Annotated in this window: 211 protein-coding genes, 4 tRNA genes, 1 rRNA gene, 2 pseudogenes and 1 riboswitch (1 of these 219 only partly in view); of the genes and pseudogenes, 107 read left to right on the plus strand and 111 right to left on the minus strand. The window is 72.7% G+C overall.

The window, feature by feature from the left end; translation table 11 throughout:
* Positions 1 to 131: 131 nt before the first annotated feature.
* The 3 genes from rrf to GD748_RS13390 all read left to right on the plus strand — a co-directional run bounded on the left by rrf (position 132) and on the right by GD748_RS13390 (position 3074).
* Positions 132 to 248, plus strand: a 5S ribosomal RNA gene (gene rrf / locus GD748_RS13380).
* Between the two features lie 331 nt (positions 249 to 579).
* Positions 580 to 2289, plus strand: a complete 1710-nt coding sequence (gene ilvD, locus GD748_RS13385) for a dihydroxy-acid dehydratase (protein ID WP_152195739.1) — start codon at positions 580 to 582, stop codon at positions 2287 to 2289.
* Between the two features lie 110 nt (positions 2290 to 2399).
* Positions 2400 to 3074 (plus strand): 4a-hydroxytetrahydrobiopterin dehydratase, encoded by a 675-nt coding sequence (locus GD748_RS13390; RefSeq protein ID WP_152195740.1) that lies wholly within the window; start codon positions 2400 to 2402, stop codon positions 3072 to 3074.
* 28 nt (positions 3075 to 3102) lie between these two features.
* Here GD748_RS13390 and GD748_RS20145 read toward each other — a convergent pair whose 3' ends face one another.
* Positions 3103 to 3231: a hypothetical protein gene (locus GD748_RS20145; protein ID WP_264372482.1), complete on the minus strand. Its 129-nt coding sequence runs from the start codon at positions 3229 to 3231 to the stop codon at positions 3103 to 3105.
* Between the two features lie 258 nt (positions 3232 to 3489).
* Between GD748_RS20145 and GD748_RS13395 the strand changes: the two genes are divergently transcribed.
* From GD748_RS13395 to GD748_RS13425, 7 genes are all read left to right on the plus strand, one after another.
* On the plus strand, positions 3490 to 5346 hold the full coding sequence (locus tag GD748_RS13395) for an acetolactate synthase large subunit (protein ID WP_152196195.1): 1857 nt from the start codon (positions 3490 to 3492) through the stop codon (positions 5344 to 5346).
* Between the two features lie 13 nt (positions 5347 to 5359).
* The gene (gene ilvN, locus GD748_RS13400) at positions 5360 to 5887 is read left to right on the plus strand and encodes an acetolactate synthase small subunit (protein WP_152195741.1); all 528 of its coding nucleotides are present in this window, start codon (positions 5360 to 5362) and stop codon (positions 5885 to 5887) included.
* Positions 5888 to 5949: 62 nt separating this feature from the next.
* Positions 5950 to 6978: a ketol-acid reductoisomerase gene (gene ilvC, locus GD748_RS13405; protein WP_152195742.1), complete on the plus strand. Its 1029-nt coding sequence runs from the start codon at positions 5950 to 5952 to the stop codon at positions 6976 to 6978.
* A 341-nt stretch (positions 6979 to 7319) separates the two neighbouring features.
* The gene (locus GD748_RS13410) at positions 7320 to 8363 is read left to right on the plus strand and encodes a 3-isopropylmalate dehydrogenase (protein WP_152195743.1); all 1044 of its coding nucleotides are present in this window, start codon (positions 7320 to 7322) and stop codon (positions 8361 to 8363) included.
* Between the two features lie 372 nt (positions 8364 to 8735).
* Positions 8736 to 9893, plus strand: a complete 1158-nt coding sequence (locus GD748_RS13415; RefSeq protein ID WP_152195744.1) for a branched-chain amino acid aminotransferase — start codon at positions 8736 to 8738, stop codon at positions 9891 to 9893.
* Between the two features lie 423 nt (positions 9894 to 10316).
* On the plus strand, positions 10317 to 11966 hold the full coding sequence (gene cimA / locus GD748_RS13420; RefSeq protein WP_152195745.1) for a citramalate synthase: 1650 nt from the start codon (positions 10317 to 10319) through the stop codon (positions 11964 to 11966).
* A 226-nt stretch (positions 11967 to 12192) separates the two neighbouring features.
* Positions 12193 to 13242 (plus strand): lipoyl protein ligase domain-containing protein, encoded by a 1050-nt coding sequence (locus GD748_RS13425; protein ID WP_152195746.1) that lies wholly within the window; start codon positions 12193 to 12195, stop codon positions 13240 to 13242.
* Positions 13243 to 13386: 144 nt separating this feature from the next.
* Here GD748_RS13425 and GD748_RS13430 read toward each other — a convergent pair whose 3' ends face one another.
* Both GD748_RS13430 and GD748_RS13435 read right to left on the minus strand, forming a co-directional pair.
* Positions 13387 to 14235 carry a YggS family pyridoxal phosphate enzyme gene (locus GD748_RS13430; RefSeq protein ID WP_152195747.1) on the minus strand — a complete coding sequence of 283 codons (849 nt, stop codon included), beginning with the start codon at positions 14233 to 14235 and terminating at the stop codon, positions 13387 to 13389.
* 30 nt (positions 14236 to 14265) lie between these two features.
* Entirely contained in the window at positions 14266 to 15054 is a 789-nt protein-coding gene (locus GD748_RS13435; RefSeq protein ID WP_152195748.1) for an endonuclease/exonuclease/phosphatase family protein, read from the minus strand.
* Between the two features lie 57 nt (positions 15055 to 15111).
* On the opposite strand from GD748_RS13435, the gene GD748_RS13440 reads away from it, so the two are divergent.
* Positions 15112 to 15750 carry a hypothetical protein gene (locus GD748_RS13440; RefSeq protein ID WP_152195749.1) on the plus strand — a complete coding sequence of 213 codons (639 nt, stop codon included), beginning with the start codon at positions 15112 to 15114 and terminating at the stop codon, positions 15748 to 15750.
* Between the two features lie 18 nt (positions 15751 to 15768).
* Positions 15769 to 16350, plus strand: a complete 582-nt coding sequence (locus tag GD748_RS13445; RefSeq protein ID WP_152195750.1) for an HhH-GPD-type base excision DNA repair protein — start codon at positions 15769 to 15771, stop codon at positions 16348 to 16350.
* A 69-nt stretch (positions 16351 to 16419) separates the two neighbouring features.
* On the opposite strand, the gene GD748_RS13450 is transcribed toward GD748_RS13445, so the two are convergent.
* Genes GD748_RS13450 through GD748_RS13460 form a run of 3 tightly spaced genes read right to left on the minus strand, consistent with a single transcriptional unit; the run spans position 16420 to position 20209 of the window.
* A complete protein-coding gene (locus GD748_RS13450; protein WP_152195751.1) occupies positions 16420 to 17079 on the minus strand; it encodes a pentapeptide repeat-containing protein in 660 nt (219 codons plus the stop codon).
* Positions 17076 to 17570: a Cys-tRNA(Pro) deacylase gene (ybaK, locus tag GD748_RS13455; RefSeq protein ID WP_152195752.1), complete on the minus strand. Its 495-nt coding sequence runs from the start codon at positions 17568 to 17570 to the stop codon at positions 17076 to 17078. The genes GD748_RS13450 and ybaK overlap by 4 nt, the downstream gene beginning before the upstream one ends.
* Complete coding sequence (locus tag GD748_RS13460) at positions 17570 to 20209, minus strand: DEAD/DEAH box helicase (protein ID WP_152195753.1); 2640 nt, start codon at positions 20207 to 20209, stop codon at positions 17570 to 17572. Before GD748_RS13460 ends, ybaK begins: the two co-directional genes overlap by 1 nt.
* A gap of 104 nt (positions 20210 to 20313) precedes the next feature.
* Between GD748_RS13460 and GD748_RS13465 the strand changes: the two genes are divergently transcribed.
* Complete coding sequence (locus GD748_RS13465; RefSeq protein WP_226921361.1) at positions 20314 to 21711, plus strand: APC family permease; 1398 nt, start codon at positions 20314 to 20316, stop codon at positions 21709 to 21711.
* Between the two features lie 62 nt (positions 21712 to 21773).
* On the opposite strand, the gene GD748_RS13470 is transcribed toward GD748_RS13465, so the two are convergent.
* From GD748_RS13470 to GD748_RS13505, 8 genes are read right to left on the minus strand one after another with little or no spacing between them, the layout of a single operon-like run.
* Positions 21774 to 23018: a heparan-alpha-glucosaminide N-acetyltransferase domain-containing protein gene (locus tag GD748_RS13470; RefSeq protein ID WP_152195754.1), complete on the minus strand. Its 1245-nt coding sequence runs from the start codon at positions 23016 to 23018 to the stop codon at positions 21774 to 21776.
* The gene (locus GD748_RS13475) at positions 23015 to 24301 is read right to left on the minus strand and encodes an APC family permease (protein WP_152195755.1); all 1287 of its coding nucleotides are present in this window, start codon (positions 24299 to 24301) and stop codon (positions 23015 to 23017) included. Before GD748_RS13475 ends, GD748_RS13470 begins: the two co-directional genes overlap by 4 nt.
* 40 nt (positions 24302 to 24341) lie before the next feature.
* Positions 24342 to 25379 carry a 3-methyladenine DNA glycosylase gene (locus GD748_RS13480; protein WP_152195756.1) on the minus strand — a complete coding sequence of 346 codons (1038 nt, stop codon included), beginning with the start codon at positions 25377 to 25379 and terminating at the stop codon, positions 24342 to 24344.
* Between the two features lie 52 nt (positions 25380 to 25431).
* A complete protein-coding gene (locus GD748_RS13485) occupies positions 25432 to 27585 on the minus strand; it encodes an FAD/NAD(P)-binding protein (RefSeq protein ID WP_226921363.1) in 2154 nt (717 codons plus the stop codon).
* Positions 27582 to 28418 (minus strand): ABC transporter ATP-binding protein, encoded by an 837-nt coding sequence (locus GD748_RS13490; protein ID WP_152195757.1) that lies wholly within the window; start codon positions 28416 to 28418, stop codon positions 27582 to 27584. Before GD748_RS13490 ends, GD748_RS13485 begins: the two co-directional genes overlap by 4 nt.
* Complete coding sequence (locus tag GD748_RS13495) at positions 28415 to 29650, minus strand: FecCD family ABC transporter permease (protein WP_226921365.1); 1236 nt, start codon at positions 29648 to 29650, stop codon at positions 28415 to 28417. The genes GD748_RS13490 and GD748_RS13495 overlap by 4 nt, the downstream gene beginning before the upstream one ends.
* The gene (locus GD748_RS13500; RefSeq protein ID WP_152195758.1) at positions 29647 to 30729 is read right to left on the minus strand and encodes an ABC transporter substrate-binding protein; all 1083 of its coding nucleotides are present in this window, start codon (positions 30727 to 30729) and stop codon (positions 29647 to 29649) included. Before GD748_RS13500 ends, GD748_RS13495 begins: the two co-directional genes overlap by 4 nt.
* The gene (locus GD748_RS13505; protein ID WP_152195759.1) at positions 30726 to 31955 is read right to left on the minus strand and encodes a peroxidase-related enzyme; all 1230 of its coding nucleotides are present in this window, start codon (positions 31953 to 31955) and stop codon (positions 30726 to 30728) included. Before GD748_RS13505 ends, GD748_RS13500 begins: the two co-directional genes overlap by 4 nt.
* An 820-nt stretch (positions 31956 to 32775) precedes the next feature.
* On the opposite strand from GD748_RS13505, the gene GD748_RS13510 reads away from it, so the two are divergent.
* The gene (locus GD748_RS13510) at positions 32776 to 33549 is read left to right on the plus strand and encodes a fumarylacetoacetate hydrolase family protein (protein ID WP_152195760.1); all 774 of its coding nucleotides are present in this window, start codon (positions 32776 to 32778) and stop codon (positions 33547 to 33549) included.
* 162 nt (positions 33550 to 33711) lie between these two features.
* On the opposite strand, the gene GD748_RS13515 is transcribed toward GD748_RS13510, so the two are convergent.
* Complete coding sequence (locus GD748_RS13515) at positions 33712 to 34890, minus strand: MalY/PatB family protein (protein ID WP_226921367.1); 1179 nt, start codon at positions 34888 to 34890, stop codon at positions 33712 to 33714.
* Between the two features lie 108 nt (positions 34891 to 34998).
* Here GD748_RS13515 and gltX point away from each other — a divergent pair, with 108 nt between their 5' ends.
* The gene (gene gltX, locus GD748_RS13520) at positions 34999 to 36531 is read left to right on the plus strand and encodes a glutamate--tRNA ligase (protein ID WP_152195761.1); all 1533 of its coding nucleotides are present in this window, start codon (positions 34999 to 35001) and stop codon (positions 36529 to 36531) included.
* Between the two features lie 74 nt (positions 36532 to 36605).
* On the opposite strand, the gene GD748_RS13525 is transcribed toward gltX, so the two are convergent.
* Complete coding sequence (locus GD748_RS13525; protein ID WP_152195762.1) at positions 36606 to 37211, minus strand: DinB family protein; 606 nt, start codon at positions 37209 to 37211, stop codon at positions 36606 to 36608.
* 114 nt (positions 37212 to 37325) lie between these two features.
* On the minus strand, positions 37326 to 37976 hold the full coding sequence (locus tag GD748_RS13530) for a hypothetical protein (RefSeq protein ID WP_152195763.1): 651 nt from the start codon (positions 37974 to 37976) through the stop codon (positions 37326 to 37328).
* A 230-nt stretch (positions 37977 to 38206) separates the two neighbouring features.
* Between GD748_RS13530 and GD748_RS13535 the strand changes: the two genes are divergently transcribed.
* The 3 genes from GD748_RS13535 (at position 38207) to GD748_RS13545 (ending at position 38715) form a co-directional block, all read left to right on the plus strand.
* Positions 38207 to 38278, plus strand: a tRNA-Gln gene (locus GD748_RS13535).
* A gap of 47 nt (positions 38279 to 38325) precedes the next feature.
* A tRNA-Glu gene (locus tag GD748_RS13540) sits at positions 38326 to 38398 on the plus strand.
* A 244-nt stretch (positions 38399 to 38642) separates the two neighbouring features.
* Positions 38643 to 38715, plus strand: a tRNA-Glu gene (locus GD748_RS13545).
* Positions 38716 to 38971: 256 nt separating this feature from the next.
* Here GD748_RS13545 and GD748_RS13550 read toward each other — a convergent pair.
* Positions 38972 to 39694 (minus strand): IclR family transcriptional regulator, encoded by a 723-nt coding sequence (locus GD748_RS13550; RefSeq protein WP_152195764.1) that lies wholly within the window; start codon positions 39692 to 39694, stop codon positions 38972 to 38974.
* A gap of 90 nt (positions 39695 to 39784) precedes the next feature.
* Between GD748_RS13550 and leuC the strand changes: the two genes are divergently transcribed.
* The 11 genes from leuC (at position 39785) to GD748_RS13605 (ending at position 50624) form a co-directional block, all read left to right on the plus strand.
* Positions 39785 to 41218, plus strand: a complete 1434-nt coding sequence (gene leuC / locus GD748_RS13555) for a 3-isopropylmalate dehydratase large subunit (protein ID WP_152195765.1) — start codon at positions 39785 to 39787, stop codon at positions 41216 to 41218.
* Between the two features lie 17 nt (positions 41219 to 41235).
* On the plus strand, positions 41236 to 41919 hold the full coding sequence (leuD, locus tag GD748_RS13560) for a 3-isopropylmalate dehydratase small subunit (RefSeq protein ID WP_152195766.1): 684 nt from the start codon (positions 41236 to 41238) through the stop codon (positions 41917 to 41919).
* A gap of 394 nt (positions 41920 to 42313) precedes the next feature.
* Complete coding sequence (gene murA, locus GD748_RS13565) at positions 42314 to 43633, plus strand: UDP-N-acetylglucosamine 1-carboxyvinyltransferase (protein ID WP_152195767.1); 1320 nt, start codon at positions 42314 to 42316, stop codon at positions 43631 to 43633.
* 104 nt (positions 43634 to 43737) lie between these two features.
* On the plus strand, positions 43738 to 44244 hold the full coding sequence (locus tag GD748_RS13570) for a mycothiol transferase (RefSeq protein WP_152195768.1): 507 nt from the start codon (positions 43738 to 43740) through the stop codon (positions 44242 to 44244).
* Between the two features lie 133 nt (positions 44245 to 44377).
* Positions 44378 to 45334, plus strand: coding sequence for an ABC transporter ATP-binding protein (locus GD748_RS13575; RefSeq protein ID WP_152195769.1), 957 nt, complete (start codon positions 44378 to 44380; stop codon positions 45332 to 45334).
* A gap of 41 nt (positions 45335 to 45375) precedes the next feature.
* On the plus strand, positions 45376 to 46209 hold the full coding sequence (locus GD748_RS13580; protein WP_152195770.1) for an ABC transporter permease: 834 nt from the start codon (positions 45376 to 45378) through the stop codon (positions 46207 to 46209).
* A 50-nt stretch (positions 46210 to 46259) separates the two neighbouring features.
* On the plus strand, positions 46260 to 47522 hold the full coding sequence (locus GD748_RS13585) for a sensor histidine kinase (protein WP_226921369.1): 1263 nt from the start codon (positions 46260 to 46262) through the stop codon (positions 47520 to 47522).
* A complete protein-coding gene (locus tag GD748_RS13590) occupies positions 47519 to 48124 on the plus strand; it encodes a response regulator transcription factor (RefSeq protein WP_152195771.1) in 606 nt (201 codons plus the stop codon). The genes GD748_RS13585 and GD748_RS13590 overlap by 4 nt, the downstream gene beginning before the upstream one ends.
* 178 nt (positions 48125 to 48302) lie before the next feature.
* A complete protein-coding gene (locus GD748_RS13595) occupies positions 48303 to 49190 on the plus strand; it encodes a lysophospholipid acyltransferase family protein (protein ID WP_226921371.1) in 888 nt (295 codons plus the stop codon).
* On the plus strand, positions 49187 to 50212 hold the full coding sequence (locus GD748_RS13600; protein WP_264372483.1) for an NAD(P)H-dependent glycerol-3-phosphate dehydrogenase: 1026 nt from the start codon (positions 49187 to 49189) through the stop codon (positions 50210 to 50212). Before GD748_RS13595 ends, GD748_RS13600 begins: the two co-directional genes overlap by 4 nt.
* 202 nt (positions 50213 to 50414) lie before the next feature.
* Positions 50415 to 50624, plus strand: coding sequence for a dodecin (locus tag GD748_RS13605; RefSeq protein ID WP_152195772.1), 210 nt, complete (start codon positions 50415 to 50417; stop codon positions 50622 to 50624).
* Between the two features lie 170 nt (positions 50625 to 50794).
* Here the strand turns inward: GD748_RS13605 and GD748_RS13610 are convergent, their stop codons facing one another.
* The 6 genes from GD748_RS13610 to GD748_RS13635 all read right to left on the minus strand — a co-directional run bounded on the left by GD748_RS13610 (position 50795) and on the right by GD748_RS13635 (position 57144).
* Positions 50795 to 51463: an AMIN-like domain-containing (lipo)protein gene (locus GD748_RS13610; RefSeq protein ID WP_152195773.1), complete on the minus strand. Its 669-nt coding sequence runs from the start codon at positions 51461 to 51463 to the stop codon at positions 50795 to 50797.
* A 101-nt stretch (positions 51464 to 51564) separates the two neighbouring features.
* Positions 51565 to 52308 carry a hypothetical protein gene (locus GD748_RS13615; protein ID WP_152195774.1) on the minus strand — a complete coding sequence of 248 codons (744 nt, stop codon included), beginning with the start codon at positions 52306 to 52308 and terminating at the stop codon, positions 51565 to 51567.
* A gap of 189 nt (positions 52309 to 52497) precedes the next feature.
* Complete coding sequence (locus GD748_RS13620; RefSeq protein ID WP_152195775.1) at positions 52498 to 53670, minus strand: trans-sulfuration enzyme family protein; 1173 nt, start codon at positions 53668 to 53670, stop codon at positions 52498 to 52500.
* A gap of 166 nt (positions 53671 to 53836) precedes the next feature.
* Entirely contained in the window at positions 53837 to 55498 is a 1662-nt protein-coding gene (locus GD748_RS13625) for an ABC transporter permease (protein ID WP_226921373.1), read from the minus strand.
* On the minus strand, positions 55495 to 56412 hold the full coding sequence (locus GD748_RS13630; RefSeq protein WP_152195776.1) for an ABC transporter ATP-binding protein: 918 nt from the start codon (positions 56410 to 56412) through the stop codon (positions 55495 to 55497). Before GD748_RS13630 ends, GD748_RS13625 begins: the two co-directional genes overlap by 4 nt.
* A gap of 24 nt (positions 56413 to 56436) precedes the next feature.
* Entirely contained in the window at positions 56437 to 57144 is a 708-nt protein-coding gene (locus tag GD748_RS13635; RefSeq protein ID WP_152195777.1) for a TetR/AcrR family transcriptional regulator, read from the minus strand.
* 113 nt (positions 57145 to 57257) lie between these two features.
* Here GD748_RS13635 and GD748_RS13640 point away from each other — a divergent pair, with 113 nt between their 5' ends.
* Positions 57258 to 58418, plus strand: coding sequence for a D-alanine--D-alanine ligase family protein (locus tag GD748_RS13640; RefSeq protein WP_152195778.1), 1161 nt, complete (start codon positions 57258 to 57260; stop codon positions 58416 to 58418).
* 98 nt (positions 58419 to 58516) lie between these two features.
* Here the strand turns inward: GD748_RS13640 and GD748_RS13645 are convergent, their stop codons facing one another.
* Positions 58517 to 59923, minus strand: coding sequence for an alkaline phosphatase (locus GD748_RS13645; RefSeq protein ID WP_226921375.1), 1407 nt, complete (start codon positions 59921 to 59923; stop codon positions 58517 to 58519).
* A 149-nt stretch (positions 59924 to 60072) separates the two neighbouring features.
* Positions 60073 to 60669 carry a DUF3515 family protein gene (locus GD748_RS13650; RefSeq protein ID WP_226921377.1) on the minus strand — a complete coding sequence of 199 codons (597 nt, stop codon included), beginning with the start codon at positions 60667 to 60669 and terminating at the stop codon, positions 60073 to 60075.
* 23 nt (positions 60670 to 60692) lie between these two features.
* On the opposite strand from GD748_RS13650, the gene GD748_RS13655 reads away from it, so the two are divergent.
* The gene (locus GD748_RS13655) at positions 60693 to 61685 is read left to right on the plus strand and encodes a thiamine-phosphate kinase (protein WP_152195779.1); all 993 of its coding nucleotides are present in this window, start codon (positions 60693 to 60695) and stop codon (positions 61683 to 61685) included.
* Positions 61686 to 61764: 79 nt separating this feature from the next.
* On the opposite strand, the gene rpmB is transcribed toward GD748_RS13655, so the two are convergent.
* A complete protein-coding gene (rpmB, locus tag GD748_RS13660) occupies positions 61765 to 61956 on the minus strand; it encodes a 50S ribosomal protein L28 (RefSeq protein WP_098484684.1) in 192 nt (63 codons plus the stop codon).
* Between the two features lie 295 nt (positions 61957 to 62251).
* Here rpmB and GD748_RS13665 point away from each other — a divergent pair, with 295 nt between their 5' ends.
* Positions 62252 to 62620 carry a VOC family protein gene (locus GD748_RS13665; protein ID WP_152195780.1) on the plus strand — a complete coding sequence of 123 codons (369 nt, stop codon included), beginning with the start codon at positions 62252 to 62254 and terminating at the stop codon, positions 62618 to 62620.
* A 46-nt stretch (positions 62621 to 62666) separates the two neighbouring features.
* Here the strand turns inward: GD748_RS13665 and GD748_RS13670 are convergent, their stop codons facing one another.
* The 4 genes from GD748_RS13670 to GD748_RS13685 form a co-directional block, all read right to left on the minus strand.
* Positions 62667 to 63011: a hypothetical protein gene (locus GD748_RS13670; RefSeq protein WP_152195781.1), complete on the minus strand. Its 345-nt coding sequence runs from the start codon at positions 63009 to 63011 to the stop codon at positions 62667 to 62669.
* On the minus strand, positions 63008 to 63592 hold the full coding sequence (locus GD748_RS13675; RefSeq protein WP_152195782.1) for a signal peptidase I: 585 nt from the start codon (positions 63590 to 63592) through the stop codon (positions 63008 to 63010). Before GD748_RS13675 ends, GD748_RS13670 begins: the two co-directional genes overlap by 4 nt.
* On the minus strand, positions 63589 to 65397 hold the full coding sequence (locus GD748_RS13680) for a hypothetical protein (RefSeq protein ID WP_152195783.1): 1809 nt from the start codon (positions 65395 to 65397) through the stop codon (positions 63589 to 63591). The genes GD748_RS13675 and GD748_RS13680 overlap by 4 nt, the downstream gene beginning before the upstream one ends.
* A 90-nt stretch (positions 65398 to 65487) precedes the next feature.
* Positions 65488 to 66069 carry an alternate-type signal peptide domain-containing protein gene (locus GD748_RS13685; RefSeq protein ID WP_152195784.1) on the minus strand — a complete coding sequence of 194 codons (582 nt, stop codon included), beginning with the start codon at positions 66067 to 66069 and terminating at the stop codon, positions 65488 to 65490.
* A gap of 261 nt (positions 66070 to 66330) precedes the next feature.
* On the opposite strand from GD748_RS13685, the gene GD748_RS13690 reads away from it, so the two are divergent.
* The gene (locus tag GD748_RS13690; protein WP_152195785.1) at positions 66331 to 67926 is read left to right on the plus strand and encodes a DAK2 domain-containing protein; all 1596 of its coding nucleotides are present in this window, start codon (positions 66331 to 66333) and stop codon (positions 67924 to 67926) included.
* Complete coding sequence (locus GD748_RS13695) at positions 67923 to 70205, plus strand: ATP-dependent DNA helicase RecG (RefSeq protein ID WP_152195786.1); 2283 nt, start codon at positions 67923 to 67925, stop codon at positions 70203 to 70205. Before GD748_RS13690 ends, GD748_RS13695 begins: the two co-directional genes overlap by 4 nt.
* Positions 70206 to 70733: 528 nt before the next feature.
* Here GD748_RS13695 and thpD read toward each other — a convergent pair.
* The 4 genes from thpD to ectA form a co-directional block, all read right to left on the minus strand.
* Positions 70734 to 71639: an ectoine hydroxylase gene (thpD, locus tag GD748_RS13700; RefSeq protein WP_226921379.1), complete on the minus strand. Its 906-nt coding sequence runs from the start codon at positions 71637 to 71639 to the stop codon at positions 70734 to 70736.
* Positions 71640 to 72020: 381 nt separating this feature from the next.
* A complete protein-coding gene (locus GD748_RS13710) occupies positions 72021 to 72413 on the minus strand; it encodes an ectoine synthase (RefSeq protein ID WP_152195788.1) in 393 nt (130 codons plus the stop codon).
* A 109-nt stretch (positions 72414 to 72522) separates the two neighbouring features.
* Positions 72523 to 73779, minus strand: a complete 1257-nt coding sequence (gene ectB, locus GD748_RS13715; protein ID WP_152195789.1) for a diaminobutyrate--2-oxoglutarate transaminase — start codon at positions 73777 to 73779, stop codon at positions 72523 to 72525.
* A 126-nt stretch (positions 73780 to 73905) separates the two neighbouring features.
* On the minus strand, positions 73906 to 74448 hold the full coding sequence (gene ectA / locus GD748_RS13720; RefSeq protein ID WP_152195790.1) for a diaminobutyrate acetyltransferase: 543 nt from the start codon (positions 74446 to 74448) through the stop codon (positions 73906 to 73908).
* Positions 74449 to 74859: 411 nt separating this feature from the next.
* On the opposite strand from ectA, the gene GD748_RS13725 reads away from it, so the two are divergent.
* Together GD748_RS13725 and GD748_RS13730 are read left to right on the plus strand one after the other, a co-directional pair.
* Complete coding sequence (locus GD748_RS13725; protein ID WP_152195791.1) at positions 74860 to 75579, plus strand: ABC transporter ATP-binding protein; 720 nt, start codon at positions 74860 to 74862, stop codon at positions 75577 to 75579.
* Positions 75576 to 77195 carry a DUF6297 family protein gene (locus tag GD748_RS13730; RefSeq protein WP_152195792.1) on the plus strand — a complete coding sequence of 540 codons (1620 nt, stop codon included), beginning with the start codon at positions 75576 to 75578 and terminating at the stop codon, positions 77193 to 77195. The genes GD748_RS13725 and GD748_RS13730 overlap by 4 nt, the downstream gene beginning before the upstream one ends.
* On the opposite strand, the gene GD748_RS13735 is transcribed toward GD748_RS13730, so the two are convergent.
* Positions 77156 to 78139, minus strand: coding sequence for an LLM class flavin-dependent oxidoreductase (locus tag GD748_RS13735; RefSeq protein ID WP_152195793.1), 984 nt, complete (start codon positions 78137 to 78139; stop codon positions 77156 to 77158). The two genes, GD748_RS13730 and GD748_RS13735, sit on opposite strands and share 40 nt — an antisense overlap.
* Before the next feature lie 237 nt (positions 78140 to 78376).
* On the opposite strand from GD748_RS13735, the gene GD748_RS13740 reads away from it, so the two are divergent.
* The 8 genes from GD748_RS13740 to GD748_RS13775 all read left to right on the plus strand — a co-directional run bounded on the left by GD748_RS13740 (position 78377) and on the right by GD748_RS13775 (position 84332).
* The gene (locus GD748_RS13740; RefSeq protein ID WP_152195794.1) at positions 78377 to 78811 is read left to right on the plus strand and encodes a transferase; all 435 of its coding nucleotides are present in this window, start codon (positions 78377 to 78379) and stop codon (positions 78809 to 78811) included.
* Between the two features lie 68 nt (positions 78812 to 78879).
* Positions 78880 to 79491: a 16S rRNA (guanine(966)-N(2))-methyltransferase RsmD gene (gene rsmD / locus GD748_RS13745; RefSeq protein WP_152195795.1), complete on the plus strand. Its 612-nt coding sequence runs from the start codon at positions 78880 to 78882 to the stop codon at positions 79489 to 79491.
* Between the two features lie 63 nt (positions 79492 to 79554).
* Positions 79555 to 80052, plus strand: a complete 498-nt coding sequence (gene coaD, locus GD748_RS13750) for a pantetheine-phosphate adenylyltransferase (RefSeq protein WP_152195796.1) — start codon at positions 79555 to 79557, stop codon at positions 80050 to 80052.
* Positions 80049 to 80567, plus strand: a complete 519-nt coding sequence (locus tag GD748_RS13755; RefSeq protein WP_152195797.1) for a hypothetical protein — start codon at positions 80049 to 80051, stop codon at positions 80565 to 80567. Before coaD ends, GD748_RS13755 begins: the two co-directional genes overlap by 4 nt.
* A gap of 466 nt (positions 80568 to 81033) precedes the next feature.
* Positions 81034 to 81663, plus strand: coding sequence for a YceD family protein (locus GD748_RS13760; protein WP_152195798.1), 630 nt, complete (start codon positions 81034 to 81036; stop codon positions 81661 to 81663).
* A 7-nt stretch (positions 81664 to 81670) separates the two neighbouring features.
* Positions 81671 to 82522, plus strand: coding sequence for a ribonuclease III (rnc, locus tag GD748_RS13765; RefSeq protein WP_152195799.1), 852 nt, complete (start codon positions 81671 to 81673; stop codon positions 82520 to 82522).
* Positions 82523 to 82525: 3 nt separating this feature from the next.
* Positions 82526 to 83560, plus strand: coding sequence for a bifunctional DNA-formamidopyrimidine glycosylase/DNA-(apurinic or apyrimidinic site) lyase (gene mutM / locus GD748_RS13770; protein WP_152195800.1), 1035 nt, complete (start codon positions 82526 to 82528; stop codon positions 83558 to 83560).
* 157 nt (positions 83561 to 83717) lie between these two features.
* Positions 83718 to 84332 (plus strand): response regulator, encoded by a 615-nt coding sequence (locus GD748_RS13775; RefSeq protein WP_152196207.1) that lies wholly within the window; start codon positions 83718 to 83720, stop codon positions 84330 to 84332.
* 214 nt (positions 84333 to 84546) lie between these two features.
* On the opposite strand, the gene GD748_RS13780 is transcribed toward GD748_RS13775, so the two are convergent.
* The 3 genes from GD748_RS13780 to GD748_RS13790 all read right to left on the minus strand — a co-directional run bounded on the left by GD748_RS13780 (position 84547) and on the right by GD748_RS13790 (position 88507).
* The gene (locus tag GD748_RS13780) at positions 84547 to 85374 is read right to left on the minus strand and encodes an ABC transporter permease (protein WP_152195801.1); all 828 of its coding nucleotides are present in this window, start codon (positions 85372 to 85374) and stop codon (positions 84547 to 84549) included.
* Positions 85371 to 86378 (minus strand): ATP-binding cassette domain-containing protein, encoded by a 1008-nt coding sequence (locus GD748_RS13785; RefSeq protein WP_319593318.1) that lies wholly within the window; start codon positions 86376 to 86378, stop codon positions 85371 to 85373. Before GD748_RS13785 ends, GD748_RS13780 begins: the two co-directional genes overlap by 4 nt.
* A gap of 257 nt (positions 86379 to 86635) precedes the next feature.
* Entirely contained in the window at positions 86636 to 88507 is a 1872-nt protein-coding gene (locus GD748_RS13790; protein WP_152195802.1) for a GAF domain-containing sensor histidine kinase, read from the minus strand.
* Between the two features lie 621 nt (positions 88508 to 89128).
* Here GD748_RS13790 and GD748_RS13795 point away from each other — a divergent pair.
* The 3 genes from GD748_RS13795 (at position 89129) to GD748_RS13805 (ending at position 94254) form a co-directional block, all read left to right on the plus strand.
* On the plus strand, positions 89129 to 92674 hold the full coding sequence (locus tag GD748_RS13795) for an Rne/Rng family ribonuclease (RefSeq protein WP_152195803.1): 3546 nt from the start codon (positions 89129 to 89131) through the stop codon (positions 92672 to 92674).
* Positions 92675 to 92801: 127 nt separating this feature from the next.
* Positions 92802 to 93422 carry a DUF6318 family protein gene (locus tag GD748_RS13800; protein ID WP_152195804.1) on the plus strand — a complete coding sequence of 207 codons (621 nt, stop codon included), beginning with the start codon at positions 92802 to 92804 and terminating at the stop codon, positions 93420 to 93422.
* Positions 93415 to 94254 (plus strand): hypothetical protein, encoded by an 840-nt coding sequence (locus GD748_RS13805; protein WP_152195805.1) that lies wholly within the window; start codon positions 93415 to 93417, stop codon positions 94252 to 94254. The genes GD748_RS13800 and GD748_RS13805 overlap by 8 nt, the downstream gene beginning before the upstream one ends.
* A gap of 13 nt (positions 94255 to 94267) precedes the next feature.
* Here the strand turns inward: GD748_RS13805 and GD748_RS13810 are convergent, their stop codons facing one another.
* Positions 94268 to 95656, minus strand: coding sequence for an FAD-binding oxidoreductase (locus GD748_RS13810; protein WP_152195806.1), 1389 nt, complete (start codon positions 95654 to 95656; stop codon positions 94268 to 94270).
* 226 nt (positions 95657 to 95882) lie between these two features.
* Between GD748_RS13810 and GD748_RS13815 the strand changes: the two genes are divergently transcribed.
* On the plus strand, positions 95883 to 98843 hold the full coding sequence (locus tag GD748_RS13815) for an ATP-binding protein (RefSeq protein WP_152195807.1): 2961 nt from the start codon (positions 95883 to 95885) through the stop codon (positions 98841 to 98843).
* Positions 98844 to 98883: 40 nt separating this feature from the next.
* Here GD748_RS13815 and GD748_RS13820 read toward each other — a convergent pair whose 3' ends face one another.
* Positions 98884 to 99300 carry a hypothetical protein gene (locus GD748_RS13820; protein WP_152195808.1) on the minus strand — a complete coding sequence of 139 codons (417 nt, stop codon included), beginning with the start codon at positions 99298 to 99300 and terminating at the stop codon, positions 98884 to 98886.
* Positions 99301 to 99656: 356 nt separating this feature from the next.
* Between GD748_RS13820 and GD748_RS13825 the strand changes: the two genes are divergently transcribed.
* The 4 genes from GD748_RS13825 to GD748_RS13840 all read left to right on the plus strand — a co-directional run bounded on the left by GD748_RS13825 (position 99657) and on the right by GD748_RS13840 (position 103767).
* On the plus strand, positions 99657 to 101045 hold the full coding sequence (locus tag GD748_RS13825) for an extracellular solute-binding protein (protein ID WP_152195809.1): 1389 nt from the start codon (positions 99657 to 99659) through the stop codon (positions 101043 to 101045).
* Positions 101017 to 102096: a carbohydrate ABC transporter permease gene (locus GD748_RS13830; protein WP_152195810.1), complete on the plus strand. Its 1080-nt coding sequence runs from the start codon at positions 101017 to 101019 to the stop codon at positions 102094 to 102096. The genes GD748_RS13825 and GD748_RS13830 overlap by 29 nt, the downstream gene beginning before the upstream one ends.
* Positions 102093 to 102911 carry a carbohydrate ABC transporter permease gene (locus tag GD748_RS13835; protein WP_152195811.1) on the plus strand — a complete coding sequence of 273 codons (819 nt, stop codon included), beginning with the start codon at positions 102093 to 102095 and terminating at the stop codon, positions 102909 to 102911. Before GD748_RS13830 ends, GD748_RS13835 begins: the two co-directional genes overlap by 4 nt.
* A gap of 199 nt (positions 102912 to 103110) precedes the next feature.
* Entirely contained in the window at positions 103111 to 103767 is a 657-nt protein-coding gene (locus GD748_RS13840) for an SDR family oxidoreductase (protein ID WP_152195812.1), read from the plus strand.
* Here the strand turns inward: GD748_RS13840 and GD748_RS13845 are convergent.
* Both GD748_RS13845 and GD748_RS13850 read right to left on the minus strand, forming a co-directional pair.
* Complete coding sequence (locus GD748_RS13845) at positions 103757 to 104221, minus strand: hypothetical protein (RefSeq protein WP_152195813.1); 465 nt, start codon at positions 104219 to 104221, stop codon at positions 103757 to 103759. The genes GD748_RS13840 and GD748_RS13845 overlap by 11 nt on opposite strands.
* 79 nt (positions 104222 to 104300) lie before the next feature.
* Complete coding sequence (locus tag GD748_RS13850; RefSeq protein WP_152195814.1) at positions 104301 to 105038, minus strand: Type 1 glutamine amidotransferase-like domain-containing protein; 738 nt, start codon at positions 105036 to 105038, stop codon at positions 104301 to 104303.
* A gap of 226 nt (positions 105039 to 105264) precedes the next feature.
* Between GD748_RS13850 and rplU the strand changes: the two genes are divergently transcribed.
* The 3 genes from rplU (at position 105265) to obgE (ending at position 107541) form a co-directional block, all read left to right on the plus strand.
* Positions 105265 to 105585 carry a 50S ribosomal protein L21 gene (gene rplU, locus GD748_RS13855; RefSeq protein ID WP_152195815.1) on the plus strand — a complete coding sequence of 107 codons (321 nt, stop codon included), beginning with the start codon at positions 105265 to 105267 and terminating at the stop codon, positions 105583 to 105585.
* 61 nt (positions 105586 to 105646) lie between these two features.
* Positions 105647 to 105904 carry a 50S ribosomal protein L27 gene (rpmA, locus tag GD748_RS13860; protein WP_043497418.1) on the plus strand — a complete coding sequence of 86 codons (258 nt, stop codon included), beginning with the start codon at positions 105647 to 105649 and terminating at the stop codon, positions 105902 to 105904.
* A gap of 92 nt (positions 105905 to 105996) precedes the next feature.
* Positions 105997 to 107541, plus strand: coding sequence for a GTPase ObgE (obgE, locus tag GD748_RS13865; protein WP_152195816.1), 1545 nt, complete (start codon positions 105997 to 105999; stop codon positions 107539 to 107541).
* A gap of 62 nt (positions 107542 to 107603) precedes the next feature.
* Here obgE and GD748_RS13870 read toward each other — a convergent pair whose 3' ends face one another.
* Positions 107604 to 109004 carry an FAD-binding oxidoreductase gene (locus GD748_RS13870; protein ID WP_152195817.1) on the minus strand — a complete coding sequence of 467 codons (1401 nt, stop codon included), beginning with the start codon at positions 109002 to 109004 and terminating at the stop codon, positions 107604 to 107606.
* Positions 109005 to 109448: 444 nt separating this feature from the next.
* Between GD748_RS13870 and GD748_RS13875 the strand changes: the two genes are divergently transcribed.
* The 5 genes from GD748_RS13875 to GD748_RS13900 all read left to right on the plus strand — a co-directional run bounded on the left by GD748_RS13875 (position 109449) and on the right by GD748_RS13900 (position 114942).
* Complete coding sequence (locus tag GD748_RS13875) at positions 109449 to 110753, plus strand: hypothetical protein (protein WP_152195818.1); 1305 nt, start codon at positions 109449 to 109451, stop codon at positions 110751 to 110753.
* Positions 110754 to 110801: 48 nt separating this feature from the next.
* Complete coding sequence (locus tag GD748_RS19560; protein ID WP_193312951.1) at positions 110802 to 111035, plus strand: hypothetical protein; 234 nt, start codon at positions 110802 to 110804, stop codon at positions 111033 to 111035.
* A gap of 134 nt (positions 111036 to 111169) precedes the next feature.
* Entirely contained in the window at positions 111170 to 112327 is a 1158-nt protein-coding gene (gene proB, locus GD748_RS13885; protein WP_152195820.1) for a glutamate 5-kinase, read from the plus strand.
* A 203-nt stretch (positions 112328 to 112530) separates the two neighbouring features.
* Positions 112531 to 112654: riboswitch (SAM riboswitch) on the plus strand.
* Between the two features lie 289 nt (positions 112655 to 112943).
* The gene (locus tag GD748_RS19565; protein ID WP_193312952.1) at positions 112944 to 113984 is read left to right on the plus strand and encodes a hypothetical protein; all 1041 of its coding nucleotides are present in this window, start codon (positions 112944 to 112946) and stop codon (positions 113982 to 113984) included.
* A 214-nt stretch (positions 113985 to 114198) separates the two neighbouring features.
* Entirely contained in the window at positions 114199 to 114942 is a 744-nt protein-coding gene (locus GD748_RS13900) for an alpha/beta fold hydrolase (RefSeq protein WP_226921383.1), read from the plus strand.
* Positions 114943 to 115066: 124 nt separating this feature from the next.
* Here the strand turns inward: GD748_RS13900 and GD748_RS13905 are convergent, their stop codons facing one another.
* On the minus strand, positions 115067 to 117076 hold the full coding sequence (locus GD748_RS13905; RefSeq protein WP_152195824.1) for an ABC1 kinase family protein: 2010 nt from the start codon (positions 117074 to 117076) through the stop codon (positions 115067 to 115069).
* Between the two features lie 74 nt (positions 117077 to 117150).
* Here GD748_RS13905 and GD748_RS13910 point away from each other — a divergent pair, with 74 nt between their 5' ends.
* Complete coding sequence (locus tag GD748_RS13910; protein WP_152195825.1) at positions 117151 to 118140, plus strand: TIGR03557 family F420-dependent LLM class oxidoreductase; 990 nt, start codon at positions 117151 to 117153, stop codon at positions 118138 to 118140.
* Between the two features lie 168 nt (positions 118141 to 118308).
* Here GD748_RS13910 and ku read toward each other — a convergent pair whose 3' ends face one another.
* Positions 118309 to 119412, minus strand: coding sequence for a non-homologous end joining protein Ku (gene ku, locus GD748_RS13915; RefSeq protein WP_152195826.1), 1104 nt, complete (start codon positions 119410 to 119412; stop codon positions 118309 to 118311).
* Between the two features lie 71 nt (positions 119413 to 119483).
* Complete coding sequence (locus GD748_RS13920; protein ID WP_152195827.1) at positions 119484 to 120212, minus strand: helix-turn-helix transcriptional regulator; 729 nt, start codon at positions 120210 to 120212, stop codon at positions 119484 to 119486.
* A 393-nt stretch (positions 120213 to 120605) separates the two neighbouring features.
* Between GD748_RS13920 and folE the strand changes: the two genes are divergently transcribed.
* From folE to GD748_RS13940, 4 genes are all read left to right on the plus strand, one after another.
* The gene (gene folE, locus GD748_RS13925; RefSeq protein WP_193312984.1) at positions 120606 to 121262 is read left to right on the plus strand and encodes a GTP cyclohydrolase I FolE; all 657 of its coding nucleotides are present in this window, start codon (positions 120606 to 120608) and stop codon (positions 121260 to 121262) included.
* A gap of 51 nt (positions 121263 to 121313) precedes the next feature.
* The gene (locus GD748_RS13930) at positions 121314 to 122567 is read left to right on the plus strand and encodes an NAD(P)/FAD-dependent oxidoreductase (protein WP_152195829.1); all 1254 of its coding nucleotides are present in this window, start codon (positions 121314 to 121316) and stop codon (positions 122565 to 122567) included.
* 146 nt (positions 122568 to 122713) lie between these two features.
* The gene (gene folP / locus GD748_RS13935; RefSeq protein WP_319593319.1) at positions 122714 to 123787 is read left to right on the plus strand and encodes a dihydropteroate synthase; all 1074 of its coding nucleotides are present in this window, start codon (positions 122714 to 122716) and stop codon (positions 123785 to 123787) included.
* 8 nt (positions 123788 to 123795) lie between these two features.
* The gene (locus tag GD748_RS13940; protein WP_152195830.1) at positions 123796 to 124503 is read left to right on the plus strand and encodes a pyrimidine reductase family protein; all 708 of its coding nucleotides are present in this window, start codon (positions 123796 to 123798) and stop codon (positions 124501 to 124503) included.
* A gap of 115 nt (positions 124504 to 124618) precedes the next feature.
* On the opposite strand, the gene GD748_RS13945 is transcribed toward GD748_RS13940, so the two are convergent.
* The 5 genes and pseudogenes from GD748_RS13945 to GD748_RS13965 form a co-directional block, all read right to left on the minus strand.
* Positions 124619 to 125347 carry an alpha/beta fold hydrolase gene (locus GD748_RS13945; RefSeq protein WP_152195831.1) on the minus strand — a complete coding sequence of 243 codons (729 nt, stop codon included), beginning with the start codon at positions 125345 to 125347 and terminating at the stop codon, positions 124619 to 124621.
* A complete protein-coding gene (locus GD748_RS13950; protein ID WP_152196210.1) occupies positions 125347 to 125730 on the minus strand; it encodes a VOC family protein in 384 nt (127 codons plus the stop codon). The genes GD748_RS13945 and GD748_RS13950 overlap by 1 nt, the downstream gene beginning before the upstream one ends.
* A gap of 75 nt (positions 125731 to 125805) precedes the next feature.
* Positions 125806 to 126792 (minus strand): maleylpyruvate isomerase family mycothiol-dependent enzyme, encoded by a 987-nt coding sequence (locus GD748_RS13955; RefSeq protein WP_152195832.1) that lies wholly within the window; start codon positions 126790 to 126792, stop codon positions 125806 to 125808.
* A 16-nt stretch (positions 126793 to 126808) separates the two neighbouring features.
* Positions 126809 to 127633: an alpha/beta fold hydrolase gene (locus GD748_RS13960; RefSeq protein ID WP_152195833.1), complete on the minus strand. Its 825-nt coding sequence runs from the start codon at positions 127631 to 127633 to the stop codon at positions 126809 to 126811.
* Between the two features lie 317 nt (positions 127634 to 127950).
* Positions 127951 to 129453 (minus strand): annotated as a pseudogene (locus GD748_RS13965) (MFS transporter); the annotation flags it as partial.
* 194 nt (positions 129454 to 129647) lie between these two features.
* Between GD748_RS13965 and GD748_RS13970 the strand changes: the two are divergent.
* Complete coding sequence (locus GD748_RS13970) at positions 129648 to 130400, plus strand: winged helix-turn-helix transcriptional regulator (RefSeq protein WP_152195835.1); 753 nt, start codon at positions 129648 to 129650, stop codon at positions 130398 to 130400.
* Between the two features lies 1 nt (position 130401).
* Here GD748_RS13970 and GD748_RS13975 read toward each other — a convergent pair whose 3' ends face one another.
* A complete protein-coding gene (locus tag GD748_RS13975) occupies positions 130402 to 130899 on the minus strand; it encodes a MarR family winged helix-turn-helix transcriptional regulator (protein ID WP_152195836.1) in 498 nt (165 codons plus the stop codon).
* Between the two features lie 292 nt (positions 130900 to 131191).
* Between GD748_RS13975 and GD748_RS13980 the strand changes: the two genes are divergently transcribed.
* Positions 131192 to 131824: an NADPH-dependent F420 reductase gene (locus GD748_RS13980; protein ID WP_152195837.1), complete on the plus strand. Its 633-nt coding sequence runs from the start codon at positions 131192 to 131194 to the stop codon at positions 131822 to 131824.
* Positions 131825 to 132085: 261 nt separating this feature from the next.
* The gene (locus GD748_RS13985) at positions 132086 to 132961 is read left to right on the plus strand and encodes an SDR family oxidoreductase (RefSeq protein ID WP_152195838.1); all 876 of its coding nucleotides are present in this window, start codon (positions 132086 to 132088) and stop codon (positions 132959 to 132961) included.
* A gap of 423 nt (positions 132962 to 133384) precedes the next feature.
* Here GD748_RS13985 and GD748_RS13990 read toward each other — a convergent pair whose 3' ends face one another.
* From GD748_RS13990 to GD748_RS19980, 6 genes are all read right to left on the minus strand, one after another.
* A complete protein-coding gene (locus GD748_RS13990) occupies positions 133385 to 134548 on the minus strand; it encodes a BtrH N-terminal domain-containing protein (protein WP_152195839.1) in 1164 nt (387 codons plus the stop codon).
* Positions 134549 to 134761: 213 nt separating this feature from the next.
* Positions 134762 to 136738, minus strand: a complete 1977-nt coding sequence (locus GD748_RS13995; protein ID WP_152195840.1) for a dipeptide ABC transporter ATP-binding protein — start codon at positions 136736 to 136738, stop codon at positions 134762 to 134764.
* Positions 136735 to 137829 carry an ABC transporter permease gene (locus GD748_RS14000; RefSeq protein ID WP_226921387.1) on the minus strand — a complete coding sequence of 365 codons (1095 nt, stop codon included), beginning with the start codon at positions 137827 to 137829 and terminating at the stop codon, positions 136735 to 136737. The genes GD748_RS13995 and GD748_RS14000 overlap by 4 nt, the downstream gene beginning before the upstream one ends.
* A gap of 1 nt (position 137830) precedes the next feature.
* Entirely contained in the window at positions 137831 to 138907 is a 1077-nt protein-coding gene (locus tag GD748_RS14005) for an ABC transporter permease (RefSeq protein ID WP_405002688.1), read from the minus strand.
* 209 nt (positions 138908 to 139116) lie between these two features.
* A complete protein-coding gene (locus GD748_RS14010; RefSeq protein WP_152195841.1) occupies positions 139117 to 140766 on the minus strand; it encodes an ABC transporter substrate-binding protein in 1650 nt (549 codons plus the stop codon).
* A gap of 221 nt (positions 140767 to 140987) precedes the next feature.
* Entirely contained in the window at positions 140988 to 141140 is a 153-nt protein-coding gene (locus GD748_RS19980) for a hypothetical protein (protein ID WP_226921389.1), read from the minus strand.
* A gap of 148 nt (positions 141141 to 141288) precedes the next feature.
* Here GD748_RS19980 and GD748_RS14015 point away from each other — a divergent pair, with 148 nt between their 5' ends.
* A complete protein-coding gene (locus GD748_RS14015; RefSeq protein WP_152196213.1) occupies positions 141289 to 141936 on the plus strand; it encodes an HAD-IA family hydrolase in 648 nt (215 codons plus the stop codon).
* Between the two features lie 183 nt (positions 141937 to 142119).
* Here the strand turns inward: GD748_RS14015 and GD748_RS14020 are convergent, their stop codons facing one another.
* Complete coding sequence (locus tag GD748_RS14020; RefSeq protein WP_152195842.1) at positions 142120 to 143232, minus strand: LacI family DNA-binding transcriptional regulator; 1113 nt, start codon at positions 143230 to 143232, stop codon at positions 142120 to 142122.
* Between GD748_RS14020 and GD748_RS14025 the strand changes: the two genes are divergently transcribed.
* Entirely contained in the window at positions 143219 to 144520 is a 1302-nt protein-coding gene (locus tag GD748_RS14025; RefSeq protein WP_152195843.1) for an MFS transporter, read from the plus strand. The genes GD748_RS14020 and GD748_RS14025 overlap by 14 nt on opposite strands.
* Before the next feature lie 143 nt (positions 144521 to 144663).
* Complete coding sequence (locus tag GD748_RS14030; RefSeq protein WP_152195844.1) at positions 144664 to 147372, plus strand: ATP-dependent DNA ligase; 2709 nt, start codon at positions 144664 to 144666, stop codon at positions 147370 to 147372.
* 66 nt (positions 147373 to 147438) lie between these two features.
* Here GD748_RS14030 and GD748_RS14035 read toward each other — a convergent pair whose 3' ends face one another.
* The 9 genes and pseudogenes from GD748_RS14035 to GD748_RS14075 all read right to left on the minus strand — a co-directional run bounded on the left by GD748_RS14035 (position 147439) and on the right by GD748_RS14075 (position 154213).
* A complete protein-coding gene (locus GD748_RS14035) occupies positions 147439 to 147816 on the minus strand; it encodes a cupin domain-containing protein (RefSeq protein WP_152195845.1) in 378 nt (125 codons plus the stop codon).
* Between the two features lie 90 nt (positions 147817 to 147906).
* Positions 147907 to 148635, minus strand: a complete 729-nt coding sequence (locus GD748_RS14040; RefSeq protein ID WP_152195846.1) for a hypothetical protein — start codon at positions 148633 to 148635, stop codon at positions 147907 to 147909.
* On the minus strand, positions 148620 to 149231 hold the full coding sequence (locus GD748_RS14045; RefSeq protein WP_152195847.1) for a hypothetical protein: 612 nt from the start codon (positions 149229 to 149231) through the stop codon (positions 148620 to 148622). Before GD748_RS14045 ends, GD748_RS14040 begins: the two co-directional genes overlap by 16 nt.
* Positions 149232 to 149238: 7 nt before the next feature.
* Positions 149239 to 149919: a hypothetical protein gene (locus GD748_RS14050; RefSeq protein WP_152195848.1), complete on the minus strand. Its 681-nt coding sequence runs from the start codon at positions 149917 to 149919 to the stop codon at positions 149239 to 149241.
* A 788-nt stretch (positions 149920 to 150707) separates the two neighbouring features.
* Positions 150708 to 151262 (minus strand): annotated as a pseudogene (locus tag GD748_RS20270) (putative T7SS-secreted protein); the annotation flags it as partial.
* Positions 151259 to 151585: a hypothetical protein gene (locus GD748_RS14060; protein WP_152195850.1), complete on the minus strand. Its 327-nt coding sequence runs from the start codon at positions 151583 to 151585 to the stop codon at positions 151259 to 151261. The pseudogene GD748_RS20270 and the gene GD748_RS14060, both read right to left, overlap by 4 nt.
* Positions 151586 to 151864: 279 nt before the next feature.
* Positions 151865 to 152320 (minus strand): SRPBCC domain-containing protein, encoded by a 456-nt coding sequence (locus GD748_RS14065; RefSeq protein WP_152195851.1) that lies wholly within the window; start codon positions 152318 to 152320, stop codon positions 151865 to 151867.
* A 134-nt stretch (positions 152321 to 152454) separates the two neighbouring features.
* Positions 152455 to 153276, minus strand: a complete 822-nt coding sequence (locus GD748_RS14070; protein ID WP_152195852.1) for an NAD(P)H-dependent oxidoreductase — start codon at positions 153274 to 153276, stop codon at positions 152455 to 152457.
* A 214-nt stretch (positions 153277 to 153490) separates the two neighbouring features.
* Positions 153491 to 154213, minus strand: a complete 723-nt coding sequence (locus tag GD748_RS14075) for a GIN domain-containing protein (protein WP_152195853.1) — start codon at positions 154211 to 154213, stop codon at positions 153491 to 153493.
* A 196-nt stretch (positions 154214 to 154409) separates the two neighbouring features.
* Between GD748_RS14075 and GD748_RS14080 the strand changes: the two genes are divergently transcribed.
* On the plus strand, positions 154410 to 155015 hold the full coding sequence (locus GD748_RS14080) for a class I SAM-dependent methyltransferase (protein WP_152195854.1): 606 nt from the start codon (positions 154410 to 154412) through the stop codon (positions 155013 to 155015).
* 263 nt (positions 155016 to 155278) lie between these two features.
* On the opposite strand, the gene GD748_RS14085 is transcribed toward GD748_RS14080, so the two are convergent.
* The 3 genes from GD748_RS14085 to GD748_RS14095 all read right to left on the minus strand — a co-directional run bounded on the left by GD748_RS14085 (position 155279) and on the right by GD748_RS14095 (position 159829).
* Positions 155279 to 157816, minus strand: coding sequence for a bifunctional anthranilate synthase component I family protein/aminotransferase class IV (locus GD748_RS14085; RefSeq protein WP_152195855.1), 2538 nt, complete (start codon positions 157814 to 157816; stop codon positions 155279 to 155281).
* Between the two features lie 87 nt (positions 157817 to 157903).
* Positions 157904 to 158128 carry a hypothetical protein gene (locus tag GD748_RS14090; RefSeq protein ID WP_152195856.1) on the minus strand — a complete coding sequence of 75 codons (225 nt, stop codon included), beginning with the start codon at positions 158126 to 158128 and terminating at the stop codon, positions 157904 to 157906.
* A 480-nt stretch (positions 158129 to 158608) separates the two neighbouring features.
* Positions 158609 to 159829, minus strand: a complete 1221-nt coding sequence (locus GD748_RS14095; protein WP_226921391.1) for an MFS transporter — start codon at positions 159827 to 159829, stop codon at positions 158609 to 158611.
* Positions 159830 to 159918: 89 nt separating this feature from the next.
* Between GD748_RS14095 and GD748_RS14100 the strand changes: the two genes are divergently transcribed.
* Positions 159919 to 160470, plus strand: a complete 552-nt coding sequence (locus GD748_RS14100; RefSeq protein ID WP_152195858.1) for a CGNR zinc finger domain-containing protein — start codon at positions 159919 to 159921, stop codon at positions 160468 to 160470.
* A 183-nt stretch (positions 160471 to 160653) separates the two neighbouring features.
* Positions 160654 to 161016, plus strand: a complete 363-nt coding sequence (locus tag GD748_RS14105) for a cupin domain-containing protein (RefSeq protein WP_152195859.1) — start codon at positions 160654 to 160656, stop codon at positions 161014 to 161016.
* Positions 161017 to 161454: 438 nt separating this feature from the next.
* Here the strand turns inward: GD748_RS14105 and trxA are convergent, their stop codons facing one another.
* Positions 161455 to 161829, minus strand: coding sequence for a thioredoxin (gene trxA / locus GD748_RS14110; RefSeq protein WP_152195860.1), 375 nt, complete (start codon positions 161827 to 161829; stop codon positions 161455 to 161457).
* 151 nt (positions 161830 to 161980) lie between these two features.
* Between trxA and GD748_RS14115 the strand changes: the two genes are divergently transcribed.
* Complete coding sequence (locus tag GD748_RS14115; protein WP_152195861.1) at positions 161981 to 163453, plus strand: glutamate-5-semialdehyde dehydrogenase; 1473 nt, start codon at positions 161981 to 161983, stop codon at positions 163451 to 163453.
* A gap of 63 nt (positions 163454 to 163516) precedes the next feature.
* Here the strand turns inward: GD748_RS14115 and GD748_RS14120 are convergent, their stop codons facing one another.
* A complete protein-coding gene (locus GD748_RS14120) occupies positions 163517 to 164620 on the minus strand; it encodes an FUSC family protein (protein WP_152195862.1) in 1104 nt (367 codons plus the stop codon).
* A 167-nt stretch (positions 164621 to 164787) separates the two neighbouring features.
* On the opposite strand from GD748_RS14120, the gene GD748_RS14125 reads away from it, so the two are divergent.
* Positions 164788 to 165021, plus strand: a complete 234-nt coding sequence (locus GD748_RS14125; RefSeq protein WP_152195863.1) for a hypothetical protein — start codon at positions 164788 to 164790, stop codon at positions 165019 to 165021.
* Between the two features lie 69 nt (positions 165022 to 165090).
* Here GD748_RS14125 and GD748_RS14130 read toward each other — a convergent pair whose 3' ends face one another.
* Positions 165091 to 165909: a maleylpyruvate isomerase family mycothiol-dependent enzyme gene (locus tag GD748_RS14130; RefSeq protein WP_152195864.1), complete on the minus strand. Its 819-nt coding sequence runs from the start codon at positions 165907 to 165909 to the stop codon at positions 165091 to 165093.
* Positions 165900 to 166556, minus strand: coding sequence for a pyridoxine/pyridoxamine 5'-phosphate oxidase (locus GD748_RS14135; protein WP_152195865.1), 657 nt, complete (start codon positions 166554 to 166556; stop codon positions 165900 to 165902). The genes GD748_RS14130 and GD748_RS14135 overlap by 10 nt, the downstream gene beginning before the upstream one ends.
* 239 nt (positions 166557 to 166795) lie before the next feature.
* On the opposite strand from GD748_RS14135, the gene GD748_RS14140 reads away from it, so the two are divergent.
* A complete protein-coding gene (locus tag GD748_RS14140; protein ID WP_152195866.1) occupies positions 166796 to 167113 on the plus strand; it encodes a UBP-type zinc finger domain-containing protein in 318 nt (105 codons plus the stop codon).
* Between the two features lie 20 nt (positions 167114 to 167133).
* Here the strand turns inward: GD748_RS14140 and GD748_RS14145 are convergent, their stop codons facing one another.
* From GD748_RS14145 to GD748_RS14185, 9 genes are all read right to left on the minus strand, one after another.
* Positions 167134 to 167544, minus strand: coding sequence for a methyltransferase domain-containing protein (locus GD748_RS14145; RefSeq protein WP_226921456.1), 411 nt, complete (start codon positions 167542 to 167544; stop codon positions 167134 to 167136).
* A gap of 42 nt (positions 167545 to 167586) precedes the next feature.
* Positions 167587 to 168186 (minus strand): hypothetical protein, encoded by a 600-nt coding sequence (locus GD748_RS14150; RefSeq protein WP_152195868.1) that lies wholly within the window; start codon positions 168184 to 168186, stop codon positions 167587 to 167589.
* Positions 168187 to 168317: 131 nt separating this feature from the next.
* Positions 168318 to 168521 (minus strand): hypothetical protein, encoded by a 204-nt coding sequence (locus GD748_RS14155; protein WP_152195869.1) that lies wholly within the window; start codon positions 168519 to 168521, stop codon positions 168318 to 168320.
* Complete coding sequence (locus GD748_RS14160) at positions 168518 to 169189, minus strand: DsbA family oxidoreductase (protein WP_152195870.1); 672 nt, start codon at positions 169187 to 169189, stop codon at positions 168518 to 168520. The genes GD748_RS14155 and GD748_RS14160 overlap by 4 nt, the downstream gene beginning before the upstream one ends.
* 293 nt (positions 169190 to 169482) lie before the next feature.
* Entirely contained in the window at positions 169483 to 171459 is a 1977-nt protein-coding gene (locus tag GD748_RS14165; protein ID WP_193312955.1) for an HNH endonuclease signature motif containing protein, read from the minus strand.
* Between the two features lie 685 nt (positions 171460 to 172144).
* Positions 172145 to 172540, minus strand: coding sequence for a VOC family protein (locus GD748_RS14170; protein ID WP_152195872.1), 396 nt, complete (start codon positions 172538 to 172540; stop codon positions 172145 to 172147).
* Positions 172540 to 173865, minus strand: coding sequence for an MFS transporter (locus tag GD748_RS14175; RefSeq protein ID WP_152195873.1), 1326 nt, complete (start codon positions 173863 to 173865; stop codon positions 172540 to 172542). The genes GD748_RS14170 and GD748_RS14175 overlap by 1 nt, the downstream gene beginning before the upstream one ends.
* Before the next feature lie 257 nt (positions 173866 to 174122).
* Entirely contained in the window at positions 174123 to 176027 is a 1905-nt protein-coding gene (locus GD748_RS14180; RefSeq protein ID WP_152196214.1) for an ABC transporter ATP-binding protein, read from the minus strand.
* An 85-nt stretch (positions 176028 to 176112) separates the two neighbouring features.
* A complete protein-coding gene (locus GD748_RS14185) occupies positions 176113 to 176343 on the minus strand; it encodes a helix-turn-helix domain-containing protein (protein ID WP_152195874.1) in 231 nt (76 codons plus the stop codon).
* A 368-nt stretch (positions 176344 to 176711) separates the two neighbouring features.
* Between GD748_RS14185 and GD748_RS14190 the strand changes: the two genes are divergently transcribed.
* The 6 genes from GD748_RS14190 to GD748_RS14215 all read left to right on the plus strand — a co-directional run bounded on the left by GD748_RS14190 (position 176712) and on the right by GD748_RS14215 (position 180722).
* Complete coding sequence (locus GD748_RS14190) at positions 176712 to 177047, plus strand: DUF3140 domain-containing protein (protein ID WP_152195875.1); 336 nt, start codon at positions 176712 to 176714, stop codon at positions 177045 to 177047.
* Between the two features lie 30 nt (positions 177048 to 177077).
* Positions 177078 to 177356 carry a hypothetical protein gene (locus GD748_RS14195; RefSeq protein WP_152195876.1) on the plus strand — a complete coding sequence of 93 codons (279 nt, stop codon included), beginning with the start codon at positions 177078 to 177080 and terminating at the stop codon, positions 177354 to 177356.
* Positions 177353 to 178186, plus strand: coding sequence for an SDR family oxidoreductase (locus GD748_RS14200; RefSeq protein ID WP_152195877.1), 834 nt, complete (start codon positions 177353 to 177355; stop codon positions 178184 to 178186). Before GD748_RS14195 ends, GD748_RS14200 begins: the two co-directional genes overlap by 4 nt.
* Before the next feature lie 42 nt (positions 178187 to 178228).
* Entirely contained in the window at positions 178229 to 179536 is a 1308-nt protein-coding gene (locus GD748_RS14205; protein ID WP_152195878.1) for an alpha-amylase family glycosyl hydrolase, read from the plus strand.
* Positions 179537 to 179736: 200 nt separating this feature from the next.
* Entirely contained in the window at positions 179737 to 180291 is a 555-nt protein-coding gene (locus GD748_RS14210) for a UDP-N-acetylmuramate dehydrogenase (RefSeq protein WP_152195879.1), read from the plus strand.
* A complete protein-coding gene (locus GD748_RS14215; protein WP_152195880.1) occupies positions 180288 to 180722 on the plus strand; it encodes an SRPBCC family protein in 435 nt (144 codons plus the stop codon). Before GD748_RS14210 ends, GD748_RS14215 begins: the two co-directional genes overlap by 4 nt.
* A gap of 43 nt (positions 180723 to 180765) precedes the next feature.
* Here the strand turns inward: GD748_RS14215 and GD748_RS14220 are convergent, their stop codons facing one another.
* The gene (locus GD748_RS14220) at positions 180766 to 181377 is read right to left on the minus strand and encodes a class I SAM-dependent methyltransferase (protein WP_152195881.1); all 612 of its coding nucleotides are present in this window, start codon (positions 181375 to 181377) and stop codon (positions 180766 to 180768) included.
* Between the two features lie 149 nt (positions 181378 to 181526).
* Between GD748_RS14220 and GD748_RS19570 the strand changes: the two genes are divergently transcribed.
* The 5 genes from GD748_RS19570 to GD748_RS14240 are packed head-to-tail and all read left to right on the plus strand — an operon-like array spanning position 181527 to position 185172.
* The gene (locus GD748_RS19570) at positions 181527 to 181682 is read left to right on the plus strand and encodes a hypothetical protein (RefSeq protein ID WP_193312956.1); all 156 of its coding nucleotides are present in this window, start codon (positions 181527 to 181529) and stop codon (positions 181680 to 181682) included.
* An 11-nt stretch (positions 181683 to 181693) separates the two neighbouring features.
* Positions 181694 to 182398 carry a nicotinate-nucleotide adenylyltransferase gene (nadD, locus tag GD748_RS14225; RefSeq protein ID WP_152195882.1) on the plus strand — a complete coding sequence of 235 codons (705 nt, stop codon included), beginning with the start codon at positions 181694 to 181696 and terminating at the stop codon, positions 182396 to 182398.
* On the plus strand, positions 182395 to 184122 hold the full coding sequence (locus tag GD748_RS14230) for a hypothetical protein (RefSeq protein WP_152195883.1): 1728 nt from the start codon (positions 182395 to 182397) through the stop codon (positions 184120 to 184122). Before nadD ends, GD748_RS14230 begins: the two co-directional genes overlap by 4 nt.
* Positions 184123 to 184159: 37 nt before the next feature.
* Positions 184160 to 184558: a ribosome silencing factor gene (gene rsfS / locus GD748_RS14235; protein ID WP_152195884.1), complete on the plus strand. Its 399-nt coding sequence runs from the start codon at positions 184160 to 184162 to the stop codon at positions 184556 to 184558.
* On the plus strand, positions 184555 to 185172 hold the full coding sequence (locus GD748_RS14240) for a histidine phosphatase family protein (RefSeq protein WP_152195885.1): 618 nt from the start codon (positions 184555 to 184557) through the stop codon (positions 185170 to 185172). Before rsfS ends, GD748_RS14240 begins: the two co-directional genes overlap by 4 nt.
* A 177-nt stretch (positions 185173 to 185349) precedes the next feature.
* Here the strand turns inward: GD748_RS14240 and GD748_RS14245 are convergent, their stop codons facing one another.
* On the minus strand, positions 185350 to 187098 hold the full coding sequence (locus GD748_RS14245; protein WP_226921395.1) for an MDR family MFS transporter: 1749 nt from the start codon (positions 187096 to 187098) through the stop codon (positions 185350 to 185352).
* 210 nt (positions 187099 to 187308) lie between these two features.
* The gene (locus tag GD748_RS14250; RefSeq protein WP_152195886.1) at positions 187309 to 187716 is read right to left on the minus strand and encodes an ankyrin repeat domain-containing protein; all 408 of its coding nucleotides are present in this window, start codon (positions 187714 to 187716) and stop codon (positions 187309 to 187311) included.
* A gap of 309 nt (positions 187717 to 188025) precedes the next feature.
* Between GD748_RS14250 and GD748_RS14255 the strand changes: the two genes are divergently transcribed.
* The 4 genes from GD748_RS14255 to GD748_RS14270 all read left to right on the plus strand — a co-directional run bounded on the left by GD748_RS14255 (position 188026) and on the right by GD748_RS14270 (position 191296).
* Positions 188026 to 188101 (plus strand) — tRNA-Ala (locus GD748_RS14255).
* Between the two features lie 204 nt (positions 188102 to 188305).
* Entirely contained in the window at positions 188306 to 189106 is an 801-nt protein-coding gene (gene thiD / locus GD748_RS14260) for a bifunctional hydroxymethylpyrimidine kinase/phosphomethylpyrimidine kinase (protein WP_152195887.1), read from the plus strand.
* A 112-nt stretch (positions 189107 to 189218) separates the two neighbouring features.
* Positions 189219 to 190031 carry an SDR family NAD(P)-dependent oxidoreductase gene (locus tag GD748_RS14265; protein WP_152195888.1) on the plus strand — a complete coding sequence of 271 codons (813 nt, stop codon included), beginning with the start codon at positions 189219 to 189221 and terminating at the stop codon, positions 190029 to 190031.
* A gap of 11 nt (positions 190032 to 190042) precedes the next feature.
* A complete protein-coding gene (locus GD748_RS14270) occupies positions 190043 to 191296 on the plus strand; it encodes an enolase C-terminal domain-like protein (RefSeq protein WP_152196216.1) in 1254 nt (417 codons plus the stop codon).
* A gap of 107 nt (positions 191297 to 191403) precedes the next feature.
* On the opposite strand, the gene GD748_RS14275 is transcribed toward GD748_RS14270, so the two are convergent.
* Both GD748_RS14275 and GD748_RS14280 read right to left on the minus strand, forming a co-directional pair.
* Complete coding sequence (locus GD748_RS14275) at positions 191404 to 192255, minus strand: SMP-30/gluconolactonase/LRE family protein (RefSeq protein WP_152195889.1); 852 nt, start codon at positions 192253 to 192255, stop codon at positions 191404 to 191406.
* A 120-nt stretch (positions 192256 to 192375) separates the two neighbouring features.
* Entirely contained in the window at positions 192376 to 192996 is a 621-nt protein-coding gene (locus GD748_RS14280) for a hypothetical protein (protein WP_152195890.1), read from the minus strand.
* Between the two features lie 139 nt (positions 192997 to 193135).
* Here GD748_RS14280 and GD748_RS14285 point away from each other — a divergent pair, with 139 nt between their 5' ends.
* The 3 genes from GD748_RS14285 (at position 193136) to GD748_RS14295 (ending at position 194210) form a co-directional block, all read left to right on the plus strand.
* A complete protein-coding gene (locus GD748_RS14285; RefSeq protein WP_152195891.1) occupies positions 193136 to 193387 on the plus strand; it encodes a helix-turn-helix transcriptional regulator in 252 nt (83 codons plus the stop codon).
* Positions 193384 to 193935: a hypothetical protein gene (locus tag GD748_RS14290; RefSeq protein ID WP_152195892.1), complete on the plus strand. Its 552-nt coding sequence runs from the start codon at positions 193384 to 193386 to the stop codon at positions 193933 to 193935. The genes GD748_RS14285 and GD748_RS14290 overlap by 4 nt, the downstream gene beginning before the upstream one ends.
* Before the next feature lie 80 nt (positions 193936 to 194015).
* The gene (locus GD748_RS14295) at positions 194016 to 194210 is read left to right on the plus strand and encodes a hypothetical protein (protein WP_152195893.1); all 195 of its coding nucleotides are present in this window, start codon (positions 194016 to 194018) and stop codon (positions 194208 to 194210) included.
* Positions 194211 to 194223: 13 nt separating this feature from the next.
* Here GD748_RS14295 and GD748_RS14300 read toward each other — a convergent pair whose 3' ends face one another.
* From GD748_RS14300 to GD748_RS14345, 10 genes are all read right to left on the minus strand, one after another.
* Entirely contained in the window at positions 194224 to 194577 is a 354-nt protein-coding gene (locus GD748_RS14300) for a nucleotide pyrophosphohydrolase (protein ID WP_152195894.1), read from the minus strand.
* Positions 194578 to 194694: 117 nt separating this feature from the next.
* On the minus strand, positions 194695 to 195192 hold the full coding sequence (locus tag GD748_RS14305) for a hypothetical protein (RefSeq protein ID WP_152195895.1): 498 nt from the start codon (positions 195190 to 195192) through the stop codon (positions 194695 to 194697).
* Positions 195193 to 195567: 375 nt separating this feature from the next.
* Positions 195568 to 195984 carry a VOC family protein gene (locus tag GD748_RS14310; protein ID WP_152195896.1) on the minus strand — a complete coding sequence of 139 codons (417 nt, stop codon included), beginning with the start codon at positions 195982 to 195984 and terminating at the stop codon, positions 195568 to 195570.
* A 201-nt stretch (positions 195985 to 196185) separates the two neighbouring features.
* Entirely contained in the window at positions 196186 to 197409 is a 1224-nt protein-coding gene (locus tag GD748_RS14315) for an ABC transporter permease (RefSeq protein ID WP_152195897.1), read from the minus strand.
* The gene (locus GD748_RS14320; RefSeq protein ID WP_152195898.1) at positions 197406 to 198299 is read right to left on the minus strand and encodes an ABC transporter ATP-binding protein; all 894 of its coding nucleotides are present in this window, start codon (positions 198297 to 198299) and stop codon (positions 197406 to 197408) included. Before GD748_RS14320 ends, GD748_RS14315 begins: the two co-directional genes overlap by 4 nt.
* Positions 198300 to 198480: 181 nt before the next feature.
* Positions 198481 to 199332, minus strand: a complete 852-nt coding sequence (locus GD748_RS14325) for a response regulator transcription factor (RefSeq protein ID WP_152195899.1) — start codon at positions 199330 to 199332, stop codon at positions 198481 to 198483.
* Positions 199329 to 200720, minus strand: a complete 1392-nt coding sequence (locus tag GD748_RS14330) for a sensor histidine kinase (RefSeq protein ID WP_152195900.1) — start codon at positions 200718 to 200720, stop codon at positions 199329 to 199331. Before GD748_RS14330 ends, GD748_RS14325 begins: the two co-directional genes overlap by 4 nt.
* 185 nt (positions 200721 to 200905) lie before the next feature.
* Positions 200906 to 201388, minus strand: a complete 483-nt coding sequence (locus GD748_RS14335) for an SRPBCC family protein (protein WP_152195901.1) — start codon at positions 201386 to 201388, stop codon at positions 200906 to 200908.
* Positions 201389 to 201390: 2 nt separating this feature from the next.
* Positions 201391 to 201699 (minus strand): ArsR/SmtB family transcription factor, encoded by a 309-nt coding sequence (locus GD748_RS14340; RefSeq protein WP_152196217.1) that lies wholly within the window; start codon positions 201697 to 201699, stop codon positions 201391 to 201393.
* Between the two features lie 281 nt (positions 201700 to 201980).
* Positions 201981 to 203276, minus strand: a complete 1296-nt coding sequence (locus tag GD748_RS14345) for an MGH1-like glycoside hydrolase domain-containing protein (RefSeq protein WP_152195902.1) — start codon at positions 203274 to 203276, stop codon at positions 201981 to 201983.
* 296 nt (positions 203277 to 203572) lie between these two features.
* Here GD748_RS14345 and GD748_RS14350 point away from each other — a divergent pair, with 296 nt between their 5' ends.
* Positions 203573 to 204136 (plus strand): SGNH/GDSL hydrolase family protein, encoded by a 564-nt coding sequence (locus tag GD748_RS14350; RefSeq protein ID WP_152195903.1) that lies wholly within the window; start codon positions 203573 to 203575, stop codon positions 204134 to 204136.
* 5 nt (positions 204137 to 204141) lie between these two features.
* Here the strand turns inward: GD748_RS14350 and GD748_RS14355 are convergent, their stop codons facing one another.
* From GD748_RS14355 to GD748_RS14375, 5 genes are read right to left on the minus strand one after another with little or no spacing between them, the layout of a single operon-like run.
* The gene (locus GD748_RS14355; RefSeq protein ID WP_152195904.1) at positions 204142 to 205365 is read right to left on the minus strand and encodes an MGH1-like glycoside hydrolase domain-containing protein; all 1224 of its coding nucleotides are present in this window, start codon (positions 205363 to 205365) and stop codon (positions 204142 to 204144) included.
* Complete coding sequence (locus GD748_RS14360) at positions 205362 to 206414, minus strand: zinc-dependent alcohol dehydrogenase (protein WP_152195905.1); 1053 nt, start codon at positions 206412 to 206414, stop codon at positions 205362 to 205364. The genes GD748_RS14355 and GD748_RS14360 overlap by 4 nt, the downstream gene beginning before the upstream one ends.
* A gap of 9 nt (positions 206415 to 206423) precedes the next feature.
* Entirely contained in the window at positions 206424 to 207353 is a 930-nt protein-coding gene (locus GD748_RS14365; RefSeq protein ID WP_152195906.1) for a carbohydrate ABC transporter permease, read from the minus strand.
* A complete protein-coding gene (locus tag GD748_RS14370; protein ID WP_152195907.1) occupies positions 207350 to 208363 on the minus strand; it encodes a carbohydrate ABC transporter permease in 1014 nt (337 codons plus the stop codon). Before GD748_RS14370 ends, GD748_RS14365 begins: the two co-directional genes overlap by 4 nt.
* A complete protein-coding gene (locus tag GD748_RS14375; RefSeq protein ID WP_152195908.1) occupies positions 208360 to 209781 on the minus strand; it encodes an ABC transporter substrate-binding protein in 1422 nt (473 codons plus the stop codon). Before GD748_RS14375 ends, GD748_RS14370 begins: the two co-directional genes overlap by 4 nt.
* Before the next feature lie 308 nt (positions 209782 to 210089).
* On the opposite strand from GD748_RS14375, the gene GD748_RS14380 reads away from it, so the two are divergent.
* Genes GD748_RS14380 through GD748_RS14390 form a run of 3 tightly spaced genes read left to right on the plus strand, consistent with a single transcriptional unit; the run spans position 210090 to position 213866 of the window.
* Entirely contained in the window at positions 210090 to 211397 is a 1308-nt protein-coding gene (locus GD748_RS14380; protein WP_152195909.1) for an ROK family transcriptional regulator, read from the plus strand.
* On the plus strand, positions 211394 to 212545 hold the full coding sequence (locus GD748_RS14385) for a Gfo/Idh/MocA family protein (protein ID WP_152195910.1): 1152 nt from the start codon (positions 211394 to 211396) through the stop codon (positions 212543 to 212545). Before GD748_RS14380 ends, GD748_RS14385 begins: the two co-directional genes overlap by 4 nt.
* 10 nt (positions 212546 to 212555) lie before the next feature.
* Positions 212556 to 213866 carry a glycoside hydrolase family 36 protein gene (locus GD748_RS14390; RefSeq protein ID WP_152195911.1) on the plus strand — a complete coding sequence of 437 codons (1311 nt, stop codon included), beginning with the start codon at positions 212556 to 212558 and terminating at the stop codon, positions 213864 to 213866.
* A gap of 49 nt (positions 213867 to 213915) precedes the next feature.
* On the opposite strand, the gene GD748_RS14395 is transcribed toward GD748_RS14390, so the two are convergent.
* The gene (locus GD748_RS14395; protein WP_152195912.1) at positions 213916 to 214332 is read right to left on the minus strand and encodes a ChaB family protein; all 417 of its coding nucleotides are present in this window, start codon (positions 214330 to 214332) and stop codon (positions 213916 to 213918) included.
* Between the two features lie 204 nt (positions 214333 to 214536).
* Positions 214537 to 214896 carry an iron chaperone gene (locus GD748_RS14400; protein ID WP_152195913.1) on the minus strand — a complete coding sequence of 120 codons (360 nt, stop codon included), beginning with the start codon at positions 214894 to 214896 and terminating at the stop codon, positions 214537 to 214539.
* 306 nt (positions 214897 to 215202) lie between these two features.
* On the opposite strand from GD748_RS14400, the gene GD748_RS14405 reads away from it, so the two are divergent.
* The 5 genes from GD748_RS14405 (at position 215203) to GD748_RS20220 (ending at position 218777) form a co-directional block, all read left to right on the plus strand.
* A complete protein-coding gene (locus GD748_RS14405) occupies positions 215203 to 215799 on the plus strand; it encodes a dienelactone hydrolase family protein (RefSeq protein WP_152195914.1) in 597 nt (198 codons plus the stop codon).
* Positions 215800 to 215959: 160 nt separating this feature from the next.
* Positions 215960 to 216625: a hypothetical protein gene (locus tag GD748_RS14410; RefSeq protein ID WP_152195915.1), complete on the plus strand. Its 666-nt coding sequence runs from the start codon at positions 215960 to 215962 to the stop codon at positions 216623 to 216625.
* Positions 216622 to 217251, plus strand: a complete 630-nt coding sequence (locus tag GD748_RS14415) for an OmpA family protein (RefSeq protein WP_152195916.1) — start codon at positions 216622 to 216624, stop codon at positions 217249 to 217251. Before GD748_RS14410 ends, GD748_RS14415 begins: the two co-directional genes overlap by 4 nt.
* A gap of 230 nt (positions 217252 to 217481) precedes the next feature.
* Positions 217482 to 218201: an alpha/beta fold hydrolase gene (locus GD748_RS14420; protein ID WP_152195917.1), complete on the plus strand. Its 720-nt coding sequence runs from the start codon at positions 217482 to 217484 to the stop codon at positions 218199 to 218201.
* A gap of 84 nt (positions 218202 to 218285) precedes the next feature.
* Positions 218286 to 218777, plus strand: a complete 492-nt coding sequence (locus GD748_RS20220; RefSeq protein ID WP_152815474.1) for a DUF1918 domain-containing protein — start codon at positions 218286 to 218288, stop codon at positions 218775 to 218777.
* A 10-nt stretch (positions 218778 to 218787) separates the two neighbouring features.
* Here GD748_RS20220 and GD748_RS14430 read toward each other — a convergent pair whose 3' ends face one another.
* Positions 218788 to 219453 (minus strand): TetR/AcrR family transcriptional regulator, encoded by a 666-nt coding sequence (locus GD748_RS14430; RefSeq protein WP_152195918.1) that lies wholly within the window; start codon positions 219451 to 219453, stop codon positions 218788 to 218790.
* A gap of 131 nt (positions 219454 to 219584) precedes the next feature.
* On the opposite strand from GD748_RS14430, the gene GD748_RS14435 reads away from it, so the two are divergent.
* The 3 genes from GD748_RS14435 (at position 219585) to GD748_RS14445 (ending at position 223867) form a co-directional block, all read left to right on the plus strand.
* Entirely contained in the window at positions 219585 to 222140 is a 2556-nt protein-coding gene (locus tag GD748_RS14435; RefSeq protein WP_152195919.1) for an MMPL family transporter, read from the plus strand.
* Between the two features lie 55 nt (positions 222141 to 222195).
* Complete coding sequence (locus GD748_RS14440) at positions 222196 to 223242, plus strand: LLM class flavin-dependent oxidoreductase (RefSeq protein WP_152195920.1); 1047 nt, start codon at positions 222196 to 222198, stop codon at positions 223240 to 223242.
* Positions 223243 to 223384: 142 nt separating this feature from the next.
* Positions 223385 to 223867, plus strand: coding sequence for an SRPBCC family protein (locus tag GD748_RS14445; RefSeq protein WP_152195921.1), 483 nt, complete (start codon positions 223385 to 223387; stop codon positions 223865 to 223867).
* A gap of 145 nt (positions 223868 to 224012) precedes the next feature.
* On the opposite strand, the gene GD748_RS14450 is transcribed toward GD748_RS14445, so the two are convergent.
* The 3 genes in view from GD748_RS14450 to GD748_RS14460 are tightly spaced (at most 51 nt apart) and all read right to left on the minus strand, a layout consistent with a single transcriptional unit that may run on beyond the window.
* On the minus strand, positions 224013 to 224411 hold the full coding sequence (locus tag GD748_RS14450; protein ID WP_152195922.1) for a type II toxin-antitoxin system VapC family toxin: 399 nt from the start codon (positions 224409 to 224411) through the stop codon (positions 224013 to 224015).
* Positions 224408 to 224671, minus strand: coding sequence for a type II toxin-antitoxin system VapB family antitoxin (locus GD748_RS14455; protein WP_152195923.1), 264 nt, complete (start codon positions 224669 to 224671; stop codon positions 224408 to 224410). Before GD748_RS14455 ends, GD748_RS14450 begins: the two co-directional genes overlap by 4 nt.
* Before the next feature lie 51 nt (positions 224672 to 224722).
* Positions 224723 to 225129, minus strand: the 3' end of a protein-coding gene (locus GD748_RS14460) for a sugar phosphate isomerase/epimerase family protein (RefSeq protein WP_152195924.1). 508 nt of this gene lie beyond the right edge of the window; only the last 407 of its 915 coding nucleotides appear in the window; the start codon falls outside the window, past its right edge — the gene reads right to left on this strand; the stop codon is at positions 224723 to 224725.

Genomic DNA, 225129 nt, shown 5'->3' on the forward strand with positions numbered 1-225129 from the left:
TACTAATTGGCCGACAACTTACCACACACCAAAACACTGTTTTGGAAGAAACAAGAATGCTATGCGTCCACTGTACGGTTCCCGAGATACGCCCCACAACCAGTTGGTTGGGTCGAATATCTCCATAGAGTTACGGCGGTCATAGCGAGGGGGAAACGCCCGGTCCCATTCCGAACCCGGAAGCTAAGCCCCTCAGCGCCGATGGTACTGCACGGGAGACTGTGTGGGAGAGTAGGACACCGCCGAACACCCATTCCAGAAATGGCCGCGACCTTCGGGTCGCGGCCATTTCTGCGTTTGCTCCCCGCTAGATCGGCAACGTCGTGCCGGCAGCGCTGCTGGCGCGGTCTTGGCTGCTGGTTGCCGCGAGTCGCCCGTACTGCACGGTGTCCGCAGCCATTGGGTGGCACGTCGGCAACCTCCCGCTCAGCGCCGCCTCGGGCGTGGCCCCGACCCACTGGTGGTTGCCGCGGGGCTCCGGCGTCTGCCTCATCGTTCGGTGACTGGCTGGCTCCGGTCGCCGTCCGCACTTCGATCCTGTCCCGGTCTGGTCGCCGCGCGAGTCCTACACTCGCCACCATGAGTAACGACGCCCCGGCCCGGCCGGACATCAAACCCCGCAGCCGCCAGGTGACCGACGGCATCGAAGCCACCGCGTCCCGCGGGATGCTGCGCGCCGTCGGCATGGGGGACGAGGACTTCGCCAAGCCGCAGATCGGCATCGCGAGCTCCTGGAACGAGATCACGCCGTGCAACCTCTCCCTCGACCGGCTTGCGCAGGCCGCGAAGGAAGGCGTTCATGCCGGCGGCGGTTACCCGCTGCAGTTCGGCACCATCTCCGTCTCCGACGGCATCTCGATGGGCCACGAGGGCATGCACTTCTCCCTCGTCTCCCGCGACATCATCGCCGACTCCGTCGAGACCGTGATGATGGCCGAGCGCCTGGACGGTTCGGTCCTCCTCGCCGGCTGCGACAAGTCGCTCCCGGGCATGCTCATGGCCGCGGCCCGCCTGGACCTCGCCAGCGTCTTCGTCTACGCGGGCTCGATCATGCCTGGCTGGGTGAAGCTCTCCGACGGGACCGAGAAGGACGTCACCCTGATCGACGCCTTCGAGGCGGTCGGCGCGTGCTCTCGCGGTCTCATGAGCACCGAGGACCTCGACCGCATCGAACGGGCGATCTGCCCGGGCGAGGGCGCTTGCGGTGGCATGTACACCGCCAACACGATGGCCTCGATCGCCGAGGCGCTCGGCATGTCGCTCCCGGGCTCGGCCGCCCCGCCGTCGGCGGACCGCCGGCGCGACGCATCCGCGCACCGTGCGGGTGAGGCGGTGGTCGAGATGCTGCGTCAGGGCATCACCGCCCGTGACATCCTCACCAAGGAGGCCTTCGAGAACGCCATCGCGGTCCTGATGGCATTCGGCGGCTCCACGAACGCCGTGCTGCACCTGCTCGCCATCGCGCACGAGGCCGAGGTCGACCTCACACTCGACGACTTCACCCGGGTGGGTGCCAAGGTCCCGCACCTGGCCGACCTCAAGCCCTTCGGCCGCTACGTCATGAACGACGTCGACCGCGTCGGCGGCGTCCCCGTCGTCATGAAGGCGCTCCTCGACGAGGGCCTCATCCACGGCGACTGCCTCACGGTGACCGGCAAGACGGTTGCCGAGAACCTCGCCGGCATCAACCCGCCCGCCCCGGACGGCAGCGTGCTCCACCCGGTCGAGGATGCGATCGCCGCGACCGGCGGTGTCACGATCCTGCACGGGACCCTCGCCCCCGAGGGCGCGGTCGTGAAGTCCGCCGGCTTCGAGACGGACGTCTTCGAGGGGACCGCGCGCGTGTTCGAGCGCGAGCGGGCCGCGATGGACGCGCTCGAGGACGGCACCATCACCCACGGTGACGTCGTCGTCATCCGTTACGAGGGTCCCAAGGGCGGGCCGGGGATGCGGGAGATGCTCGCCATCACCGGCGCCATCAAGGGCGCCGCGCTCGGCAAGGACGTCCTGCTCATGACCGACGGCCGGTTCTCCGGCGGCACGACCGGGCTGTGCGTCGGGCACGTCGCGCCCGAGGCGGTCGACGGCGGGCCGATCGCCTTCGTCCGGGACGGCGACCGCATCCGGCTCGACGTGGCCAACGGCAGGCTGGACCTGCTCGTCGACGAGGCAGAGCTCGAGGCGCGCAAGGCCGGCTGGGCACCGCTGCCACCGACGTTCACCAAGGGCGTGCTCGGCAAGTACACCAAGCTCGTCCAGTCCGCCTCGCGCGGCGCCATCCTCGAGTAGACCAGACCGCCCAGGTCGACGACCCCGTCCCCGAACCGGGACGGGGTCGTCGGCGTACAGGAGCTGCCGCACCGCTCGACGGCGGACCGGCGCGGTGCCACGCTGACCTCATGCCAAAGGTGCTGAGCGAGAAGGACGTCCAGTCACGCCCTGGCCTGCAGGACTGGCGCGTAGTCGCCCGCCGCCTGCACGGCACGTTCCGCACCGGCTCGATGGTCGCCGGGATCGACCTCGTCCGGCGCATCGGTGATCTTGCCGAGCAGATGAACCACCACCCGGACATCGACCTGCGGTACTACCGGGTCCACGTCGTGCTCACCACCCACGACGCGGGCGGTCTCACAGAGAACGACGTCACGCTCGCCAACCGGATCTCCGCCCTGGCCGCCGAGCTCGGCATCGATGCCGAACCGGCCAGGGCCAGCCGGGTGGAGATCGCCGTCGACGCCATCGACATCGCCGCTGTGCTGCCGTTCTGGCAAGCCGTGCTCGGGTACAAGAAGGAGGTCCCGGCGGGGGAGACCCAGGAGTCCTCGGTGGACCTGACCGACCCGGACGGCCGTCGGCCCAACGTCTGGTTCCAGCAGATGGACGTGCGGCGTCCGCAGCGCAACCGCATCCACGTGGACGTCCACGTGCCCCACGACGTCGCGGAGGCGCGTGTTGCCGCCGCGGTCGAGGCCGGCGGGCACGTCGTGACAGCCGGATACGCGCCCTCCTGGTGGGTCCTCGCGGACCCGGAGGAGAACGAGGTCTGCGTGTGTACCTGGCAGGCTCGGGACTGACATTCGCCGCGGTGCCTTGACGAGCGGGTCAGGAGCCGCGCCCCGCGATCACCCCGCGCACGCGCGCGGCGGTCGGGCGCTTCAAGCACAGATCTGGCGTTCCGCCCGCAGACCGGCACGCCGACAACATCACCTCGTCCAACATCACCTCGTCCATTTAGTGAGTCTGTGATCCACGATACGAGACGAAGCATGCGGGGCGTGACCTGCGCCGCCGGGAAGGCTATGGTGTGGATCATGCAGTTCCGAGTCGTAGTACTTACGCAGCGCGCAGCGGCCCACTGAGTCGGGGCACACTGCGCGCACCCCTCGAGATCCCTGTCGGGACGAGGGGTTTTTTCATGCCTCGCACCGCGGGGCGCACCGCACGACCTGCACGACCCCGGCATCACCCGAGCACCACAGGAGGTACATGATGGCCAAGGCACCGCACCCGGCGCCGCCACGCCCCGCAGCTCCGGCGGCGTCCTCTCCCGTCCGGGTGGCGCCGTCCGTAGCGCCTGCGCCGCGAGCAGCGATCGACGAGTCCTCCACCGGTGCGCGCAACATCGTCCGAGCGCTCGAGGAGTCCGGCGTCGACACCATCTTCGGCATGCCGGGCGGGGCGATCCTGCCCACCTACGACCCGCTGTACGACTCCACCAGGCTGCGGCACATCCTCGTTCGGCACGAGCAGGGCGCCGGCCACGCCGCGACCGGCTACGCGGCCGCCACCGGCAAGGTCGGGGTGTGCATGGCCACCTCCGGTCCCGGGGCCACCAACCTCATCACCGCCCTGGCGGACGCCCACATGGACTCCGTCCCGGTCGTGGCGATCACCGGCCAGGTCGGCGCGGCCATGATCGGCACCGACGCCTTCCAGGAGGCAGACATCGTCGGTGCCACCATGCCGGTGACCAAGCACTCCTTCCTCGTCACCGACGCCGACGAGATCCCGTCCCGCATCGCCGAGGCATTCCACATCGCCTCGACCGGACGGCCCGGTCCGGTGCTCGTCGACGTCGCAAAGTCCGCGCAGCAGGCCGCCTCGAGGTTCGTCTGGCCGGCCGAGATGGACCTGCCCGGCTACCACCCGGTGACGAAGCCGCACGCCCGGCAGGTCCGCGAGGCGGCCCGGCTGCTGGCCACCGCCCGCAAGCCGGTCCTCTACGTCGGCGGCGGAGCCATCCGCGCCAACGCCTCGCCCGAGCTGCGCAAGCTGGTCGACCTCTCTGGCGCCGCCGTCGTCACCACGCTCATGGCCCGCGGCGTCGTGCCCGACTCCCACCCGCAGAACCTCGGCATGCCCGGCATGCACGGAACCGTGCCGGCGGTGGCGGCACTGCAGCAGGCCGACCTCGTCGTCGCCCTGGGGGCCCGGTTCGACGACCGTGTCACCGGACGGCTCGACAGCTTCGCGCCGAAGGCGGCCATCGTCCACGCCGACATCGACCCGGCCGAGATCTCCAAGAACCGCACGGCGGACGTCCCGATCGTCGGTGACCTCAAGGAGGTCATTGCCGACCTGAGCGTCGAGCTCAAGGCCGCGCACGCCCAGCACGGCCTGCCGGACCTGGAGAAGTGGTGGAAGCAGCTCGACGAGCTGCGCACCACCTACCCGCTGGGCTGGACGCCCACCGAGGACGGCCTCATGGCGCCGCAGCACGTGATCTCCCGGCTCGGCGAGATCTCCGGCCCGGAGAGCATCTACGTCGGCGGCGTCGGCCAGCACCAGATGTGGGCCGCGCAGTTCATCTCCTACGAGCACCCCCGCACGTGGCTCAACTCCGGCGGGCTCGGGACGATGGGCTACTCCGTCCCCGCCGCCATGGGCGCCAAGGTCGGCATGCCGGACACCACCGTCTGGGCGATCGACGGCGACGGCTGCTTCCAGATGACCAACCAGGAGCTGGCCACGTGCGCGCTGGAGGGCATCCCGATCAAGGTCGCGCTGATCAACAACTCCTCCCTGGGCATGGTCCGCCAGTGGCAGACCCTCTTCTACGAGGGCCGCTACTCCAGCACCGACCTGCACACGGGCCACGAGACCCGGCGGATCCCGGACTTCGTCAAGCTCGCCGAGGCGTACGGGTGCGTCGGGCTGCGGTGCGAGTCGACCGCCGACGTCGACGCCACCATCAAGCGCGCCATGGAGATCGACGACCAGCCCGTCGTCGTGGACTTCGTGGTCAGCCGGGACGCGATGGTCTGGCCGATGGTCGCCGCCGGCGTGAGCAACGACGACATCCAGTACGCGCACGGGATCACCCCGGCGTGGGACCGCGACGAGTGAGCAGGAGCAGCAGATGAGCACCAGGCACACCCTGTCCGTGCTGGTGGAGAACAAGCCCGGCGTGCTGACACGCGTGACGGCCCTGTTCGCCCGGCGGGCCTTCAACATCCACTCCCTGGCCGTTGGCGAGACCGAGCATCCGGAGATCTCGCGGATCACCGTGGTCGTCGACGCCGCCGAACTGCCGCTGGAGCAGGTGACCAAGCAGCTCAACAAGCTCGTCAACGTGCTCAAGATCGTCGAGCTCGAGCGAGACGCCTCCGTCCAGCGCGAGCTGCTGCTCGTCAAGGTCCGGGCCGACGACGCCTCCCGCACCGCCGTGCTGCAGGTCGTCGAGCTCTTCCGGGCGCACGTCGTCGACGTGGCCCCGGAGGCGGTCACGATCGAGGCCACCGGCTCGCACAACAAGATCCGCGCGCTCCTGGCGGCCCTCGAGCCGCACGGGATCCGCGAGATCGTCCAGTCCGGGGCGGTCGCGATCACCCGCGGCTCGCGGTCGATGACCGACCGCACCGTCGAGCGGCCCGTCCGCTCCGCCTGACCGGCATCCTTGCCGCCACCAACCACAACAACCGACGCAGTCCCAACCGAAGGAGAACCACCGTGGCCGAGCTGTTCTACGACGACGACGCCGACCTGTCCCTCATCCAGTCCAAGAAGGTTGCCGTCGTCGGGTACGGCAGCCAGGGGCACGCGCACGCGCTGAGCCTGCGCGACTCCGGCGTCGACGTCACCGTCGGCCTGCGCGAGGGGTCCTCCTCGCGTGCGAAGGCGGAGGAGCAGGGCCTGGCCGTCGCCAGCGTCGCCGACGCCGTCAAGGGCGCCGACCTCGTCGTCATCCTCGCCCCCGACCAGGTGCAGCGGACGCTGTACGCCGAGGACATCGCCCCGAACCTCAAGTCCGACGCCACGCTGCTCTTCGCGCACGGCTTCAACATCCGCTTCGGCTACATCAAGCCCGAGGCCGGCCACGACGTCGTGATGGTCGCCCCGAAGGGGCCGGGCCACCTGGTGCGGCGCGAGTACGAGGCCGGCCGCGGTGTGCCGGTGATCGTCGCCGTCGAGCAGGACGCCTCCGGCCAGGCCTGGGACGTCGCGCTGAGCTACGCCAAGGCCATCGGCGGCCTGCGCGCGGCCGGCATCAAGACCACCTTCACCGAGGAGACCGAGACCGACCTGTTCGGTGAGCAGACGGTCCTGTGCGGCGGTGTGTCCCAGCTGATCCAGTACGGCTTCGAGACGCTGACCGAGGCGGGGTACCAGCCCGAGGTGGCGTACTTCGAGGTGCTCCACGAGCTCAAGCTGATCGTCGACCTCATCTACGAGGGCGGCATCGCCAAGCAGCGCTGGTCGGTGTCCGACACCGCCGAGTACGGCGACTACGTCTCGGGCCCGCGGGTCATCACGCCGCAGGTGAAGGAGAACATGAAGGCAGTGCTGGGCGACATCCAGTCCGGTGCCTTCGCCGAGCGGTTCATCAACGACCAGGACGCGGGCGGCCCCGAGTTCAAGGAGCTGCGTGCCAAGGGGGAGGCGCACCCGATCGAGGCCACCGGCCGCGAGCTGCGCAAGCTCTTCGCCTGGGTCGAGACCACCGACGCCGACTACACCGAGGGCAGCGCCGGCCGCTGACCGGCGCGCTCCGCCGGCCCGGTTTGGGACGTGGTCGGTGACCCGGTGACCGGTGGCCCGAGGACGCGGTGACCCGGTGACCCGGCGCCCTCCGTGGTGACCCGCGCGACGCGGCCGACAGCGCCCTCCCCGGTGCCCCAGCGACCCGGCGTGCGGCTCACGCAGGCGACCGGCGCTCGTGCGGCAGCCACGACGGTGAGGATTCGGTGCGAATGGCGCACCGAATCCTCACCGTCGGGGCCACGCGGCGCGCAACGCTCCGCGGGACCGCGCCGCGAAGACCGCTGTCACATATTGAGATTGCTATCCCGTCAGTTGGACGGAGGAGGTAGGTTCGCGGCATGACGCGCGAGATCAAGCTGGCAGTGGTGGCAGGCGACGGTATCGGTCCCGAGGTTGTGGCCGAGGGGCTCAAGGTCCTCGACGCCGCTCTCGCAGGCACCGACGTCTCCGTGAGCACCACCGCGTTCGACCTGGGCGCCGACCGCTGGCACCGCACGGGAGAGACCCTCACCGACGCGGACCTCGAGGCGATCCGGGAGCACGACGCCATCCTGCTGGGCGCGATCGGCCACCCGTCGGTCCCCTCCGGTGTCCTCGAGCGCGGCCTGCTGCTCAAGCTCCGGTTCGCGCTGGACCACTACGTGAACCTGCGGCCCTCGCGCCTGTACCCCGGCGTCCCCACCCCGCTGGCCGCCCCCGGAGACGTCGACTTCGTCGTCGTCCGCGAGGGCACCGAGGGGCCGTACGTCGGCAACGGCGGCGCGATCCGCGTCGGCACGCCGGCCGAGGTGGCGAACGAGGTCTCCGTCAACACCGCCTACGGGGTGGAGCGCGTCGTCCGCGACGCCTTCGCCCGTGCCCACGCACGTCCACGCAAGAAGCTGACTCTCGTCCACAAGCACAACGTCCTCGTGCACGCGGGGCACCTGTGGCGGCGCACCGTCGAGGCCGTCGGGACCGAGTACCCCGAGGTCGCAGTCGACTATGCGCACGTCGACGCGGCGACCATCTACCTCGTCACCGACCCGGCACGCTTCGACGTGATCGTGACCGACAACCTCTTCGGTGACATCCTCACCGACCTCGCCGCCGCCATCACCGGCGGCATCGGCCTGGCCGCCTCCGGGAACATCAACCCCGAGGGCACCACCCCGTCGATGTTCGAGCCCGTCCACGGCTCGGCGCCGGACATCGCCGGCCAGGGCAAGGCCGACCCGACCGCCACCGTGCTCTCGGTCTCGCTCCTGCTCGAGCACCTCGGGCTGGACGCCCCGGCCCGCGCCATAGCCGACGCGGTCGCCGCCGACATCGCCGAGCGCGACGGCACCCCGCGCTCGACGACGACCGTCGGTGACGCGCTGGTCGCGCGAGTATCCGGCTGACCCCGCCGGAACAAGGAACCAGGGCGCCCACCCCGCGCGTCCCGTCCGCGGTCCACAGCGGTCCGCGCCCCGCCGTCGGACGACGACGGACCTGCCGGCGTCGCGGTGAGGACCCCACGGCCCGACCACCGAGCACGGCCGACGAACCAGCAGCCGGTGTACGGCCTCGACCGCAGGTGACACCCGGCCGGCCCGGTCATCGGGCCTGGGCCGGTCACCGGGCCTGGGCCGTCACCGGGCCTGGGCCGGTCACCGGGCCGGACGAGCCGCGGCCGGCGCGCGGCCTGGTTCGCGACCGGCCGCCCCTCCCCGCCGGCGGGCAACCGGCGATACCGTCTGACGCAGCACCCGCACCCGAGAAGGGTTTGACTCATGAGCACCTCCTCCGACCAGGTGGCGACCCTGTCCGGCCCCACCGCGGCCGAGCTCCGGCCCGCGGCCGAGCTCGCCCCCCGCTTCCCGCTGACCGCCAACGCGTCCCCGGCAGCTGCCGACGCGCACGCCCAGGTCATGGACCACCTCACCTTCGGCGTCGCGTTCACCGACCACATGGCCCGCGCCTCCTGGACGCCCGCGGAGGGCTGGCACGCCCACCGTGTAGGTGCCTTCGCGCCCCTGACGCTCTCGCCGGCCGCGGCAGTGCTCCACTACGGTCAGGAGATCTTCGAGGGCCTCAAGGCGTACCGGCACGACGACGGCTCGGTGTGGACCTTCCGACCTGGCTTCAACGCCGCCCGCCTCAACGCCTCAGCCCGCCGGCTGGCGCTGCCTGAGCTGCCCGAGGAGGACTTCGTCGCCTCCCTCGCCGCCCTCGTGGGCGCGGACGAGCGGTGGGTGCCCGAGGCCGCCGGGTCGAGTCTCTACCTCCGGCCGTTCATGATCGCCACCGAGCCGTTCCTGGGGGTGCGGTCCGCGCACGCGATCGAGTACCTCGTCATCGCCTCGCCGGTCGGTCCGTACTTCGTCCACGGCTTCCAGCCGGTCGCGATCTGGGTCGCCCAGGACTACCACCGGGTCGGACGCGGCGGGATGGGAGCAGCCAAGACGGGCGGTAACTACGCCGCCTCCCTGCTGCCCCAGCAGGAGGCCTACGCCAAGGGGTTCGAGCAGGTCTGCTTCCTCGACGCCGCCACCGGCACCCATCTCGAGGAGCTCGGCGGCATGAACGTCTTCGTCATCGACGCGGACGGGACCGTGCGCACGCCCTCGCTCACGGGCACCATCCTCGAGGGGGGCACCCGCGCCTCGATCCTGCAGCTCCTGCGCGACGGCGGCCGGACCGTGCGCGAGGAGACGATCGCCCTCACGGAGCTGCTCGAGCAGATCCGCTCGGGCGAGGTCGTCGAGGCGTTCGCGTGCGGCACCGCCGCGGTCATCACCCCCATCGGCCGGCTGGCGGGAGAGGACTTCGACGTCACCGTGGCAGACGGGGCGCCCGGTCAGGTCACCACCGAGCTCTACACCACGCTCACCGACATCCAGTACGGACGCCGCGAGGACCCGCACGACTGGATGTACCGGCTGGTCTGATGCCGGTGCGTCGTCGTGCCTGGTGCCGGTGCGTCGTCGTGCCTGATGCGGCTGCGTCGTCGTGCGTGATGCCGGTGCCTCGCGCGGCCCGGCGCCGGTGCGCCGTCGATGTGCTGGCGCGTCGTCGACCGGGTCTCTGTCCAGATCCTGGCCACCGGCGCCACATGGCGGATCGTGCTGTGGCAGACTGTGGCCCGTGACGCAGTCCCAGCTCATTATCGGCTAGCGCATCGGGCACACCCGCCCGATGCGCAGACCTCCCGTACCTCGGGGGGTCTTTTTGTTGCCGGGGCCACCTCACCCGGCAGCGCCGCCGCCGGGAAGGTCCCGGAAGGCACCGGTAGACGGCACCACCCCGCCGGTCGCTGGGAGTCGCGTCACGACCGCCGGTCGTACCGCACGACCCGTCGCAAGGAGCACCGCATGTCCAGCACAGCCACCACCGGGCCGGCCCGGGCCGAGCAGGCGCGCGTCGAGCAGGCGCGCGCCACCGTCCAGGTCTACGACACCACGCTGCGCGACGGCGCCCAGCAGGAAGGCATGAACCTCTCGGTGGCGGACAAGCTCGCCATCGCCCCGCTGCTGGACGAGCTCGGCGTCGGGTACATCGAGGGTGGCTGGCCGGGCGCGATCCCCAAGGACACCGAGTTCTTCGCGCGAGCGGCGAAGGAGCTCGACCTCAGGCACGCACGTCTGGCCGCCTTCGGGTCCACCTGCAAGGCCGGTTCGCAGCCGCACGAGGACGCCCAGGTGCGGGCCCTGGTGGAGTCCGAGGCGCCGGTGATCACCCTCGTCGCCAAGTCCGACCTCCGGCACGTCGAGCGGGCGCTGCGCACCGACGGGCAGGAGAACCTGCGGATGATCGCAGCCACGGTGCGCTACCTCGTCGGTCTCGGGCGCGAGGTCATCCTCGACGCCGAGCACTTCTTCGACGGCTACCGGTACGACCCGGTCTACGCGCTGTCCTGCGTGCGCACCGCCTTCGATGCCGGTGCCGCCACCGTGGTGCTGTGCGACACCAACGGCGGCATGCTGCCCGACTGGGTGACCCAGGTCGTCTCCGAGGTCCGGGCCGCGACCGAGGGGCGGCTGGGGATGCACGCCCACAACGACTCCGGCTGCGCCGTCGCCAACACCCTGGCCGCCGTCGCCGCCGGCGCCGGGCACGTCCAGGGCACCGTCAACGGCTACGGTGAACGCACCGGCAACGCGGACCTGCTCACCTGCGTGGCCAACCTCCAGCTCAAGCACGGCACCACGGTGCTGGCGGAGGACGGGCTCGCCGAGTCGAGCCGCATCTCCCACGCGATCTCGGAGATCACGAACATCAGCCCGTACGGCCGCCAGCCGTACGTCGGGGCCTCTGCCTTCGCGCACAAGGCCGGGCTGCACGCCAGCGCCATCCGGGTGGACCCGGACCTGTACCAGCACATCGACCCGGTCGCCGTCGGCAACGACATGCGGATGCTCGTCTCGGAGATGGCCGGCCGCGCCTCCATCGAGCTCAAGGGCCGCGAGCTCGGGTTCGACCTCGCCGGTCAGGCGGAGCTCCTCGGGCGGGTGACGCAGCGGGTCAAGGACGCCGAGGCGGCCGGCTACACCTACGACGCCGCCGACGCCTCCTTCGAGCTGCTGCTGCGGGCGGAGCTCGAGCACGGGAGGGTGCCGCACTTCTTCGACGTCGAGAGCTGGCGGACCTTCGTCGAGCACCGGCCCGGCAAGGACGGGCAGGTGGACTCCGAGGCGACGGTGAAGCTGCGCACCGGGCACGGGCGCATGATCAGCACCGGCGAGGGCAACGGCCCGGTCAACGCCCTCGACCACGCCCTGCGCGGAGCGCTGGTGGGCACCTACCCGGAGATCGAGGACTTCGAGCTCATCGACTACAAGGTGCGCATCCTGGACACCCAGCAGGGCACCGACGCCACCATCCGCGTCCTGATCGAGACGTCGGACGGTGTGGCGAGCTGGTCGACCGTCGGCGTGGGCACGAACATCATCGAGGCCAGCTGGGAGGCCCTGACCGAGTCGATCGTCTGGGGACTGCTGCACCACGGCGTCGAGCCCCGCTGACCTCGGCCCAGGCGTCGCGCGTCACCGGCCCCACGCCGGGAGTGACCGGCCCCACGCCGGGACTGATGGGCGGCGTAGACGGTCATGCGTGACCGGCCCCGCGCCGGGACCGGCGGCCCGGGCGTCGTGCGTGACCGGCCCTACGCCGGGACGGCTCGGCGGCCCAGGCGTCGCGCGTGACCGAGCCCACGCCGGGGGCTGCCCCGCGGCGCCATAGGGTTGGGCCATGCACGGTGAGTACAAGGTTCCTGGTGGCAAGCTCGTCGCGGTCGACCTCGAGGTCGAGGACGGACGCCTCGCCCGGGTGCGGGTCTCCGGAGACTTCTTCCTGGAGCCCGACGACGCCCTCGAGGACATCAACGCCGCACTGACCGGTATGCCCGAGGCCGCGGACGCCGAGCAGCTCGCCCACGCGATCCGCGGGGCCCTGGACGACGGCGTGAGCCTGGTCGGCTTCTCCCCGGAGGCCGTCGGAATCGCGGTGCGCCGCGCGATGGGGCACGCGAGCAGCTGGTACGACCACACCTTCGACGTCATCCACGGCGACCCGGTCCACCCCGCCCTCAACGTCGCGCTCGACCAGGTCATCCCGGAAGAGGTCGCTGCCGGGCGGCGCGGTCCGACCCTGCGCATCTGGGAGTGGAACGCCCCCCTCGTCGTCATCGGCTCCTTCCAGTCGGTGCGCAACGAGGTCGACCAGGCCGGCCTCGACAGGCACGACATGATGGTCGTGCGCCGCATCTCCGGCGGTGGCGCCATGTTCATGGAGGCGGGCAACTGCATCACCTACTCGCTGGTGGTGCCCACCTCGCTGGTGGAGGGCCTCAGCTTCGAGCAGTCCTACGCGTTTCTGGACGACTGGGTGCTCGGCGCGCTCGCGGACGTCGGTGTCCGCGCCCGGTACGTCCCGCTCAACGACATCGCCTCCGAGCAGGGCAAGATCGGCGGCGCCGCGCAGAAGCGGTTCGCCTCCGGCGTCGTGCTGCACCACGTCACCATGAGCTACGACATCGACGCCGACAAGATGCTGGACGTCCTGCGCATCGGCCGCGAGAAGATGTCCGACAAGGGCACCAAGAGCGCGAACAAGCGCGTCGACCCCATGCGGTCGCAGACCGGCATGGCGCGCGAGGACATCATCGACGCGTTCATCGAGCACTTCCGCGGTCGCTACGACACCCGGCTCTCGGACTACACGCCCGCCGAGCTGGCGCGGGCCGAGGAGCTCATGGAGACGAAGTTCCTCTCCGACGCGTGGACCTACCGGGTGCCCTGAGCGGCCGTCCGACGCCGTCCACGCCGCCCGCGACGGGCGGTCACGTCGTCCGAGAGCCGAGCACGCGTCATCCGCGCCGATGGTTCCGCCTCGATGATGGCGGCGCCGAACGGGGGCCGAGATGAACTGGGGCCGAGAGGGTGGTCAGGGCGGCGTCGGCCGGGCACCGAAGACGGCGGTGCCGACGCGCACGATCGTCGCCCCGGCCGCGACGGCGATCTCGAGGTCGCCGCTCATGCCCATGCTCAGCTCGACGGCGTCGCCCGTGCCGGGCGCCCCGCTCGCGAGCACCTGGTCGCGGACCTGGGCGAGCCTGTCGTAGGAGGCCCGGACGACGCCCGTGTCGGTGGAGTTGGCCCCGATCGTCATGAAACCGCGCAGTCGCAGGTGCGGGAGCGCGCCGACGGCGGCCGCGAGATCGGCTGCCTGTCGGGGGTCGGTCCCGGCCTTGGTGTCCTCCCCCGAGGTGTTCACCTGGATCAGCACGTCGAGCGGCGTGGCGTCTCCGGTGCCTCTCTCGGTGTCGCCATCCGTGCCGGAGCCAGTGCCGACGTCGGTACCTGTGCCCTCGGTGCGTGTGCCGGTGCTGGCACCGTGGCCGGTGCGGGGTCCGGTACTGCCGTCATCCGCCGAACGCCGCGCCACGGCACCGTCCAGCCGCCCGGCCAGGCGCAGCGAGTCCACGGTCTGCACGCAGCTCGCCCAGCGCAGCACCTGATTGACCTTGTTGGACTGCAGGTGGCCGATGAAGTGCATCTCGTGCGCCGGAGTGCCGGGCTCGGCGAGCCCCGGTCCGGTGCCGACCAGCTCCTGGGCGCGGTTGTGCCCCAGCAGGTCCGCGCCGGCGGCAAGGGCGGTCCGCACGGCCGACAGCGGCTGCGTCTTGACCGCCAGCAGGACGCGAACACCTGCCGGATCACGGCCCGCCCCGGTCGCGGCAGCGTCGATGCGACGGCGTACGTCGGCGAGGTTCGCGGCAATGGCGTCGTCCACGGTCCGACCCTACGACGCGCGCGCCGTCGGTCAGGCGACGACGACTGCGCTCGTCGGGTCGAGGGTGACGCCGACGCTCAGCGCGCGGTGGTCGGACATCCCGAGGTTGTGCGAGCGGCCGGCCTCGGTCACCCGAACGTCGCCGTCGACGAGGATGTGGTCGAGCTGCTCGGTGGGGTCGGTGAGCGGGAACGTCGTGGCGCTCACCAGCGGACGGAGCCCGCTGTGCCGGGAAGGCTCGCCGCCGGCCAGGTTCAGGTCGCCCATCAGCACGAACGGGCGCGGCAGCTCGCGGGTGCCCCGCACCAGATGGCGAAGCTGGGCGACGTTCCACTCGGGGATGAACGTCAGGTGCGTCGCGGCGACGCCCAGCGGCCCCTCCGGCGTGTCGACCACGGCGGCGACGGCGGTCCGTTGCTCGTCCTTGACGAGGACAGGTCGCTGCCGGCCCGGGAACGTCACCGGCACCCGCTGCTGCGGCCCGGGCAGGGAGAGCACCTTCCAGTGCTCGACCGGGAAGCGGCTGAGCAGCGCGATGCCGTACACGGACGCCTCGGGCTGCTCGTCGCCGGTGGCCGCGGTCCACAGGTCCGGCAGACCGTGCATGGTCGCGACGAACCGGTGCTCCACGGCACCCATCGCCTCGGCGGCCACGCCCGTCAGGTCCGCGCCGTGGGAACGTGGCTGGTCCCGGTCGACCTCCTGCATCGCCAGGATGTCGGCGTCCAGGCTCCGCACGGCCGCGGCGAAGCGGTCGACGTCGACCTGGTCGTCCTCGAGGGACCGGCCGTGGAGGATGTTGAAGGTAGCGATCCGCACCGGCCCCATTGTGGCCTCCGCCGTGCGCCGGCGCCCGTCGTCGGGTAGACCCGCACCATGGACGATGACGACAGGGCAGACCTGCACGAGGCGATGCGGATCGTCGGTGCGGCCCTCGGGGGAGCACAGATCCCGTTCGCGCTCGCAGGTGGTTTCGCGGCCTGGGTGCACGGCGCGCCGCAGTCGGAGCACGACGCCGACTTCGTGATCCGCGAGCAGGATCTCTCCACCGCGCGCGACGCCCTCGAGGCGACCGAGCTGCGGGTGGAGGACCCGGTGGAGAACTGGCTCTTCAAGGCCTGGAACGGCGAGGCGCTCGTCGACATCATCTTCCGGCTCGACGGCGACCCGATCGGTGACGACCTCTTCGAACGTACCGACAGCCACGACGTCTTCGGTGTCCCGATGCCCGTCATGCAGGCCACGGACATCCTGTCGGAGAAGCTGCGCGTGCTGACCGAGCAGCGCTGCAACTACTCCAACCTGCTGCCGGTCGCCCGGGCGCTGCGCGAACAGGTGGACTGGGACGCCGTCGCCCGGCGGACCGAGGGCAACCCCTACGCGGCGGCGTTCTTGTACCTGCTCGAGGCGCTCGACGTCATCGACCGGGTGCCCGGCTCTACCGGCGCCGACACGGAGCCGGAGTCCGGCGCCGGCGCGGAGCCGGGAGCCGTCACGGGGCACACGGCGTCCTGAGGCTGGCACACTCGTCCTATGAGCCATGACCTGCATATCACCGGTGACGACGCGGCGGACGAGCTGCTCAGCAAGGATCCGCTGGCGCTGCTGATCGGGATGCTGCTGGACCAGCAGGTCGCGATGGAGACCGCGTTCTCCGGGCCGAAGAAGCTCGCCGACCGGCTCGGCGGTCTCGACGTGCGTGCCCTGGCCGAGATGAACCCCGACGAGCTCACCGAGGTGTGCCGCACCCCGCCCGCGGTCCACCGTTACCCGGGCTCGATGGCCGGTCGCATCCAGGCACTGTGCGCGGCGCTCGTCGCCGACTACGACGGTGACGCCGCGGCGCTCTGGACGGCGGGCGACCCGGACGGGGCCGAGGTGCTCCGGCGGCTCAAGGCCCTGCCCGGATTCGGTGACCAGAAGGCGAAGATCTTCGTCGCGCTGCTCGGAAAGCAGTACGGGCTGCGGTCCGAGGGCTGGCGCGAGAGCGCCGGCGACTACGGCGAGGAGGGGTCGTACCGCTCCGTCGCGGACATCGTCGACGCCGACTCCCTCACCCGGGTCCGCGAGAACAAGAAGGCGATGAAGGCGGCGGCCAAGGCGGCGAAGAAGTAGGACCACGCCGGCCCGGTGCCGCCGAGTGCACGAGGTGTGCGGGGGTGGGGGCGGCGAGGGGGTCGGTGGTCAGCGGATCGTGATGCCGAGCTCGCGGGCGAGGACCGGGAGTAGCTCGTAGGCGTCGGCCTCCGCCACGCTCGCCCCACGCAGTCCGCTGACGCCGCCGAGCCCGCTCACCCGGCAGCCCGAGAGGTGCACGTGCTCGCAGCGCACGCCGCTCAGCTGGGCCCCGGAGAGGTCGCAGTCCTCCAGGAGGACGTCGGTGAGCACGGCGTCGGTCAGGTCCGCCTCGCGCAGGTCGCAGCCGCGCAGCACCACGTGCTGCAGCAGCGCGCCGCGCCAGCTGCTCAGGGACGCCTGGGCGCCCTCGAGCAGCACGCCCCGCAGCCGCACGCCCGGCAGCTGGGCGCCGGTGAGCCGCACCTCGCGCAGCGAGCAGCGCACCAGGGTGAGGTCCTCGGCGCGGAGGTTGGCCAGGTCGGAGCCGTCGAGCCGGCAGTCCACGAACGTGGTGTGCCGCCAGCTGCCGCTCGCGCCCCGCACCCGCTCCAGCGCCGAGGCCTCCACCTGCACCTCGTCGAGCCCGGCCCCGAGCAGGTCGGCGCCGGTGAGGTCCACGGCGCTGAGGGTGGCGGATGTCAGCGCTCCGGCGTCGATCGGCTCGAGGTGGCGGGCGACGTCGGGCTCGGGCACGGCCGGGGCGCGGACGCGGCGCTCGGCGGTCACGAACGACCCACCGCCGCGACGACGGCACTGGTGAGGGCGACCAGGTCGGCGGGGGAGAGCTCGACGTCGAGCCCGCGTCGGCCGGCGCTGACGAGGACCGTGGGGTGGTCCAGCGCGCTGACGTCCACGACGGTGGGCAGGGCGGTGCGCTGCCCGAGCGGGGAGATGCCGCCGACCACGTAGCCGGTGGCGCGCTGGGCCGCGGACGGGTCCGCCATCGTGGCCCGGCGCCCGCCCGTCGCCGCGGCGAGGGCCTTGAGGTCGAGCTGACCGGACACCGGGACGACGGCGACCGTCAGCGTGCCGTCCACCTCGGCGACGAGGGTCTTCAGCACCCGGTTCGGGTCCATGCCGAGCGCCTCGGCCGCCTCGCGCCCGTAGTCGGACGCGTGTCGCGGGTCGTGGTCGTAGGCGCGGACCTCGTGCGGCACTCGCGCCTCGACCAGGGTCCGCAGCGCGGGCGTGCCGGTCGGCTGCGTCTTCCTGGCCATCACCGCGGCCCGACGGTCAGCACCCGGACCACAGCCCGCTCGGCGGCGTCGGAGGCGTCGAGGTCGACGAGAGCGGTGAGGCCCCAGTCGTGGTCGCCGGCCGGGTCGTCGAAGGTCTGCCGTGCCACCCAGGTGCGCGGGCCCAGGGCGGCGTCGACGCCGTCGGGCAGGTCCGCGTCGGTGGCCTGCTCGAGGATGGTCACGAGGGCGGCGGAGCGTGCCTCCGGACCGGCACCGAGCCAGTCGTACTCGGCCCAGTACGGGGCCATGGTGCCCTCCCAGCGCTCGGCGTCCCAGCCGTCGTCGCCGTCGAGGTGCCCGAGCGCCACGTACGCCTCCCGTGCGAGCGCGTCGACCCGCTTGAAGAGTGCGTTGCGCACCGCCACCCGGAAGGCGTGCCGGTTGCGGGTGAACGCGACGGAGCCGTCCGGTCCCTCGCCGAACCGGCGTTCGACGGCGGTCGGGGCGGCCTCCTCGGGCACGGCCACCGCGCCGGCGGCCGCCGCGGCCCCGGCGGACAGGGCCTCCCACTCGTCGAGGAGGGAGGAGTCGACCGAGCGCACGAGGTCACCCAGCCACTCGATGATCGCGGCCACCTCCTCGGTGCGGGCCGCCGCCGGGACGACCTGCCGCAGCGCCCGGTAGGCGTCCGTGAGGTAGCGCAGGACCACGCCCTCCGAGCGGGCCAGCTGGTAGCGCGAGACCAGCTCGGAGAACGTCATCGACTGCTCGACCATCTCGCGCACCACCGACTTGGGCTTCAGCTCGTAGTCCGCGACCCACGGGTTGGTCTGCCGGTAGGTCGCCAGCGCCGCCTCCAGAGTCTCCGCGAGCGGCCGCGGCCAGCTCACGTCCTCCAGAAGCGCCATGCGCTCGTCGTACTCGATCCCCTCCGCCTTCATCGCGCCGATGGCGTCGCCGCGGGCGGCCCGCTGCTGCGCGTAGAGCAGCGGGCGCGGGTCCTCCTGGGTGGCCTCGATGACCGAGACGACGTCGAGCGCGAAGTCGGGGTCCTCGGGGTCGAGCAGGTCCAGGACCGCCAGCGCGAACGGGGACAGCGGGGCGTTGAGCGCGAAGTCGCGGGGCAGGTCGACCGTCAGGCGCACGTACGGCTCGCCCGGGTGGGCGCGCCGCCAGTCGGCGTCGAGGTGCTCGAGGACCCCGCCGGCGCGGAGCGAGCGGTAGATCTCGATGGCACGGCGCAGGTGCGGGTTCCGGTCCCGCTCGGGCTCGTGGTTGTCGGTGAGCAGGCGGTACATGGCCGCCACCGGGTCGCCCTCGCGGGCCAGGACCGAGAGCACCATCGTGTGGCTGACGTGGAACTGGCTGGTGAGCGGCTCCGGGTCCGCGTCGCGCAGCCGTTCGAACGTCTTGTCGGTCCAGTTGACCGCCCCGGCAGGGGCCTTCTTCCGCACGATCTTGCGCCGCTTGCGCTCGTCGTCGCCCGCCTTGGCCAGGGCCTTGGCGTTCTCGATGACGTGCTCGGGGGCCTGGACGATCACCTCGCCGGTGGTGTCGAAGCCGGCCCGGCCGGCGCGCCCGGCGATCTGGTGGAACTCCCGGGCGCTGAGGTGGCGCATCCGCTCGCCGTCGAACTTCGTCAGCGCGGTGATGACGACCGTGCGGATGGGGACGTTGATGCCGACCCCGAGGGTGTCGGTGCCGCAGATGACGCCGAGCAGCCCGTTCTGGGTCAGGCGCTCGACCAGCCGCCGGTAGCGCGGCAGCATCCCCGCGTGGTGGACCCCGACTCCGTGGCGCAGCAGGCGGGAGAGGATCTGGCCGAAGCCGGGCCCGAAGCGGAAGTCGCCGAGGGCGTCGGCGATGCGGTCGCGCTGCTCGCGCGTGGCCACCTGCACCGAGGTGAGCGACTGGGCGCGCTCGACGGCGTCCTTCTGGGCGAAGTGGACCACGTACACCGGGGCGCGGTGGGTGGAGACGAGCTCGAGCAGCAGGTCCTGGATCGGCTCCACGGAATAGGTGAACGTCAGCGGCACCGGCCGTTCGGCGTCGTCCACGACGGCGACGTCGCGCCCCGTGCGGCGGGTGAGGTCCTCGGCGAAGAACGACACGTCCCCCAGCGTCGCGCTCATCAGCAGGAACTGGGCGTCGGGCAGCTCGAGCAGCGGCACCTGCCACGCCCAGCCGCGCTGCGGGTCCGCGTAGAAGTGGAACTCGTCCATCACCACCACGCCCGCGTCGGTGGCCGCACCGTCGCGCAGGGCCTGGTTGGCGAGGATCTCGGCGGTGCAGCAGATGATCGGGGCGTCGGGGTTGATCGCCGAGTCGCCGGTGACCATGCCGACGTTCGCCGAGCCGAACAGGTCCACCAGGTCGAAGAACTTCTCGCTCACGAGAGCCTTGAGCGGGGCGGTGTAGTAGCCGGTGCGGCCGGTGGCCAGGGCGGTGAAGAGGGCACCGACGGCGACCAGGGACTTCCCGGACCCGGTGGGGGTGGCGAGGATGGTGTGCGAGCCGGAGACGAGCTCCAGCACCGCCTCCTCCTGGTGGGGATACAGCGTCAGGCCGGTGCCGGTGGTCCACTGCTCGAAGGCTTCGTAGATCGCGTCCGGGCCGACGGCGTCGCCGGTGTCCTCGAGGTCGTCGAGGACGAGGTTCAAGGTGGCGGCGGCAGGCATCTCCCGATCCTCTCATCAGCCGCCGAGGTGCAGGCGCGTCCGCGTCGCGCGCGGTCGGTCCGCCCCCGCAGGACGGCTGCGCGGCACGCTCCTACGCTCGGCCTGTGGCCACCGTCGACGAGGGCGACCAGCCCCACGCCGTCAGCCTGCGGCGTGAGCTGACCTGGCGCGACCTCGTCGTCTACGGGCTGCTCTTCATCGGCGTCACCGCCCCGATGGGCACGTTCGGCGTGCTCGACGCGCGCAGCGGCGGGGCAGTCGCTCTCGTGTTCGTCGTCGCGACCGTGGCGATGTCCTTCACCGCCTGGTCCTACGCGCGGATGTCGACGGCGCTGCCGCAGGCCGGGTCCGTGTACGCCTACGCCACCGCCGGGCTCGGCCGCCGGCCGGGCTTCATGGCTGGGTGGATGATCGCGCTGGACTACCTGTTCATCCCTGCGCTCGCGGCCCTGTTCGCCGGACTTGCCTGCCACGCCCTCGTCCCGGGCGTGCCGGTGTGGGTGTTCACCGGTGCGGCGGTCCTGCTCACCACGGGGCTGAACATCGCCGGGGTCAGGCTCGCCGCACGGGTCGGCCTCGCCATGCTCGTCATCGAGCTGCTCGTGCTAGGCGCCTTCGTCGTGCTCGCGGCCGTGCACCTCGTCGTCGTCGGTCCCGAGCGGGGCTGGCTCACGCCGCTCACCGGCGTCTCGGCGTTCGACGCCGGCGGGGTGGTCGGCGCCGTCTCCGTCGCGGTGCTGGCCTTCCTCGGTTTCGACGCCATCGCGACGTTCGCCGAGGAGACGACCGGCTCGTCCCGGCACGTGGCCCGCGCCCTGCAGGTGTGCCTCGTCCTCGCCGGCGTGCTGTTCGTGCTCCAGACGTACCTCGGTGCGCTGCTGTCCTCGACGACCCCGGCCCAGCTGGCCGCCGAGCCGGCCGCCCAGGGCACCGCCTTCTACGACATGCTCGACGACGCGCTCGGGGTGTGGTTCGGCTCGCTCGTCACCGTCGTGCGGGCCGTCGGGCCGGTCTTCTCCGCGCTGGTCGCCCAGGCCGCCGTCGCCCGGCTCCTGTTCGCGATGGGCAGGGCAGGGGCGCTGCCCGGGGCGCTGGCCCGCGGCGGCGCCCGCGGCAGCACCCCGCGCAACGCGATCCTCCTCTCGGCGGTCGTGACCCTCGCCGTCGCGCTCGCCGCGGCGAGCCGGGCCGACGGGCTGGACATCCTGTCCTCGATGGTCACGGTCGGTGCCCTTGCCGCGTTCCTGCTCCTGCACGCCTCGGTCGTCGGGCACGCCCGCCGCACCGGCAGCACGACCCCGGCCGCCGTCGTCGTCCCGGTCCTCGGGGCGCTGATCATCCTCGCCGTCCTCGTCGGAGCGAGCCGGCTGGCCCTTGCGATCGCGGCGGGGTGGTTCGTCGTCGGAGTCATCGTCATGCTGGTTCGCCCCGGCACCGCCCGCGCCCTCGCGGCCGGGCCGCCCGAGACGCCCGGCGAGCACGGGGAGCCGCCACGCAGCTGAGCTGTGCGCGCCTCGGGGTGCCGGCCCGCGGGACCGCACCGTGCGTGCGGCGACGGCGGCCGTCAGGCTCCTACCGACGGGCGATGAGTCCGCTGCCCTGCCGGGGGCGGCGCCGGGCCGACGACGGCCGCCGTCGCGGCACGCAGGAGACGCTCGAGGGGCCCGCGCCCGAGAAAGCGGCGCCAGAGCCAGGCGGCGGCCAGTGCGACGGCGATGAACCAGAGCAGCACCGCGTTGGAGACCGGGTACCAGACGATGTCGTTGCCGAGGAGGAAGATCGCCACGATGTGGAAGGAGTAGACGCTCAGGCTCGCGGCCCCGGCGGCCGCGACCGGCGAGAGCACCGCCGCGAAGGCGCGGCCGACCGGGTTGCCCGGGCGGGTCAGCAGCAGGCACACCGCGATCACGGTGAGCGAGCTGCCGCAGTTCCCGACCACCTCGAGGGTGGAGTACTCGTGGGCGCCGGCGCTGACCAGACGCCGCGCGAGGGGCGAGGCGCCGTCACCGAGGGCGTCGAGAGCGAGCCGAGAGGTACCCCAGCCCAGCACCCCGAGCGCGACGCCGGCACCGAGCAGCGCCAGCTGGACCCGCAGCGAGCTCAGCGCCGAGCGGCCCACGGCCATGCCGAGCAGGATGTAGGCGAGGAACACCAGGGCGGGGTAGGCACCGGTCGCGAAGACGTCCATTGGCAGCTCGACGGGGTCCGCCTCGCCGGTGACCGACGCCAGCGGGCTGGGGCCGCCGTCGGCCCGCTCCGTGGTGAGCAGGAAGATCACGGTGGGGGAGACCACCGCGACGAGTGCCGCACCCAGCAGGAGCCATGCGCGTGCGAGCCCGAGGAAGGGCAGGGCGAGCACGAACATCGCCGCGTAGGCGGGCAGGATCACCAGGACCGGGGTGCCGAGCCCCACGAGGAAGACGCCCATGAGGAGGAGGATCCCGGCCCTGACCAGGGTGGTCAGGCGGGCACGGGCGAGGACGGCTCCGGCGGGCAGGGTCCCGCGCCCGTTCGCCAGTGCCATCGAGACCCCGGCGAGCAGCGCGAAGAGGGCCGCCGAGCGTCCGTCGGCGACGACGAACCACTCCGGGTCGTGCCGGCCCTCGGGCCCGTCGTCGCCCAGGTGTGCGACGAACATCCCCAGGATCGCCAGGCCGCGCGCGATGTCGATTCCCGTCAGGCGTCTGCCGCGGGGCCGGTCGGCGCCGGCCGCGGCGGCGTCGGGCGTCGTCCCGGCGCTCCCCGCGGGGGATCCGGCGGGGTTCTGACGGGGGTGGCCCGCGTGCGGCTGCTGCCGGGAGGTCGTCACTGTCCGAGCGTAGGCGCCGGGGGCGTACCGGTGCGCTGTCGGACGATCCAGCGGGCGACCAGCCCGACGACGACCACCCCGAGCCCGGCCAGCACCGAGCCCGGTGGGAGGGTCAGTGCGAGGGTGGCGCAGCCGACCACCCCGACCACCTGCAGGGCGCGCGGGTACCGGCGCCGGTCGCGACCCTGCGTCAGCGCGGCCAGGTTCGCGACCGCGTAGTAGAGCAGCACACCGAAGGAGCTGAAGCCGATGAGCTCGCGCAGGTCCGCCACGAGCACGGCGACGACGACCACCGAACCGACGGCGGCCTCGGCGCGGTGCGGGACGTGGAAGCGCGGGTGGACCACCGCCAGGTGACGCGGCAGGTCGCCTTCACGCGCCATGGCGAGGGTGGTGCGGCCGACGCCGGCGAGCAGGGCGAGCAGTGCGCCCAGAGACGCCGCCGCGGCGCCGACCCCCACGACCGGCACGGCCCACGACCCGGCCGTCGCGGCGACCGCGTCGGCGACCGGGGCGTCCGAGGCCGCGAGCCCGTCGACGCCGAGCACCCGCAGAAGGAGGACCGCGACGACGGCGTAGAGCACTGCGACCCCGGCCAGCGCGGTGACGATGGCCCGCGGGATGGTGGCCGCCGGGTCCTTGACCTCCTCGCCGAGCGTGGCGATCCGCGCGTAGCCGGCGAGAGCGAAGAAGATCAGGCCCGCCGACTGCAGGACGTCCCGCACGTCCGGCCCGGCGGCCGGCGCCGTCAGGGGAGCGGACGCCTGCGCGCCGACGGGACCGCCGAGCACCATCGCCGCCACGGCCACAGCCAGCACGAGAAGCACCACGACCAGGATCACGCGCGCCAGCGCCGCGGTGCGGGTGATCCCGCGCCAGCTCACCGCGGTCAGGGCGACCACGGCCGCGGCCGCCGTCGGGCGCTGCCAGTCGGCCGGCACCGTGTACGCCGCGACGGTGGCGGCCATCGCGGCGCACGAGGCGGTCTTGCCGATCACGAAGCACCAACCGGCGGTGAAGCCCCACCACGGTCCGAGCTGCTCGCGGCCGTAGACGTACGTCCCGCCCGACCTCGGGTAGGTGGCGGCGAGCTGCGCCGTCGAGGTGGCGTTGCACAGCGCGACGACGACGGCGACCGCGAGGCCGGCCAGCAGCCAGGTGCCGGCGGCACGGGCGGCCGGGGCGAACACGACGAAGACCCCTGCGCCGATCATCGAGCTCGCGCCGATGACGACGGCGTCGGTCAGGCCGAGCCTGCGGGCGAGGGATCCAGGACCGGTCATGGCGCGCAGGGTAGCCCCGGGAGATGACCGGCCGGTGCCGTCAGGCCGGCGTCGCGCCGTCGGTGGGCTCGTGCGCGAGCAGCGTCGTCGTGACGTCTGTCAGGCGGGTCCGGAGGGGGTCGGCCCGGTCGGCGAAGCCTCGCTGGCGGGCGACGTACTCGGCGCGCCCGGCAGCGGTCTCGATCGCCACGGGTGCGTGCCCGAGCGACGTGACGTCGTAGGGAGAGGCCTGCATGTCGAGGACCCTGATGTCGTGGGCGAGCTCGAAGCAGTCGAGCAGCAGCTCGCCGGGGCACGCCGGGCCGAGCTTCAGCGCGGCCTTGAGGAGATCCATGTTCGCGTGCAGGCAGCCGGGCTGCTCCAGGTCCGGCTGAGTCGCTCGCGCGGGCTGGAGCCTGTTCAGCGGGCGCGCGGGAGCGGTGAAGAAGCGGAACGCGTCGAAGTGGGTGCACCGGACCGGGTGCGCCTCGACGACGGCGTCCGTGCCGGCCTGCCCGAGCCGCAGCGGCAGCTCGTGGCGGTGCTCGTCCTGCCGGTAGACCATCGCCCACTCGTGCAGGCCCAGGCAGCCGAGCTGGGCGGGGCGGGCGGCGGTCCGCCCCAGCAGGTTGTGGAGCCAGCGCACGCCCGGCCCGCGGTCCGTCATGAAGGCGGCGACGTCGAGCGTCACGGTGGGCCCGGCCGGACCGTCAGACGCGGTGCGGGGACCGGTGGACGCAGTCGGGGGATCGGTGAGGATTCGGTGCGCCTGGTGCACCGAATCCTCACCGACGTCCGGGCCGGCGGGAGTGACGGTGTGCCAGCGCCAGGTCGCGCGGCGCTCGAGCTCCTCGAGCGCGGCCGGTTCCGCGCCGGCCGCCTCCAGCGTGACCCCGACCCCGGGATGCCAGCGGGCGAGCTGGGCCGGCCGGACCGGGTAGTACTCGAAGAGGAAGTCCTCGACGGCGTCCTTCTCGTGGTGCGAGCGCCGCCGCCGTCGCGCCGCTGTCAGGGCGTCGGCCCGCGCGGCGTGCGCGGCGGCCCGGGCGGTCCAGACCGCGGGGGCGAGGGGCCGGGCCGGCGAGGTCACGGTCGGCATGGACACCAGGGTAGGGGCCCGGCCGACGGGAGGTCATGATCGACGGCCGCCCTCAGCCGACGGTGGCGGGCTCGCGCACGAGCGCCAGCACCTGCGCCGCCGCGCGGTCCGCGCCCGCGAGGAGCGGGGAGGGCAGCCCGGGTGTCGCGCCGATTGCCGAGCCGGGCTGGACGTCGCCGGCCGGGATGCCGATGACGATCACCTGGGGATCCGGGCGGCCGGCGGCGTCGACCAGCCAGAACTCCTCCGGCGTGACGTCGAGGCTGCGCGTGGTGACCGGCCGGCCGTCCGGGCCGGGGACCGCGTGGAGGCGGGCGCGACCGGAGTCGAGCAGGGACCGCAGCAGCGGATCGTCGGTGACGTCGGTGTGCCCCTTGGACATCCGTGTCTCCACGAGCGCCCGTGCCCGGTGGACGCTGCCGCGGACCGCGGACCGGGCGACGAAGGCGTCGCCCTCCACGCTCACCGTCAGCCCCTCCCCGACGAGCTCGACGACGCCGGCGCGCACGAGGGCCAGCAGCTGGGCCGTCCGCTCCGGCGGTGGACCGGAGGCGAGCGCCAGTCCGAGGGCGTCGAACCAGCCGCGGACGTCGCGGGCGACCGAGGCGGCGTCGACCGCCCCGGCTCGCACGAGCCCGGCGACCTGCCCGCGCAGCGCCGCCATCGCCCTGCTGACCTCCGCCCGCGGGCTGGTGAGCGGGCTGCTGATCGACTCCAGCTCGGCGGCCGACCAGCGCCGGGTCCAGGCCCGCCACTGCGCGCCGGTCGGCTCCTCGACGTCCGGACGGTCGAGCCGCAGGACGTCGAGCCGACGGTCGGGCTCGACCACGAGCTCACGCACGAGATCGTTCAGCCCCGGCACGACCGCCTGCGCGATGCGGGCCAGCAGCTCCGCCGGCAGCTCGCCGTCGTCGGGGGAGACGGACGGGACGGTCGCACGGTGGTGGCGCGCCAGGGTCGTCAGGTGGGCGACGACGAGCTCGCGCGCGAGCTGCGGCCAGACGTCCCGGGTGAAGTCCTGGTCGGGCACCGTGGCGGCCGCGCCGAACCACTCGCGGGTGGCCAGGCGCGGGGTGTACCGGGGCGGGAAGCCGCCGTAGAAGGACTTGGAGCGGTACGGCAGCCCGCGGCGAGAGCCGACGAGCAGGTGCGGTTCCCGCCCGGAGGGCTCGTAGGCGAGGTCGAGGTGATGGTCGCGGGCGACGAAGCGCCCGCCACGACCGGCGGTGAGCACCGCGACCACGTCGAAGAAGTTCGCGCCGAGGCCGGCCACGATCACGTCTTCGCCGCCGGGGACGAGGTCCCAGTCCCGCTCGGCGGGCATGCCCGGCTCGAGGTAGACGAGGCCGTGCCGCCGGGCGGCGGCCACCCGCTCCGCGGTCGCGGGCGTACGACGCGCCTGGATCATGCCCTGTGCCAGCACGACCGCCCGGGCCCGGAACGTTCTGCCGTCGGCCAGCCGGACGGTGCGCAGGGGAGGAGCCGCGGCGCCCTGCCCGGCGTCGGCGGGCTCGAGGCCGACGACGGTGGCCACCACCCCCGTCAGCTCGACGCCGCCCCGGGCGAGGACCGCCTCGAGCTGCTCGCGGAAGTACACGCCCTGGAGCCGGCGGGTCGGGAAGGACCAGGGCTCGATCGCGGCGACCTCCTCGGCCACCCAGCCGGGCCGCGGGCCGGCGTGCCACCCGACGTCCGGGCCGGCGGTCACAGGTGGGGTACCGGCGAGAACCTCACGCGCCCAGGCAACGAGGTCCGGTCCGGGGGTGACCGGACCGGTCATCGGGGTGGAGTCGTCCGGGTAGATCGTGGTGTGGGCGCTGTAGGTGTTGTTGAGCAGCTGCGGGCTCTGGTCCGTGCGCCAGGTGGCCCCGGCGCCGACCTCGACGGCGTCGACGACGACGACGCGGACCGGCTCGCCCGTCGTCGACCGCGCCGTCAGCCGCTCGACGACGGACACCGCCCGCGGACCGCCGCCCACGATGACGAGGTCCGCCTCGACCGGATCCAGAGGCACGGGAGCGGTGAGGCGCGTGCCGACCGCCTCCGGCGGCTCGATGGTGGGCAGGCCGGCGGCGGTGAGGACGGTGCCGGCCGGCGGGAGACCGCCCGGCGCTGCCCCGGCCGGCGGGAGACCGCCCGGCGCTGCCCCGGCCGGCGCGAGACCGCCCGACGCTGCCCCGCCTGGCGTGGTGTGGTCGATGCTCACGCCAGCGCACCCTCGTCCAGCACGGGACGCACCTGGGTCTGGCCACCCTCGTGCCGCACCTCCACCGGGAGGCCGTAGACCTGCCCGAGCAGGTCGGCGTCGTAGGCCTCCGGCGCCGCGCCGTCGGCGACGATGCGGCCGCCGTCGAGCAGCACGACCTGCTGGCAGAAGGTGGCGGCGTGGTTGAGGTCGTGGATGGCGATGAGCGCGGCCACACCCTCCTCCCGGGCCACCTGGCGCACGATCTGGAGCGTCTCGACCTGGTAGCGCAGGTCGAGCGCGGACGTCGGCTCGTCGAGCAGGAGCACCCGCGGACGCTGGGCGAGCGCCCGCGCGATGAGCACCCGCTGGGCCTGGCCGCCGGACAGGTCCGAGAGCCGTCGCTCGGCGAGCCCGTCCAGTCCGAGCCGCTGGATCGCGTCCTCCACGACGGCGACGTCCTCGGCCGTGGGCCGCAGCCCCATGTGCGGGGTGCGGCCCAGCGTGACGGCCTCGCGGACCGTCAGCTCGAAGGGCACCTCGGAGGACTGCGGGACGTACGCCACGACCTTCGCGCGCTCGCGGGGCCGCATCGCGAGGAGGTCGACGTCCCCGAGCCGCACCGAGCCCTTCTTGGTCCGCAGCACGCCGGCGAGGATCTTCGTCAGCGTCGACTTGCCGGAACCGTTGGGGCCGAGGAGCGCGCACAGCGTCCCGTCGGCGACCGCGAGGTTCACGCCGCGCAGCACCTGGTGCCTGCCGTAGGCGAACTCGACGTCATGGATCTGCAGCCCACCCGGGGCAGCCTGCGTGGGGGCTGCCACGGGTACGGCCAGCTCCTGGACAACGCTCATCTCGAGGCCCTCCTCGTCATGATCAGGTAGATGAAGACCGGGGCGCCGAGCATCGCCACGACGATCCCGACCGGGACCACCGACGGCGCCACGACGGTGCGGCCGACCGTGTCGGCGGCGACGAGCAGGACCCCGCCGGCGAGTGCGGACATCGGCAGCAGGTACTGGTGGTTGGCACCGATGATGAGCCGCGCGATGTGCGGACCGACCAGCCCGACGAACCCGATGACGCCGCACAGGGACACCGCCACCGACGCGAGCAGCACCGAGACGAGGATGAGGCCGACCCGCACCACCGTGACGTTGACACCCAGCGAGCGGGCGGCGTCGTCGCCGGCGAACGCGATGGCGTTCATGTCCTTCGCGAACCACAGCAGCAGCGGCAGGAGCACGACCACCACCGCGGCCATGATCTGCACCTCGGTCCAGCCGGCGTCGTTCACCGAGCCCAGCGTCCAGCGCACGATGGCCTGGAGCGTGTTCTCGTTGGCGACGTACTGCAGCCCGGCGGTGAGCGCCTCGAACAGCTGGGTGACGGCGATGCCGAGCAGCAGCAGCGTCGCGACCGCCATCTTCCGCGCGGAGGCCAGGCCCAGCACCAAGGCGGTCACCAGGCCCGAGGCCACGAGGGCGGACCCCATCACCACCGGGTTCGCCGAGCTGACCGTGCCACCGGAGAGCAGGATCGCGGCCGAGGCGCCGAAGGCCGCCGCGGGGGAGACGCCGAGCGTGAACGGGCTGACCAGCGGGTTCCGCAGCAGCCCCTGCATGACGGCGCCGGCGACCGAGAGCCCGGCACCGGCGGCCAGCGCCAGCAGCGCCCGCGGGAGGCGGAGGTCGCTGACGACGCCGAACGTCTGGACGAACTCGGGCTCGATCGTCCCGCCGGCCACGAGCAGCCACAGCACGTGCAGCGCGTCGCCGACGCTCACGCCGCTCGTGCCCACGGCCGTCGAGCCGGCCACGACGACGACCGTGAGCACCGCGGCGACGACGAGGACGACCAGCCGGTGGTTGCCCAGCGTCCGCCGCAGGGCGTTCTGGCTCTCCGGCTGCCCGGGGGCCGCCGTCGGGCGGCCGCCGCTGCCGGACCTGCCCGGTCCGCCGGTGCCCGGTCCGCTTGTGCCCGGTCCGCCGGTGCCCCGTCCGACGGTGCCTCGCCCGACGGCGGTCGGCCTGCCGGCGCCGTCGGCGTCGGTGCGCGGCCGGTGCTGCTCGGTGCCGACGCTCACCGGTCACCTCCGGAGACGTACGCGTCCGCACCGGCGTAGTCGGGCACGCCCTGGAACTCGGTCGCCCAGCGCTGGAGGTAGTCGGCCGGGTCGACGTCGCTGAACTCCTCCGGGTGCAGCCAGCTCGCGAGGAAGATCGCGCCGAGAGCCTTCGACAGGCCCGAGGTCGCCCAGCCGTTCGTCACGTAGACCTGCTCGTCCTTCGCCGCGGCGATGTTCGACCAGCCGGGCCGGGCGACGATCCCGGCGGTGAGGTCGGCGATCTCCTGGTCGCCGTAGGGGGCGGCCGACGGCGGCATCTCGTGGACGATCACCGCTGGGTCGCGCTCGACGACCGCGGCCGGGTCGACGGTGGTCTCGTGCTGGACGTCCCCGCCGGTGACCTCGCCGAAGATGTTGGTGCCGCCCGCGGCGGTGATGATCTGGTCGAAGCCGGAGCCGGGCAGCGCGGTCAGGTACGGCTGCTCGGTCTCCCAGTACACGGGGACCGGCTCGGTGCCCTCGACCCGCTCGGCGACCGTGGTGAAGATCTCGTCGTAGAAGCCCTGGACCTCGTCGGCGCCCTCGGGCTCGGCGAAGACCTCGCCGAGCAGCTCGACGGTCTCGGGGAAGACGTCGAAGTCCCAGGCGGTGACCACGACGACCGGGATGTCGAACTCGGCGAGACGCTCCTCCGCCTCCTGCCAGGTGCCGTTGCGGGGGATGATCACGACGTCGGGCTCGAGCGCGACGATCGCCTCGTAGTTGAGCTCGCCGATGCTCTCGCCGACGATCTCGTCCTCGGTGAACCCGAGGTAGGGCGCCCGCTGGAACGTGCCGCGGTCCACGCCGACGACGCGGTCGCCCGCGCCGATCGCCTGGACGAACTCGTTGTTGTAGCTCAGGGCGACGACGGCGCGCTCGACCGGGCCGAAGGTCACCTCGCGGTCCTGGTCGTCGACGACGGTGATCTTCCCGGACGCGTCGGTGGCCGCGCCGGTCGGGTCGGCGGCTCCGCCGTCGGCGACGGAGACCTGGCCGCAGGCGGCCAGCACGAGGGTCGCGGCGAGCAGTGCTGCGGTGCGGATCGAGCGCTTCATCGGGTTGCTCCGGTGGTCGTGGTGGGACTGGTGGTCGTGGTGGATGCGGCGGCCTCGGGCAGGTACGGCTCGCCGAGGGTGAGCATGAGCCGGTTGGCCCAGGAGAAGAACGCGACCGAGGCGACGAGGTCGACGAGGTCGGTCTGGTCCAGGCCGAGGGTGCGCAGCGCCTCGACGTGCGCGAGCGTGGCGCGGGCGGGGCTCGCGGCCAGGGCGGCGGCGAAGTCGATGATCGCCGCCCAGCGCCCGTCCTGGCCGGCGCTGAGCGGGGCGAGGTCGGTGGGCGCCCAGCCGACCGCCCGGCCGACGTCGGCGGAGAGCAGGCGGTCGACGTCGTCGGGACGCTTGCTCAGCTGGGCCGACTTCCGCGCGTGGACGGACGCGCAGAAGATGCAGTCGTTGACCTTGCTGGTCACCGCGGCGGCGAGCTCGCGCTCCGCCCGGGGCAGGCCCGCCTTGGTGAGGAAGACGGCGTGGTCGATCCGGGTGCGGGCGGCGAGGACGCCGGTCTGGCGGGCCAGCAGCCGGAAGTAGGCGCCGTCGCTCTTGCCGGCGAAGGCCGCACGGTGGGAGTCGGTGAGGTCCTCGCTCGCGATGGGCTCGACCCACGGCAGCCAGCCGAGCTGGTCACGGGTGAACTCGTGCGGCGTCGGCAGGCCGTTGGGTGCGGCCGCCGGGGAGTGCTTGGCGCGCTCCCCGGTGTCCGCGACGGCGGGCTCCGGCGCCACGGAGCCCGCGCCTGCGCCGTCGTCGTGGCCCGCGACGAGCCGCAGGCCGACCACGAGCCGCGCCTCGTAGGCGGTGACGGCGACGACCTGGCTCAGGAGCACGAGGCCGTCGGCGTCGATCCCGAGGTCGGCGAGCGCCGCGACGTCCCGTGGGCCGACCAGCGCGGGGGAGAGGCTGAGGAGGTCGGCGTGGCGCACGAGGGCGGCGACGGTCGGGTCGGCGGTCGCGATGGCGAGGTCGACGGCGTCGTGCTCGCGGTGGTGCCCGGCCAGCCGCGGGGCGCCGTGCTGCTCGGCGACCCGGGCCGCGAGGGCACGACGCAACGCCGGCGAGAGCAGGCCCGGATCGGCGAAGAGGTGCTCGTGGGCGCGCTGGGTGTGGTGGATGACGTCGGGTTTGGTAAGCCTGGCGAGAGCGGTGGCCTCGTCGGGCTCGGCGAGAGCGCCGACGAGGTCCTCGGTGGCCGTCGGTGGCCGGTGGTCGGTGGTGGTGGACACGGGTACTCCTTGATTCCAGTGCGCGGGAGGGTGGGCCGACGGCCAGGCGAGAGGCAGGCCGCAGGGTGGCGAGGCGTGAGCGCAGCAGCGCGTCGCGGCGGAGCCGCGGACAGGGCTGCGCCTCGAGGTGCGCGGAGCTACGGGTCATCAGCGCCGGGGACAGGGCTGCGCCGTCGAAGGGCGGAGCCATGGGCCGGCGGCGTCTGCCGGTTGATCGGCGTTCAGCTGACCCCGAGCCGGCGTGTGCCGAGTGATCGGCGTTCAGCTGACCCCGAGTCGGGGTGTGCCGGCTGATCGGCGTTCAGCTGACCCCAGTCGGCGTGGGCAGGCTGATCAGTGCTCAGCTGCCCCGAGACGCCGGCGTTCGGTCACTGAACGGGCAGCGGGCAGCGGTGCGCGAGGTGGCCTCAGGCGGGACAACAACACATGCACGCAGCGGCGCGCATGCACATGCACACGGAGGCGCGCGGCGCGAGATGCGGCCTGGCACTCATGTGCATGCTCATGATGTCCTCTCATGTCGCGGACGGACGCCGCGATCGACCTGGATGCCGTGGGAGCAAGAGGCACCCTCGACAAGGCGTGACGCTACGTGACCACCGTTGAAGTGCCAACCGGTCCCGGTGGGCGTATCACCCTTCGGACGCACGTCGAGTCAGCGGCCGCGCGGCCGGCGGACCTTACCCGGCGGGCCGCATGCAGGCGGGCCGCAATCGTTCCGGGCGCGCTGGTGCCGGGCCGTACTGCCGGCGGGCCGTGATCGTTCCGGGCCGTAATCGCGCCGGGCCGCGCTGCCGGCGGGCCGCACTAGGGTTGCCCTATGCGCATCGCACGGTTCATCACGGGGGAGAACCCTCAGTACGGCATCCTCGACGAGGACGCGGACGAGCTCGTCGCCCTGCGCGGCGACCCGATCTACGGCGATCTGGAGACCACCGGCCAGCGGGTCGCGCTCGACGAGGTGCGGCTCCTCTCCCCGGTGATCCCGCGCTCGAAGGTCGTCGGCATCGGGCGCAACTACGCCGACCATGCCGCCGAGATGGGCAATGAGGTCCCGGATGAGCCGCTCGTCTTCCTCAAGCCGAACACGTCGGTGATCGGCCCGGACGACCCGATCGTCCTGCCGGCCTTCTCCGGCGAGGTCCACCACGAGGCCGAGCTCGCCGTCGTCATCTCCCGGCTGTGCAAGTTCGTGCCCGCGGAGAAGGCCTCGGACGTCATCTTCGGCTACACCGTCGCCAACGACGTCACCGCCCGGGACGTCCAGCGCACCGACGGCCAGTGGACCCGCGCGAAGGGCTTCGACACCTCCTGCCCGCTGGGTCCCTACCTCGCCCTGGACCTGGACGTCTCCGACCTGGCCGTGCGTGCCCGCGTGGACGGCGAGCTCCGCCAGGACGGGCGCACCTCCCAGCTGGTGCACAAGGTGCCCGAGCTGATCGCGTACGTGTCCTCGATCTTCACCCTGCTGCCCGGCGACGTGATCCTCACCGGGACCCCGGCCGGGGTCGGCCCGATCGACGTCGGTCAGCGCGTGGAGGTCGAGGTCGAGGGGATCGGCGCCTTCTCCAACCCGGTCGTGCGCCGGGACTGAGCGCCCGCGCCCCCTGTTGCCGTCGGGTCGACTTGCACAGTGGCGCCTGTCTGTCCGAACGCCCGCCACCAGCGGCACCGTCACCGCCTTTGCGGCCGGGCACGTGTGGAGGAGACGTCCGGACAGTCCTGGCTCTTCCCCCACGCGCTGCCCGCGCGTCGCTCAGGACGCGCTGCGCGCGGCGGTCAGGGCCGCGCCCATCTGCTCGACGGCCCGGCGTAGGATCGGCCGCGGCGTCGCCATGACGATGCGCACGAACCCTGCGCCGGCCTCGCCGCACGAGATCCCGTCGGTCAGGGCGACGCCGGCCTCGCGGCGGAAGAAGGACGCCGCGGAGCCCTCCAGGCCGAGGCCACGGCAGTCCAGCCACGCGATGTAGGTGCCCTCGGTGCGCGAGAGCACGGCCCCGGGCAGATGCTCGGCGACGAGCTCGGCCAGGAGGTCCCGGTTGCCGCGCAGGTAGTCCACGACCTCGGCGAGCCAGCCGCCGTCGTCGGTGTAGACGGCCGTGGCGGCTCGTGCGCCGAGCAGCCCGACGGTGTCCGAGACGTCCGCCGCATAGGGGGCGAACGCCTCGGCGTCGGCGTCGTTCGACAGGACCATCTGCCCGCACTTCAGACCGGGCACGTTCCATCCCTTCGACGCCGCGACAGCGGTGACGGTGTGCCCGGCGGTCCGCTCGTCCAGCGAGGCGTAGGGGACGTGGGGGAGGTCGTCGAGCAGGATCGGGGCGTGGATCTCGTCGGAGAACACCCGGCCGCCGTGGCGGTCGACGACCTCCGCGACGGCGAGCAGCTCCTCGCGGGTCAGGACCCGCCCCACCGGGTTCCACGGGTTGCACAGCACCAGCAGGCCGGCCCCGGCGGCGAACGCGGCGTCGATGCCGGCCAGGTCAAGGGTGTACCGGCCGTCGTCGTCGAGGAGGCTGGGCACCTCGACCACCTCGCGACCGGCGGCCGGGACGACTGTGAGGAAGGGCATGTACGCCGGCGTCGGCACGATGACGGCGGAGCCGGGCGCGGTGAAGTGCCGGATCGTCTCGCGCATGACCGAGAGCACGTCGGGCAGCAGGTGCACCCGGTCGGCGGGGACGTCCCAGCCCACGGTGCTCGCCAGCCAGCCCGCGCAGGCGGCCCGCGCCGCGTGACGCTCGTGCAGGGGCAGGTAGCCCAGGGCGCCGTCGTCGGCCGCACGTCGCACCACGTCCTGGACGACCGGCGGGACCCCGAAGTCCATCTCGGCGACGAAGGCGCCGATGCAGTCCGGGAACATCGCCCACTTCGTGCCCCCGGCCGCGCGCAGGTCCTCGATGGTGATGTCGTCGAAGCTCGTCGTGCTCACGTGTCCTCCGTCTCGCTCCGCCCCGTGTCGGCCGGCCGTCCCGACGCTACCGCGCGCACGACGGCGTGGCCCGGCCCTCTCACGGCCGCGACTACGCTGGTGGCCACCATGACCGAGAACCTCGCACCAGTCCGCGCCGACGCCCCCACCGGCTCCGCCGTCCGGGTCCGCTTCTGCCCCTCGCCCACCGGCACCCCGCACGTCGGCCTGATCCGCACGGCCCTGTTCAACTGGGCGCACGCCCGGCACGTCGGCGGCACCTTCGTCTTCCGCATCGAGGACACCGATCCCGCGCGCGACTCCGAGGAGAGCTACCACCAGCTTCTCGACGCCCTGCGGTGGCTGGGGCTCGACTGGGACGAGGGCGTGGAGATCGGCGGGCCGTACGGGCCCTACCGCCAGTCCGAGCGGATGGACGTCTACCGCGACGTCGCGGGGAAGCTTCTCGCCGCCGGGCACGCGTACGAGTCCTTCTCCACGACCGAGGAGATCGAGGCCCGGCACCGTGCCGCGGGCCGTGACCCGAAGCTGGGCTACGACGGGTACGACCGCGACCTGACCGACGAGCAGAGGGCTGCCTACCGGGCCGAGGGGCGCGAGCCCGTGCTGCGCGTGCGCATGCCCGACACGGACGTCACCTTCACCGACCTGGTGCGCGGGGACGTGACGTTCAAGGCCGGCTCCATCCCGGACTTCGTCATCGTCCGCGCCAACGGCTTCCCGCTGTACACGCTGACCAACCCGGTCGACGACGCCCTCATGCAGATCACCCACGTGCTGCGCGGCGAGGACCTGCTCTCCTCCACCCCGCGCCAGGTGGTCCTCTACCAGGCGCTGATCGATGTCGGCGTCGCCTCGCTCGTGCCTGTCTTCGGGCACCTGCCCTACGTGCTCGGGGAGGGGAACAAGAAGCTCTCGAAGCGCGACCCGGAGTCCAACCTCTTCCTGCACCGGGAGCGCGGGTTCACCCCGGAGGGGCTGCTCAACTACCTGGCGCTGCTCGGGTGGGGCATCTCGCCGGACAACGACATCTTCTCCAAGGACGAGATGGTCGCCGCGTTCGACGTCGCCGACGTCAACCCCAACCCGGCGCGCTTCGACCTGAAGAAGGCCGAGGCGATCAACGCCGCGCACCTGCGCATGCTCGCCCCTGAGGACCTGCGCGCCCGCGTGGTGCCCTACCTCCACGCCGAGGGCCTCGTCTCCGCCGTGTCCTACGACGACCTCGACGCCCGCGAGCAGGATCTGCTGACGCGGGCGACGCCCCTCGTCCAGGAGCGGATGACCCTGCTCGGCGAGGCGCCCGGGATGCTCGGGTTCCTCTTCCGCGCCGACGCCGACCTGGTCGTCGAGCCCGACGCGCTGAAGGCCTTGCGCGCCGAGGCGCCCCAGGTGCTGGACGCTGCTCTCGGCGCGCTGGAGCCGCTCGGCGAGTTCACGACGGCGGGCGTCGAGGCTGCGCTGCGCGAGGCCGTCGTCGAGGGGCTCGGCATCAAGCCACGACTCGCCTTCGGGCCGTTGCGCACGGCGGTGACCGGCCGTCGCGTCTCGCCGCCGCTCTTCGAGTCCATGGAGATCCTCGGGCGCGAGTCCTCCCTCGCCCGGCTGCGGAGCCTGCGCGACGAGCTCGGCGGCTCGTAGCCGACCGCCTGAGCTCGTCGGTGCGGCCGGCTCGCCGGCTCGTCCGCCCTGAGCTCGTCTGCGCGTGACGACGTTCAGCGCACGGCGGCGTCCCAGCGCCAGGACGAGAGCCTCCCGTGCCCGGCCAGCTCTGCCCGGCCGGTCTGCCACAGCAGGACCTCCTGGGGGCTGCCCGCGTCGGGCGACCCCGGAAAGAGGCGTGCCAGGACGCCCTCGCACAGGTCCTCCGGGAGGTCGGCGACCTCGTCGTCGAGTGCGCTGAGCACGTCCCAGCCGTGCACGATCACCTCGAGCACCGACATCGCCGCGAAACCACGCGGGTCGGAGTCCCCGTACGGGTGGTAGGCCCGCGCGGTGCCGGGCTGGAGCTGCACCTGGGCGGCCATCAGCTCGGCCATCGCCTCCAGGGACGCGGCCATGCCCGCGACGCCGGCCCCGCGGTCGACCCGCGTGATGCCGTCGCTGCCGTCGGCCGCCATCAGGGGGAGGTAGTCGTCCTGGACGTGGCCGGCTACCTGGAGGGCGAAGGCGAGGAGGTCGTCGAGCGCGTGCTCGAGGGTGTACCAGCAGGTCCACTCCAGCCCGTGCGCGGGCTGGTCGTAGTCGTAGTCCTCGGTGGGGCGTGCCCGCAGCTCATTGGCGAGCCACTGGGCGGCATGGCGCACGTCGTCGGGATCCATGCCTCGGAACGCTATCGCTCGCACCTGCTCGGGTGCACCGCCGGAGCCGGTGCACTTCCCGAGCGGGGTCGGCCCGCCGCCCGGGCCGACACCGCGCGCGGCGCGCCGAGCGACTCAGAAGCTGGTGGCCGTGGTGCCGTGCAGCGTGGTGCCCGAGACGAAGGTGTCCCAGGCGGCCTCGTCGAGGGTGCCCGCGGGGCAGATGTTCACGATCCCGACGAGCACCTGGTCGGCGGATGCGGCGCGCAGGAGCATCTTCACGTCCATCTGTGCCTCTCCCGCGGTGACGGTGAGGGAGACCTCGCGGGCGTCCATCGCGCCGGCGTCGGTGTTGAGGGTGACGTCCTCGCGGCCCGTCTCGGTGGACTCGCCGAGGGCGCCGGTCGCGTTCTCGATCGCCGTGTCGGTGTAGGTCGAGTCGTCGATGCCGGCGTCGGGGATGATCTCGTGCGTCAGCTGGATGACGCACGCGAGCGTACTGTTTTCGAGCTGGACCACCGTCTCGGTCGGCGGGTTCTCCGAGAGGGTGTACCCCTCGGCCTCCGGGTGGTCCCAGGTGACCACGGCGGGCTCAGCGGCCGCGGGCTCCTCGGTCTGCTCGGCCGAGGTGGTCTCCGCACCGGTCGGCTCCTCGGTTCCGGTCGCCGTCGTGGGCTCCTCCGCGGGCGCCGGTGCGGGGTCCTCGCCGCACGCGGCGAGCGTGACGGTGAGCGCGGCTGCGGCGAGCAGGGCCGCGGTGCGTGAGCGAGTGACGGAGCGAGCCATGGTGAGTCCCCCTGGTGGTGTGGATGTTGTCCTGAACGTATCCGCCGCCGAGCTCGTGAGCGCCATCGGGACGATGGGGAGAGTTCCCCTTGTGGGTTGCCCCACACATCGAGGACCGATGGCGGGTGAGGTCGCTCACGGTGGGCGTTCCGGGTTTGGTCAGCGCGACTCGCTCGGGTAGTGTTCTTCGACGGTACGACCCCCGCGGAACGGCGGCGGTTATACCCCCTTGGGGTATGGTGTAATTGGCAGCACGACTGGTTCTGGTCCAGTTAGTCTAGGTTCGAGTCCTGGTACCCCAGCAGTGGTCGGCACGTCAGTGCGGGCCACCCGGCACCTCAGGTGCCGAGCCCCCATCGTTTAGTGGCCTAGGACACCGCCCTCTCACGGCGGCGGCGCCGGTTCGAATCCGGCTGGGGGTACCGCAAGATGGCTCCGTACCGGTCGGGTACGGAGCCATCGGTCGTTTCGGCGCCGTAACGTCGCCGCGCGTGCGCCGCAGGGGGTCGCCTGCGCGCGCGCCAGGGGGTTGGCCTGCGTGTGCCGCGGGGGTCGGCGTGTGCGTGACGTCACAGGAGTCGGAGGGCATCCCGGGTCGAGGCCTGGTCGGACCCTCTGGTAGTGTCTTCCACGGCCGCCGCGAGGTAGCCGAAAACTGCACAACAGGCCCCCATCGTTTAGCGGCCTAGGACACCGCCCTCTCACGGCGGCGGCGCCGGTTCGAATCCGGCTGGGGGTACAAGCTGAGAGGCCCTCACCCGCACGGGTGAGGGCCTCTTGCGTGCTCCTGACGGTCCCACGTCTCCCGTGGTGGCGCCCCGCCGTCGTGGTGCGCCCGCCGTCGTGGTGCGACCCGCCGGCGTGGTGGCGACCCGCCTTGTCCCTCACCGGCGACGGCGAAGGGCTCCCACCCGGCCGGCGAGACGACGACGCCGGCCGGAGAGACGACGAAGGGCTCCCTCTCCGCCGGGGAGGGAGCCCTTCTTGTCGGTACCTCAGCCCTCCTCGGTGCGCTTGAGCACCTCGGTGAGCCGGTTGGCGGCGGCGACGACGGCGGCCGCGTGCAGCCGCCCGGGCTGGCGACCCATGCGCTCGATCGGGCCGGAGACCGATACGGCGGCGAGCACACGCCCCGACGGGCCGCGGACCGGCGCCGAGATCGATGCCACGCCCGGCTCGCGCTCGGCAACCGACTGTGCCCACCCACGCCGGCGTACGGCGGAGAGCATGGTGGCGGTGAAGTTCGCGCCGTGCAGGCCGCGGTGGAGGCGGTCCGGCTCCTCCCAGGCGAGCAGCACCTGGGCGGCCGAGCCGGCCAGCATGCTCAGGGTCGCCCCGACCGGGATGGAGTCGCGCAGACCCATCGGACGCTCCGCGGCGGCGACGCAGATTCGCTGGTCGCCCTGGCGCCGGTAGAGCTGCGCGCTCTCGTTGGTGTGGTCGCGCAGCGCGGTGAGCACCGGCGTGGCCGCGGCGAGCAGCCGGTCCTCGCCGGCGGCGGAGGCGAGCTCCGCGAGGCGGGGGCCGAGGATGAACCGTCCCTGCATGTCGCGTGCGACGAGACGATGGTGCTCCAGCGCGACGGCGAGGCGGTGCGCCGTCGGGCGGGCGAGATGGGTGGCGCTCACAAGCTGGGCAAGGGTGGCTGGCCCGGCCTCTAGCGCACCGAGAACCGTGGCGGCCTTGTCAAGCACGCCGACTCCGCTAGAGTTGTCCATGGGTCGATACTGGCATCTCAGTGGCTGAGATGCAAATGTCGAGGTCAAGCCACGAAGAGCACGACGAGAAGCCGAGGAAGAGAGAACGCGATGAGCGGAACGCTGGCCGAGAAGGTCTGGGACGCGCACGTGGTGCGCAAGGGCACCGACGGTGCTCCGGACCTGCTCTACATCGACCTGCACCTGGTGCACGAGGTCACCAGCCCGCAGGCGTTCGAGGGACTCCGTCTCGCCGGGCGGACCGTCCGTCGCCCGGACCTGACGATCGCGACCGAGGACCACAACACCCCGACGCTCAACATCGACCGGCCGATCGCCGACCCCACCAGCCGCACGCAGATCCAGACGCTGCGCAACAACGCCGAGGAGTTCGGCATCCGGCTGCACTCCCTGGGCGACGCCGACCAGGGCATCGTGCACGTCGTCGGCCCGCAGCTGGGTCTGACGATGCCGGGTCTGACGGTGGTCTGCGGCGACTCCCACACGTCGACCCACGGCGCCTTCGGGGCGCTCGCCTTCGGTATCGGCACCTCCGAGGTCGAGCACGTCCTCGCCACCCAGACGCTGCCCCTGGCGCCGTTCAAGACCATGGCGATCAACGTCGACGGAGCGCTGCGCGAGGGCACGACCGCCAAGGACATCATCCTGGCCGTCATCGCCAAGATCGGCACCGGCGGCGGTCAGGGCTACGTCCTGGAGTACCGCGGCGAGGCGATCCGCTCGCTGTCGATGGAAGCACGCATGACCATCTGCAACATGTCCATCGAGGCCGGTGCCCGCGCGGGCATGATCGCCCCCGACGAGACCACCTTCGAGTACATCAAGGGTCGTCCGCACGCCCCCGAGGGTGCCGCCTGGGACGCGGCGGTGGAGCACTGGCGGTCGCTGCGTTCCGACGACGACGCCGTCTTCGACGCCGAGGTCACCCTGGACGCGGGCAGCCTCGAGCCCTTCGTCACCTGGGGCACCAACCCGGGGCAGGGCCTGCCGCTCTCGGCCACCGTCCCGGACCCCGTCGACATCGCCGACGAGGGCGAGCGCAAGGCCGCCGAGCGCGCCCTGGAGTACATGGCGCTGAACCCCGGCACGCCGTTGCGCGAGATCGCCGTCGACACCGTCTTCATCGGCTCGTGCACCAACGGTCGGATCGAGGACCTGCGCGCCGTCGCGGACATCGTCAAGGGACAGAAGAAGAACGACGACGTACGCGTCCTCGTCGTACCGGGCTCGGCCCGCGTGCGGCTGCAGGCCGAGGCCGAGGGGCTGGACCAGGTCTTCCTCGACTTCGGGGCCGAGTGGCGCAACGCCGGCTGCTCCATGTGCCTGGGCATGAACCCCGACCAGCTCAAGCCGGGCGAGCGGGCCGCCTCGACGTCGAACCGCAACTTCGAGGGGCGTCAGGGCAAGGGCGGACGCACGCACCTCGTCTCCCCGCTGGTCGCTGCCGCCACCGCCATCCGCGGCACGCTGTCCGCGCCGTCGGACCTGGCGAACTCGCCGGCCGCCGAGCCCGTCAACGCCTGAGGTAGGAGAGAACGACCATGGAGAAGTTCACCCAGCACACAGGCGTCGGCGTCCCGCTGCGCCGCAGCAACGTCGACACCGACCAAATCATCCCGGCTGTCTACCTCAAGCGCGTCACCCGCACCGGCTTCGAGGACGCGCTCTTCGCGGCCTGGCGCGGCGACCCCGACTTCGTCCTGAACCAGCCTGCCTACGCAAGCGGCTCGGTGCTCGTGGCCGGCCCCGACTTCGGCACCGGCTCCTCGCGCGAGCACGCCGTCTGGGCGCTGAAGGACTACGGCTTCCGGGTCGTCCTCGCACCGCGCTTCGCCGACATCTTCCGCGGCAACTCCGGCAAGCAGGGCCTGGTCGCCGGCATCATCAGCCAGGAGGACGCCGAGATGATCTGGAAGGTGCTCGAGAACGCCCCCGGCACCGAGATCACCGTGGACCTGGAGCACAAGACGGTCGTCTGCGGCGACGTCCACGCCACCTTCGAGATCGACGACTACACGCGCTGGCGCCTGCTGGAGGGGCTCGACGACATCGGCCTGACCCTGCAGAACGAGGCCGACATCACCACCTTCGAGGCGACCCGGGCCACCTGGCGCCCGCAGACCCTCCCGGCCAAGCACCTGCCGCCCGTGCACGTCATGGCGGCACGCCCGGTCGGCGGCGACGGCGAGGGGCTGCCCGCCCACGCCGACGCGCCGCTGGCCTGACCGCCGCCGTCGCGGTTCGGCGCTGGCCGGACGGCCGCCGTCGCCGTTCGGTGTAGGCCTGACGGCCGCCGTCGTCCGGTGCGGAACGGCGCGGCGCGGCAGTGGTGAGGCGTACGTTCTCGACGACGGCGGCCGCCACGGCATGCGTTCTCGACGACGGCCGGCACGGCATGCGTTCTCGACGACGGCGGCCGGTCGCCAGATGCCTTCTCGCCGGCGGCGTCCGGCCACCACGTGGTCCAGACGGCGCCGCGCGGCCGCGGCTCCTGTGGCCGAGTCGACATGCCCGCCCCTGCGCGGGTCGTCGGTGCGACACGTATCCTGGCCGAGACGCGGACCCGCCGGGTTCGCACGGACCAAGGCCCCATCAGCACCCGGGGCCGGTGAGGTGTGTATGAGCGGGCTCCTGACTGTCGAGGGCGGTGTGCCCCTGAACGGTGAGATCACCGTGCGCGGGGCGAAGAACTTCGTCTCCAAGGCGATGGTCGCCTCCCTCCTCGGTGAGGCAGCATCCGAGCTGGCGAACGTCCCGGTCATCCGGGACGTCGACGTCGTCGCCGACCTGCTGCGCCTGCACGGCGTCAACGTCGAGCACGACCGCGCGGCCGGTGTGCTCCGCCTCGACCCGAGCAACGTCGAGTCCGCACACGTGGCCGACATCGACGCCTACGCCGGCTCCTCCCGGATCCCGATCCTCTTCTGCGGGCCCCTGCTGCACCGGCTCGGCGAGGCCTTCATCCCCGACCTGGGCGGCTGCCGCATCGGCGACCGGCCGATCGACTACCACCTGGACATCCTGCGCCAGTTCGGCGCCGTCGTGGAGAAGAAGGTCCAGGGCATCCACATCCACGCCCCGAACGGGTTGCAGGGCACCAAGATCGAGCTGCCCTACCCCTCGGTCGGTGCCACGGAGCAGACGCTCCTGACGGCCGTGCGCGCACGGGGTCTGACCGAGCTGCGCAACGCCGCCACCGAGCCCGAGATCATGGACCTGATCGCCGTCCTGCAGAAGATGGGCGCGATCATCTCGGTCGATACCGACCGCACGATCCGCATCGAGGGCGTCGAGCACCTGGGCGGCTACCGCCACACCTCGCTGGCCGACCGCATCGAGGCAGGCTCGTGGGCCTCCGCCGCCCTGGCCACCCGCGGCAACGTCTTCGTCCGCGGCGCCACCCAGCCGGAGATGACCACGTTCCTCAACACCTTCCGCAAGGTCGGTGGCGCGTTCGACGTGCAGGACGACGGGATCCGCTTCTGGCACCCCGGCGGCGACCTGCACTCCATCGTGCTCGAGACCGACGTCCACCCCGGGTTCATGACGGACTGGCAGCAGCCGCTCGTCGTCGCGCTGACCCAGGCCAAGGGGCTGTCGATCGTGCACGAGACCGTCTACGAGAACCGGTTCGGCTTCACCGACGCGCTGCGCGGCATGGGGGCCACCATCCAGATCTACCGCGAGTGCCTCGGCGGGCTGCAGTGCCGCTTCGGCCAGCGTAACTTCAACCACTCGGCGGTCATCTCCGGCCCGACGCCGCTGCAGGCGGCAGACATCGAGGTGCCGGACCTGCGGGGCGGCTTCTCGCACCTGATCGCGGCGCTCGCGGCCGACGGCACCTCCCGCGTGCGCGGGATCGACATCATCAACCGCGGGTACGAGTCGTTCATGGACAAGCTCGAGGCGCTCGGCGCCAGGGTCACTCTGGCGCAGTAGCCCGACGCCGGAGCCGGCTCGCACAGACCCCGACCGTGAACGCGTCGGCCCCGGCTCACCGCGGCGACCGTGCACGTCGTCGGGGCGGGCAGCACACTGGTGGCGTGAACACCGCCGAGCTGCTCATCGAGGCCTACTCGCGCGTCCCCGACGAGGCAGCCCGCATCCTCGACGGTCTGGACGAGGCTGCCCTGACCTTCCGGCCCGACCCCGGGGCGAACACGATCGCGTGGCTGGTGTGGCACCTCGCCCGGGGGCAGGACGCCCAGATCGCCGACGTCGCGGGCACGGACCAGGCCTGGACGGCGGAGGGCTGGTCGCAGCGCCTGGACCTGCCGTTCGACACCTCGGCGACCGGCTACGGGCAGTCCAGCTCCGAGGTCGCCGCCGTGCGGGCGAGCGCCGCAGAGCTCACCGGCTACCTCGAGGCGGTCCACCGTCGCACCGTGGAGTTCCTCGCCACCCTCGCCGAGGAGGACCTCGACCGAGTGGTCGACGACTCCTGGGACGAGCCCGTGACGCTCGGGGTCCGCCTCGTCAGCATCGTCGGCGACGACCTGCAGCACCTCGGGCAGGCCGCCTACGTGCGTGGCATCGTCGAACGGTCCTGACCCGCCGGGCCACCGGGTACCCAGGAGTCTCACCGGCGGCATGACATCTGTCATGCCCCGCCCGTGCGGACGTCAGCGCCACCGGTGACACCACGCACCGGCCCGGCCACGGATCCCGGGGGACCGTAGAGGCATGAACAACTCAGTGATCACAGTCGACGGAGTCCGCCGCACCTACGGCACCGCCGCGCACAGCTTCGAGGCCGTGCGCGGCGTCGACCTGCACGTGCGCCGCGGGGAGCTCTTCGCCCTGCTCGGCACCAACGGCGCCGGGAAGACCTCGCTGCTGGAGGTGATGGAGGGGATCGCCCCCGCCACGCACGGCGAGGTCGCCGTCTTCGGGCGCAACCCCTACCGCGAGCGCCGCGCCGTCCGTCCCCGGGTCGGCATCATGCTGCAGGAGGCGGGGTTCCCCTCGGACCTCACGACGGCGGAGACCGCCCGCATGTGGCACGGCACCCTCGGTGCGCCGCGCACCGTGGCCGAGTCCCTCGAGCTCGTCGGTCTCGCCGGGCGCAGCGACGTCCACGTCTCCTCCCTCTCCGGCGGCGAGCGTCGGCGCCTCGACCTCGCCCTCGCCGTGATGGGCCGTCCCGAGATCCTCTTCCTCGACGAGCCGACCACCGGGCTCGACCCGCAGTCCCGCCGCGATGCGTGGACCCTGGTCCGCTCCCTGCTGGACGACGGCACCACCGTCGTGCTCACCACGCACTACCTCGAGGAGGCGCAGGAGCTGGCCGACCGGCTCGCGATCATGCACGGCGGACGCGTCGTGCGGACCGGCACCGTCGACGAGATCGTCGCGACCGAGCCGGCCCGCATCCGCTTCCGCACGGCCGACGCCACCCTTGCCGACGTCGACCTCCTCTCGGCGCTGCCGGCGCTTGCCGACTGGCCGCGCTCCGACGCCACCGGCGTCGAGCTGGAGACCACCGACCTCCAGGTCACCCTGACCGCACTGCTCCGGCGCGCCGAGGACACCGGCGCCGCACTCATCAACCTGGACGCGAGCCCGGCATCGCTCGAGCGGGCGTTCCTCGCCGTCGCCGAGCGTGACGTCGAGGCCGCAACCGAGCCGGTTGCTGCGTGAGCTCCGCGCCCCCTCGCCCCACCACCACGGAAGGTTCCGTCATGACGACCACCGCTTCGCCCACGCGCACGGACACCGTGCGGGCGCCCGCCGGGCGCCGACTCCTCTCGCTCGTCCGCGCCGAGATGCTCCTGCTCTTCCGCAACAAGACCGCACTGTTCAACGCCGTCGCGCTGGCGCCGCTCACCGTGGCGTTCGTCGCCTGGGCGAGCGGCGACCTGCTGACCGGCGGGGACGCTGCCGCCGGCGCCCTCGCCGGCACCCTCCTGGCGATGCTGACGGCGCTCGCGCTAGCCGTCGTCGTCTACTACAACCTCACCACCACGTTCGTGGCCCGCCGCGAGGAGCTGGTCCTCAAGCGGCTGCTGACCGGCGACGTCTCCAAGGGGGAGATCGTGCTCGCCTACGCCACCCCGGCGGTGCTCATCACCGGCGCGCAGATCGTCCTCGGGCTGGTGGCCATGGCGGTGCTGCTCGACCCGCCGGAGGTGCAGAACCCGGTCTGGCTCCTGGTGGCCCTCGCCGGCGGTGCCGTGGTGTTCGCCCTGCTCGCCGCGGCGAGCTCGGGCCTGACCCGCACGGTGGAGACCGCCCAGCTCACCACGCTGCCGATCCTCATGGTGGCCACCGCGCTGTCCGGGATCGTCGTCCCGCTGCACAGCTTCCCCGACGTGTTCCAGACGGTCGCCTCGTGGACGCCGATGTACCCGGTGGTCGCCCTCGTCCAGCACGGGCTCGGGGCGGTGCGCCTGGACGGCACCGCGGCCTCCGGCGCCCTGGCCGATGTCGCGCAGCCGCTGGCCTGCCTCGCGCTGTGGGCGGTGCTGGGGCTGCTGGCCGCGCGCCGCTGGATGCGCTGGGAGCCACGACGCTGAGGCGGGAGACCGCCCGCCCCGCCTCGCCCGACCTGGGAGGATGGACGACCGTGACCTCCACGACGACGAACCGGCGCCGCACCGACCCGGAGCGGTTCGACCTCTACACCCGGTGGTCGCTCTACCTGCTCCTGGCCGGCGCGCCGTTCATCGGCCTCGCGGTCGTCGCCGAGGTGGGCGCGGACGCGCCGACGGCGTCGGCGGCCTGGGGACTGTGCGTCCTCGGCCAGGCCGTCGTCGCCATCGTGGTCTGCGCGAAGGCGATCACACGGTTCCTGGGCGGTGCACGGGTGTCACCGCAGTGGCTCGTGGTGCTCGCAGCGGTCACGGCCGCGGCCGCGGTGATCGCTCTCGTCGGCCTGCCCACCGCCGAGGGTCTGGCGGGCCGGACCGGAGGGCTCGCACTCCCGCTCGGGGTGGCCATGCTCGCGCTCGCCCCGCTCCTGAGCAGCGCCGTCATGGCAGCCGGGGCGGCGGCCGTCGCGCTCGTGGCCACCGCCGTCGGCGCCGTGGTGCCGGCGGACGCGCAGAACAGCACGGTCGCCACCTTCGTCTCCGTCGCGCTGATCGTCGGCGGGATGGCCGCCAGCTTCCGCGTCTCCGTCTGGATGCTCGGCGTGGTGTGGGAGCAGGAGCGCACCCGCACGGTCCACGCCCGCCTCGCCGTCGCCGAGGAGCGGCTGCGGTTCTCGCGCGACCTGCACGACGTCGTCGGTCGCACCTTCTCGGCGATCGCGGTGAAGAGCGAGCTGGCGGCCGAGCTCGCCCGCCGCGGTCAGGACGGCGCCGTCGAGCAGATGCTCGAGGTCCGTGAGCTCGCCCAGGACTCGCTGCGCGAGGTGCGCGGCGTCGTCGCCGGCTACCGCGCCACGGACCTCGGTGCCGAGCTCGACGGCGCCCGGTCGGTACTGCGCTCGGCGGGGGTCGCCACCCGGGTGCTGGGGGAGGGGACCCTGCTCCCCGAGCAGGTCCAGGAGGCGCTCGGCTGGGTGGTGCGCGAGGCCGTGACCAACGTGGTGCGCCACTCGCACGCGAGCAGCTGCACCATCGACCTCGACGTCGTGCCGGGGGCCGGGGACGACGACCTCGCCCGACTGCGGATCACCAACGACGGCGTGGAGCGAGCGCCGGGCGGATCGGTCGGGTCGGGGCTCGTGGGCCTCGCCGAGCGGCTGGCGGCACTCGGGGGCGAGCTGACCGCGACGCCCGACGGCGCCACCTTCACCCTGACCGCGACGGTGCCCCTGGCCGGTGCTGTGCGTGGCTCCGACACGGGCACGCGGTCCGGCCCTGGCACGATGGGTGCACCATGATCCGCATCCTCCTGGCCGACGACGAGACCCTCATCCGGGACGCCCTCGCCGGCCTGCTGTCGCTGGAGGACGACCTGGAGGTGGTCGCCACGGCTGCGTCGGGCACCGAGGCGGTCGCGGCCGGGCGCAAGCACACCCCTGACGTCGCCGTCCTCGACCTGCAGATGCCGGGGCTGGACGGCATCGCGGCGGCGCAGCAGCTCTCCGGGGAGGTACCGGGCTGTCGTTCGGTGATCGTCACCAGCCACGGCCGACCCGGCTACCTCAAGAAGGCGCTCGCCGCGGGGGTCGCCGGGTTCCTGCCCAAGACCGTCTCCGCCCGGGTGCTGGCCGACGTCGTGCGACAGGTCCACGCCGGCGGGCGCTATGTCGACCCCGAGCTGGCGGCCGAGGCGATCGGGGCGGGGGAGTCGCCGCTGACACCACGCGAGGCCGACGTCCTCGAGCTCGCCGCCGGCGGCGCCTCGGTGGAGGAGATCGCCGGCCGCGCCCACCTCAGCCCCGGCACCGTGCGCAACTACCTCTCCGCGGCGGCGGCGAAGCTCGGCGCCGCCAACCGGCACGAGGCCGTGCACGTCGCCCGGCGGCACGGCTGGATCTGACAGCACGCGGGCCGACGGCGTCCCGCCCGTTCGTCCTGCGGCGGCGTCCCGCCCGTGGTGTCGTGTCGTGGCCGCCCTGCCGGTGCGTCCCGTCGGCGGCGTGCGCCGGACGGGCGCCGGCACGCGCACCGCTCGCCGCGGCACGCCGCTGGGTCCGGGGACCACTAGCATCGCCAAGGTGCAGGAACGCAAGCAGTCCGCCGTCTACCGGGTACTGGCCGGGTTGCTCCGTCCCACGATGCGCCTGACGACGCGGCGCAGCTGGCGGGGCGCGGAGCACCTGCCCGCGACCGGCGGCTTCGTGGCGGTGGCCAACCACGTCTCGAACTTCGACCCCCTCACGCTGGCGCACTTCCTCTACGAGCACGGCGCCGCACCGAAGTTCCTCGCCAAGTCCTCGTTGTTCGAGGTGCCGGTCCTCGGCCGGCTGCTGAGCGCGGCGGACCAGATCCCCGTCTACCGAGGCACCGACCGCGCCGGCGACTCGCTGCTCGCCGCCAGGACGGCCCTGGCGTCGGGAGAGTGCGTGGCGATCTTCCCCGAGGGCACGCACACCCGCGACCCCGGCATGTGGCCCATGGTCGCGAAGACCGGCGTGGCCCGCCTTGCGCTGGCAACCCGCGTCCCCGTGATCCCCGTCGCGCAGTGGGGCGCCCACCTCGTGCTGCCGCGCTTCCAGGCGGCCTTCCACCCTTTCCCGCCGAAGCCGGTCACCGTGGTGGCCGGGCCGCCGGTCGACCTCGACGACCTCTACGACCGTCCCGTCGACCAGGAGGTCCTCACCGAGGCCACCGCCCGGATCATGCGCGCGATCACCGACCAGCTCGCCGACATCCGTGGTGAGGAGCCGCCGGCGCGGCCGTACGACGTCCGGCGCGACGGCGACCCGCGTGCGGCCTACGACGCCGCCCGCGCCGAGCGAGGCGCCGCCCGCCGGGCACGCAGAGCGACGCGGGGCGGCCGGCTGGCCGGTGTCCACGCCGTGGTGAGGAGCTCCCGGGCCAGGATCGCCGGCGCTGCGGGCCGGGCCGGTCGCGCACGGCGCGGGCCGGGGGCGGGCCGGTGACCACCTCTGACGACGCGCGGCCGTTGCGCGCCGCGGTGCTCGGCACCGGCGCGTGGGGCACCACCTTCGCGGCAGTCATGGCCGATGCCGGCTGCTCGGTTCGCCTGTGGGGCCGCAGCCCCGAGGTGGTCGCCGAGATCAGTTCCGGCGGCCGCAACTCGCGGAACCTCCCCGGCGTCGAGCTGCCCGCGGCCGTCACGGCGAGCACCGACCTCCACGCGACCGCCTCGGACGTCGACGTGCTCGTCGTCGCCCTGCCCTCGCAGTCCGTGCGCGAGGTCCTCGCGCCCCTGGCCGGCACGCTGCCCGACCGCACGGTGGTCGTCTCGCTCATGAAGGGCGTCGAGCTCGGGACCCACCAGCGGATGAGCGAGGTGCTCGCCCAGGTGCTGCGGATCGGGTCCGACCGGGTCGCCGTCGTCTCGGGCCCGAACCTCGCGAAGGAGATCGCCGCCCATCAGCCGGCGGGTGCGGTCGTCGCGGCGGAGCGGCACGAGGTCGCAGAGCTCGTGGCCAGGTCGTGCGCCGCACCGTACTTCCGGCCCTACACGCACACCGACGTGGTGGGGGTCGAGCTCGGCGGGGCGCTGAAGAACGTCATCGCCCTCGTCGTCGGCATGGCGCAGGGCAGGGGGTACGGGGACAACACCAAGGCGCTGATCATCACCCGCGGGCTGGCCGAGACGGCGCGTCTCGGAGCGGCGCTCGGCGCCCAGCCGGAGACGTTCGCCGGGCTGGCCGGCATGGGCGACCTGGTGGCCACGTGCGCCTCGCCGCTCTCTCGCAACCACACCCTCGGCGCCCACGTCGGCGCGGGGATGTCGCTCGAGGACGCGCTGACCGCTACCGGGGGGACCGCGGAGGGCGTGAAGTCGTGCCGCTCGGTCCTCGAGCTCGCCCGGGCGCACGGCGTCGACATGCCCATGACCCAGGCCGTCGTGGCGGTGCTGCACGAGGGCTGGCCGGTCGCCGAGATGACGGCGATGCTGCTCGCCAGGCCGCTCAAGCACGAGCGCGGCTGACCGAGCCCCGGGACGCGTGGGTGCCAGGTCCGCACCCGGCGCCGAGGTCCGCTGCTGGACTCGCGGACCGCCGGACGCGGCTGCGGACTCCACGGGGATGCCCGTCTCGGCGCCATCTGTTGTCCGTGGGCCCGACCCGGGCAAGACTGGCGACCCCGGCACGTTGAGGACGACGTGCAGAGAGCGACGACAGGAGCACATCATGTCCGAGCACGACACGTACAAGGTCACCGAGATCGTCGGCACGTCGCCCGATGGCGTCGACGCGGCCATCCGCAGCGGGATCGAGCGCGCGAGCAAGACGCTGCGAAACCTCGACTGGTTCGAGGTCGTCTCCGTCCGCGGACACCTCGAGGAGGGCAAGGTCGCGCACTACCAGGTGTCGCTGAAGGTGGGCTTCAAGCTGAACTGATACCGGCCGAAGGCGGGCGGCAGGCGGCCACAGGGCAGGTCGCCGCCCGTCGTCGGACGCCGTCAGCGGTGGGGCAGCCGGCACCGGTGCGACAGTTGGCGGGTGCCGGCTCGGTCAGCCGGCACCGGTGCGACAGCTGGCTGGTGCCGGCTCCCGGTCAGCCGGCGGTGTCAGCTCTCGCCCAGCTGGAGGTCGACGACGAGGCGGCTCGGGTCGGTGAGCGTGAACACCCGGAACGGCACCTGCTCGTCGAGACCGATGAAGGCCTGGTTCTGGCCCTCGAAGATGCCGGTCACGAAGACCTCGTCGACCAGGTCGGTCTGCTCGGTGTCGAACGAGCCCTGGGCGAGGAGGTCCGTCTCGGCCTCCTCGGGGTAGCGCACGCCCGTGGCGATGACCTGCAGGATCGCGTCGCCGTCGAGGTCCACCTCCTGCCCGCGTCCCTCCTCGATGGCGGCGTCGACGTACTCCACGCGCCAGCCGGGGGTCTCGGACCCCTGGAAGTCGAAGACGACCCGCTCGTAGCCCTCGTGCGCTCCCACGCGGACACCGGTGGGCAGCAGGTCTCCGCCCGAGCCCGGCCAGTCCGGGTCGTTCTGCGGCTCGGTGCTGTAGGTGACGTCCTCTGCCGGCTCGTTGGTCTCCTCGGCCGGGGCCGCGACGGGGCCGTCGTCGTCATCGGTGGGGGACGTCGTCGTGGGCTCGTCCGTCGGCGCCTCCGTCACGGGTGCGGACGTCCCCTCGGTGGGTCCGGCGGGCGGGTCGTCCGTCGTGTTCGCGCAGGCGGCGAGCAACGCCAGGCCCGCGACGGCCGTGGCGACCTGTACCGATCTCCTCATGGCTCCTCCTCGGTCCTGGGGCGTACCGCCCTCGCTGCTCACGCTAGCGGTCGAAACCGGACGGGCCGCGCACGCCGGGCCGTCGATGCCGATCCGTGACCTCAGCCCGTCGCCTCGGGGTCGGTGACCACGAGGACCAGGACACCGGGGTGGTCCACGACCGCCCAGAGCACAGCACCTTCCTCGAGGCCCACGTACAGCCCGGTGCCCATCTCGGGCTCCGGGGCGCCGATGCTCACCCCGGCGATGCGAGAGCCGGCGGGCGGCTCGACGACCGTGCCCGGCTCCAACCCGCCCCCGAGCGGCTCGTGGGCACCGGTGAGGAACACCAGGCCCGTGTCGACGCCGCCCGGCAGCACCACGTCGGGCGGGAAGTCGGTGGCGCCGGCGACGGAGAGGTTCAGCCCGGACAGGCCTGTGCCGCCCTCGTAGGTCACGACGACGCGCGACTGGTCGGGCCCCTCCTCGTAGATCTCGACGCCCGTCACCGCGTAGGTGGGCTCGCCGTCATGGGCGATCTCGACGAACCCGTCGACGTCCCGCGTCGACAGCCCGCCGATCCAGGGCTCACCGTCGACCGCGCCGTCGTTCTGCGGCGGTGGCTCGGCCCGCGGCTCCCACGGGTAGTCGGCGGGCAGCGGTGACCCGGCGGACGGTGGCTCGCTGGTGTCGTCGGTCGGTTCCTCGGTGGGCGCGGCGCTCGTGGGCGGCGGGTCCTGGGTGGGGCCGGCGGTGGTGGTGGGTGCCGACGGCTCGTCGGGCTCCTCCGGCCCGACGGCGGAGCAGGCGGTCAGCAGGAGCGCTGCGGCCGCCGCGGCGGCCATGGCTGTGCCGGTTCGTTGCACGGTTCCCCCTCGGTACGGGCCGACGGACGTCGCCGTCCCGTAATCCGAGTGTGCCGGTCGTCACCCGGCCCTGCCCACCCCTTTTGGGCTCACGCTCACGGTGCCGGGCCGGTCGGGCCGGTCGGGCCGGTTGGGACCTCGACGGGCTGCCCCCAGGCGGCGAGCCTCGCGTGGGTGCGGTCGCAGCCGTCAGCCGGCCGCAGCCTGCAGCGCCCGGTCCAGGTCCGCCCAGAGGTCCTCGACGTCCTCGATGCCCACGCTCAGGCGCAGCAGGTCCTCGGGCACGGTGGCCGCCTCGCCCGCGAGCCGGCGACGGCGCTCCAGGCTCGACTCGACCCCGCCGAGACTCGTGGCCGGCACCCACAGCCGGACCGCGCGGGTCAGCGCCTCGGCCACTGCCGCACCACCGGCCGGCCGCACCGTCAGGATCGAGCCGAAGCCGTTCATGAGGGCGGCGGCCCGCTCGTGCTGCGGGTGGGTGGGCAGTCCGGGGTGGCGGACCTCGGCCACGAGCGGGTGCTCGGCCAGCCGCTGCGCCAGCTCCAGGGCGGTGGCCTGCGAACGCTCGACCCGCAGCGCGAGCGTGCGCAGCCCGCGCAGCGCGAGCCAGGCCTCCCACGGCCCGGCGATGGCGCCGCCCGTCGTGCGCCGGGCGTGCAGGCGCCCGCGCAGGTCGGGGTCGTCGGAGACGGCCGCCCCGAGGAGGACGTCGGAGTGCCCGGCGAGGTACTTCGTCACCGAGTGCACGACGACGTCGGCGCCCTGGGCCAGCGGCCGCTGCCCCAGCGGGGTGGCGAAGGTGTTGTCGACGACGGTCAGGACGCCGGCGGCCCGGGCCGCGGCGGTCAGCGCGGGGATGTCGGCGACCTCGAGCATGGGGTTGGTGGGCGACTCGATCCACAGCACGCTCGCCGGCACCTCGCCCGCCGGGGCCAGCGCGGCGACGACGGCGTCGGTGTCGGCGATGTCCACCTCGCGCAGCGCCCCGCCCTCGCGGGCGACCTGCTCGGACGCCGCGTTCAGGGTCGCCAGGTACGCGTGCCGCGGGGCGACGATCGCGGTGCCCGGGGCGGCCAGCCGGAGCACGGCGTCGATCGCCGCCATGCCGGAGGCGTAGACCAGTGCGGGCAGCGTCGAGCCCTCAAGCGCACCGATGGCCTCCTCGAGCGGCAGCCAGGTGTCGGTGTTGTACCGGGTGTACATCATCTCCGCCCCCGGCGTGCCGGTGGAGACGTACGTGCTCGAGAGCACCACCGGCGGGTTCACCGGCTCGCCCTGCCCGCGCGGCGGGCGTCCGGCCGCGACGGCGGTCGTGGCCGGTGCGAGGCCGGCGAGGTCGGGGTGCGTGCTCTCGGTGGTCACCTGCCCAGGCTAGGCCGCGTCGTCGCGGCGACGTCGCGACCGTCCATCGCGGGCTGGTCGGCCGGGGACGACCTCGGGGCCGGTCACGCGGGGACGACCTCGTAGGGCTGGTCGGCCGGGGGAAGACGTCGCGGGGTGGTCAGCGGGGGACGACCTCGCGGGCTGGTCAGCTGACGACGTCCCGACGGCGCAGCCCGAGGAACCCGGCCGTGGCGAGTGCCGCGGCGACGGCCAGCATGATGAGGAGCGGCGCGGCCTCGAGCTCCCCGGCCGGCACGAGCGGGGTGTGCGAGAGCGGCGAGAGGTCCGCCGCCCAGCCCGGCAGGTCCAGCAGGGAGCCGAGGAAGCCGACGATCGCGACCCACACGACGAGCACCCACGCGAGCGCAGCCGCCCGCGGGACCAGCCCGTACAGCGCGACGGCGACCGCTCCGACGAGCAGGACCGCGGGCACGTAGGCCAGGGACGCCGCCGCCAGTCTGCCCACCCACGACCCGTCGCCGGTGACGGCGGCGACGCCGATCCCCACGCCGAGGCCGAGCGTGAGGAGCACGAGCACCGTCTCCACCGCGACGACGGCGAGCCAGCCGGCGAGCAGCCGGGGCCGCGAGCTGCCGGTGACCAGGACCGCCTCCACCCGGCCCGCCTCCTCCTCGGTGCGCAGCCGCAGCACCCCGGAGACCACGAGGGCGACCGGACCGATCACGAGGAAGGAGAGCATGGCGCTCGCGAACGACGTCGTGAGGTCGTCCAGATCCGCCACCCCGAACCACTCGCCGAGGTCGGGTATCTCCTCGATCATGCCCTCGAGCGAGTTCGCCAGCGCTCCGAAGGCGATCGCGAAGAGGAACAGCCCGATCGCCCAGCCGAGGAACGTCCCGGAGACGAGCCGCCGCGCGAGGCCGGCCGGCGAGAGCAGGGACGACGACGCCGACGCCGGTCCCGGCCGGGCGGGGCGCAGCCCGGCCCCGAGGTCGCGCCGCTGGGCGAGGACGACGGCGAGGACGAGCAGCAGCAGGGTGGCGACGGCGGAGAGCGCGAGCGGCCACCACCGCAGGTCGACGAAGACCCGCGTCTGCTGCGCCCACGCGAGCGGCGAGAACCAGGAGAGCCAGGAGCCCTGGTTGTCGATGACGTCGCCCACCCCGCGGACGATGAAGGCCACCGCGAGGACGCCCATGGCGAGGCCGGAGGCAGTGCGGGCGTGCTCGGTCAGCTGCGCCGTCACCGCCGCGACCGCGCCGAAGACCAGGCCGGTCAGCGCCGTCGCGAGCCCCATGGCAGCGGAGTCCACGACCGCCATCCCGGTGCCGGTGAGCGCCGCGACGACGGCGACGGCCACGGCGAGGTTGGCCAGGGCCACGGTGACCAGGGCCGCCGTCGCCGGGGCGAACCGGCCCACCGGCAGGGCCCGCAGCAGCTCCAGGCGGCCGGACTCCTCCTCTGCGCGGGTGTGCCGCACCACGAGCAGCACGCTCATGATCGCCGCGGCCAGGTAGATGTAGAGGGCGAGCTCGTTGGCGAGCATGGCCCCGAACGTGTAGTTGTCGGCGGCGAACAACGGTCCGGTCATCATGACGGCGGACGGGTTGGACAGCAGGGCGGCGCGGGCCTGCAGCGACTCCGGGGTGGGGTAGGTGACCTCGAGCGAGGCGACGGAGCCCGCGACGAGGACGGCGAACGCCAGCGTCCACACGATGATCCGCACGCGGTCGACCCGCAGGAACAGCCGCAGCAGACCGGCGGTGCCGGTCCAGGGCTCCGGACGGGTGTCGACGCTCGGGCCAGGGAGGACGGTCGCGACGCGGTCGCTGGTGGGAGCGGTCATCGGGCCGGTACCTCCTCGGCGGCGATCTCGTCGCCGTAGTGGCGCATGAAGAGCTCCTCCAGCGACGGCGGGGTGATGGTGAGGTTCTCGACACCGGCGTCGGTGAGCAGGCGCAGCACGTCGTTGACGTGGGAGTTGTCCACGTCGAACTGCAGCCGCGGGCCGTCGGCGGCGAGGTCGTGCACGCCCGTGGCGGCGGCCAGCGCGGCCGGGTCGGCGACCGTCGTCACGGTCACGGTGGAGCGCGTCAGGTGGCGCAGCTCGGCGAGGGTGCCGGACTCCACGTCCCGTCCGCCCCGGATGATGGTGACCGTGTCGCAGAGCTTCTCCACCTCGGCGAGGATGTGGCTGGAGAGCAGCACGGTGCGGCCGGCGTCGCGCAGCCTGCGGACCTCGTCGGTGAAGACGGCCTCCATGAGCGGGTCGAGGCCGGACGTGGGTTCGTCGAGGAGGTAGAGCTCGGCGTCGGCGGCCAGCGCCGCCACGAGCGCCACCTTCTGCCGGTTGCCCTTGGAGTAGGTGCGCGCCTTCTTGGTGGGGTCGAGCTCGAAGCGCTCGAGCAGCTCCTGACGGCGTCGACGGTGCGGCTCGCCGCCGTGCAGGCGGGTCAGCACGTCGATCGCCTCGCCGCCGCTGAGGTTCGGCCACAGGCTGGTGTCGCCGGCGACGTAGGCGATGCGCCGGTGGACGGCGACGGCGTCCTGCCACGGGTCCATGCCGAGGACCCGGGCCGAGCCGGAGTCGGCGCGGAGCATCCCCAGCAGCACGCGGATCGTGGTGGACTTCCCGGCCCCGTTGGGGCCGAGGAAGCCGGCCACCTCGCCCGCCCGGACCGTCAGGGAGAAGCCGTCCAGGGCGCGGGTGGTGCCGAAGGTCTTGGTCAGGTCGTGGGTCTCGATGGCGATGTCTGCCATGGGGTTTCCGATCGTGGGTGGTGGTCAGTCTGCCCGCGAGCCGTCGGTGGCCGCGGCCGGGCCGGAGGCGCCGGCCGGCGCACCGGCCGGGCGGGCGGCGAGGTAGCTGTCGAGCAGCGTCGAGTCGGTCAGGAGCGGCTCGGTGTACATCTCCAGGAGCGGGGGGATGATGCGTTCGGAGTAGGCGGCGAGCCACACCGGGAGCTCGTCGAGGTCCAGGTGGTCCTGCTGGGCCGGGAGCTGGAGCAGCAAGGCGCCGAGCGACTGCTCGGCCAGCACCCGGGCGCGGGCCTCGGGGTATCGGCTGGGCCGGACGGTGCCCGCCTCCTCGGCGTCGTGCAGGTAGCCGACGGCGTCCGCGACGATGTGGTCGATGAACTGTGCGGAGACCGCGCCACCGGCCTGGAGGCAGCGGAGCACGTACCCGACGAACGGGGCGTAGCCCTCGATCCGTGCGAGCTGGGCCAGCAGCGCACCGGTGTTGCCCGGCGTGCCGAGCACCGACGCCTTGTCCTGGCGGATCTGCGCGAGCACGTGCTCGTCGCACGCCTCTCGCAGCCCCGTGCGGGAGCCGAAGTGGTGCAGGATCAGGCCCGCGCTGACCCCGGCGTCGGCCGCCACCGCCCGGAGCGGCGCGGACATGCCGTCCATCGCGAAGCGGCGCACGGCCGCGTCCCGGATCCGCGCCCGGGCTGTCAGGTCGGTCGAGCCCGCGCGGGTGGTTGAATGCATGTTCAGTACGCTACACACGTGTTCAGTGGGTGTCCAGAGCTTTGCTCCTCCCGCCTCCACGCCGGGCGCTCCGTGCGGGCCGGCGTCGGTCGGCGACGGTAACCTCGCTGGCGATGGACACCCACCACGCATCCGAGCCCGCCCTCGTCCCCGAGCCGTCCGGCGGCGCGTCCGACGCGAAGGTGCGTGTCGCCGTCGTCTTCGGCGGGCGCAGCGGCGAGCACCCCGTCAGCTGCGCCACCGCCGCGGGCGTGCTGCGCGCCATCGACCGCGAGCGGTACGACGTGCTGCCGGTGGGGATCACGCGGGCGGGGGAGTGGGTCCTGGTGCCCGACGACCCGACCCTGCTCGAGGGCGGCCGCGCCGAGATCACCGCCGCCGACGCCCAGGTCCTCGTCCCGCTCGGCGCCGCCCCGGGGCCGCTCGTGGTGGCCGCCCCAGGGCAGGTGCCGCGCGAGCTCGGCACCGTCGACGTCGTCCTGCCGCTGCTGCACGGCCCCTTCGGCGAGGACGGCACCCTGCAGGGCCTGCTGGAGATGGCCGGCGTGCGCTACGTCGGGTCCGGTGTGCTCGCCTCCGCGGCCGCCATGGACAAGCACTACATGAAGGTGGTCCTGGCCGGCCACGGCCTGCCGGTGGGGCCGTACACGGTCATCACCCCGCGGCTGTGGCGCACCGACCGGGCCCGGGCGCTCGACGCCGTCGCCTCGCTCGGGTTCCCCGTGTTCGTGAAGCCGGCCCGGGCGGGCTCCTCCCTGGGGATCACGCGGGTCGAGCGGGCCGAGGACGTCGAGGCCGCCGTCGAGGAGGCCCAGCGGCACGACCCCAAGGTGGTCGTCGAGGCCGGTATCCCCGGCCGCGAGATCGAGTGCGCAGTCCTCCAGGGCCGCGGCGACGACGCCCCGCGCGCCTCCGTGCCGGGCGAGGTCGTCCTGGACGCGCCGGCCGCCGGGTTCTACGACTACGAGACGAAGTACCTCGACACCGCACCGCTGACGATGTCCGTGCCCGCCGAGCTGCCGGCAGAGGTCGCCGAGCGGGTGCGCACCCTGGCCGGGGAGTGCTTCGAGGCGCTCGGCTGCGAGGGCCTCGCGCGCGTCGACTTCTTCTACACCGACCGTGGCGAGGTCGTGGTGAACGAGGTCAACACCATGCCCGGGTTCACCCCGTTCTCGATGTACCCGCTGCTGTGGGAGAGGTCCGGGCTGCCCTACCCCGAGCTGCTCGACGAGCTCATCACGCTCGCGCTCGAGCGTCCCGCCGGTCTGCGCTGAGGCCTCCTGCGGCGGTGCGCCGGGCTGCGCGAACGGTCCACCCGGTCCGTCGCGGGCGCTTGGGCACGCGCTGATCCCCGGATGCCGCGGCTGCGGGGTCAGTCGTCCCGGTCGTCCCGGTCGCCGTCCCGTGTCATCGCATCGAGCACCAGGTCGTGGATGTCGGTGCTGTGGGTGACGCGCGTCATCGCCGAGGCGCCGGGTCCCTCCGCGGTCACCGGGACGGCCGCCGCGGTGTGCCAGCCGGTCGTCCAGTCGACGGTGATCGTGAGGTCCGTCCCCACGAGAGGGATCACACCGTCCGCCGCCCGGTCGGGGCCGTCGTCGGAGTTCGCCGGGTCGACGGTCTCGCTCGGGTGGGCACGCGTCTCGTGGTCGACGAGGTCGGCGGCGACGCTGCCCGTCCCGTCGACGAGGGTGGGCGCGAGAACTCCCGGCCCGCTCTCGACCTGGTCGAGCGGCCCGCTCTCGACCAGGTCGACCACGAGGCCCCCCGTCTCGTGGTCGCCGACCACCACCACGAGAGTGTCGCCACGGTCGGCCGCGAAGTCACGGACCACCGCCACGGCCGCCTCCAACGCGCGTCCCGCCTCGACCACCATTGCCGCGTCGGCGTCGTGAGCCATGGCGTCGATGCCCTCCTCCTCGAGCAGGAGGAAGAACCCGTCCCGGTCCCGGGAGAGGACGTCGAGCGCCTTCGCCGCCATGACGTGCACCGGGACGGAGGGGTCGTACGCGGCGCCGTCACCCTCGCCGGCGTGCTCGAACATCTCCTCGTTCGCGAACAGGCCGAGCAGCTTGTCCTCGGCAGCGGCGGCGAGCTCGTCGCCGTCGCTGACGTAGGCGTAGCCGAGGACCTGTGCCCGGGCGACGAGGTCACCGGCCGTCCCCCTGCTCTCCTCCGCCGGGTCGGCCGGTGGGTTGTCCCGCCACCGGCCCGCGTCGCCCGCCGGGTACCACCAGTCCTCGCCGCCGCCGAGGACGACGTCGACCTCGCTCTCCTCGAGGTACTGCCGGGCGATCTCGCTGTGGTCGCCGCGGTCGGGCGTGTGCGAGGCGAACGAGGCCGGTGTGGCGTCGGTGACCTGCGACGTCGTCACGAGACCGGTCGCCTTGCCCAGGTCCGCGGCGAGCTCGAGCAGGGTGCGCACCGGGTTGCCCTCGACGTCGACGGCGATCGCCCCGTTGTCGGTGCGCACGCCGGTCGAGAACGCCGTGGCTGTGGCAGCCGAGTCGGTCGCCACGTCGTCGGGGTCGACGGGATCGGTGCGTGCCCAGCCGCGGTACCGCAGCCGGTCCATCTCTAGCACGCCGCCGGGGCCGACGGTCGCCAGCCGGATGAGCTCGCGGTGCGCGGCTCCCATGCCGTCACCGACGACGAAGACGACGTTCCGGGCGGGCCGACCGTCGTCCCGGTCCGCCCCTGCGGCACCGGCAGCGAGGAGCACGACGGCGAGGCCCGATCCGAGCGACCGCAGCGCCGCGGTGCGTGTCGAGCGCATCATCGCCCGCTCTCCCTGTGTCGTGGACGCGGAGTCCGCCGCGGCCTGCTGGCCCTCGCCAGGGCCGTCACGCCCGCGGCCGGCCTGACCGTCCGACGGTACGTCGCAGGACGACGCCGGCAACCGGTGCCCGCCGGTGCGCCCGTGCGTCGTCAGGAGATGTCGGTCGCACCCACGCAGAACCGCTCCGCCGTGCTGAGCTCGACCGCCTCGGCGAGGTCCACGAGGAAGGCCGTCGGCTGGCCCGACACCTGCTCGACCGGCACGACCACCTCGACCGCCGGCTCGCGGCCGTAGGTCACGAAGCTCCACGACCCCTGCCCCTGCCGGGCGTGCTCCGGCAGGTCCGGGTCGTCGCCCTCGAGCGCGATCCAGTCCACGAAGGTGCCGTCGGCGTTCTCGACGTTCAGGCACCGGTCCGTGGTCGGGCCGGGCGGGGTGACGCCGCAGCGCACCGTCACCGCCGGGTCGCCCCAGGCGGTGGTGGCCTGGGCGGTGGTCGAGCGCCGCTCCAGCCCGCCGAGGGAGTCCGGGGTGGCCATGATGATCCGCGCACAGGTGGGATCGGCGGCGAGCTCGCCGGGCGGCAGGTCCGCGGGGGAGGAGCACCCGGCGAGCACGATGCCGGTGGCGACGGCGGCCGTCACGGTCCGCCGTCGCGCACGTCGCCCGCGGATGGGCAGGTCCGCTCGCAGCCGGATGGCGGTGGGACGATCGGGGTCCGGCCGGGTGGAGGGTCGTGCGGGCACGCTGCCACTGTACGGTGACGGGCGTGACCCCCTCCGCCGAGCAGCGCGTCGCCGACCTGGGCGAGGACGAGCTCATCGCCTCCTTCGTGCCGCTGCTTCCGCGCGGGCGGCACACGCTGGTTCCCACCGGGGACGACGCCGCCGTCGTCGCGGCTCCCGACGGCCGGTTCTGCGTCTCCACCGACGTCCTCGTCCAGGACCACCACTTCCGGCTGGACTGGGGCACCGGCGCCGACGTGGGGTGGCGCGCCGCGATGCAGAACCTCGCCGACATCGCGGGCATGGGGGCCGAGCCCACCACCGTTGTCATCTCGATGGTCCTCCCGCCGGACACGCTCGTGGCGTGGGTGCACGACTTCTGCCGCGGGCTGGCCGAGGCCTGCGAACCGCACGGCGTCGGCGTCGACGGCGGCGACCTCTCGGCCGGGGAGCAGCTCGTCGTCGCGGTCACCGTCCACGGCGACCTGGCCGGCCGTGATCCGGTGCTCCGCTCGGGCGCCCGGCCCGGGGACGTGCTCGCCCATGCCGGTTCGCTCGGGCGGGCGGCCGCGGGCCATGCGCTCCTGACCGGCGGGCGGCGCGGCGGCAGCGACGACGGGCTCGTCGCCGACTTCCTGCGTCCGCGGCCACCCCTCGCCGCGGGTCCCGCGGCCGCCGACGGCGGCGCGACGGCGATGATGGACGTCTCCGACGGCCTGCTGCGCGACGGGGGACGCCTGGCCCGCAGCTCCGGCGTCGTCCTCGACCTGGACCCGCTCGCGCGCACGGTGCCCGACGTGCTGGACGCGCTCGCCGACGTCGGAGCCCGCCTGGAGACCGACCCCGCGCAGTGGGTGCTGTCCGGCGGCGAGGACCACGGCATGCTCGCGACCTTCCCGGCCGACGTCGAGCTGCCCGAGGGCTTCCGCCGGCTCGGCGACGTCCGTGCGGCGGACGAGCACCCCGCCGGGACGGTCCTGCTCGACGGCGGGCCGCCCGCCGTCGCCCGTTCCGGTTGGGACCACTTCCGCAGCTGAGCTCCAGGCCGGACATGCGAAAGGCCGCCTCCCCGGTGGGGTGGCGGCCCTTGCGGTGCGCGGCGACGCCGCGGGTGCGTCAGACGGCGCGGGTGACCTTGTCGGCCTTGAGGCACGAGGTGCAGACGTTCACGCGCTTGGGGGCGCCGTTGACGAGGGCACGCACGCGCTGGATGTTCGGGTTCCAACGGCGGCTGGTCCGCACGTGGGAGTGCGAGACGCTCTTGCCGAAGCTCGGGCGCTTGCCGCAGACGTCGCAGGTGGCAGCCACGGTCGTTCTCCTGATCTTCTCGCTGACGCACAGCCGGGTCGACGGTGCGAGGGTTCTGGTGAGCCCGCGAGGACGCAGGCAGGTGCCTGCCCGGGACGGGCAACCTGGAAAGAGTACCCGAGAAAGACCCCGGCCCTCAAACGAGAGGACTGCCGTCTCCAGTGGCGTCGCCCACAGCGTAGGGGGTCGGGCGCCGGTCCGGACAACCCCGGGCAGCCGGTGGGTGTCGTCGTGCGGCGGGTCCGCGTGGTGCCGAGAATGGGGTCGCCGCGACAACGACGACCGGAGGCCTCCGATGCCCCAGCTCTCCCTCAGTGCGACAGTCCTCGACGCCCGCGACCCCCGTGGCCTGGCGCACTTCTACCGCGATCTGCTCGACTGGCCGGTCAGCACCGACGAGGACGGCTGGGTGATGCAGCGGGACCCCGCCGGTGGTGCCGGGCTGTCGTTCCAGCGGGAGCAGCTGCACGTCGCGCCGACCTGGCCGGCCGAGGACGGACGGGAGCAGATGCAGCTCCACCTCGACATCCACGTCGACGACCTCGAGACCGCCGTGGCGCGGGCTGTGGCGCTGGGGGCAAGGCTCGCGTCGTTCCAGCCGCAGGAGCACGTGCGGGTCATGCTCGACCCGGAAGGGCACCCGTTCTGCCTCTTCGTCGAGTGAGCGACACGGGCTCGTTGTCCGCCGGCGACCCGTCCTGACCGTGCGGTCAGGCGACCTCGACGGCCTTCGTCAGCGCGCCGGACGTGGCACGCACGCACGCCGGCAGGTCGCCCAGGACAGCCCGGGCCGGCACGAGGTCTCCGCGGCGCAGCGGTGCGAGTGTGCAACGTAACGTCTCCGCCAGATCGGTGGCACCGACCATGACGGCGGAGGCGTGCAGGGACAGGGCGGCGACGTACGCCTCGCCGGTGTCGCAGGCGTCGACCGCGCCCGACAGCCGTCCGACGCGGGACTCGAGGGTGGCCAGGAAGCACACGACGAACCCGCGTGCGTGGTCCTCGCCGACGTCGGCGCGCAGCGCGCTGAGCGCCTCGGGCCGGAGCCGGCTCACGGGTCCGCCCGCTCTGCGGTCGCTCGTTCGACCTCGCGGCGCGCCCGGCCGGCGACCTCCTGGCGGCGGAGGCGGATGCCGGAGACGACGAGGTAGGCGGCATAGCCGAACAGGGCGACGGCGCCGGCGGTGATGCCGGCCGACTTCTGGTCGCCGTCCAAGGCGTTCGCGAGGTACCCGGCGTAGGGGAGGTGGTAGCGGACGTGGCCGCGGACCTGCTCGACGGTGATCTCCCACGGGTCGGCGACGTCGTTCGCGTCGCCCCGGGTGGTGAAGACGTGACCTTCGGGGCCCTGGGTGATCCCGACGATGCGGTGCGTCACCAGGGTGGGGTCGTCCGGGTACGGCAGGTACGTGATGACGTCGCCCACCCGGAGCTCAGAGGCGTCCTCGTCGCCCTCCACCAGCTCGAGGACGACCTGGCTGCCGGTGGGGATCGCGGGCTCCATCGAACCGGTCAGGATCGTCACCGGGGCCCAGCCGAGGACCCGGGGGAGGACGACAATGCCGAGGGCGAGCAGGACGATCGCGGCCAGGACCAGCCCGAGGACTGCCCGGACGACCATGCGGACAACGGTCATGACGTGGCTCCCGCGGTGCCGGTCGGCTCGTCGCGCGTGCGGTCGCCGCCGTCGAGGCGTACTACGTCCACCCGTACGAGCTCGTCGGTGCCGGTGAGATGGATGCGCACGGTCAGGCGGTCGCCTGCCGGGACCGCGACGGCGAGGCGGGTGGTGCGGTTGGTGGCGGGGAGCAGGTCGGTCAGGGGCGCGGCCGCACCGGTCTCGTCGAGCCCGAGGACCTGCCAGGTGGCAGCGTCGTCCACATCGGCGCGGTCCCACGCGATCTCGACGACGCCGTCCGGGAGGAGGGTCGCGGTCGCTCCGGCATCGGCGGAGCGCTCGTGGGTGGACTGCTCGTCGACGGGTGGCTCGTCGGCGGGCGGCTGGTTGGAGGCCTGCTCGTCGATGGATCCGCCGCTACCGGGCTGCTGCCCGGCCGGCTGCTCGGGTGCGGGCTGCTCGTGGGTGGCCTGCTCGTCCCTGGGTCCGTCGCTACTGGGCTGCGGGTGGGCCGGCTGCTCGAGTGCGGGCTGCCGGTCGACGGGCTGCTCGTGGGTGGGCTCCTCGTCGGCGGGCCTGTCGCTGGCGGGCTGCTCGTCAGTGGACTGCTCGACGTCCGGTGCGGTGTCCTGCTGGCCGTCGGCATCCGGCGAGGGCGCCGGCGACGGTGCGGGGGCAACCGGTGCCACCGTGGCCTGCGGCGCGGGAATGACCTCCGGCGCCGCCAGGGGGGTGGACGCTCGAGCCTTCGGGGCGGCGGACTGGTCCGGGGCAAGGGTGGTCGCCGCGGAGTCGACCGGCTCGAGCCACCACACCAGCCACCACCAGCTGCTGACTCGGTACGTGGTGGTCCAGGTCTTGCTGACGGTCTGCATGCCCTGCGTGGCCGCCAGCTCGGTCACCACGGTCACCGTCTGCCCGGCCAACCGCCAGATGGACGACCCCACCTCTGTCTCGATGCAGATCTTCGCCGAGGCCCCGGCGGCGAAGGCGCGGTCGGCCCCGGCAGGCACCACGACGTCGTCGCTGCCGTCGACGGTCGCCGACCACGCGAGGCTGCCTGCCGGGCACGTGGCGTTGACGGTGGGGAGGACCCGGTAGGTGACGGTCGTGCCGTCGAGAGCCGAGTGGTCGCCCCGTTCGGCGAGCACCCGAACGCCGGCGACCCGCCAGGTCAGCGGTTCGGCCGTGGTGTTCTCGACGACGGCGGAGGTCGCGCCCGGGGTGACCTTCAGGTCGAGCTTCGGCCCCACTGTGACGATCGGGGTCGGGTGGGTGACGACGGAGCGCCAGCCGCTGCCCCCGAGACCGTCTTGAGCAAGGTGCCACCGGAGCTCCCCGGCGCCGTAGGCGGCGCCCGGCCTGGCCGTAGCGGGAACGGTGGCGACGATCGTCGCCGTGAGCGTCTCGCCGTCAAGGGCCTGGGTGACCTCCCAGGTGTTCCGCCCGGTCGCGGGCAGTGCGTTCCCGCGACTGTCGCGGACCGACGGCTGGCCCACCTGCAACGACGGGAATGCCGCCGAGGCATCGAGGGTGAGGCTCGCCGTGAGGAGGTCGCCGACCGCATGGATCCGCACCGGTGCGGTGAAGGTGATCCGGTCGCCTGCGCTCAGGCCGCTCGTGGTCGCGCTGCGCGTGCCGGCGACCGCTACGGTCGGCGTGCCCTTCGCCAGGGCGAGGGTGCCGGTGCTCATGGTCGTCCCCTCGACGGTGGCGACGTCGTACCAGTCCGCGTAGCTGGTGGTGGGGCTAGCGAGCAGGGCGAGCCCGAGGAGGGTCGCGACGGTCACGACGCCCGCGCGGAGCAGCTTTCGAGTCGTCATGTCTGGTCGGTCCCTTCCTGCTGGTAGATCGGTGCTGCTGGTGCGGCGTGTCCCTCCCCGAGGTCCCCTGACTCCGGGGAGGGCGTTGGGTCAGCCGTTCTGGACGGCGCCCTGGCGAACCTCGACGTGGACGTCCGAGAGGGTCGTCGCCACGTTCTGCAGGGCCTGGCCGCTGATGTCGGCGGGGAAGGTCACGTCGAGCTCGATGGCGAAGGTTTGCGGTGCGGTGCTGTCAGCGATCGGGGCGGAGAAGTCCGCCAGCTCGGCGTCGTTGACCGAGAAGGACGAGGCGCTCAGCAGCGCGGCCGCCAGGTCCGCGTCACCACCGCTGAAGACCTGGCCGGCGTCGAAGGACGTGGTCAGTCGCGCGTCGAGCAGATCTCCGGAGGCCTCGACGGTGACGGTCTCTCGGTAGGTGAGGGTCTCACCGGGGATGACGTGGTAGCCGTCGAGCGAGGCCAGGGGCCCGTTCGCGTTGGACCACACGCCGTTGCCGTTGTTGAGCCTGAGCTCGCCGGTGCTGATCTCGCCACGACCGACGGACGTCTCGTCGTACCAGTTCGCGAACGTCGTGGCGCCGCCCGCGAGCAGGGCGACGCCCGCGCCGGCGACGAGAAGCGCCTTTCCGAACTTCGAGCTGGACGACCTGGTGGCGGTGTGTGAGGTGGTCATGGTGGTGTTCCTTCGGGATCAGAGGGTTATGTGCCAACACCCGCAACTCTCGCCGTTTCACCTCAAGGCAGTCCGAAATCCACCTTCACGTCACCTCAAGATCGTCGGCGAAAGGCGTGGGGTGCGTCACTCGATCCCCTCGGACCTCGGGGTTCGCTCAAGACCCGTGACGGCGGTCTCAGGGCTGACGGCCCACAGGCTCGCGCCGGCCCGACCACAGGCGCGCCCGGAGCCGTGGGTGGTGACGGATAGCCTGGCCGCGTGGCTACCGAGCTTGCCGAGCTGGACGCGCCTGCGGTGCGTCGGTGGTTCGAGCACGCCCTGCGCTCGCTGCTGCTCGTCCGCACCGAGGTGGACGGGCTCAACGACTTCCCCGTGCCGGACTCGGACACCGGCACCAACCTGGTGCTCACCCTGGCCGGCGCGGCCGACGCCGTCGGCCGGCTGGACCCACGCGCCGACCTGGCCGCGTTGACTGCGGCGGCGGCGGACGGGGCCCTGCTGGGCGCCCGCGGGAACTCCGGCGTCATCGTCGGCCAGTGCCTGCGTGCGCTCGCCGTCACGCTCGCCCGCACGACGGTCGCCGGGCCGCACGACCTCGCCCGTGCGCTCGACGCCGCGGCGACCGACGCCCGCTCCGCCGTCGGCCATCCGGTGGAGGGCACGATCCTCACCGTGGCGCGTGCCGCCGCCGACGGCGCCCTCGACGCCGCCGCTCGAGAGGCCTCGCTGAGCGCTGTCACCCGCAGCGCCGCCCGGGCGGCCCGGGATGCGCTCGCCCGTACGAGCGGACGGGTCGGCGAGGGCGTGGACGCCGGCGCGGCGGGGTTCGTGGTCCTCCTGACCGCGCTGCTCGACGTCGTCACGGGTGAGGGGACCACGGGGACGATGCGGGCGAGCCGCTTCACCGAGCTGCTTCACAGCGTCGACCGCCCGGGGGCGCGGACCGGGCCGAGGACGGGCGACGGTGCCCCGGCAGACCTCGGCGCCGGCGCCTTCGAGGTGATGTACGTGCTCCGCGGTGACGCCGGGCGTGCCCGGACGCTGCGTGCGGCGCTGGAGCGGGTCGGGCACTCGGTGGCCGTGGTGGGGCATGGCGACGGTGCCGGGCTCTGGCAGGTCCACGTCCACACCGACGCCCCGGCCGACGCGCTCGCCGGGCCGGAGGAGCGGGAGCAGGTCTGCGTCCGCCAGGTCCTGCCGACGTCGTCACCGACCGGCTGCGGGGTTGTCGCCTGCACGCGGGCCCCAGGGCTCCTGGCCCCGCTCGCGGCGGCCGGTGCGGTCGTGGTCCTGGACCCGGGGTCGGAGCCTGCAGGGCTGCTGCGTGCCGCGACCGACACGGGGCGCGAGGACGTTCTCGTCCTCCCGTGCGACGCGGAGTCCGCCCGGGCGGCGCGCGATGTGGCCGAGGACGGGCACACGGGCACGCTCCGGCCGCGGCGCATCCGGGTCGCCGGCACCACCGACGACCTGCAGGTCCTGGCGGCGGCCCTGGAGCTGCACGGTCGCGACGACGGCGACCCGCGCGTACTGGCCGACGGCGACCCGCAGGCACTTGCCGACGGCGACTTTCAGGCACTGGTCGACGGCGACCCCCAAGCACTGGTCGACGGCGTCGTCTCCCGGACGCGGACCCGCGCCCTGACCACGACGGCGGAGGAGCCGGTGCGCTCCGCCGTCGAGTCGTTGCTCAGCGACGGGGGCGAGCTCCTCACCGCACTCGTGGGGGACGGCGCCGAGCCGTCCGTGGGGGCGGTGGTGCACGCGGCGGCCGCCCGGGCCGGCCGCGAGATCGACGTCGTGGTCGTCGCGGGCGGCCAGCAGGTCCCCGCGCTGCTGCTGGGGGTGGAATGAACGAGCAGATCGCACGGGGAACCCGCCACGACCCCGCGTTCGCCAACATCGGGAAGGGACGGCTCGACCAGAGCCTGGAGAAGGAGCTGGGCCCGAAGACCGGGAAGGCGCTGGGCAAGCTGGGGCTGCGCACCGTCGAGGACCTGCTGCGCCACTACCCGCGCCGCTACGGCGACCGCGGCCGGCTGACCGCCCTGGCCGAGCTGCGCACGGGCGAGCACGTCACGGTGATCGCCCGGGTGGCCGGCAACGACCTGCGAGCCATGCGGAACCGCAGCGGCGCGATCCTCACGGTGCGCATCACCGACGGCACCGAGGAGCTCACGCTGACCTTCTTCGGCAAGCACCGCGGCAGCCTGGAGTACCACGAGCGCCGCCTCCGGCCCGGTGCTACGGGGATGTTCACCGGGACCGTCAGCCTGTACCGCGGGGCCCGACAGCTCACCCATCCGGACTACGACACCTTCGACGACCTCGACGACGAGTTCGAGGCCGTGCAGAAGGTGGACTGGCCGATCCCGATCTACCCCGCGTCCTCGGCGATCGCGAGCTGGCGCATCGGCAAGGCCGTCCAGACCCTGATGGCCACGATCGAGGCCAGTGACGTGCCCGAGGCGCTGCCGGCGGCGTACCGCAAGGAGCACAGGCTCCCCGACGTCCTCACCGCGCTGCGCCGTGTGCACGAGCCGCACAGCCCCGAGGACTGGCGCGGCGCCCACAAGCGGTTCCGGCACGAGGAGGCGTTCGTGCTGCAGACCGCGCTCGCGCAGCGTCGGGCGGTCAGCCTCGCAGAGGCCACCACCGCCCGGCCGCCCCGTGCCGGGGGCGTCCGGGACGCCTTCGACGCACGGCTGCCCTTCGAGCTGACCGCCGGTCAGCAGGAGGTGGCTGCCGTCCTCGAGCGTGAGCTCGCCACCTCCGTGCCGATGATGCGGCTGCTGCAGGGCGAGGTCGGGTCCGGCAAGACGGTCGTGGCGGTGCGCGGCATGCTCCAGGTGGTGGACGCCGGGGGCCAGGCCGCGCTGCTCGCGCCGACCGAGGTGCTCGCCCAGCAGCACTACCGCTCCATCACCGATCTGCTCGGCCCGCTCGCCGAGGCAGGCATGCTCGGCGGGGCCGAGCACGCGACCCGCGTCGTCCTGCTGACCGGCTCCATGAGCGCCGCGGCCCGGCGCAAGGCCCTCGCCCTGGCCGCCTCGGGGGCGGCGGGGATCGTCATCGGAACCCACGCCCTGCTCAGCGAGATCGTCCAGATCCCCGACCTCGGCCTGGTGGTGGTGGACGAGCAGCACCGCTTCGGCGTCGAGCAGCGCGACGCCCTGCGCGCGAAGGGCCGGACGACCCCCCACCTGCTCGTCATGACCGCCACCCCGATCCCGCGCACGGTGGCGATGACGAGCTTCGGGGACCTGGAGACCTCCACCCTGCGCGAGCTGCCGGCCGGACGGGCCGGGATCACGACCACGATCGTCCCGGCCAACAAGCCGCACTGGGTGGGGCGGACGTGGGAACGGGTTCGGGAGGAGATCGACTCGGGCGGCCGTGCGTACGTCGTGTGCCCGCGCATCACGGCGGGAGAGGACGCCGGAGCCGCCGAGGACGGTTTCTCCGACGACGTCACCGCAGAGCTGTTCGGCCTCGAGGACGAGCGCGCACCTCGGCGGCCGTTGGCCTCCGTCGAGGAGGTGAGCGCCCTGCTGCGTGAGACCCCCGCGCTCGACGGAGTCGCGATCGGCCAGATGCACGGTCAGCTGCCCACGGAGGCCAAGGACGCAGCCATGGCGGATTTCGCGTCCGGCCGCACTCCGGTGCTGGTGTCGACCACCGTGATCGAGGTCGGTGTCGACGTCCCCGAGGCGACCGTCATGGTCATCCTCGACGCAGACCGGTTCGGCCTCTCCCAGCTGCACCAGCTGCGCGGTCGGATCGGCCGGGGCACGAGGCCGGGCCTCTGCCTCGCGGTCACGGCCGCCGACCCGGCGACGCCGACGGGCGAGCGTCTCCTGGCGTTCGCCGCCACGACCGACGGCTTCGAGCTGGCCGAGACAGACCTGAGGCTGCGCCGTGAGGGTGACGTCCTCGGGGCGTCGCAGTCCGGACGCTCCAGCTCCCTGCGACTGCTGCGGGTCCTCACTGACGCACCGATCATCGAGGCCGCACGCAGCGCGGCCCGCGACCTAGTGGCGCGCGACCCGGAGCTGACCACCGAGCCGGGGCTCGCCCAGATGGTCGCCGAGTCGATCGACGAGGACGCCGCCGCCTACCTCGAGCGCACCTGACCGGGCGCGACACAACGGCGGGCCTGACCGGGGCGCGACGGTCAACGGCGGACCTGACCGGGCGTGACACACAACGGCGGGCCTGACCGGGGCGCGACGGTCAACGGCGGACCTGACCGGGCGTGACACACAACGGCGGATCTGGCCGGGCGTGCCACGCAACGGCGGATCTGGCCGGGCGCGCCACGCAACAGCGGGCCTGGCCGGGCCCGACACACGACAAGGCCCGGGTGTGCGCGACGCGCACCCGGGCCTCGTCGTACCAGCGGAGCGACCGGTTCGTACCGCTCGGCGCCACGCGCGCCGAGCGACACGTTCTGCACCGTCCCACGCCAGATTCGACGACCAGAAGGTGCCACTCGGTGGTGCCGCGCGCCGAGCGACACGTTCTGCGCCGTCTGGCGCCTGATCCGACGACCAGGAGGTGTCACTCGGTGGACTCGCGTCGCCGAATGACACGTTCTGCGCCGTCTGGTGTCACGGTCGGCGACCGGTTCGTGCCAGTCGGCGGTGCCGGACGCCCGGCTCTCAGGCCAGCGGGGTGGTGTCCCGGTTGGCGATGTAGCCGGGGCGCGGCGCTGCCGCACCGTAGGGCTCATCGAGAGCGTTCTCGACGCTGTTGAACACCAGGAAGATGTTCGAGCGCGGGAACGGCGTGATGTTGTTCCCGGAGCCGTGCATGATGTTCGAGTCGAACCACAGAGCCGAGCCGGCCGGGCCGGTGAACTGGTCGATGCCGTGGGTGTGTGCGAGCCCGGTGACGGCTTCCTCCGTGGGCACGCCGATCTCCTGCGCCTTGAGCGAGGACCGGTAGTTGTCCTCCGGCGTCGCCCCGATACCCGGCACGAACGTGCGGTGCGAGCCCGGCATGACCATCAGGCCGCCGTTGAACGGGTAGTTCTCCGTCAGGGCGATCGAGCAGCTCACTGCCCGCGGGAGCGCCATACCGTCCTCGGCGTGCCAGGTCTCGAAGTCCGAGTGCCAGTAGAAGCCGGTGCCCTTGAAGCCCGGCATGTAGTTCACCCGCGTCTGGTGCAGGTAGACGTCCGAGCCGAGGAGCTGGCGGGCGCGGCCCAAGACCCTCGGGTCGCGGGTGAGCGCGTCGATGACCGCGGAGAAGCGCTGGACCTCGAAGATCGAGCGCACCTCGCCGGACGCGGCCTCGGTCACGACGCGTTCGTCGGCGCGGAGGGTCTCGTCACCGGCGAGCCGGGTGAGCTCGTCGCTGAAGGTTGCGACCTCCTCGTCCGAGACGAAGTCCTCCAGGATGGTGAAGCCGCGCAGCTCGTGCGCCGCGAGTTCCTCGGCGCCGAACGGGCCGTCGGACGGCGCCCCCCACACGGTGGGGTGCTCGCGCGCCGTCGGGCCACCTGCGGCGGCCTCGCGGGTGGGGTACAGGTCCTGCCGTCGCTGTGCTTGATCGGTGGTCGTCACTGTTCTCCTTCTGCTAGTCGTTCATCGGTCGGTCTGTGCTCCGCAGCGGCAGCGTCCCGTGGCCGGCGGTCGCCCCACGGCGGCAGTCCCTCGCGGCCGGGGTTGACTCGTGGCCGGGGGTCGCCTAGCGGCCTGCGGTGGCTTTGCGGCCTGCGGTGGCCTTGCGGCTTGCGGCTTGCGGTCGCGTCACGGCCGCGGTCGCCCACGGCCGGGGGTCGTCGTCTCTGGACCGGAGAGGATCCATCGGCATCCGCATCGGCATCCGCATCCGCATCGGCATCGGCATCGGCATCTGCTGGGCCGCCGAGGTGCTGTCGGGTCTGCGGTGCCCGGGTACGGCGATGCCCGGGCCGCCGGAGGGGCGGCCCGGGCAGGGGCGGGTCAGGAGGCCTCGGTGATGAGGGGGTACACGCCGTTCTCGTCGTGCACCTCACGGCCGGTCACCGGCGGGTTGAAGACGCACACGGTGCGCATCTGGGTGCGGGGACGCACCTCGTGCTTGTCATGCTTGTCGAGCAGGTAGAGCGAGCCCGGCGCGAGCTCGTGCACCTCGCCGGTGGCGACGTCGGTGATGGTTCCCTCGCCCTCCACGACGAACACCGCCTCGATGTGGTTGGCGTACCAGAACTCGTTCACGGTGCCGGCGTAGAGGGTGGTCTCGTGGACCGAGAAGCCCACGCCCTCCTTGGCCAGGACGATCCGCTTGGAGCGCCAGTTCTCGGTCTTGATGTCCGCATCGGTGTCGGTGATCTCGTCGATGCTGCGCACGATCATGTGGTGGGTGTCTCCTCGTCGGGGGTGTGGGTGTAGGGGTGGGGCGGGGTGCAGGCTCCGGGCTACGGAGGCGCGGACCGGTGCCGCGCCGTGCCGTGTCCGTGCCGGGTCAGGAACGGGTCAGGACGGCGGCGACGGCCTTCTCGATGATCGACAGACCGCGGTCGAGCTCGGAGTCGGTGATCGTCAGCGCGGGCAGCAGCTTGATCACCTCGTCGTCGGGACCCGAGGTCTCGACCAGCAGCCCACGCTCGAAGGCCTCGGCGGTGACCTGCCCGGCGATCTCACCCGAGGGCATCTCGAGTCCACGGGCGAGGCCGCGTCCCTTGGCGACCAGGTGGTGCTCGGGGTAGCGCGCCACCAGCGCGTTGAACCGGGCCTCGATGGCAAGGCCCTTGGTGACGGTCGAGCGCTCGAGGGCGTCGTCGGACCAGTAGGTGCGGATCGCCTCGGTCGCCGTCACGAACGCCGGGTTGAACCCGCGGAAGGTGCCGTTGTGCTCGCCGGGCTCCCAGATGTCGAGCTCGGGCTTCACGAGCGTCAGCGCCATCGGCAGGCCGTAGCCGCTGATCGACTTGGACAGGCAGACGATGTCCGGGACGATGCCGGCCTCCTCGAAGCTGAAGAAGCCCCCGGTACGGCCGCAGCCCATCTGGATGTCGTCGAGGATCAGCAGGATGCCGTGCTTCTTGCACAGCGCGGACAGGCCACGCAGCCACTCGGCCCGGGCGGTGTTGATCCCGCCCTCGCCCTGGACGGACTCCACGATCACCGCTGCGGGCTCGTTCAGGCCGCCGCCGGCGTCCTCGAGCAGGCGCTCGAGGTAGAGGAAGTCCGGGACGTCGCCGTCGAAGTAGTCGTCGTAGGGCATCGGGGTGGCGTGCACGAGGGGGATGCCCGCGCCACCGCGCTTCATGGCGTTGCCGGTCACCGACAGCGCGCCGAGGGTCATGCCGTGGAAGGCGTTGGTGAAGTTGACGACCGACTCGCGGCCGGTGACCTTCCGGGCGAGCTTCAGCGCGGCCTCGACGGCGTTGGCCCCGCCCGGCCCCGGGAACACGACCTTGTAGTCGAGGTCGCGCGGCTGGAGGATGTGCGAGGAGAAGGTCCTCAGGAACTCCTCGCGCGCCGTGGTGAACATGTCCAGCGAGTGCACCACGCGGTCGTCGCGGAGGTAGTCGAGAAGCACATTCTTCAGGACCGCGTTGTTGTGGCCGTAGTTGAGGGCGCCGGCACCGGCGAAGAAGTCGAGATAGGCCTTGCCGTCGTGGTCGTACATCGTGGAGCCGACCGCACGGTCGAACACCGTGGGCCAGGAGCGGGAATAGCTACGGACCTCTGACTCGAGATCGGTCAGCGTGGTCATCTGGGGATTTCCCTTCACATGGATCTTCCCCGCCGGGGTGCGGCGGGGTGGCGCAGCGGGGACGCCCGCAGGGCGCGCCAAGGACCTGCCCTGCGGGCGTGGGTGCACGCTCTCGGCGTGCGGGTGTCAGTTTGGGGACGGGAGGTCGATCGGACCGATCGAGTAGAGGACTTCGCCGGCGTGGTCGTCGGGGAAGTGGGCCGCGCTGAACAGCTCGGCGGTCTCGACGTCGGCGTCGCCCCAGCGCCGCGCGAAGCTGCGGAAGAGCTGCTGGGAGGCGGTGTTGTCCTCGGTGATGGTCGTCTCGACGTGGCGGACCGGCACGTCGGAGGCGGCCAGGTCCTGCACGAGGTCGTCGAGCATGCGGCTGGCGAGCTGCCTGCCGCGTGCGCTCTCGTCCACGGCGACCTGCCAGACGAAGAGGGTCTCGGGGTTCTCCGGACGGCGGTAGCCCAGGAGGAATCCGGCGGGCTCGCCGTTGGCGTAGGCCAGCCGGCAGGTGTCCGGGAAATCCCGGCAGTACAGCAGGTAGGCGTACGAAGAATTCAGGTCCAAAGAGGTGGATCGCCAGGCGATCCGCCACATCTCCCCGCCGTCGGCGGTGGAAGGACGCTGAATACGAACGTCGTTGATCGGGTGGGCTCGGGGTATTTCCGTTGTGACCGGCATACGGCACGCCACCATAACGAGATCCGACGTCGTCCGAAACCGCTTCTACCGTTTCCCGCGCCCACGGACGCTCCGCCTCCCGGGGGTCCCGCCGACAGTTATCGGTGCCAGGTCAGCGGAAGGTCGTGGTGCGCATCCGTCGACTTCGCGGACCGAAATCGCGTCCGTATCGTGAGACGTGCGAGTGTCGGCGTACTACGGACGAACCGGCATGCCGCGGACGGGCCGGTGTGCCGGGATGCGCTGGTGTGCCGGGATGAGCCGGTGTGCCCGGACGCCGCCGTGCCCCGATGGACCGGCCTACCCGGACGAGCCAGGGTCGCCCGGACGAGCCGACGTGCCGCGCACGAACCGGCGGCGCTGCGCCCGAACCGGCGGCGCTGCGCCCGAACCGGCATAGGGTCACAACCGATGCCCGTACCCGCCCGTCCCGGGACCCGACCGACGCCCGACACCGACGCGCTCGTGCGCGCCCGGGAGCTCCGGGTCGGGTACGACCTGCCCGTGTGCGCACCGGTCGACCTGACCGTGCACGCCGGCGAGGTTCTCGCCGTGATCGGCGCCAACGGCACCGGCAAGTCCACCCTGCTGCGCACCGTCGTCGGGCAGCTCGAGCCGCTCGGCGGACGGCTGGAGCTGCTCGGCGCCCCGCCCGACGAGCGCTCGGCCCAGGTGCGCTCCACCGTCGCGCAGGACCTCGGTGACGACGCGTTCTTCCCGGCCCTGACCGTGCGTGAGCATCTTCTGCTCACCTGCTACGGCCACGGCGTGCCCGCCCCGGGCGAGGTGGTCGAGGAGCTGGTCGAGGAGTTCGGCCTCGTCTCCCGTGCCGACGCACTGCCCTCCGCGCTGTCGTCGGGGCAGCGTCGGCGGCTGCTGCTCGCGGCCGCACTGGCCAGGCCCCGGTCGCTGCTCGTGCTCGACGAGCCGGAGCAGCGCCTCGACGCCGGCATGCGCAACCACCTGACCGAGCGGCTCGTGGAGGAGCGGGAGGCCGGCGGCGCCGTCCTGCTGGCAACGCACGATCCCGCCGTCGTCGCCGGTGCAGCCACCGCGGTGCTGCTCATCGGCGAGGACCAGGTGCAACCGCTGGACCCGGCGGCCGGGGCGGCCGCCATCGACGCCCTGTGAGCCCGCTGCCCACCGGGCGCGCCGTGCGCCGGTGGACCCGCCGCCGCACCAACCTGCGGTCGCGTGCCGGCCTCGGCGAGGTGCTGTCCGACGTCTACATCGCGGCCATGATCGTCGCGATGTACACCGCGATGGTGCTGTCGGTGACGGCGTCGCTCGGCGCCGGCCTGGCCGAGGCGCCGGCGGTCGGGGGCGGGTTCGTGCTCGCACCTGGCTGGTTGGCCGTGCTCGCCGGCGTCGCGGTCCTGGCGGGCGTCGTCGCCCTGGCGGCGCGGATCGGACCGGTCGCGCTGGCACCGCCGGAGGCACGGTGGTGGCTGACGTTGCCGACCGACCGGTGCACCCTGCTGCGGCCGGTCGCCGTACGGTGGCCGGCGCTCGCCACGGTGCCCGGCGGCGCCGTCGCCGCGGGTGTGGTGCTCGTCCTTGAGCCTGGTACGCGGGCGGGGGAGACGGTCGCCGCGGTGGTTCTCGGCGCCGCGCTCGCGGCTGCCGGCGTCGTCATCGCGGGACTCAGCCAGGCCTCTCTGCGGTGGCACCGTCGCGTGCGGATCGGGGCAGACGTCGCCGTCGCCGCCGTACCCGTGCTCGGGATCGTCCTCGCGGCCGCCGCGCCGGCGGCCCCGGCGCTGCCGACAACCGTGCTGCCGGCCGCGGTGGTGGCCGTGCTGCTCGCCTCGCTGCTCGCCGTCGTGCTCGACCGCGGGCTCGGCCGGCTGCACGGCACCAGCCTGCGTGAGCGCGGCGCCGTCGCCGGAGAGGCGCTCGGGGCGGTGCTCTCGCTGGACACCCGCGCACTCGGGCGCGCCCTGACCGAGGCCACCCAGCGGGCCGCGCGTCCGCGCTCGTCCGACCTCCGGTGGCTCGGCCGGGTGCCGCGCCGCTGGGCTCCCCACGTCGCGCTCGTCGCCGCCGACGCGATGCTCCTGGCACGCAGCCGCCGCCACCTCGTCCAGTTGCTCGCGGCCGGGTGCCTGCCCGCGCTCGCGCTGACGGTGCCGCAGCCGGTCCCGGTGGTGACCGTGGTGCTGCTGGTGGTCGGCGCCTACGTCGCTGCGCTCGCCACGGCCGACGGCGCCCGGCGCGCCCACGTCGCACCGGTCCTCGATGCGTTGCTGCCGCTCGGTCAGCGGCAGGTCCGGCGGCTGCGCCTGGTGGCCCCGACCGCCGTGCTCGTCGTGTGGTCGCTGGGGGTCTTCGCCGTCGTCGGCTGGCGCTCCGGTGAGGTCGGCGGGTGGCTGGCCCTCGGTGCGCTGACGGCTCCGGTGTGGGCGGCCGCGGCCGTGCGGGCCGCATACCGGCCGCTGCCCGACTTCTCGGGGCCGCTCGTGCACACCCCCATGGGCGCGATCCCGCCCGGCATGGGCACGGTGTTCCGCAAGGGGCCCGACGTCGTGGCGCTGGGGACCCTCCCGCTGGTGATCGCCGTCGTCCTCGGCACGGTGACGCCCGTGCTGCTCGGGGTCCAGGCCGCGCTGACCGCTGTCTCGCTCGTGATCGTCGCGCGGCCGGAGTCACCTGCGCCCAGGGCCGGGTCGACCAGGTCCCGACGTGCCGGGGACGGGCCTGCCGGGTCTCAGCCGGCCAGCTCGAGCGCCTCGGCGAGCAGCTCGTAGGAACGGTGGCGCGTGTCGGCGCTCGGGGTGCTCGACGCCACGATGACCTCGTCCGCGTCGGCGTGCGCGACGAACTTCTCCACCTGCTCGCGCAGCGTCGCGGGCGACCCGACGGCGGAGTAGCGGGTCATGTTGCGGATCTGGTCCCCGGCGGGAGAGGCGAGGATCGCGTCGGCGTCCCGGTCCGGCAGCGGCAGACCGCGACGGGTCAGCCGGCCGGCGTTGGCACGCAGGGCGGCGGTGTAGAGCTCGTGGGCCGCGGCGTCGGTGTCGGCGGCGAAGACGTTCATGGCCGCGATGACATGCGGCTCCGGGTGCCGCTCGGACGGCTGGTACTCGGTGCGGTACGCCCGGACGGCGTCGACCAGCGCGTTGGGGGCGAAGTGCGAGGCGAAGGAGTACGGCAGCCCGAGCGCGGCGGCGAGCTTCGCGCCGAAGAGCGACGAGCCAAGGATGATCAGCGGTACCTGGGTGCCCGTGCCCGGCGTGGCGCGCACCACGTGGTCCGGGTCCGCGGGGCCGAGGAGCGCCTGCAGCTCGACGACGTCCTGCGGGAAGCGCTCGGAGTCGCTCGGGTGGCGGCGCAGCGCCTGGAGCATGTGCATGTCCCCGCCGGGCGCGCGGCCGAGCCCGAGGTCGATGCGTCCCGGGTAGAGCGTCTCCAGGGTGCCGAACTGCTCCGCGATCACGAGCGGGGAGTGGTTGGGCAGCATGATCCCGCCGGCGCCGACCCGGATGGTGGAGGTGTGGCCGGCGATGTGGCCGATGAGGACGGCCGTGGCCGAGGAGGCGATCGTCGGCATGTTGTGGTGCTCGGCGAACCAGTAGCGCCGGTACCCCCACCGCTCGGCGTCCTGGGCGAGCGCCACGGAGGCGTCGAAGGACTCCCGCACGTCACCGTCGCGGACGGTGGCGAGATCGAGGACGGACACGGGGACGGTCATGACTACCTCCGGAAGATGGCGCCCTGCACCGGGCGTGCTGCGCCGTCGTCACCGTACGTCCCCGGCGCTCGGCGCCGCCAACGGCTCCTGGCCGCTCGGCGCGAGCGATCACGGGCTGCGACCAATCTCACGGCCGGCTCCGCGAATGCCTGTGTCAGCCTGGAACACGGCAAACGCCTCACGCGTTGATACAGATGTTCGTGCGATTCGGATTCGCACCAGGAGAGGGGGACACCCATGCGCCAGACGCGCAGGAAGTACATCGAGTTCGAGGACGACGACCACGGGGACGTCGTGCGCTACCACCGGCACCCGAACGGCAACGGTCTGGTCGAGACGACCGCTCAGGTGGACCCCACGGCCTACGTGGACGCGTCCGCCTACGTCGACCCGGGCGCCGTCGTGCACGGTGGGGCCCGCATCGAGGCCGGCGGCTGGGTCGACCGGCACGCCCTGGTCGGGACGGGTGCGACCGTCGGTAGCGGCGCACACCTCGGCCGCGGGGCCGTGCTCGGCCGTGGCGCGTCCCTGGGACCCCGCGCGAAGGTCGGCGCCCACGCCCGGATCGGCAGCGGCGTGCGGATCGAGGCCGACCAGGTCGTGGCCCAGGAGGCCGTCATCGGCGAGCTGCCCGGTCGCCGCGGCTCGAACGACGTGGGCGTCGCCGCGTAGCGGTCCGTCACGCCATGTCCGGTGCGGGCACCACTACGGTGCCCGCACCGTGTGCGTAGGCTCTTCCGGTGACCAGGATCGTGGCCGGCACCGCCGGGGGACGCACCCTCCAGGTGCCGCGCACCGGCACGCGCCCCACGTCGGAACGGGTGCGTGAAGCACTCTTCTCACGCCTCGAGCACCTCGACGTCATCGACGGTGCGCGGGTGCTCGACCTCTACGCGGGCTCCGGGGCGCTCGGTCTCGAGGCGGCCTCCCGCGGTGCCGAGCACGTGACCCTCGTCGAGCAGGCGAAGGCCGCGGCGGCGCTGTGCCGGCGCAACGCCGCGAGTCTCGGGCTCGGCGGCGTCGACGTGGTGACCGCGCGGGTCGAGACCTACCTCGCCGGTGCACCCGGCCGGCACGCAGCCCCGGCGCACCTCGTGCTGCTCGACCCTCCGTACGACGTCGCCGAGGAAGGCCTCGCCGCCGTCCTGGCGCTGCTGGCCGCCCGGGGGAGCGAGGACGCTGCCGAGCCGGCCGTGCCCGGCCCCGCGCCCTGGCTCGACCGGGCCGCCGTCGTCGTCGTCGAGCGGTCGAGGCGCACGCCGGAACCCACGTGGCCGGAGGGGCTGGCGGCCGTGGACCGGCGCGGCTACGGCGACACGGTCGTGTGGTTCGCCGAGCCGACGGTGTCGTAACGCCATCTGCGGGGCTCCGGCGGCTACCGTGACAGCCATGGGCCATGCACCGAGGGAGCGCCGATGAGTCTGGCGGTCTGCCCAGGATCCTTCGACCCCATCACCCTGGGGCACGTGGACGTTGTGCGCCGCGCGCGGTCGATGTTCGACGAGGTGGTCGTCGCGGTGGCCCACAACCCCGCCAAGAAGTACCGCTTCGACGCCGAGGAGCGCGTCGGTCTCGCCCGCGCCGCCCTCACCGGGATCGACGGCGTCCGGGTGGACCTGGTTCCCGGGCTCCTGGCGACGTACTGCGCCGAGGTCGGTGCAGCCGCCATCGTCAAGGGCCTGCGCGGCGCCGCCGACTTCGACTCCGAGCACGCCATGGCCTTGATGAACCGTCACCTCAGCGGGATCGAGACCGTCTTCGTGATGGGCGACCCGACCCTGGCCCACGTGGCCTCCTCCCTGGTCAAGGACGTCGCCCGCCACGGCGGACCCGTCGACGACCTCGTCCCCTCCGCCGTCGCCGACGCGCTCCGCGCGTCGACCGTCCCGAGCCCCGCAGGAGAAGACCGATGACCACCGCAACCCAGCCCGACCAGCAGCACGCGCACGACGGAGACTCGCTGATCTCGATCCTGGACGAGCTGACCTCCATCGTCACCGCGGCACGGGCCATGCCCATGTCCGCCTCCGTGCTGGTCAACCGGGCGGAGGCCCTCGACCTGCTCGACGCCGCGCGCGCCGTGGTCCCGGAGGAGATCCAGACGGCCGACGACATCGTCGCGGACGCCGACGCCATGCTCGAGCGTGCCCGCCACCGGGCCGACAAAGTCGTCGAGGACGCGCGCGCCCGCGCCGAGGAGCTGGTCGCGAGCGAGACAGTCGTGACGCTGGCCAACGAGCGCGCGGAGCAGATCGTCGCCGCCGCCGAGGCCAAGGCGGCCAAGCTCGCGGCGGACGCCAACGACTACTGCGACCGCCAGCTCGCCCAGTTCGAGATCGACCTCGGTGCCATCACCACGCAGGTGCGTGCCGGACGCGAGGCGCTGTCCGCGCGGTCCGGGCGGGACTCCGCCGACGACGAGGGCTGAGACACCCCGCGGCGCCGGCTCACCGGCCGGGACCAGCCCGCTGCCCCTGCGCACCGGCTGCAGTAGCGCCACGCGGGACGGGCGTTCGAGGGCGGCGTCGTCCGCCGATGCTGCGACATCCGACCGGCCGTGCCCACGCCCGGTTGTCTCGGCGGGTCGTCGGCGCACAGAGCGTCGACGACCACGGAGTCCCGTGGCACAGGACGACCGCCGGCCCGCCCCGGCAGATCCCCACGCGATCTCCCGGCCGCGCCAGCTCGGTCGTCGATCCGTCTGCACCGGGCCATCGTGCCGAACGGGTGCCGAACCTGTGCGCGCCAGTACTGACATTATCGCTGGCGCGCCGAGGCCGTCGCATGGGTAGCATCAATCGCTGGTCCGCACGTCCGTACGCATCGCCCCGGTCCCCCGTCCGGGCCGCACCATCCGTCCGACCGCGCGCCGCGCGGCTGCTGCAAGGAGTGTCATGGACGCCCGATCGCCACTCGTGGTGAGCACCCACGAGCTCGGCCGCCGCCCCGGGGCGATGCGCACCCTGGAGCGCACCGTTCCCGCGCCCGCCCACCTGGGCACCGAGGTCATCAACGTGCCGGAGGGCTCGGACGTCGCGCTCGAGGTGCGCCTGGAGGCCGTGATGGACGGTGTGCTCGTGACCGGTCAGGCGAGTGCCCAGGTCCACGGGGAGTGCGCCCGTTGTCTCCGCGAGATCGACGACGAGATGGTGGTGCCCCTCTCCGAGCTCTTCTACTACCCCGGGACCCGGCAGTCGCTGGTCGAGGAGGGCGACGAGGAGGCCGAGGAGCTGCCCACGCTCGAGGGGGAGCAGCTGGACCTCGAGCCGACGCTGCGTGACGCCGTCGTGCTGGCCCTGCCGTTCCAGCCGCTGTGCACCCCGGACTGCCCGGGACTGTGCGACCGGTGCGGCGTCCGCCTCGCCGACGCCGGTCCGGACCACCACCACGAGGAGCTGGACCCGCGCTGGTCCGCCCTCGGCTCGCTCCTCGCCGAGGTCGAGGCGGACGACGAGGCCGACGACCGTGCACCCGAGACCCGCGACCGGACCGGCAACGGCCCCGGCAGCGCGGCCGATCGGTGATTCCTCGATGAGCGGCCGGAAACGCTCGCGCGCCGACTTCGAGCCCGAGGTGGCGGCCCGCACCGACGTCGAGACCCTCACCGAGGCGCTGGGCACCACCGTCGACGCCGAGCTCCTGGTGCTGGCACTCACGCACCGGTCGTTCGCCCACGAGGCCGGCGGCATCCCCACCAACGAGCGCCTGGAGTTCCTCGGCGACTCGGTGCTCGGCATCATCGTCACCGAGCACCTCTACCGCGGACACCCGGGCGTCCCCGAGGGCGACCTCGCCCGGATGCGGGCCGCGACGGTGAGCCAGAAGGCGCTTGCGCAGGTGGCGCGCGAGCTGGGCCTGGGCGCCTACATCCTGCTCGGGCGCGGTGAGCTCGTCACCGGCGGACGGGAGAAGGACTCGATCCTCTCCGACACCGTCGAGGCACTCATCGGCGCCATCTACCTGTGCCACGGACTCGAGCGCACCCGGGCCGTGGTCGAGCGGCTGGTCGGCCAGCTGCTGACCCAGGCGGCCCGCCTGGGCGCGGCGCTGGACTGGAAGACGTCCTTGCAGGAGCTCTCGGCGGCTCGTGGCCTCGGCAGCCCCACGTACGTGGTCACCGGGTCCGGTCCCGACCACGCCCGCACGTTCGAGGCGGCCGTCGTCCTCGACGGCGTCGAGCACGGTCGCGGCGTCGGCAGCTCGAAGAAGGTCGCGGAGCAGAACGCCGCCGAGGACACCTACGAGCGGCTGGCGGCACAGGGCATCGACGACGTCGGGGCGGCCGCCGCCCGGTCGGTGTCCGGCGAGCTGGCGACAGCGGACGTCCCGGACGCCGCACCGGGCCCGGACCGCCCGAGCGGCACGGAAGCCGGCGGCGCCTGAGCCGTGCCCGAGCTACCCGAGGTCGAGACGGTCCGCGCCGGGCTGGCCCGTCGCGTGCTCGGCCGGACCGTGGCCGAGGTCGAGGTCAGGCACCCGCGAGCGACGCGGCGGCAACCGGGCGGTGCTGCTGAGCTCGCCGCCCGGCTGCGCGGCCGCACCTTCACCGCTGCCGTCCGGCGGGGCAAGTACCTCTGGCTGACCGTCGGCGAGGACGACGACGGGCGCTCGCAGACTCCGCCGTCGGAGGCGCTCCTCGCCCACCTGGGAATGAGCGGGCAGATGCTCGTCCAGGAACCTGAGGGAGCACGGCGGGCCGAGAGCGAGACAGTCGCCGTCGGAGAGCATCTGGCCCCGGCGGGGGAGCGGCATCTCGACCTGACGGCAACGCTGCCCCCGACCCTCGTGCGCGACGTGCCGGCCACCACCGCGCACCTGCGTGTGCGGCTCGCGTTCACCGACGGCGGAGAGCTCTGGTTCGTCGACCAGCGCACGTTCGGTCACCTGATGGCGGTCGACACCGTCCCGACCGGCGACGGTGCCCCGGGAGGTTACGGCAGCGACGCGGCGGTGCTGCCCGAGCCGGTCGCCCACATCGCCCGCGACCTGCTCGACCCGGCGCTCGACCGCGCGGACCTGGTCCGTCGCACGCGGGCTCGGCGCACGGAGGTCAAGCGGGCACTGCTCGACCAGTCGCTGGTCTCGGGCGTCGGGAACATCTACGCCGACGAGGCACTGTGGCGCGCCCGCCTGCACGGCACCCGGCGCACGGATCTCCTGCGCCCGGCTCAGCTGCGGGACCTGTTCGACGCCGCGACCGAGGTGATGACCGAGGCGCTCGCGGCGGGCGGGACCTCCTTCGACGCCCTCTACGTCGATGTCGACGGCGCCGCCGGCTACTTCGCCCGCTCGCTCGCGGTATACGGACGGGTCGGTCGACCCTGCCCGCGCTGCGGAGCGACGCTGCGGCGCGAGGAGTTCATGAACCGCAGCTCCTTCTCCTGCCCGCGGTGCCAGCGCCGTCCGCCGGTACGCGCCTGAGCCGCTGGCACGCGTCCAGAAGGTCCGAATCGTCCGGGCCAGACACGCCGCAGGATCCCCGTCACCGGCCTGAAGACCGGGACGGCACCCGATCTTGGGTAGTCTCAGGACCGTGCCGAACACCGACGAAACGCAGCACCAGCGCGACATTCGCGTCATGATCATCGACGACCACGAGGTCGTCCGGCGAGGCATCGCCGAGATCGTCGACCGGGCCGACGGCCTGACCGTGGTCGCCGAGGCCGGCTCGGTCGCAGAAGCCGTGCGGCGCGCCGAGCTCGTGCGTCCAGAGGTGCTCCTCGTGGACCTCCAGCTCCCGGACGGCACGGGTATCGACATCATCGCGACGCTGCGTGACAAGGTGCCGGACGCCCGTCCGATCGTGCTGACGTCCTTCGACGACGACGATGCGCTCGCCCAGGCGCTGAACGCCGGCGCAAAGGCGTACCTGCTCAAGACGGTGCGCGGCGCGGAGATCGCCGACGTCGTCAAGGCCGTGGCTGCCGGGCGCACCCTGCTCGACGAGCGGACCGTCACCCGTCGCCGCGCCGACCACGAGGACCCGACGGCGGACCTCACACCGTCCGAGCGCCGCGTCCTCGAGCTCATCGGCGACGGGCTCTCCAACCGGGAGATCGGCGAGCGTCTGGGGGTCGCCGAGAAGACCGTGAAGAACCACATCACGTCGCTGCTGAGCAAGATGGGCCTGCAGCGGCGCACACAGGTCGCGGCGTGGGTCGCCGGCCAGCGCGCCGCCGGCTGGCGCGCCTGACCGGAGCACCGCCAGCTGCTGCCCAGACTCGGCACGCCTCGGCAGGCGCCGCCTGATCCGGCACGCCTCGGCCCGACTTGCGTGCCCGCCACCCGCTGGCCTCCGCTGTGTGTGCCGGCCTGGGCACCCGGGCCTTCGGCGAAGTCGACTGACCCGCTGGTCGGTCCGCCACGCAGGTTGAGCCGATCCGAGGACCGCGGACGAAGGCCGTGCCTCAGTTGCGGTTGCGGTAGATGCGCATGGCGATCGGCGCGAGGATCGCGGTCAGCACGGCCGAGACGACCAGCGCCCAGACCACGTCGCCGAACGAGGCCGTGCCACCCATCAGCCCCCGTACCGCTGTCACGAGGTGCGAGACCGGGTTGATCTCGACCCAACCGCGCAGTACCGACGGCATGGTCTCGGGGGAGACGAAGATGTTGGACGCGAACGTCAGCGGCATCAGCACCAGCATCGAGACGCCCATCACCGCGTTGGGCGTGCGCATGAGCAGGCCGAGGATGATGAAGATCCAGCTCAGCGAGAACGCGAAGACCAGCAGCAGCGCCACCGCCGCGATCACGCCGACCACGCCGCCCTCGGGCCGGAAGCCGAGCGCGAGACCCAGGCCCAGGGTGATGGCCGAGGCGATGGTGTAGCGCACCGAGTCCCCGATGAGCGCCCCGACGATCGGCGCGGGCCGCCAGATCGGCAGCGACCGGAACCGGTCGAAGACGCCCTTGGAGATGTCCGTGTTGATGGTGAAACCGGTGTATACCGTGATGATCAGCACCGTCTGCACCAGGATGCCCGGGAGCAGGAACTGCAGGTAGGTGCGGGTGTCGCCCGCGATCGCCCCACCGAAGAGGTACGTGAACATCAGGGTGAAGATGATCGGGCTGAGCGTGACGTCCATGAGCTGCTCGGGGACGTGCTTGATCTTCAGCAGCGCCCGGTGGGTGAACGTCAGTGTCGAGCTCAGCGGTGACGAGCGCTCCGGCCGGACCGGGACGGCGATCGCTTCGCGCAGCGCCGTGTTCTCGCCGATGTCGAGGGTCCTCATCGTGCTTCCTCCGTCGCGTATGCCGGCTCGGCGTGCCCCGCTGTCGTCTCCTCCGGCTCCGGCACCTTCCCGGTGAGAGCGAGGAATACCTCGTCCAGGCTGGGCTGGCCGAGGCTGAACTCCGGCACCGCGATGCCGGCGGCGTGCAGGGCCGGCAGCACCTGGGCGACCGACTGCTCGTTCGCCTCCGGCACCTGCGCGTCCAACGAGGTCGACTCGGCTCCGAGGGTGACCGAGCCGCCGAGGACCTCGCCGACGATCCGGGCGGCTTCCTCGCGCTGGGCCGGATCGGCCACGCGCAGGTTCACGGCACCCGAGCCGACCGAGGCCTTGAGCTGGGAGGCGGTGCCCTCGGCGATGACCTTGCCGTGGTCGATCACGGCGATGCGGTCGGCGAGCTGGTCCGCCTCGTCCAGGTACTGGGTCGTCAGCAGCACGCTCGCACCCTCCCGCACGAGCAGCCGGACGATGTCCCACACCTGGTTGCGGCTGCGTGGGTCGAGCCCCGTCGTCGGCTCGTCGAGAAAGAGCACCTTCGGGCTCATCACGAGAGACGCGGCCAGGTCGATACGTCGTCGCATGCCGCCGGAGTAGCTCTTGACCTGTTTCCCGGCGGCCTCGCTCAGGTCGAATGCCGCGAGCAGGTCCTCGGCCCGCTTCCGCGCGGCGGCCCCTGAGAAGCCGTACAGCCGCGCGAGCACGGTGAGGTTCTCGGTGCCGGTGAGGTCCTCGTCGACCGAGGCGTACTGCCCCGTCAGGCCCACGTTCGTCCGCACGGCGTCGGCCTCGGTGAGGATGTCGTGCCCGAGCACGCGCGCGCTGCCCGCGTCGGGGCGAAGCAGCGTGGCGAGCATGCGCACCACAGTCGTCTTGCCGGCGCCGTTGGGGCCGAGAACTCCGTACACGGTTCCGGCGGGAACGGCCAGGTCGACGCCGTCGACCGCCTTGGTCTCGCCGAAGTGCTTGACCAGGCCGGTGGCCTCGATGGCCAGCTCAGCAGTCACGATTCTCTCCAGGTGCTCGTCGTTGCAGCGGTCGTGGTCGTCCGCGAGCCGATCGGCGCGACGGCCGGGGGCAGTTGGGGTACGGGAGGAAACGCTACGTGGCCGGCGTGCGTATGGGCGAGGTCATATCGCCCACGGCGGACGACCCGGACGTGTCGTGGCCGGTCTGTGGCTGCCCCCGGGGCAGGTGGCCGAGGGGCCGGCACGACGGCGAGCGCCAGGATCAGCGCCCGAGCGCCTCTTCCGGTGCGGTCACCTCAGGTGAGCGGGACCTGCCAGCTCAGCAGCGACCCGGAGCCGGACTCGGGCGCTCCCATCGAGAACGTTCCGCCGTGCCGGCGGGCTCGGGCCGCCAGGTTCCCCAGGCCGGATCGGCGCGAGACCGCCGGGTTCACGCCCACGCCGTCGTCGGTGACGTCGACGATCACCCGACCGGTGAACCCGTACCCGAGCACGCTCACCCGCACCTGCACGGAGGAGGCCTTGGCGTGCCGGGCCGCGTTGGACAGGCCCTCGCGGACGACGGCGACGACGTCGTCTGCGATGTCCGAGCCGACCCGGTCGTCGACGAGCGTGGTGAGCGAGGCCTGCTCGGCGTCGTCGGTGATGACCGTGCCGTCGACGTCGATGATGAGGGAGGGGGCGTAGCCCAGCGCGGTGCGGGCGAGGGAGGCCTCTCGGCGTAGCCGCTCGACCAGCACGACGGCGGCGTCCGGCTCGCGGAGGGAGTGCACGATGGCGCGGATCTGCTTGACCGACTCGTCGACGCTGCTCAACGAGTCCTCGACCAGCTGCGCCAGCTCGTCGTGGCCGCGCTCGGTCAGGGTGGCCTGGGCCGAGGCCAGCTGCATGCCGGTGGCGAAGAGCTGCTGGATGGCGAGGTCGTGGAGGTCGCGGCCGATGCGGGCCCGCTCGTCCAGCAGCGACGCGACGTCCTCGGCGTGCCGTGCGCTGGCCAGCTCCAGGGCGAGGGCGGCCTGCCCGGCGACGGACTCGGCCATGGCGAGGTCTGCCCGGTCGAACTCCTTGCCGCCGATGCGCCGCAGGAGCAGGATCACCCCGCGGCCCTCGCCGCGCAGCATCATGGGCGCGTAGAGGGCGGGGCCGAACTGCGCGAGCTCGGGCAGGCGGAGCGTGCGCAGCCTGGTGAGGGAGTCCACCACGAGCCCGGCACCCTCCTTGAGGACCGTCATCGCCCGACCGTCCGGCGGGAAGACGAGCCCGACCAACGACTGGGCGTGGTGCCCGTCGGCGATCTCGCAGGCCCAGGCGTCGCCGACCGAGGGCAGGATGATCAGCGCCGTGTCGGCCTCGGAGACCTCACGCAGCCGCGCGGCGATCATCTCCAGGGCCTCCTCCTCCTCGGTGCCCTCGAGCAGGGTGGTGGTGATGTCCTGGCTGACGGAGATCCAGCGCTCGCGGTTGCGGGCCTCGCTGTACAGGCGCGAGTTCTCGACGGCGACGGCGGCCGCCTCGGCCAGCGACATCATGTCCTCGGCGTCCTGCGCCGAGAAGCCACCGGGCTTCTCCGAGAGGTACAGCCGGCCGTAGACCTGCTCGCGCACGCGCACAGGCACGCCGAGGAAGGAGTACATCGGCGGATGTCCGGGCGGGAAGCCGCCGAAGTCGGGGTGCTCGGTCAGGTCGTCGAGGAGGAGCGGGCCGTCGACCGGGATCGCACCGAGCACGCCGCCACCCCTGGGCGGGTGCTTCAGGGCCCGCTGCTCCTCCTCGGTCATCCCCACCTGGACGAACGCCGTCGTCCCGCCGCGGCTGTCCAGCACGCCCAGCGCCGCGTAGCGGGCCCCCGTCAGGCGGGCGGCCCGGTCGACGAAGCTGCGCAGCGCCTCGGTGACGTCGAGGTGCGACGCCAGGTTCAGGGCCGCCCCGAAGAGCGAGAAGTCGGCGCCCGCGACGTGCTGCTCGTCGGCCGCGCCCGCGGCGTCGATGGCCTGGCTCAGGCGGTAGCCGTGCGGGTCGGAGTCGAGCACCGTCGCACGCGGCCGGGCCGCGTCCGCCGACGCCCCACCACGGCCGCCGGCGCCCCCGTCGTCGCCAGCGGTATCCCTGCCGTCCGACGCTCGGTGCACCGGGCAGCCACCGGGGTTGCCCGCGTCGTCCGTGCTCATCGTCGTACTCCTCCTGTTCCGGGGGCCGGCGGCGCCTCGGCACGACCAGGCGGCCCGCGCGCACCCGGCCCGATCACGGTAGCCGGTCGCTCGTGCGTGCCGCGCTGCAGGCCGGGGGCGGCGTCGAGGCAACGCAGCGGGCGTCCCGGGCCGAGCGAGCGTGAGCCCACGCGCCGACGGCCGAGGGGAGACAGGCGTCCGGGGGAGCGGGCCGGCGTCCAGGGGCCGAAGTGACGCCGTGACAGTGCAGCAGGTGTCCAGCGTGCGGACGGGCGGCGAGTTGGCCACGCCGTCGTGAGGGTGCTGTGCGATACTTCGAGTGGTCGGAGAGCAGCTCCACACCCCGTTCTCCGGTCCGACGACGTCGCGACCGCCTCGGTCCTGGTCACCTCGCGCCGCCTCGCCATCCGGGCGAGAGCGCTGCAGCAGGGGTCGGGAAACCGGGGCAGCACCGCACCGCCCACCCGGGAGGTCGGCAGGCCGCCCCGTCCGTCGGCGTCCGGTACGCGCAGTGCGCGCCGGTCGTAACTCAGGACTTCCGTCCTCGGCCAGCCGAGGACGACGAACCGCCCACGGGCGCCGATGGGTGTGGACGGCGGCCGGGGTGGAGGGGCATACCCCATGGACGACCAGAACAACGACGAGCGCACCGCCGAGCAGGAAGCGAGCGAGCCGAAGGCGGCGGCGCCGCGCCGGTCCCGCAGCAGGCGGGCGACGAGCCCGGCGAAGGCTCCCGAGGCCGCTGCCGAGGCACCGGAGCAGACCGCGGGCGGGACCGGCTCGGGCGACGACGCACCGGCGGCCGGGACGGATGCGCCTGCGGCTGAGGCCTCTGCCACCGAGGTCTCTGCCGACGCGACGGCCGAGTCTCCGCCGGAGAAGCCCAAGCGCACCCGCAAGGCGCCGGCAAAGCGCACCACCACGAAGACGACGGCGGACGCGACAGCCGCGGCGGCCAGCGGCACCGAGGCAGCGACCCAGGTCCAGGACGTCACCGGTGAGGCCACCGAGGCCGTCGCCGAGAAGGCGGCAGAGGCGGCCGCGGAGAAGCCGAAGCGCACCCGCAAGGCACCCGCCAGGCGCACCACGAAGAAGGCGGCAGAGGCGGATCCGGCTGCCACCGCCGCCGCCACCGACAAGCCTGCAGCGGCCACCGAGGAGCCTGCCACCACCGACGAGCCCGCCGCACCCGTCGCCGAGTCGACCGCCCGGCCGAGCGACTCCGGGACCGGCAGGACTGACATCGGCCTGGCGGAGGCCGGCCCGACCGATGCCGGCACGACTGCCGCGAACATCACCGACGCCGGCACCGACGCAGGCGGGACCGACGGCGACGCCGAGCTTGCTGCCGCACCGGCGCGCCGCCGCAGCCGCCGCGCCTCCGCCCCGACGCGGTCGCCGGAGCAGAAGCTCGACGTCTTCGCCGAGCTCGGTGTCGCGGCCGCCGAGACCACCAGCGAGCCTGCCGAGCCGGCGGTCGCCGAGTCGGCCGACGAGCCCGAGGAGGAGACCGCGGCCGAGGACGTGGCGACCGCCGCGAGCCCCGACACCGGCGCGGAGGAGCCCGAGGAGGGCCCGCGCCTCGCGGCCACCGCCCTGCTCTTCCAGGCGCCGGACCCGTCCAAGGCACGTCCGCGCCGCCGTCGCGCCCAGGCCCCGGCAGGAGAGCCGGTCGTCGCCGAGGAGCCCGCGACGGACGAGAAGCCCACCCGCACGAAGCAGGCCGATCGCAAGACCGACGAGCCCGCCGAGCCGGTCGAGGAGACCGAGGAGTCCGACGACGAGCAGACCGGCGGTGAGGACGAGCGCTCGGGCGGCCGTCGTCGCCGTCGTCGTGGTGGCCGTGGCCGGCGCAACCGCGGCGGACAGACCGACGGCACCGACGACTCCGACGACGAGGGCGAGGGCGAGGGTGAGCGGCCCACCTCGACAGCCACCGAGGACCGCACCGAGACCGACGCCGAGGCCGACGAGTCCCAGGGTGAGGACACCGAGGGCGAGGAGGGCCAGTCGAGCTCGCGTCGCCGTCGCCGTCGCCGTCGCAGCGGCAGCGGTGGGGGACGCGGCGAGGCCGAGTCGGCGGGGCGCAGCGCCCGCGACGAGGTCACCGCGCTGAAGGGCTCGACGCGCCTGGAGGCCAAGCGTCAGCGCCGCCGCGAGGGACGCGAGGCCGGTCGCCGTCGCCCGACGCTGTCCGAGTCCGAGTTCCTGGCGCGCCGCGAGGCCGTCGAGCGCAAGATGGTCGTGCGCGAGAAGGACGGGCTGAACCAGATCGCCGTCCTCGAGGACGGGATCCTGGTCGAGCACTACGTCGCCGCGCACACGCAGACCTCGATGGTCGGCAACGTCTACCTCGGCCGCGTGCAGAACGTGCTGCCCTCGATGGAGGCCGCGTTCGTCGACCTCGGCAAGGGCCGCAACGCCGTCCTGTACGCCGGCGAGGTCAACTGGGACGCCGCCGGGATGGAGGGCCAGCCGCGCCGCATCGAGCAGGCGCTGAAGTCCGGCGACTCCGTGCTCGTGCAGGTCACGAAGGACCCGATCGGCCACAAGGGTGCGCGACTGACATCGCAGATCACGCTCGCCGGCAGGCACCTCGTGCTGGTGCCCTCGGGCGCCATGACCGGCATCTCCCGCAAGCTGCCGGACAACGAGCGCGCCCGGCTGAAGAAGCTCCTCAAGGAGATCGTCCCCGAGGGCTCCGGTGTCATCGTGCGCACGGCCGCCGAGGGCGCGAGCGAGGAGCAGCTGCGCGCCGACGTCGAGCGCCTGACGAAGCAGTGGGCGGACATCGAGGCCAAGGCGAAGGGCGCCAAGTCGGCCCCGCTGCTCCTCAAGGGCGAGCCGGAGCTGGCCGTCCGGGTGGTCCGAGACGTGTTCAACGAGGACTTCGAGTCGCTCGTCGTCTCGGGTTCGACCGCGTGGCAGACGATCTCGACGTACGTGAAGGACCTGTCCCCGGACCTCGCGGACCGGATGCACCACTGGACCTCGGAGAACGACGTGTTCGCCGAGTACCGCGTCGACGAGCAGCTCGCCAAGGGCATGGACCGCAAGGTCTGGCTGCCCTCGGGCGGATCGCTGGTGATCGACCGCACCGAGGCGATGACCGTCGTCGACGTCAACACCGGCAAGTTCACCGGCTCGGGCGGGACGCTCGAGGAGACGGTCACCCGCAACAACATCGAGGCGGCCGAGGAGATCGTCCGTCAGCTCCGGCTGCGCGACATCGGCGGCATCATCGTCATCGACTTCATCGACATGGTGCTCGAGTCCAACCGTGACCTGGTCATGCGCCGGCTGCTCGAGTGCCTGGGCCGGGACCGTACCCGGCACCAGGTCGCCGAGGTGACGTCGCTGGGGCTCGTGCAGATGACCCGCAAGCGGGTGGGCCAGGGGCTGGTCGAGGCCTTCTCCACCCCGTGCGAGCACTGCAACGGGCGCGGGTTCATCGTGCACAACGAGCCGGTCGAGAAGTCGGGCAGCGGCGAGTCGCACCAGCACGACGACGGCGGATCGTCGGGCCGTCGGCGCGGGCGCCGTGGTGGTTCCAACGCGCCGGCCGAGCCGTCGTCGCCGGACGAGGCACCGGCCGCCGAGGATCCCGCTGCGGTGGCGGCCCGCGAGGCGGTCAAGGCCACGCTCGCCACGATCGCGGCCGCGGCCGCCAGCGCCCACGAGGAGGGCGGGCACAAGGACGAGGTCAGGGCGGAGACCGCTGCGGCCGAGCAGCCGTCCGCCGGAGAGCCCTCGGAGAAGCCGGCGGCGAGCGGGGAGGCTCCGCAGAAGCCGGCGGCGAGGTCCCGCCGGCGCAAGGCCGAGGCTCCTGCCGGACCGGTCGCGCCGGTGCAGAGCGGAGCAGACGAGACTGGCGCCGCAGGCTCTGAGCCCGGGGTCGCCGCTCCGGCGCCCGAGCTGATCAAGGAGGCCGCACCGGTCCGTGCCACGGGTGTGATCGGTGGCGCGAGCGTCTCGGCTGAGGCCGGTGACGGTGCGACCGGCACCGAGAAGGCCGCTTCGGCAGCAACTGACGAGTCGGCGGCTGCTGCGCCCGCGCGTCGGCCGCGCCGCAGCCGGCGGGCGGTCTCGAGCGGCGTGGTGACGCCCGGCGAGACCAAGATCGTCACGATCGAGCCCGGCGCCGACCAGGGTGACGACAAGCGGTAGATCCACATCGCGAGGCGATGAACGACGGCGGAGGGCCGGATTCCGGGCGGGTCCGGCCCTTCGCCGTCGTCCACAGATTCCGGGGATGCGGTGGCCGTAGGTAGTGATTCACCACTACGTTCGGCGAATGGCGCTGCGGGAGAGATCTGGCCGACGTCGCATCGGCGCGGGATCGGCCGGGGTGCTGCTAGCACTTGGTCTGACGTCGTGCGCGGGCGACGACGAGCCCGATCCGACGACGGCGCCACCGGCGACCGAGAGCACATCGCCGTCCGAGCCGGAGGCGACCGGTACTGAACGGCCCGAGGTCGAGAAGCCGACGCCGCCGGACGCGATGAGTCGCGACGACGTGGCCGGTGCCGAGGCCGCCGCGCAGTATTTCTTGGCGCTGCACCAGTACGTCTACGCGTCCGGGGATTTGGTCGAGTGGAAGGAGTTGTCGGCGGACGACTGTCAATTCTGCGCGAACGTGGCAGAAGAGGTCGAGAACTTGCACGCCACGGGCGGGTATGCCGAAGGCGGAGAAGTCACTATCGATGAAGTAGAAGGCTCGCCTCCAGTTGAAGGAAACGACTTCTTTCGGGTCGATGTGGTGGCGTCGGAAGGTCCGTCCACTCGCGTGCATGGCACAGGTGATCCGACAGAAATGTCAGGTGGAACCAACCTGTTGATCTTCGCAACCCGGTGGGTCGACGGAGGGTGGCAGATCCGTGAAGTCCAGGTCGAGGAGCCGAGCTTCGATGGCTAGACGCTTCCGTTCGGTCATTTCGTGTGTCGTGCTCATGGGAATTCTGACGGTCGGTGGGGCAACGGCCGTTTGGGCGGAGGCGAGCTGGGAGGGCACGGCTGGTAGCGATGCAGTGGAGATCACGGGATCTTCGCGTGAAGATGCGAGTGCAGCCTTCGAAGATGTGGCGGGTCATCCCGGCGCACCAGCTGCCCATCGCCAGAATGCCCCGCCGCCACCGCCAACGTGCGATGCCGTCGACATGTCGCAGGTGGGCGAGAACTCGTACTACGTCGATTTCAACGGCTGCTTCCACGTCGGAGCCCCGCCGATCGGCGGCGAGTTCCTCGAGACCACGCCGGCGGATCCGGCCGACCCTGCCGCCGAAGAACCTGCACCGCCGCCCATCGTCGTCACCGCAGACGACCTGCAGCGGCTGCCGATCTCGCCAGGCGGCCTCGTCGTCCAGCCGGACCGCGGCTGGGTGCTGGTCAACCTCGACACGATCGTGTGGACCGACGCTGCAGACCAGACGTTCGACGCCGTCGTTCTCGGGACCCCGGTCCGGGTCCGCGTGACGCCGATCGACTTCGCGTGGGACTTCGGCGACGGAGCGGCCCCGCTCGTGACTGCTGATCCCGGTGCACCTTTTCCCGACCACACCGTCAGCCACATCTACACGGCCGCCGCGGACGTTCGCCAAGTCAGGCTGACCACGCGCTGGTCCGGCGAGTTCGAGGTCAACGGCTCCGGTATTTGGCAACCGGTGGTCGGCGTCGCGACGACGACTGAGGTGTCCCAGGCCTTCGAGGTCCGAACCGCGGAGACCAGCCTGACCAACGGATCAGCGTGAACGTCAGCCGCCGTCACGGCGTCACGGTGTTGTTGCGGTGGAACACGTTGTCTGGGTCGTACCGCCGCTTGACCTCGACCAGCCGGTCCCAGCTCTCGCCGTAGCCCTCCCGGATGCGGCGGCTACGGTCCGCACCGTCCATGGCGACAAAGTTGAGGAAGTCGCCCTGCTTACCGAAGGGTTCGACAGCGGCGTGTAGGTCGCGCACCCACCGGATGCCGGTCTCGTCCTCCCTAGGATCGTCCCAAGCCCCGACAACGACGACCTGGTACTTGGCGTCCCGGTGCGGGAAAGCGGTCGACCCCGCCGGTTGACGATTCATCGCGCCGCCGTAGTACTCGATCGTGGCGTTGAGCCAGGGGAGCGGCGCGTTGGCGCCGAACTCTGCGACGGCCTCGAGCACCCGGTCGTCCAGCTCACGCATCAGGGCAGCCTTCCAGTAGTACCGCCGCCCGTACGGGAAGAGGATGTCGTTCCCGCCGTTCCACGCGGCGTACGGCATGGTCTCCGCCATCGTCATCACCGGCGGACCGAACTCCAGGATCGGCCGCACGGCCGCATCGGCCTCGGCGGGGTCCCCGGACCAGCAGAACGCCAGGGCGGCCATGCGGGTGCCGTGCTCAGGCTCAGCCATCAGGCCGGCGTACACGATGAGCTCGTCCGGCGCGTCGGCGGTCAGGGCACGGTGGAACTCCAACACCTCGCGTGCCCTGGCAGGCGGGTGCGCGACCATCCCGGCGAGCACCGTCTGCTGTGGGTGCAGGTCGAATTCGAACGACGTGGCGACGCCGAAGTTCCCGCCGCCCCCGCGCAGCGCCCAGAACAGGTCGGGATGCGAGTCGGGGCTCGCGGTCAGTTCCTGCCCGTCCGCCGTGACGAGGTCGACGGAACGCAGGTTGTCACTGGCGAGCCCGTGCTTGCCCACCAGCCAGCCGACGCCGCCGCCGAGCGTGAGCCCACCGACGCCGGTCGTCGAGACCACGCCCCCGGTGGTGGCCAGGCCGAAGGCACCGGCTGCCTGGTCGACGTCCGCCCAACGCGCACCACCACCCACGCGGGCGAGTCGTCGGGCGGGATCGACCTGCACGCCACGCAGCCGCTCGAGATCGACCATCATGCCGCCGTCGGTCGTGGCGTAGCCCGCCACGCTGTGCCCGCCGCCCTTGATGGATACCTCGAGGTCGTTCTCGCGGGCGATCCGGATCGCCCGCCCGACCTCTGCCGAGGTTCCTGGCTGCGCGACGACTTTGGGCCGGTCCTTGATCATGCTGTTCCAGAGCCGGAGGGCCGCGTCGAACCCCGGCGTACCGGCTCGGAGCAGACGGCCGTCGAGGGACGGACCGGGGCCGATCTCGCCGTCGAGATCCGTTGTCGTGCTCTGCTGAGAGATACGGCTGGTCATGAGACCTTCCTTTCGGGCTCGGGACGGCACGAGGACCTGGTGGCCTGAGCCGTCGCGCGAACGGTCGTCCGCTTCGCCGGCCCCTTCGCCGCCCCTCGACTCCACTGTCGCGAGAACCGCTTTCACGCCGCTTCCACGGCAGTGTCGCGCCGAGCCCGCCCGGCCCGCCGGAGTCGGGTGCTGAGAAGTGCACGGACCGACGGCGGCCCCTGGTTACTCTGGACAGATGGTCGCGGCCGGGCTGACCTTCGGTGTGCTCGGACCCCTCCAGGTACACCGGGACGGTGTCGAGGTGGCGGTGCCGAGCAGGCGTCAGCGCGCCGTGCTGGCCGCGCTGCTCCTGCGCCGCGACGAGACGGTCGACGTCGATCACCTCGTCCAAGCCGCGTGGGGTGAGCGGCCGCCACGGTCGCCGAAGGCCGCCCTGCACACGGTCATGTCGAGGCTGCGCGGCACGATCGGCGCCGACGTCGTCCTGAGCGAGCCGTCCGGATACCGCCTGACGCCGACGGACGACGCGCTGGACGCCGACCGGTTCCGGGCCATGTGCGATTCGGCCGCCCGGGAACCGCCGGCCGAGGCGCTCGACCTGACCGAGCGTGCCCTGCGGCTGTGGCGCGGCGACTTCCTGCCGGAGTTCGCCGACAGCCCGTTCGCCGAGGTGGAGGCAGCGCGGCTGACCCAGCGGCGCCTCGCGGCGTGCGAGGAGCGTGCTTCGCTGCAGATCCAGCTGGGCGAGGTCGAAGAGGCCGCGGCGGGGATGGCCGCCCTCGTCCACGACAACCCGCTGCGCGAGCGGGCCTACGGCTTGCTGATGCGAGCGCTCTACCTGGCCGGACGGCCGAGCGAGGCGCTGGACCACTACCAGGCGCACCGACAGTTCCTCGTCGCGGAGCTCGGGCTCGAACCGTCGCCCGAGCTGCGTGACCTCCAGATGCAGATCCTCGACCACGGCATCCCGAGAGCCGACCGACCGACGCTCAGCCACCCCGTTCCGCGGTGGCTGGTGGACGGCACCACCTTCGTCGGTCGCGCGGACGCCGTCGCGGAGCTGGTGGACGCCGTCGCTTCCCACAGCCTCACGACCGTCACCGGGCCGGGCGGCGTCGGCAAGTCGCGGCTGGCCGCACAGGTCCTGGAGGGACTGAGCCGCCGGCTCGCGATGCCGGCCGCCGTGGCGGAGCTGGACGCCGCCGGCCCGGAGGACGTGGACCTGGCCGTGGCCGCCGCCCTCGGGCTCGGTCACGTACGGGACGCCGTCGCCGAGGCCGTCCTGGAGTATCTCGGTATCACCCCGACCCTGCTGGTGCTCGACGGGTGCGAGCACGTACGGGACGCCGTCGCCGCCTTCGCGGCTTCCGTCCTGCGGCACTGTCCGCGCACGCACCTGCTGGTGACCAGCCGTCGCCGTCTTGCCGTCCACGCGGAGCAGGTACTACCGCTGGAGCCGTTGGCTCTCCCGCCGACCACGACCGTGCCGGGCGCGCAGCCCGGCACCGCGGCGACCGAGCTGTTCGTCGACCGAGCGCGGCGGGTTCGGCCCGGCCTGGCCTTCGACCGCGACGCTCTCACGGCCGTCGCAGCGATCTGCCGGCGTCTCGACGGGCTGCCGCTCGCCATCGAGCTCGCCGCCACCCGGGCAGCCGCCCTCGGCGTCGTCGAGGTACGCGACCGGCTCGCGCGGAGCCTTGACCTCCTCGAGGAGACGGACGACGGCGGACCGTCGGTCCGCAGAACGCTGGACTGGTCATACGGCTTGCTCAGCCCCTCGGAACAGGCGCTGCTGCGTGCGCTCGCGGTGTTCGAGGGCGGCTTCGACCTCGCGTCTGCCGAGCACGTCGCACCGTCCCGCACGAGCGGGTCGGTGCCTGCGGACCTGGCGGGTCTGGTGGATGCCTCGCTCGTGCAGGTCCACCAGGACGGCGGCGTCCGGTACCACCTGCTCCAGCTGGTGCGGTCGTTCGCGTCGGAGCGACTGCGCCGCGCCGACGACGCGGACGAGGTCCACCTGGCGCACGCCCGGTGGGTGCGTTCCTGCGTGCGCTCGGTGGCCGAACGCTCGGTCGGCCCGGACGACGCCGCCGCCGTGGTGGGTCTCGAGACCGACATGCTCAACATCCGCGCCGCGGTCTCCTGGGCGCTGGGTGCCGGACATCCGCAGCTCGCGGGGGAGATCACCGGCACCGTGACCCTCGCCTCGACGATGTGGCCCGTGTGTGCCGATCTCAGCGAGATCGTCCGCAAGGCTGCCGACAGCCCAGACGTCCTGGCGACGTCGGCGGGCCCGTTGGCACAGGCGGCAGGTGCCTTCGTCGCGGCGACACGCGGGGAGCTGGCCACCGGTGAGCGGGAGGCGCGTGCGGCTCTGGCACGGACCGCGCCCGACGCCACCATGACCGCCGACCAGCGCACCCTCGCGCTGAGCGCCCTCGGTGTCAGCGCCCTCTACGGCGGCGACCACCCGCAGTCCCGCCGCTGCTGGTGGGAGATGCTCGAGGTCGACGGCACCTCTCTGGCCCGCCGGTCGGGGGCCTACAGCTCCCTCGCGCTGATCGCGCACTACGACGGCGACACTCCTGCCGCACGCGACCTTGCCGCGCTCGCTCTGTCGACGGCCGAGGCCGCGGGCGCCGTCGCCTACCGGGGGTTCGCCCGCTATGCGACGGCGGAGGTGGTCTCCGGAGAAGACCGCTCGGCCGCCGTCCCGCTGTTCGTCGCGGCAGCGCGGGACGCGTACCTGGTCGGGGCGCAGTACGTCGGGGGGCTGGCGAACATCGCGCTGCTCGCGGTACTGACGAGGTCGCAGCGACGTGCGGAGGCGCTCGGTGTGGTCGGGCCCCTGCTCGACCGATGGTTCCGGCTGGGTGCGTGGCCGCAGCAGTGGACGACCCTGCGGATCTTCGCCGAGCTGCTGGCCGAGGACCGGCCCGAGTCGGCGGCCCTGCTCCTCACGGCCGCGGACGCCGCGTCGTCGGCGCCGGCCGTCACCGGCGCCGACGCGCGGAGGTACGCGAAGCTGGGTGCCGACCTACGCGCGGAGCTCGGCACCAGCGTCTTCGGTCGCATCACGGAGCTGGGCTCGATCCTGCCGCGTGCCCAGGTCGTCGACCGGGCCCGGGTGACCGCCGGTGAGCTGACGAACGGCAGGCCGCAGGCACTGCAGCCGGACGAGTCCGCACGATGGTGAGGCCGAGCCCACCCAACCCGCTCCGACCGCGGATCGAGGCTTATGTGTAGTCCTTCTGGTCGTTGTACCAGGTGGCGTTCCTGCACATCCCGCCGTGGGGCGATATGCAGATCTGGAAACCGATGTTGGTGTGCTCGGGAAGGTTGAAGACGCCTCCGTCGCTGGCACGTGCCGTGACACAGTTGCCTTCTCCGCCCCATGCGGTCAACCGGTATCGGGTCGCGTGGTAGGGATGGTAGAGCGCGACGGTCAGGCTGGGCGCGTGCCCGTCGGCGTCGTTGTCGCACAGGGTGACGACGTCGCCGTACTCGTTGAACCACATCAGGCCGGCCGGGTCCTGCCAGCCGCCGTCGTCGTTGGTGTACATGCTGTGGTCTGCCGCGCTGGCGGCGGGCGCGAGGCCGAGGAGCATCACCGCAGCGACCGCGGCGGTACTGAGCAGCTTGATTGCCTTCATGGTTTCCCCCTGTGGTGCGTTTCTCCGACGACCCGACATCTCGGTGTCGGACCGGAGCACCGGGTCTCTCCCGGCCGCTCCACCAGAGACGCTAGGGACGCGCGCACCGACAAAACCACCGACTTTCGTCTAGAACTCCTCGACGACCGTTGGTCCTGCCTCCCACGGAGGTGTTTCAGCCAAGCCCAGGACCGTGGCGCGATGAGGCAGCGCCGCGGCGGTGGAAGGCGATGGACGGCGCGGCACGCTCCGACCAGGCGACGACGTCGACGCCACGCGCGTCGACGGCCCCAGATACCACCGCAGGCGGGATGCTCCTTCACAATGGGTGTCTGAGCACGAGACAGGAGAACACCATGAGCACTTCCTCGCGCACGAGGGCCCGCGTCACCGGCGTCGGCGTCCTCGCCACGGCGGCGCTGGCGCTGGCCGCGTGCACGCCCGGATCGAACAACGCCCCGGAGGAGACCTCGGAGGCGACGACGGGTGAGGCGAGCGAGGTGGTAACCGACATCTCCGAGCTCGAGGACCAGACGCTCGTGGTCTGGGACCAGGAGGTCCGCGGCGGCCAGAACGAGCAGATGGAGCGCCTCAACCAGGCCTTCGAGGACCAGTACCCCAACATCAAGATCGACCGGGTCACCCAGTCCAACGAGGACCTGACGGCGACCCTGCGCCTGGCCCTCACCGGCGACGACGCGCCGGACGTCACCCAGGCGAACAACTCGCGCTCGCAGATGGGGCAGTTCGTCGCGGCCGGCCAGCTCCTCGCCCTCGACGACTACGCCGCGGCGTACGGCTGGACCGACCGGTTCTCGGACTCGGTGCTGCAGAACACCAGCTACAGCCCCGACGGCGTCACGTTCGGCGAGGGCTCGATCTACGGCCTGCCACAGGTCGGCGAGGTCGTGGGCGTGTTCTACGACAAGGCCAAGCTCGCCGAGCTCGGGCTGGAGGTCCCCGAGACGTGGTCCGAGTTCGAGGACCAGCTCGCCACCATCGCCGAGGCGGGAGAGACGCCGCTGCTCCTCGGCAACCTCGACCAGTGGCCGGCACTGCACGTCTTCGGCCCCGTCCAGGGCGCCTATGTCCCCGCCGACGAGATCCGTGCACTCGGCTTCGGCAACGAGGGCGCATCCTGGACCACCGACACGAACCTGGAGGCGGCAACGGCCCTCCAGGGCTGGGCCGAGTCCGGCTACTTCAACGAAGGCTTCAACGGCGCCGACTACGACGCCACCTGGCAGTCGCTCACCGAGGGCGCCGGGGTCTACCTCATCGGCGGCTCCTGGCTCGCGGCCGACCTGGAGGCGGCGATGGGCGACGGCGTCGGCTTCTTCGCCCCGCCCCCGGTCGAGGCGGGTGCCGGCCCGGTCACCACCGGCGGCACCGGCATCCCGTTCGCGATCACCTCGCAGGCGGAGAACCCCGACGTCGCCGCGGCCTACATCGACTTCATCACCAGCGAGGACGCGATGGCGGTCCTGGCCGAGACGGGCAACATGCCGGTGGTCGACACGGCCGAGCACGCCCCTGAGTCCGGCCTGCAGTCGGAGGTCTTCGCCGCCTACGCCGACGTCACCGAGAACGGCGACCTCGTGCCTTACCTCGACTGGGCCACCCCCACGATGGCCACGACGCTCGGCCAGGCCTTGCAGGGCCTCATGGCCGGTGAGCTGACCCCGGAGGCGTTCGCCGAGACCGTCGAGGCGGACTATGCCGAGTTCGTCGCATCCGCACAGTGACGACCCGGTGCGGGGCCGGCCGGCCGGCCCCGCACCGGAGCACCCGCCAGCCGGGCGCGGCGTCGCACAGTCACTCCCGACGGCGGCACCCGGGTCGTCGGGAGGCGTCCCGACGGCGGCACCCGGGTCCGCGGGAGGCGTCCCGACGGCGGAACCCGGCACGCCGCTTGCGGCCGCCCCGCGCCGACGCAGCAAGTACGGCCTGACGCCGTACGCCTTCCTGCTCCCGGCGCTGGTCGTCTACGGCGTCTTCCTGCTCTACCCGCTGGGCCGCGCCGTCCAGATCTCGCTGTACAAGTGGGACGGTCTCACCCTGGCGACGTTCGTCGGCCTCGCCAACTACGCCGACGTCGTCACCGATCCCACCCTGCGGGCCGCGTTCGGCCACGCGCTCGTGCTGATCTTCTTCTTCGCCGTCCTCCCGCTCGGGATCGGCCTGGTGCTGGCCGCCCTTCTGACCCGGGCGCAGGTGCGCGGACTCGGCTTCTTCCGGACGGTGGTGTTCCTGCCGCAGGTCATCGCCATGGTGGTGGTGGCAGTCGCCTGGCGGCAGATCTACGCCCCGGACGGTCAGCTCAACACCCTCCTGCGCGCTGTCGGGCTGGACTCGTGGACCCGGACGTGGCTGGGCGACTTCACCCTGACGCTGCCCGCCGTCGGGTTCATCGGCACCTGGGTGTGCACGGGTCTGGTCACCGTGCTGCTGATGGCCGGGATGTCCCGCGTGCCCGGCGAGCTCTACGAGGCCGCCACCCTCGACGGCGCGGGTGCGGTGCGCAAGTTCCTCGCCATCACCGTGCCGTCGGTGCGGGCCGAGATCGTGGTGGCGCTGACCCTGACGATCATCGCGGCTCTGAAGACCTTCGACCTGGTCTACGTCACCACCTCCGGCGGACCCGGGAGCACGACGACGGTGCCGAGCTTCGAGGTGTACCGCCGCGCGTTCCAGCTCGGTGAGGTCGGGTCGGCCGCCGCGGTCGCCGTCGTGCTGACCATCCTGATCTTCGGGATCAACCTGGCCGTCAACCGCATCGGGGAGCGGGAACGGTGAGGGTCTCGTCGGCCGAGCGGGCCACGAACTACGCCATCCTCATCCTCTTCGCGCTGTTCGCCCTCGCCCCGATCGCGACGATCCTGGCCACCGCGCTCGGCCCGGAGACACCCGCCGACGCCGCCGCCGGCGGACCGGTGCACTGGGAGAACTTCGCCCGCGCCTGGGACCAGGGCCGCTTCGGCGACTACATGACCAACTCGGTCGTGGTCGCCGCCATCGTCGTCAGCCTCGCCACCGTGCTGTCGATCATGGCCGGCTACGCCTTCGGCGCATTCGAGTTCCGCGGGTCGCAGGCGCTGTTCTACCTGTTCCTGATCGGCATCATGGTGCCGGCCGAGGCGATCGTGGTGCCGCTGTTCTTCGACCTGCAGATCCTCGGGCTGACGAACACGTACTGGGCCATCGCCCTGCCCCAGGTCGCCCAGTCGGTCGCGTTCGGGACCTTCTGGATGCGGGCCTACTTCCGCGGCGCGAACCGCTCGATCATCGAGGCGGCCCGGCTCGACGGCGCCGGTCATCACCGGGTGCTGTGGCAGGTCCTCGTGCCGGTCGCGCGGCCCGCCGTGGTCACCCTGGTGCTGCTGACCTTCATGTGGACGTGGAACGAGTTCCTGATCCCGCTCGTCATGTCGCCCAACGCTCAGCTGCGCACGGCGCCGCTGGGCCTGGCGCTCTTCCAGGGACAGTACGTCCAGGGCACCACGCTGCTCGCCGCGGGCGCGGTCCTGGTCGCGCTGCCCGTGGTGATCCTCTACCTCTTCCTGCAGCGCCACTTCATCCAGGGCATGCTCGAAGGCGCCGTCCGCGAGTGATCGGAGACGTCGGCGGGCCACACGCTCGCGGACGCGGTCTACCCGGGCGCGCGCCCGCGGGTGCGGTCTGCCCGGGGCGCGCGCTCGCGGTTGCGATGCCACCGGGGCGCGCACTGGCGGATGTGGTCCACCGAGTCGGCCGGGGTGGCGGTCCGGCCGGGTTGCGCGCCGCCGGTCACGACGACGTAACGTGCTCGGCATGCGAATCGTCATCGCCGGCGGGCACGGCAAGATTGCCCAGATCCTCGAGCGCCACCTCGCCGAACGCGGCGACGACGTCGTCGGGCTGATCCGCAACCCCGACCATGCGGCGGACCTGCGCGACGCGGGCGCCGAGCCGGTGACCTTCGACCTCGAGCACGGCAGCGCCGACGAGCTCGCCACCATCCTGTCCGGTGCGGACGCCGTCGTCTTCGCCGCGGGGGCCGGCCCCGGCAGCGGGGCGGCCCGCAAGGACACGGTGGACCGCGGGGGAGCGGTGCTGCTCGCCGACGCCGCCGAACGGGCAGGGGTGAACCGTTACGTCATGGTGTCCTCCATGGGCGCGGCCAAGGGCGGTGCGGGCATCGAGGACGAGGTGTTCGCCGCCTACCAGGAGGCGAAGAAGGCGGCCGACGAGGACCTGATGTCCCGCGACCTGGCCTGGACGATTCTCCGGCCCGGTGGGCTGACCGACGAGCCAGGCACGGGGCTGGTCACGATGGCACCGGAGACGGGCCGTGGCTCGATCCCACGTGAGGACGTCGCCCGCACGATCGTCGCCGTGCTGGACGACCCGGCGACCGACGGTCTGGTCGCCGAGCTGATCGGCGGCTCGCAGCGCATCGCGATCGCCCTCGCCGAGCTCACGGACTGAGGGCGCTGCCCGCGCGAGCGTCCAGACGCTCCCACGCCTTGGTGAGCCGCACCTCGATCTCCAGGAGCGAGCAGCTCAGCTCGTTGCGGTCGACGAGCCGCGAGCCGACGAGCCACTCCACCAGCTCCGCGACGACGATCAGCTGGGCGCGGACCTGCGAGTGCTCGGTCATCAGCCACTCCGGATCGACGAAGCCCGGCAGTGCCGCCACCAGAGCCTCCGGGCCGGTGACCCGGGCGACCGCGCCGGCAGGGTCGATCTGGCGCTCGGCCTCGACGAGCGTGCGTTCACCCGTGGTGAGCCAGTGCTCGCCCTCGGTGTCGAGGTAGACCTCCAGGTGCGAGCGGACGCGCTGGGAGCGCACCCGCATCGCGGGATGGCGCAGCACGGCGGCGCGTCGGAAGAACAGCGTCAGCGCCTGCTCGGCGGACAGCGGAACCGCGGAGAGATCCATGCCGGGACGCTCTCACCCACCACCGACATCGAGTCTGGACGGGCCGCCGCCGCATGCCGCACGGCGAGGCGAAACCTCGTCACGATCCGGGGAGCCGGCGCGGCTCTATCCGCTCCTCGACCGCCCGGCCGTCGCTCCCGCGGGTCACGACGTAGGCGCCCTGACCGCGACGTTCGGTGACCGCCTCGACGAGCTCGGTACCGCGGTAGACCAGCCCCACGCCGTCGTCCGTGCAGTAGGTGGTCCCGAGCTCGCCGGAGCCCACCAGCTCGTGCACCAGCGGTCGGCGCCGCTCCTCGGAGTCGTAGTGCACACCGTTGGCGAACGGCAGGAGCCCCAGACCGTCGTGGACGGCGCGGAGTTCGGGACCGAAGGAGTCGGTCGTGCCGGAGGTGTGCCAGCAGATCGAGCCGGCGCTGACCCCGGCGAGCACCACGCCCGCCTCCCACACCCGGCGGAAGATCGCGTCGAGACCGTGCACCCGCCACACGGCGAGCAGGTTGGCCACCGACCCGCCGTCGACCCAGACCACGTCCTGCTCGAGGAGGTAGCCCTCGACGTCGTCGACGTTCGGCATGGTGAACAGCGTCAGCGGGTTCAGCTCGAGCCCGGCCAGCCGGGCGGCCTCCTGGCGGTCCGCGATCGCCCACCCCTGGTCGCCGCCGGCCGTGCCGAGGTAGCCGACCCGCGGCCTGCGCCCGCTCACGCCGGACAGGTCGACGGCGTGGTGGACCAGGGGACCGAACTCGACCCGGGTGCGGCGTCCGGGGACGTAGCCGCCGGAGGTGGCCAGGATGGTCGGGGCGTCGGCTGCCACAGGTATCCTTCGGGGTGGACCGGATGGGACGACGGCGACGCTACTGTGCCCGATCCCACACCGCGGTCGGCGTCCAGAGGCGCGTCGGACATTTGCCGAGCAGGCTGGTGCCGCGTAACCTAGAGCGTCGGTGCGCTCCCGTAGCGCACCTGTTCAGTGAGTCCGACGCACCTGGCGGGAACGCGAGTTCCCCGGGTCCGCGCGGACCGCGCCCGTAACGACAGAGATGAGCAGCAACGTGGTGTACGCGATCGTCAAGGCCGGCGGCCGTCAGGAGAAGGTGTCCGTCGGCGACGTCGTCGTCGTCGACAAGCTGACCGGTGAGGTCGGCGACTCCGTCGAGCTCGAGCCCATCATGCTCGTCGACGGTGACAAGGTCACCACGGGCGCCGGCGACCTGGGCAAGGTCAAGGTCACTGCCGAGATCGTGCGGGCCGAGAAGGGCCCGAAGATCTCGATCATGAAGTTCAAGAACAAGACCGGTTACCGCAAGCGCCAGGGCTACCGCAGCCAGCGCACGCGCCTGAAGGTCACCGGCATCAAGTAAGTCCGCGGCCCTGACGGGTCCGTTCCTCCCCACTACGAACGAAGACGAAAGCAGGTTCGAGATGGCACACAAGAAGGGCGCCAGCTCCTCCCGGAACGGCCGCGACTCCAACGCCCAGCGCCTCGGTGTGAAGCGCTTCGGCGGTCAGGTCGTCAAGGCCGGCGAGATCATCGTGCGCCAGCGCGGCACCCACTTCCACCCCGGCCTGAACGTCGGCCGTGGCAAGGACGACACGCTGTTCGCCCTCGAGGCGGGCGCTGTCGCCTTCGGCAACCGTCGCGGGCGCAAGGTCGTCGACATCGTCCTGGCCGACGCCTGAGACGACACTGAATGCCCGGCAGGGGCGGACGGCGCACAGCCGTCCGCCCCTGTTGCATGCTTGGACCAAGGAACGCTGAGAGGACGATGGCGATGGCCACCTTCGTAGACCGCGTGGTGCTCCACGTCGCCGCGGGTAACGGCGGGAACGGCGTCGCCTCCATCCGACGCGAGAAGTTCAAGCCGCTCGCCGGCCCGGACGGCGCCAACGGCGGCCGCGGCGGTGACGTCGTGCTCGTGGTGGACCCGCAGACGACGACGCTGCTCGCCTACCACCACTCCCCGCACCGCCGCGCGACCTCGGGCACCCAGGGTGCCGGCGACATGCGGGCCGGGAAGACGGGGGAGGACCTCGTCCTGCCCGTGCCCGACGGCACGGTGGTGAAGAGCCTCGACGGCGAGGTGCTGGCGGACCTCGTCGGCGCCGGCACCCGGTTCGTCGCTGCCACCGGCGGGCACGGCGGGCTCGGCAACGCGGCGCTGGCGTCCCCGAAGCGCAAGGCCCCCGGCTTCGCGCTGCTCGGCGAGGAGGGCGAGCAGGTAGACCTCGTGCTGGAGCTGAAGTCCGTCGCCGACGTCGCCCTGGTCGGGTTCCCCAGCGCCGGGAAGTCCTCGCTCATCGCCGCGATGTCGGCAGCCCGCCCGAAGATCGCCGACTACCCCTTCACCACGCTGGTGCCGAACCTCGGCGTCGTGCAGGCCGGCTCCGAGCGCTACACAATCGCCGACGTGCCCGGTCTCATCCCCGGCGCGTCGGAGGGCAAGGGCCTCGGTCTGGAGTTCCTGCGTCACATCGAGCGTTGCGCCGTGCTGGTGCACGTGCTGGACTGCGCGACCCTCGAGCCGGGCCGCGACCCGGTCTCGGACCTCGACACCATCGAGGGCGAGCTCGCCGCCTACGCCGGCGACCTCGACATCGCCGGCGGGCGCGTGCCGCTCATGGAGCGCCCGCGCGTGGTGGTCCTGAACAAAATCGACGTCCCCGAGGCCCGCGAGCTCGCCGAGATGGTGCGCCCCGACCTCGAAGCCCGCGGGCTGCGGGTCTTCGAGGTCTCGACGGCGTCTCACGAGGGGCTGCGGCCGCTCTCCTTCGCGCTGGCCGAGATCGTCGCGCAGGCCCGCGCCGAGGCCCCCGAGCCCGCGGCCACGCGCACGATCCTGCGCCCGACGGCGGTGAACGACACCGGTTTCACCGTCACCGAGCGCACCGGTCCGGAGGGCGTGTTCTACCAGGTGCAGGGCGGAAAGCCCGAGCGGTGGGTGCGCCAGACCGACTTCAACAACGACGAGGCGGTCGGATACCTCGCCGACCGGCTGGCTCGTGCCGGAGTCGAGGACCAGCTCTTCAAGGCCGGCGCGGTCGCCGGCTCGACCGTCGTCATCGGCCCCGCCGAGGGCGGGGTGGTCTTCGACTGGGAGCCGACCATGCACACCGGTGCCGAGCTCCTCGGTCCACGCGGCACCGACCTGCGCCTGGAGGAGGGCGCACGCCCCACCCGCGCGGAGAAGCGTCGCGGCTACCACGAGCTCATGGACGCCAAGGCGGCCGCGCGCGAGGAGCTGTGGCACGAGCGCGAGGCGGGCCACTGGGCGGACCCCGACGACGAGCGGGCGAGCACCCAGGACGATCCCGCCTGACGCAGAGCCGTCTCGACGACGGCGCGCGGTATCGACGTGCTCGTGCCAGGCTCTGCGCCACCTCACCCGGGCGGGATGTTGTGGTTCAGCCGGAAGAGGTTGTCGGGGTCGTAGCGGCGCTTGAGGGCCACCAGGCGCTCGAGCTTGTCCGGGCCGTAGACCGCCAGGGCAGCGGCGCGCCAGTCGGTGTCGTCGTCGTGCCCCATGAAGTTGACGTACAGCCCACCCGTGGCGAACGGCGCCATGTCCTGCGCGAAGCCCTTCACGAACGCGGTGTGGTGGGCGTCGTCGGCGGCGTCCGTCCAGAAGCCGTAGATGTTGAGCCAGAACCGGGCGGAACGTGCGGGGAACGGGGTCGCCTCCTCCGCCACCCGGGCGAAGGCACCGCCCATGTGGTGGATGTCGAACGCGGTGCCCACCCACCTCTGTTCCGCCCCCCGCCGGAGGATCACGTCGATCACCTCGTCGTCGAGGCGGTCGAAGGAGGTGTTCTTCCAGTACGCGCGCGAACCCCACGGTACGAGCGGATCGACCGCGGACTGCCAGCCCACCCAGCCGGAGGTGTCGGTCTCCTCGCCATCCGGCGGCGCCTGCGCCCGCAGCTGTTCCACGAGCCGCTCGCCCTCTGCCCGGTCGGGTGAGACCCAGGCGAGAGCCACCAGTATCACGGGGTCGTCGCCGAGCCCGAAGAATGCCGGCGGTGTCACGACGGTGATGATCGACTGCATCGCGTCGGGCAGATCCCTCGTCCACTCCTCCCAGGCGGTCAGCGCCTGGCGCCAGCTCGGCTCGCCGTACACGAAGTTGACGGCCAGCACGGGGTCGGGCAGTGGGTGGGCCCGGAACGTGAAGCTGCTGACGACCCCGAAGTTTCCGCCACCGCCGCGCAGGCCCCACAGCAGCTCGGGGTCGCCCGCCTCGCCTGCCACGACCCTCGTGCCGTCAGCGGTGACCACACGTGCCTCGAGGAGGTTGTCCGCGGCCAGCCCGTGCGCGCGCGTGAGCCAGCCGACCCCGCCGCCGAGAGTCAGCCCGCCCACGCCGGTGCGCGAGATGACCCCGAGCGGAACCGCGAGACCGTGGGGGATGGTGACCTGGTCGACGTCGGAGATGGTCGCGCCGCCGCCGACCCGCACGGTAGCGGCGGCGGCGTCGACCTCCACCTCGTTGAGGCTCCCGAGGTCGATCACGATGCCGGACTCGACGGTGCCGTTGCCGGAGACACCGTGCCCGCCGCCCCGGACCGCGAGCGGGAGCCCGCGCGTACGGGCGTAGCTGATCGCTGTGGCGATGTCGTCCTCGTCGCCGACCCGGACCACAGCGAGCGGACGCCGGTCGATCATGCCGTTCCAGACCGTCCGGGCATCCTCGAAACCGACGTCGGCGGCGGTGGCGACCGTCCCGCGCACCAGGCCGCGCAGGTCGTCCACGACGACCGGTGCTGTCGTTCCCTCGTCATCCATCGTGCTCACCTCGAGATGCCGTCCGCGGCGTCGTGGGTCGGGCACCGGACGGCATGGCGCTGTCCACGTCTCGTGTCGGACGGCGCGACCCGTCCGGCGGACCGTCGGGCGTCGGGCGGCATCCCCCTGCCGCGTGGCGGCTGGCGGCGCTCGTACCAGGATGCTCCGCTGTGGTTCTGCACCACAAGGGGTTCTGGCCGTGTGATCTGTGGCCGCCGCTGCCCGGTCCGGGAGGGAAGCTCGCGCGCGTGAGGGTCGCGCAGCGGCACGCGCCGGTGCCGGCTGCCGGATTCGTGGCGCGACTGGAGTCCCGCTGTGACCTTGCTCACGTGCGACTGTCGCGTTACGTCTGTCACCTGGGAGAAACCTGACCATCGTTGCAGCGTCCACGTCGCCTACTGTCGGGGTCGCGGCGGAACGGTTTCGCCGGAGAAGGAGAGGCGCATGTCGACCCTCGAGACCATGCCGAGCACCGAGACCGACGACGGCCCGACCCCGTCGCGCGACATCGTCAGGATGCTCGGCCTCGCCGTCGCCCTGGCCCTGACGGCCTGCCTCGCACTGCTCGCCGTCGTCGTCCCGGGCCAGAACTCGATGCCGCGCGAGGTGCCGATCGGTCTCGCCGGCCCGGAGGAGACCGTCAGCCAGCTGGCCAACCTACTCTCGACGGCGCAGCCGGACGCGTACGACGTGCGGATCTTCGACGACGCCGAGGCGATGCGGGACGCCACTGAGCAGCGTGAGATCTACGGCGGGTTCGTCATGGACGAGTCCTCGCCCGGGGTCATCATCGCGACCGGCGCGAGCCCCGCACTCGCCAGCTTCCTGACATCGTTCGGCGGGCAGCTCGGGCTCACGAACGTCTCCGACGTCGCCCAGACCACCGCCGCGGACCCCACCGCGACGGGCATCCTGGTGGCGGTCGTCCTGACCTCGATCCTCTCGCTCCTCGGTGCGTTCGGGCTGGCGCGGCTCGAGCCCGGCCGTCCCCGGGCCCAGGTCGTGGGTGCGGTGGTGCTCGCCGTCGTCACCGGACTCGCCGTCGCCGGGTCGCTGCAGCTGCTCGGTTCGGTCGAGGGCGTCTTCTGGACGGTTGCCGGTGCCGTCGCGCTCGCCGTGCTCGGAGGCACGCTGGCCGCCCTCGGGCTGATCGCGCTGCTCGGCCTCGTCGGCGCCGTCGCGTACCTCGTCATCGTCGTGCTGCCCGGAATAGGCCTGGCGGGTATGACCTCCGCGCCGGAGATGCTGCCGGCCGGGTGGGGGACGCTCGGGCAGTACCTGCCGCCCGGCGCATCGGGGTCGCTCCTGCAGTCGGTCGCGTACTTCGGTGGCGGAGGTGCCCTCCGCCCGGTGCTCGTCCTGCTCGGTTGGGCCGTCCTCGGACTGGTGCTCGTCGCCCTCGGTACGCTCCGCCGTCGCCGTGCCGACGCGCGCGCGGCGGCGCTCGAGGCTGCTCTTGCAGCCGAGGCCGAGGCCGACGCGGAGGAGGCTGCCGAGTCCCGACGCCAGCACGACGACAGCCTGGCGGCCGGGCCGGCCGGTGCCGCCGAGCCCGCCTCGGTCGCGGAGTCTGCCAGGACGTCCGGTCCAGCAGTTCGCCCAGAGCCGGCAGAGGTCTCCGAGCCGGCAGAGGTCCCCGAGACGTCCAAGGAGCCGGTGCGCTCCGAGACGCCCGGGACGTCAGCCGACGGTCCGGCCGACACCGATGACCGAGGTCCGGCGGAACCTGACCGGCCCTGGCGACAGTGAACGCCCGCCCGGGGTGCCGCCGCACGACGGCGGTGCCACGGTAGGGACATGAGCGAGAACGACGACCAACCTGGCCAGTCCGACTGGGTCCGTCCCGGCGCCTCGCCGCCCGGTGCGACGAGCGAGGAGTCGGAACGGCCCGTCAGCCCCTCGACAGACGTGCATGGCGAGGAGGGCGGGGGGGACCCGGCCGCCGGCGCGGAGGAGGACTCGGTCGGCGGCGGCAAGGCGGTGCCCAGCGGCCCCGACGGCGGTCACCGCAGCGGTCGTGAGGGCGGCTGACACACCCGAGCTCTTGCAGCACCCGGGCCTGCGTCATCGGCGTCACGAGGGCGGCTGATGCCTGAGCCCTTGCGGCACCTGGGCCCGCGTCATCACTGACCACAGCCTGACCGCCGCGCCCTCGCAGTCGTCGGATGCGCGAGGATGGACCGGTGAACCTGCCGCTGGCCAACCGGGCCGGGGTCGCACAGGCACCCCGGATCGTCGTCAAGATCGGCTCGTCGTCCTTGACGGCGCCCGACGGACGTCTCGACCTGACCGTCGTCCATCACCTCGTTGCGGTCCTCGCCGCGCGACGTGCCGCCGGGCAGCAGGTAGTTCTCGTCTCGTCGGGTGCCATCGCAGCCGGCATCGCGCCGCTCGGGCTGCCGGGCAAGCCCAAGGACCTGGCCACGGCCCAGGCGACGGCCAGCGTGGGGCAGGGCATCCTCGTCGCTCGGTACACCGAGGCCTTCGGCTACCACGGCCAGCGGGTCGGGCAGGTGCTGCTCACGGCCGAGGACCTCATCCGCCGGCAGAACTACGCCAACGCCCAGCGCGCGCTCGAGCGGCTCCTCGCCCTGGGAGTGGTGCCGATCGTCAACGAGAACGACACGGTCGCCACCGACGAGATCCGCTTCGGGGACAACGACCGCCTGGCGGCGCTGGTCTCGCACCTGGTCCGCGCCGACGCCCTCGTTCTCCTCACCGATGTCGACGGGCTCTACGACGGTCCGCCGTCGAGACCCGGAAGCCGCCTGGTGCCCACTGTCTCGGCGACGTCCGACCTGGCCGGCGTGGAGGTCACCGGCCGTGGAACCGCGATCGGGACCGGCGGCATGGTCACCAAGCTCGACGCCGCGTCCATCGCCACGGGCTCCGGGATCCCGGTGGTGCTCACTTCGGCGGCCAACGTGAAGCCCGCGCTGGCCGGCGTCGAGGTGGGCACCTGGTTCGCCGCGACCGGCCACCGCAAGTCCGCACGCCGGCTCTGGCTGGCGCACGCCGCGCAGGTCCGCGGCCGCCTCCATCTCGACGCCGGCGCCGCCCGGGCGGTCACGGACGGAAAGCGCTCCCTGCTCGCGGCCGGGATCGTCGGCCTCGACGGCGACTTCGAGCCGGGAGACGCCGTCGAGCTGGTCGGCCCCGACGGAGTCGTCGCCCGCGGGCTCACCGCCTACGGCTCCGGCGAGCTGCCCGCCATGCTGGGCAAGTCCTCCGTCCAGCTGCGCGGCAGCGGTTCCGACGCGATGCCGCGCGCCGTCGTCCACCGCGACGACCTCGCCCAGGTGCGGCCGCGACGTCGGCACTGAGCAGAGGTCGTCCGCCGCGACCTTGCCCAGGTGTCCGGCCGCGACGCCGGCACTGAGCAGAGGTCGTCCGCCGCGACCTTGCCCAGGTGCGGCCGCGACGCCGGCACTGAGCCGATGGTCGTCCGGCCGCGTGGGACCAGGTCGCGAGACATGCCGGTCCGTTCGTTGACATGTGAAGCACCGCTGCCTTAGCGTCACCCTCAGGTCAAGAGCACCAGTGCGTACATCAGTGCGCTAAGTCCCGGCTTGCTGGTCGGCAACCCCCCACGTGCGGGGGGTGCCCCGGATGACGACCTGGTCCCACGGCATCGTGGGGCAACGCAGGGCACCACCAGGGTGCATGAGCACGAAGGAACCGGAACGACCATGAAGACGCACTTGAGCTCCAGGCAGAACGTCATCTCGCCTCGCCGCTCGATGTGCATGTCCATGTGCCGTTCGCGAATGTCCGCCTGAACGACATTCCCGCGATGCCCCGGCGCAGCCTGGCACCGACGCATCACCCCTGACCTGAGCCTCCGTACCGGGCGAGTGACACGCCACTGGACGGAAGAGCCTGTCGGGCCTCCTTCCTGCTGCGCTCGACGCGCGACGACACCTCTGGATGTGTGCACCCATGTCTGCTTCTCGTCTTCCCTCCCGCAACTTCCGTAACGACTCCTCGCTCGCCACCCTCGGGCTCGACCTCACCGGCCTCGGCGTCTGCCCGGACGCCACTGGTCTCTCGACCGACCTGCCGGTCGAGAAGGCCAACCTGGCCAAGCTGGCCTCCTACACGCGCGCCGCCCACGACGGCGGTGTCTCGTTCGTCTCGCTCGGCGAGGGCTTCAGACTCCGCTCCGACCGCGCCGTGCGCCGCGACGACTGGCTCGACCCGGTCGTGGCGGCACGCCGGATCAGCCCGCACGCCGGCGCTGCAGGACTGGTGCCCACGGTGCCGGCCGAGTGCGCAGACATCTCCCTGGTGGCCGGGGAGCTCGCGCAGATCCCCCGTACCGGCGGCACATGGACCGGCCTGCAGCTCGCCGCGTCGGACAGCGCCGGGGCCGACGCGGTGGCGCGTTCCCTCGACGGCATCTCGCGCTCGTTCGGTCGCGCTCGAGCGGCGACCGGACGTGCGAGCGCTCCGCGCGTCGTCCTGCCTGTCGGCTCTGAGCGCGACATCGAGCTTGCCGGCAGCTATGCCGATGTCGTCCGGGTGCGTGAGGACGACCTGGGCTGGGCGCGAGAGCTGCGCTTCGCCGTGCGCGCGGCAGCCCGCGCGGCAGGGCGAGACGTGCGAGTTCTGGTGGACCTCCACACCGTCGTCTCCGCGGACCGCGCGAGTGCGGAGGAGCGGGCGGGTCTGGTCGCAGACATCGCCGGTCCGACCGCACCCTGGGCCGGCGCCCTCCGTGCCGTCGGAACGACCACGGATGTTGCCGACCTCATCCAGAGCTGGTTGACGGCCGGTGCCGCCGACGGCTTCGTGATCGTGCCCGGATCAGTCCCGGCCGACATCGCTGCGCTGCTCCGCGGGATCGTGCCCGAGCTTCGGGCACGTGGCCTGGTGGAGGAGAAGGCCGTCGCCTCGCGGCCGACCGCTGTGCGGCCCGAGGTGGAGACGGCCTCCGCGTCCTCAGCCCGCCGACTCGCCGCGGTGCCCGTCGCATCCTGACCTGGGCGTGCTGCGACGCCCAGGTGATGTGCGCGTTCGGGCGGCGTGGGAAAGGGCGATGGTGGTGCCGTCGTGGCGGGTGACGGTCCAGTGGTCGCCGGTGCGTAATTCCGGGGTCCAGCCGGGCGGGGGTTTTGATGGTGATGTTGTGCTGGACGCCGGCCCTTTGACTCGCCAATGGTCGTGGCTAGACCCTGCCATTAAGGTTGGTGGCATGGCTGGCGTCGGATACGAGGTGTGGGGTTCGGGGACGCGAGTCGTGCTCGTCCACGGCTCCCTGGCGGTCGGCCCGACCGAGTGGGAGGGGCAGCGACCGCTGGCTGCGCAGGGATACCAGCTGGTGGTGCCGACGCGCCGTGCCTATGTGCCTCAGTCCGGCACCGTGGGAGAGGACTTCCTCGAAGACGGCCAAGACCTCGCTGAGCTGCTCGGTGACGGCGCGCACCTGGTCGGCCACTCCTATGGCGGGTTGGCCGCCATGGTGGCGGCGGCTGCCCGTCCCGAGGCCGTCCACTCGCTCGTCCTTGCCGAGGCACCGGTCTTCAGCGTGACGGCCGAGCATCCCGACGTGGTGCGGCTGCGTGAGCAGCTGGAGACGGTGTCAGCCCGTGCCGGGAGTGACCGGGAGTTCCTGGAAGGGTTCTTGGACGCCGTCGGGGCTCCCCTCGAAGAGTTCCCGCCGGAGGTGCTCGATGACTTGACGACGATGGTGCCGGCGCTCCGGCTCGGGAGGCTGGCATGGCGATCGGACGTGCCGGTCGAGAGCTTGCTCGGGGCGCCGTTCCCGACTCTGGTGATCTCGGGCAACCACCACGCGGCATTCACCGCCATCTGCGACGGACTCGCTCGTGTGCTCGGAGCCCAGCACCGCGTCGTCGAGGGCGCCGGCCACGACATGCAGACGATGGCGGACGCCTTCAACGCCGCCCTCTTGGACCTGTGGCGCGGCACCGGATAGATGATCGCGGCGCTTCGCCGCGCTGATACCCGAGCGTGTGAGCTCTCATCCATGGGGCTGTGAGCGTCCGTGGCCCCCGGAGCGTGCCGGGCTCAGGTGCGGACAGCAGCCCGCTGTGCGCCGCTCAGGGCTCGTCCCGCTTGAAGATCGTGATCAGCACCCGCAGCCCAAGAATCACCGAGATGACGAAGAGACCGGTCGCCATGATCGTGTAGAGGGTGACGCCGTCGGTCACCGGCGGGCCGCCCCGGATGGTGAAGAGCCCCACCGACATGAGCCCGGTGGTGGCCGCCAGCACGGTCAGGAGCGTGCGATGGACGAGGTTGGTGACGACCTGCCGGTCACGCACGTCCGCGAAGAGCCGCACGTTCGCCGTCAGACGCCCGTGCTCGGCGGCGTCGGCGAGGCGGTCCACGCGGCGCGGCAGACGGCGCAGGATCGGCACGAGCGATCCGAGCTCCTGCTCCACGGTCTCCTTGAGCCTGGCCGGCGTGGCCAGCCCGGCGATCCGGCTGCGACCCAGCGTCTTCGCCTCGGTCACGAGGTCGTACCCCGGGTCTAGGGCGCGCAGCGTGCTCTCCAGGGTCGCCATCGCCCGGAAGACGGCAGCGACCTCGGGCGGGACACCCAGCCCGTAGGTGCTGATCAGGGAGAACAGCGACGTGAAGGCGGCCGCGCCGTCGGTGGTCCCACCGGTCGTGAACCGCAGGATCAGCGCGCCGATGGCCTGCTCGAGGCTGCGCTCGTCGATCTCCTCGGGCCGCTCGACGAGCTCCAGCAGCGCGTCGGAGGCGGCCACGGAGTCGCCGGTGCCGATCGCGGCGAGGAACTGCCCCATCGACCGGCGGGTCTTCGCGCCGAGCCGCCCGACGGACCCGAGGTCGAGCATGCCCAGCGTGCCGTCGTCGGCCACGAGGACGTTCCCGGGATGGAGGTCCACGTGGAAGACCCCGCTCTCGAGCAGCTGGTCCATGACTGTCTGCAGCAGCGTCGCGGCGAGCTGGGAGCGCATGTCCGGCCCCAGCCCGCGAAGAGTGCTCTCGGCGACGCCGAGCGGGACGCCGTCGAGCCGGTCCATCACCAGTACCCGTGCGGTGCTCAGCTCGGCGATCGGCGCGGGCACGGTGATGCCGGACGTCCCGCTGTGCTCCAGCGCCGCGGCCACCCCGCGCATGTTGTCACGTTCGATCGTGAAGTCGAGCTCCTCGGCGAGGGCGTCGGCGAAGCCGGCGGCGAGATCACGCAGACCGATGCTGCGCCCCCAGCCGGTCCGTGCCTCCAGCATCTGCGCCAGGCGGGTGACGATGTCGAGATCGCGCTCGACGTCGCGCTCGATGCCCGGCCGCTGGATCTTGACGACGACGCGCCTGCCGGAGTGCAGCCGTGCGGCGTGGACCTGGGCGATCGAGGCCGAGGCGAGCGCCTCCCGGTCGATCTCGGCGAAGACGTCGTCGGGCTCGCGGCCGATCTCGGTGCGGATCCGCTCCGCCATCTCCTCCCAGGCCACCGGGGCGACGTGGTCCTGGAGCTGGGCGAGCTCGGCGACGAACTCCGGCGGCAGCAGGTCGCGCCGGGTCGAGAGCTGCTGACCGAGCTTGACGAACGTGACCCCGCCGTCCTCCATGGCGTGACGCAACGACCGGGCGAGGTCGCGCCGCTCGGCGACGCTCCCGAGCGAGAGGTGCCGGCGCCCGCGCAGGAACCGGGCCAGGCCGTGGCGCGTGGCGATGCGGAGGATCTCGGCGTAGCGCCCCGAGCGAGCCAGGCGCCCCCGCCACCCGCGCCAGAGCTCCAACGGCCCGGGCAGGGACCCGTCCGGCACGAGGACCTCGGCCAGCACGAGCAGCACCATGGCGACGACGAAGGTCACCGCTCCCAGCAGCGCGAGGTAGAGCCCGAGCTCGACCGTCGGGACCGCGTTCTCTCCGATGCCCTCGAGGGTGTCCTCGTAACCGCTCGGTTCGGTGACGAGCGCACGCAGGAGCGGGCGGGAGATGGTGAGGGCGATGAGGGTGGCGACCGCCGTCCGGAACAGCGAGACCTGAACTCCGAGCAGACGCCGGACGGTCAGGGCGAAGAAGGCGACCGTGACGACGTAGAGGACGACAGCGAGGACGTACAGCAGCGGGCTCACCCGCGTCAGTGTCGCAGCACCGGGGGCGCCGGGCACAGGATGCCGACGGTCCAGCGCGGTGCCAGCCTGGTCCCATGACGCGCTTCGGGTACACCCTCATGACCGAGCAGGCGGGACCCAAGGAGCTGGTGCGGTACGCCGCGGAGGCGGAGCGGCGCGGCTTCGAGTTCGAGGTCTGCTCCGACCACTACTTCCCGTGGCTCGACTCCATGGGGCACTCGCCGTACGCGTGGTCCGTCCTCGGCGCCGTCGCGCAGGTCACCGAGCGCGTGGAGCTGATGACCTACGTGACCTGCCCGATCTTGCGCTACCACCCCGTCGTCGTCGCCCAGAAGGCGGCGACCCTCGGCGTGCTCTCGGACGGGCGCTTCGTCCTCGGGCTCGGCGCCGGGGAGAACCTCAACGAGCATGTGATCGGTGAGCGCTGGCCCGCGGTGGGGGAGCGGCACGACATGCTCGAGGAGGCCCTGATCATCATCCGTGACCTCCTCGACGGCGAACGCGTCACCTGGGAGGGCGACCACTTCCGGGTGGACTCGGCGAAGCTGTGGGACCTGCCCGAGCGTGCGGTCGAGATCGGCGTCGCGGTCTCAGGCGCGCAGTCGGTCTCCCGGTTCGCGCCGCTCGCCGACCACCTGATCACCACCATGCCCGACGCCGAGGTGCTGCGGGACTGGCGGGCGGAGCGCGCGGACGCCGGTCTGCCCGCCGGCCGTGCCGTCGGGCAGGTACCCGTGTGCTGGGACCCAGACGCCGACGCAGCCCTCGAGCGGGCGCACGAGACGTTCCGCTGGTCCGGACTCGGCTGGGCCGTCAACGCGGACCTGCCTACCACTGAGGCGTTCGAGTCGGCCACCACCTACGTGCGCCCCGACGACGTCGCGGAGTCCATCCCGTGCGGACCGGACCTGGACGCGATCGTGGAGGCGGTGGCGCCGTTCTGGGAGGCGGGCTTCACCGACATCGCTCTGGTCCAGGTGGGCGGCGACCACCAGGACGACTTCCTCGCGACGGCGGCCGAGCCGCTGCTGGAGAAGCTGCGGGCCGCGGCGCCGAAGGACTGAGTCGGGTCGAGAGACTGAGTCGGGTCGAGAGAGACTGAGCCGGGTCGAGAGACTGAGTCGGGGGACGGCGTCCAGGCCCTAAACGTCGGCTGCGTCGGCGTGCGCCCTCGGTGGACCGCACCGCCGGCGGGGCACGGACGGAACGAGCTCGGTCCGCCAGGTAGATGATCAGGCGGACTTCTTGGTGGCCGTCTTCTTCTTCGCCGGGGCCTTCTTCCTGGCGGGCGCCGTCTTCGCACCTGAGCTCTTGGACTCCGACGCCTTGGACTCGGCCGCCTTGGACCCCGACGTCTTGGTCTCCGACGTCTTCGAGGACGACGCCTTCGAGGCCGACCCGGTCGACTTCTTCGACCGGGTCGACGAGCCGGCCGACTTCCGTGCCGGCTTCTTCTGTTCCTCGGCGTCCTCGTCGGCCTGTGCCGAGGCGTCGTCCGTGCCGGTCTTGGCGGGCGCCTCGTCCTCGTCCGCGGCCTCCGCCTTGTCGCCCTTCTTCCGGGACTGCTCGACCGAGCGTCGCAGCGCCTCCATGAGGTCGAGGACCTGACCGCCCTCTTCCTCCTCGCCCTCGCCGAACGTGGTCTCCGTGTCGAGGGCCTCGCCCTGCTCGAGCTTGGCCTCGATGAGCTGACGCAGCTGCACCTGGTAGTCGTCAGTGAACCGCTCGGGGTCGAAGTCCGACTCGAAGCTGGAGACCAGCGCCGACGACATCTCCAGCTCCTTGGAGCTGATGCTCACCTTCTCGTCCAGCGCCGGGAAGCTCGCCTCGCGGACCTCGTCCTCCCACAGCAGCGACTGCAGGACCAGCACGTCGCCGCGCACGCGCAGCGCGCCGAGGCGGGTCTTGTCCCGCAGCGTGAAGGTCACGATAGCGGTGCGGTCCGTCTCCTCCAGCGTGCGCCGCAGCAGCACGTAGGACTTCGTGGACTTCGAGTCGGGGCTCAGGTAGTAGGTCTTCCCGAACATGATCGGGTCGACCTGCTCGCTCGGGACGAACTCCTGCACGTCGATCTCGCGGGAGCGCTCGACCGGGAGGGACTCGATGTCCTCCGACGTCAGCACCACGGTCTGCTGACCGTCGTCGTACGCCTTGTCGATGTTCTCGTACTCCACGACCTTGCCGCAGATCTCGCAGCGGCGCTGGTAGCGGATCCGGCCGCCGTCGGCGTCGTGGACCTGGTGGAGCTGGACGTCGTGGCTCTCGGTGGCGCTGTAGAGCTTGATCGGCACATTGACCAGCCCGAAGGTGATCGCGCCCTTCCAGATCGCGCGCACGGCCCGCTCCTTTCCGTCATGGACATACCTGCCCACAAGTCAACCGGTGCAGCCCGCCCGGCGCCACCTGTTCAGGACGGCGACAAGGGGTCTCCCGGGCGGGTGACGCCGTCGGGCCTCGGCTCGTCGGCCGTCTCCCGGTCCGTCTCGAGCGCGCGCACGCAGCACCGGCCGGCCCCCGGGTCGGAGACGACGCGCACCGCGCAGTGGGGCACACCCTCGGTCACGCCGCGCAGCAGCTCGTAGTTCAGCTCGCACACCAGCTCGGTATGTCGCTGCGCCAGCTGGTGGAACGGGCAGTTGCCCATGACGATGCCACCTGCCGGATCCTCCCGCGGCTCGAATCCGCCGTCGACGAGCGCATCCTCGAAGCTGGCGGCGCGCGCGCCCGCAGCCCGGCCCGCGTCGACGGCGACCCGACGCAGCACCGTGCGTACCGGTTCGCCGCTCGTCGCGGCGGTGCTGATCGCCTGCGCGAACAGCTCCGCGGCGAGCTCGTACCGGCGGCTCGGCACCGAGACGTTCGTCTCGGCAGCCGACCGCGAGTAGAGCTTCGCGGGTCGGCCGGCGCCCGGACCGCCCCGTCCGGCAGGACGGCGGAACTCCACGTCCAGCAGCCCCTCGTCGGCCAGCCGGTCGAGATGGAAGGCGGCGGTGCTCCGGGGGAGACCGAGCGCCTCGGCGGCGTCGTCCCGGCTCGTGCGCTCACGCCCGGACACCAGCTCGTACAGGGCGCGTCGGGTCGGGTCGTCGAGCGCCGAGACGGCGGAGACCCGGTCGGACCATTCCCGTGGGGACATGGCGGCAGTCTACTCCTCTAAAAACAAGATCGCTTGACTAAACGCTAGGAGCGGCCTAGCGTCGACATCAGACGAGGTTGTCGGGTGATGTCGGGCGAGTTATCGGGCGACACCGTCGGGCAACGAGGTCGGGCGACGAGGAGGTTCAGCCATGGACTCGCGGACACAGGCTCCCACCGTGCGGACCGTGGGTGGTGAGCGGTGATGGCCACCACGACCGTCGACACGAATGCGATCGACCTCGCCGCCTATGTCGCGCGCGCCGTCGAGCCGTCCGACCCCTCGCCGGCCGTGGGCGCCGACGAGCCGCGTGATTTCTCGCCCTTCGAGCGTGTTGCCGACGGGCGACGCGCCCTCTCAGCGGCCGTGCGCGCCGACGAGCGGCGTGACCTCCTGCCCACCGAGCGCCTTGCCGACGAGCGACGTGACCTCCCGTCCCCGGAGCACCTCGCCGTCGTTCCCCGGGACGAGCGCACCGTCGATCTTGCCGGCGCCCGTGCCGCCGTCGCCGCTCTGCTGACAGCGCTCGGTCGCGACACCGGCTCGGAGCACCTCGCCGACACCCCGCGCCGGGTCGCCGACGCCTACGTCGAGATGCTCACCCCGCGCCCGTTCACGCTGACGACCTTCCCCAACGACGAGGGCTACGACGAGCTCGTCCTGGTGCGCGACGTCCCCTTCCACTCGCTCTGCGAGCACCACCTCCTGCCCTTCCACGGCGTCGCGCACATCGCCTACCTGCCCGGCGAGCGGATCGTCGGCCTCTCGAAGCTCGCCCGGGTGCTGGAGCACCTCGCCCGCGACCTCCAGGTGCAGGAGCGGCTCACCCAGCAGGTGGCCGACCTGCTGGACCAGCACCTGGCGCCACGAGGTGTCGGCGTCGTCCTCGAGGCCGAGCACATGTGCATGGCGCTGCGCGGGGTCGGCGTGACCGGCTCCCGCACCGTCACCTCGGCACTGCGGGGCGTCCTGCGTGAGGACGCCCGGTCCCGCGCCGAGTTCCTGGCCCTGGTCGGCGTCGGCACCGGCGGCCGTCACCCGGGCACCTGACACAGCTGCCGCGACCGCTCGGCCGCGGCATGAGGACGAAGGAGAGACGTCATGTCGCAACCCAGAGGCATCGTCATCGTCGGCGGCGGGCTCGCCGGGGCGCGCGCCGCCCAGACGCTCCGCGAGGAGGGCTACGAGGACAGGATCGTCATCGTCGGCGAGGAGTCCGAGCGCCCCTACGAGCGTCCGCCCCTCTCCAAGGAGTACCTGGCCGGCACGGCCGAGCGAGAGGCCGGCTTCGTCCACCCCGAGGGCTGGTACAGCGAGCACGACGTCGAGCTGATCCTCGGCCGCCGCGTCACCGAGCTGGACCTGCCGGCGCACGAGGTGGCACTGGCGACGGGGGACCGACTGGCCTTCGACACGGTCCTGCTCGCGACGGGCGCGTCATCGCGCCGGTTGCGCGGCCCGGGGTCCGGCGAGGGGCTCGCGGGCGTGCACTACCTGCGCACCCGGGCCGAGTCGGACGCCCTGCGCACCGCCCTGGCCGACGGCGGACGCCGGGTCGTGATCGTGGGAGCGGGCTGGATCGGGCTCGAGATCGCTGCCGCCGCCCGCACGTACGGCAACGACGTCACGGTGCTCGGCCGGGAGACCGTCCCGCTCAGCCTCGCCCTCGGCGACGAGCTCGGCGAGCACTTCGGCGCCCTGCACCGGGCGCACGGCGTCGACCTGCGGATGTCGACCTCGGTCGCCGAGATCCGCGGCACGGAGGGTGCGGTGACCGGCGTCGTGCTCGAGGACGGCGAGACCGTCCCGGCCGACGTCGTCGTGGTCGGCATCGGTGCGGTGCCGAACGACGAGCTGGCACGAGCCGCCGGGCTGGACGTCGACGGCGGCGTGATCGTCGACGAGCACCTGCGCAGCTCGCACCCGGATGTCTACGCCGTCGGCGACGTCGCCAAGGCGTTCCACCCCGTGCTCGGCCGGCACCTGCGGGTCGAGCACTGGGCCAACGCCCTCAACGCCGCCCCGATCGCGGCGCGGGCGATGCTCGGCCAGGACGTCGTCGACGACCTCGTCCCGTACTTCTACACCGACCAGTACGACCTCGGGATGGAGTACTCCGGCTACTTCGACCTCGCCCGGGACGCCGAGGTCGTCTACCGCGGCGACCCGGCAGGCGGGGAGTTCATCGCGTTCTGGGTCGCGGAGGAGAAGGTCGTCGCCGGCATGAACGTCAACGTCTGGGACGTCAGCCCGGCCATCGAGAAGCTGGTCCGCACGGCCCGACCGGTGGACCGAGCCCGGCTGCGCGACCTGGCGGTGCCGCTGGAGCAGCTGACCGCCCAGCCCGCCACGTGACACCCGGCGTGGCGCTCCGCCCTCCGAGAGCCACGCCGGGCCACGCTCGGTACGAGGTACGAGGTACGAGGTACGAGGTACGAGGTACGAGGTACATCGACCCAGGACCTGAGCGGTACTGCCAGCCCGAGAGAGGAGTCCGGACCATGGGCGTCACCACCCCGTCGGTCGTCACGACAGAACCGGCGGTCACCGACACGCCGGCCGTCGGCACCCCGCTGTCGGTTACCGAGCCCGCGCCGGTCGACACGACGACGCCGGTCGGCATGACGACGCCGGTCGACACGACCCCGCCGGCGGTCGGTACCCGACCGGTCGCCACCAGCCGAGCGCTCACCGGCCCAGCGCCCACGATCGCGCCCAGGCGTCGCATCGGCGTGCGCACCTTCGACCTCGCCACCCAGGTGGCGGTCATGGCGATCGTGAACCGCACGCCCGACTCCTTCTACGACCGCGGCCGCACCTTCGCGCTCGACGCCGCCGTCGCGGGTGCGCTGCGAGCCGTCGAGCAGGGCGCGGACTGGGTCGACATCGGCGGGGTGCCCTTCTCCCCGGACACCCCGCCGGTCTCCGTCGCCGAGGAGCTCGACCGGGTGCTGCCGGTGGTCCAGGCCGTGCGCGCCACCTCCGACGTCGTCATCTCCGTCGACACCTACCGTCCCGAGGTCGCCGCCCGCTGCGTCGCCGCCGGTGCCGACGTCGTCAACGACACCTCGGGCCTGCGCGAGCCGGCCATGGCCGACGTCGTCGCCGCCACCGGCGCCACGATCGTGATCGCGCACTCGCTGGCCGCCCCGCACACCCACCACCCGCGGCCGACCTACGGCGACGTCGTCACCGAGGTCGCGGACTTCCTGCGCCAGCGCGTCGAGCTGGCGCGCGCCCGGGGCGTGCGGGACGAGCAGATCGTCATCGACCCCGGGCACGACCTCAACAAGAACACCGACCACTCGCTCGAGCTCATCCGCCGGCTGCCCGAGATCGCCGCCCTGGGGTACCCGACCCTGGTCGCCCTGTCCCGCAAGGACTTCGTGGGCGAGACGCTCGGACGTCCCCGCTCGGACCGGCTGCCCGGGTCCCTCGCCGCCGCGGCACTCTGCGTCCTCGGCGGCGCCCGGATCGTGCGTACGCACGACGTCGCAGCCACGGTCGACGCCGTCCGGATGACCGAGGCCGTGCTCGGCCTGCGTCGCCCCGTCGAGCACCGGCACAACAGGTAGGGACCGCAATGTTCGACCCCGAGGAGCTCATCGACCGGTACTCCGTCGCCGACCGCGCGATCCCGCACCTGCGGGTGAACTTCATCGCCAGCATCGACGGCGCCGCCACGCACCAGGGTCTGTCCGGACCGCTGAACAACGCCGACGACAAGCAGGTGTTCGACACGCTACGCATGCTCGCCGACGTCGTGCTGCTCGGCGCCGGCACCCTGCGCGACGAGGGCTACGGCGCGCTGCGGCTCGACGACGCGGCTGTCGACTGGCGGCTCAAGCACGGGCTCCCGGCCCATCCCACGCTCGCCGTCGTCTCCTCCCGGCTGAACCTCGACGCCGACATGGCCGCACTCGCCGGCGCCCCGACCCGCCCGCTGGTGCTGACCCACGACGCCTCGCCCGCCGAGCGGCGTCTCGCGCTCGCCGAGGTGTGCGACGTCGTCCCCTGCGGGGAGCGGTCCGTCCAGCCGGCGCTGGTCCGCGCCGCACTCGAGCGCCGCGAGCTCAACCAGGTGCTGTGCGAGGGCGGTCCCCACCTGCTCGGCACGCTCGTCGCCGCCGACGCCGTCGACGAGCTGTGCCTGACGATCAGCCCCGTCCTCGAGGGTGGGGACGCGGGCCGAATCAGCGTTGGCGGTGCCCAGGCCACCAGGCCCATGCGGCTGGCGCACGTGCTGACCGCCGGCGACATGCTGATGCTCCGCTACCTCCGCGAGAGGTGACCTCGCGCACCACCGACCCGTCGACCGGCGCGGGCGGCCGCGCATCGCCCGGACGGTGCGGCAGGTGCCGCTCGGCGGCACGGCGCCAGACGCCGGAGGCCGGCCCCGGCGGGCGTCAGCGCGCGGCCCGGGTGGCCGTCTCGTCCGCGGTGACGGGCAGCGCGGCGTAGGCCGCGAGACGACGGGCGAGCTCGGCCGGGCGGGAGAGGTAGGCGCTGTGGCTGCCGGGCATCACGTCGGCGTCGATGCCGAGCCGCTCGCGGGCGAGCGCAGCCAGGAACTCCGGCGGGAAGAACCGGTCGTCGCCAAGGACGAGGAACGACGTCGGCACGTCCGGCCACACGCGCAGCGGCCACGCCTCGTGCATCGCGCGATCCGTCTGCTCGCGGCCGTGGCGCAGCGCCTCGGTCGCCAGCACGGGGTCGACGTCGTGCATGAACGCCGCGATCGTGCCGGCGTCGTCGCTCATGTCCACGACGACGCCCTCGCGCTGCGCACGCTCGGCGGCCGCGACGTGGTAGCCGCTGCTCGCCCACCACCCGGTGGCAGTCTCCCCGGCGGCGGGAATCATGGCCGCGACGAGCACCAGACGGCGCAGCGGCACCCGGGCGGCGGCCAGCGGGGCGGTGAAGCCGCCGAGGGAGTGGGCGACCAGGACGACGTCGGACCGGTCCCCGACCGCGTCGACGACCGTGTCCGCGTAGTCCGCCAGGCCCTTACTGTCGTCGTCGGTCGGCAGGTCGACGGCGACCGCCTCGTGGCCGAGCCGGGCGAGCTCGGCGACGACGAGCTGCCACTCCCACGAGCTGCCGCCACCCCCGTGGACGATGACGAACGGTGCCATCAGCTCTCCTGGAGGACCGAGAGCACGTTCCCGGCCGGGTCCGTGAACCAGGCGATCGGCGGCCCGCCGCGTCGGAAGACGCCCTGCTCGTCGGTCTCCATCTCGGTGCCCTCGTAGTGCTCGAACGTCACTCCGCGGGAGCGCAGCTCGGCGACGGCGGCCTCGACGTCCCCTACGGGGAAGTTGAGGATCGTGAAGGAGGCGGGGGTGTGCGCGTCGCCCTTGGCGTACACGAGGACGTCGGCCCCGCCGGGCAGGTGCAGGGTGAGGATGCCGTCCATCGCTCCGTCCGTCACCTCGAGGCCGAGGACCTTGCTGTAGAACTCGCGGGCGCTCGCGGCGTCGTCGACCGAGAAGCCGCTGTAGGCGGTGCTGGTGAACATGGTGCTCCTTGTGGGGTTGGTGGTGCGGTGCATGTGGCCGTTGTCCATCGAGGTGCTCCGTGCCGGGCGGCCCCGTCAGCCGAGGTTGAGCGAGGCGAGCCACGGCTCGATCAGCCCGGCGTCGCCGTCCACCTCGGTGCCCTCGGCGCCGACGTCGAGGCGCCGGTACGTCACCAGCAGCAGGGCGGTGAGGGGTCCGCGGAGCTCGGCGACGGCGGTGCCGCCGACGTCGGCGCCGCCGACGTCGGCGCCGGAGACAGCGGTGCCGCCGACGTTCGTCTCGGCGAGGTCCGTCTCGCCGAGGTGCGTACCGCTGACGTCCTTGCCGTCGAGGTGCGTACCGCCGACGTCCTTGCCGTAAAGGTGCGTACCGCCGACGTCCCTGCCGTCGAGGTGCGTACCGCCGACGTCCTTGCCGCCGAGGCCTGCAGCATCTCGTCGCCGCCGCAGCTCACCCGGGGCGTGCTCGCGGCGCCAGCTGAAGCTGCCGCCGTCGGGGGTGACCACCCAGACCGGGTCGGTGTCGGTGGCCCGCAGGACGATGCGGCGTGCGGGCCCGGCGGGGAGCGGGGGACCGGCGAAGAGCTCGAGGAGCTCGTCGAGCGCGTCGGCGGCGTGGTCCGGGCTGACCCCTACCGCCACCCCGAGGCTGAGGGCGGCGTCGGCCCGGTGGATCAGCAGGTCGTTGGCGGCTCGCCGGGCCCACTCTCCGGTGCTCGCATCGATGCCCCAGACCCGCGCGCAGCGGCCCCGCCCGGCGATCCGCAGGGCCGCGGCGAGCGTCGCCGCCTCGAGCGTCAGGGCCTCCACCGCGTCAGCCGTCGTGGGGATGGGGGTGGGCAGCTCCGCCGTCGAGGTGCTGGGCGCCCGGCCGCGGCGCGAGCGGCGCACGGCGTCGGCCATCTCACGCAGGTTTCCCGTGACGTGGTCGAGGAGGTCCGCCAGCGTCCACCGCGGGCAGGTGGGCACGGCGGTGGTGAGGTCGGCACCGCGCAGGAGGTCGCCCAGGAGCTCGGCCTGGGTCACGACCTCGTCGCAGTAGCGCTCGTGGTCGAGAAGCATGGTTCCTCCCTCTGGCTCAGCGTCCCGGTGGCGCGGCCACTCGGGCGAGGAGGTCGAGGACCTGAGGCGCGACGGCGTCGGGCCGCAGGTCGTGGTCGGCGCCGTCCACGGCGCGAAGCTCGGCGCCGGTGAAGGCCGCCGCGGCCGCCCGGGCCGAGTCGACGAGGCCGGGCCAGGTGTCGCGACCGTGCAGCGCGAGCGTGGGCACGGTGACCTGGGCGCCGATCGGGCGGGGATCGTCGTGCAGACCGGTGACCGCGGCGTCGTAGACGAGGCTGTTGGCCATGGCCTCCATCGCCGGGAAGAACGGCGCCCCGCGCACGTGGGCCACCGTCGCGTCGTCGAGCCCGACGCCGGCGCTCATGAAGTGCGCCACGGCGTCGCCGCGCCGCCCCTGCGCGACCAGCGCCGCGAGCTGCTCCGCCAGCTCCGTCGTCGGTGCGACGGGCTCGACGGCGAAGGGTGGCTCGAACATCACCAGCGCCTGCACGCCGGGGTTGCGGACGGCGCCGAGCGCTGCGACGTGCGCGCCGGAGGAGTAGCCGAGCAGCGCGGCCGTCCCGCCGACGGCGTCGACGAGCGCGTCGAGGTCCTCGAGCTCGCGCTCGACGGCGCCAGCCACCGGGGTGACGTCGCCGGTGGCCGCGGCGTCGGTGCTCTCTCCGCGTCCCCGCCGGTCGTAGGTGATCGCCGTGGCGCCGGCGGCGAGGGCCTGGGCCAGCGGGCGGAGGGCGGCTCGGTCGGCGTTCGCCGCGGCGACGAGCAGGACGGCCGGACCTTCGCCGTAGGACTCGTAGGCGATCGAGGTGCCGTCGGCAGAGGTGACGTGCTGGACACTCATGGGTGGTTCCCTCCCTGTGTGGGGATGTCATCAACGGTCCCAGGCCCGTGCGCCGCTGTCATGGAGAATTCGGCCTCTCGTGACGTGCCGGGGACACCGGAGGCGGATGTCCCGCCAGCTGGCGGGCGACTCGCTGCAGGCGCCGGGCCGGTGGTCGAGCCGTGCGGCGCGGCCGCCGGCCCGGTGGTCGAACCATGCGGCGCAGGCGCCGGCCCCGTGGTCGAGCCATGCGGCGCGGGCGTCGGCCCGGTGGCGGAGCCGATCGGCCCCGCTGGCTCGGCAGCAGGACCGATGCCGGGCGCCTCCACCCGGCTCGGCGGCACGTGCCGGAGCATCGTCAGGGCGAGGACGGCGATGGTCACCATGGCCAGCGCCACCCCGGCGAGGGCGACGTCCATCCCCGCCAGGAACGCCTGGCGGGCGGAGTCGAGCAGCGCGGCACCCTCCGCGCCCAGGGCGCCGGCGACCGCGTCCGCACCGGCGAGCCCCTCGCGGACCGCGGCGGCCTGCTCCCCGGTCAGCCCCTCCGGGAGCGGCCCGAGCGCGGCCCGGTAGGCGGCCGCCGCGACCGACCCGAGGACCGCGATCCCGAGCGCGTAGCCGAGCTCACCGGCGGCCTCCGACGTCGCGGCCGCGGAGCCGGCCTTCTCGGGCGGTGCGGAACCCACCACGAGGTCGGTGCCGAGGGTGACCATCGGCCCGCAGCCCAGCTGGAACAGGACGTAGGCGAGCACCAGCGGCACCAGCTCGTCGGTGCCCGTCAGCACGAGCAGGCTGACGCCGGACAGCGAGACGACCATGCCGACGGCGATCAGCACCGCCGGCCGGATCCGCCGGGCCAGCGCCGGGGCGAGGAGGAACCCGGCGACGGCGGCAGCGACGCCCGGCAGCATGGCCAGACCGGAGTGCAGCGCCGTGAGGCCCGAGACGAGCTGCAGGTGCTGGGTGACGAAGTACATCGTGGCGCCGGTCGCGGCGACGAGGAACATCCCGGCCACCGCCGTCGAGAACGCCCGGGTGTGGAACAGGCCGAGATCCAGCACCGGGTCGGCGATGCGGCGCTGCCGGGAGACGAAGCCCAGGCCGGAGGCGAGCCCGACCACGAGCGCCAGCCCCGGCACGGTCGACCAGCCGCCGGTGGCGAGCTCCTTGATGCCGTACACGGCAGGCAGGATCGCCGCGAGCGAGAGGGCGACGCTGGCCGGGTCGATCCGGCCGGCGCGGGTGTCGCGGTACTCGGGCAGCAGGACGGGGCCGAGGACGAGCAGGAGGAGCATCGCCGGCACGCCGAGCAGGAAGGCGGCGCCCCACCAGAAGTGCTCGAGCATCACCCCGCCGACCACTGGGCCGACGGCGGCGCCGCCCATGAAGCAGACCATCCAGACGCCGATGGCCTGGGCCCGTTGCGCGGGGTCGCGGAACAGGTTGGAGATCAGCGCGAGCGTGGACGGTGCCAGGGTCGCCCCGGCGACGCCCAGCAGGGCGCGGGCGACGATGAGCATCGCCGGGCTGACCGAGAAGGCCGCGAGCACGGAGGCGACGGCGAAGCCTGCCGCGCCGATCAGCAGGAGGCGGCGCCGGCCGATGCGGTCGCCGAGCGTGCCCATGGTGAGCATGAAGCCGGCGAGCAGGAAGCCGTAGATGTCGAGGATCCACAGCTGCTCGGTGCTGGAGGCGCCGAGGTCCGCCGAGAGGTGCGGCACCGCCAGCAGCAGGACGAAGACGTCGATCGAGACGAGCAGCGCCGGCAGGGCGAGGACGCCGAGAGCGGCCCACTCACGTCGGCCGGCGGTCGAGGGGGAGTCGGCGGGAAGGCTCACGAAGAGCTCCTTCGGGCTTCGTGGCGGCCCGGCTAGGGCCGGGCGTCGGTGCCATGCGTCGGTGCCGTGCATCGGTCGGTGGGGCGCCCTGCGGCGTCCGGTCAGGTGGTGCGGGAACGACGCTACGCGCGCATGGTCCTAAAAGACAACTACTTATCTCTGAAAAAGAACTTCGCATGGATATCATGGGCACCATGACGGTCAGGCGGCGGTACGAGGACTCCTGCGGGATGGCGCAGGGGCTCAACCTCGTGGGGGACCGGTGGGCGCTGCTCGTCGTGCGCGAGCTGGTGCTCGGCCCCCGCCGGTTCACCGACCTGCGCGCCGACCTGCCCGGGATCAGCCCGAACGTCCTGAGCCAGCGGCTCGAGGAGCTCGAGGCCGCGGCGGTGCTGCGCCGGCGCCGGCTGCCGCCGCCCGCACCGGCCCAGGTCTACGAGCTCACGGAGTGGGGCGCGGAGCTGGAGACGGTGATCGTCCAGCTCGGTCGCTGGGGTGCGAGGTCGCCGTCCTTCGACCGGGAGTCCGGGCTCAGTGCCAGCTCGGCCGTGCTGTCGATGCGGACGATGTTCCGCGCCGAGGCCGCCGGCGGCCTCAGCCTGCGACTGGCGCTGCGCCTGGGTGAGCGGACGTTCCGGGCGACGGTGGCGAACGGCCGGCTCGACGTCGTCCCGGCCGACGATCTCGGTCCCGCCGGAGCGCGGCCGCGCTCGGGAGACGCTGACCTCCTCGGGCCCGGGCCCGGCGACCTCCTCGAGCTCGGGCCCGGCGGGGTCGACGCGGTCGTGACGGCGGCGCCGGGTGACCTGGCCGGGCTGCTCTACGACGGTCTCGACCTGGAGGTGGCGCTCAGGTCGGGCGCCGTGTCGGTCGAGGGAGACGTCGCCGCGCTGCGGTCCTACCTCGGGTGCTTCTGGCTGCCCGAGCCCGCCCCTGCGCCCGGGTAGGTCAGGGCCGGACCGCGCCGCCGCAGCCGCGCAGCCGGTTCTCGGGGTCGAGGCGGGCGTTGACGGTGTCGAAGATCTTCTTGAGCTGCTTGACCTGTGCCGCGGAGAGCTCGTCGAAGATCAGGGTCCGGACGTTGTCGACGTGGCCGGGCGCCGTCGCCACGACCTTCTCCCAGCCGGTCTCCGTCAGGACCGCCATGGTGCTGCGGCCGTCGCCCGGGACCGGCTGCCGCTCGACCCAGCCCTGGCCCTCGAGTCTGTCGACCAGGTGGGAGAGGCGGGACATGCTCATGTTCGCCATGGCGGCCAGCCGGCTCATCCGGATCGCGCGCTCGGGCGCCTCGGACAGCGACGACAGGACCGTGTAGCCGGCGTGCGTCAGCGCCGCGTCGCGCTGGAGCTGGGCGTCGAGCGCCCCGGGAAGCAGCATCAGGCCGGCCATGAGTGAGCGCCAGGCGTCCTCCTGCTCGGATGTGAGCCACACAGTCGTCTCGTCCATGGCTCCATGATAGCCGTGAAGCATTTGACACTTCAAGTGTGGTGACGCACCGAACAGTTGACACCTCAACTATCGGTGAGTAACTTAGATGTTGTCGCTTCAAGCAATGTGTTCCATGCCGGTCCAGCCGGCACGAGTGCACACCAGTCACCGAGAGGAACCCATGGGCCTGTTCAGCCGCCTCCGCCGCAAGGCGACCCCCGCACCTGAGGCCGTCACGTCGACGGCCGGCCAGACCGCGAAGACCGGTCCGGCGACAGCAAGCAACCCCCAGACCACGAGGAGCAACGACATGACCGACATCACCATCATCGGCGCGGGCAACATGACCCGCGGCATCGCCACCCGCGCGCTGGCCGGCGGCCACGCCGTCCAGATCCTCGCCCGGGACACCGCAGCGGCGGGCACGCTCGCCGGCGAGCTGCCCGGCACGGTGACCACCGGCCCGATCGGCGACGCCATCACCGGCGAGATCGTCGTTCTCGCCCTGCCCTACGACGCCGCCCTCGCCATCGCCGAGCAGCTGCGCGAGGTCCTCGCCGGCAAGATCGTCGTCGACATCACCAACCCGGTCGACTTCGCCACCTTCGACTCGCTCGTCACCCCGGACGACTCCTCCAGCGCGGAGGAGCTCGCGAAGGTCGTCCCGGCGTCGAAGGTCGTCAAGGCCTTCAACACCACGTTCGCCGGCCCGCTCGTCGCCGGTGAGAGCGACGGGCACAAGCTCGACGTCTTCGTCGCCGCGGACGACGCCGAGGCCAAGGCCGCTGTCGTCTCCTTCGTGGACTCCTCCGGCATGCGGGCGATCGACGCCGGTGCGCTCAAGCGCGCCCAGCAGCTCGAGGGCATGGGCTTCCTGCACATGACCCTTCAGGGCGCGCTCGGCAACACCTGGAGCACGGGCGTCAAGATCGTCGCCGCCTGACCCTTGCCCGGCCCCGCCGCGCTCACCCGCGCGGCAGACCCGGCACCCCGGTGGGCCCTCCGCCGCGGCCCCGTCGTCGCCCCCCTGACGGCCGGGCCGTGACCCCACCGCCTGACCACGACCCGGTCCGCACAGCCGTGCGAGCCGGGTCGTCGTCATGGACGACGAAATATCGACGCCAAGCATCCGGTTCTACCCCCAACGGGTGGGAACGGGGTGGCGAACCCCGGCACACCCGGGACACCCAACCGAAGGAGCAGCATGACCACGTATGCCGTCACCGGAGCGAGCGGACACCTCGGCCGACTCGTCGTCGAGAACCTGCTGGCGAAGGGCGTCGCGGCCGGCGACCTCGTCGCCGTCGCACGGACCACCGAGAAGGTCGCCGACCTCGCCGAGCGCGGCGTCGTCGTGCGGGAGGGCGACTACGACCGCGCCGAGACGCTCGCCACGGCCCTGGCAGGCGTCGACCGGCTCCTGCTGGTCTCCGCCTCCGAGGTCGGCAAGCGGCTGCCCCAGCACACCGCCGTCATCGAGGCCGCCGTCGCCGCGGGTGTGGGCCGGATCGCCTACACCTCGGTGCTGCGTGCGGACGACACGACCCTCGTGCTCGCTCCCGAGCACCAGGCGACCGAAGAGGCCATCGCCAGCTCCGGCCTGCCCCACACGCTCCTGCGCAACGGCTGGTACACGGAGAACTACACCGAGCAGCTGCCGACGTACCTCGCCGCCGGCGTCATCGCCCACGCCGCGGGCGACGGCCGCATCGCCGCCGCGACGCGGGCCGACCTCGCCGAGGCCGCCGCGGTGGCGCTGCTGGAGGACCGGGACGAGCGGGTCGTCCACGAGCTCGCCGGTCCCGCCTTCACCTACGCCGACCTCGCCGCCGCGATCACCGAGGTCACGGGGACCGAGATCGCGGCCAAGGACCTGCCCACCGCGGAGCTGAGCGCCGTGCTGACCGGCGCCGGCCTGGACGAGGGGACGGCCGGCTTCCTCGTCGCGGTCGAGGGCAACATCGTCGCCGGCGAGCTCGACGGCGACCCGGCGGACCTCGAGAAGCTGCTCGGCCGCCCGGCCACCACCCTGGTCGACGCCGTGCGCGCCGCCCGGTCCGTGGTGCCGCAGACGGTCTGACGACCGGCGCGACGGCGCAGGGGTGACGGCGCTGCTCACGCGGCCCTGAACACCCGACCCGGACGCCCGGGCCGACCCACGAGGTGGTGTCGGCCCGGGCGTCCGTCGTCTGACGATCTCCGTCGTGCGAGGGCGTTCTTCATGTGAGGACGTTCCCCCGTGTGAGGGCTCTCGTCGTGAGCGGGCGTCTCTCCCGTGTGAGGGCGTCCGCCGTGATCGGGCGTTTCTCCCGTGTGAGGGCGTCCGCCGTGATCGGGCGTTTCTCCCGTGTGAGGACGTTCCCCCGTGTGAGAGCTCTCGTCGTGAGCGCGCGTTTCTCCCGTGTGAGGGCGTCCGCCGTGAGAGGGCGTTTCTCCCGTGGGAGGGTGTCGCCGTGTGAGGACGTTGCCGTGTGACGTCCTTGTCAGGTAGCGCCGACGCCCTTCAGTCCGCGCCGATGGCCGCGCCGAGCTGTGCAGCTAGCCGCTCCTCGACCGGCACGATCTCGGCAGCCAGCGCCGCCAGCGCCTCGATCGTCTCCGCCGGGTCGTCGGCGGTCGTGGTCGTCCCGGCGAGGTCTGCCAGCTCGGTCCACAGCGTCCCCGCCTCGGCAGCCGTCCCGCTCGCGGCGGAGAGGTCGAGGCCGGCGGGCGCCGCCGCCTCGGCGAGGAACTGCGCATACAGCGGCCGGGTTGCGCCGCCCGACGTGTGGGCCCAGGTGAGACACTCGGCAAGCCGGTGCGTCCCCACGACGAGCGCCTCGGGTGTGCCGAACCGCCGCGCCCACCCCTTCTTGGTGCGTCTGTCGGCGAGATCGTCGGCGAAGCGGCCGATGCCGCTGAGCCCGATGTTGCTGTCGAAGGAGTTCCCGAGGACGGGACCGGTGAGGTGCGCGTGGGTCGTGGTCACCGCCGCCCGCACCGCGCCAGCGAGGTCCGGCGCCCCGGCGGGCGGGTCGACGGTGACGACGGCGAAGCGCCCCTTGCGGTGCGCCGCCCACGCCTCGCCCAGGGGCTGGGCGCCGATGCGGTGCGGCTGCGCGGCGCCGTCGTCGACGAGGTACTCCTCGCCGTCCTTCCCCGCCACGACCACCGGATAGGGATCGGCCGCCTCCACCGCGTCGACCCCGGGGTGCCAGGGCAGCAGCCCCCGGCCGACCGTGATCTCGGCGGCACGGCCGGACTCGAGGGCGGCGTCGAGCTTGGACAGCGCGGTGCCCGCCTTGCTCGAGGTCACCGAGGTGAGGGTCAGCCCGAGGTGCTGCGCCACGGCCTCGAGCCACGGTTGCGGGTGGTGCTGCGCCACGATCGTGAGCAACGGGTGCGGGACCTGTGCGTACTCGAAGACGGCGTACAGGAAGCCGATCCCGCCACCCAGGCCGCAGGCCATAGCCTCGGAGAGGTCGACGCCGGCCTGGGCGAGCAGGTGGCGGGCGAGGCCGGACGGGCGGTGCGCGTCGGCACCGAACGCTGGGTAGCCGGGTGTCAGGCCCGGCAGGCCACGGTCCGCGGCTCGCGCGGTGACGTGGCGGTGGGCGGTGGTGGAGCTCTCGCCGGTGCGCGCCATACGGGTGCGGACCAGCTGCTTGAGGGCTCGACGGTCAGTCATCTCGGTGCTCTCCTGCGACGTCGTGCGTGCTGCCCCCGCGCGGTCGGCACGCCGGTCGCATCGGATGAGAACCGTGTGCTGGTGCCTCTCGCGACGGCATGGTGGCCACCTTCGCCCCCACCTGTGGCCGGCGGGCGCGGGCCGCCGGTCGAGGGAGTCGGGCACGCGAGCGTGCCTGGTGCTCAGCCTACCGGCCTCGGGCGGCTGTGGACCTCACAGCCGCACGGCCTGTGGGGCTTCCGAGCTCTGGAACCGGGCCAGCGCCTGCCGCCGTGCCTCCTGCTCGACCGGGTCGGGGACCGGTACCGAGGCCAGCAGCCGCTGGGTGTAGGGCTCGAGGGGCCGGTGCAGGACCTGCCGGCTCTCGCCGAGCTCGACCAGGCGGCCCCGGTGCAGCACCGCGATGCGGTCCGCGAGCATGCCCACGACTGCGAGGTCGTGGCTGATGAACAGGGTCGCGAAGTCCAGGCGCTGCTGCAGCTCGGTGAAGACCTCGAGCACCTTCGCCTGGACCGAGACGTCCAGGGCGGATGTGGGCTCGTCGGCGATGAGCAGCTCGGGGTCCAGGGCCAGCGCGCGCGCGAGGCTGGCGCGCTGGCGCTGCCCGCCCGAGAGCTCGTGCGGGTACCGCTCGGCGTAGGCGGTCGGCAGGTGCACGGCGTCGAGGAGCTCGTCGACGCGCCTGCGCGCGCCGGCCAGGTCCTTGGCCCGGCCGTGCACGACGAGCGGCTCGGCCACGCACTCGGCGATGGTCAGCAGCGGGTTGAAGCTGGTCCCGGGATCCTGGAAGACGAAGCCGATCCGGGCCCGTAGCGGGCGGAACCGGCGCTCGCGGAAGCCGACCATCTCGTGGCCGAGCACCTCCAGCGAGCCGCCGGTGGCGTGGGTGAGGCCGGCGATGGCGCGCCCGATGGTGGTCTTGCCGGAGCCCGACTCGCCCACCAGGCCCAGCACCTCGCCGGGCGCGATGGCGAAGCTGACGTGGTCGACGGCGCGGAACCCGCCCTGGCCGAGCCGGCCGGGGTAGACGATCTCCAGGTCACGGGCGGTGACGACGGCGGACGTGGTGTTCTCGGTGCCAGGTCCGGGCGCACGCGCCGCCTGAGCATCGTCCGCTGCCGCCTGACGGGTCATCGCTGCCGCTGGCCGGGCCGTCGTCGGCTCGGCCGCCGCTGCCGCTGCCGCTGGTCGGGCTGCCGTTGCCGCCTGCGGGGTCGTCGTCGCCGTCGGCTCGGCCGCCGGTGCTGTCGGCCCGCCTGCCGTTGCCGTCGGCTCGGCTGCCGTCGCCGTCGGACCGGCAGGCGCTGCCGTGGGCGCTGCCGCCGGGACCCCTGCCCCCGCCGGAGCCGCTGGTACGCCTCCCGACCTCGGCACCGCTGGGGCCGACGTTCCGGGGCTCGTGCCCTCGCTCAGGCTCGGTACGGCGGCGAGCAGCGCACGGGTGTACTCGTGGCGCGGCGCGGCGAAGAGCGTGCGCGCGTCGGCCTGCTCGACCACCTCGCCGCGGTACATCACCGCCACCCGGTCGGCGAGGTCGGCGACCACGCCCATGTTGTGCGTGATGAGCACGATAGCGGTCCCGAACTCGCGCCGGACGCGGCGCAGCAGGTCCAGGATCTCGGCCTGGACGGTGACGTCCAGCGCCGTGGTCGGCTCGTCGGCGACGATCACCTTCGGTCCCAGCACCAGGGCCATGGCGATGACGATGCGCTGCTTCTGGCCACCGGAGAACTGGTGGGGGTAGTGGTCCACCCGCTTCTCGGGGTCCGGGATGCCCACGCGGCCGAGGATCTCGACCGCCTTCGCCCGGGCCTGCTTCTTGGAGTGCTGGCCGTGCGCGCGCAGCCCCTCGGCGATCTGCCACCCGACCGTGAACACAGGGTTCAGGGCGGAGGACGGCTCCTGGAAGACCATGGCGACGTCGCGGCCGCGGAGCTGTCGCAGCTCCTGGGCGTCCAGGCTGACGACGTCGCTGCCGGCCAGGAGCACCACGCCGTCGACGGTGGCGGTCTCGGGCAGCAGCCCCAGGACGGACTTGCCGGTGACCGTCTTGCCCGAGCCGGACTCGCCGACGATCGCCAGGACCTCGCCGGGCTCGACGCTCAGGCTCACGCCGTCGACGGCGCGGACCGGCTCGGCGTCGGTGGCGAAGGTGACGTGCAGGTCGCGGATGTCGACGACGGCGCTCATGGCTTCGCTCCTGGGCTCGTGGGGTCGGTGCCCGGCCGGTCGGGCGGGGTGGTGCCGCTCCACCCGGTCTCGTCGGGAGACCGGACGCTGGTGGCGGTGGCCGCGTCCGGCCCGACGGCGTCGCGGGCGATCGCGTCGGCCGTGCCGGCAGCTCTACGGCGGATGCGCAGCCGCGGGTCGGAGAGGTCGTTGAGGCTCTCGCCGACCAGGGTCACGCCGAGCACCAGCAGGACGATGGCCAGGCCGGGGAAGATGCCGGTCCACCAGATGCCGGAGGCGACGTCGGCGATCGCACGGTTGAGGTCGTACCCCCACTCCGCCGCCGCGGTGGGCACGATGCCGAAGCCGAGGAAGCCGAGCCCCGCCAGGGTGAGGATCGCCTCGGAGGCGTTGAGCGTGATGATGAGCGGCAACGACCGGGTCGCGTTGCGCAGCACGTGCCGCGAGAGGATCCGCGGGGTCGACGTCCCGATCACCTGGGCCGACTCCACGAAGGCCTCCGCCTTCAGCCGGACGGTCTCGGCGCGGACCACGCGGAAGTACTGCGGCACGAACACCACGGTGATGGACAGGGCCGCGGCCAGGATGCCGCCCCATCTCGAGGACTGCCCGCCCGAGATGATGATCGACAGCACGATCGCCAGCAGCAGCGCCGGGAAGGCGTAGATGGCGTCGCAGATCGTCACCAGGAGCCGGTCGAGCCACCCGCCGAGGTAGCCGGAGACGAGCCCGAGGAAGATGCCCAGGAAGAGCGAGGCGGCGACGGCGATGATCACCGTGGACAGCGCCGTCTGCGCCCCCCACACCACCCGCGAGAAGACGTCGTAGCCGCCGACGGTCGTGCCCCACAGATGACCGTCGCCGGGCGGGGCCTGACGGGCGAAGCTGCCGGCGTCGTCGGAGAGCTGGCTGTAGGAGTAGGGGGCGATCACCGGTGCGAGGAGCGCGGCGACCACGAAGGCGGCGCACAGCACGAGGCCGGCGACCAGCATCGCGCGCTGGAGCCCGACGCTCTGGCGCAGCTGCCAGACGAGGGGGAGCTTCTTCCAGCGCGGCTCTGCGGCGGCGCCGTGGACGACGGTCTCGGACACGTCAGTACCTCACCCTCGGGTCGATGAGGGCGGCGAGGATGTCGACGAGGAAGTTCGTCACCGCCACGATCACGGCGAGCATCGCGACGATGCCCTGGACCGCCACGAAGTCACGGGAGCCGAGGTACTGGGCGAGCTGGAAGCCCAGGCCGCGCCACTCGAAGGTGGTCTCGGTGAGGATCCCGCCCGCCAGCAGCAGCGCGATCTGCATGCCCATCACGGTGATGATCGGGATCAGCGCCGGCTTGTAGGCGTGCTTGCGCACCAGGCGGAGCTCGGGCACGCCGCGGGAGCGGGCGGCGTCGACGTACTCCCGGCCGAGGGTGCCGATGAGGTTGGTGCGCACGAGGCGCAGGAACACGCCTGCAGTCAGCAGTCCGAGGGCGATGGCAGGCAGCACGGCGTGGGAGAGGATGTCGCTGATGAGGTCCCACCGGCCGGTGCGCAGCGCATCGACGATGTTGATGCCGGTGGAGCCGGAGATCCGGCCGAGGATGAGCTGGACCTCCGGGCTGGCGCGACCGGAGAGCGGGAACCAGCCCAGCCACACCGAGAAGACGAGCTTGAGGAGCAGGCCGGAGAAGAACACCGGCGTCGCGTAGCAGAGGATCGCGAACACGCGCAGGACGGCGTCGGGCCAGCGGTCGCGCAGGTACGCGGCCAGCATGCCGAGCGGGATCCCGACGACGAAGGCGACGATCAGCGCGTAGATCACCAGCTCCAGGGTCGCGGTGCCGTAGGTGACGAGGATGTCGCTGATCTCGCGGTTGTCGGTGATGGTGCGGCCGAAGTCGCCGGTGAAGATCTGTCCGAGGTACTCCAGGTACTGCACCATGATCGGCCGGTCGTACCCGGCGGCGGCGAGCCGCTCGGCGAGCTGCGCCTCGGTCAGCCGACCGCCGACGGAGGCGGTGATCGGGTCACCGGCCACCCGCATGAGGAAGAAGACCAGGGTGACCAGGACGAACACCGTGGGGATGATCAGCAGGAACCGGACCAGCACGTAGCGGCCGAGCCCGGAACCACCCCCACCCTTCACCGGGGCCGCCTCGACTGTCCTGTCGTCGACGATCGTCACAGCGTGTTGCTCCTCTTCCTCGGCCGCGTCGGGTACCCGCCTCCGCGATCAGCGGCCGCGTCTCCGCGAACGTCGGCGCCCCGCACGGCGTGGACGGTACTCCGCACAGCATGGTCGGGGGCCCCCCCCGCAAAGCGTGGTCGGCGCCCCCGCAGGGCGTGGACGGGATGCCGCCGGTCGGCGGCATCCCGTCCAGCAGGTCCGCTCGGTCAGCGACCCAGCGCGGCGTAGCGGAACTTGAACGATGCGTCCAGAGTGTCCGTCACGCCGGTGATGTCCGTGGCGGCGACGGCGACCTGGGCACCCTGCAGGTACGGCACGGTGGACAGGTCCTGGGCCACGAGCTCCTGGATCTGCTCGATCTTGCCCGCCCGCTCGTCGGGGTCGGCCGTCGTGGCCTGGTCGAGGATCAGGTCGTTGACCTCCTGGTTGGCGTAGCCGTTGCCCAGGAAGTTCTCGATCAGGAAGAACGGGGTCAGGTAGTTGTCGGCGTCCGAGTAGTCCGGGAACCAGCCGAGCTGGTACGAGGGATAGTCGGTGAGGCGCTCGGTGGCGTAGGCGTCCCACAGCGAGGAGTTGAGGGTGACGTCGAACAGACCGCCCGCCTCGAGCTGGCTCTCGATGAGCGCGTACTCCAGGTCGGAGGAGTTGCCGTAGTGGTCCGGGCTGAACTGCAGGTTCAGCGCCACCGGCGTCTCGACACCGGCCTCCTCGAGCACGGCCGCGGCGGCGTCGGCGTCCGGGCCGCCCGCGCCGTCGCCGTAGAGCTCCTTGAGAGGCTCGACCGCACCGGTCAGGCCCTCGGGCACGTAGGAGTACAGCGGCGTGAAGGAGCCGTTGTAGATCTCGTTCGAGAGGGCGTCACGGTCGAGGCTGTGGGCGACCGCCTGGCGCACGGCCAGCGCCTTCGCCTCGTCCGCCTCGACGGTCTCGGCGCCGAACGGCTGGGTGTTGAAGTTGAACACGATGTAGCGGATCTCGCCGCCGGGGCCGTCGTGGACGGTGACGTTCTCGTCCTCGCGCAGGTCGGCCAGGTCGGTGGGGGAGAGGCTCCGGAAGGCCACGTCGATGTCGCCCTCCTGCACCGCCAGCTTCAGCGAGGTCTCCTCGGCGTAGTACTGGGCGGTGACCGTGTCGGTCCTGGCGGCGCCGAGGACGCCGTCGTACCCGTCGAACGCCTGGTACTGGATCAGCTCGTTCTCGGTGTAGTCCGTGATCGCGTACTGACCGGCGAAGGCGTTGCCGGAGACGATGTCGTCGGCCGGGGTGACGGCGTCGGGGAGGAAGACGTCCTCGTCGACGATCGGGCCCGCGGGGGAGGAGAGGATCTGCGGGAAGACCTGGTCGTTCTCGCTCTTGAGGTGGAAGACGACGGTGAGGTCGTCGACGACCTCGACGCTGTCCAGGTTGTACAGGAGCGAGGAGGGACCGCTCGGGTCGGCGATGGCGATCTGCCGGTCGAAGGTGAACTTCACGTCCGACGCCGTCAGCTCGTTGCCGTTGGCGAACGTCAGGCCCTCCTTGAGCTTCACCGTGTACTCGGTGGGCGCCGTGAACTCGGCGGACTCGGCGATGTCGGGCTCGACGTCCGGGCTGCCGTAGGGGGTGTTCATGATGAACGGGAACACCTGGTTCTGGACGGCGAAGGAACCGTTGTCGTACGACCCGGCCGGGTCGAGGTTGGTGATCACGTCGGTCGTGCCGACGGTGATGCCCTCGCTGCTGCCGCCGTCGGTCCCGCCGGTGGCGTCGCCGCCGCCGTCCGGGTCCTCGGTCTCGGCGCAGCCGGCGAGCACGAGAGCGAAGGCCGCGGTGGCGCCGAAGACCATTGCGCGGCGGCTCTTTCCAGCAGGTGCCATGGTGATGTCCTCTTCCGCTCTGGCCGGACACACCTTGTGCCCGGCCGCCGAGGTGCATCCGTAATATGTGACGCGCCTCTCGGCTGGGGCACTTGTCTAACACATGTCAGTTCGGCGGCATGAACATGGGGCGCCCGCAGTGCGAAACCGTGACCACATCGTCACCTGGCGGAGCTCCTGGGGCCGAGCGTCAACCTGGCAGAGCTCCCTGGGTCTGATCGTCACCTGGCCGAGCTACTGGGGCTGATCGTCAACGGGGTCGGGCTCTTGGGGCTGATCGTCAACGGGGTCGGGCTCTTGGGGCTGATCGTCAACGGGGTCGGGCTCTTGGGGCTGATCGTCAACGGGGTCGGGCTCTTGGGGCTGATCGTCAACCGGGCCGAGCTCCTGGTCCTGCATGCCGCGGGACCTTGCAGCGTCGGCACGGCTGTGGCCGCGGCGACGGCCTTCCCGTCGGAGTGGATCGGCCCTCGTCTCCGCCGGTCCACAGTCGCCCCGCGACGTAGCGGTAACGTCGCCCCGATGGTCTACGTGGTCGACGCGGTCCTGTTCGATATCGATGGCACGCTCGTGGATTCCACGCCCGCTGTGGAGCGGACGTGGCGGACCTGGGCTCGGCGTCACGGCCTTGACGCCGAGGAGATCCTCCGCGTCTGTCACGGTCGACGTACAGAGGACACGGTCGCGATGTTCGTGCCACAGCCGGACGTCGTCGCGGCTGCGGCTGAGCTGGAGCACCTTGAGCTGCACGACCTCGACGGTGTTGTCGCGCTTCCCGGCGCGGCAGACCTCCTCGATGGCCTTCCCGCCGAGCGCTGGGCCGCGGTGACCTCCGGCTCCCGGGAGCTGATGTGTTCGCGCCTCTCGGCGGCCGGCCTGCCGGTTCCGGAGGTACTGGTCGCGGCGGCGGACGTGATGGTGGGGAAGCCCGATCCCGAGGGCTACCGGAGGGCTGCCGAGGAGCTCGGGGTCGACCCCGCGGGATGCTTGGTCGTGGAGGACGCGCCGGCAGGGATCGCCGCCGGGCGAGCGGCAGGAGCAACGGTCGTCGCCGTATGCACCTCCCACGCTCGTGCCGAGCTCTACGACGCCGATGCGATCGCGGAGACTCTGTTGGACATCACCGTCGCCAGCAGCGCCTCTGGGCTGGACGTAGCCGTCTCCAAGTGACCAGTCGCAACAACGGCACCAGACCTCACGGCACACATCTGTTGCGCACACTGCATCCCAACGCGGCGCTCGGCACCTGCTGCGTGCCTCGGTCCCAGTACGGATCCCGTGCCTCAGTCCCAGTGACGGATCAAGTGCCTCAGTCCCAATGACGGATCCGCTTGCGAGGCACGTTCGCCACACCTACCGGTCGGTGTCTGGCCGATCTTCGGGCGCGATCACGGACCACGGCACCTCGTGCCCCTCGAGCTCTCCCGACAGGGCCGCTCGCGCACACGCACGACCCTGCTCGCGCAGCGATGCCGCCACCGACCAGACTCCCGAGGTGGTGGCCTCTCGCGACCCGTCCCACCCGGTGAGCATCACCTCCCGTTGCGTGCGGCGCACCGTCGAGCGGGCCCCGAGCGCCAGCTCATCGCTCATCGCCAGCACGACGACGGGGCCAGAGTCCTCCAGCGTCTCCAGCAGCATCGCGGCGGCGTCCTCACCCAGCTCGCGCTGGTTGCGCTGCACCACGGCGATCCGCGCGTCGTCCCAGTCCCGCCCGGCCTGGATCAGCGCATCGCGGTAGCCGGCGAGACGGGCCCCGGTGACGGGGAAGGGGACTGCCTGCAGATCCGTCAGGTCAGGGGGCAGGTCGCGGCCGCGCAGGGCGCCGCTGGTGCGGCGTCGGTCCAGGGGGAAGCTGATGATGACGGGGGTCGCCTCGGCCAGGGGCGTGGCCGCCGCGACCGCTGCCGCCGCCGCGCGGTCATCGGGCCCGATGACCGCCAGCCCCGGGTGGGCAGGGCCGCCTTGGACAGCAGCGGGTCGCCCGCTGCTCGCGACGGCGGCCAGCACCGGGTCGTCTGCGACGGTGGTCCACAGCACGTAACCGTCCACTGCCGCTGACAGCACACGGTCGACGTCGGAGGCATCCCCGCGGGTGGGGATCAGCACCACCCCGAGGTCCTCGCTGACGCAGACGTCGGCGACCCCGGCCAGGAACTGGGCCGCCTGCGGGTCGTCGAAAAGGTAGGACAGGTGTTCCCCGACCACCACCCCCAGCTGCTGGGTGCGCCCCGAGCGCAGGGCGCGAGCTGTGCTGTCGGGGCGGTAGCCCAGTCGGGCCGCGGCCTCGAGCACCCGGGTCCGGGTGGACTCGGCTACCCGGGCGGGGTGGTTGAAGGTGTAGGAGACCGTCATCGGTGCAACCCCCGCCTGCGCGGCGACATCTTTGACGGTGGGGCGTAGCCGCGCACGTGTGGACACATCGACAGCATACTTGTGTAACGTTACGACCGTGAGTTCAGACATGGCACCCTCCGCGTCCCGCCCACTCCTCGTCGGCGCTCGTGCCGCCTACGCGCCCTACGCGGCGTTCGCCGCGTTCGGGACCTTCTGGGGCGCCTGGGGAGCTGCCCTGCCCACGCTCCGTACCCAGGCCGGGGTCAGCGAGGGCCATCTGGGCACCGCACTGCTCTTCGTCGGGCTAGGGGCTCTGCCGGCGATGGCCCTGACCGGACGCGCGGTGGACCACTTCGGGCTCCGCGTGGCGGCATGGTTGCTGGCGGCACTCGCCGGTGCCGGCCTGCTCATCACCGCCGGCGCCGACGGGATGGTGCTGCTGGTCATCGGGATGCTCGTGGTCGGCGCCGCCTCCGGTGCCGCGGACGTGGCCATCAACACGCTCGCTGGGCGCGCAGAGCACGCCACCACCAAGCCTCTGCTCACCCGTTCCCACGGGCTGTTCTCCGTGGGCGTGGTCATCGCCAGCCTGTCCACCGGAGCCCTCCTGGGCGCGGAGCTGTCACTGCTCGGGGCCTTCGCCGTGGTCGCGGCGGTGATGCTCGCCCTGGCAACGGTTGCCCTGCTGACCAGCACGTCGCTGCACGTTCCGGCTCACCAGGGAGATGCCGGTGCCCGGGTGGATGCTCGCGAAGGCGCCCGTGAGGAGCAGGTGGCACCGGCAGGCTCCGGCGCGGCCGCGCCCCGTGGTGCACGGGGCTGGGCGGGGCTGCTGCGCCGGATCAGCCCGACCTCGCCGCTGCTGGTCGTCGGCCTGGTCGCCGCCTTGGCCTACGCCATCGAGAACGCCCACCAGAGCTGGGGAGCGGTGATGCTCACCGACGTCTTCGCCGCCTCACCCCAGCTGGCGGCCGCAGCCCCGGCGACTTTCGCCGCCAGCGCCGCGGTGGCACGCCTGAGCCTGGCGCCGCTCTCTCGCAGCCACCCCACCGCGATGCTGCTCGGTGGAGGCATCCTCGCCACCGCAGGCAGCGCGGTGCTGGCCACCGCCCCCTCGGTCGCTGTGGCCCTGGTCGGGCTGGTGCTGGCCGCCCTGGGCACCGCGACGCTGTTCCCCACGCTGCTGAGCCGCAGCCTGCGCGGCACCGACCCTGCTCAGCACGGCCGGGCCACCTCCGCCGTCGCCGCCACCGCCTACCTCGGCTTCCTGCTCGGCCCGGCCTACGTGGGCCTGCTCGCCGAGACCAGCGACCTTCGCGGCGCGCTGCTCGGCGTGGCCGCACTCGGCCTGATCTTCACCCTCACAGCAGCACCGATCAGCGCCTGGGCTGCGAAAAGAGCGCAAACCGCTAGATGACCTCGACGACCTCGACAGTTGTCTCCAGCGATCGGCTCATGAACTCAGGTGACCTGTTCTCTCCAGCGTCGTGGCAACGACCGGCTGGACGCCACACCTCGCGGCGCGCGTGCACCGCCCCGGTCGCCACGCCACGATGAGGCATGGCCATCCGTGAGCAGCCCGAGACGGTGCAGATCGACGGGCGCCGGCTGCGGCTGACCAACCTGTCCAAGGTCCTCTACCCGGCCACCGGCACCACCAAGGCCGACGTCGTGGCCTACCTCGCCGAGATCGCCCCGGTCATGCTGCCGTACTGCTCGGGGCGGGCGACCACGCGCAAGCGTTGGCCGAACGGCGTCGGCACCGCGCAGGAGCCGGGCGAGGTCTTCTTCATCAAGAACCTCGAGTCGTCGGCGCCCGACTGGGTGGTGCGGGCAGACATCCAGCACTCGGGCGGGCCCAAGACCTATCCGTTGGTCGACGACCGGGCCACGCTCGCCTGGCTCGGCCAGGTCGCGGCGCTGGAGATCCACGTCCCGCAGTGGCGCTTCGGCTCCGACGGATCGCCACGTCACCCCGACCGGCTCGTGCTCGACCTCGACCCGGGCGAGGGTGCCGGCCTCGCCGAGTGCGCCGAGGTGGCCCGCCTCGCCCGCTCGCTGCTGCGGGGAATGGGGCTGGAGCCGGTCCCGGTCACGTCCGGCTCCAAGGGGATCCATCTGTACTCCGCGCTGGACGGCTCGCACAGCTCCGACGAGGTCAACGCCGTCGCCCACGAGCTGGCCCGTGCCATGGAGGCCGACCATCCCGACCTGATCGTCTCGGACATGAAGAAGTCCCTGCGGGGCGGCAAGGTGCTGGTCGACTGGTCGCAGAACAACGGCGCCAAGACCACCATCGCGCCGTACTCGCTGCGCGGCCGTCCGCACCCGACCGTGGCCGCGCCGCGGACCTGGGCCGAGCTCGACGCGCCGGACCTCGCGCACCTGGAGTACCCCGAGGTGCTGCGGCTGGTCGGAGAGCGTGGCGACCCCATGGCGGTGCTGCTGGGCGAGCCGGACGAGCCGTACCACGACCCCGGCGAGCGGACCCCGGGCTCGGCCGAGCGCGCCCGGGCCGAGCGTGAGGTGGTCGCGGCCGGCGGGGTGTCGGCGCCCGGGGGACGCTCGGACCGGGCGGCGGGGGACCGGCTGGCCAGGTACCGGTCGATGCGTGACCCGTCCCGGACCCCGGAGCCGGTGCCGGCGTCCGTGGGCGACTCGGGCGGGGAGCTGTCGTTCGTCATCCAGGAGCACCACGCCTCCCGGTGGCACCTGGACTTTCGCCTCGCGCACGACGGCGTCCTGGTCAGCTGGGCGCTCCCGAAAGGGGTGCCGCTGGAGGGGAGGAAGAACCACCTGGCGGTCCAGACCGAGGACCACCCGATGGAGTACGGCAGCTTCGAGGGGACCATCCCGCAGGGCGAGTACGGCGGTGGCGACGTGCGGATCTGGGACGAGGGCACCTACGAGCTGCACAAGTGGCACGAGGGCAAGGAGGTGATCGCCGTCCTCACGGGCCGGCCCGGCGGCGGGCTGGAGACCGACGGGCCCGGCCGCACGGCCAAGCTCGCCCTCATCCATACCGGCGGTCGGGGCGGCGAGGGGGAGCGTAACCACTGGCTCATCCACCTGATGGACGCTGGCGCGTCCGGGGGTGCCGGCCGCGGCGGCGGTGCCAAGGGCGGGGCGGGGCGCGCCCGGGTCCGCGCCGGTGACGGCGCAGAGCCGCAGGGTGGTGACGGCGCAAAGCCGGATAGTGGCGACGACGGGCAGGCCGACGACGGCGAAGGGGCCCGGGACGCGGGCGGCAGCTCGGCGGCGCCCGGCACGACGGCGAGGCCGGCGTTCCGCGGCAGACCACCCCGCCCGATGCTTGCCAGCGCAGGCGAGGTGGGCGATCTCGTCGACGACATCGACTGGGCGCTGGAGATGAAGTGGGACGGCGTCCGCGCCGTCGTCGAGGTCGAGGGCGGCCAGATCCGACTGACCAGCCGCAACGGCAACGACGTCACCAAGCTCTATCCCGACCTTGCCGATGTCGGCGTCTGCCTCGACGGCGTCGCGTCGGCGGTGCTCGACGGCGAGATCGTCGCCCTGGACGGTCGGGGCCGGCCCAGCTTCGCGCGCCTCCAGAAGCGCTTCAACCTCGCCCGGCCGCGCGACATCGCCGCCGCGGCGAAGAGCGCGCCGGTGCACGTGATGCTCTTCGACGTGCTCGCCGTCGGCGGCAAGGACGTCGTCGACGAGACCTACGACGAGCGCCGCCGGCGGCTGCGCGAGGTGGTCGATCCCGACCGCCACCCGCGGCTGGCGGTGCCGGACGCCTTCGAGGGCGACATCGAGGCGGCCATGCGGGCGTCGAACGAGTGGGGGCTGGAGGGCGTCGTGGCCAAGCGCCGCGACTCCCGCTACGTCGTCGGTCGACGTTCGCGCGCCTGGCTGAAGGTCAAGCACACGCTCACCCAGGAGGCCGTGGTGGTCGGGTGGCGGCCCGGCCAGGGCACCCGCGGCGGTGCCGTCGGCTCGCTCCTGCTGGCGGTACCCGGCGACGACGGTGAGCTCCACTACGCCGGCCGGGTCGGCTCGGGTTTCACCCAGCGCGAGGCCAGGGACTGGGTCGACGAGCTCGCGAAGATCGAGCGGCACACCCCGCCGGTGGCAGGCGTGCCTCGGCTCGATGCCCGCGACGCCCGGTGGGTGAGTGCGGAGCGGGTCGCGGAGGTTGAGCTGTCGGAGTGGACCACCGACCGGCGGATGCGCCACCCGAGGTGGCGCGGGTGGCGCCCGGACAAGGCACCGGGGGACGTGGTGGTCGAGGCGCCGGGGTGACGGTGACGCGGGGGCGCCGCACTCTCCATCGTGCGACGCCGGTCCGTCCGGAGACGACTCGAGCCCCTATTCGCGTCCGTCCGATACCGGCCGGCCGGTGCCGTCGTCGTCGAGCGTCTCCTCGACCATCGTGGGCGAGGCGTGGATGCAGACCATCTTCAGCGGGGCGTCGCCGGCGGCGACGAACTTGTGGGGTGTGCGCGGCGCGACCGTGACGATGTCGCCCGGACCGGCGTCGACCTCCTGGCCGTCAGCCGTGATCGTCGCCCGCCCCTCGAGCACCAGCCACGTCTCGGTGTACGGGTGCCGGTGCAGGGCAGGGCCGTGACCGGGGTCGTCGTCGACGAGGTAGAACGAGACGCCGGCGCCGAACCGCTCGCCGATGAACTGTCGCGTCCGCCCGCCGGTGCTCGGCTGGTCCTGCGCCCGGGTCAGCGTGTACATGGCAGATCCTTCCGTCGGGTCGGTCACCCTCATGGAAGGCCATGCCGGCGCCGGACGCGCGTGGGGGAGCGCCGGACGTCCGCCGGCGGCTCAGGCCGCGGGCAGCAGGGGGCGAGGTGGTCCGCCGTGGGCGCGCAGCACCTGCTCCGGGATCGCGCGGGCCAGGGTGACCAGCGCCGGCTCGACCCGCTGGACCGTGCCGGGCACCTTGTCCAGGTCGAAACCCTTGTCCCACAGCAGCACGGAGGATCCGACGATGCGGAGCCGGGCGCCCCGCAGCGCCGGGTCCGTCAGCGCGTCGGCGACGGGGCCACGGACGAGGTCGGTGACGAACCGCTCGTCGGGGGAGGTGATCCGCCAGGTCCTGTCGATCTCCGGGTGCCCGACCGTGACGTCCTGCCCACCTACGGCGGTGGTGAGACCGGCGACGAGCCCGGTGTCGAACGACACCTCCGGCAGCGAGGCCGGCAGGTCGACCCCGACCACGAGGTGGCTGTGCTTCGCGTCGCGACCGTCGGCCATGATCTGGTCGGTGGACTCGAAGGTGTAGTCGAGGAAGAACACGCGCAGGCCGTCCCGGTCCGCGACCGTGACCTCGGAGGCGTAGGACCGCTCGTCCGGCCGGAAGGGTGCGCCGGACCAGTCCTCGGTCGACACCCGCACGGGCAGGCGCTGCCACCCCCCGCGGCGGGCCATGCCCTGCTTCCTCTCCTGGAACCGGTTCTCCTTGCGGGTCTGCAGCCAGACGCCCACGGCGATGACGACCACCAGCCCCAGGCCGAGCAGCCACATCGTCCCCGTGCTCAGTCCCTCACCCACGCCGTCTCCCTCTCCTCGGTCCAGGTCATGTCCTCGAGCATCGTCTCGACGTCCACCACGGCGTGCAGCAGACCCTCGATGTCCGTGCCGCTGATCGTCGTGGTGACGTCGACGGCCCGGTGCGGGCCGACGTGCTGGCGCACCGCGTGACGGAGGATCCCGCCGAGCGGTCCGCCGTCGCCGGCGCGCTCGAAGCGCAGCACGCGCAGGAACTTGCACCCGTCGGCGAGCTCGCCGTCCTCGACCTGCACGGCCCCCACCTCGGCCGGCCGGTCGGCGTCGGTGAGCCCGCGGTGCAGGAGGTGGCGGTTCGCCGCTGTGTCGGTCGCGACGGCGGAGATCTCCAGCAGCATGAGCGCGCCGTGCACGTCCGGCAGGTGGAGGTAGCAGGCCTGCACGTGGTCGGGGTGCGGGAGGTCGGCGACGGCGGCGAGAACCGCACCCAGGCGCTCGACGGTCTCGGGCTCGTCCAGCTGCTGGTCGGCCACCAGGGCGGCGGCCGTCGCGGCGGCCCACTCCTGGGCCGAGGCGTGCACCGCCGTCGGCCAGGCCATCGGCACGCCGACCCACACGCGCGGGTCGGGGGAGACGTTCACGCCCACGTCACACCCACCGCAGCGTGGAGACCATGGCGTCCGCGAGCTCGGTGAGGGCGTCGGCGAGCTCGGCGTCGGGATCGTCGGCCGGCTCGAGCACGGCGAGCGTCAGGGTCAGGAACTGCCGCGGCCTCCCGGGGACTGCGAGCAGGTATCGCACGTGGCGGCTCTGCGCGCCGACGGCAGGCTCCACGTCGGCGTCGAGGACCTGCTGGGCCAGGGGACCGGCGGGCGCACCGGCACTCGTCAGCTCGGCCTCGGTGGCGGCGACGGCGGTCGCGAGGGAGCCGGTGACGTCCCGGCGGGTCACCGTCCGCAGCGCCACCTGGTCACCCACCGCGAGCGGCTTGGCCGCGCTGTCCCGGGCGGCGATCCCCAGCAGGACGTCCTCCTGCGAGGCGTGCGTGGCGGGCACCGTCACCAGGGTCGCCATGATCGACGCCGGGATCGTGAGTCCCTCGACCCGGGCCACCGGGACCAGGAGATCCAGGGCCCCCTTGCCGGCGGCCTCGTCGACGAGCGCGCGGAGGTCCCGGGCGACGCGCCGGCGCACGAGCGGGGCGCTGTCGCGCGCCCCACCGGTCGTGAGACGGGCGACGAGCGACTCGACCTGGGCGTCGACGTCCTGCCCCAGCTCGAGCCGGGCCCAGCCGGGCGGGACGGTGATCGTGTAGATCCGCTCGCTCACGGCGTCGCTCCCAGCGTCTCGCGCACCTGGCCACGGTAGTCGCCGAAGGGCTGCGGCTCACCCAGCGGGTCGTTCCAGTCGAACAGGTAGGGGTTGCCGCCGTTGGACAGCGAGTACTCGGTGAGCTCGTTGTTCACCCAGTCCGTGCCGGCGTCCAGGCCCTGGCCCACGCCCCAGTCCGCGAGGTGGGCGGCGCCCTCGGTGCCGCCGGCCTGGGTGGCCAGCCGGGCGAACTCGCCGTTCGTGTACGCGCCGCCGTAGCTGTCGTTGAGCATGGACATGCGCACGAAGTTGGCGTTGCCGGTCCGGAACGTGCCGGGCACGGCCCTGATCTCGAGCTCGTTCGGGGCGAGCGTCGACGGCGAGAAGAGCGTCCCGGCACCGGTGCGCGCCAGGACCCGGTCGAGGACCCCGCCGGCGACCTTGTTGATGCCCTTGCCGAACAGCTTGCCGAGCTGGCCCTTGGCGACACCGGTGAGGAACTCGATCGCCGACTTCTTGCCGCGCACCACCTGGATGATGTCGACGGTCGTCCTGGCGATCTTGACGACCCGCTGGATCTTCCCGATGAGCGTCAGCACCCGCAGCGCCATGACCAGCAGCCCGCCACCGGGGACGAACAGCAGCACGATCGACGCCACGAGGAGCAGGATCTCGAACTTGTCGAGGATGTCCGAGATCCAGGTCAGGGCAGCCTCGAGGAAGTCGACCAGATCGCCGACGAAGTCGCCGAGCTTGTCCCAGAAGCTGTCCTTGAGAGCGTTGCCGTCCGCGATCTCCTCGATCGCGTTGATGGCGGCGGTGGCCGCGTCCTCCCAGTCGCCGACAGCCTCGTGGATGGTGTCGACGGCGCCCCGGAAGTCGGCCTCGTAGCCGTCGACGGCGGTGCTTGCGGCGGTCAGCGCCTCCTGGGCGGTGGCGCGGGCGGCGGGGTCGGAGCCGGCGAGCTCGACGTCCTCCTGGGCGCGCATCCGCGTGTAGCGCGCAGTGGTGGCCGCCTCCGACGCCGTGGCGGCTGCGGTCAGTGCGGCGTCGGCCTTGATCTGGGCGTCGTCCAGGCCGGTTGCGTAGGTCTGAAGGGCAGCGGCGGTGCCGGTGTAGAGCGGCTCCGCCTTCTCGATCTCGCCGGCGAGCTCGCGGGCGCGCTCCTGGAACTTCTCCACGGCCTTGGACTGCATGCTAATGCTGTCCATGTCACGCAGGCCGCGCGCGGCCGCCGCGATGTGCTCGGCGATCTCGCGGTAACCGCCGGCATAGGCGCGCACGGCCTCCGGATCACCGGGGACGGGGTCCGACGGGTAGTACTCGGTGACCTCCCAGCCGGAGGGGCGCGGGGTGGTCATACCGCCCTCGGGGCGTTGGCCGCCCCGCCCGGCGTGCCGGCGCCGAGCCCCTTCGCGAGCTCGGCGTCCAGCTCTGCGAACGCCTCCGCCACCGTCACCATGGTGCGGCCGAGCACGTCGATGGACTCCACGAGGCGCTCGCGGCTGACGTTCCAGCTGTTCTGGAAGGAGTTGAGCCTGCCGTACAGGCGCGGGTTGCCGACGGCGTCCCCGAGGCCGGGGTTGTCACCGACGGTCCCGGCGGCGAACTCCTCCCGGGTCACCGACAGCGAGTCGGCGGTCTCGAGCAGGAGCTCAGTGTCCAGCCGGAGTTCCTCGTCCATGGGTGCTCCTCGCGGTCAGGGGTGCCCGCGGCACCCGGCTGCGCCTCACTCTGCCGGAAGGATGTGTCCGCAACCAGGGACGAGCACGGGGACTTCTCCCCATCGGCGCGGCGCCGGACGCAGGGGCCCACGTCCTGCGGCGCCGGACGCACGGGCCCACGTCCCGCGGCGCCGGACGCACGGGCCCACGTCCCGCGGCGCCCGACGCACGGGCCCACGTCCTGCGGCGGCGGGATGCACGGCACCCGCAGGTGACGGCCGCGCGCAACGCCGGGTCCGTCAACCGGTCGTGTGAGCCACGTAGTGCCCGAGGACCATGTCCCAGCCGGTGTCGTACGCACGACGGGCCGTCCCGCCGTCCTGGCGGTGCTCCCAGCCGGTGTGGCGCAGCTGGACGCGCGTGCCGTCGGCCGTCTCGGTGAAGCGGACCTCGAGCTCGGTGGCCATCGCGGGCGGCCGGGCGGGGTGCCAGGTCATGACGAACACGGCCGGCGGCTCCCAGCGGGTGAGCGTGCCCCAGGTCTCAGGGCTGCCGCCCATCAGGTGCTCGGTCACCGGCTCGCCGGCCGCCGTGCCGAAAGTGACCCTGCCTCTGGCGACCTCGCCCACCGAGTGCTCGTCGAAGGGCCACCACTTCTCCAGGTCGGTGGTGAACGCGGCGAAGGCGGTGCCGGCGTCCGACGGCACCGTCACCACCTTGACGACCGGGGCGTACGGGTCCTCGTCGACGTCCATGAGCTCCTCCTCGGCTGTGGCCCCGACGTTACCGGTCCGGCGCGGGTGTGAGGGCGAGCAGTGCTGGCGGCTCGTCCGGCGCGCGTGACGCGCGGCACCAGATCGATAGCGTGGGTGGTCGACGATTCCGCCGTCTACCGCCGGGCCTCGGTCGCGCTCCCCGTCCGTTCGCACGCCCGGGCGTCGGACTCTGCGTAGTGGATCCGGATGCCCTCCTGGCCGGCTGCTCGGTCCGGACGGAGCACCAGGTGCTCGTCGTAGTCCCCGCCGTTCTGGTGGCGGTAGGGGACGGGCTCGGTATCTGGCAGCGTCAGGAGGCGGTCGCGGAGCAGTGCCGCGGCGGACTCGAAGCCCGCCTGCGACAGTCCTACGGCGCCGTTGACGACCAGCGGCGGAACCACTGTCATCCCGGTGTACCAGAGCGTCCCGTGCAGGATCGGGAACAGCACGTCGTCGATGTCTCCGTGGATCCCGCGCGGTCCGGTCGTCGCCGCGTTCGCGCCGACGGTCGTGACGACCATGGCCCGCCGGCCGACGAGGCCGCCGTCGCCGTAGCGCAGCGCCCGACCCGTGCGCGGGTCGAGCACGCCCTGGGCGAAGCGCTGCACGAACAGGCGGTCGAACCAGCCCTTGAGGATGGCCGGCATCCCGAACCACCAGAGCGGGAACTGCACGACCAACGTGTCCGCGCGTCGGAGCTTGTCCTGCTCCCGACGGATGTCGGCGCGCAGGCCTCCCGACTCCAGCGCCCGCTGCGACTCCTCGAGGACGTCGAGCCGTTCGGCGGGGTCGTGCCCGAAGTCGTCGTGGTCGACGACCGGGTCCCAACCCATCGCATACAGGTCGGACTCGACCACGTCGTGGCCGTGCGCCCGCAGCACGGCGACACCCTCGTCGCGCAGCGCGCCGTTCAACGAACGCGGATCAGGATGGGCGGACACCCACAGCACCTGCACCGTGCACCTCCAGGTCGGTCGTCGTCTCCCGCGCAAACACCCCACCACGGTCACACCTTCCCGCGCGACGTCCGGTGCGTTCAGGTCACGGCGTCACGACGTCACGGCAGAGCGGAGGATCTCGGGCGGCGGTTGGCGGAGTTCATACGCTTGACGGAGGGGCACCAGCCCGCGACGGCGAGAGGCCGCCGTCGCTCGACGCTCTCGACGTCGCTCAGCGCTCTCGGACGTCGCCCAGCCCGTCGACCGACGCGTTCACCTCTGCCCCACCGGAGTGCGTGACGGAGCCGGTGCCGTCGACCTGGGCCTCGAGCGCCCCGGTGACATGGACGTCCGCGCCGCCCGTGCCGTTCACGACCACCACCGCGTCCTCGGACTCGAGCTCGGTGCCATCGTAGCCGCCGGTGCCGTCGATCCTCACCGACTGCGCGCCGGCCGTGCCGAGGAGCGTGATCCCACCGGTGCCGTCGATCTCCACGAGCAGGTCCTCGACGTCGACCCCCTCGGCGCGCACGTCCCCGGTGCCGTCCACCGCCACGCGCAGGCTGCGGGTCGGCGTCAGGACGGCGTCGACGTCGCCGGTGCCCTCGACGGTGATCCCGTCGACCTCGGGCAGCACCAGCTCGTACTCGATGCGCCCGACGTCGCCGAGGAAGGCGCCGCTGCGGATGCCGAGGACGAGGACGCCGTCGCGCACGTCGGTCACGAGCCGCTCGTGGGTGCTCTCGCGGGCGGTGACCGTCAGGGACGAGCTCTCGCCGGTGCGGATGCTCAGGTCGCCGGTGCCCTCGAGGTGCACGGCCGTGACGGCGGCGTCGACCTCGTGGTCCTCGGTGACCGTCGGGCCGGACGGGCTGCCGATCGACGCGCAGCCGGTGAGCACCAGTGCCGCCGTCGCGAGGAGGGGGAGCGCCTTGGTGGTGGGGTGCAGGGACATCGGGGACCTCGATCGTGATGGGCTCGACTCGGTGATGCCTCGAGTCTTCCCGCACCGTTGACGCGCCGGTATCGGCCATGGTCCTGATTGCGACCCTGAGATCTCCCTGAGCCGGTCCCGGACTGGTACCCGTGCCGCGCGTTCGGCCTGGACCTCAGGTCCGGGCGATCCCGCCGACGCCCCGTAGGGTCGGCGCGTGGTGGCTGACCGGGTCCGGCGGGCGTATGCGGCGCGCGCCGCCGAGTACACGGCGGTGCTGGGGTCGATCGATGCGGTTGCGGGGCCGGACCGCGAGCTGGTGCTCGCCTGGGCGAAGGGCCTGGTCGGGCGGGTGCTCGACGTCGGGTGCGGTCCTGGCCACTGGACGGATCTCCTGCGCCGGTCCGGTGTGGACGCCGAGGGCGTCGATCCGGTGGCGCAGTTCATCGACGGCGCCCGCGAGAGGTACCCGGGCGTTCCGTTCCGGGTCGGCCGGGCGGACGCGCTCGGGGTCGAGGACGGGACGCTCGGCGGAGTCCTGGCGTGGTACTCCCTGATCCATACCGAGCCGGATGACGTCGACGCCCAGCTGCGTGAGTCCTCACGAGCGATCGCGCCGGGTGGCGGTCTGCTGATCGGGTTCTTCGAGGGGCCGGCCGTGGAGCCGTTCGAGCACGCGGTGACCGCCGCGTACCGATGGCCGGTCGAGGAGCTCGCCGACCGGGTGGCCGCGGCGGGGTTCGACGTGACCGGCCGTCACACGCGGACCGACGAGGGAGCGCGACCGCACGGCGCGATCGTCGCCGTCCGTCGGCGCGAGTGAGGTTAACCGGCGGTGGCGCCGGCTGTTCGGTCGGCTGTGGGTGGCCAGGTCCAGGTCCAGGTCCAGGTCCAGGTACAGGGCAGGTCCAGGTCCAGGGCAGGTCCAGGTCCAGGGCAGGTCCAGGTCCAGGTCCAGGTCCAGGGCGGGCGTCCGAGGCGGCAGCGTCTGCCCACGACCGCGAAGGTGACCTCGACGTCCCCGGCCACGGCCGGCTGTCGCCTGCTCCGCAGCGTCGACGCCGCCCGTGAGACGGCTCGGCCGCGTCAGGTATGGGCTGTTGCGGACGAGCGGAGGTGCTCGGCGAGGAGCTTGGCGACCGGCCCCGGCGGCCATGCCCCGATCCCGCCGACGGCCACCACCGGCAGCGCACCGATGACGGCGTTCGTCACGAAGACCTCCCGTGCTCCAGCCAGGTCGGGCAGAGAGAGCCGCCCTTCGACGACGGGCACGTCGGCCTCGGCGAGCACGGCCAGGGCGCGGGCACGGGTGACGCCGGGCAGCAGTCGTCCGTCCAGCGCGGGCGTGCGGACGGTGCCGTCGGCGTCGACGAGGTAGATGTTGGCGCGGCCCGTCTCGAGGACGGAGCCGTCGACGTCGACCAGGAGGGGCTCGTGGGAGGCGGTCCAGGGGGCGCCGTCGGGGGAGGGGAGATCGAGCCGGGACCGGTCGGCCCACTTGTGCGCGCCCATCCCGCCCGGCAGGACCACCGGCGTCAGCCGCCACGGCGCCGGTGGGCCGGCGGGCAGGGGCGCCCACGACAGATCGATCCTGAGGTCGTCCCCCGCCGGCGCGGCGTCGACGCGCAGCCGGTGCGATCCCAGCTCGGCGGCGGCCGTGCGGACCCGGTCGACCACGTCCTCAGGGAGCGGTCGGCGGTACAACACCTCCGCGCTCCTGCTCAGCCTGCCGAGGTGGGCCGGGAGGTCGACCGGGACGCCGTCGTCGACCCGCATCGTGGTGAAGACGCCCGCTGCCGGGTCGACGCCGACCGTCGAGTCCATGTCGGCAGGGTCGGTGCTGGAACGGTCGGTGCCGGCAGGGTCGGTGCTGGAACGGTCGGTGCCGGCCGGGGGACTGGTGCCGGCAGGGTCGGTGTCGACGGGGGGACTGATGTCGGCTGCCAGGTCGGGGCCGGCCGGGGGACTGGTGCCGGCAGGGTCGGTGCCGGCCAGGGGACTGGTGCCGGCAGGGTGGGAGCCGGCCACGGGCCTGGTGCCTGCTGCCAGGTCGGGGCGACGACGGGCTCGCTCGCTACGCCGGGCCAGGTGGCCGGCCCACTCCGCCGTGAGCGCGTCGTCGAGGCGTGCGCCGACGGCTGCCAGCAGGGGCAGTGCCTTGACCAGCGTTTCGTGGGCCTCGTCGTCGGGGTCGGACTCGGCGACCACCCCGCCGCCGGCACCGAGCCAGACGCGGCCGGCCGCGAACTCGAAGGTCCGGATCGCCACATTGAGCACGAGCCCCTGCGGGCTCGCGTAGCCGACGGCGCCCGTGTAGACCTCGCGGGCCGAGCGTTCGAGGGTGTTGACGATCTCCATCGCCCGCACCTTGGGGGCGCCCGTGCACGACCCGGGCGGGAAGGTGGCCCGGAGGAGGTCGCCGTCGTCGGTGCCTGCGCGGAGGGTGGCGCGGACGTCGGAGACGAGGTGGCGGACGCCGGTGTGCTCCTGGACCCGGGCCAGGGCGTCGACCGAGACGGTGCCCGGCACGGCGACCCGGCCGAGGTCGTTGCGCATGAGGTCCACGATCATGACGTTCTCGGCTCGGTCCTTGCCCGACGCCGACAGCGCCGCCGGGTCCGCGTCGAGGGCGGCGGTGCCCTTGATGGGGGACGTCAGCACCGCGCGGCCGGTGCGGCGCAGGAAGAGCTCGGGGGAGAGGCTCGCGACCGCGCCGTCGGGCAGCCGGAGGAACGCCCCAAATCGTGGCCTGAGGGTCTCGACGCCGGCGCAGAACAGGTCGAGCGGGTCGCCGCTGAAGTCCGCGGACAGCCGACGGCAGACGTTGACCTGGTAGACATCCCCGGCGGCGATGTGCGCCTGGGCGCGGGCGACCGTGGCGGCGTGCTCGGCCCCGGAGGCGTCGGAAGTCACCGGTCCGACGCGGTACGGCTGCGCCCGTCCGTTCTCAGGAGCCGCCGACATGTCGGCTCTCGGCCGGCCCCTCGGGGGCGCGGCGTCAGCGAGAGTGCCGGCCGCGTGCCTGACGGCGGCGCGGGCGTTCTCCACCCGATGCGGATCAGCACCGGGCAGGTGCTCGAGGAGCCAGCGCCCGGAGGCATCACGGCGCAGCACGCAGTCGTAGAAGCCCAGGTGCGCGTCCGGCAGCGGGGCCGGCCTCGGTGGTGGCGCCGGCAGGGTCTCGACGGCGGAGCCCAGCTGGTAGCCGAGGTAGCCGATCCACCCGCCGCCGAGCACGGGCGACGTCGTCGTTCGCTCCGCCGGCTCGGCCCGCGGGTCTGCCGGGAGCTCGGCCTGCGGGCCTGCCGGAAGCACAGTCTGCGAGTCAGTCGCAGGCTCGGGCGGGGAGCCGGCCGGAAGCTCGACCGGTGAGTCGGTCGCAGGCCTGGCCGGGGAGCGGTCGGGGTGCGGGTCGCTCGATGCGAGCGGGTCCGTGGTCAGGGTGGTGAAGGGGTCCGCCCCCGGCTCGAGCGTCGTGAGCGGGTCGAAGGCGATCACCGCGCCGCCGTCGCACCAGTCGCCGACGAGCACGACGAGACCCGGCCGGTCCCGCAGGGCGCGGGCCAGCCGGGTCGGGCTCGTCTCGGTGCCGAGCTCTGGCACCTCGGTGTCGGTCGGTCTCATCGTCGTCTTCCGGCCGGAGGCGCGTGGCGGCGGTCGGACAGAGCGTAGTCCGGATCGTGCCGGCCTCCGTGTCCGGGAGCGCTCCGGTTAGCTGGTCGGGCGCGCCCGGTACCGGGCGTCAGCCCCGCCCTCCGGGTGGAGCGCGAGCGCCGCGGAGACCCGGCGGAACGCCCGGCGCAGCTGGCTCGCACGGACCTCGCGGTCCTCGGCGCGCAGCTCGCGCAGCCGACGGTGGTGCTGTGCCTCGGCGATCAGCTCGTCGTGGTGGATCCTGGCGAGAACCTCGTGCGGTTCTCCGAGGTAGACGTTCACGATCTTCGTCCTTGTCGATCGTCATTCGTCCGGCGGCGGTGGTGTGCCGTCCGCCGTCCGGCGCCACGGGGGACGCCGTTGTCGTGCGACGGCTCGCGCCGTCGTGACCAGGTCTACGGGGTGGTCGGCCTGCTGTTGTAACCGGAAGAACGTGTAGTACAGGTTACATATTCCAGAGCATGTCAGCAAGGGTGGTGCGGGTTGCCGAACCGAGCTCCATCGGCCGCTACGTAGTCAAGCGGCGGGCGGCGAGATCGATTCCCGCACGGCCAAGTTGCTGGGCGCCGTGACCCCCGGAGCCTCGTCGCGCGTCAGAGGTGCGGAATGCTCGTGACCTTCGCGGGGCGTCCTGTGTCAGGGGTGCGGAATGCTCGTGCCCCTTCGGGGGTCGTCTTGCGTCAGGGGTGCAGGGTGCTCGTGACGCGTCGGAACCCGTCGTGCGTCAGAGGCGCGGAGGGTGCGACGCTCAGGCCTCTCGCGTCAGAGGTGCGACCGCTCGCGGCGGCCCGCCAGGACGCCTCCGCACAGGAAGGTCGCGACGCCGCCGGCGACGACGAGCAGCAGGCCGACGCGCAGCGACGTCGCATCGGCGATGAGGCCGACCAGCGGCGGCGAGAGGAGGAATCCGACCCGCAGCAGCCAGCTGACCACCGTGAGACCGACCCCGCTCGAGAGTCCCGGCACCTCGTCGGCGGCCTGGAACGCCGCCGGGATCAGGGTGGCGACGCCCAGGCCGGCCACGGCGAACCCGATCAGCGTCGTCGGGATGGTCGGCACGGCCAGGGCGAGACCCATGCCCGCCGCGGTCAGCAGGCCGCCGAGCCGGGCGACCGTGGCCTGACCGAAGCGGTCGACGGCGCGGTCGCCGGTCAGTCGGCCCACGGTCATCGCGACCGACAGGGCCACGAACGCCAGGCCGGCCGTCGCGGCGTCGGCCCCCAGGCTGCCGCGCATGTAGATGGCGCTCCACGAGCTGCCGGCATCCTCCACCAGCGCGCCGGAGACGGCGAGGAGGCCGAGCACGGCCAGGGCGAGGACGCTCGCCCGGGGCACGGAGCCCAGCCCGCGGGGGCGAGGCGGTGCGGAGGCGTTGGGGTCGGCCGTCGGCTCGGCCGACCGTCGTTCGGCATCCTCCGGGCCGGGTAGCAGGGACCGGTACGCGACGAGCGCGACGGCGCTGAAGATCACCGCCGCGACGGTCAGGTGCACGGTCATCGGCACGTCCAGGCCCGCCGCGGCCGCACCCATGAGTCCGCCGATGACGGCGCCGACGCTCCACAGGCCGTGGAAGGAGTTCACGATCGAGCGCCGGTAGAGGCGCTGGACGCGCAGGCCGTGGGCGTTCTGGGCGACGTCCACGACCGAGTCGATGGCACCCGCGAGGAAGAACACCATCGCCAGGATCACGGCGGTCGGGGCGAGCGAGACGCCGAGGAGCGCGACGGCCAGGGCGACGATGCCCACAGCGGCCATCCGCGAAGACCTCAGCCGCGTGATCAGGGTGGCGGCGAAGAGCCCGGCGATCAGAGCCCCGAGGGGAAATGCCGCGAGCGCGGCGCCCCAGGCCGCGTTGCTCAGCTCCAGCTCGGCCTTGATGGCCGGGTAGCGCGGGATGACGTTGGCGAAGAGCGCGCCGTTGGTGAGAAAGACGGCAGCGACGGCGGCGCGGGCATGGCGCGCCTGGAGGGTGGGCTGGGGCACGCCCCCGAGCGTACGCAACGAGGTTGGGCGGCAGAGACTCCCAGGAAGGACCCCGACCGTAACCTCCTCATCGGGGCATGAGAGTTACCATGGGTCTTATGATCGGCGTGCCGGGGCTCGAGATGGTGCAGGTGGTCGACGTCGTCAACCACTACGCCCGGGCCGCTCGCGCCGCCGCCGGCGACGAGGACAAGGGCTACGCCGAGCTGCCCGCGGTGCTCGGTGAGCGCGCCGGCGAGGTGCCGAGCATGTCGACCGACTCGCTCCACACCCTCGCTGCCGAGGCGTACGAGGTCTTCGCCGCCGCGCAGGCCGGCGACGACGTCGCGCCGGTGATCAACTCGTTGCTCGCCCCGGCGCGGCCGACGCCACGACTCGATGCCGACGGCGCGATCGCCTGGGAGGTCGCGGACCGGTCCGACGCCCTGCGGGCCGCCATGGGCGTGACTCTCCTGAACTGGCTCCACGTGCAGGGAGCGGAGCGCCTCGGCCTCTGCGAGGGCATCAAGTGCGCCGACGCGTTCGCCGACAGCTCACCCGCGGGGCGCAAGAAGTTCTGCTGCGTCGGGTGCGGGAACCGGCACAAGGTGGCTGAGCACCGCCGTCGCCAGGCCCAGCGCGAGGCCGTCGCCGCCGACTGACGGCACCGCCTGCGACTGATGGCGTCCGACCCTGAAACCGCCCCCGCCTGACAGCGCGCGGTCCCGACCGTGCCGCCCTCTCGGGTCGCCGCCGCACTGCCGAACCAGGGTCGGGCGCCCCGCCAGGACCACCACGGCGGGGCCTGAGATGCTGAGGGCATCCGACTCAGAGAGGAGCTCGGCATGAAGATCATCGAGCTCGCCACGGCCGGGGCCGACGGCGGCAGGCTCTCCCAGCTGGAGGGGCGTAGCTGCGAGGCCGGGGTCTCCATCATCTTCACGCGCACAGACGTGCCTGGGGCAGGCCCCTACCTCCACCAGCACCCCTACGCCGAGACGTTCGTCATCCATTCGGGACGGGCGTTGTTCACCGTCGGTGGTCTCGAGCACGTCGGGGCGGCCGGCGAGGTGATCGTGGTGCCTGGTTTCACCGCGCACAAGTTCGCCGTCGTCGGGCCGGAGCTCTTCGTCTCGACCAACATCCACGCCAACGACACGTTCGTCACCGAGTGGCTGGAGGGGCCCGAGGCGGACCCGCTCGCCTGACGGTGCCGAGCGAGATCCCACGCGCAGTGGCCACGCGGTCGGGTCGGCCGTGTGTGGGCAGGCCGCCGCGAGCCATCGTCGACCCCGCCGTCACCACGCTGCTCGCCCGGGACGGGTGGGACGTCGACGATGCCGCGTGCTAGCGCAGGAGATGCGACCGCTGGGTGAGACGTCAGGACGCCGTCGAGATGGCTGGGTGAGACGTCAGGGTGCCGTCGGGACGGCAGTCCGTCGTCGAGGCGGCTGGGTGGGGCGTCAGTCTGCCGTCGAGACGGCAAGGTGAGACGTCAGTCCGTCGTCGAGACGGCAGAAGGACCCGCCCCCTCAGGGAACGGGTCCTCCTCCGGCTCAGCTGTATGTGCGACCGGTGCTGTGCGGCACCGGCGCGACCGGCGCCGTGCGCGTGGCCCAGTGGTGGGCCCGCCGGTGCTCGGCTCGTCAGTGCTGGTGGCTGGCCTCGTGCTCGGCAACCTGCTTGCGCACGTCGTCCATGTCCAGCCCCTTGACGCCGTCGACCAGCTGCTCGAGGCTCTTGGCCGGCAGCGCGCCGGCCTGGGAGAAGACGAGGATGCCGTCGCGGAACGCCATCAGCGTGGGGATCGCGGTGATCTGGAGCTGCGCGGCGAGCTGCTGCTCCGCCTCGGTGTCGACCTTGGCGAAGGTGATGTCCGGGTTCGCCTCGGAGACCTTCTCGTAGATCGGGGCGAACTGCTTGCACGGACCGCACCAGTCCGCCCAGAAGTCGACCAGCGTGATGCCGTCCTCGCTGATCGTGCTCTGGAACTCCTCGGTCGTGATGTTCTTGGTGGCCATGCGTTGATCTCCTCGGACCTGTCGGTTCACGTGTTCTTCCCTGGGTACAACGTCTCAGCGGCCCAGACATTCCGCACGCCGGCCCGCGGTGACGTCCCGCCAGGTGAGCAGGCGCCTTCCGCGGCGTGTCGCCGCTGTCTACGCTGGCCGCATGACGGAGACCAACGCGCGCGTGCTGCCCACCGGATCGACCGACTCATCCGTGTGCGCCGACCCGGAGAACACCCTCGCGTCGGACGGCGGCTCCGTCGCCGCCGGTGCTGGAGCCGAGCAGACTGCGGGCGTCTCTGAGGCTCGCGGGGCTTCCGGGGCCAGCGGTGCTTCTGCGGTTGCCGAAACTTCCGGGGGCGGTGGGGTCGACGACGCCCACGCCGGCGTCACCGGGATCGCACGAGCCGCCAAGACCGCCGCACGGACGCTCGCGACGGCTACCCGGGCGACCAAGGACGCGGCGCTGCACGCCATGGCCGACGCGCTGATCGCCGACGCCGCCCGCATCGTCGAGGCCAACGCCGTCGACCTCACCCGCGGACGCGAGAACGGGATGAAGGACTCGCTCCTGGACCGGCTCGCGCTCGACGAGGCCCGTATCGGCGCCATCGCGGAGGCGCTGCGTGACCTCGCCGCCCTGCCCGACCCGGTCGGCGAGGTCGTCCGTGGCTCCACCCTGCCGAACGGGCTGCGCCTTCGTCAGGTGCGGGTGCCGATGGGCGTCGTCGGCATGATCTACGAGGCGCGCCCGAACGTCACCGTGGACGCGGCCGGGCTGGCACTGAAGTCCGGCAACGCCGTCATCCTGCGCGGCGGCTCCGCGGCGGCCAGCTCCAACGAGGTCATCGTCGACGTCCTCGGCGACGCGCTCGAGGCGCAGAGGCTGCCCCGCCAGCTGGTCCAGTCCATCGACGCCTACGGCCGCCCCGGGGCGGTCGAGCTCATGCGCGCCCGTGGGTTGGTCGACGTGCTGGTGCCGCGCGGTGGCGCCGACCTCATCCAGACCGTCGTGCGCGAGTCCGTGGTGCCTGTCATCGAGACCGGGGTCGGCAACTGCCACGTGTACGTCGACGCCTCCGCCGACATCTCTCAGGCGGTGCCGATCGTGCTGAACTCCAAGACCCAGCGCACCGGTGTGTGCAATGCCGCCGAGACCCTGCTCGTCCACCGCGACGTCGCCCCGGAGTTCCTGCCGGCGGTCCTGGCGGCGCTGGGGGAGAAGGACGTGACCATCCACGGCGACGACGCGACGGCTGCGGCGGTACCACCGGCGCTGCGGTTCCAGCCCGCGACCGAGGCCGACTGGGAGACCGAGTACCTCTCCAACGACCTCGCGGTGAAGGTGGTCGACTCCCTCGACGAGGCGCTGGAGCACATCCGCCGCTACTCCTCCGGCCACACCGAGGTCATCTGCACGAAGGACACGACCTCCGTGCGGCGCTTCACCACCGAGCTCGACTCCGCCGCGCTGATCGTCAACGCCTCCTCGCGCTTCACCGACGGCGGCCAGTTCGGGCTCGGTGCTGAGATCGGCATCTCCACGCAGAAGCTCCACGCCCGCGGCCCCATGGGACTGGCCGAGCTGACCACCACCACGTGGATCGTCGAGGGCGACGGACAGATCCGGCAGTAGGCCTGCTTTGGCGCGCCGCGACTCGTCAGCACCGCCGCATTTCAACTAGCCCGCCACGCCTCGTCAGTTCCCGGTGCCGGGGACCTGGTCCAGGCACCGTCGGATCGCGACGGCGAGACTGCCCGCCGCCATGATCCCGCCCCCCGGCGCAGAGGTCCGCGACCGGTCGATGGCGTCGGTGAGGTCGTTCAGCGCCGCCCGCGTCTCCGCCACGGCGTCCTCGTCGGCGGCGTCGTTCTCCACGCTGCGCAGCGCCTCGGCGAGCGCACGCAGAGCTCGCGCCGCCGGGGGCCGCAGCTCGCGCCCGAGCGCGAGCTGCTCCCGACCGGCGTTCTCCTCGGTGGTGACCAGGTCGGTCGCATCTGCCACGAGCAGCGCCACCCGGTCCAAGGAGTCCGCGTGACGCCGCTGCCGCTGGAGCTCGTCCAGGTGCCGCTTGGCCCTGAGGTTCCCGCGCCGTGCGTCGTTGGAGTCCTGCAGGGCCGAGCGCATCTCGCGCCGGACCGCCGCGAGGTCGTGGCTACGACCCTTCCACTGGTCGGTGTCAGGCGGCTCGTCGTGATCGAGGCCGTCGGCGAGCTCGTCGAGCTGGTCGGCCAGCGCATTGCGGATGTCCTCGATCGCGTCCCACAGGGGGGCCAGGGGCAAGGACGGGAAGATCGCGTTGATCGCGATACCGATGGCGCCGCCGAGGAAGATGAGCCCGCCGTAGACCCAGATGTAGAACGCCTCGCCGCCACCGATGATCAGCGTGAAGAGCGCGGCCGTGGGCACCCAGCTGGCCATGGAGCCCAGCCGGCCCCAGCCGGCGGCGAGCACGCCGAGGGCGACGACAGCGGCCACGGTGACGGGGCTGGACTCCACTGCCACGAGGTCGCCGACGTAGGCGATGGTCCCACCGATGGCGATGGCAGCCACAGCCTGGAGCGACTCCCGCACGGACCCGGCCAGCGTGAATGTCGTGGCGATGACCGCGCCCAACGGGGCGTAGTACGGATACTCGCTCATCGGTTCGGGCAGGAACCGGGCGAGGTACCAGGCGATCGACGCGGCCAGTGCCCCGCGGATCGCGAGCGCGACGCGAGGATGACGAACCCACGCGCGCAGGATGCGCCCCTGACGGCGGACCGGCTCGCTGTGGATGATCTCCGTGCCCTTTATCGCCACCGCCGTCACTTCCCTCCGCCGTACCCCGCTGCAGTCCTAGCACGCAGGACCAGGGACCGCTCGGCAAGGGGCTGTCTGTCCGAGCGGCGAGCTCGCCGGGCCGTCCGTAGGGTCGGAGGTGAGCCGGGCACCCACCGGCCGCTCCGCCGAGAGTCTGGAGATTCGTCATGACGAGCAACGCAGAGACCGGCAACGTCACCGGCACGAAGGACAAGGACTACAACCTGCTGTGGTTCACCCAGGCGTGCCTCGACAACGCACGACGCCTGGAGGGCTACATCCAGGACGCCGAGCGAGACGGCGACTCCGAGCTCGCCGAGTTCTTCCGCAAGGCCCAGGCAGACAGCCGCAAGGGGGCTGAGCAGGGCAAGAAGATGCTCACCGCCCGCCTCAAGGGCTGAGAGCCTCCGCCGCGTCCCGCCACCCGCTCGGTGGCGGGACGCACCTGTGCCTATCGGGCCGCACAGGGGTCATCGGGACGAAGGCCAGGGGCCGAGCTCCGGCAGCTCTGCCCCTGCGCTGCCTCGGTACGCACGGGGCAGTGCGGAATTCCGGCCCGCCAGCCAGGCTGTGAGGTCCTGGAGCGAGCCGTGGACGGTCACAGCTGCGTCGTCGGGCGTACCGTTCACGGTCACAGCTGCGTCGTCGGGCGTGCCGTGCACGTCCACCGCCACGTCGCTCCCGTTGCCGGTGACGACATGGCGGACATCGGCGTTGTCCGCCACGAGGATCACCGTGCCGGCGTCGGACAGACGCGGCTCGAGGAACTCGAGCAGGTGCGTGCACAGGGCGTTGTCCCACGAGCCGGGCCCCACCCCGGCGTCGAGGTCGACCAGGTGGATGCGCACCTCGCGCCACCAGGCGAGGGCGGCGTCGGCCACCGTGCCTTGGCGGTACTCCGCTGGGTTCTCCCAGCCGGCCGAGCCCGGCTCGGGCCACGCGGCCGGGAGCCGGTTCTCGAGCGCCTGGAGAGCCTGCAGGTGCTCCCTGGCGGAACGGCCTGCGTGCGCGTCGATGGCGGCGTCGCGTCCCGCCCGGCCGCCGTCGTAGACCGGCACCCGCTCGCCGACCGCCGCCCGCTCGGCCTGCCTGGCCAGCGCCGACCCGACCCCGTCGATGTGCGCAAGGACGTGCCCGCGGGTCCAGCCCGGCAGGTGGGAAGGCTCGCGGACCGCGGCGTCGTCGAGGCGCTCCATCGAGTCCAGCACCGTGCGCAGGGCGACGGCGGAGTCCCGGACCGCGACGTCGACGAGGGTTGCGCACTCGCACCCGGCGGGTGTCAGGGCCACAGCAGCTCCTTCGTCCAGCCGTCTGCACCGGCGCGGTAGCGCAGGCGGATGTTGCCCGGCGCGGCTGCCTGGAAGAACTCGACGTGCTCAGGCACGAGGAAGTGGTCCGTCCACTCCGGGGCGAGCAGCTCCGGCTCGATCTGCAGCCGGTCAACGACGGCGGCATGAGCGCGGCGGTACTGCTCGAGGCTCTCCAGCGGCTCGCTCTGATGGCCCACGAGCGTCGCGGCCCGCGAAGCCTCCGGGCGCGCCCGGAAGTCGGCGGCACCGGCTTCCGGTCCGCCGTCGTGAACGACGCCGGTGAGCCGCACCTGCCGTCCGACAGCCGGCCAGAAGAACGTCAGCGCGGCCCGAGGATTGCCGAGCAGGTCCTGGGACTTCGGGCTGCCGCGCTGGGTCGCGAAGTGCCATCCGGCGTCGTCGATGTCCTTGAGCAGCAGTGTCCGCGCGCTCACGTGCCCGCTGAGGGCCGCCGTGGAGAGCGTCATCGCGTGCGGGGCAGGGGTGCCGGAGGCGACGGCGTCCTCCAGCCACGTGCGGAATAGCGGCACCGGCTCGTCCGGGGTCGTCGCGGGGTCGAGGTCGGGCAGGTCGGACGGGAAGACGGGCAGGGTTCGAAGGCGCTCGCGGTACGTCTGCTCGGTCATGTCGTCCCCCTCACGAGGTGCGTCGCCGGCTCCACCGGTCGGCCGTCGGGCTCGTCCGAGCATGCCACGGAAGCGCTTTTCCGCCTACCGCCCCGTGCGTCCCCGGTGCTGCCGTCGCCCGTCCCTCGGCCGGTGCCGGGGTGAGGACGGGCGGCAGGGGCGACCGGGCCGGTGCGGGTACCTCAAGTCATGCGCCGTTACCCCTTGACGGGAGCGCCGAGATGGGAGGGGATGGTCCAATGGCCATCTGCTCCCACCTCGATCTGATCGACTACGACGCGGTGGAGCCCGACGCCCCGGGTTGCGAGGAATGTCTGGCCGCCGGCACACGCTGGGTGCACCTGCGGGCGTGCCAGACCTGCGGGCACGTGGGCTGCTGCGACTCCTCGGTCCACCGGCACGCCAGTGCCCACGCGGCCGCAACCGGGCACCCTGTGATCCGCTCCTACGAGCCCGGCGAGGGCTGGTTCTACTGCTACGCCGACAAGCTCACGTTCGAGCTCGTGGGCGCTCCGCCGCCGCCGTCCTACACCGAGCAGGCCAGCCCGAGCGGCTAGGAGCCGGGGCAGGCTTCGGCTCACGCGTCGCGCTGTCCTAGCGGTACCTCGCGCAGTGGCGTGCCGGTGTCGACGAAGAGCCGGCCGCCGGGTCGCAGTGCTGCACGGATCCGCTCGAGCGCCGTGTCGAACAACTCGGGATAACGACCGTCGAGGGCGCCGACGCGGCACGCGAAAGCCAGGTCAAACGGATCCTGCGCGGGCTCGAGCATGAACTCCTCGATCGCTGAGCAGCGCGCCCCGAGCAACCCCGCCCTCACCTCGCTCGCGCCGTTGTGCAGGGTCTGCTGCACCCCGACGCCGGAGCGGTCGACCACCAAGACGTACCCACCCGGTGCCACCCGCTGCGCCACGGCCCGGGCGGCGCTGCCCGGCGCGCCGCCGATCTCGAGGACTCGGAGCCCGGGGCTGAGCGGCAAGGCATCGACCACTGCGCGCAACCTCGGAGAGAGGGATTGAGGCATCGGTGCCCGTCAGCCGCCGAAGCCATTGCGGACGAAGTCGGCGATCTCAGGGGGTAGCCCGGCCAGCGCGTCGTCCGCGGTGGCCTCCGGGTACGACACGGCGCCGGCCCACTCGCTCTTGACCACGCCGCCCGCGTCGGCCCAGTGCGAGCCCGCGCGCTCGCCGTCGACCAGCAGGTCCAGTCGCCGGCACTCCCGGGGACCGTCGGCGAGACCGACCTTCTCCGTGCCCTGCCAGGTCAGCACGGCGCGGGCGGGACGCGCGGCGGGGTCGGCGTCGTCGAGGCGTTGGAACTCCACGGCCTCACCGCCGGAGGCGATCAGGTCGAGGACGAGCATGAACTCCCCGAAGCTCGGGAGGCTGTCCTCGCCGAGCCCGGCCGCGGTCCGTGCCAGGGCGGAGGCGACGTCGCCGGGCTCCTGGCGGTAGGAGGCGGAGGCCCAGCTCGCGCCGTCGGCCTGGAACGTGATGACTGACTCGGCACGGTAGGTCTGGCCGTCGCCAAGGGGGAACGCGATCCGTGAGCTGAGGACCCCGTCGTCGAACCGGCGCCAGAGAGCGCCGACCTTCCGGCCCTCCTGGTGGAAGCTCTCCCACCGCTCGAACACTGGTGCTCCCTCGCTACCGCCGGCCGGTCGGATCCGGCCTCTGTGTCGGACGCTAGCGGATGGCGGGGCAGCGGGCCTGTGGAGGGCAGCGCGCCCACCTCACTCAGCCACGGCGGCCTGGGACCGGCCGGTCAGTCGGCTACGGCGTCCCCGGTTGGCGCGGCGGGGACGCACCCGTCCGGGCCGCAGAAGCCGGCGTCGGCGGCGTCCACCATCTTGAGGCCGGCGAGCGAGGTCAGGGCGACCGGCGGCCGGAACGGTGAGGACGCGGACGGCGCGGTGGCATCGCTCGCGGTGCTCTCGTCCACCTGCATGGTGGTGGGCCGGTCGGTCACCGCACGCTCTCCTCGGCGGGCAGCCCGGCCCGCTCCTGGGCGACCTGGCCGAGGACCTGCGCGAAGGTCTCGGGCGCCTGCGCGCCGGAGACGCCGTACTTGCCGTCGATGACGTAGAACGGGACGCCGTTGATGCCATAGGCCCGGGCCTGTGCGATGTCGTCCTGGACCGCCTGGGCGTAGGTCTCCTCGGCCAGCGCGGTGCGCGCCTCCTCGGCGTCCACGCCGGCCTCGACGGCGATCGCCACCAGGTCGTCGTCGTGCCCGACGTGCCTGCCCTGCTCGAAGTAGGCCGAGAAGAGCTTCTCCATCAGCTCGAGCTGGATGCCCTTCGCCTTGGCGAGGTGGAGCAGCTGGTGAGCCTTGAGGGTCTTCGTGTGTCGGACGGAGTCGAAGTCGTAGGCCAGCCCCTCGGCGGCGGCGAGCTGCGTGACCTGGTCGAGCATCTGCCCGACCTGGTCCTTCGGCATGCCCTTGTGGCCGGCCAGGAAGTCGACCTCGCTGCCCTCGAAGTCCACCGGTGTGTCCGGGGCCAGCTCGAAGGAGTGGTACTCGAGGGTCACGTCGCCACCGAACTGCTCCACCCCCTTCTCGAAGCGTCGCTTGCCGATGAAGCACCACGGGCAGGCGATGTCGGACCAGACATGGACGGAGATGGGCTCACTCATGCCCCGTGCAACAGCGTGCCGCCGAACTACATTCCGCACCGTTCCGAAATGTGGTGGGCGGCATGCTGACGGGGCTACGCAAGTCGACGCGGGAGCAGGGCCTCCTCCGGCGCCGTGGGCGATCACCACGTCGGCCTCGGACCCGACTGCTTCGATCCGATGCGTGACGGGACGGGCTCGTTGCGACAAGGCACGAACTTACGTGGCGACGACGATGGAATCCGCTCCGGCTCCACCGCGGCGGAGAGACCTGCGGGCAGCCAAACGATGCCGTCGGCGATCGCTCCGTGGTCTCAGAAAGGCGGTTCGGCTGGTTGCTCGAGCAGCGAGTCGTCCCAGAGCGTCGCGGGAAGCGAGTGTGTGCTCGGTGCGGCAGGTTCCGCTACCCGGTTGGCGGGCGGGGGTGCCCCGCCTGGCGGGTTGTCTTCGCCGGTGAATCGGCCGGGCCGCAGTTCGTCCGCGCAGGTGGACGACACCAGTGGTTCAGCGCCGGGTGTTGGCCGAGCTGCGGCATCGAAACTCGGCAGAGCTGTGCGGTCGGAGCTCGGCGGAGCTGTGCCGTCGGACCCGGGCGGAGCTGTGCCGTCGGACCCGGGCGGAGCTGTGCCGTCGGACCTGGGCGGAGCTGTGCCGTCGGACCTGGGCGGAGGCGTGGCATCGGCGCAGGGCAGGGCTGTGCCGTCGGACTGGGTTGGTGGTGGTGTTTCGGGTGGGTGTCGTCCGTTGCTCTTCGCGACCTGTTGCCAGTCGCGCAGGAGCTGCTCGTGCTCGCCGGTGCTCGGTGGGGTGAGCTCGTCGGTGGCGGGGGCCTGGCCGTGGGTGCTGCCTCGATGGGGTCGGCGGGGTCGGCGGTGTGTGGTCCCGACCATGGTCCCGTCCGGGCGGTAGAACGCGAAGCCGTCCGCGAGGGGGACCACGCGGATGTGGTCTCGGTGGATGACGTGGTGGTGGTACGTGCACGCACACATGCCGTTCTCGAGGGACGTGGGGCCGTTGTGGGAGTACCAGATGACGTGGTGCACCTCGGTCCAGGACGCCTTGATGGTGCAGCCCGGCCACTGGCAGTGCCGATCCCGCGTGGTCACGGCGCGGCGCAGCTCCTTGGTGTAGGTGCGCTGGGTCATGCCGACGTCGAGGGGGACGGAGTCGGCATCCAGCACGATCCGGGTCATCTCGCAGTCGCACATGATCCGCTGGAGCTCACCGAGCGGGACGAGGGTGCCGTCCTCGAGCTCAGCCGGGGCCACATCGGGCAGCCGCGGCACAGCGGCCCGCCCGAACGCGGTGACCTCGCAGCCGCCCGCGCCGCCCGGTGTGGTCCTCCCCGCCACACCGCCCGTCGGCGGCACGGTGGCGCCGTCGGCGCCCGCGCCGGCCGGGGTTTGACCGCACGGCCCGGCCGTGCGGTCGGCCTCGAGGTCGGCGACCCGCAGCGGCTGCCCGTCGGGGCCGAGGCCGAAGGCGGCACCGGTGCCGTGGGTGGCCTCGACCGCCGCGGCGACGGTGTCCTCGACCTCGCCGAGGTGGCGCCGGGCCGCTGCCCAGGTCTCCTGATCGACCAGCAGCGCCAGGTGCGGGCGGACCTGGGCACCGTTGAGGTCGGCGCCCACCGTCAGGACCCGCGAAGACATGGTCACCAGCGCGTCGGCCATGCGCTCCCCGCGGGTGCGCTCGTCATCGAGGGCGGGCTTGCCCATGATCGTCTCCAGCGCCGTCTCGACGACCCGGCCGGAGATCTCGTCGAGGACCCACTGCCCGGACCGTCCGCCGGCCGTCTTGCCCGTGGTCAGCGAGCGCCGGCGCCAGGTGGCCTCGAAGGAGTCCTGGGCGGCCTGGGCGTCGATCGTGGCCGCGACCTGCTTGGCGGCCTTGGCCAGCTCCGGAGCGGTGAGGTCCTTGGCCTTGGCCCGCTCGATCAGCTCACCCGCCGCGCCGTTCTCCAACGCGGCCTTGACCTCCTGCGAGGCGCCGGCCCGCAACCGGGACAGCGCTTTGGCGTGCTCCAGCGTCAGCTCACCGGCATCGACCGCCTCCGCGACCTCGGGCATCGCCTCGAGACCCTCGGCGACCATCAGCTCACCCATCGCGGAACCGCGCCCCGTCCCGCTGGTCCGGGCCCGCCAGTCCGTGAAGTCCCGATCCCGCGCCGAACCCCACCGGCCGTCCTCACGGTGCGCGAGAAGCACACCACCGCGGTAGCGGGTCAGCTCCTGGATCAGGGAATCCAGGCCGGAGATCACCGACGCTCGCTCACCGTGGTCCCACACCACCGCGCCAGTGTGCGGAGCCTGACCGCGCAACGCCGTCGAGGCACCTCGCACCGCCTCCAGCAGCGCCAGCGGGCCCTGCGCGGCCGCAGGAGCTACCGCGCCCGTACCACCCTGGTCCGAACCGGCCCGAGGGATGTCCGGCCCGTCGGTGGTCGCTGACGGACGAAGCGCGTTCGGCTGCCCAGCCATCTCGACCACCTCCCAGCACGTCCTCGAGCTGATGTTTGGAGACTATGTGAGGGCACTGACATCGCGCGATAGACGCGCATCAGTGCAGGTCACAGCTGTGGATAAGAGTGCACGCCGGCGCCCCGCCGTGCCGCCGGCGTGCAGCGACTGCTTGCCCGGAACCACACGACCGATCAGCGGACCTGCTCGTCATCGAAAGGCAGTGGATCAATCCTCCGCACCGGCACGCTCCGTGCCCTCGCGTGCACGGCGGGAGCTCATGGCAGGAGCGAGGCAACACGCGACGGTGGAGGCACCAGGGGCGGCGACGGCGGGGGCACCCCGAGGTGACACGCGACGGCGGAGGCACCCGGGGCGGCAACGGCGGGGGGCACCCCGAGGCGACACGCGACGGCGGAGGCACCCGGGGCGGCGACGGCGGGGGCACCCGAGGCAACACGCGACGGTGGAGGCACCCGGGGCGGGCCGGGCGACTCCACCGCCGTCCTCGTCCTGGTCAGCGGGCGCCCTCGGTGAAGAGAGTGATCTGCAGGCCTGCGGGCACCTGGAGGCGGGAGTTGAGGGAATCCCACGGCGTGCGGGTAGGCGGTGCGACGAGCTCAGCCCCGCCGGCCACGGCCGCGTCGGTCGCGGCACGGGCGTCGTCGACCTCGAGCGCGAGCCGGATCTTCGGTGCCACCTGGCGGCCGACCTCGACGTCGTCGATGAGGCGCTTCTGAGCCGGGTTCCCGATCTCCAGCGTCGCCCGGCCGGCATCGAGGATCACGACCTCGGCACCGCCGTCGGAGGAGATGGCCTCCTCCACCGGCAGCCCGAGGGTGTCACGGAAGAAGGCGACGGCGGCGTCGAAGTCCTCCGCCTCCACGACCACGCGGAGCTGACGGGCGCTCATCAGGCGAGACTAGCGGCCGGTGCCGGTGCCGGCGCCGGGTCGAGTGGGTGGTCGATCTCGTCACGCGGCATCCGCGCCAGCACGACCGCCGCGAGGCCGAAGAGCACCGGCACCAGCCCGCCGACCAGGAACACGGGCCGGAGCCCGACGGCCTCACCGATCGGCCCCGCCAGCGCCATCGACACCGGCATAAGCAGCAGCGAGACGAAGAAGTCGAGGCTGGAGACGCGGCCGAGCAGTGCCGGCGGGACGCGCCGCTGCAGCAGGGTGCCCCAGATGACGGTGGCCGCGCCGCTGGTCAGGCCGATCACGAACACCGCCGCGACCATCACCCACAGCTGGGTAGTGACACCCACGATCGCAATCGGCGTGGCGCCCACGCTCCACAGCAGCACCATCACGGTGAGGTAGCGCCGGGGCATGCGCCACGAGGCGACGGCGATCGAGCCGACCGCCCCACCGACGCCGAAGGCCGCGAGCACCAGCGCGAACGCCTCCGGCCCTCCGCCGGCCTGGTCGCGCACCGCGAACGGCAGGAGCACCTCGATCGGGCCCATCATGAGCAGCACCCAGCCGGTCGCGAAGAGCAGGGTCGCCAGGAACCACGGGGTGCGCACCATGTAGACGAAACCCTCACGCAGGTCATCGACGACCGCCCGGACAGGGTGCTGACCGGCGCGTCCGACCGTGCGCTGCAGCGGTGCGGCACCCACGCGGATCAGGCCGCCGGCGGCGAGCACCTGAGCCGCCGCGACCACGACGAACGCCAAGCCGGGAGAGGCGACGGCGATGGCCGCACTCGCCGCGGCCGGGCCGGCGGCCTGCATGATGGCCGGACGCAGGACGCCCTCGACGCCGTTGGCCGCGAGCAGCTGCTCGGCAGGTAGCACGTTCGGCAGCAGCGCGGAGTACGCCGGGTAGAAGAAGCCCTCGGTGGCGCCGACCACGAAGGCGACCACCACGAGGTGCCAGATCTCCAGGGTGCCGGTCAGGGCGAGCCAGGCCACGCCACCGATGAGCACCGCCTTGGTGAGCTCGACGCCCACAAGGATCCAGTGCTGTGGCACGCGGTCGGCCAGGACTCCGCCGACGAGGACCGCACCGATCATGCCGACCGCGGAGCCTGTCGCCACCCGGGAGAGCTCCACCGGCCCGCCACCGAGCGTGATGACCTGCCAGACCAGGGCGACGAGCCACATCCCGGTCCCGAGGAGGGAGAGGGTCAGGGCCGCCGCGAGTCGGCGGTAGCGGGCGAGCAGGAAGGGACGTGCCGCCCTCGGCAGCCGAAGGCGTCGTCGGATCGTGAGGTGTGTCGTGCGCCGCATGGTCGCCTCGCTTCGTCCGGGACGCGGTGGTGGCGCCTGCCGGGTCCGTCACAACAACGGTGCGGCCGGACCTGTTCCGGCGTCCAGGGATTTCCAGCGTGCCTCCTCGGCAGGCTCAGCACGGCAGCCCGCCGGTCGCCGGCCGCTACGGCAGCCCGCCGGTCGCCGGCCGCTACGGCAGCCCACCGGCCGCCGGCCGCCGGCCGCCACGTCAGCCGACGACCGCCACGACACCCCACCGGCCGCCGGTCCCCACGTCAGACCAGCAGCTGGTGCCGGGCCAGCTCGAGGTAGAGCGGCGAGGAGCCCAGCAGGGCCTCGTGGGTGCCCGCGGCCACCACCTCGCCGCGGTCGAGCACGACGATCTGGTCCGCGTGGGCCACCGTCGCTAGCCGATGGGCCACGATGAGCACTGTGCGCCCCTCGGCTGCGGACCGGATGGCGTGCTGCATCGCCTGCTCGTTGCGCGAGTCCAGCGACGCCGTCGGCTCGTCGAGCAGGAGCAACGGCGCCGCCCCGAGCAACGCACGGGCGATCGCCAGCCGCTGACGCTCCCCGCCGGACAGGCCTGCGCCATCGTCGCCGACGACGGCGTCGAGCCCCTCCGGGACCTCGTCGATCCGCTCGAGAAGGTTGACGGAGGCCAGGACCTGCCGGCAGCGCGCCTCGTCGGCTGCCGGTGCCGCCATCAGCAGGTTCTCCCGAATGGTGCCGGCGAGCACCGGCGCCTCCTGCTCCACGTAGCCGATCTGGCCGCGCAGAACCGCCCGTGGGAGCTCGCGGACGTCGGTGCCCGCCAGGCGCACGGCTCCGCCGTCGGGCTCGTAGAACCGCTCGACCAGCGCGAGCAGCGTGGACTTCCCCGCCCCGGACGGGCCGACGATCGCCGTCGTCGACCCGCGCGGGACCACCAGGCTCACCCCGCGCAGCACCGGGCGGGCCGGGTGATAGCCGAACGTGACGTCGTCGAAGGAGAGCAGCGCGTCAGCGGGCTCGAGGGAGGGCGGCACGTCGAGGGGCTCGCCCGCGGCGCCCGGCCCCGCTGCACCGTGTCCGGGTCCGACGCCGGACGCGCTCGTGTCCGAGGTCGCCGCGCGTGGTGCGGCGGCTGGGTCGTCCTCCTCGGTGGGCAGGTCGAGGATCTCCTGGATGCGGGCCAGCGCACCCAGCGCCGAGCGCACCGTGGTGACGGCGCCGAAGAACTGCCCGAGCGGCATGAGCATCATGAAGAGGAAGAGGATGAAGGTGACGAGGTCGGCCACGGTGATCGTGCCGCTCGCAACCCGGTAACCACCCACGCCAAGGACACCGAGGAACGCGCCCTGGACCGCGAGGCCGCTGACCGGCCACAGCACCGCGCCGACCCGGGCGATGCGGACGCCGAAGCCGTAGGCGTCGGTCGCGTCGGCCTCGAGGCGGGCGACCTCACGCTCGGTGGCGTTGGCGGCGCGCACCGTGCGGATGGCCGACAGTGCCCGCTCGACGCCGGCGGCCACGGCACCGACCGCCTCCTGGGACGCCTGGGTCAGGGCCTGGATTCGCCCCGAGGCGATCACGACGCCGACCACCGCGACCGCGATGACAGCCGCGGTGATGCCCAGGAGGGCAGGGTCCAGGATCGCCATGGCCACCAGGGCGCCGACGAAGACCAGGGATCCGCCGAGGGCGTCCACGAGCCCGCCGGTCAGCGCGGCGCGCACCATGGTGGTGTCCGAGCCGACGCGGGAGACGAGATCGCCGGTGCGGCGGGCGTCGTACTCGCGCACCGGCAGCCGCAGGAGGTGGCGCACGAGCGCGCGGCGCGCGTCCAGCACGACTCCCTCCGCGGTGCGCTCGAGCAGGTAGAGACCGATCGCCCCGAGGACGCCGGAGCCCAGGACGAGCCCCACCAGCACGCCGACGGTGCCACCGAAGGGCTCGCCGGCACCGACCGAGGCGATAACCGCGTTGACGGCGAGCGGCTGGGCCAGGCTGAAAGCGGCGCCGACGACTGACAGGGCAACCACAACGGCGATGGTGCTGCGATGGGCGCGCAAGTAGCCGAGCAGATCCCTCAGCCGGGCCGCCGGGACGTCGGTGTCGAACGGCGGTGCATCGGTGTCGGAGTGCGGTGCATGGGCCTCGGATGGCGGTGCATCGGCGTCGGAGTACGGGAGCGTCATCGAGGTCGAGGTCGAGGTCGAAGTCGAAGTCGAGTGGGAGCTCGGGCTCGAGCTCCTCTTCCCGACGCCGGTGGGGGAGCCGTCGTCAGTCACGGCCGAACCTCGTCCCGCCGTACTTCTTGTGCACGGCCTGCCTGCTCACGCCCAGCGCGCCGGCGATCTCCGCCCACGAGGCGCCGGCCGTGCGTGCACGGCGCACCGCTGCGGCCTCCGTGCGCTGAACCTCGCGGTTGAGCCGGGTGACGGCGGCCAGCGCGTTCAACGGGTCCTCGCCCTCCGCCTGGGCCAGCAGCGCAGCCATGGTGCTCTCTCCCATCGTCTCGCCTCCTCCTTGTCAATCTAGGTTGACGCTAGCGGTGTGTCAACGATTGTTGACGTGAGGATGTCCGGACGCCGTCGACCGTGACGTCGAAGCCAGTCTCGACCAGGGTGCTCTGGGATGGCGCTGGACGCCGTCGACCGTGACGTCGAAGACCCCGGTCTCGACGATGCTCTCGCGATGGGGGCCGGGTGTGCGGCGTCCCGACGGCGCGGGCCGCGAAACGCCACCCGCGTCGTCGGTGTCTTGGCAGAGCACCTTCCGCCGCACGCCGACCTCGACGCTCTCCTGCTCGGCGTGCGGGCGGTCGGCACGCGCCATACCGTCGACAGACCGACACCAGCCGCACGCACCCAGGAGGAGCCATGGCAGATACGGTCATCGACGACGAGCTCTGGGACGAGTTCCACGCTCTCGTGAACATGAACTCCCAGGAGCTGCGGGACTGGCTTGCGACGGCGGACGCGGGGGAGCAGTCCGAGGCATACACCGACCAGACCGGCTCCGAGCGCTCCCGCACCGTCCTCGAGGTCCTCGGCAAGCGTCGGACCGACCTCAGCGAGAGCGACGTCGCCACCATGCGGTCCGTCGTGGACGAGATCCGCGCCGCCCGCGGGGACGAGCCCGAGCCGACGGCGGGTGACACCGCCTGGCGGCACCGGCTCATGTCGCTCGGGCACGACCCGCTCAAACCCGCCTGAGGACGACCCGCTCAGCCTGAGGGGGCAGTGATGGCATCGGAGAGCACGACGACCACCGACCACGACGAGATCCGTCGGTGGGTCGAGGAGCACGACGGCAAGCCCGCGAGCGTGCGCGGCACCGAGGACTCCGGCGGCGCCGGGGTGCTGCGGATCGACTTCCCCGGTGGCGCCGGGGAGGACGACCTCGAGCACATCTCCTGGGACGACTGGTTCGCCAAGTTCGACGACGAGAAGCTCGCGTTCCTCTACCAGCAGCAGAAGGCGAGCGGCGAGGACAGCACCTTCTTCAAACTGGTCGCCAGATGAGCGCACAACCCGATCCCACCGAAGAACCGGCCGCCTTCGAGCCGCGCCGGATCGTGATCACCGGAGCCGACTCGGGGATCGGCAAGGCCACCGCGGTGGCGCTCGCGGCACCGGGCCGGCACGTGGGCATCACGTGGCACGAGGACTCCGCGGGCGCCGAGCACACCGCCGACGAGGTGCGCGCCGCGGGCGCCCACGCCTACGTGCGCCAGCTCGACCTGACCAACCCGGTGGAGGGCACCGCCGTCGTGGACGCGTTCGCCGGCGAGATGGGTGGCCTGGACACGTTGGTGCTCTGCTCGGGCACCGGCACCTCGACCCCGCTGCTGGAGATGGACTACATCACCTGGCGCGACGTCATCTCCGTCGACCTCGACGGCGCCTTCCTGTGCCTGCAGGCCGGCGCGAAGCACATGGTCTCCGCGGGGGAGGGTGGGCGGATCGTCGCGATCACCTCCGTCCACGAGCACGCCCCACGGGTGGGCGCCGCGCCGTACTGCGCCGCCAAGGGAGGCCTCGGCCTGCTGGTCAAGGTCGCCGCCCTCGAGCTCGCCGAGCACGGCATCACCGTCAACGCCGTCGCGCCGGGCGAGATCGCGACGCCGATGACCGGCCAGGAGGACGAGTCGGTCCTGGAGGACAAGTACCGGCCGGGCATCCCGGTCGCCCGGCCCGGGGACGCACGCGAGATCGCCGCCACCGTGGCCTTCCTCTGCGGGCCCGACGGCGGCTACGTCAACGGCGCCTCGTGGGCGGTCGACGGCGGCATGCTCCAGATGGGTCCGCAGGCCGGCTCGCACCTGACCAGCGACGACTGGCGCCGTCCCTGAGACTTGTGCCCACCTGCGCGTGTCGGGGCAGGATGGGTCGTCGTGACGACCACCTGGCACGAGCACGCGATCTTCTGGCACGTCTACCCCCTGGGCTTCGTGGGCGCCGAGCCCGTCCTGCCCGAGGGGGCGGTCGTCGAGCACCGCCTGCGGCACCTGATCGGCTGGCTCGACTACGCCGTCGAGCTCGGCGTCTCCGGCCTGCTGCTCGGGCCGATCTTCACGTCGCACAGCCACGGTTACGACACGATCGACTACTTCACGATCGACCCCCGGCTCGGTGACCGCGCGGACTTCGACGCCCTCGTCGCCGCGGCGCACGAGCGCGGCCTGAAGATCGTCCTCGACGGCGTCTTCAACCACGTCGGGTCCCGGTACCCCGCGTTCCTGACGGCGCTCGACGGCGGTCCCGCCGACCACGACGCCGACCTCTTCCGGCTCACCTGGCCCGACGACGGAGCCCGCCCGCCCGAGTACGCAACCTTCGAGGGGCACCAGGGGCTGGTCGCGCTGAACCATGCGGCGCCGGCCGTCGCCGAGCTGGTCACCGAGGTCATGCGGTACTGGCTGCGCGCGGGCGCCGACGGCTGGCGACTGGATGCTGCCTACGCCGTGCCGCCGGCCTTCTGGGCGTCGGTGCTGCCGGTGGTGCGGGCGGAGTTCCCCGACGTCTACGTGGTGGGCGAGGTCATCCACGGCGACTACGCCGAGATCGTGACGACGTCGGGGATGGACGCCGTCACCCAGTACGAGCTGTGGAAGGCGATCTGGTCGGCGGTCAGCGACCGCAACCTGTACGAGCTCGCGCACGCGCTCGGGCGCCACGACGGGTTCCTCGAGACGTTCGCGCCGATGACGTTCGTCGGGAACCACGACGTCACCCGGATCGCCAGCCGGCTGAGCTACCGGCGCCACCTGGAGCACGCGCTCGTCGTGCTCTTCACCGTCGGCGGCACGCCGAGCGTCTACTACGGCGACGAGCAGGGCCTCGAGGGGATCAAGGAGGAGCGGCTGGGCGGCGACGACGCGATCCGCCCCCCGTTCCCCGCGAGTCCCGACGACCTGCCGCTGACCGGCTGGCCCGTCTACGCGGTGCACCAGGAGCTCATCGGCGTGCGGCGGCGGCACCCGTGGCTCCACCGTGCGCGCACCACGGTGCTGGAGCTGGCCAACGAATGGATGGCCTACGAGGTCACGGCCGGCGCCGAGCGTCTGGTGGTGGTCCTCAACCTCGCCGGCGAACCGGTCGACCTGCCGGTCGGGGAGGTCGGCGAGGTCATGGCCGGCGCTGCACAGCTCGGCGAGGCGACGGCGCGGCTGACGGCCAACGGCTGGGCGATCCTGCACTGACAGCTACTGATCCTGCACTGACAGCTACTGATCCTGCACTGACCGCACTGCTGCTGATCCTGCACTGACAGCACTGCTGGCTCGCCGCGCACCGGCGTCATCGAGCCGTCGCGGATCGTCGCCGGCGCGGGCGACGTCGTCCAGGTAAGACTTCGGGCGGACACCTTGCGTCCGCACGGGACGTGGCGTGGGATGGAGGCATGGACGCCCCTGCATCGACCGCCGCCCGGCGGTCGCGGATCGTCGTCGACGCGTCGGCGTGCGAGATGGACGACCTCACGCCGTGCGGTGGGATCGACGTCACCGTTGGTGGCGATGTGGACTGGGGCGAGCTCGTTCGACGTGCGGCGACCTCCGGCTGGCCGGGGATCGAGCGGCTGGGTGGCGTGCCCGGCGCCGTCGCGGACGTCGTCCGGACCAATGCCGAGGTCGACGGTCAGGCGGTGGCCGACGTCGTCGCCTCCGTGGGGACGTGGGACCGCGCCACGGACAGGACGAGGACCTTCGCGTTCGCCGAGTGCGAGCTCGGCCCGTCGACCTCCCGGTTCGCGGAACGCCTGCCCGACGGGCAGTACCGCTACGACATCATCGACGTCTCGTTGCTCTTCCGGCAGGGCGACCTGACCAGCCCCATCCGTGACCCAGAGCTCGCCGCACGCCTGGGGATCACGCCTGGCGACAGGCTGCCGCTCACCGAGTACGCCGTGCGCCGGCAGGATCCGGCAGGGGCGATCCTCGGGGCGGAGCAACCATGACCGATCACGTCGCCACCGCGACCACCGACGTCGACGCGCTGCCGCGGACCGTCTGGACGGTCCTGACCAGCCCCGAGCTGTTCAGCCGGGTCATGTTCGGGTCCACCGTCGCCAGCAGCTTCGCGCCCGGCGCCGCCATCACCTTCACCGGAGAGTGGGAGGGTCGGCCGTTCAAGGATCACGGCGAGATTCTCGACGTCGACGAGCCTCGCCGGCTCACGTTCACGCACTACAGCCCGCTGAGCGGACAGCCCGACGTGCCCGAGAGCTACCACACGCTGACCTTCGTGCTCGAGGAGCTTCCGCACGGCACCCGGGTCACCCTGACGCAGGACAACAATCCCAGCGAGGAGGCGGCGCAGCACTCCGTGCAGAACTGGGAGCAGTCGTTGGCGATCCTCAAGGAGACCGCCGAGGTCCTCAGCGGGTAGCGGGCCGACTTCCTGGGCACGGTCCGGCCCAGCCGCCTCTCAGTCAAAGGACGAAGACGGCGTCCGGGCTGGAGTGCTCGAGAGCCCCGTCGACGGCGAAGACCGAGACCGACCACGGGGAGTCGTCGTCGAACGGCGCGAGGTGCCAGTCAGCGAATCGTGCCCGTAGATCCAGCCGCGCCCGTCGGGCAGCGCCGTCCAGGTCGTCCAGCTGAACCGCGCCGCGTCGCGCGCTGGTCCCGACGACGAGGAAGCCGCCGGGAGCGAGGATGGTCGCCACCTCGCGCATCAGGCCCTCGGCGGAGCCCGCCGGAAGGAACGCCGGCACGTTCCCGAGCATCGTGACGGCATGGAACGAGCCAGGAAGCCCGTTCTCCGCGCACCACGGCGCGGACAGAGCCACGGCATCGCCACGCACGTACCACCGCGCATCGAAGTGCTCGTGCGCGACGGCGAGGACGTCAGGGTCGGCGTCGACGCCCCATGCCGCGTGACCTGCCCGCCGCACGTGTGCGACGAACGAGCCCGTACCGCAGCCGACGTCGAGCACGTTGCTCCCGCGGGGGAGCAGCATGTCGACGAAGCGGGCCTCGGTGCCGAGATCCACCCCGTCCCCGATCATCCGACGGAACTTCTCGGCATAGGCGCTCCACACGAGCCATCACGCTACCGGCCCTGCGGCGTTGCTCACAGAGTGCCTGGCCGACGCGCGCGGGCCCTTGCGGCCCCGGCGAGCGTCGCCTCGCAGCGTGCGCCAGTCGTGCAAGACTGTCCACAGCAATCGGGACTGGAGGAAGGACACCCATGAAGAGCTCGCTCATGACCTTCGCGCAGGAGGCGGAGCACGCCGCCGAGGCCGCGGCCGTCAACCCGTGGGTGCTCGGCGGCATCACCCTCGGCATCGCACTCCTCCTGCTGCTGCTGACGTACGGGTTCCGCAACATCCACACCCGCCACTGACGCTGACGGCGATGGCGTGGGGGAAGCAGCGCAAACGCCGGGTCGGTGTCATGGGTGGCACCTTCGACCCGGTGCACCACGGGCACCTCGTCGCGGCCAGCGAGGTCCGTGAGTCGTTCGGGCTGGACGAGGTCATCTTCGTCCCCACCGGCGAGCAGCCGTTCAAGGTCGACCGTGACGTCACCGAGGCCGAGCACCGGTACCTGATGACCGTCGTCGCCACGGCGTCGAACCCGCGCTTCACCGTCTCGCGACTGGAGATCGACCGGCCCGGCAAGACGTACACGATCGACACCCTGCGCGAGCTCAAGGCTCAGATGCCCGACGCGGAGCTGTTCTTCATCACCGGTGCCGACGTCCTGCCGCAGATCCTCACGTGGAAGGACGCCGACGAGCTGTGGACCCTCGCCCACTTCATCGGGGTGACCCGTCCCGGTCATGAGTTGGACCCCGCCGGTCTGCCGGACGCCGGGGTGTCGCTGCTCGAGGTGCCCGCCATGGCGATCTCCTCGACGGACTGTCGGGCGCGCGTCGCCGTCGGCAAGCCGGTCTGGTACCTGGTGCCGGACGGCGTCGTGCAGTACATCGGCAAGTACGGTCTCTACCGCAAGGGGAGGAAGCCGAAGGTGGACGACTTCGTCCGGCCGCGGCTGACCGACGAGGGCGCCGCGACGAGCATGAATCTGCCGCCGCGCGCCGTGGGAGCTGGGAAGTGAGCGAGCAAGATCCGTCCAAGGGCGCGCGCCGACGCCGCCGCGAGGCCGAGCGCGCCGCGCGCCTCGCCGCGGAGCAGGCCGGCCAGGCCCAGCCGCCGACCCGTCGTGAGCTCCGCCGGCTCCAGCTGGAGGAGCAGGCCCGGCTGGAGGCCATCGCCACCGGCGAGCTGCCTCTGCTCGACGACGACGGCTCGCCCGCCGGGCCGGAGCAGGTCGCCGATCGGCTCGCTGCGGCCGGGATGACGCCGCCCGGTCCGACGACGTCGGAGCCGCTCTCGGCCCCGACGCCAGCCCCGAGCTCGACCTCGGCCCCGACCTCGGCCGCGGCGACGACCGCGAAGCCGGATTCGACCGCGAACGGCGCCCCGAGCGCGGACCCCGCGAGGGCTCGTGCTGCCGGGGAGTCGGCGCAGGTGCCCTCGCCAGTCAGCCAGTCGTCCGCCGCCGAGTCTGCTCGCTCGGCGTCCGGTGCTGACGCCTCTGCTCGCTCCGCGTCCAGCGCCGACGCCTCTGGTCGCCCCGCCTCCGGTGCCGACGCCTCTGCGCGCCCCGCCTCTGGCGCGGCGCCGGCTGTCCCGCCAGGACCCGCCATGACCCCGACCTCACCGGCCGCTGCGGCACGCTCGCGCCGTTCCATGCGCGACCGTCTGCGTGAGGCCGACGACCTCGCAGCCATCGAGAACGGCAGCGCCGCCCCGGCGAGCGAGCGAACCACGACCACCCGCCGACCCGTGGTCCGAGCCCCGCACACCGCCCGTGGCATCCGCACGCTGGACGCAACGGGCACTCTCACCGGCGTCCAGCCCGTCGACCGTCCCGCACCTGCCGCCCCGCCCGAGCCGGAGCCGCCGGTGACGACCGACCCGGCCGGCTGGGAGTCCGCCGTCGCCCTGCCCGTGATCCGCGAGGACCACCTGAGGGTGCCCGATGCGGAGGAGCCCGAGTCCGCGGCATCCGCAGACCCCGCCACCGAGCGGTCTGCGGCGGCCGAGCGGCCCGCAGGGCCGGCCGCGGCGGCCGGCCGCACGACGGCGTCGGTACCCCGGGCGGAGACTGCCGAGCCGGCGTCCGCCCAGCCGGCGTCCGCCCAGCCGGCGTCCGACGAGGGCGAGCCGGAACCCGGACCCGGACCCGTCTACGCCGCACGCCGGCCGACGACCGCGGCACCGGACGACGAGCCGGAGCTCGAGCAGACGGTCGCGATGGCCGCTCCGGTTCGGGACGAGGATCCGTCCGCGCCGCGGTCGCCGCGTACCGGCCCCGAGGCTGTCGCCGCCGCTGCTCTCTCGCCGTCGGAGGACGAGGAGGACTACGACGACGACGAGATCCGTCCCCAGTGGGCGTCCCTCTCCGAGTTCTCTGCCGCCACCTCCTCGTCGGCGGACGAGGCCGCGGGCACCGACACCACCAACCGGCGAGCACTGCGTGAGCAGCCGGAGCGGCGGTCGCTGCGGGACCGCATGGCCACCGCCTCGGCCACGACCGGGAGCTCCGCCACCAGCGCGGCCGAGGTGCCCGAGGAGGAGCCTGCGTACGTCGAGGAGATCCAGAGCCGCAACCCGGCCGCCTCGCTCGTCAAGATCATCGCCCTCGTGCTGGCCGCCGTCGTGATCGGCCTGCTCATCGGCCTGCTCTGGTTCAACAACAGCAACGGCGCCGACGCCGGGGCCGAGATCCGGATCCAGAGCCTCGCCGGAGCGCTTCCGTCCGGAATCAGCACGTAGGATCACCCCAGCCGTTCCGCCACCCTTGAGGAGACCTGTGCCCGCCGACGACCGTTCCCGCCACCTCGCCGTCGTCGCGGCGCGCGCGGCGGCCGACAAGAAGGCCCAGGAGATCATCGCGCTGGACGTCTCCGAGCGGCTGGTGCTCACCGACGTCTTCCTGGTGGTCTCCGCCGCCAACGAGCGGCAGGTGAAGTCCGTGGTGGACGCGATCGACGAGGCGCTGCACAAGGAGGGCGCCAAAGCGGTGCGCAAGGAGGGGCTGTCCGAGGCCCGGTGGGTGCTCATGGACTACGGCGACGTCGTCGTGCACGTCCAGCACGAGGAGGACCGGGAGTACTACGCCCTGGAGCGGCTCTGGAAGGACTGCCCCGTCGTCGGCCTGCCCGACGACCTCTACGTGCCGGCCGACGAGAACGAGCCGGACCAGGGATGACCGCGGGAACCGTCATCCTCTGGCGGCACGGGCAGACCGAGTACAACGCCGCCAAGAGACTCCAGGGCCAGTCCGACATCGAGCTCAACGAGGAGGGGCGGCGTCAGGCGAGCATGGCGGCCACCGCGCTCGCGCCCCTCGAGCCGACCCGGATCATCACCTCCGACCTGGTGCGCGCCGTCGAGACGGCCGAGGCGCTCTCCGTGCGTACCGGTGTGCGCCCGAGCGTCGACGTCCGGCTTCGTGAGCGCAGCTTCGGCGACTGGGAGGGGCTGACCCAGGAGGAGATCCAGGCACGGTGGCCCGACGCGTTCGTCGCGTGGCGGCACGGGCGCGAGCCGGAGGGCATCGACGCGGAGACCCGCACCGAGTGCGCCACCCGCGTGGCGGCTGCGATCGAGGAGGTCGCCGCCGAGCTCGGTGAGAACGACGTCCTCGTGGTCGTCGCGCACGGCGCCGCGATCACCCTGGGGCAGACGGTGATGCTCGGTCTCGACCCCGCCGAGTGGTTCGGTCTCACCGGTCTGGAGAACTCGGGCTGGGCGATCATGCACCCGAACCCCGGCCGCGAGCCCGCCTGGCGGCTGAGCGCCTACAACATGGGCCTCGACTGACTGTTGCTGTCGACAGCGCCGACCGACACGATCGGGTCGTATCTGCCGGCGTCAGACGGTGCGCAACGTGTCGCTCGGCGACCGAGGTGCGCCGACTGACACGAACGGGTCGTCGGCGCCGGCTTCAGGCGGTGCGCAACGTGTCGTTCGGCGTTGACGGAGGAACCCAGTACCGGTTCAGCGGGCGGCCGGTGCGCCGACGTCGTCGGACGATGCGCTCGTGACCAGGTCACCAGGGTCCAGGTCACCGGGCACGGCCAGATCGCCCCGCGTGACGAGGCCGTCCGGCTCGTCCCGGCGGGCCGGCGCGAGCGAGCCGCCGGCGTCGGCCTGCTCGGCGAGCAGTGCCTGAGCCTCTTCGCCGGTGATGGCCTCGCCGCGCGCGACCATGCCGGCGATGTCGGACAGGGCGATCTCCCGGATGAAGAACGTCAGGACGAAGCCGGTCGCGAGCAGCGGCACCAGGTACCAGAACGCCGGGGCCAGAGCGTCGGCGTACGCCTCCACGATGCCGGTCTTGAACGGCTCGGGCAGCGCGGCGACCGTCTCCGGGGTCAGTGAGCTCGAGGCGACCTCTCCCGCGCCCTGCGGCACGCCGGCGAGCACCTCCTCCAGGCCGTCGACCAGGCGCGAGGTGAAGATCGAGCTGAACAGCGCCGTCCCCACGGCGGCGCCGATCTCGCGGAAGAAGTTGTTCGCGCTCGTGGCGGTGCCGATCTCGGCGGGGTCGACGGCGTTCTGCACGGCCAGGACGATCGTCTGCATGACCAGGCCGAGGCCGGCGCCGAGCACGAAGATCATCGCCGAGTACTGCAGCATCGAGATCTCGGCGGTGATGGTGGTCATCCAGACCAGGGCGGCGGTGGCGATGCCCATGCCGGCGATCGAGTAGATCTTGTAGCGACCGGTCTTCGTGATGGCGACACCCGAGCTGATCGCGGTGGCCATCATGCCGACCATCATCGGGATCATGAGGAACCCGGACTCGGTGACCCCGACCCCTGTGGCCATCTGCAGGAACGTCGGCAGGAAGCCCAGCGCCGCGAACATGCCCATCCCGATCACCAGGCCGACGAGCGTGGAGAGCGTGAAGACGGAGTTCTTGAACAGCCGCATCGGCAGGATCGGGTCTTCGGCGCGCAGCTCGACGGCGACGAACGCGACGGCGGCGAGCACCGTGCCGGCGATCAGGGCGACGAGCCTTCCGTCGTCGAGGTCGTAGCTGCCGACCATCGACTCCCAGGTCGCGACCATGATCAGCGCCGACGTCGCGACGGCCAGCAGGACGGCGCCGAGCACGTCGACGCGACGCTCGGAGCGGTGGCTGGGCAGCTTGAGCGTCGCCCAGGCGACGGCGAAGGCGAGCAGGCCGATCGGCAGGTTGATCCAGAACGACCAGCGCCAGTCGTGCGCCTCGGTGAACCAGCCGCCGAGCAGCGGGCCGGCGACGGCGGAGACGCCGAACAGGGCGCCCATCGGCCCCATGTACTTCCCGCGCTCCTTGGCCGGCACGATGTCGGCGATGATCGCCTGCGACAGGATCATCAGCCCGCCGCCGCCGAGCCCCTGGACCCCGCGCCAAGCGACCAGCTCGTAGAAGCTCGTCGCGAACCCGGCACCGGCCGACGCCACGGTGAACAGCGCGATGGCGATCAGGAACGGGTAGCGCCGTCCCCAGGTGTCGCCCGCCTTGCCGTACAGGGGCATGACGACGGCGACCGCGAGGATGTAGATGGTGATGAGCCAGCCCTGGTGCTCCACGCCGTCCAGCTCGCCGACGATCGTCGGCATCGCCGTCGCGATGATCGACTGGTCCAGCGAGGACATGAACATCGACGCCATGAGCGCGGCGAAGATCAACCACACCGTCCGACGGTCCAGGACGATGGGCGCTCGCTCGTGCGCGACGGCGGTGGACGTGGGCACAGGGGTCTCCAGGCGGGCGTGGTGCGGGTGATGACGAGGCTGGGCCGCTTCGGCCGGCGGACCGGCACGGCGTGGCTGCTGGAGAGAACGATGCGCGGGGGCCGTGAATTCCACGCGTTCGCGCCCGTAATCTCGGGTCAAACGTTAGTCCGCGACCGACGTCCTACCTTGTCGCGCGCGTGATGACGTGCGCCACAGCGAGTGCGAGCCTCAGTTCGAGGGCGGGCGGTGCCCGGCGAGCACGGCGGCCATCTCCGGCAGGTTGAAGAACTCGGCGGTGGCCCGCGCGCTGGGGGAGCCGGCGTCCGGGTCAGCACCGGCCTCGAGCAGCATCGCCGTGATCCCCGGGTCCTGCTTGAAGACCGCGCACGTCAGGGCGTTCTGGTTGCGGTCGTTCAGCCGCTCGACGTCGGCGCCGCGCTCGAGCAGGGCACGCACGGTCTCCGCCTGCTGGCGGTAGGCAGCGAGGATGAGCAGCGTGTCGCCCTTGGCGTTGGTCAGGTCCACCGGGGCGCCTGCGTCGAGGTACGCGGTGAGCTCCGCCGTCGCGCCCTCGCGGGCCAGGTCGAACAGCCGCTCGGCGAGGGCGAGGGTGTCGTCGGACGGCTCGTCGCTCATGCGTCCACGATAGGTGCGGGTCGCCAGGACGGCCTGCCGGGGTGCCCGAAGCAGGGCGTTCAGGGAAGCAGGGCGTTCAGGACGGCGGAGGCGGACAGGCCGGCCAGCCGAGGCGCCGGCGGCGATGTGCGCGGGGAACCGGCCCGCCGGGGTACCCGCGGTGAGGCGCGCGGCAGGGATCCGACGTGCAGGGCGGGGAGGCGGTCAAGGCGGCCCGCCGGGCGACCGCCGTGGCGAGGCTCACGCCGGCACGGATTGGAACTGCGGGCCGGGGATGCCATACAGTAGTCCTCGCCCCACGGGGCGTGCGGGGCTATGGCGCAGTTGGTAGCGCGCTTCCATGGCATGGAAGAGGTCGAGGGTTCGAATCCCTCTAGCTCCACCAGCAGACCGGGCCGCTCTCCCACGGAGGGCGGCCCGAGCTGTCTCCGGCGCCGTGCAGGCCCGGACCGTCAGTGCGTGGTCGGTCGGTCCTCAGCTCCGACGCCAGCGGTCGAGCGTCTCGCCGAGGTCGACGGTGATCCTGGGCTACCCTTGATGGTCGCTCTTTGGGCCGTGCCGCCCAGTCCCGCCGATAGGAGAAGTGCCAGTGGTCAAGCTCGCCTACGTCATCGCCGGCTCGGAGGCGACCGGCGGCGCCGGTATCCAGGTCGACCTGAAGACCTACCAGGAGCTGGGCGTCTACGGCCTCGGGACCATGACGTGCATCGTCTCCTTCGACCCGAAGAAGGACTGGGCACACCGGTTCGTCCCCGTGGCCCCCGAGGTCATCGCCGACCAGATGGAGGCGGCCACCTCGGCCCACGAGCTCGACGTCGTCAAGATCGGCATGCTCGGCACGCCGGCGACGATCGACGTCGTCGCCGACGGCCTGCGCCGTCAGCCCTGGCGGCACGTGGTGCTCGACCCGGTCCTCATCTGCAAGGGCCAGGAGCCCGGCGCCGCGCTGGACACCGACAACGCCCTGCGCGAGCAGATCCTGCCGCTGGCCACCGTCGTCACGCCGAACCTCTTCGAGGCTCGGACCCTCTCCGGCATGGACCGCATCGACAGCGTCGAGGACCTCGCCGAGGCCGCCCGCCGCATCCACGCGCTCGGGCCGCAGTACGTGCTGGTCAAGGGCGGTGTGGAGCTGCCCGGCGACGATGCCGTGGACGTGCTGTTCGACGGCACCGACATCACCGTCTTCTCGGCTCCCAAGGTGGGGGAGGAGCGGGTCTCCGGCGCCGGCTGCACCCTGGCCGCGGCTGTCACTGCCGAGCTCGCCAAGGGTGCCGACGTCGCCTCCGCCGTCGCCCTGGCGAAGGACTTCGTCACCGCTGGGATCAAGGGCCGCGTCGCCGCCCGCACGCCGTTCGACACCGTCTGGCAGGGCGCCTACGCCGGCTGAGGGCTCCCTTGCCCGCCGGGCGGTCAGGTGATTCGATCGCCTCGTGGCCGTCGCCGAGGCCCATCAGGGTCGAGACCGTATGCCGTTGCCACGCTCCGAGGAGCTGTCGCCCATGACGACCGAGCTGTCCTGGACGGGCCGCACCGCCCTGGTCACCGGGGCCGCGGCCGGGATCGGCGCCGCCGTCGTCGAGCTGCTGGTCGCCCGCGGCGCCACGGTCGTCGCCCTCGACCGCGACGGGGACGGCCTCGCCGCCGCCGCACAGTCCCTGGCGGACTTCCCGGGCGCCGTCGTGCCCATGGTCGCCGAGGTCACCGACGTCGACCGGCTCGCCGAGGTCGCGGACCGGGTCCGCACCGAGCACGGCGGCCTCGACGCCCTGGTCTGCGCGGCCGGCATCCAGCGCTACGGCACGGTGGAGTCCACCGACCCGAGCACCTACCGCGAGGTCATGGACGTCAACGTCGGCGGTGCGTTCAACACCTGCCGCGTCGGCGTGCCGCTGCTGCGTGCCCGCGGCGGCGGGGCGATCGTCCTGGTGGCCTCCGTCCAGGCCTACGGCGCCCAGACCGACGTCGCGGCCTACTCCGCCAGCAAGGGGGCGCTGGTGGCTCTGACCCGGGCCATGGCCGTGGACCACGCCGGCGAGGGCATCCGGGTCAACGCCGTGTGCCCGGGTTCGGTCGACACCCCGATGCTGCGCTGGGCGGCTGGGCTGTTCAGCGAGGACCGACCGGTCGAGGACCTGCTGGCCGAGTGGGGGCGTGCGCACCCGCTCGGCCGGGTCGCCCGTCCCGCAGAGGTCGCCGAAGCGGTGGAGTTCCTGCTCAGCGAGCGTGCCTCGTTCATCACCGGGACCGACCTCAAGGTCGACGGCGGCCTCACCGCCGGGCTGGCCGTCGCGCTGCCGGAGGCCGGGCGATGAGAGGGAGTGGACTGCGGATCGCGGACGTGCGTGCCACGACCGTCACCGTCCCCCTCCAAGCTCCGCTGCGGCACAGCAACGGGGCGCACTGGGGACGGTTCGTGCGCACGATCGTCGAGATCGAGACCGACGACGGCATCGTCGGGCTCGGCGAGATGGGCGGCGGCGGGCAGAGCGCCGAGGCGGCGATCGTGGCGCTGAAGGAGTACCTGGTGGGCCACGACCCGGCCCGCACCGAGACGCTGCGCTTCATGCTCGCCAACCCCACGGCCAGCCTGTACAACAACCGCACGCAGCTGCTGGCCGCCGTGGAGTTCGCCTGCCTGGACATCCTCGGCAAGCACACGTCTCTGCCCGTGCACGCCCTGCTCGGCGGGGCCGTCCGCGAGGAGGTCGAGTTCGCCTCCTACCTCTTCTTCCGCTACCCCTCCGCCGACGGCTCGGGGGAGGTGCGCGACCCCGACCAGCTCGTCGCGCACGCCCGTGACCTCAAGTCCGAGCACGGCTTCACCGTGCACAAGCTCAAGGGTGGCGTGTTCGACCCCGGCTACGAGCGCGAGGCCTACCGGGCACTCGCCGAGGCGCTCCCCGGCGACCGCTTCCGCTACGACCCGAACGGCGTGCTGAGCCCCGAGGAGAGCATCGAGTTCGCCCGCGGCATCGAGGACCTGCCCAACGACTACCTCGAGGACCCGTGCTACGGGCTGAACGGGATGCGCCGCGTCCGCGAGAACACCCCGATACCGCTCGCGACCAACACCGTGGTGGTGAACTTCGAGCAGCTGGCCACCAACGTCCTGGCCCCCGCGGCCGACGTCGTCCTCCTGGACACCACGTTCTGGGGCGGCATCCGGCCGTGCGTGCGGGCGGCCGGCGTGTGCGAGACGTTCCAGCTCGGCGTCGCCGTGCACTCCTCGGGCGAGCTCGGCATCCAGCTCGCCACGATGCTGCACCTGGGCGCCGTCCTGCCCAACCTCTCCTTCGCCGCCGACGCGCACTACCACCACCTGCGCGACGATGTCATCGAGGGCGGGAAGATGCTCTACCGCGACGGTCGGATCGCCGTGCCGGACACTCCCGGACTCGGGGTGAGTCTCGACCGCGACAAGGTCGCCGAGTACGCCGAGCTCTATCGCGAGCTCGGCCCCTACCCCTACGACCGCGACCCCGGCCGCGCCGGCTGGTACCCCATGCTGCCGAACCGCGACTTCGCCGACCCGACGGTGGCCGGTCGTCCGGCGGCGATGGACCGCGAGCCGTACTGACCTCGCCCCGCCGGCGGAGCGGTCGTCGGCGTTCGACCTGTGCGCGGGGAGATCTGCATGCCGACGGCGCTCCGCCGTCGAGAGGTGGTGAGCAGCGGGAGTCCACGTCAGCCGGCGAACGGGGCGACCGGCAGGCCTGGAACGTCGACCGGGACCCGGAACAGCGCCCCGGCGGCCGGGTGTGCGCTCGGACCGAGCCCGCCACGCGACGTCGTGACGAACAGATCGGTCAGGTCGGGGCCGCCGAGGGTGCATGCCGTCACGTGGGGGACCGGCAGCGAGATCCGCTCCAGCAGGCGTCCGCCATAGTCGTAGCGCAGGACCTCACCGGCGCCGTACACCGCGACCCAGATCGTGCCCGCGGCGTCCACGACCAGACCGTCCAGCTCGCCGTCGTCGCCCCGGCGGTCCACGAGCGGGCGCCTGTTCGTGATCCGGCCCGCGTCGACGTCGAAGACCTCGAGGAGACCGGTCTTGCTGTCCACGTAGTAGGCGAGCGACCCGTCCGGCGAGAACCCCATGCCGTTGGAGATCGTCACGCCGCCGAGCACCTGCTCGACGGCGAGCTGCGGGGTGATCCGGTACAGCGCCGCGGCGTCAGGGGCCTGGTCCCAGGCGCTCGTGCCCACGTAGAGGCTGCCGTCGGGTGCCGCGGTTCCCTCGTTCGTGCGGATCCCCGGCTCTGTGACCACGGGGACGTGTCGGGTCGGGGCGTTGTCGACGTCGTCGGCCAGCTCTATGCCGACCTCGGTGGCGACGACGTAGCCGCCGTCCCGGCGCGGGCGCACGACCGCGGCGACGCGGCCGACATTCATCCGGTCCACGCCACCGTCGGCGCGCAGCGTCAGCAGGTCGCCGACCAGCATGTCCACGAGACGGAGGCCGCCCCAGGTCGGCGACCAGACGGGGCCCTCACCGTGGTCGGCGACGACGTCGGTGATCTGCTCGGCCCTGCGCACCCACCCAGTGTTGCCCACGACCCGGCAGCCCACGACCCAGTGCCTACGACTCCGGAGCTCAACGACCGGAGCCGACAACCTGGAGCTGACGAGCTCGCGGCCACGTCTGCGAGCCGGGCTTCACGCCAGGGCAGTGAGCCGCGGGCGGAGCACGTCACGGTAGGAGTCGGAGTCCGCGACGAGCTCCTCGCTCGCGAGCAGGTCGGTGGGTGAGAGGTCGACGAACCATCGCCCCCGTACGGGGACGACCTCGAGCCGGTACGCGAACGGGTGCGCCCGTCGGCCGATGTCCCGCTCGATGTCCTTCACGAGGTATGTCTCGAGGAGAGCCACCTCTCGGGGGACCTCGGGGCCTCGGCGGGGTCGGTACCGGTTCGTCGCTCGCCAGCGCATCGCCGGTCGCAGCAGGCTGACCAGTGCCTCCATCAGATCCGGACCGATCGGCAGGAGATCGGCGTGGTCCGAGGGAGGCGGTTGGGAGCCGAGCTGTTCGGTGACGAACGCGCCGTACCAGGCCCGGCCCTGCGGGCGGTTCTCCAGAAGCGCGGACCACCACGCCGACCACTGCTCACCGAGGTTGGCCGAGTCCGCGGCAGCACGCGAAGACGGGACCGGCGGCGCGAGGCGTGGCACGTCGGGGCGGGCCGCAAGCCCGCAGGCGTCGCGCACGTAGAGCGCGAGCACCAGATCGTCGGGATCGCTGAGGGACATCTGCCAGCTGGGGCCGGTACCTCGGTGCATGCCCGGCAGTCTGCCGCACCGGCGAAGCGCTGCGCCTGCGGCTCCCTCCCTGCGTGGCCTTCTCGTTGCTGGGTGCCGGTCGCGGCGCAATGTCAAGAGTTCTTGACTTCAGATGTCTAGGATCGTTAACATCTCGTCCATGGTTCCGAGACAGGCCACGGCTGCAGCGGGCGGCACGAGCAGCCCCATCAGGCTGCGCCGTCGGGCACTGAAGCTCACGCAGGCGGAGCTGGCCGACGTCGCACAGGTGAGCCGGCAGACCATCATCGCGATCGAGCAGGGCGACTACGCACCGTCGGTCTTCCTCGCGCTGCGCATCGCCCGCGCGCTCGAGGCGACCGTGGAGGAGCTCTTCATCGAGGCAGGCACACACACCGGAGGAGAACGATGAGCCGCAGGCAGAATGCGCTGGACCGCGGGGTCGCGCGGCTGATGAGCCTGGACAGCCCCGTCTACGGGGACGAGCGCGAGCGTGGCGTCTTCATGGAGGCCAGCGCCTTCGGTGTCACGATCGGCATCTACGCCTCGCTCCTCGGCGCGGTGGTTGCCGCGGTTCTCGGCCAGCTCCTGCTGCCGGTGGTGCTGGTTCTGGCGACGTTCGTGCCGAGCGTGGCGGCCATGTGGTACGCCGGACGCCGCGGCGTCGAGCTGGAGGAGCTGGCCCGGCGGGGCAGCCTCAGGGACCGGCTCGTGCACACCTTGGTGGTCTTCGGCGCCCTCGTGCTCGTGCTCGCGTCGATGCTCTACACCGTGTTCACCGGACACGGGCTGATCGAGGTGCCGGCCGTGGAGCTGGAGGCGACCAGCGGTGTCCTGCAGAGCCTCGTCAAGGGCGCCCTCATCGGCGGGATCGGCGGCGGGATCGTCGGGGTCGTGATGACGGCCCGGAGGTCCCGTCGGGTCGCCCGCGATCGCGACCCGGTGGCCGACGAGGAGTAGCGCCCGGCTCCTCGCGCAGCGGTTGCCGGCGGCGACGATCGCCGCAAGGCTCGCACCGTTGCTGCAGCGGGAGGATGCCGATGCGCTGGTCGCGCGTGATCGCCGGGGTCGTGCTGGTCACCGTCGGTGCGGTCTGGACCCTGCAGGGGCTCGGTGTCCTGCCGGGAAGCGTGATGACGGGAGTGACTCTCTGGGCGGTCCTGGGTCCGGTGGTTGCTCTCGTGGGTGTGGCTCTGGTCCTCACCGCGCGGCGGCGGGACCGGCCGGGGCGGTAGGTGCGCCGACCCGTTACGGCAGCTCCGTGTACTTGGCGTTCGAGCCGCGCGCCAGGTGGGCCGGGTACTTCTCGGCGTTCTTGGTGATCTTGGCGTTGACCGCCTCGTCGAGGTCGATGTCGAGGGCGTCGGCGATGCCGAGCAGGTAGGTGAAGACGTCGGCGATCTCGTCGGCCAGCGCCTCGTGCCCCTCCGCGGTCCGGGCATGTTCGAGAACTTCCTCGTCGGTGCGCCACTGCACCACCTCGGCCAGCTCACCCACCTCGCCCACCAGGGCCAGCACGAGGTTCCGTGGGGTGTGGAACTGCGCCCAGTCGCGCTCGTCGGTGAAGTCGCGCAGGCGGGTGAGCACGTCGGAGATGTCCATGCGGCAGGTCTACCGCACGCGACCGCCCCGCGACGTATCGGTCGCGGGGCGGGAGCTTGAACGGCGACGCTGGCGGGCCGGGGAGCCGAGTCTCAGTGGCCCGGGTCGAGCCGAGCGTCAGTCGGCCGAGCCGGCGGACGGGGCGGAGACGGCCGAGGCGGCGCTCGCCGGCGAGACGGGCGACGGGGCGGACTGGGCGGAGACCGGGCTCGGGGCTGACACGGGGCTCGGCGCGGAGACCGGGCTGGGCGCGGAGACGGGGCTGGGGGCCGACTGCGGCGTCATGGGGCTGGGTGCGGAGACCGGGGTGGGGGCCGACTGCGGAGTCATCGGGCTCTGGGCCGAGACCGCGCTGACGGCGGTCTGGGCGCTGACGGCCGAGACTGCTGTCGTCGCCGAGCCCGCCGTGGTGGCTGCCGGGTCAGTGGCGCGCTCGTCCATGGTGGCGTCGGTCAGGAGCGCGTCGCCGGGCAGGTTGAGCTCGGCCTTGGGGGCGTCGGTGGTCTCGTCGACCGGTGCGGGGTTGTTGGTGTCGGCCACGGCCGCGCCCACGCCGCCGACGATGGCGACGGCGCTGAGGGTTCCGGTGGCGATCCAGAACTTGCGAGACTTCATGGTTCCTCCTGTCGTGGTCGGACCGGGTGTGGTCCGTCGGGTTCCTGATGACCACAACTCTGCCCACCGATGGTGAGACGACGAGGAGGAGCAGATGACAGACCTCTCATCTGCGGTCGGTCCGGACGCACGCACGGCTCGGCGTGCCGGACCGACCCGTTGCGCACGCCGGCGACAGCCGTTCGTCCCGGATCTGCGCAGGTGCGGACGGGCGCCGGTCGGCGACGCCCGTCCGCGGCTGTCATACGGCCGGTTGGCCGTGGGCCCACGGCTCTCGTGCGGCTGGTACCGCGGCCCCGCGGCCGTCGTGCGGCTACTGCTGCGGCCCCGCGGCCCTCGTGCGGCTACTGCTGCTGCCCCGCGGCCCTCGTGCGGCTACTGCTGCTGCCCCGCGGCGTTGATCATCCAGGTGATGCCGAACTTGTCGACGAGCATGCCGAAGGTGTCGCCCCAGGGCGCCTTCTCGTACGGCATCGTGACCGTGCCGCCGTCGGACAGCTTGTCCCAGTAGCCTCGAAGCTCGGCCTCGTCGTCGCCGAAGATGGCCACCGAGTGGCTGCCTCCCTCCGAGTACTCCATGCCGCTCGGTGTGTCCGAGGCCATCAGCGTCATGCCGTTGTCGGTCTCGAGCTGCGAGTGCATGACCTTGTCGGCCTCGGCCGGGTCCTCGCTCGCCTGGAATTCGCTGAACGTGCTGACGTCCAGCGTTCCGCCGAGGACGCTCTGGTAGAACTCCATCGCCGCCCTGGCGTTGTCGCGGAACCCCAGGTAGGGGCTGAGTCGTGCGGGCATCGGAACCTCCTTGTTCGGGGACGACCTGCGCGTTCATCTTTGCGCCTTGCCCGCTGCCGACGCCAGCCCCTTTCTGGCCTCCGGCAGCGCAGCCTGCGCTGGCCTCCGGCAGCGCGTCCTGCGGCTGACGACGATCCGCACGAGCCCGGACACGACCGTGCGGCCGGTCCCCGCGGACCGGCCGCACGTCGTGCTACCCGCTCAGGCCTCCAGCCGCATCGCCTGTCGCCAGGTCAGGGCGGTGCCACCCTGCATGACCGCGCGCTGGTAGATCCGCTCGCCCAGCCGCAGCAGCAGGTAGGCGACGACCGCGGTGACGCCCAGGGACACGATCGGCTCCCACGCCGCCACGTCCTCGGACAGCAGCCGTACCGGCATGGCGACGGACGAGACCACCGGCACGTAGCTGGCCACGGCCAACGGCGTCCCGGTGGCGAAGAGCCCCACGAACAGCGCCACCATGATGACGGTGATGACCGGACCGGTGTTGGACTGCAGGTCCTCGCTGCGGCTGGCCAGCGAGCCGAGCACCGCCCACACCGCCGCCAGCGCCGTGAATCCGACCACGAAGAACGCGATGAACCACCCGGACGCGCCCAGGATCCACCCGATATCCGCGGCCACGTCCATGACGTTCACGGCCACCAGGGCGACGACGGCGTACAGCGCGATCTGGGCGAACGCGAGCAGCGAGTTGCCCAGCACCTTGCCGTAGAGCAGCTGACGGATCGGGATGGCGGTGGCGAGGATCTCCACCACGCGGTTCTGCTTCTCCTCGAGCACGGAGTTGGCGATGGTCATCCCGAAGACGATCGCCGCCATGTAGAACAGGAACGCGAACGCGAACCCGATGATCGAAGCCATCGTGGCGCGCCCGGCGTCGTCGTCGAGGAGCTCGGTGCTGACGGCGGAACCGGCGGTCAGCTCCTCGACGGTGAGGCCGGCGGCACCGGCGTTCTCCATCAGGGTCGCGTTCTCGACCTCCTCGGTCAGGGTGGTCGACAGGGCTGAGCTGATCTCGCTGAGCCCGAGGAGGGTCCAGCCGTCGGGGCCCTCGAGCAGCGCGACGTCGGCGTCCTCGGCGAGCACGGCCTCTCGCGCCGCGTCCTCGGAGCCGACCTCCGAGATGGTCAGGGCGTCGCCGTCGGCCGTGATGGCCTCCTCGCCGGCGGCGACGATCTCCGCCGCGGCAGGGGTGGCCACGGCCACCGTGTGCTCGGTGGTGCGCCCGCTCATCCACGACGAGAAGACGACGCCGGCGGCGATCAGCACCAGGGTCAGCGCCGTGGAGAGCATGAAGTTCCGGTCCGTCAGCTTCACGATGATCTCGCGCGTCGCGACGACGAGCCACGGGTGACGGACCGAGGTCTCGACGCCCACGGTCGGGCTGCCGGTCGGGGTCGGGGTCGGGGCGGTGGTGGTCATCGGGTGACCTCCCGGTAGATGTCGGACAGGGACGGCTCCAGCGGGGTGAACTCGGTGAGCCCGTGGCCCACGGCCCGGGAGAGCACCCGCTCGTGGGCGCCGTCGGCGAGCTCGACGACGGCGGTGGAGCCGTCGACGTCGAGGACCGTCACGCCCGGCTCGTCGCGCAGCCAGCCGGCGTCGGGCACGGTGGCGATCCGGTGGCGGCGCGGCCCGCGCGAGCGCAGCTCCTCGCTGGTCCCGGCGGCCATGACCTTGCCGTCGGAGAGGACCACGAGGGAGTCGCACAGCCGGTCGACGAGGTCGAGCTGGTGGCTGGAGAACAGGACCGGGACACCCTCGCGGAGCCGGTCGCGCAGCAGGTCCACCATCGAGTCGACCGCCACGGGGTCCAGCCCGGAGAAGGGCTCGTCCAGGACGAGGGCGGTGGGCCCGTGCAGCAGCGACGCCGCGATCTGCACCCGCTGCTGGTTGCCCAGCGACAGCGACTCGAGCTTGTCCTTGCCGCGTCCGCCGAGCCCGAAGCGCTCCAGCAGCCGGGCGGCCTCGGCGGCGGCGTCGGACCGGGTCATCCCGCGCAGCTGCCCGAGGTAGACGAGCTGGTCGAGGACGGGCTGCTTCGGGTAGAGGCCGCGCTCCTCGGGCATGTACCCGAAGCGGGAGCGGTCGTGCCCGGTGATCGGCCGGCCGCCCCACAGGACCGTGCCGGAGTGGATGACCAGCACGCCCATGATCATGCGCATGGTGGTGGTCTTCCCGGCACCGTTGGCCCCGACGAACCCGGTCATCTTGCCCGGCTCGACGACGAACGAGACGTCGTCGACGGCGGTCTTCTCCCCGAAGCGTCGGGTCAGGCCCCGGACCTCCAGGGCCGGTGGGGACTGCGGCATGTGCTCTCACGTCCTTGTCGATGGTTCGGACCCGCGGGGACCGTGGCCCCCGCGGCCGCCGGGCGGCCCTCCTCCGACCGGCTGCCTCGAGCCTATGAAGGGGCACGACGGCGTCACATCGGCCGGGCGGTTGATCCTGGCGGCTCCGTCCTGCGGGGGAGGCCCTTGTGGGGGAGGCCGTTCAGGCTCGGCCGGCCAGGCCGGTGCGGTAGGCGAAGACCACTGCCTGGACCCGGTCGCGCGCACCGATCTTCGTGAGGATGTGCGAGACGTGCGTCTTGACGGTCGCCTCCCCGACGAAGAGCTCGCTCGCGATCTCGGCGTTCGAGCGGCCGTCGGCGAGCAGCACGAGGACCTCGCGCTCGCGGGCCGTCAGCGGGTCGACCATCGGCGCAGGGCCGGCCGGTCGGGCGGTCCCCGGCGACGGCGCGTGCGATGGGGATCCGGCCGGAGCACCCGACGCCGGTGTGGCGGGGCTGCCGCCGGTCGGGCCACCCGCGCTGGTCCCCCAGGCGGCGCCCGACGTGGCCGAGCTGCCGGCGGTAACCGCCGAGCCGCCCGAGGTGCCGATCGCCGAGCCGCCGGCCGCACCGGCGGCGCCGGCCGTCCCCTCGGCCACGAGGCGGGCGATGACCTTGACCGTGACCTCCGGCGAGAGCAGCGCGTGCCCGCCGGCCACCGCCCGGATGGCGGCGACGAGGTCGTCCGGGTCGGCGTTCTTGAGCAGGAAGCCGCTCGCCCCGGCGGCCAGGCCGGCGAAGAGGTAGTCCTCGCGGTCGAAGGTGGTCAGGATGATGACCTTGGCGAGGTCCGCCTCGACGACGCGCTGCGTGGCGGCGATCCCGTCGAGCACCGGCATCTGCACGTCCATCAGCACGACGTCGGCGCCGACCTCGGTGAGCAGGTCCAGCGCCTGTGCGCCGTCGGCGGCCTGCCCGACGACCTCGATGTCGTCCTCGACCGACAGCACCATCGCGAATCCGGAGCGGACGAGCGCCTGGTCGTCGACGATGAGCACTCGGACGGGGTTCATGCGGTCTCCCTCTCGAGGGCGCGGACGGTGAAGCGGGCGCGCACCCGCCAGCCGGTGCCGGTGCGGCGCGGACCGATCTCCGCCTCGCCGCCGTGCAGCGCCACCCGCTCGGAGACGCCGCGCAGCCCGAAGCCGGTACCTGCGGTGCCCGGCCGCGGCCGGCCGTCGTCGACCACCTCGACCTCGACCCACCGAGACGGCTGCGGCGAACCGGCGTCCGCGGTGGAGGCGGTCGTGCCGGTTCGCACCGTGACCGACGCGCTGGTCGCCGTGGAGTGCCGGACGACGTTCGTGAGCGACTCCTGCACACAGCGGTAGATCGACAGGGCCAGCGGCTCCGTCACCCGCTCGAGGTCGTCGGGGTGCTCCTCGTGGAGGGTGAGGTGGACGTCCAGGCCGCGCTCGCGGTGGTGGCGGGCGAGGTCGGCCAGGTCGGCGAGGCCGGGCTCGGGCGCGCGGTCCTCCCCGCCGGTGCGACCGAGCGACGTCTCGCTGCGCAGCACCCCCAGGAGCGAGCGCATCTCGCCGACGGCCTCGCGGCTGGCGGACTCGATCGTGCGCAGCGCCCCCTCGGCCGCCTCCGGTTTCCTCGGGAGGACCTTGCGGGCCGCCCCGGCCTGCACGCCGATCACCGAGACGTGGTGGGCGACGACGTCGTGGAGCTCGCGGGCGATCCGCAGACGCTCGTCGACGACGGCGCGCCGCGCGAGCTCGTCCGCCTGGTCGGAGATCTGCTCCGCCTGCTCCGCCAGCCGCACGCGCTGCAGCGCGCCGCGCCAGGAGCTGCGCCCGATGAGGATGGCGCCGCCGAAGTAGGCGAGGTTGATCAGGGCCGTGAACAGCACCGCCGCGGCGAACTGGGGGACCGGGCCGGCCGGGTCGGCGTTCATGAACTGGTCGGCGCCGCTGCTGATGGTGTACATGACGACGAGCCACAGCGCCATGGTCAGCAGGACGACGCCGATGGCGATCCACAGCAGGCGGCGGTCCCGGGCCCAGGCGACCGCGGCGTACAGCGCCGCGAAGTAGGCGGCCTGGAACATCAGCGACGTGCTCGCCTCGGGGCTGACGTAGGACAGGCCGAGGAAGAGTCCCGAGGACACCACGAGGACCAGGACCGGTCGGCGACGGCGCAGGGCGAGCGGCGCGACCATGAGGGCCACTGCCACGTACGCCCGCCACGCCTCCTCGCCCTCGATGCGTGCGCCCATCGACTTCGTCAGCACGACGGAGACGATGGCGACGGCGACCAGGCCCACCGCGGCGATGACGTCGTCGCGCTGCTGGCGGGCGGTGGGGGCCGGCCGTTCCCAGAGCGGGTCGAGGGGGTCGTTGAGCCACGCGGTCAGGCGCGTCGCCAGCGGTGCGCGGGCAGGCTCGGTCGACATGGTGACCCAGCCTAGTTGTGGCACCGGCGGGTCACGTCCGTCGCGAGGTGGACGACCTGAGAGGGAGAGCCGCCCGGTGCGGCTCCGCGGCGACCGCGCCACGACACGACGACCGCTACTGGTGCACCAGTAGCGGTCGTCGTGTCGTGCAGCGGTGGGTCCGGGGGAGGGGAGCCCCGACCCGGTCAGGCCGCGACCGTCTTGCCGAGCAGCTCCTCGAGACGCTCGTACCCGTCGCCCATGCCCTCCTCCATGCCGGACTGCGCCATGCCGTCGCGGGCCTCCACGCTCGGGTAGACGGAGTGGCCGACGATCTTGCAGCGGCCGTCGCCCAGGTCGTGGAAGGTCATCGACTCGATGCTGACGACGTCAGGGTAGCCGTGGAACTCGAACGTCTGGATGGCGAACTCGTTCTCGCGGACGGTGTGGAAGACGCCGCTGAACTCGTAGGACTCGCCGTCGCGCGTGTGGGTGTAGCGGTAGCTGCCCCCGGTGCTGAAGTCGTAGTGGTCGACCGACATCTCCATGCCGCGCGGGCCGAGCCACTGACCGATGAGGGCCGGGTCGGCATGGGCGCGGAAGACGTCGGCGACCGGGAAGTCGAACTCCCGCTCGTAGTCGATGAAGGGCAGGCCCTCCGGGACGGTGACGTTCAGTGCGTTGCTCATGATCACTCCTTCGGGATGTGCTTGGTGCTGTTCTCCAGCACGGCGTCGAGAGTGCGGAACTGTGCCTCGCGGACCAACCGGTAGCGGTCGATCCACGCGGTGAGGGCCTCCAGCCGTGCGGGGTTCAGGTGGACGGGCCGCCGCTGCGCGTCGCGCGTGCGCGTGACGAGCCCGGCGTGCTCGAGGACCTGGATGTGCTTCGAGATCGCCTGCTTGCTGATCTCGAAGGGTTCGGCGAGCTCGTTGACGGTTGCCGACCCCCGGCTGAGCCGGGCGACGATGCGGCGGCGCGCCGGGTCGGCCAGGGCCATGAAGGCCCGGTCGAGCAGCTCGTCGTCGAAGGATCGGTCCACCGTTATCAACCTTCGCCTTGATCAACCATGTGATTGACAACCAGAATGCTCCAGGCGTCGTGCTGTGTCAAGGACCCCCGCGCCAACCCGCCGTCGGCCAGCATCGGTGAGGAAACGGTGCGGCTATCGCACCGATCTCTCACCAATAACGGGCAGGCAGGCGAGTGTCTGAGGTCGTCGTCCTGGCAGTGCACGGCGCCGGGCTCTGGGACGAGCAGGGCGACGGCGATCGCCGTCCGTCAGGAGGTCGCCTGGCGAACCGCGACGTCGATGGCCATCGCGGCCGTCCAGCTGAACTTCCGGGTGCCGTGCGGAGCCCCCGTGGCCGGGTCGACGTACTCCGGGAAGTCGTGCTCGAGCGCCAGGTCGCGCAGGTTCTGCTCGAGCCGGTCGGCGGTGCCGGGCTCCCCGTGCAGCCGCAGCCCGTGCGCGACCAGCCACGTCATGTTGAACCACGCCGGCCCGCGCCAGTACTGTCCGGCGTCGAAGTCCGCCGCGGTGACGTCGTAGCTGGGCACCATCAGCGCGCCGCCGCCGAGGAACCGCGGGCCGAGCGCCGTCGCCACGAGCGTCGTCGCGCGGGGCAGCCGGGGCAGCAGCAGCGGTGTGAGGCCGGAGACCGTCGCCCTCCGCACGAGCGCACCGGTCGTGACGTCCCGCGCGACGTGCAGCCCGAGGGCCGGCTCGAACAGCGCGTCCAGCGCGTCCGTCACCTCCTCGTGGTGCTCCCGGTGCGGTCCCGGGTCCGCACCGACGACCCTCGCGAGCTCGGCGAGCGCCAGCTCCGAACGTGCGAGCAGCGTGTTGACGGTGGGGTCCTCCAGGAGGAACGGCAGATCGTCCCGGTCCTGGCAGTCGCCGTCCCGGTACTGCTCCGCGAGCCAGAAGAACCGGCCGTACTCCTTCGCGCTGGGGCGTTCGCCGGCGGAGGCGTGACGCAGGTCCAGCCGGTCGACCTTGTGCCGGGGCGTGTCGGGGAGCCGGGCGAGCGCCTCGTCCCACAGCGGGGAGTTGTCCATTCCCGACTCCCACGGGTGCACCACGCACGCGAGCGGGCTCCTCCCGAGAGTGCGGCGACCCGTCAGGTAGTCGTGCCACGCCACCAGCGGTGGGTAGACCCGTCGGGCGAAGTCGGCCGCCCGGTCGGCGTCGGGATCGGCGCGGTACACCTCCCACGCCGCCCACGCGTGGTTCGGGGGCTGCACCAGCCCTGCGGTCGGTACCGACGGCGTCCCGGGCAGCTCGTCGGAGCGCCAGAACGTGGCACCGGGTGCGTAGTCGTCGTCGCGCCGGGGGTCGTAGACGATCTGCGGGATGCGGCCGTCCGCCCACTGCCCGGCCAGCAGCGACTCGAGCTCCTGCTCCGCCCGCTCCGGGGAGCGGTGCCGCAGCCCCATCGCGATGAAGGCCGAGTCCCAGCTCCACTGGTGCGGGTACAGCCCGGTGGCGGGCAGGGTGTGGGAGCCGGTCCAGTTCCGGTCGAGGACGGCGACGGCGGCACGCACCACGGCGTCGGCGTCCGGACGCCCGCTCACGACGACCACCGCCGCCCGGCGAGCATCCCGCGGGAGCGCCGCGCTCCGAGCCGAGGCCCGGCGCGGAGCATCCCGCGGGAGCGTCGCGCTCCGAGCCGAGGCCCGGCGCGGAGCATCCCGCGGGAGCGCCGCGCTCCGAGCCGAGGCCCGGCGCCCGACGTGGCCGGGAGAGAACCGCCGCACCGCCCGCGGGTCGCCTGGTGGGCCGGGCCGGGGTCCCGAAGCGCCCCAGGCGGTGCCCCGGTCGGGCCGTAGACTGGCCGCCCCGTCCTGACCGAGCCACCGAGGAGCCCGGGATGTCCGTGCTGGTCGCCTACGGGCACTCGTGGGTGGCCGGCACCGGAACCTCCGACCGCTCGCTGGGCCTGGTGGAGGTGGCCGCCCGGAGCCTGGGTCTCACGACCGACAACCGGGGCGTGAGCGGGACCCTCAGCACCGAGACCGCCCGGCTCGCGGCCGAGGGGGTTCCCCACGGGGACCTGTACCTCGTGATGACCGGCCTGAACGACGCCCGTCTGCACGGCGCCGATGCGACCGCCCTGGACGCCTACGCGGGTGCCCTGGACACCATCTTCGACGCCGTCACCCGGGCGAACCCCGTCGCGCCGGTTGTCGCCGTCGCCCAGCCGTACCTGCTCGACTACACCGGGCACGCGCCGCACGACCGCGGGTCCGACGAGATCCTCGACGCCTACAACCAGACGCTGCGCACCGTCGCCGGACGCTTCGGGGTGCGCGTCGCCGTCGCGGCCGGGTGGGACGCGGCCAGCATGCTGGCGGCCGACGCCGTGCACCCCGACGACGCCGGGCACGCCTGCCTCGCCGAGGCGGTGGTCGGCGTCCTCGACGGCGCCCGCTGAGCCGCTCATGCCCGTGCGTCCGGCGTCATGGCCAGGGCCAGCCCGGCCCACGTCTGCGGCACGGCGCCCAGCCCGCTGCCGTCCTCGGGGTTCCAGTACTCGGCGAACCCGCTGCGCACCGTCGCCGCCACGGTGCGCCGCCGCAGCCCGTCCGCGGCGGCGTCGCGCCCCCAGCGCCGCTGCGCCACCCAGAAGAGGTAGCTCAGCGGTGGCCACGCCGGCCCGCGCCAGTACGTGGCGGGGTCGTAGGCCGGGTGCCGGCGAGCCACGTTTGCCGGTCCGAACGCCGCCCCGAACCGGTCGGGGTCGTCGAGCTGGTCGAGAGCCGCCCGGGCCTTCTCGGCGTCGGCCGTGACGAGTGCCGGCATGGCGGCGTCGCTGGTCGGGATGCGGGCCGAGGGGCCGCCGCCCACGACCGGCAGGTCGGCCCACAGCTGTTCCTCGGGGTCCCACAGGTGCCGGTCGATCGCCTCCGCAAGCACCGCGGCACGCTCGGCCAGCTCGGCGTCGTCGAGCAGCGCCGCGAGCTCGGCGGTGTTGAAGGCCACGTACGCGTTGAACGCCGCCGGGCAGGACACGAACGCCGTCGACCACCGGGCGGCACCGTCCGGCCCGAAGCTGACGTCGTGCATGCGGTCCTTGTTCCAGGCGGTGCGCGCCGCCCGGTCGTAGTCCGCCGGGGTGCGGCCCGGGGCGCCCCAGTCGTCCCACCGGGGGGAGTGGTCGTTGCCGCCCTCCCACGGGTGCACGACGTAGACCAGGCCCTGGTCGGTCCGCCGCTGGTCCCACAGCCAGTCCAGGCCCTTGCGCGCGCGGCCCAGCAGCTCCTCGTCCGGCTCCGTGCCCGCCGCGGCGAGCACCCGGGCGGCGTGGGCGAACATCGGCGGCTGCGTCAGGGACGAGGTGTCCGCCAGCGGCCCGAGCCAGGTGTCCGGGCCCTGCCCGCCGTAGCGCATGTGCGGGACGAGGCCCGAGGCGAGCTGGCCGGCGAGCGTCGCCCGGAGCTCGAGCACCGCCCGGTCGTCGCCCAGCGCGGACCAGATGATCGCGTGGAAGCACGAGTCCCACAGCCACAGGTGCGGGTACACGTCCGGGTTCGGGACGCAGTAGCCGCGCTCCGCGTCCCAGTGGGCCTCCATCAGGGCACGGACGTCCGCGCGCAGCTCGTCCCGACCTGCCGGGGTCCCTTCGCCGCGCGGGCCCGACGGCGCCGGTTCGTCCGCGCTCATGCCGGTGCCCCGGGGAAGCGCAGGACCACCTGCAGCGTCCTGGCGCTCTGCTCGTCGAGGGTCCGGAAGGCGGTCGCGACGTCCGTGCACTCGACCACGTCGGTGATCAGGGGCGCGACGTCGACGGCGCCCGTGGCCACCTGGTCCATGAACACGGACACGAGCCGGGCGTGGTTCCACCGCGGGCCCAGCGGCAGCGGCGTGCCGCCGATCTGGCTGGCGACGATGTGGACCCGGTTGTGGTGGAACTCCTCGCCCAGGCGCAGCGCGGTCGCCTCGCCCTGGTAGAACCCGGCGGCCTGGACGCGGCCGTCCGGCACGACGCACCTGATCGCCTCCTGGAGCGCGGCGTAGCTGCCGGAGAGCTCGATCGCCGAGTCCGCCCCGACGTCGCCCGTGAGCTGCCTGACGGCGGCACCGGCACCACCAGCGACGTCGGGATCCACGGTCGCCCGCGCGCCGAGCTCTTCCGCGAGCCGGCGCCGGCCGGCGATGCCCTCGACGGCGATCACCCGGGCGCCGCTGAGCCGGGCGAGCTGGGTGGCGAGCAGCCCGATGACGCCCTGCCCGAAGATCGCGACCCACTCACCCAGCCTCGTCTCGGTGCCGAGGACGGCGTTGAGGGCGATCGCGCCCACCCGGGCGAAGACGCCGTGGATGGCCTCGGCACCCGTCGGGACGCGCTGGGCGCGGAGCGGCCCGGCGGCGACGACCGCCTCGGAGCGGTGGCCCCAGATCCCGAACACCGCGGTCCCGGGCGGCAGGTCCGCGACGTCGTCGGCGCACTCGACGACCTCGCCGACCTCGGAGTACCCCCAGCCGGACACCGGATAGCCGAACGTGGGGGCTCCCTCGGTGAAGATCCGGCGGGCCGGGTCCCACGTCTTGCTCAGGTACGGGTTCGAGCCGCGGTAGGCGGTGAGCTCGGTGCCCGCCGAGACCCCGGAGTACCAGGTGCGCACCCGCACGGTTCCCGGCGCGAGCGGCTCGCTCGCGACGTCGACGAGCTCGACCTCGCCCGGCGCGGTGAACTGCACGGTCTGGGGCATCGAGGCACCTCAGCCCTTCTCGGCGCCGGCGGTCAGCCCCTCGGTGAGGAGTCGCTGGGTGGCGAAGAAGACGATGATGATCGGCAGGGTGAGGATCACCGAGCCGGCCATCAGCACGGTCGTGGGGATCTCGATGCTGCCGGCGAGCTGGGACAGGCCCAGCGACACCGTCCAGTTCTCGCGCCGCTCGATGAGGAACAGCAGCGCGAACAGGAACTCGTTCCAGGCGATCATGAAGATGTACAGCCCGTTGGAGACGATGGCCGGCATCGCCAGGGGCAGGCTGATGCGACGCATCACGCCCAGGCGCGTGCAGCCGTCGATGGAGGCGGCCTCCTCCAGGCTGACGGGGATGGTGTCGAAGTAGTTCCGGAGCATGTAGATCGTCACCGGCACCACCTGGGCGACGTACACGAAGAGCAGGCCGAGCAGCTCGCCGCGCAGCCCGATGCGGGTGAAGAAGACGAAGAGCGGGATGGCCAGCAGGATGCTCGGGAACAGGTAGACGGCCAGGAACAGACCGCCGATCTGCCGCCGGCCGAAGAAGGCCAGCCGGCTCACCGCGTAGGAGCCGGGCAGCGCGACCAGCAGGGTGACGAACACGGTGCCGAGGGCCACCAGGGCGCTGTTGCGCATGAAGACGAGGAAGCCCTGGCCGCCCTCGGAGGTCGAGCGCAGCACCGCCGCGTAGCTTTCGAAGGTGATCTCGTCCAGCCCCACCCAGAGGGCGCCGGGGTCGCGCAGCACGGAGTCGAGCTCGCGGAAGGACAGGATCACCATGTAGTAGAAGGGGAAGATGCAGGCGAGGGCGACGACGGCGATCACCACCCAGCGCAGCACCCCGAAGACCCGGGTCTCGATGCGGTCCCGGGAGAACCGGGGCGGGGCCTCGGTGTCCGGTCCGCCGGACCGGCGCCGCGCGGCGACGTCGGTGCTCATCTCGCCTCCTTGTCCTGGCGGGTGACCAGCTTCAGGTAGATGCTCACGAGCACCGCGAGGATCGCCGCCAGGACCAGCGCCTGGGCGGCCGCGGCGCCGATGTCGCCGCGGGCGGTGAGGAAGTTGAACACCCGCACGGCGACGACCTCGGTCCCGGCGCCGCCGCCGGTCAGGAGGTAGATGTCGTCGAAGCTGTTGAACGTCCAGATGAACCGCAGCACCGTGAGCGTGGCGATGATGGGCAGCAGCTGGGGGAAGACGATGTACCGGAAGCGCTGGCTCACCGTCGCGCCGTCGACCTTGGCGGCCTCCTCGAGGCTGGCGTCGCTGGCCTGCAGCCGCGCGGTGATGAACAGGAAGGCGAAGGGGAACGAGCGCCAGCCCTCGAAGACGATGACGGTGAGCAGGGCGATGGGGACGCTCAGGTCCCAGCCGAAGATCGAGATCGCCTCCGCCCGCTGGGTCAGGAAGGCGATCGGCTCGTCCCACCCGAAGATGCGGGTGCCCCAGTGGTTGACGACGCCGAACTGGGGGTTGAGCATCGTCGACCACGCGAACGTGGCGGCGACGATCGGCGCCACGTAGGGGAGCAGGACGGCCGCCCGCACGATGCTCCGGCCGGGGAACGGCCGGCGCAGCGCCAGGGCGGCGACCAGGCCGCCGCCGATGGCGAGCGCGGTCCCGGCGACGGAGTACACGACGGTGGTGATCAGCGCCTGGAGGAAGCCGGGCGAGAGGAGCACGTCCGTGATGTTGGAGAGCGTGTACTCGCCGAAGACCCCTGCAGTGCTCAGGTTGATCAGCCGGATGTCCTGGAACGCCAGCATGATCGTCCACAGGATCGGCAGGATCACCATCACCAGGACGATGACCAGGGTGGGGGAGATCAGCGCGAGCCCTGCCCGACCCTCCGCACGCTCGGCACGCGAGCGCCGGACCCGCCCGGCCCGGCGCCCGCCGGCGGCGGCGGATCCGGGCGTGCCCTGACCCACCCCGCTGGAGGTGCTCATCCCAGTGAGTCCTGGATCGACTGCAGCGCGGCGGCGGCCTCCTCGGCGGCCTGCTGGGGGTCCGCCCCGCCGGTGGTGACGTCGCTGACGGCCAGCGCGACCGGGAGCTCACCGAGCGAGGCGCCGACGAGGTCGCCCTGCCCCTGGGTGATGCCCCACCGGTTCATGTCCTCGGGACCGGCCTGCAGCCGGCTGATGACGTCCTCGCCGTAGAAGTCCGTCAGCGGCGCCTCGGTGTCCACGCCCACCGGCAGGGTCGCCCAGGTGTCCGCGAACTCCGTCGGGTTCTCCTCGGTCCCCAGCCGGACCGGGACCTTGCCCTCGGGGGCGATGGCCGTCCAGTCGACGTAGCCGTCGCTGAGCATGTACTTCACGAACTCGACCGCGGCGTCGGTCTGCGCGGTGGCCGGGATCACCCAGTTGGTGATCTCCCCGAACTGGGCCGGCTCGTCGCCGTCGGGACCGAGGATGGCCGGCACGATGCCGGTGTTCTCGGCCAGGAACGCGGGGTTGTCGGCGCACTCCGGGCAGCTCGGCATCGCGTCGTTGCGCAGCCCGGCCATCTCGTCGAGGACGAAGGTCGACCAGATGAACATCGCGGCCTGGCCCGCGAAGTAGGTGGCGCGGACGGTGTCGACGTCCTGCCCGCCGGGCACCGAGTAGTTGCTGATGAGGTCCCCGTAGAACTCGAACGCCCCGACGCACGCGTTGCTGGCCATCGTGATCTCGCCGGAGTCGTCCACCATCTGGCAGCCGTTGCCGAGCGCGATGTGCTCGAAGGTCTGCTGCGTGAACGCGGCACCGGGCGTCGTCGCGCCGACGAAGCCGGCCACCTCGGGGCTGTCCAGTGCCTCCGCCGCGGCGAGGATGTCCTCGTAGGTCTCGGGCGCGTCCAGCCCGGCCGCCTCGAAGAGGTCGGTGCGGTAGAAGAGCAGCTGGGCCCAGGAGTCCGAGGGCACCGCGAGCTGCTGGTCGCCGTCGCGGGTGAGCTCCAGCGCGCGCGGGATCCAGGTGTCCTCGCCGAGGTCCTCGATGACGGCGGCGTGGGCGTCGGGGTCGCTGAGCTCGTTGGCCGCCAGGGTGCGCGTCTGCGCCAGCGAGATCGAGCCGATCACGTCGGGCAGGTCGCCCGCCGCCGCGGAGGAGGTGAGCACCTGGTTGAACTGGTCCTCGGGCACCCCGACCAGGTCGACCTCGATGCCGGTGGCCTCGGTGAACGCGGCGTTGATCTCCTCCTGCGCCGCGACCCGGTCCGGCAGGGTGTCCGCCGTCCAGACGGTGATGGTGCCGCTCGCACCGCCCTCGCCGGCGGTCTCTCCCGTCCCGCCGCCCTCCTCGCCCCCGCCGCTGCACGCGGCGAGCAGAGCCGCACCGAGCGTGGTGGCGACGAGCGCCGTACCGAACTTCCTGCGGTTCATCACGAGCTCCTTTGCGCTCTGTCGTGAGCACGCGGGTCGCGGCGTCCTGCGGGGATCCTTCGACCCGCTGGACCACTGGTCGTGGTCGGGTGACCGCCGTTGGTCGTGCCCGTTCCTGTACTGCCAGACGCTAAACCCATTCCGTTCAGCGGTCTACCCTCTTAGGCTAATCTGTTATACAAAAGTTGTGGGCGGTGACGACGTCGCACCCCTCACCGGTCGACGAGACCTTGCGACGGGCCGGGGCGACGCCGACCCCCGGCCGATCCGGTAGCTCGGGTCGCGGCGACAGGACTCGAGGGAGAGACATGTCCGACGGCACGGCGGAGACGCCACGGCGCGCGGGCCGCGCGACTGCCGTCCCGCATGGCGCAGCGGGCGCCTCGCGTGAAGCGGCGGCCGTCCCGCGCGGCGCGGCGGCCGGCCCCGCTGGTGCAGCGGCCGGGACGGACGGTGCGGCGCTGCTCGCACCCGGCCCGGGCGACCTGCTCGAGCTCGTGCGGCGCGAGGGCGCCCGCACCCGCGCCGAGATCCAGGCCCTGACCGGGCTGTCGCGGGTGACGGTGGCGCAACGCCTGACGCCGCTGCTCCAGGAGGGCCTGCTCCGGGAGACCGGCCCGCACGAGAGCACCGGCGGACGTCGTCCCCGGGGCCTGGAGTTCAACTCCGACCACGGCGTGGTCGTCGTCGCGGCCCTGGAGACGACCCGGACCCGTGCCGCCGTCACCGACCTCGCCGGCACCGTCCTGACGCATGCCGACCTGCCGGTCAGCGTCCAGGCCGGCCCGCAGGCCACCCTCGACGCCATCGTGGGAGCCTCCCGCGAGCTGCTCGAGAGCGACGCCGTCGGCGGGCGGGCCGTGCGCGGCGTCGGCGTCGCCCTACCCGGCCCGGTGGACCCGGCGACCTGGCGCCCGAGCGAGCCCCCGATCATGCCGGGCTGGGACGCCTACCCGGTCGGGGACCACCTCTCGGAGGCGCTGGGGGTGCCCGCCGCCGTAGAGAACGACGCCAACGCGATGGCGGTCGGCGAGCAGGCCGTGCGCCACCCACGGAGCCCGGCCCTGGTCCTGGTGAAGGTCTCCACGGGCATCGGCGCGGGCATCGTCGTCGACGGCCGCCTGTTCCGCGGCATCGACGGCGGCGCCGGCGACATCGGGCACGTGCGCCTCGTCGACCAGCCCGACGCGCTGTGCCGGTGCGGCTCGCACGGCTGCCTCGCGGCGTCGGCCAGCGGGTGGGCCGTGGCCAAGGACCTCACCGCGCTCGGGGTGCCGGCCGTCTCCGGCCGGGACGTGCGGGCCCTGCTCGCCGAGGGCAACCCCGCCGCGGCCCGGCTGACCCGCGAGGCCGGCCGGCTCATCGGCCAGGTGGTCGCCGCGGTGGTCAGCCTCGTCAACCCCGGCGTCCTGGTCCTCGGCGGTGACCTGGCCTCGACGCCGCTGCTCAGCGGGGTGCGCGAGACCCTCTACCGGCGCACCCTGCCGCGGGCCACCCGGCACCTGGAGGTCACGCTCGGGGCGCTGGGGCAGGACGCCGCGGTCATCGGCATGACGCGCACCGTGGTGGACCTCGTCTTCGGGGCCACCGCCGTCAACGAGCGGATCGGCCGGTGAGCTCCGGGACGGCGCCGGGCTCCGGGACGGCGCCGGGCTCCGGGGTGGCGCGGGGCTCCGGGACGGCACCGGGCCCCGGGGTGGCGTGGGGCTCCGGGACGGTGCCGAGCTACGGTCCGAGGTTCCCCGACGGGCCGCTTCCCCGCGTCGCGATCCTCGGCTGCGGGCAGATCGCACAGACCGCCCACCTGCCCGCGTACGCCGCGCACGACGTGGACGTGGTGGGCGTCTGGAGCCGGCGACGCGAGACCACCGAGACCGTGCCGGAGCGGTTCCCCGGCGTGCGGAAGGTCCACGCCTCCGTCGAGGAGCTGCTCGCCGACCCCGAGGTGGACATCGTCGACATCGCCACCCCCGCCGAGGGGCGGCTGGAGCACGTGGCGGCGGCGCTGGCCGCGGGCAAGCACGTGCTGGCCCAGAAGCCGCTGACGCTCGACGTCGAGGGCCTGCGGCCGCTGCTCGCGCAGGCGCGGCGGCGCGGGCTGCGGGTGGCGGTCAACCAGAACGGGCGGTGGGCGCCGCAGTGGCGGCTCGCCACCCGGCTGATCGAGGACGGCGCGATCGGCGACGTGGTGGGCGTGACCCACCTGCACGACAAGCCGCTGCCGCCGCTGGCCGGCACCCCCTTCGACGACGTGCCGCACATGCTCGTCACCGATTACCTGCTGCACTGGGTCGACATCACCCGGTGCTGGCTCCGCGGCAAGCAGGTCGCCACGGTGCGCGCCGACGACGCACGCGTGCCGGGGCAGCCGGCCGCGGCCCGCAATCCCTGGTCGGCTTCGGTCGAGGTGCGCTGCACCGACGGCGCGGGCGCCCTGCTGCGGATCGTCGGCGACGTCCGGACCAGGCACCCGTCCTGCCCCTTCTGGGTGCACGGGACCGACGGCACGCTGCGCGGCAGCATCCTCGGCCGCGACCACCTCGAGCTCGAGCGCGGGGAGACCACCACGCGCTACGCGCTGGAGGGCGCCTGGTTCGTCGACGGCTTCGCCGGTGTGATGGGCGAGCTGATGTGCGCCGTCGTGGAGGACCGCGAGCCGTCGAACTCCGCCGCCGACAACGTCGCCTCCCTGGAGCTGACGCTTGCCGCGCGAGACTCCGCGCAACGGGGCGGCGCCGTCGTCCCGCTGCCGATCCAGCTGTGACGGGAGCGACATGAGGTTCGAACCGGTCGACGAGGTGGCCGTCTCGGCCGACCACGGGCGCGTGTACGAGGAGGGCTGGCAGTCGTGGAGCCCCACCGCCTGGTACGACGTCGGGCAGACGTCGGCCCGGCCGGCGCTGGAGTGGCAGCACCTGATGCGTTTCCGCCCCGGTACGGAGCTGCCCGCGGCCGGCTTCCAGGCGTCCGGCCTGCTGGTGGTCGAGCCGGGGACCGGGGAGCCGGCGCGGGTCTACGGCGCCGACGACGCCCGGGACGAGGTGCCGACCGTCCGGGCCGAGGTCGTCGGGGGACGCCTCCTGGTCTCCAGCGACGGGCCCGTGACGGTCCGGACCGCGGACGACGGCGCAGCGGGACTCGCGGCGTTCGGTGACCGGTTCGCCACGGGCGCCGGGGGCGGGGTGCCCCGACCCGCACCGACCGTGTGGTGCTCCTGGTACCGGTACTTCCTGGACGTCACCGAGCGGGACGTCCTGGAGAACCTCGATGCGCTCGCCGCCGCGCGGCTCCCGGTCGACGTGGTCCAGATCGACGACGGCTGGCAGGCGGGCATCGGGGACTGGACCACGCTCTCGGCCCGGTTCACCTCGCTGACGCGGCTGGCGGACAGGATCCGTGCGACAGGTCGGCGCGCCGGGATCTGGCTCGCCCCGTTCGTCGTCGGCGCGGACAGCGAGCTGGCCCGGGAGCACCCGGACTGGCTGGTGGGCGACGCCGGCACGAATTGGGACCAGCAGCTCCACGGCCTGGACCTCACGCACCCGGGTGCGCGCGACTACCTGCGTGAGGTGTTCGCCGCGCTGCGCTCAGCCGGCTTCGACTACTTCAAGCTGGACTTCCTCTACGCCGGCGCGGTGCCGGGCACTCGGCACGGCCCGGAGACCGCCGTCGCCGCCTACGCCTCCGGGCTCGCGCTGATCCGGGAGGCCGCCGGCCCGGACGCCTACCTGCTCGGCTGCGGGGCACCGATCCTGCCCAGCGTCGGGCTGGTCGACGCGATGCGCGTCTCGCCCGACACCTTCCACCCCGAGGGGCAGGACGGCTCGCGGGGGCTGCGCGGTGCCCCAGCCGTCGTCGCCCGCGCCTGGCAGCACGGCCGGTTCTGGGTCAACGACCCGGACTGTCTCGTGGCGCGCCCCTCGTTCGTGCTGCGCGAGGAGTGGGCTGCCGTGATCGAGCGCTACGGCGGCCTGCGCTCGTGCTCGGACCGGATCGCCGACCTGGACGAGTGGGGGCTGACCACCACCCGGCGGCTGCTCTCGACCGTGCCGGCACCCGAACCGTTCGTCCGTCGCGAGCCGTAGCCGGCCCTGGCTGACACGGTCGGAGCGCCCGGCGGGTGCTGCCGGGCGGTCAGCGGTTCCGGCGGGTCTCGCGCTCGTTGGCCTTCTGGATGGCCTCCACCAGCTCGTCCTTGGTCATCGTCGAGCGCCCCTCGACCTGAAGGCGCTTGGCGAGGTCGTACAGGTGCTCCTTGGAGGCGTTGGCGTCCACGCCGCCGGCGGTCTCCCCGGGAGAGCCGCGCGTCCCCTCGGCCTTGGTGTCCGACGGGCCCGGCTCGTCCTTCGGCTCCCAGTGATCACCGACCTTCTCGTAGGAGTGCTTGAGCGCGGCGTACGCCGTGCGGTTGGCGCGCTCGCCCTCGCCGTAGGACTCCGCGGCGGAGTCGTGCGCCTTGGCGAAGGTGCGCTGCGCCTTGTCCTCCGACTTCTCCAGCGTGCTGGGCAGCTCGCTCTGCTTGGCCGAGCCGTCCTTGTTCGTCTTAGGCATCGTCCTGTCCCTCCCGAGTGGCACCACCAGCGTGCGCCCGGTGCTGCCGGCTCGCACGCGCGAGTGGCGGTCGCGGCCCTCGCAACCACTGTGTCTGAGCGCTCGAGGCCCCTCGCAACCACTGCGTCTCAGCGCTCGCGGCCACATGGTCCCCGCGCACGCGGTCTCCTGTCGCCTGGCCGGCGGTCCCTTGCCAGGACGTTGCTATGCCGGCCCGCTGTTCCGCTCGTCGGCGAGGCGCCTCGTCACCCGCTCGATGAGGTCGTAAGGGACGGGCTCGCCCAACGTGAACTTCGCCGTGCCCTTGCCGGCCATGTACGGCGCGAGGTCGCGCTGGAGCTGCTCGTCGCCGTGGGGAAGCGGGTAGAGGCTGATGTGGTGCTTCCAGCCGGCGAAGTACACCAGGTACCTCCCGCCGACCGTGATCGTGGGGATGCCGTAGCTGATCGTCTCCTCGCCGTCGGGCACGACCTCCCGGATGGTGCGCCGGACCTCCTGGAGCACTTCCTGGACATCGCCGGGGAAGGTGGCGATGTAGCCGTCGACGCTCTCGTGGTGTGCCATCGTCCGCTCCTCGAAGCTGCACCGGTGCTCGTCGAGCCGAGCGTAGGACCGTCCGGGCCGGCCCGGAAGGAGCGTAGGACCGTCCGGGCCGGCCGGAAGGACCGGTCGGGCGCGGAGTCGGCGACGGCTTCGCCGTGCGGGGCACGGGCGGTCGGCTGGTGCTCGTCCGGCGCGACCCTCTCGACGCCGGCGGTGCGTGGTCGTAACGTGATGCGCCGAGCGGCGCGGCGCTCGGATGTCACCACCTGGGACGAGGATGTCCCCGTCGGCGTCGCCCGGGCGCCCACGGGAGCGAGAGGGAGCGAGATGGCTGAGATCGTGCTGTTCCACCACGCGCAGGGTCTGACGTCCGGCGTCCACGGGTTCGCCGAGAGGCTGCGCGGGGCCGGCCACCGGGTCCACGTCCCGGACCTGTACGAGGGCCGCGTGTTCGACGACCTCGACGCGGGCGTCGACCATGCCCGCGAGGTCGGGTTCGACGTCGTCGCCGGGCGCGGCCGGGCGGCCGCCGAGGCGCTGGGGGAGGAGCTCGTCTACATCGGCATGTCGCTCGGTGTCATCCCCGCGCAGGAGCTCGCGCAGACCCGACCCGGTGCACGCGGGGCTCTGCTGCTCTACTCGTGCGTACCGACGAGCGAGTTCGGGGACGGACGCTGGCCTGCCGGTGTGCCCGTCCAGGTCCACGGCAAGGAGGGCGACCCCTCGTTCGCGGAGGAGGGCGACATCGACGCCGCCCGCGAGCTCGTGGCGTCGACGGACGACGCCGAGCTGTTCGTCTACCCCGGTGACCAGCACCTCTTCGCCGACTCCAGCCTGCCCGCCTACGACCAGCAGGCGGCCGAGCTGCTCGAGGAGCGGGTGCTCGCCTTCCTCGACCGCGTCGACGCGGCGCCGCCGGCGTAGGTCCCGACGCCCGGCGGAGGTCGTAGGTCCCGACGCCCGGCGGAGGTCGTAGGTCCCGACGCCCCGGCGGAGGCGAGGCTCGCCGTCCCTCCTGGCGGACGGCGAGCCGGCCCGGGGACGAGTTCGGATAGCGTCACGTCCGTAATCCCAAGCTCGAGCCATGGAGAGAACTATGTCCGCGCGCCTGCGCACCGTCCTGGCGGCAGTCGCCGCTGCCACCCTGCTCACCGCGTGCACGAGCAGCGAGAGCGGCGACGACGCAGGAGCGACGTCTGCCACCGAGACGGCCACGGCGGGGGCGGAGGTCGCCGAGGACCTCCAGGCATCTGCCGGCCCGGACGCCGAGCCGCAGCCGGTGCCGGCCGACCTTCCGGTCGTCGCCACCCGGTCCACCTCGCACGGGTCCATCCCCGTGGAGATCGACCTGAACAGCGTCTCCGCCGCCGGTGAGGTCATGACCGTCGTCTTCACCGTGCGCAACGTCGGCGACGACAACGACTGGCAGATCTCGGACTACTTCGACGACGGCCTCTACACCACCCCGTTGGACGAGGACGGCACGCGCAGCGAGGAGAGCGACACCATCCACGGCTCGACGACGGACGGCGTCTCGGTCGTCGACACGACGAACGGCACGATGTACCGGGCGGCCTACGACGCCGCCGGCAACTGTGCGTGCAACGTCGACCTCGGCGGCAAGTTCGTCGACCCGGGCCAGGAGCTCGTGCTGACCACCATGTTCGCGGCGCCGCCCGAGGACGTCGAGACCGTCACCGTACAGATCCCCGGCGCCGGCGCCTTCACCGACGTCCCGCTCACCCGATGAGCCGCGCCCCGGCAGTCCTCCTCGCCGCCGGCCTCGCAGTCGTGAGCCTCGCCGGACCCGCAACGGCAGCGACCGACGCGGCGACGCCGAGCGACGCGGCGACCGCGACCGCCGCCCCCGAGACCGAGCTGCTCGGCCTGCCGCCCGCCACCGCGGACGTCGCGGTCGCGCCGGTCGTCGACCTCGTCGCCAGCAGCGCCCCGCTGGCCGCACCGGCGAACCCACTCATCGCGAGCACCGGCAGCACGGACGGTGCCGTCACGACGGACGCGAGCAAGGAGAAGCAGGCGTTCACTCTGGCCGGCGACGTCTTCTTCGAGCCGACGTCGGCGGAGCTCACCGCACGCGCCGAGGACGGGCTGACGTCGATCGCCGAACGGCTCACGGAGCTGTCCCCGACGTCGGTGACGGTCGTCGGGCACACCGACGACGTCGACACCGACGCGTACAACCAGGACCTGTCCGAGCGCCGTGCCGAGGCGGTACGCGCCTTCCTCCTCGAGCGGTCGTCCGACCTGCCCGTCACGGCCGAGGGACGCGGCGAGAGCCACCCGGTCGCCTCGAACGACTCGGACGAGGGTCGGGCGCTCAACCGCCGCGTGGAGGTCACCGCCGAGGCCGGATGATGCGGGCCGCCGCACCCTCGAGGTTTGCTCCGCCGTCGGGCCGGATGACGCGCCACGCCGCACCCTCGAGGGTGCTCCGCCGTCGGGCCGGATGATGCGCCACGCCGCACCCTCGAGGGTGCTCCGCCGTCGGGCGCCGACGGCGGAGCCCGGGTCCGGGCGGTGGCCGACACGCCGTCCCCACCACGTCGTGCCTCGACGGCGCGGCGCGGAGGCGGCACGCTTGGGGCATGACAGCGACGGAAGCTCATGTCGTCCTCGTCCCCGGCTTCTGGCTCGGCGCCTGGGCCTGGGACGACGTCGTCCCGCACCTGCAGGAGAAGGGCGTCCGCACCCACCCGGTGACCCTGCCGGGGCTCGAGTCGGCCGGTGACGACCGCGTCGGCCTGACGCTGGACGACCACGTCGCCGCCGTCCGCGAGGTCGTCGCGGGCCTGGACGGTGCCGTCGTCCTCGTCGGTCACAGCGGCGCCGCCGCCGTCGTCCAGTCCGTCGTCGACGCCGACCCGACCCGGATCCGGCGCGTGGTGTACGTCGACTCCGGCCCGCTCGCCGACGGCGCCGCGATCATGCCGGAGCTGCCGGCCGACGTCGCCGACCTGCCGCTGCCCACCTGGGCGGAGTTCACCGAGCGGGGCGAGAGCTACGAGGGCATCGACGAGACCGGCCTCGCACTCTTCCGGGAGCGGGCCGTCGCCCACCCGGCCGGGGTCGCGCGCTCGGCCGTGCGGCTGCGCGACGAGCGCCGCAAGGACGTACCGGTGACCGTCGTGTGCTGCACGATCCCCGCCGGCGTGCTGCGCGACGCGATCGACGCCGGCGAGCCGTGGGCCGCCGAGCTCCTCGGCGCGGACGTGGAGCTGGTCGACATGCCGACCGGGCACTGGCCGATGTTCTCCCGCCCCTTCGACCTGGCCGAGGCCATCCTCGGCGCGGTCCGCGCGCGCTAGGGCCGCCAGGAGGTCCACGAGCCCCCTTCCGCCGGCGACGATTCCGCGCCAGAGTTGGAGTCACCGACGGACCAGGGAGGCGTCATGAGGGCCCAGCAGGGAGACCACATCGTCCTCGCCGGGGAGCAGGTGGGGCAACCGGCGCGCGACGGCGAGATCATCGAGGTGCGCGGAGCCGACGGCGCACCGCCCTACGTCGTGCGCTGGAGCGACGGGCACGAGGGGACCTTCTTCCCCGGTCCGAGCGCGGTGGTCCAGCCGGGCGGGGAGCGTCCGGAAGGGCCGGCACCCGCCGCCGGTGCGAACCCGGTGCGCGAGTGGCAGATCCGGGTGTCGATCTTCGAGACGGCGGACGACACCAGGGCGCGCGTCGCGCTCGTGACGGACTCGAGCGAGCGCACCGAGACGACGGGCAGCAGCCACCGCAGCCCGCGGGACCCGGACGTGCCGCGCATCGGCGAGGAGGTCGCCGTCGCCCGCGCCCTGCGCCACCTCGCGGACCGGTTGCTCGACAGGGCCACGCACGACGTCGAGGTCACCACCGGCGAGCACGACGTCGACATCCGGCCCGAGTGATCGCGCCGAGCTAAGGGCGCGACGTCCAGCGACGGGCGATCGACTCGGCGTCGGACATGCTCAGCGGTGCGGGCAGGGGAGCGTCGGAGCCGGTGGCGCGCAGCCCGTCGGCGAAGATCGCGAGGTAGCGCCGGTAGGCCCGGGAGGCGCTCGCCGGCGCGTGCATGGCGACCTCGGTGATCGTGAAGTACAGCATCGTCAGGTCCTGCGGCGTGACGTCCGGCCGCACCGAGCCCTCCGCCTGCGCCCGCTCGAGGAGGTGCTCGAGGTGGCCCCGGACCCGGTCGGCCACCTCGTCGAAGTCGCTCGAGAGCTGCCCCGGGCCGAGTGCGACGTCGCGCAGGCCGAGGTTCGCCGCGAGCAGGTCTGCGACGTGCGAGACGAGCAGCATCAGACCGTCCCACGCAGGTTCGGTGGCCATCGCCTCGTCGGCGACGTCGAGCAGCCGGGCGACCTCGTCACCCAACGCCTCCTGGACGAGAGGCGCCCGGTCGGGAAAGTGCCGGTAGACGGTGCCGACGCCGACGCCCGCGTGACGCGCGATGTCGTTGTGGCCCACCGCGAGCCCGTGCGCGGCGAACTGCTCGCGGGCGGCACTGATGATGCGGAGCCGGTTCTGCTCCGCGTCCCGGCGCAGGGGACGCCGGCCGGACGGCCCCGGCGTGTCTGTCGGCATGTGGCGGATCGTACACACGTAGGCGGATGCAACTTATCCGCTCAGGCGGGTAACGTCGCTATCCGGATAATCGTCATCCGCTTCGCCCGCCCGTCGCGCCGCGCCCGGCGCCACCCCGAGGAGACCCCGTCATGGCTGAACTGCTCTACCGGCTCGGCCGGTTCGCCGCGCGACGTGCCTGGCTCGTCGTGTCGGCCTGGCTCGTCGTGCTGGTCGCCGTCGGGGGAGCCTTCGCCGCGTTCGGCGGCACGCTGACCACCGCCATCACCATCCCCGGGACCCCGACGGCGGAGGTCACCGACCGGCTGCAGGCCGAGTTCCCCGACGCCGCGGGCGGCACCGGCACCGTCGTCCTGCACACGACCGACGGCACCGAGCTCTCGGAGACCCAGCGGGCGGAGCTCGTCGACGTCTTCGACGAGGTCTCGGGCGTCGAGGGCGTCAACGCCGTCGTCGACCCGTTCGCCGTCCAGGCGCAGCTCGCCGAGCAGCAGGCCCGGATCGACGACGGCCGGGCGCAGATCGAGAACGGCCGCGAGCAGATCGCGGCCGGCCAGGAGCAGCTCGACGCGGCCCGCGAGCAGCTGGACGCCGGCCAGGCGCAGCTGGACGCCGCCGTCGCCCAGGCCGACGCCGCCGGGTTGCTCGCCCAGGCGCAGCCCCAGCTGGACGCCCAGCAGGCCGAGCTCGACGCGGCCCGTGCCGAGCTCGACGCCCAGGCGGCCGAGCTCGAGAGGCAGGCCGCCGAGCTCGAGGCCGGCAGCGAGGAGCTCGAGCTCGGCGCCGCCCAGCTCGACCTGGCCGGCGGCATCCGGACGGTCTCCGAGGACGGCTCCGCCGCCACCGCGACGGTCCAGTTCGCCGAGCCCACCTACGAGGTCCTCGCCGAGACCAAGGAGTCGGTGGTCGAGGCCTTCGAGGACAACCCGGTCGACGGCGTCGAGGTCGACTTCTCGTCCGAGATCACCCAGAGCGTCGCGAACATCGCCGGCGCGTCCGAGATCGTCGGGCTCGCCGTCGCCGTCGTGGTGCTCATCGTCATGCTGGGCACGCTGGTGGCGGCGGGGCTGCCGATCGTCTCGGCCCTCGTCGGCGTCGCCGTCGGTGCCCTCGGCGCGATGGCTCTGTCCGGGACCGTCGAGATGATCAGCGTGACGCCCGTCCTCGGCCTCATGCTCGGCCTCGCGGTCGGCATCGACTACTCGCTCTTCATCCTCAACCGCCACCGGCGCCAGCTCCGCGACGGCATGGAGCTCCACGAGTCCATCGGCCTCGCCACCGGCACGTCCGGCAACGCCGTCGTCTTCGCCGGTCTCACCGTGCTCATCGCGCTGCTGGCCCTGAACGTCACGGGCATCGACTTCCTCGGCCTGATGGGGACCGTCGCCGCCGGCTGCATCGCGGTCGCCGTGCTCGTCGCCATCACGCTCATGCCGGCACTCCTCGGGCTCGTGGGCCGTCGGGTGCTGCCGCGCCGCCAGCGTGGGGCGCGCCAGCACGTACGCAGGACCAAGGCCGTGCGCGAGATGTCCACCGGGGCGGCGATCCTCTCGCTCGTCGTCGGGATCGCCGCGCTCGTCGTCATCGCCCTGCCGGCGCTCGACATGCGCCTCGGCCTGCCGGACGGGTCCTCCGAGCCGGTGGACTCCACCCAGTACCAGGCGTACTCGGTGGTCGAAGAGAAGTTCGGCGCCGGCCAGAACGGCCCGCTGCTGGTGGTCACCGACGTCCCGGACGGGTACGCGGGTACCGAGGTGGCGGCGTTCCAGGTCGCCGTCGGGCAGGAGATCGCGGCCCTCGACGACGTCGTGGCCGTGGCGCCGATCGGCACCTCGCAGGACCAGACGATCGCGGCGTTCCAGGTGGTGCCCGCGGACGGGCCGAGCAGCGAGTCCACCGAGGAGCTCGTCCACACCCTGCGCGGGCTGAGCATCACCGGCGAGCCCGGCGTCGAGCTCGGCGTCGCGGGGGCCGCGAGCGGCAACATCGACATCTCCGAGAAGCTCGCGGACGCCCTGCCGACGTACCTCGCCGTCGTCATCGGCCTCTCGCTGATCATCCTCGTGCTGGTCTTCCGCTCGATCCTCGTCCCGATCATCGCCACCGGCGGGTTCATCCTGTCCGTCTTCGCGGCGTTCGGGGGGATCACCGCGATCTACCAGTGGGGTTGGCTCGGGGAGATCTTCGGGGTCCACCAGCCCGGGCCGGTGCTGAGCTTCCTGCCGACGATCCTCATCGGCGTGCTCTTCGGTCTGGCCATGGACTACCAGCTGTTCCTCGTCTCGGGCATGCGGGAGGCGTACGTCCACGGCACCCCGGCGCGCGCGGCGGTCATCGAGGGCCGACGCGCCGGGCGGGCGGTCGTCACGGCTGCCGCGATCATCATGGTCTCGGTCTTCGGCGGGTTCATGTTCTCCCACATGGCGATGATCCGGCCGATCGGCTTCGGGCTCGCGTTCGGCGTCCTCGTCGACGCCTTCGTCGTCCGGATGCTCATCGTGCCGGCGCTGATGCACCTCGCCGGTGACCGGGCATGGTGGCTGCCGCGGTGGCTCGACCGCATCCTGCCCGACGTCGACGTCGAGGGGGCCGCGCTCGAGCGGCGCCACCACGTCGCCGGGGAGCCGGACGCCGTCGGCACGCCCGACGTGGCGAACGCGGGCGAGGTGACGTCGCACGGGCGGTGACGCTCGCCATGGCGCCGAACTGGTGCACAGGGGCAACTGCTGCTGAGGTTGACGCATGACGACGGCGACGCACCGCAAACGCATCGGCTTCCTGTCCTTCGGGCACTGGCAGGCGATCCCGGGGTCGCAGTCCCGCACCGCGGCTGACGCGCTGCTGCAGACGATCGACCTCGCGGTCGGCGCCGAGGAGCTCGGCATCGACGGCGCGTACGTCCGGGTGCACCACTTCGCGCCCCAGCTGGCCTCGCCGTTCCCGCTGCTCGCGGCGGTCGGTGCGCGCACGTCGCGCATCGAGATCGGCACCGCGGTCATCGACATGCGCTACGAGAACCCGCTGTACATGGCCGAGGAGGCGGCCGCCGCCGACCTCATCAGCGGCGGGCGGCTCCAGCTCGGGATCTCGCGCGGGTCGCCCGAGCCTGCGCTGCACGGCTACGAGTCCTTCGGCTACGTGCCCGGCGAGGGGCAGAGCGACGCCGACATGGCCCGCGCGCACACCGAGGTGTTCCGCGCCGCGATCGGCGGGGCACCGGTGGTACGCGCGAACCCGCGGATGACCGGAGCCGAAGGTGTCCTGGACGTCCAGCCGCAGTCTCCCGGACTGCCCGACCGGATCTGGTGGGGCTCCGGCACCCGCGGTACCGCCCGGTGGACGGCCGAGCAGGGCATGAACCTCATGAGCTCGACGCTGCTGACAGAGGACACCGGCGTGCCCTTCGACGAGCTGCAGGCCGAGCAGATCGACGTCTACCGCGAGGCCTGGAAGGAGGCGGGGTGGGAGCGCGAGCCCCGCGTGTCGGTCAGCCGCAGCGTCATCCCGCTCGTCAGCGACCTGGACCGACGGTACTTCGGTGCCTCCGCCGCCGTCGAGGGGCACGACCAGGTCGGCCTGCTGGAAGGGGTGCGGGCCAGGTTCGGCAAGAGCTACACCGGCGAGCCCGACGTCATCGCCGACGAGCTCGCCAAGGACGCCGCGGTCCGGGCTGCCGACTCGCTGCTGCTCACCGTGCCGAACCAGCTCGGCGTCGAGTACAACCTGCACCTGCTCCAGAGCATCGCCGAGTACGTCGCCCCTGCGATCGGCTGGTCTTCGGCCGTGTGAGGTATCGCCGAGCACGCCGGCCCTGCGATCGGCTGGTCTCCGGCCGTGTGAGGCGTCGCCGACCACGCGGCCCCCGAGATGGTCCCCGGCCGTATGCGGATTTCCCGCGTCGCTCGGCCGGACTGCCTCGTAGGCTGCGTCTGTGCCCCAGCTGGAATCGACCTTTCTCTCGGTGCTGCCGGTCCCGCCAGCAGTGCTCTGGCGACACGCGACCACCTTCACCGGGATCAACGGTGAGTTCTTCCCGCTCCTGCGGATGACCACGCCGGAGGGTGTCAGCGCGATCGACCCGGACAGCATCGTGCTCGGCCAGCGGATCTTCCGCTCTTGGCTGCTCCTAGGCGGCGTCCTCCCGGTGGAGTACGACGACCTCGTCGTCGTCGAGATTGAGCCCGGGCGCCGGTTCCTGGAGCGCTCGAGCATGCTCACCTCGAAGGTCTGGGAGCACGAGCGCACGGTCGAGGACCTCGGGAGCGGGATGTCGAGGCTCACCGACCGAGTCGCGTTCGAGCCACGGGTGCCGTGGCTCGGGCCGCTGATGGCACCCGTGGTCGGGCTGCTGTTCCGGTACCGCCACCGACGCCTCGCCGCGCGCTACCGCAGGCATCAGTTCGTCGGCGAGTGACACGAACCGGTCGGCCGCGAGCGCGTGAGGTGGTGCGGAATGCGTCGCTCGACGACACAGAACGCCGAGTGACGCGAAATGGTCGGCTGCTGAGCCTGTGGGTGGTGCGGATCGTGTCTCTCGGTGACCGTGACGGGCATTCTGCCTACGGGACGGCAGCCGGGCGGACATCGGTGTGCCCGAAGTCGTCGCCCTTGAAGAGCAGCGCCTCGCCGGAGAGCTTGGCGAGGGCGTAGCCGAAGCAGTCCCCGTAGTTCAGGCCCGCCGGATGCCCGGTTCCCCTGCCGAAGTCCCGGTATGCCGCCCGGGCCTCGCGCGCGTGCTCAGGCGTGACCTCGACGATGTCGATACCGAGATGCTCGAGCAGCTCGTCGAGTCGCCTCGAGAGCACCGGATCACCTACCCGGTCGACGACGATTCCTGTCTCGACGTAGCTCGCTGCCGAGAGGCGGGGCTGCTCGGCGCCGAGGATGAGCTCGACAATGCCTTCTGCCTCCGGTTCGTCGAGCAGGATCGCCACCAGCGCCGACGTCTCGACTATCACTCTGGCAGTCCTGACTCGTCGTAGAGGTCGTCCGTGGCCAGGCCGGTGACGCCGGCGGTGGAGAGGCGCTGGCGCATGTCGGTGAGAGTGCGGTCCACGGCTTGTCGACGCGTGGCGTCGTCACGTCGAGCGTCAGCATCGAGGTCGGCGAGGTACCGCTCGAGCGCAGCCTCGATCGCGCCCGTCTGACTCGCCCCCGTGCGCCGCGCGACAGCGCGAGCGAGCTCGTGGACGCGCTCGTTCTTGATGTTGAGCCCCACGGTGGCACCCCTTCTACCGTAATGGGGTACAAGTCTACCTAGGCGAGCGGGCTACAGGTAGGGCCGGACGAGCTCGGTGTAGCGCTCGGCCATGGTCGCCACGGTCTGGTTGCCGGGTGCGTCCCAGATCTCCTGGTTGAAGATCTCGACCTCGACGTCGCCGGTGTAGCCCGCCTCGGCCACCCATCTGGTGATCGTCGGGAAGTCGATGAACCCGTCGCCCATGAAGCCGCGGGAGAGCAGCGGGTCGGCGGCGATCGGCTGGTTCCAGTCGCACACCTGGTACGACGCCAGCCGGCCCTCACGACCGGCGCGGGCGATCTGCTCCTGCAGCTGCGGGTCCCACCACACGTGGTAGGTGTCCACCACCACGCCGACCGTCTCCGCGGGGTACGGCGCCGCCATGTCCAGGCACTGCCCCAGGGTGGACAGCACCGCCCGGTCCGCGGCGAAGATCG

It is taken from the genome of Georgenia subflava (genome assembly GCF_009193155.1).
Classification (GTDB): Bacteria; Actinomycetota; Actinomycetes; order Actinomycetales; family Actinomycetaceae; genus Georgenia; species Georgenia subflava.

What these genes read in the sequence shown, in the direction of transcription:
- ilvD (WP_152195739.1), top strand. Translation starts at nt 580, where the DNA reads ATGAGTAACGACGCCCCGGCCCGGCCGGACATCAAACCCCGCAGCCGC.
- GD748_RS13390 (WP_152195740.1), top strand. Translation starts at nt 2,400, where the DNA reads ATGCCAAAGGTGCTGAGCGAGAAGGACGTCCAGTCACGCCCTGGCCTG.
- GD748_RS20145 (WP_264372482.1), bottom strand. Translation starts at nt 3,231, where the DNA reads ATGGACGAGGTGATGTTGGACGAGGTGATGTTGTCGGCGTGCCGGTCT.
- GD748_RS13395 (WP_152196195.1), top strand. Translation starts at nt 3,490, where the DNA reads ATGGCCAAGGCACCGCACCCGGCGCCGCCACGCCCCGCAGCTCCGGCG.
- ilvN (WP_152195741.1), top strand. Translation starts at nt 5,360, where the DNA reads ATGAGCACCAGGCACACCCTGTCCGTGCTGGTGGAGAACAAGCCCGGC.
- GD748_RS13410 (WP_152195743.1), top strand. Translation starts at nt 7,320, where the DNA reads ATGACGCGCGAGATCAAGCTGGCAGTGGTGGCAGGCGACGGTATCGGT.
- GD748_RS13415 (WP_152195744.1), top strand. Translation starts at nt 8,736, where the DNA reads ATGAGCACCTCCTCCGACCAGGTGGCGACCCTGTCCGGCCCCACCGCG.
- cimA (WP_152195745.1), top strand. Translation starts at nt 10,317, where the DNA reads ATGTCCAGCACAGCCACCACCGGGCCGGCCCGGGCCGAGCAGGCGCGC.
- GD748_RS13425 (WP_152195746.1), top strand. Translation starts at nt 12,193, where the DNA reads ATGCACGGTGAGTACAAGGTTCCTGGTGGCAAGCTCGTCGCGGTCGAC.
- GD748_RS13440 (WP_152195749.1), top strand. Translation starts at nt 15,112, where the DNA reads ATGGACGATGACGACAGGGCAGACCTGCACGAGGCGATGCGGATCGTC.
- GD748_RS13445 (WP_152195750.1), top strand. Translation starts at nt 15,769, where the DNA reads ATGAGCCATGACCTGCATATCACCGGTGACGACGCGGCGGACGAGCTG.
- ybaK (WP_152195752.1), bottom strand. Translation starts at nt 17,570, where the DNA reads ATGGCCAGGAAGACGCAGCCGACCGGCACGCCCGCGCTGCGGACCCTG.
- GD748_RS13460 (WP_152195753.1), bottom strand. Translation starts at nt 20,209, where the DNA reads ATGCCTGCCGCCGCCACCTTGAACCTCGTCCTCGACGACCTCGAGGAC.
- GD748_RS13475 (WP_152195755.1), bottom strand. Translation starts at nt 24,301, where the DNA reads ATGACCGGTCCTGGATCCCTCGCCCGCAGGCTCGGCCTGACCGACGCC.
- GD748_RS13480 (WP_152195756.1), bottom strand. Translation starts at nt 25,379, where the DNA reads ATGCCGACCGTGACCTCGCCGGCCCGGCCCCTCGCCCCCGCGGTCTGG.
- GD748_RS13490 (WP_152195757.1), bottom strand. Translation starts at nt 28,418, where the DNA reads ATGAGCGTTGTCCAGGAGCTGGCCGTACCCGTGGCAGCCCCCACGCAG.
- GD748_RS13500 (WP_152195758.1), bottom strand. Translation starts at nt 30,729, where the DNA reads ATGAAGCGCTCGATCCGCACCGCAGCACTGCTCGCCGCGACCCTCGTG.
- GD748_RS13510 (WP_152195760.1), top strand. Translation starts at nt 32,776, where the DNA reads ATGCGCATCGCACGGTTCATCACGGGGGAGAACCCTCAGTACGGCATC.
- gltX (WP_152195761.1), top strand. Translation starts at nt 34,999, where the DNA reads ATGACCGAGAACCTCGCACCAGTCCGCGCCGACGCCCCCACCGGCTCC.
- GD748_RS13525 (WP_152195762.1), bottom strand. Translation starts at nt 37,211, where the DNA reads ATGGATCCCGACGACGTGCGCCATGCCGCCCAGTGGCTCGCCAATGAG.
- GD748_RS13530 (WP_152195763.1), bottom strand. Translation starts at nt 37,976, where the DNA reads ATGGCTCGCTCCGTCACTCGCTCACGCACCGCGGCCCTGCTCGCCGCA.
- GD748_RS13550 (WP_152195764.1), bottom strand. Translation starts at nt 39,694, where the DNA reads ATGGACAACTCTAGCGGAGTCGGCGTGCTTGACAAGGCCGCCACGGTT.
- leuC (WP_152195765.1), top strand. Translation starts at nt 39,785, where the DNA reads ATGAGCGGAACGCTGGCCGAGAAGGTCTGGGACGCGCACGTGGTGCGC.
- leuD (WP_152195766.1), top strand. Translation starts at nt 41,236, where the DNA reads ATGGAGAAGTTCACCCAGCACACAGGCGTCGGCGTCCCGCTGCGCCGC.
- murA (WP_152195767.1), top strand. Translation starts at nt 42,314, where the DNA reads ATGAGCGGGCTCCTGACTGTCGAGGGCGGTGTGCCCCTGAACGGTGAG.
- GD748_RS13575 (WP_152195769.1), top strand. Translation starts at nt 44,378, where the DNA reads ATGAACAACTCAGTGATCACAGTCGACGGAGTCCGCCGCACCTACGGC.
- GD748_RS13580 (WP_152195770.1), top strand. Translation starts at nt 45,376, where the DNA reads ATGACGACCACCGCTTCGCCCACGCGCACGGACACCGTGCGGGCGCCC.
- GD748_RS13590 (WP_152195771.1), top strand. Translation starts at nt 47,519, where the DNA reads ATGATCCGCATCCTCCTGGCCGACGACGAGACCCTCATCCGGGACGCC.
- GD748_RS13605 (WP_152195772.1), top strand. Translation starts at nt 50,415, where the DNA reads ATGTCCGAGCACGACACGTACAAGGTCACCGAGATCGTCGGCACGTCG.
- GD748_RS13610 (WP_152195773.1), bottom strand. Translation starts at nt 51,463, where the DNA reads ATGAGGAGATCGGTACAGGTCGCCACGGCCGTCGCGGGCCTGGCGTTG.
- GD748_RS13625 (WP_226921373.1), bottom strand. Translation starts at nt 55,498, where the DNA reads ATGACCGCTCCCACCAGCGACCGCGTCGCGACCGTCCTCCCTGGCCCG.
- GD748_RS13630 (WP_152195776.1), bottom strand. Translation starts at nt 56,412, where the DNA reads ATGGCAGACATCGCCATCGAGACCCACGACCTGACCAAGACCTTCGGC.
- GD748_RS13635 (WP_152195777.1), bottom strand. Translation starts at nt 57,144, where the DNA reads ATGCATTCAACCACCCGCGCGGGCTCGACCGACCTGACAGCCCGGGCG.
- GD748_RS13640 (WP_152195778.1), top strand. Translation starts at nt 57,258, where the DNA reads ATGGACACCCACCACGCATCCGAGCCCGCCCTCGTCCCCGAGCCGTCC.
- GD748_RS13645 (WP_226921375.1), bottom strand. Translation starts at nt 59,923, where the DNA reads ATGATGCGCTCGACACGCACCGCGGCGCTGCGGTCGCTCGGATCGGGC.
- GD748_RS13665 (WP_152195780.1), top strand. Translation starts at nt 62,252, where the DNA reads ATGCCCCAGCTCTCCCTCAGTGCGACAGTCCTCGACGCCCGCGACCCC.
- GD748_RS13675 (WP_152195782.1), bottom strand. Translation starts at nt 63,592, where the DNA reads ATGACCGTTGTCCGCATGGTCGTCCGGGCAGTCCTCGGGCTGGTCCTG.
- GD748_RS13680 (WP_152195783.1), bottom strand. Translation starts at nt 65,397, where the DNA reads ATGACGACTCGAAAGCTGCTCCGCGCGGGCGTCGTGACCGTCGCGACC.
- GD748_RS13685 (WP_152195784.1), bottom strand. Translation starts at nt 66,069, where the DNA reads ATGACCACCTCACACACCGCCACCAGGTCGTCCAGCTCGAAGTTCGGA.
- GD748_RS13695 (WP_152195786.1), top strand. Translation starts at nt 67,923, where the DNA reads ATGAACGAGCAGATCGCACGGGGAACCCGCCACGACCCCGCGTTCGCC.
- GD748_RS13710 (WP_152195788.1), bottom strand. Translation starts at nt 72,413, where the DNA reads ATGATCGTGCGCAGCATCGACGAGATCACCGACACCGATGCGGACATC.
- ectB (WP_152195789.1), bottom strand. Translation starts at nt 73,779, where the DNA reads ATGACCACGCTGACCGATCTCGAGTCAGAGGTCCGTAGCTATTCCCGC.
- ectA (WP_152195790.1), bottom strand. Translation starts at nt 74,448, where the DNA reads ATGCCGGTCACAACGGAAATACCCCGAGCCCACCCGATCAACGACGTT.
- GD748_RS13725 (WP_152195791.1), top strand. Translation starts at nt 74,860, where the DNA reads ATGCCCGTACCCGCCCGTCCCGGGACCCGACCGACGCCCGACACCGAC.
- GD748_RS13735 (WP_152195793.1), bottom strand. Translation starts at nt 78,139, where the DNA reads ATGACCGTCCCCGTGTCCGTCCTCGATCTCGCCACCGTCCGCGACGGT.
- GD748_RS13740 (WP_152195794.1), top strand. Translation starts at nt 78,377, where the DNA reads ATGCGCCAGACGCGCAGGAAGTACATCGAGTTCGAGGACGACGACCAC.
- coaD (WP_152195796.1), top strand. Translation starts at nt 79,555, where the DNA reads ATGAGTCTGGCGGTCTGCCCAGGATCCTTCGACCCCATCACCCTGGGG.
- GD748_RS13755 (WP_152195797.1), top strand. Translation starts at nt 80,049, where the DNA reads ATGACCACCGCAACCCAGCCCGACCAGCAGCACGCGCACGACGGAGAC.
- GD748_RS13760 (WP_152195798.1), top strand. Translation starts at nt 81,034, where the DNA reads ATGGACGCCCGATCGCCACTCGTGGTGAGCACCCACGAGCTCGGCCGC.
- rnc (WP_152195799.1), top strand. Translation starts at nt 81,671, where the DNA reads ATGAGCGGCCGGAAACGCTCGCGCGCCGACTTCGAGCCCGAGGTGGCG.
- GD748_RS13775 (WP_152196207.1), top strand. Translation starts at nt 83,718, where the DNA reads ATGATCATCGACGACCACGAGGTCGTCCGGCGAGGCATCGCCGAGATC.
- GD748_RS13780 (WP_152195801.1), bottom strand. Translation starts at nt 85,374, where the DNA reads ATGAGGACCCTCGACATCGGCGAGAACACGGCGCTGCGCGAAGCGATC.
- GD748_RS13790 (WP_152195802.1), bottom strand. Translation starts at nt 88,507, where the DNA reads ATGAGCACGGACGACGCGGGCAACCCCGGTGGCTGCCCGGTGCACCGA.
- GD748_RS13795 (WP_152195803.1), top strand. Translation starts at nt 89,129, where the DNA reads ATGGACGACCAGAACAACGACGAGCGCACCGCCGAGCAGGAAGCGAGC.
- GD748_RS13800 (WP_152195804.1), top strand. Translation starts at nt 92,802, where the DNA reads ATGGCGCTGCGGGAGAGATCTGGCCGACGTCGCATCGGCGCGGGATCG.
- GD748_RS13805 (WP_152195805.1), top strand. Translation starts at nt 93,415, where the DNA reads ATGGCTAGACGCTTCCGTTCGGTCATTTCGTGTGTCGTGCTCATGGGA.
- GD748_RS13810 (WP_152195806.1), bottom strand. Translation starts at nt 95,656, where the DNA reads ATGACCAGCCGTATCTCTCAGCAGAGCACGACAACGGATCTCGACGGC.
- GD748_RS13815 (WP_152195807.1), top strand. Translation starts at nt 95,883, where the DNA reads ATGGTCGCGGCCGGGCTGACCTTCGGTGTGCTCGGACCCCTCCAGGTA.
- GD748_RS13820 (WP_152195808.1), bottom strand. Translation starts at nt 99,300, where the DNA reads ATGAAGGCAATCAAGCTGCTCAGTACCGCCGCGGTCGCTGCGGTGATG.
- GD748_RS13825 (WP_152195809.1), top strand. Translation starts at nt 99,657, where the DNA reads ATGAGCACTTCCTCGCGCACGAGGGCCCGCGTCACCGGCGTCGGCGTC.
- GD748_RS13830 (WP_152195810.1), top strand. Translation starts at nt 101,017, where the DNA reads ATGCCGAGTTCGTCGCATCCGCACAGTGACGACCCGGTGCGGGGCCGG.
- GD748_RS13840 (WP_152195812.1), top strand. Translation starts at nt 103,111, where the DNA reads ATGCGAATCGTCATCGCCGGCGGGCACGGCAAGATTGCCCAGATCCTC.
- GD748_RS13845 (WP_152195813.1), bottom strand. Translation starts at nt 104,221, where the DNA reads ATGGATCTCTCCGCGGTTCCGCTGTCCGCCGAGCAGGCGCTGACGCTG.
- rplU (WP_152195815.1), top strand. Translation starts at nt 105,265, where the DNA reads ATGAGCAGCAACGTGGTGTACGCGATCGTCAAGGCCGGCGGCCGTCAG.
- rpmA (WP_043497418.1), top strand. Translation starts at nt 105,647, where the DNA reads ATGGCACACAAGAAGGGCGCCAGCTCCTCCCGGAACGGCCGCGACTCC.
- obgE (WP_152195816.1), top strand. Translation starts at nt 105,997, where the DNA reads ATGGCCACCTTCGTAGACCGCGTGGTGCTCCACGTCGCCGCGGGTAAC.
- GD748_RS13870 (WP_152195817.1), bottom strand. Translation starts at nt 109,004, where the DNA reads ATGGATGACGAGGGAACGACAGCACCGGTCGTCGTGGACGACCTGCGC.
- GD748_RS13875 (WP_152195818.1), top strand. Translation starts at nt 109,449, where the DNA reads ATGTCGACCCTCGAGACCATGCCGAGCACCGAGACCGACGACGGCCCG.
- GD748_RS19560 (WP_193312951.1), top strand. Translation starts at nt 110,802, where the DNA reads ATGAGCGAGAACGACGACCAACCTGGCCAGTCCGACTGGGTCCGTCCC.
- proB (WP_152195820.1), top strand. Translation starts at nt 111,170, where the DNA reads ATGCGCGAGGATGGACCGGTGAACCTGCCGCTGGCCAACCGGGCCGGG.
- GD748_RS19565 (WP_193312952.1), top strand. Translation starts at nt 112,944, where the DNA reads ATGTCTGCTTCTCGTCTTCCCTCCCGCAACTTCCGTAACGACTCCTCG.
- GD748_RS13900 (WP_226921383.1), top strand. Translation starts at nt 114,199, where the DNA reads ATGGCTGGCGTCGGATACGAGGTGTGGGGTTCGGGGACGCGAGTCGTG.
- GD748_RS13910 (WP_152195825.1), top strand. Translation starts at nt 117,151, where the DNA reads ATGACGCGCTTCGGGTACACCCTCATGACCGAGCAGGCGGGACCCAAG.
- GD748_RS13920 (WP_152195827.1), bottom strand. Translation starts at nt 120,212, where the DNA reads ATGTCCCCACGGGAATGGTCCGACCGGGTCTCCGCCGTCTCGGCGCTC.
- GD748_RS13930 (WP_152195829.1), top strand. Translation starts at nt 121,314, where the DNA reads ATGTCGCAACCCAGAGGCATCGTCATCGTCGGCGGCGGGCTCGCCGGG.
- folP (WP_319593319.1), top strand. Translation starts at nt 122,714, where the DNA reads ATGGGCGTCACCACCCCGTCGGTCGTCACGACAGAACCGGCGGTCACC.
- GD748_RS13940 (WP_152195830.1), top strand. Translation starts at nt 123,796, where the DNA reads ATGTTCGACCCCGAGGAGCTCATCGACCGGTACTCCGTCGCCGACCGC.
- GD748_RS13945 (WP_152195831.1), bottom strand. Translation starts at nt 125,347, where the DNA reads ATGGCACCGTTCGTCATCGTCCACGGGGGTGGCGGCAGCTCGTGGGAG.
- GD748_RS13950 (WP_152196210.1), bottom strand. Translation starts at nt 125,730, where the DNA reads ATGTTCACCAGCACCGCCTACAGCGGCTTCTCGGTCGACGACGCCGCG.
- GD748_RS13955 (WP_152195832.1), bottom strand. Translation starts at nt 126,792, where the DNA reads ATGCTTCTCGACCACGAGCGCTACTGCGACGAGGTCGTGACCCAGGCC.
- GD748_RS13960 (WP_152195833.1), bottom strand. Translation starts at nt 127,633, where the DNA reads ATGAGTGTCCAGCACGTCACCTCTGCCGACGGCACCTCGATCGCCTAC.
- GD748_RS13970 (WP_152195835.1), top strand. Translation starts at nt 129,648, where the DNA reads ATGACGGTCAGGCGGCGGTACGAGGACTCCTGCGGGATGGCGCAGGGG.
- GD748_RS13975 (WP_152195836.1), bottom strand. Translation starts at nt 130,899, where the DNA reads ATGGACGAGACGACTGTGTGGCTCACATCCGAGCAGGAGGACGCCTGG.
- GD748_RS13980 (WP_152195837.1), top strand. Translation starts at nt 131,192, where the DNA reads ATGACCGACATCACCATCATCGGCGCGGGCAACATGACCCGCGGCATC.
- GD748_RS13985 (WP_152195838.1), top strand. Translation starts at nt 132,086, where the DNA reads ATGACCACGTATGCCGTCACCGGAGCGAGCGGACACCTCGGCCGACTC.
- GD748_RS13990 (WP_152195839.1), bottom strand. Translation starts at nt 134,548, where the DNA reads ATGACTGACCGTCGAGCCCTCAAGCAGCTGGTCCGCACCCGTATGGCG.
- GD748_RS13995 (WP_152195840.1), bottom strand. Translation starts at nt 136,738, where the DNA reads ATGAGCGCCGTCGTCGACATCCGCGACCTGCACGTCACCTTCGCCACC.
- GD748_RS14010 (WP_152195841.1), bottom strand. Translation starts at nt 140,766, where the DNA reads ATGGCACCTGCTGGAAAGAGCCGCCGCGCAATGGTCTTCGGCGCCACC.
- GD748_RS14015 (WP_152196213.1), top strand. Translation starts at nt 141,289, where the DNA reads ATGGTCTACGTGGTCGACGCGGTCCTGTTCGATATCGATGGCACGCTC.
- GD748_RS14020 (WP_152195842.1), bottom strand. Translation starts at nt 143,232, where the DNA reads ATGTCTGAACTCACGGTCGTAACGTTACACAAGTATGCTGTCGATGTG.
- GD748_RS14030 (WP_152195844.1), top strand. Translation starts at nt 144,664, where the DNA reads ATGGCCATCCGTGAGCAGCCCGAGACGGTGCAGATCGACGGGCGCCGG.
- GD748_RS14035 (WP_152195845.1), bottom strand. Translation starts at nt 147,816, where the DNA reads ATGTACACGCTGACCCGGGCGCAGGACCAGCCGAGCACCGGCGGGCGG.
- GD748_RS14060 (WP_152195850.1), bottom strand. Translation starts at nt 151,585, where the DNA reads ATGGACGAGGAACTCCGGCTGGACACTGAGCTCCTGCTCGAGACCGCC.
- GD748_RS14065 (WP_152195851.1), bottom strand. Translation starts at nt 152,320, where the DNA reads ATGGACGTCGACGAGGACCCGTACGCCCCGGTCGTCAAGGTGGTGACG.
- GD748_RS14075 (WP_152195853.1), bottom strand. Translation starts at nt 154,213, where the DNA reads ATGTCCCTGCACCCCACCACCAAGGCGCTCCCCCTCCTCGCGACGGCG.
- GD748_RS14085 (WP_152195855.1), bottom strand. Translation starts at nt 157,816, where the DNA reads ATGAGACCGACCGACACCGAGGTGCCAGAGCTCGGCACCGAGACGAGC.
- GD748_RS14100 (WP_152195858.1), top strand. Translation starts at nt 159,919, where the DNA reads ATGGGTCTTATGATCGGCGTGCCGGGGCTCGAGATGGTGCAGGTGGTC.
- GD748_RS14105 (WP_152195859.1), top strand. Translation starts at nt 160,654, where the DNA reads ATGAAGATCATCGAGCTCGCCACGGCCGGGGCCGACGGCGGCAGGCTC.
- trxA (WP_152195860.1), bottom strand. Translation starts at nt 161,829, where the DNA reads ATGGCCACCAAGAACATCACGACCGAGGAGTTCCAGAGCACGATCAGC.
- GD748_RS14115 (WP_152195861.1), top strand. Translation starts at nt 161,981, where the DNA reads ATGACGGAGACCAACGCGCGCGTGCTGCCCACCGGATCGACCGACTCA.
- GD748_RS14125 (WP_152195863.1), top strand. Translation starts at nt 164,788, where the DNA reads ATGACGAGCAACGCAGAGACCGGCAACGTCACCGGCACGAAGGACAAG.
- GD748_RS14135 (WP_152195865.1), bottom strand. Translation starts at nt 166,556, where the DNA reads ATGACCGAGCAGACGTACCGCGAGCGCCTTCGAACCCTGCCCGTCTTC.
- GD748_RS14140 (WP_152195866.1), top strand. Translation starts at nt 166,796, where the DNA reads ATGGCCATCTGCTCCCACCTCGATCTGATCGACTACGACGCGGTGGAG.
- GD748_RS14160 (WP_152195870.1), bottom strand. Translation starts at nt 169,189, where the DNA reads ATGAGTGAGCCCATCTCCGTCCATGTCTGGTCCGACATCGCCTGCCCG.
- GD748_RS14170 (WP_152195872.1), bottom strand. Translation starts at nt 172,540, where the DNA reads ATGAGCGCCCGTCAGCTCCGCGTGGTCGTGGAGGCGGAGGACTTCGAC.
- GD748_RS14175 (WP_152195873.1), bottom strand. Translation starts at nt 173,865, where the DNA reads ATGCGGCGCACGACACACCTCACGATCCGACGACGCCTTCGGCTGCCG.
- GD748_RS14180 (WP_152196214.1), bottom strand. Translation starts at nt 176,027, where the DNA reads ATGACGCTCCCGTACTCCGACGCCGATGCACCGCCATCCGAGGCCCAT.
- GD748_RS14185 (WP_152195874.1), bottom strand. Translation starts at nt 176,343, where the DNA reads ATGGGAGAGAGCACCATGGCTGCGCTGCTGGCCCAGGCGGAGGGCGAG.
- GD748_RS14190 (WP_152195875.1), top strand. Translation starts at nt 176,712, where the DNA reads ATGGCAGATACGGTCATCGACGACGAGCTCTGGGACGAGTTCCACGCT.
- GD748_RS14195 (WP_152195876.1), top strand. Translation starts at nt 177,078, where the DNA reads ATGGCATCGGAGAGCACGACGACCACCGACCACGACGAGATCCGTCGG.
- GD748_RS14200 (WP_152195877.1), top strand. Translation starts at nt 177,353, where the DNA reads ATGAGCGCACAACCCGATCCCACCGAAGAACCGGCCGCCTTCGAGCCG.
- GD748_RS14210 (WP_152195879.1), top strand. Translation starts at nt 179,737, where the DNA reads ATGGACGCCCCTGCATCGACCGCCGCCCGGCGGTCGCGGATCGTCGTC.
- GD748_RS14215 (WP_152195880.1), top strand. Translation starts at nt 180,288, where the DNA reads ATGACCGATCACGTCGCCACCGCGACCACCGACGTCGACGCGCTGCCG.
- GD748_RS19570 (WP_193312956.1), top strand. Translation starts at nt 181,527, where the DNA reads ATGAAGAGCTCGCTCATGACCTTCGCGCAGGAGGCGGAGCACGCCGCC.
- nadD (WP_152195882.1), top strand. Translation starts at nt 181,694, where the DNA reads ATGGCGTGGGGGAAGCAGCGCAAACGCCGGGTCGGTGTCATGGGTGGC.
- GD748_RS14240 (WP_152195885.1), top strand. Translation starts at nt 184,555, where the DNA reads ATGACCGCGGGAACCGTCATCCTCTGGCGGCACGGGCAGACCGAGTAC.
- GD748_RS14250 (WP_152195886.1), bottom strand. Translation starts at nt 187,716, where the DNA reads ATGAGCGACGAGCCGTCCGACGACACCCTCGCCCTCGCCGAGCGGCTG.
- GD748_RS14265 (WP_152195888.1), top strand. Translation starts at nt 189,219, where the DNA reads ATGACGACCGAGCTGTCCTGGACGGGCCGCACCGCCCTGGTCACCGGG.
- GD748_RS14280 (WP_152195890.1), bottom strand. Translation starts at nt 192,996, where the DNA reads ATGCACCGAGGTACCGGCCCCAGCTGGCAGATGTCCCTCAGCGATCCC.
- GD748_RS14285 (WP_152195891.1), top strand. Translation starts at nt 193,136, where the DNA reads ATGGTTCCGAGACAGGCCACGGCTGCAGCGGGCGGCACGAGCAGCCCC.
- GD748_RS14290 (WP_152195892.1), top strand. Translation starts at nt 193,384, where the DNA reads ATGAGCCGCAGGCAGAATGCGCTGGACCGCGGGGTCGCGCGGCTGATG.
- GD748_RS14295 (WP_152195893.1), top strand. Translation starts at nt 194,016, where the DNA reads ATGCGCTGGTCGCGCGTGATCGCCGGGGTCGTGCTGGTCACCGTCGGT.
- GD748_RS14300 (WP_152195894.1), bottom strand. Translation starts at nt 194,577, where the DNA reads ATGGACATCTCCGACGTGCTCACCCGCCTGCGCGACTTCACCGACGAG.
- GD748_RS14305 (WP_152195895.1), bottom strand. Translation starts at nt 195,192, where the DNA reads ATGAAGTCTCGCAAGTTCTGGATCGCCACCGGAACCCTCAGCGCCGTC.
- GD748_RS14310 (WP_152195896.1), bottom strand. Translation starts at nt 195,984, where the DNA reads ATGCCCGCACGACTCAGCCCCTACCTGGGGTTCCGCGACAACGCCAGG.
- GD748_RS14315 (WP_152195897.1), bottom strand. Translation starts at nt 197,409, where the DNA reads ATGACCACCACCGCCCCGACCCCGACCCCGACCGGCAGCCCGACCGTG.
- GD748_RS14320 (WP_152195898.1), bottom strand. Translation starts at nt 198,299, where the DNA reads ATGCCGCAGTCCCCACCGGCCCTGGAGGTCCGGGGCCTGACCCGACGC.
- GD748_RS14325 (WP_152195899.1), bottom strand. Translation starts at nt 199,332, where the DNA reads ATGAACCCCGTCCGAGTGCTCATCGTCGACGACCAGGCGCTCGTCCGC.
- GD748_RS14330 (WP_152195900.1), bottom strand. Translation starts at nt 200,720, where the DNA reads ATGTCGACCGAGCCTGCCCGCGCACCGCTGGCGACGCGCCTGACCGCG.
- GD748_RS14335 (WP_152195901.1), bottom strand. Translation starts at nt 201,388, where the DNA reads ATGAGCAACGCACTGAACGTCACCGTCCCGGAGGGCCTGCCCTTCATC.
- GD748_RS14340 (WP_152196217.1), bottom strand. Translation starts at nt 201,699, where the DNA reads ATGGCCCTGGCCGACCCGGCGCGCCGCCGCATCGTCGCCCGGCTCAGC.
- GD748_RS14350 (WP_152195903.1), top strand. Translation starts at nt 203,573, where the DNA reads ATGTCCGTGCTGGTCGCCTACGGGCACTCGTGGGTGGCCGGCACCGGA.
- GD748_RS14355 (WP_152195904.1), bottom strand. Translation starts at nt 205,365, where the DNA reads ATGAGCGCGGACGAACCGGCGCCGTCGGGCCCGCGCGGCGAAGGGACC.
- GD748_RS14360 (WP_152195905.1), bottom strand. Translation starts at nt 206,414, where the DNA reads ATGCCCCAGACCGTGCAGTTCACCGCGCCGGGCGAGGTCGAGCTCGTC.
- GD748_RS14365 (WP_152195906.1), bottom strand. Translation starts at nt 207,353, where the DNA reads ATGAGCACCGACGTCGCCGCGCGGCGCCGGTCCGGCGGACCGGACACC.
- GD748_RS14370 (WP_152195907.1), bottom strand. Translation starts at nt 208,363, where the DNA reads ATGAGCACCTCCAGCGGGGTGGGTCAGGGCACGCCCGGATCCGCCGCC.
- GD748_RS14375 (WP_152195908.1), bottom strand. Translation starts at nt 209,781, where the DNA reads ATGAACCGCAGGAAGTTCGGTACGGCGCTCGTCGCCACCACGCTCGGT.
- GD748_RS14380 (WP_152195909.1), top strand. Translation starts at nt 210,090, where the DNA reads ATGTCCGACGGCACGGCGGAGACGCCACGGCGCGCGGGCCGCGCGACT.
- GD748_RS14390 (WP_152195911.1), top strand. Translation starts at nt 212,556, where the DNA reads ATGAGGTTCGAACCGGTCGACGAGGTGGCCGTCTCGGCCGACCACGGG.
- GD748_RS14395 (WP_152195912.1), bottom strand. Translation starts at nt 214,332, where the DNA reads ATGCCTAAGACGAACAAGGACGGCTCGGCCAAGCAGAGCGAGCTGCCC.
- GD748_RS14400 (WP_152195913.1), bottom strand. Translation starts at nt 214,896, where the DNA reads ATGGCACACCACGAGAGCGTCGACGGCTACATCGCCACCTTCCCCGGC.
- GD748_RS14405 (WP_152195914.1), top strand. Translation starts at nt 215,203, where the DNA reads ATGGCTGAGATCGTGCTGTTCCACCACGCGCAGGGTCTGACGTCCGGC.
- GD748_RS14410 (WP_152195915.1), top strand. Translation starts at nt 215,960, where the DNA reads ATGGAGAGAACTATGTCCGCGCGCCTGCGCACCGTCCTGGCGGCAGTC.
- GD748_RS14415 (WP_152195916.1), top strand. Translation starts at nt 216,622, where the DNA reads ATGAGCCGCGCCCCGGCAGTCCTCCTCGCCGCCGGCCTCGCAGTCGTG.
- GD748_RS14420 (WP_152195917.1), top strand. Translation starts at nt 217,482, where the DNA reads ATGACAGCGACGGAAGCTCATGTCGTCCTCGTCCCCGGCTTCTGGCTC.
- GD748_RS20220 (WP_152815474.1), top strand. Translation starts at nt 218,286, where the DNA reads ATGAGGGCCCAGCAGGGAGACCACATCGTCCTCGCCGGGGAGCAGGTG.
- GD748_RS14430 (WP_152195918.1), bottom strand. Translation starts at nt 219,453, where the DNA reads ATGCCGACAGACACGCCGGGGCCGTCCGGCCGGCGTCCCCTGCGCCGG.
- GD748_RS14435 (WP_152195919.1), top strand. Translation starts at nt 219,585, where the DNA reads ATGGCTGAACTGCTCTACCGGCTCGGCCGGTTCGCCGCGCGACGTGCC.
- GD748_RS14440 (WP_152195920.1), top strand. Translation starts at nt 222,196, where the DNA reads ATGACGACGGCGACGCACCGCAAACGCATCGGCTTCCTGTCCTTCGGG.